At 73.2% G+C, this 230,686-nt stretch carries 190 protein-coding genes and 2 pseudogenes (2 of these 192 only partly in view); 90 read left to right on the top strand and 102 right to left on the bottom strand.

All coding sequences use genetic code 11. The annotated features are described in order from the left end of the window. Nucleotides 1–860 carry the 5' portion of a helix-turn-helix transcriptional regulator gene (locus tag HS048_RS19115; protein ID WP_307832542.1) on the bottom strand. Its footprint begins 148 nt before the window's first position, so the window shows 860 of its 1,008 coding nt (coding positions 1–860); it begins with the start codon at nucleotides 858–860; its stop codon lies beyond the left edge, outside the window. 101 nt (nucleotides 861–961) lie between these two features. Between HS048_RS19115 and HS048_RS19110 the strand changes: the two genes are divergently transcribed. Further along, the gene (locus HS048_RS19110) at nucleotides 962–2,347 is read left to right on the top strand and encodes an MFS transporter (RefSeq protein ID WP_196467707.1); all 1,386 of its coding nucleotides are present in this window, start codon (nucleotides 962–964) and stop codon (nucleotides 2,345–2,347) included. A 7-nt stretch (nucleotides 2,348–2,354) separates the two neighbouring features. Here HS048_RS19110 and add read toward each other — a convergent pair whose 3' ends face one another. Next, nucleotides 2,355–3,368: an adenosine deaminase gene (add, locus tag HS048_RS19105; RefSeq protein WP_196467706.1), complete on the bottom strand. Its 1,014-nt coding sequence runs from the start codon at nucleotides 3,366–3,368 to the stop codon at nucleotides 2,355–2,357. A 46-nt stretch (nucleotides 3,369–3,414) separates the two neighbouring features. Further along, nucleotides 3,415–4,401 (bottom strand): GNAT family N-acetyltransferase, encoded by a 987-nt coding sequence (locus tag HS048_RS19100; protein WP_196467705.1) that lies wholly within the window; start codon nucleotides 4,399–4,401, stop codon nucleotides 3,415–3,417. A gap of 246 nt (nucleotides 4,402–4,647) precedes the next feature. Here HS048_RS19100 and HS048_RS19095 point away from each other — a divergent pair, with 246 nt between their 5' ends. Continuing rightward, on the top strand, nucleotides 4,648–5,055 hold the full coding sequence (locus HS048_RS19095; RefSeq protein ID WP_196467704.1) for a YkvA family protein: 408 nt from the start codon (nucleotides 4,648–4,650) through the stop codon (nucleotides 5,053–5,055). Nucleotides 5,056–5,129: 74 nt separating this feature from the next. On the opposite strand, the gene HS048_RS19090 is transcribed toward HS048_RS19095, so the two are convergent. Both HS048_RS19090 and HS048_RS19085 read right to left on the bottom strand, forming a co-directional pair. Beyond that, on the bottom strand, nucleotides 5,130–6,884 hold the full coding sequence (locus tag HS048_RS19090) for an IS1182 family transposase (protein ID WP_230880883.1): 1,755 nt from the start codon (nucleotides 6,882–6,884) through the stop codon (nucleotides 5,130–5,132). A gap of 333 nt (nucleotides 6,885–7,217) precedes the next feature. Continuing rightward, nucleotides 7,218–8,102 carry an NAD-dependent epimerase/dehydratase family protein gene (locus HS048_RS19085; protein ID WP_196467703.1) on the bottom strand — a complete coding sequence of 295 codons (885 nt, stop codon included), beginning with the start codon at nucleotides 8,100–8,102 and terminating at the stop codon, nucleotides 7,218–7,220. A 76-nt stretch (nucleotides 8,103–8,178) separates the two neighbouring features. Here HS048_RS19085 and HS048_RS19080 point away from each other — a divergent pair, with 76 nt between their 5' ends. Both HS048_RS19080 and HS048_RS19075 read left to right on the top strand, forming a co-directional pair. After that, nucleotides 8,179–9,147 (top strand): AraC family transcriptional regulator, encoded by a 969-nt coding sequence (locus HS048_RS19080; RefSeq protein ID WP_196467702.1) that lies wholly within the window; start codon nucleotides 8,179–8,181, stop codon nucleotides 9,145–9,147. Between the two features lie 352 nt (nucleotides 9,148–9,499). After that, nucleotides 9,500–11,254, top strand: coding sequence for an IS1182 family transposase (locus HS048_RS19075; protein ID WP_230880883.1), 1,755 nt, complete (start codon nucleotides 9,500–9,502; stop codon nucleotides 11,252–11,254). 272 nt (nucleotides 11,255–11,526) lie between these two features. Here the strand turns inward: HS048_RS19075 and HS048_RS19070 are convergent, their stop codons facing one another. Genes HS048_RS19070 through HS048_RS19060 form a run of 3 tightly spaced genes read right to left on the bottom strand, consistent with a single transcriptional unit; the run spans nucleotide 11,527 to nucleotide 12,998 of the window. Then, entirely contained in the window at nucleotides 11,527–12,147 is a 621-nt protein-coding gene (locus tag HS048_RS19070; RefSeq protein ID WP_196467701.1) for a dihydrofolate reductase family protein, read from the bottom strand. Continuing rightward, nucleotides 12,147–12,653, bottom strand: a complete 507-nt coding sequence (locus HS048_RS19065; protein WP_196467700.1) for an SRPBCC family protein — start codon at nucleotides 12,651–12,653, stop codon at nucleotides 12,147–12,149. Before HS048_RS19065 ends, HS048_RS19070 begins: the two co-directional genes overlap by 1 nt. A gap of 3 nt (nucleotides 12,654–12,656) precedes the next feature. Further along, the gene (locus HS048_RS19060) at nucleotides 12,657–12,998 is read right to left on the bottom strand and encodes a helix-turn-helix transcriptional regulator (RefSeq protein ID WP_196467699.1); all 342 of its coding nucleotides are present in this window, start codon (nucleotides 12,996–12,998) and stop codon (nucleotides 12,657–12,659) included. A gap of 740 nt (nucleotides 12,999–13,738) precedes the next feature. Between HS048_RS19060 and HS048_RS19055 the strand changes: the two genes are divergently transcribed. Further along, on the top strand, nucleotides 13,739–14,305 hold the full coding sequence (locus tag HS048_RS19055) for a hypothetical protein (RefSeq protein WP_196467698.1): 567 nt from the start codon (nucleotides 13,739–13,741) through the stop codon (nucleotides 14,303–14,305). Between the two features lie 93 nt (nucleotides 14,306–14,398). On the opposite strand, the gene HS048_RS19050 is transcribed toward HS048_RS19055, so the two are convergent. Further along, nucleotides 14,399–14,572 carry a GNAT family N-acetyltransferase gene (locus HS048_RS19050; protein WP_307832555.1) on the bottom strand — a complete coding sequence of 58 codons (174 nt, stop codon included), beginning with the start codon at nucleotides 14,570–14,572 and terminating at the stop codon, nucleotides 14,399–14,401. A 198-nt stretch (nucleotides 14,573–14,770) separates the two neighbouring features. Here HS048_RS19050 and HS048_RS19045 point away from each other — a divergent pair, with 198 nt between their 5' ends. Together HS048_RS19045 and HS048_RS19040 are read left to right on the top strand one after the other, a co-directional pair. Further along, complete coding sequence (locus tag HS048_RS19045; RefSeq protein WP_196467697.1) at nucleotides 14,771–19,867, top strand: non-ribosomal peptide synthetase; 5,097 nt, start codon at nucleotides 14,771–14,773, stop codon at nucleotides 19,865–19,867. A 55-nt stretch (nucleotides 19,868–19,922) separates the two neighbouring features. Further along, nucleotides 19,923–25,277: a non-ribosomal peptide synthetase/MFS transporter gene (locus HS048_RS19040; protein WP_196467696.1), complete on the top strand. Its 5,355-nt coding sequence runs from the start codon at nucleotides 19,923–19,925 to the stop codon at nucleotides 25,275–25,277. 62 nt (nucleotides 25,278–25,339) lie between these two features. Here the strand turns inward: HS048_RS19040 and HS048_RS19035 are convergent, their stop codons facing one another. Continuing rightward, nucleotides 25,340–26,932, bottom strand: a complete 1,593-nt coding sequence (locus HS048_RS19035) for an MDR family MFS transporter (protein ID WP_196467695.1) — start codon at nucleotides 26,930–26,932, stop codon at nucleotides 25,340–25,342. A gap of 143 nt (nucleotides 26,933–27,075) precedes the next feature. On the opposite strand from HS048_RS19035, the gene HS048_RS38195 reads away from it, so the two are divergent. From HS048_RS38195 to HS048_RS19010, 5 genes are all read left to right on the top strand, one after another. Further along, nucleotides 27,076–27,627, top strand: coding sequence for a TetR/AcrR family transcriptional regulator (locus HS048_RS38195; protein ID WP_068903012.1), 552 nt, complete (start codon nucleotides 27,076–27,078; stop codon nucleotides 27,625–27,627). Further along, complete coding sequence (locus HS048_RS19025) at nucleotides 27,624–27,770, top strand: hypothetical protein (RefSeq protein ID WP_196467694.1); 147 nt, start codon at nucleotides 27,624–27,626, stop codon at nucleotides 27,768–27,770. Before HS048_RS38195 ends, HS048_RS19025 begins: the two co-directional genes overlap by 4 nt. Then, entirely contained in the window at nucleotides 27,767–28,051 is a 285-nt protein-coding gene (locus HS048_RS19020) for a DUF4031 domain-containing protein (RefSeq protein WP_068903014.1), read from the top strand. Before HS048_RS19025 ends, HS048_RS19020 begins: the two co-directional genes overlap by 4 nt. A 69-nt stretch (nucleotides 28,052–28,120) precedes the next feature. Then, on the top strand, nucleotides 28,121–28,666 hold the full coding sequence (locus tag HS048_RS19015; RefSeq protein ID WP_068903016.1) for a type 1 glutamine amidotransferase domain-containing protein: 546 nt from the start codon (nucleotides 28,121–28,123) through the stop codon (nucleotides 28,664–28,666). A 135-nt stretch (nucleotides 28,667–28,801) separates the two neighbouring features. After that, on the top strand, nucleotides 28,802–29,254 hold the full coding sequence (locus tag HS048_RS19010) for an ATP-binding protein (RefSeq protein WP_068903018.1): 453 nt from the start codon (nucleotides 28,802–28,804) through the stop codon (nucleotides 29,252–29,254). Here the strand turns inward: HS048_RS19010 and HS048_RS19005 are convergent. Further along, entirely contained in the window at nucleotides 29,219–30,655 is a 1,437-nt protein-coding gene (locus tag HS048_RS19005) for a wax ester/triacylglycerol synthase family O-acyltransferase (protein ID WP_068903021.1), read from the bottom strand. The genes HS048_RS19010 and HS048_RS19005 overlap by 36 nt on opposite strands. Before the next feature lie 3 nt (nucleotides 30,656–30,658). Beyond that, the gene (locus HS048_RS19000) at nucleotides 30,659–30,817 is read right to left on the bottom strand and encodes a hypothetical protein (RefSeq protein WP_157237508.1); all 159 of its coding nucleotides are present in this window, start codon (nucleotides 30,815–30,817) and stop codon (nucleotides 30,659–30,661) included. A gap of 358 nt (nucleotides 30,818–31,175) precedes the next feature. Here HS048_RS19000 and glyA (HS048_RS18995) point away from each other — a divergent pair, with 358 nt between their 5' ends. Then, nucleotides 31,176–32,489 (top strand): serine hydroxymethyltransferase, encoded by a 1,314-nt coding sequence (gene glyA, locus HS048_RS18995; RefSeq protein WP_196467693.1) that lies wholly within the window; start codon nucleotides 31,176–31,178, stop codon nucleotides 32,487–32,489. 58 nt (nucleotides 32,490–32,547) lie between these two features. Here the strand turns inward: glyA (HS048_RS18995) and HS048_RS18990 are convergent, their stop codons facing one another. Continuing rightward, a complete protein-coding gene (locus HS048_RS18990) occupies nucleotides 32,548–33,438 on the bottom strand; it encodes an SDR family NAD(P)-dependent oxidoreductase (RefSeq protein ID WP_196467692.1) in 891 nt (296 codons plus the stop codon). Nucleotides 33,439–33,512: 74 nt separating this feature from the next. Between HS048_RS18990 and HS048_RS18985 the strand changes: the two genes are divergently transcribed. Next, nucleotides 33,513–34,151, top strand: coding sequence for a TetR/AcrR family transcriptional regulator (locus HS048_RS18985; protein WP_196467691.1), 639 nt, complete (start codon nucleotides 33,513–33,515; stop codon nucleotides 34,149–34,151). A 39-nt stretch (nucleotides 34,152–34,190) separates the two neighbouring features. Here the strand turns inward: HS048_RS18985 and HS048_RS18980 are convergent, their stop codons facing one another. From HS048_RS18980 to HS048_RS18965, 4 genes are all read right to left on the bottom strand, one after another. Further along, on the bottom strand, nucleotides 34,191–35,669 hold the full coding sequence (locus HS048_RS18980; RefSeq protein WP_196467690.1) for an SDR family oxidoreductase: 1,479 nt from the start codon (nucleotides 35,667–35,669) through the stop codon (nucleotides 34,191–34,193). Nucleotides 35,670–35,802: 133 nt separating this feature from the next. Next, nucleotides 35,803–36,342, bottom strand: coding sequence for a DinB family protein (locus HS048_RS18975; protein WP_196467689.1), 540 nt, complete (start codon nucleotides 36,340–36,342; stop codon nucleotides 35,803–35,805). 97 nt (nucleotides 36,343–36,439) lie between these two features. Next, on the bottom strand, nucleotides 36,440–37,345 hold the full coding sequence (locus tag HS048_RS18970; protein ID WP_196467688.1) for a helix-turn-helix transcriptional regulator: 906 nt from the start codon (nucleotides 37,343–37,345) through the stop codon (nucleotides 36,440–36,442). A 116-nt stretch (nucleotides 37,346–37,461) separates the two neighbouring features. Next, a complete protein-coding gene (locus HS048_RS18965) occupies nucleotides 37,462–37,698 on the bottom strand; it encodes a DUF397 domain-containing protein (RefSeq protein WP_191897186.1) in 237 nt (78 codons plus the stop codon). A gap of 160 nt (nucleotides 37,699–37,858) precedes the next feature. On the opposite strand from HS048_RS18965, the gene HS048_RS18960 reads away from it, so the two are divergent. Then, nucleotides 37,859–38,434 (top strand): ATP-binding protein, encoded by a 576-nt coding sequence (locus HS048_RS18960; protein WP_084008963.1) that lies wholly within the window; start codon nucleotides 37,859–37,861, stop codon nucleotides 38,432–38,434. 143 nt (nucleotides 38,435–38,577) lie between these two features. On the opposite strand, the gene HS048_RS18955 is transcribed toward HS048_RS18960, so the two are convergent. After that, entirely contained in the window at nucleotides 38,578–39,213 is a 636-nt protein-coding gene (locus HS048_RS18955; protein ID WP_068903036.1) for a hypothetical protein, read from the bottom strand. Between the two features lie 17 nt (nucleotides 39,214–39,230). On the opposite strand from HS048_RS18955, the gene HS048_RS18950 reads away from it, so the two are divergent. Then, nucleotides 39,231–39,416 (top strand): hypothetical protein, encoded by a 186-nt coding sequence (locus HS048_RS18950; RefSeq protein WP_196467687.1) that lies wholly within the window; start codon nucleotides 39,231–39,233, stop codon nucleotides 39,414–39,416. Between the two features lie 131 nt (nucleotides 39,417–39,547). On the opposite strand, the gene HS048_RS18945 is transcribed toward HS048_RS18950, so the two are convergent. Continuing rightward, nucleotides 39,548–40,453 (bottom strand): diacylglycerol kinase family protein, encoded by a 906-nt coding sequence (locus HS048_RS18945; RefSeq protein ID WP_196467686.1) that lies wholly within the window; start codon nucleotides 40,451–40,453, stop codon nucleotides 39,548–39,550. A gap of 197 nt (nucleotides 40,454–40,650) precedes the next feature. On the opposite strand from HS048_RS18945, the gene pgm reads away from it, so the two are divergent. After that, nucleotides 40,651–42,288, top strand: coding sequence for a phosphoglucomutase (alpha-D-glucose-1,6-bisphosphate-dependent) (gene pgm / locus HS048_RS18940; protein WP_196467685.1), 1,638 nt, complete (start codon nucleotides 40,651–40,653; stop codon nucleotides 42,286–42,288). 65 nt (nucleotides 42,289–42,353) lie between these two features. On the opposite strand, the gene HS048_RS38550 is transcribed toward pgm, so the two are convergent. Continuing rightward, nucleotides 42,354–43,076: an NADPH-dependent FMN reductase gene (locus tag HS048_RS38550; protein ID WP_068903042.1), complete on the bottom strand. Its 723-nt coding sequence runs from the start codon at nucleotides 43,074–43,076 to the stop codon at nucleotides 42,354–42,356. A gap of 162 nt (nucleotides 43,077–43,238) precedes the next feature. Continuing rightward, nucleotides 43,239–43,832: a MarR family winged helix-turn-helix transcriptional regulator gene (locus HS048_RS18930; RefSeq protein WP_196467684.1), complete on the bottom strand. Its 594-nt coding sequence runs from the start codon at nucleotides 43,830–43,832 to the stop codon at nucleotides 43,239–43,241. Nucleotides 43,833–44,101: 269 nt separating this feature from the next. Between HS048_RS18930 and HS048_RS18925 the strand changes: the two genes are divergently transcribed. The 5 genes from HS048_RS18925 to HS048_RS18905 all read left to right on the top strand — a co-directional run bounded on the left by HS048_RS18925 (nucleotide 44,102) and on the right by HS048_RS18905 (nucleotide 50,080). Next, nucleotides 44,102–44,698 carry a TspO/MBR family protein gene (locus tag HS048_RS18925; RefSeq protein ID WP_196467683.1) on the top strand — a complete coding sequence of 199 codons (597 nt, stop codon included), beginning with the start codon at nucleotides 44,102–44,104 and terminating at the stop codon, nucleotides 44,696–44,698. A 199-nt stretch (nucleotides 44,699–44,897) separates the two neighbouring features. Beyond that, on the top strand, nucleotides 44,898–46,049 hold the full coding sequence (locus HS048_RS18920; protein ID WP_196467682.1) for a cellulose binding domain-containing protein: 1,152 nt from the start codon (nucleotides 44,898–44,900) through the stop codon (nucleotides 46,047–46,049). Between the two features lie 133 nt (nucleotides 46,050–46,182). Then, nucleotides 46,183–46,689, top strand: coding sequence for a low molecular weight protein-tyrosine-phosphatase (locus tag HS048_RS18915; RefSeq protein ID WP_196467681.1), 507 nt, complete (start codon nucleotides 46,183–46,185; stop codon nucleotides 46,687–46,689). A gap of 163 nt (nucleotides 46,690–46,852) precedes the next feature. Next, nucleotides 46,853–48,265 (top strand): NAD(P)/FAD-dependent oxidoreductase, encoded by a 1,413-nt coding sequence (locus HS048_RS18910; RefSeq protein WP_196467680.1) that lies wholly within the window; start codon nucleotides 46,853–46,855, stop codon nucleotides 48,263–48,265. A 426-nt stretch (nucleotides 48,266–48,691) separates the two neighbouring features. Beyond that, complete coding sequence (locus HS048_RS18905) at nucleotides 48,692–50,080, top strand: MFS transporter (protein ID WP_196467679.1); 1,389 nt, start codon at nucleotides 48,692–48,694, stop codon at nucleotides 50,078–50,080. On the opposite strand, the gene HS048_RS38905 is transcribed toward HS048_RS18905, so the two are convergent. The 3 genes from HS048_RS38905 to HS048_RS18890 form a co-directional block, all read right to left on the bottom strand. Next, nucleotides 49,982–51,991, bottom strand: a complete 2,010-nt coding sequence (locus HS048_RS38905; RefSeq protein WP_196467678.1) for a tetratricopeptide repeat protein — start codon at nucleotides 51,989–51,991, stop codon at nucleotides 49,982–49,984. The genes HS048_RS18905 and HS048_RS38905 overlap by 99 nt on opposite strands. Then, nucleotides 51,988–52,878, bottom strand: a complete 891-nt coding sequence (locus HS048_RS18895; protein WP_230881763.1) for an SIR2 family protein — start codon at nucleotides 52,876–52,878, stop codon at nucleotides 51,988–51,990. Before HS048_RS18895 ends, HS048_RS38905 begins: the two co-directional genes overlap by 4 nt. Nucleotides 52,879–52,975: 97 nt before the next feature. Next, nucleotides 52,976–53,164 (bottom strand): hypothetical protein, encoded by a 189-nt coding sequence (locus HS048_RS18890; RefSeq protein WP_068903054.1) that lies wholly within the window; start codon nucleotides 53,162–53,164, stop codon nucleotides 52,976–52,978. A gap of 187 nt (nucleotides 53,165–53,351) precedes the next feature. Here HS048_RS18890 and fxsT (HS048_RS18885) point away from each other — a divergent pair, with 187 nt between their 5' ends. Next, a complete protein-coding gene (fxsT, locus tag HS048_RS18885) occupies nucleotides 53,352–55,910 on the top strand; it encodes an FxSxx-COOH system tetratricopeptide repeat protein (RefSeq protein WP_307832539.1) in 2,559 nt (852 codons plus the stop codon). 13 nt (nucleotides 55,911–55,923) lie between these two features. On the opposite strand, the gene HS048_RS18880 is transcribed toward fxsT (HS048_RS18885), so the two are convergent. Together HS048_RS18880 and HS048_RS18875 are read right to left on the bottom strand one after the other, a co-directional pair. Then, nucleotides 55,924–57,255: an HEXXH motif domain-containing protein gene (locus HS048_RS18880; protein WP_068903058.1), complete on the bottom strand. Its 1,332-nt coding sequence runs from the start codon at nucleotides 57,253–57,255 to the stop codon at nucleotides 55,924–55,926. Further along, complete coding sequence (locus HS048_RS18875) at nucleotides 57,252–58,436, bottom strand: FxsB family cyclophane-forming radical SAM/SPASM peptide maturase (RefSeq protein ID WP_230880880.1); 1,185 nt, start codon at nucleotides 58,434–58,436, stop codon at nucleotides 57,252–57,254. Before HS048_RS18875 ends, HS048_RS18880 begins: the two co-directional genes overlap by 4 nt. Before the next feature lie 243 nt (nucleotides 58,437–58,679). On the opposite strand from HS048_RS18875, the gene HS048_RS18870 reads away from it, so the two are divergent. Next, nucleotides 58,680–61,220, top strand: coding sequence for an FxsB family cyclophane-forming radical SAM/SPASM peptide maturase (locus HS048_RS18870; RefSeq protein WP_196467675.1), 2,541 nt, complete (start codon nucleotides 58,680–58,682; stop codon nucleotides 61,218–61,220). Here the strand turns inward: HS048_RS18870 and fxsT (HS048_RS18865) are convergent, their stop codons facing one another. Then, nucleotides 61,221–63,689 carry an FxSxx-COOH system tetratricopeptide repeat protein gene (fxsT, locus tag HS048_RS18865; protein WP_307832538.1) on the bottom strand — a complete coding sequence of 823 codons (2,469 nt, stop codon included), beginning with the start codon at nucleotides 63,687–63,689 and terminating at the stop codon, nucleotides 61,221–61,223. A gap of 412 nt (nucleotides 63,690–64,101) precedes the next feature. Between fxsT (HS048_RS18865) and fxsA the strand changes: the two genes are divergently transcribed. The 6 genes from fxsA (at nucleotide 64,102) to chrA (ending at nucleotide 73,507) form a co-directional block, all read left to right on the top strand. Next, a complete protein-coding gene (gene fxsA / locus HS048_RS18860; RefSeq protein WP_068903072.1) occupies nucleotides 64,102–64,278 on the top strand; it encodes an FxSxx-COOH cyclophane-containing RiPP peptide in 177 nt (58 codons plus the stop codon). A 77-nt stretch (nucleotides 64,279–64,355) separates the two neighbouring features. Further along, nucleotides 64,356–65,222, top strand: a complete 867-nt coding sequence (locus HS048_RS18855; RefSeq protein ID WP_068903073.1) for an SIR2 family protein — start codon at nucleotides 64,356–64,358, stop codon at nucleotides 65,220–65,222. Nucleotides 65,223–65,227: 5 nt separating this feature from the next. Beyond that, nucleotides 65,228–67,213 (top strand): tetratricopeptide repeat protein, encoded by a 1,986-nt coding sequence (locus tag HS048_RS18850; RefSeq protein WP_230881759.1) that lies wholly within the window; start codon nucleotides 65,228–65,230, stop codon nucleotides 67,211–67,213. 147 nt (nucleotides 67,214–67,360) lie between these two features. Further along, complete coding sequence (locus tag HS048_RS18845) at nucleotides 67,361–68,119, top strand: hypothetical protein (RefSeq protein WP_196467672.1); 759 nt, start codon at nucleotides 67,361–67,363, stop codon at nucleotides 68,117–68,119. A gap of 23 nt (nucleotides 68,120–68,142) precedes the next feature. Next, a complete protein-coding gene (locus HS048_RS18840; protein ID WP_374058771.1) occupies nucleotides 68,143–72,111 on the top strand; it encodes a HAMP domain-containing protein in 3,969 nt (1,322 codons plus the stop codon). A gap of 211 nt (nucleotides 72,112–72,322) precedes the next feature. Next, nucleotides 72,323–73,507: a chromate efflux transporter gene (gene chrA / locus HS048_RS18835; protein ID WP_196467671.1), complete on the top strand. Its 1,185-nt coding sequence runs from the start codon at nucleotides 72,323–72,325 to the stop codon at nucleotides 73,505–73,507. 114 nt (nucleotides 73,508–73,621) lie between these two features. Here chrA and HS048_RS18830 read toward each other — a convergent pair whose 3' ends face one another. Together HS048_RS18830 and HS048_RS18825 are read right to left on the bottom strand one after the other, a co-directional pair. Beyond that, on the bottom strand, nucleotides 73,622–75,076 hold the full coding sequence (locus tag HS048_RS18830; protein ID WP_196467670.1) for a carboxylesterase/lipase family protein: 1,455 nt from the start codon (nucleotides 75,074–75,076) through the stop codon (nucleotides 73,622–73,624). Nucleotides 75,077–75,108: 32 nt separating this feature from the next. Beyond that, nucleotides 75,109–76,233 (bottom strand): RimK family alpha-L-glutamate ligase, encoded by a 1,125-nt coding sequence (locus tag HS048_RS18825; protein ID WP_196467669.1) that lies wholly within the window; start codon nucleotides 76,231–76,233, stop codon nucleotides 75,109–75,111. A 299-nt stretch (nucleotides 76,234–76,532) separates the two neighbouring features. Between HS048_RS18825 and HS048_RS18820 the strand changes: the two genes are divergently transcribed. Beyond that, complete coding sequence (locus HS048_RS18820) at nucleotides 76,533–78,299, top strand: ABC transporter ATP-binding protein (RefSeq protein ID WP_068903227.1); 1,767 nt, start codon at nucleotides 76,533–76,535, stop codon at nucleotides 78,297–78,299. A gap of 110 nt (nucleotides 78,300–78,409) precedes the next feature. Further along, a complete protein-coding gene (locus tag HS048_RS18815) occupies nucleotides 78,410–80,272 on the top strand; it encodes an ABC transporter ATP-binding protein (protein WP_196467668.1) in 1,863 nt (620 codons plus the stop codon). 89 nt (nucleotides 80,273–80,361) lie between these two features. On the opposite strand, the gene HS048_RS18810 is transcribed toward HS048_RS18815, so the two are convergent. The 12 genes from HS048_RS18810 to HS048_RS18755 form a co-directional block, all read right to left on the bottom strand. Then, nucleotides 80,362–81,507 (bottom strand): RNA polymerase sigma factor, encoded by a 1,146-nt coding sequence (locus HS048_RS18810; RefSeq protein WP_068903084.1) that lies wholly within the window; start codon nucleotides 81,505–81,507, stop codon nucleotides 80,362–80,364. Between the two features lie 6 nt (nucleotides 81,508–81,513). After that, nucleotides 81,514–81,921, bottom strand: coding sequence for a YciI family protein (locus HS048_RS18805; protein WP_068903231.1), 408 nt, complete (start codon nucleotides 81,919–81,921; stop codon nucleotides 81,514–81,516). Nucleotides 81,922–82,211: 290 nt separating this feature from the next. Then, the gene (locus HS048_RS18800; RefSeq protein ID WP_068903086.1) at nucleotides 82,212–83,177 is read right to left on the bottom strand and encodes a TIGR03557 family F420-dependent LLM class oxidoreductase; all 966 of its coding nucleotides are present in this window, start codon (nucleotides 83,175–83,177) and stop codon (nucleotides 82,212–82,214) included. Between the two features lie 108 nt (nucleotides 83,178–83,285). Further along, nucleotides 83,286–84,791, bottom strand: a complete 1,506-nt coding sequence (araA, locus tag HS048_RS18795) for an L-arabinose isomerase (protein ID WP_196467667.1) — start codon at nucleotides 84,789–84,791, stop codon at nucleotides 83,286–83,288. A 26-nt stretch (nucleotides 84,792–84,817) separates the two neighbouring features. Then, the gene (locus tag HS048_RS18790; RefSeq protein ID WP_068903088.1) at nucleotides 84,818–85,492 is read right to left on the bottom strand and encodes an L-ribulose-5-phosphate 4-epimerase; all 675 of its coding nucleotides are present in this window, start codon (nucleotides 85,490–85,492) and stop codon (nucleotides 84,818–84,820) included. A gap of 112 nt (nucleotides 85,493–85,604) precedes the next feature. After that, nucleotides 85,605–87,305: a ribulokinase gene (gene araB, locus HS048_RS18785; protein WP_307832537.1), complete on the bottom strand. Its 1,701-nt coding sequence runs from the start codon at nucleotides 87,303–87,305 to the stop codon at nucleotides 85,605–85,607. Between the two features lie 53 nt (nucleotides 87,306–87,358). Further along, entirely contained in the window at nucleotides 87,359–88,357 is a 999-nt protein-coding gene (gene yjfF, locus HS048_RS18780) for a galactofuranose ABC transporter, permease protein YjfF (protein WP_068903092.1), read from the bottom strand. Further along, complete coding sequence (locus tag HS048_RS18775; protein ID WP_068903094.1) at nucleotides 88,354–89,406, bottom strand: ABC transporter permease; 1,053 nt, start codon at nucleotides 89,404–89,406, stop codon at nucleotides 88,354–88,356. The genes yjfF and HS048_RS18775 overlap by 4 nt, the downstream gene beginning before the upstream one ends. Next, on the bottom strand, nucleotides 89,403–90,914 hold the full coding sequence (locus HS048_RS18770; protein ID WP_068903097.1) for a sugar ABC transporter ATP-binding protein: 1,512 nt from the start codon (nucleotides 90,912–90,914) through the stop codon (nucleotides 89,403–89,405). The genes HS048_RS18775 and HS048_RS18770 overlap by 4 nt, the downstream gene beginning before the upstream one ends. A 69-nt stretch (nucleotides 90,915–90,983) precedes the next feature. Further along, nucleotides 90,984–91,979, bottom strand: a complete 996-nt coding sequence (locus tag HS048_RS18765; RefSeq protein ID WP_230880879.1) for an ABC transporter substrate-binding protein — start codon at nucleotides 91,977–91,979, stop codon at nucleotides 90,984–90,986. A 93-nt stretch (nucleotides 91,980–92,072) separates the two neighbouring features. Beyond that, nucleotides 92,073–93,086, bottom strand: coding sequence for a LacI family DNA-binding transcriptional regulator (locus HS048_RS18760; RefSeq protein ID WP_374058770.1), 1,014 nt, complete (start codon nucleotides 93,084–93,086; stop codon nucleotides 92,073–92,075). A gap of 393 nt (nucleotides 93,087–93,479) precedes the next feature. Beyond that, a complete protein-coding gene (locus HS048_RS18755) occupies nucleotides 93,480–94,424 on the bottom strand; it encodes a CHAP domain-containing protein (protein WP_196467666.1) in 945 nt (314 codons plus the stop codon). A gap of 258 nt (nucleotides 94,425–94,682) precedes the next feature. Here HS048_RS18755 and HS048_RS18750 point away from each other — a divergent pair, with 258 nt between their 5' ends. After that, the gene (locus HS048_RS18750) at nucleotides 94,683–95,363 is read left to right on the top strand and encodes an endonuclease V (protein WP_196467665.1); all 681 of its coding nucleotides are present in this window, start codon (nucleotides 94,683–94,685) and stop codon (nucleotides 95,361–95,363) included. Here HS048_RS18750 and HS048_RS38900 read toward each other — a convergent pair. Together HS048_RS38900 and HS048_RS18740 are read right to left on the bottom strand one after the other, a co-directional pair. Beyond that, a complete protein-coding gene (locus HS048_RS38900) occupies nucleotides 95,360–96,541 on the bottom strand; it encodes a sensor histidine kinase KdpD (RefSeq protein WP_196467664.1) in 1,182 nt (393 codons plus the stop codon). The genes HS048_RS18750 and HS048_RS38900 overlap by 4 nt on opposite strands. 50 nt (nucleotides 96,542–96,591) lie before the next feature. Next, the gene (locus HS048_RS18740) at nucleotides 96,592–96,975 is read right to left on the bottom strand and encodes a response regulator transcription factor (RefSeq protein ID WP_068903106.1); all 384 of its coding nucleotides are present in this window, start codon (nucleotides 96,973–96,975) and stop codon (nucleotides 96,592–96,594) included. Between the two features lie 185 nt (nucleotides 96,976–97,160). On the opposite strand from HS048_RS18740, the gene HS048_RS18735 reads away from it, so the two are divergent. Both HS048_RS18735 and HS048_RS18730 read left to right on the top strand, forming a co-directional pair. Beyond that, nucleotides 97,161–97,634 carry an ATP-binding protein gene (locus tag HS048_RS18735; protein ID WP_068903107.1) on the top strand — a complete coding sequence of 158 codons (474 nt, stop codon included), beginning with the start codon at nucleotides 97,161–97,163 and terminating at the stop codon, nucleotides 97,632–97,634. Nucleotides 97,635–97,809: 175 nt separating this feature from the next. After that, complete coding sequence (locus tag HS048_RS18730; RefSeq protein ID WP_196467663.1) at nucleotides 97,810–99,279, top strand: amino acid permease; 1,470 nt, start codon at nucleotides 97,810–97,812, stop codon at nucleotides 99,277–99,279. Nucleotides 99,280–99,336: 57 nt separating this feature from the next. On the opposite strand, the gene HS048_RS18725 is transcribed toward HS048_RS18730, so the two are convergent. From HS048_RS18725 to HS048_RS18690, 8 genes are all read right to left on the bottom strand, one after another. After that, on the bottom strand, nucleotides 99,337–100,671 hold the full coding sequence (locus HS048_RS18725) for a hypothetical protein (protein WP_196467662.1): 1,335 nt from the start codon (nucleotides 100,669–100,671) through the stop codon (nucleotides 99,337–99,339). A 135-nt stretch (nucleotides 100,672–100,806) separates the two neighbouring features. Next, nucleotides 100,807–105,378, bottom strand: coding sequence for a non-ribosomal peptide synthetase (locus tag HS048_RS18720; protein WP_196467661.1), 4,572 nt, complete (start codon nucleotides 105,376–105,378; stop codon nucleotides 100,807–100,809). Between the two features lie 265 nt (nucleotides 105,379–105,643). Then, nucleotides 105,644–106,879, bottom strand: coding sequence for a cytochrome P450 (locus HS048_RS18715; protein WP_068903113.1), 1,236 nt, complete (start codon nucleotides 106,877–106,879; stop codon nucleotides 105,644–105,646). Then, on the bottom strand, nucleotides 106,872–107,078 hold the full coding sequence (locus tag HS048_RS18710; RefSeq protein ID WP_191897231.1) for an MbtH family NRPS accessory protein: 207 nt from the start codon (nucleotides 107,076–107,078) through the stop codon (nucleotides 106,872–106,874). Before HS048_RS18710 ends, HS048_RS18715 begins: the two co-directional genes overlap by 8 nt. Next, nucleotides 107,075–107,863, bottom strand: a complete 789-nt coding sequence (locus tag HS048_RS18705; protein ID WP_196467660.1) for a thioesterase II family protein — start codon at nucleotides 107,861–107,863, stop codon at nucleotides 107,075–107,077. Before HS048_RS18705 ends, HS048_RS18710 begins: the two co-directional genes overlap by 4 nt. Then, entirely contained in the window at nucleotides 107,860–109,755 is a 1,896-nt protein-coding gene (locus HS048_RS18700) for a non-ribosomal peptide synthetase (protein WP_196467659.1), read from the bottom strand. Before HS048_RS18700 ends, HS048_RS18705 begins: the two co-directional genes overlap by 4 nt. A gap of 105 nt (nucleotides 109,756–109,860) precedes the next feature. Beyond that, entirely contained in the window at nucleotides 109,861–110,568 is a 708-nt protein-coding gene (locus HS048_RS18695) for an NADPH-dependent FMN reductase (protein ID WP_196467658.1), read from the bottom strand. Between the two features lie 96 nt (nucleotides 110,569–110,664). Beyond that, nucleotides 110,665–112,080 carry an AMP-binding protein gene (locus tag HS048_RS18690; protein ID WP_196467657.1) on the bottom strand — a complete coding sequence of 472 codons (1,416 nt, stop codon included), beginning with the start codon at nucleotides 112,078–112,080 and terminating at the stop codon, nucleotides 110,665–110,667. Between the two features lie 296 nt (nucleotides 112,081–112,376). Between HS048_RS18690 and glyA (HS048_RS18685) the strand changes: the two genes are divergently transcribed. From glyA (HS048_RS18685) to HS048_RS18660, 6 genes are all read left to right on the top strand, one after another. Then, the gene (gene glyA, locus HS048_RS18685; protein ID WP_068903123.1) at nucleotides 112,377–113,711 is read left to right on the top strand and encodes a serine hydroxymethyltransferase; all 1,335 of its coding nucleotides are present in this window, start codon (nucleotides 112,377–112,379) and stop codon (nucleotides 113,709–113,711) included. 194 nt (nucleotides 113,712–113,905) lie between these two features. Continuing rightward, entirely contained in the window at nucleotides 113,906–118,183 is a 4,278-nt protein-coding gene (locus tag HS048_RS18680) for a non-ribosomal peptide synthetase (protein ID WP_196467656.1), read from the top strand. Nucleotides 118,184–118,205: 22 nt separating this feature from the next. After that, the gene (locus tag HS048_RS18675) at nucleotides 118,206–121,604 is read left to right on the top strand and encodes a non-ribosomal peptide synthetase (RefSeq protein WP_196467655.1); all 3,399 of its coding nucleotides are present in this window, start codon (nucleotides 118,206–118,208) and stop codon (nucleotides 121,602–121,604) included. Continuing rightward, complete coding sequence (locus HS048_RS18670) at nucleotides 121,601–123,103, top strand: condensation domain-containing protein (RefSeq protein WP_196467654.1); 1,503 nt, start codon at nucleotides 121,601–121,603, stop codon at nucleotides 123,101–123,103. The genes HS048_RS18675 and HS048_RS18670 overlap by 4 nt, the downstream gene beginning before the upstream one ends. A gap of 27 nt (nucleotides 123,104–123,130) precedes the next feature. Then, complete coding sequence (locus HS048_RS18665; RefSeq protein WP_084008975.1) at nucleotides 123,131–124,267, top strand: acyl-CoA dehydrogenase family protein; 1,137 nt, start codon at nucleotides 123,131–123,133, stop codon at nucleotides 124,265–124,267. Nucleotides 124,268–124,334: 67 nt separating this feature from the next. Continuing rightward, nucleotides 124,335–125,432, top strand: a complete 1,098-nt coding sequence (locus tag HS048_RS18660) for an acyl-CoA dehydrogenase family protein (RefSeq protein WP_196467653.1) — start codon at nucleotides 124,335–124,337, stop codon at nucleotides 125,430–125,432. 95 nt (nucleotides 125,433–125,527) lie between these two features. Here the strand turns inward: HS048_RS18660 and HS048_RS18655 are convergent, their stop codons facing one another. Continuing rightward, the gene (locus HS048_RS18655) at nucleotides 125,528–126,250 is read right to left on the bottom strand and encodes a TetR/AcrR family transcriptional regulator (RefSeq protein ID WP_196467652.1); all 723 of its coding nucleotides are present in this window, start codon (nucleotides 126,248–126,250) and stop codon (nucleotides 125,528–125,530) included. Between the two features lie 220 nt (nucleotides 126,251–126,470). Between HS048_RS18655 and HS048_RS18650 the strand changes: the two genes are divergently transcribed. Together HS048_RS18650 and HS048_RS18645 are read left to right on the top strand one after the other, a co-directional pair. Further along, the gene (locus HS048_RS18650) at nucleotides 126,471–127,214 is read left to right on the top strand and encodes a siderophore-interacting protein (RefSeq protein ID WP_196467651.1); all 744 of its coding nucleotides are present in this window, start codon (nucleotides 126,471–126,473) and stop codon (nucleotides 127,212–127,214) included. Nucleotides 127,215–127,363: 149 nt separating this feature from the next. Then, nucleotides 127,364–127,801 carry a DUF6640 family protein gene (locus HS048_RS18645; RefSeq protein WP_196467650.1) on the top strand — a complete coding sequence of 146 codons (438 nt, stop codon included), beginning with the start codon at nucleotides 127,364–127,366 and terminating at the stop codon, nucleotides 127,799–127,801. Between the two features lie 48 nt (nucleotides 127,802–127,849). Here the strand turns inward: HS048_RS18645 and HS048_RS18640 are convergent, their stop codons facing one another. Then, complete coding sequence (locus tag HS048_RS18640) at nucleotides 127,850–129,475, bottom strand: aldehyde dehydrogenase family protein (protein WP_196467649.1); 1,626 nt, start codon at nucleotides 129,473–129,475, stop codon at nucleotides 127,850–127,852. Between the two features lie 262 nt (nucleotides 129,476–129,737). Between HS048_RS18640 and HS048_RS18635 the strand changes: the two genes are divergently transcribed. After that, complete coding sequence (locus tag HS048_RS18635) at nucleotides 129,738–131,330, top strand: tryptophan 7-halogenase (RefSeq protein ID WP_307832536.1); 1,593 nt, start codon at nucleotides 129,738–129,740, stop codon at nucleotides 131,328–131,330. Between the two features lie 127 nt (nucleotides 131,331–131,457). Here the strand turns inward: HS048_RS18635 and HS048_RS18630 are convergent, their stop codons facing one another. Together HS048_RS18630 and HS048_RS18625 are read right to left on the bottom strand one after the other, a co-directional pair. Continuing rightward, the gene (locus tag HS048_RS18630; protein WP_068903141.1) at nucleotides 131,458–132,144 is read right to left on the bottom strand and encodes a response regulator transcription factor; all 687 of its coding nucleotides are present in this window, start codon (nucleotides 132,142–132,144) and stop codon (nucleotides 131,458–131,460) included. After that, on the bottom strand, nucleotides 132,128–133,306 hold the full coding sequence (locus HS048_RS18625) for a sensor histidine kinase (RefSeq protein ID WP_068903143.1): 1,179 nt from the start codon (nucleotides 133,304–133,306) through the stop codon (nucleotides 132,128–132,130). Before HS048_RS18625 ends, HS048_RS18630 begins: the two co-directional genes overlap by 17 nt. A 230-nt stretch (nucleotides 133,307–133,536) precedes the next feature. On the opposite strand from HS048_RS18625, the gene HS048_RS18620 reads away from it, so the two are divergent. Further along, on the top strand, nucleotides 133,537–134,616 hold the full coding sequence (locus HS048_RS18620) for a winged helix DNA-binding domain-containing protein (protein ID WP_196467648.1): 1,080 nt from the start codon (nucleotides 133,537–133,539) through the stop codon (nucleotides 134,614–134,616). Between the two features lie 310 nt (nucleotides 134,617–134,926). On the opposite strand, the gene HS048_RS18615 is transcribed toward HS048_RS18620, so the two are convergent. Beyond that, complete coding sequence (locus tag HS048_RS18615) at nucleotides 134,927–136,246, bottom strand: MFS transporter (RefSeq protein ID WP_191897785.1); 1,320 nt, start codon at nucleotides 136,244–136,246, stop codon at nucleotides 134,927–134,929. Between the two features lie 184 nt (nucleotides 136,247–136,430). Here HS048_RS18615 and HS048_RS18610 point away from each other — a divergent pair, with 184 nt between their 5' ends. Further along, nucleotides 136,431–139,148, top strand: coding sequence for an amino acid adenylation domain-containing protein (locus HS048_RS18610; protein ID WP_196467647.1), 2,718 nt, complete (start codon nucleotides 136,431–136,433; stop codon nucleotides 139,146–139,148). A 177-nt stretch (nucleotides 139,149–139,325) separates the two neighbouring features. Here the strand turns inward: HS048_RS18610 and HS048_RS18605 are convergent, their stop codons facing one another. After that, nucleotides 139,326–140,249, bottom strand: a complete 924-nt coding sequence (locus HS048_RS18605; RefSeq protein WP_196467646.1) for a UbiA family prenyltransferase — start codon at nucleotides 140,247–140,249, stop codon at nucleotides 139,326–139,328. A gap of 234 nt (nucleotides 140,250–140,483) precedes the next feature. Between HS048_RS18605 and HS048_RS18600 the strand changes: the two genes are divergently transcribed. From HS048_RS18600 to HS048_RS18580, 5 genes are all read left to right on the top strand, one after another. Further along, a complete protein-coding gene (locus tag HS048_RS18600) occupies nucleotides 140,484–141,278 on the top strand; it encodes a BTAD domain-containing putative transcriptional regulator (protein ID WP_191897787.1) in 795 nt (264 codons plus the stop codon). 155 nt (nucleotides 141,279–141,433) lie between these two features. Next, nucleotides 141,434–142,012 carry a GNAT family N-acetyltransferase gene (locus HS048_RS18595; protein WP_196467645.1) on the top strand — a complete coding sequence of 193 codons (579 nt, stop codon included), beginning with the start codon at nucleotides 141,434–141,436 and terminating at the stop codon, nucleotides 142,010–142,012. 194 nt (nucleotides 142,013–142,206) lie between these two features. Then, the gene (locus tag HS048_RS18590; protein ID WP_068903155.1) at nucleotides 142,207–143,118 is read left to right on the top strand and encodes a bile acid:sodium symporter family protein; all 912 of its coding nucleotides are present in this window, start codon (nucleotides 142,207–142,209) and stop codon (nucleotides 143,116–143,118) included. Then, entirely contained in the window at nucleotides 143,115–143,759 is a 645-nt protein-coding gene (locus tag HS048_RS18585; RefSeq protein WP_068903157.1) for a hypothetical protein, read from the top strand. Before HS048_RS18590 ends, HS048_RS18585 begins: the two co-directional genes overlap by 4 nt. A gap of 141 nt (nucleotides 143,760–143,900) precedes the next feature. After that, nucleotides 143,901–144,236, top strand: a complete 336-nt coding sequence (locus tag HS048_RS18580; RefSeq protein ID WP_196467644.1) for a hypothetical protein — start codon at nucleotides 143,901–143,903, stop codon at nucleotides 144,234–144,236. On the opposite strand, the gene HS048_RS18575 is transcribed toward HS048_RS18580, so the two are convergent. The 13 genes from HS048_RS18575 to HS048_RS18515 all read right to left on the bottom strand — a co-directional run bounded on the left by HS048_RS18575 (nucleotide 144,220) and on the right by HS048_RS18515 (nucleotide 157,898). Then, nucleotides 144,220–145,284, bottom strand: a complete 1,065-nt coding sequence (locus HS048_RS18575) for an FAD-dependent oxidoreductase (RefSeq protein WP_196467643.1) — start codon at nucleotides 145,282–145,284, stop codon at nucleotides 144,220–144,222. The two genes, HS048_RS18580 and HS048_RS18575, sit on opposite strands and share 17 nt — an antisense overlap. A 14-nt stretch (nucleotides 145,285–145,298) precedes the next feature. Next, nucleotides 145,299–146,645 carry an MFS transporter gene (locus HS048_RS18570; RefSeq protein ID WP_196467642.1) on the bottom strand — a complete coding sequence of 449 codons (1,347 nt, stop codon included), beginning with the start codon at nucleotides 146,643–146,645 and terminating at the stop codon, nucleotides 145,299–145,301. Beyond that, entirely contained in the window at nucleotides 146,642–147,880 is a 1,239-nt protein-coding gene (locus HS048_RS18565) for an acetyl-CoA carboxylase biotin carboxylase subunit family protein (protein WP_189235951.1), read from the bottom strand. Before HS048_RS18565 ends, HS048_RS18570 begins: the two co-directional genes overlap by 4 nt. A 1-nt stretch (nucleotide 147,881) precedes the next feature. Beyond that, on the bottom strand, nucleotides 147,882–149,306 hold the full coding sequence (locus tag HS048_RS18560) for a cation:proton antiporter (protein ID WP_307832534.1): 1,425 nt from the start codon (nucleotides 149,304–149,306) through the stop codon (nucleotides 147,882–147,884). Between the two features lie 4 nt (nucleotides 149,307–149,310). Further along, nucleotides 149,311–151,143 (bottom strand): ABC transporter substrate-binding protein, encoded by a 1,833-nt coding sequence (locus tag HS048_RS18555; RefSeq protein WP_196467641.1) that lies wholly within the window; start codon nucleotides 151,141–151,143, stop codon nucleotides 149,311–149,313. Next, the gene (locus HS048_RS18550; RefSeq protein WP_196467640.1) at nucleotides 151,140–151,562 is read right to left on the bottom strand and encodes a hypothetical protein; all 423 of its coding nucleotides are present in this window, start codon (nucleotides 151,560–151,562) and stop codon (nucleotides 151,140–151,142) included. The genes HS048_RS18555 and HS048_RS18550 overlap by 4 nt, the downstream gene beginning before the upstream one ends. After that, nucleotides 151,559–152,491: a dimethylargininase gene (gene ddaH / locus HS048_RS18545; protein WP_374058769.1), complete on the bottom strand. Its 933-nt coding sequence runs from the start codon at nucleotides 152,489–152,491 to the stop codon at nucleotides 151,559–151,561. Before ddaH ends, HS048_RS18550 begins: the two co-directional genes overlap by 4 nt. Continuing rightward, nucleotides 152,491–153,747: an ATP-grasp domain-containing protein gene (locus HS048_RS18540; RefSeq protein ID WP_196467639.1), complete on the bottom strand. Its 1,257-nt coding sequence runs from the start codon at nucleotides 153,745–153,747 to the stop codon at nucleotides 152,491–152,493. The genes ddaH and HS048_RS18540 overlap by 1 nt, the downstream gene beginning before the upstream one ends. Continuing rightward, nucleotides 153,744–155,279, bottom strand: a complete 1,536-nt coding sequence (locus HS048_RS18535) for a class I tRNA ligase family protein (RefSeq protein ID WP_196467638.1) — start codon at nucleotides 155,277–155,279, stop codon at nucleotides 153,744–153,746. The genes HS048_RS18540 and HS048_RS18535 overlap by 4 nt, the downstream gene beginning before the upstream one ends. After that, entirely contained in the window at nucleotides 155,276–155,665 is a 390-nt protein-coding gene (locus tag HS048_RS18530) for a cupin domain-containing protein (protein WP_196467637.1), read from the bottom strand. The genes HS048_RS18535 and HS048_RS18530 overlap by 4 nt, the downstream gene beginning before the upstream one ends. A 157-nt stretch (nucleotides 155,666–155,822) precedes the next feature. Next, nucleotides 155,823–157,121: a lysine N(6)-hydroxylase/L-ornithine N(5)-oxygenase family protein gene (locus HS048_RS18525; RefSeq protein ID WP_196467636.1), complete on the bottom strand. Its 1,299-nt coding sequence runs from the start codon at nucleotides 157,119–157,121 to the stop codon at nucleotides 155,823–155,825. Nucleotides 157,122–157,182: 61 nt separating this feature from the next. Further along, the gene (locus HS048_RS18520) at nucleotides 157,183–157,389 is read right to left on the bottom strand and encodes a hypothetical protein (protein WP_068903178.1); all 207 of its coding nucleotides are present in this window, start codon (nucleotides 157,387–157,389) and stop codon (nucleotides 157,183–157,185) included. 113 nt (nucleotides 157,390–157,502) lie between these two features. Beyond that, nucleotides 157,503–157,898, bottom strand: a complete 396-nt coding sequence (locus HS048_RS18515) for a hypothetical protein (RefSeq protein ID WP_068903180.1) — start codon at nucleotides 157,896–157,898, stop codon at nucleotides 157,503–157,505. Between the two features lie 244 nt (nucleotides 157,899–158,142). Between HS048_RS18515 and HS048_RS18510 the strand changes: the two genes are divergently transcribed. Together HS048_RS18510 and HS048_RS18505 are read left to right on the top strand one after the other, a co-directional pair. After that, on the top strand, nucleotides 158,143–159,138 hold the full coding sequence (locus HS048_RS18510; RefSeq protein WP_068903182.1) for a LuxR family transcriptional regulator: 996 nt from the start codon (nucleotides 158,143–158,145) through the stop codon (nucleotides 159,136–159,138). A 233-nt stretch (nucleotides 159,139–159,371) separates the two neighbouring features. Further along, nucleotides 159,372–160,109: a CHAP domain-containing protein gene (locus HS048_RS18505; protein WP_196467635.1), complete on the top strand. Its 738-nt coding sequence runs from the start codon at nucleotides 159,372–159,374 to the stop codon at nucleotides 160,107–160,109. A 116-nt stretch (nucleotides 160,110–160,225) separates the two neighbouring features. Here the strand turns inward: HS048_RS18505 and HS048_RS18500 are convergent, their stop codons facing one another. The 3 genes from HS048_RS18500 to HS048_RS18490 all read right to left on the bottom strand — a co-directional run bounded on the left by HS048_RS18500 (nucleotide 160,226) and on the right by HS048_RS18490 (nucleotide 163,139). Beyond that, entirely contained in the window at nucleotides 160,226–160,723 is a 498-nt protein-coding gene (locus tag HS048_RS18500; protein WP_068903186.1) for a flavin reductase family protein, read from the bottom strand. A 6-nt stretch (nucleotides 160,724–160,729) separates the two neighbouring features. Beyond that, on the bottom strand, nucleotides 160,730–161,962 hold the full coding sequence (locus tag HS048_RS18495; RefSeq protein ID WP_196467634.1) for a styrene monooxygenase/indole monooxygenase family protein: 1,233 nt from the start codon (nucleotides 161,960–161,962) through the stop codon (nucleotides 160,730–160,732). A gap of 220 nt (nucleotides 161,963–162,182) precedes the next feature. Further along, nucleotides 162,183–163,139, bottom strand: coding sequence for a YafY family protein (locus HS048_RS18490; protein WP_196467633.1), 957 nt, complete (start codon nucleotides 163,137–163,139; stop codon nucleotides 162,183–162,185). A gap of 89 nt (nucleotides 163,140–163,228) precedes the next feature. On the opposite strand from HS048_RS18490, the gene HS048_RS18485 reads away from it, so the two are divergent. Further along, nucleotides 163,229–164,089 carry an SDR family oxidoreductase gene (locus HS048_RS18485; RefSeq protein ID WP_196467632.1) on the top strand — a complete coding sequence of 287 codons (861 nt, stop codon included), beginning with the start codon at nucleotides 163,229–163,231 and terminating at the stop codon, nucleotides 164,087–164,089. A 91-nt stretch (nucleotides 164,090–164,180) separates the two neighbouring features. Here HS048_RS18485 and HS048_RS18480 read toward each other — a convergent pair whose 3' ends face one another. From HS048_RS18480 to HS048_RS18450, 7 genes are all read right to left on the bottom strand, one after another. Further along, the gene (locus HS048_RS18480) at nucleotides 164,181–165,170 is read right to left on the bottom strand and encodes an AraC family transcriptional regulator (RefSeq protein WP_196467631.1); all 990 of its coding nucleotides are present in this window, start codon (nucleotides 165,168–165,170) and stop codon (nucleotides 164,181–164,183) included. A gap of 191 nt (nucleotides 165,171–165,361) precedes the next feature. Continuing rightward, the gene (locus HS048_RS18475) at nucleotides 165,362–166,666 is read right to left on the bottom strand and encodes an RNA polymerase sigma factor (RefSeq protein WP_196468051.1); all 1,305 of its coding nucleotides are present in this window, start codon (nucleotides 166,664–166,666) and stop codon (nucleotides 165,362–165,364) included. Beyond that, the gene (locus tag HS048_RS18470) at nucleotides 166,663–167,082 is read right to left on the bottom strand and encodes a YciI family protein (RefSeq protein WP_196467630.1); all 420 of its coding nucleotides are present in this window, start codon (nucleotides 167,080–167,082) and stop codon (nucleotides 166,663–166,665) included. The genes HS048_RS18475 and HS048_RS18470 overlap by 4 nt, the downstream gene beginning before the upstream one ends. Nucleotides 167,083–167,230: 148 nt before the next feature. Beyond that, nucleotides 167,231–168,319, bottom strand: a complete 1,089-nt coding sequence (gene manA, locus HS048_RS18465; RefSeq protein WP_196467629.1) for a mannose-6-phosphate isomerase, class I — start codon at nucleotides 168,317–168,319, stop codon at nucleotides 167,231–167,233. Continuing rightward, nucleotides 168,310–169,338 (bottom strand): ROK family protein, encoded by a 1,029-nt coding sequence (locus tag HS048_RS18460; protein WP_196467628.1) that lies wholly within the window; start codon nucleotides 169,336–169,338, stop codon nucleotides 168,310–168,312. Before HS048_RS18460 ends, manA begins: the two co-directional genes overlap by 10 nt. A 338-nt stretch (nucleotides 169,339–169,676) precedes the next feature. Continuing rightward, nucleotides 169,677–171,893 (bottom strand): glycoside hydrolase family 3 N-terminal domain-containing protein, encoded by a 2,217-nt coding sequence (locus HS048_RS18455; RefSeq protein WP_196467627.1) that lies wholly within the window; start codon nucleotides 171,891–171,893, stop codon nucleotides 169,677–169,679. 267 nt (nucleotides 171,894–172,160) lie between these two features. Further along, complete coding sequence (locus HS048_RS18450) at nucleotides 172,161–172,742, bottom strand: hypothetical protein (protein ID WP_196467626.1); 582 nt, start codon at nucleotides 172,740–172,742, stop codon at nucleotides 172,161–172,163. A gap of 341 nt (nucleotides 172,743–173,083) precedes the next feature. Between HS048_RS18450 and HS048_RS18445 the strand changes: the two genes are divergently transcribed. Continuing rightward, nucleotides 173,084–173,467 carry a glutaredoxin domain-containing protein gene (locus tag HS048_RS18445; RefSeq protein ID WP_084008823.1) on the top strand — a complete coding sequence of 128 codons (384 nt, stop codon included), beginning with the start codon at nucleotides 173,084–173,086 and terminating at the stop codon, nucleotides 173,465–173,467. A 3-nt stretch (nucleotides 173,468–173,470) separates the two neighbouring features. On the opposite strand, the gene HS048_RS18440 is transcribed toward HS048_RS18445, so the two are convergent. Continuing rightward, nucleotides 173,471–174,406, bottom strand: coding sequence for a universal stress protein (locus HS048_RS18440; protein WP_196467625.1), 936 nt, complete (start codon nucleotides 174,404–174,406; stop codon nucleotides 173,471–173,473). A gap of 216 nt (nucleotides 174,407–174,622) precedes the next feature. Here HS048_RS18440 and HS048_RS18435 point away from each other — a divergent pair, with 216 nt between their 5' ends. Further along, nucleotides 174,623–175,321 carry a CBS domain-containing protein gene (locus HS048_RS18435; RefSeq protein ID WP_068901528.1) on the top strand — a complete coding sequence of 233 codons (699 nt, stop codon included), beginning with the start codon at nucleotides 174,623–174,625 and terminating at the stop codon, nucleotides 175,319–175,321. Between the two features lie 145 nt (nucleotides 175,322–175,466). Here HS048_RS18435 and HS048_RS18430 read toward each other — a convergent pair whose 3' ends face one another. Further along, a complete protein-coding gene (locus HS048_RS18430) occupies nucleotides 175,467–176,414 on the bottom strand; it encodes a TetR/AcrR family transcriptional regulator (protein WP_196467624.1) in 948 nt (315 codons plus the stop codon). A 90-nt stretch (nucleotides 176,415–176,504) separates the two neighbouring features. Between HS048_RS18430 and HS048_RS18425 the strand changes: the two genes are divergently transcribed. Beyond that, nucleotides 176,505–178,268 carry a right-handed parallel beta-helix repeat-containing protein gene (locus tag HS048_RS18425; RefSeq protein ID WP_196467623.1) on the top strand — a complete coding sequence of 588 codons (1,764 nt, stop codon included), beginning with the start codon at nucleotides 176,505–176,507 and terminating at the stop codon, nucleotides 178,266–178,268. A gap of 116 nt (nucleotides 178,269–178,384) precedes the next feature. Next, a complete protein-coding gene (locus HS048_RS18420) occupies nucleotides 178,385–179,986 on the top strand; it encodes a phospholipase D family protein (protein ID WP_196467622.1) in 1,602 nt (533 codons plus the stop codon). Between the two features lie 111 nt (nucleotides 179,987–180,097). Here the strand turns inward: HS048_RS18420 and HS048_RS18415 are convergent, their stop codons facing one another. Further along, nucleotides 180,098–180,757 (bottom strand): alpha/beta hydrolase, encoded by a 660-nt coding sequence (locus HS048_RS18415; RefSeq protein WP_196467621.1) that lies wholly within the window; start codon nucleotides 180,755–180,757, stop codon nucleotides 180,098–180,100. Nucleotides 180,758–181,034: 277 nt separating this feature from the next. Between HS048_RS18415 and HS048_RS18410 the strand changes: the two genes are divergently transcribed. The 6 genes from HS048_RS18410 (at nucleotide 181,035) to HS048_RS18385 (ending at nucleotide 184,668) form a co-directional block, all read left to right on the top strand. Beyond that, nucleotides 181,035–181,655, top strand: a complete 621-nt coding sequence (locus tag HS048_RS18410; protein ID WP_196467620.1) for a TetR/AcrR family transcriptional regulator — start codon at nucleotides 181,035–181,037, stop codon at nucleotides 181,653–181,655. A 47-nt stretch (nucleotides 181,656–181,702) separates the two neighbouring features. Continuing rightward, nucleotides 181,703–182,005 (top strand): YciI family protein, encoded by a 303-nt coding sequence (locus tag HS048_RS18405; RefSeq protein ID WP_196467619.1) that lies wholly within the window; start codon nucleotides 181,703–181,705, stop codon nucleotides 182,003–182,005. 113 nt (nucleotides 182,006–182,118) lie between these two features. Then, nucleotides 182,119–182,571, top strand: a complete 453-nt coding sequence (locus HS048_RS38545) for a DNA-3-methyladenine glycosylase I (protein WP_196468049.1) — start codon at nucleotides 182,119–182,121, stop codon at nucleotides 182,569–182,571. Between the two features lie 84 nt (nucleotides 182,572–182,655). Then, nucleotides 182,656–183,054, top strand: a complete 399-nt coding sequence (locus HS048_RS18395; RefSeq protein WP_230880878.1) for a VOC family protein — start codon at nucleotides 182,656–182,658, stop codon at nucleotides 183,052–183,054. A gap of 30 nt (nucleotides 183,055–183,084) precedes the next feature. Beyond that, a complete protein-coding gene (locus HS048_RS18390) occupies nucleotides 183,085–183,426 on the top strand; it encodes a YciI family protein (protein WP_230880877.1) in 342 nt (113 codons plus the stop codon). 39 nt (nucleotides 183,427–183,465) lie between these two features. Then, nucleotides 183,466–184,668: an RNA polymerase sigma factor gene (locus tag HS048_RS18385; protein WP_196467617.1), complete on the top strand. Its 1,203-nt coding sequence runs from the start codon at nucleotides 183,466–183,468 to the stop codon at nucleotides 184,666–184,668. Between the two features lie 29 nt (nucleotides 184,669–184,697). On the opposite strand, the gene HS048_RS18380 is transcribed toward HS048_RS18385, so the two are convergent. Further along, nucleotides 184,698–184,844 carry a hypothetical protein gene (locus HS048_RS18380; protein WP_196467616.1) on the bottom strand — a complete coding sequence of 49 codons (147 nt, stop codon included), beginning with the start codon at nucleotides 184,842–184,844 and terminating at the stop codon, nucleotides 184,698–184,700. A 242-nt stretch (nucleotides 184,845–185,086) separates the two neighbouring features. On the opposite strand from HS048_RS18380, the gene HS048_RS18375 reads away from it, so the two are divergent. After that, complete coding sequence (locus HS048_RS18375; RefSeq protein ID WP_230880876.1) at nucleotides 185,087–186,547, top strand: cellulose binding domain-containing protein; 1,461 nt, start codon at nucleotides 185,087–185,089, stop codon at nucleotides 186,545–186,547. Between the two features lie 72 nt (nucleotides 186,548–186,619). Here the strand turns inward: HS048_RS18375 and HS048_RS18370 are convergent, their stop codons facing one another. After that, nucleotides 186,620–187,771 carry an N-acetylglucosamine kinase gene (locus HS048_RS18370; RefSeq protein WP_196467615.1) on the bottom strand — a complete coding sequence of 384 codons (1,152 nt, stop codon included), beginning with the start codon at nucleotides 187,769–187,771 and terminating at the stop codon, nucleotides 186,620–186,622. Between the two features lie 29 nt (nucleotides 187,772–187,800). Here HS048_RS18370 and HS048_RS18365 point away from each other — a divergent pair, with 29 nt between their 5' ends. The 6 genes from HS048_RS18365 to HS048_RS18340 all read left to right on the top strand — a co-directional run bounded on the left by HS048_RS18365 (nucleotide 187,801) and on the right by HS048_RS18340 (nucleotide 194,357). Further along, nucleotides 187,801–188,718, top strand: coding sequence for a MurR/RpiR family transcriptional regulator (locus HS048_RS18365; RefSeq protein WP_196467614.1), 918 nt, complete (start codon nucleotides 187,801–187,803; stop codon nucleotides 188,716–188,718). Then, on the top strand, nucleotides 188,715–189,503 hold the full coding sequence (locus HS048_RS18360) for a sugar isomerase domain-containing protein (protein ID WP_196467613.1): 789 nt from the start codon (nucleotides 188,715–188,717) through the stop codon (nucleotides 189,501–189,503). Before HS048_RS18365 ends, HS048_RS18360 begins: the two co-directional genes overlap by 4 nt. Before the next feature lie 229 nt (nucleotides 189,504–189,732). Continuing rightward, entirely contained in the window at nucleotides 189,733–191,124 is a 1,392-nt protein-coding gene (locus HS048_RS18355) for a cellulose binding domain-containing protein (protein WP_196467612.1), read from the top strand. 115 nt (nucleotides 191,125–191,239) lie between these two features. Beyond that, nucleotides 191,240–192,511 (top strand): extracellular solute-binding protein, encoded by a 1,272-nt coding sequence (locus HS048_RS18350; protein ID WP_196467611.1) that lies wholly within the window; start codon nucleotides 191,240–191,242, stop codon nucleotides 192,509–192,511. An 8-nt stretch (nucleotides 192,512–192,519) separates the two neighbouring features. Then, nucleotides 192,520–193,413 carry a carbohydrate ABC transporter permease gene (locus HS048_RS18345; RefSeq protein WP_068901585.1) on the top strand — a complete coding sequence of 298 codons (894 nt, stop codon included), beginning with the start codon at nucleotides 192,520–192,522 and terminating at the stop codon, nucleotides 193,411–193,413. Continuing rightward, nucleotides 193,410–194,357, top strand: a complete 948-nt coding sequence (locus tag HS048_RS18340; protein ID WP_307832533.1) for a carbohydrate ABC transporter permease — start codon at nucleotides 193,410–193,412, stop codon at nucleotides 194,355–194,357. The genes HS048_RS18345 and HS048_RS18340 overlap by 4 nt, the downstream gene beginning before the upstream one ends. A gap of 204 nt (nucleotides 194,358–194,561) precedes the next feature. On the opposite strand, the gene HS048_RS18335 is transcribed toward HS048_RS18340, so the two are convergent. The 7 genes from HS048_RS18335 to HS048_RS39115 form a co-directional block, all read right to left on the bottom strand. Beyond that, nucleotides 194,562–195,305: a hypothetical protein gene (locus HS048_RS18335; protein ID WP_153054525.1), complete on the bottom strand. Its 744-nt coding sequence runs from the start codon at nucleotides 195,303–195,305 to the stop codon at nucleotides 194,562–194,564. A gap of 525 nt (nucleotides 195,306–195,830) precedes the next feature. Further along, nucleotides 195,831–196,331, bottom strand: coding sequence for a GNAT family N-acetyltransferase (locus HS048_RS18330; protein ID WP_196467610.1), 501 nt, complete (start codon nucleotides 196,329–196,331; stop codon nucleotides 195,831–195,833). 87 nt (nucleotides 196,332–196,418) lie between these two features. Next, nucleotides 196,419–196,838 (bottom strand): Rrf2 family transcriptional regulator, encoded by a 420-nt coding sequence (locus tag HS048_RS18325; RefSeq protein ID WP_196467609.1) that lies wholly within the window; start codon nucleotides 196,836–196,838, stop codon nucleotides 196,419–196,421. A gap of 6 nt (nucleotides 196,839–196,844) precedes the next feature. Further along, complete coding sequence (locus HS048_RS18320) at nucleotides 196,845–197,726, bottom strand: ABC transporter permease (RefSeq protein ID WP_068901593.1); 882 nt, start codon at nucleotides 197,724–197,726, stop codon at nucleotides 196,845–196,847. Between the two features lie 71 nt (nucleotides 197,727–197,797). Next, on the bottom strand, nucleotides 197,798–198,508 hold the full coding sequence (locus HS048_RS18315) for an ABC transporter ATP-binding protein (RefSeq protein WP_084008858.1): 711 nt from the start codon (nucleotides 198,506–198,508) through the stop codon (nucleotides 197,798–197,800). Nucleotides 198,509–198,629: 121 nt separating this feature from the next. Further along, the gene (locus HS048_RS18310) at nucleotides 198,630–199,703 is read right to left on the bottom strand and encodes an ABC transporter substrate-binding protein (protein WP_196467608.1); all 1,074 of its coding nucleotides are present in this window, start codon (nucleotides 199,701–199,703) and stop codon (nucleotides 198,630–198,632) included. A gap of 202 nt (nucleotides 199,704–199,905) precedes the next feature. Next, complete coding sequence (locus tag HS048_RS39115) at nucleotides 199,906–200,301, bottom strand: hypothetical protein (protein ID WP_374058768.1); 396 nt, start codon at nucleotides 200,299–200,301, stop codon at nucleotides 199,906–199,908. A gap of 279 nt (nucleotides 200,302–200,580) precedes the next feature. Between HS048_RS39115 and HS048_RS18300 the strand changes: the two genes are divergently transcribed. From HS048_RS18300 to HS048_RS39110, 3 genes and pseudogenes are all read left to right on the top strand, one after another. Beyond that, nucleotides 200,581–201,144, top strand: coding sequence for a DoxX family membrane protein (locus HS048_RS18300; RefSeq protein WP_191898439.1), 564 nt, complete (start codon nucleotides 200,581–200,583; stop codon nucleotides 201,142–201,144). Nucleotides 201,145–201,344: 200 nt separating this feature from the next. Further along, nucleotides 201,345–201,698: pseudogene (locus HS048_RS18295) on the top strand (phosphoketolase); the annotation flags it as partial. A gap of 652 nt (nucleotides 201,699–202,350) precedes the next feature. Beyond that, complete coding sequence (locus tag HS048_RS39110) at nucleotides 202,351–202,515, top strand: hypothetical protein (protein ID WP_196467607.1); 165 nt, start codon at nucleotides 202,351–202,353, stop codon at nucleotides 202,513–202,515. Nucleotides 202,516–202,643: 128 nt separating this feature from the next. On the opposite strand, the gene HS048_RS18285 is transcribed toward HS048_RS39110, so the two are convergent. From HS048_RS18285 to HS048_RS18260, 6 genes are all read right to left on the bottom strand, one after another. Continuing rightward, the gene (locus HS048_RS18285; RefSeq protein ID WP_191898440.1) at nucleotides 202,644–203,078 is read right to left on the bottom strand and encodes a pyridoxamine 5'-phosphate oxidase family protein; all 435 of its coding nucleotides are present in this window, start codon (nucleotides 203,076–203,078) and stop codon (nucleotides 202,644–202,646) included. Between the two features lie 29 nt (nucleotides 203,079–203,107). Further along, nucleotides 203,108–203,776: a response regulator transcription factor gene (locus tag HS048_RS18280; RefSeq protein WP_230880875.1), complete on the bottom strand. Its 669-nt coding sequence runs from the start codon at nucleotides 203,774–203,776 to the stop codon at nucleotides 203,108–203,110. 268 nt (nucleotides 203,777–204,044) lie between these two features. Next, complete coding sequence (locus HS048_RS18275) at nucleotides 204,045–204,644, bottom strand: HPP family protein (protein ID WP_230881738.1); 600 nt, start codon at nucleotides 204,642–204,644, stop codon at nucleotides 204,045–204,047. Between the two features lie 742 nt (nucleotides 204,645–205,386). Next, on the bottom strand, nucleotides 205,387–207,084 hold the full coding sequence (locus tag HS048_RS18270) for a GAF domain-containing protein (RefSeq protein WP_196467605.1): 1,698 nt from the start codon (nucleotides 207,082–207,084) through the stop codon (nucleotides 205,387–205,389). A 90-nt stretch (nucleotides 207,085–207,174) separates the two neighbouring features. Then, nucleotides 207,175–207,939, bottom strand: a complete 765-nt coding sequence (locus tag HS048_RS18265; protein ID WP_230880874.1) for a CBS domain-containing protein — start codon at nucleotides 207,937–207,939, stop codon at nucleotides 207,175–207,177. 708 nt (nucleotides 207,940–208,647) lie between these two features. Next, nucleotides 208,648–209,508 (bottom strand): universal stress protein, encoded by an 861-nt coding sequence (locus HS048_RS18260; RefSeq protein ID WP_196467604.1) that lies wholly within the window; start codon nucleotides 209,506–209,508, stop codon nucleotides 208,648–208,650. 224 nt (nucleotides 209,509–209,732) lie between these two features. Here HS048_RS18260 and HS048_RS18255 point away from each other — a divergent pair, with 224 nt between their 5' ends. Beyond that, nucleotides 209,733–209,873: a hypothetical protein gene (locus tag HS048_RS18255; protein ID WP_196467603.1), complete on the top strand. Its 141-nt coding sequence runs from the start codon at nucleotides 209,733–209,735 to the stop codon at nucleotides 209,871–209,873. 284 nt (nucleotides 209,874–210,157) lie between these two features. On the opposite strand, the gene HS048_RS18250 is transcribed toward HS048_RS18255, so the two are convergent. Continuing rightward, on the bottom strand, nucleotides 210,158–210,499 hold the full coding sequence (locus HS048_RS18250) for a hypothetical protein (protein WP_196467602.1): 342 nt from the start codon (nucleotides 210,497–210,499) through the stop codon (nucleotides 210,158–210,160). 138 nt (nucleotides 210,500–210,637) lie between these two features. Then, a complete protein-coding gene (locus HS048_RS18245) occupies nucleotides 210,638–213,196 on the bottom strand; it encodes a cation-transporting P-type ATPase (protein WP_196467601.1) in 2,559 nt (852 codons plus the stop codon). 244 nt (nucleotides 213,197–213,440) lie between these two features. Here HS048_RS18245 and HS048_RS18240 point away from each other — a divergent pair, with 244 nt between their 5' ends. From HS048_RS18240 to HS048_RS18185, 12 genes and pseudogenes are all read left to right on the top strand, one after another. Then, nucleotides 213,441–214,457: a zinc-dependent alcohol dehydrogenase gene (locus HS048_RS18240; RefSeq protein ID WP_230880873.1), complete on the top strand. Its 1,017-nt coding sequence runs from the start codon at nucleotides 213,441–213,443 to the stop codon at nucleotides 214,455–214,457. 174 nt (nucleotides 214,458–214,631) lie between these two features. After that, entirely contained in the window at nucleotides 214,632–215,267 is a 636-nt protein-coding gene (locus HS048_RS18235) for a hypothetical protein (protein WP_196467600.1), read from the top strand. Between the two features lie 183 nt (nucleotides 215,268–215,450). Continuing rightward, complete coding sequence (locus HS048_RS18230; protein ID WP_068901623.1) at nucleotides 215,451–216,152, top strand: CBS domain-containing protein; 702 nt, start codon at nucleotides 215,451–215,453, stop codon at nucleotides 216,150–216,152. Nucleotides 216,153–216,426: 274 nt separating this feature from the next. After that, nucleotides 216,427–216,678, top strand: a complete 252-nt coding sequence (locus tag HS048_RS18225) for a DUF3040 domain-containing protein (RefSeq protein ID WP_196468028.1) — start codon at nucleotides 216,427–216,429, stop codon at nucleotides 216,676–216,678. 607 nt (nucleotides 216,679–217,285) lie between these two features. Then, nucleotides 217,286–218,725, top strand: coding sequence for an amino acid permease (locus HS048_RS18220; RefSeq protein ID WP_196467599.1), 1,440 nt, complete (start codon nucleotides 217,286–217,288; stop codon nucleotides 218,723–218,725). Beyond that, entirely contained in the window at nucleotides 218,722–219,969 is a 1,248-nt protein-coding gene (locus HS048_RS18215; protein WP_196467598.1) for an arginine deiminase, read from the top strand. The genes HS048_RS18220 and HS048_RS18215 overlap by 4 nt, the downstream gene beginning before the upstream one ends. Before the next feature lie 100 nt (nucleotides 219,970–220,069). Beyond that, nucleotides 220,070–221,074 carry an ornithine carbamoyltransferase gene (gene argF, locus HS048_RS18210; protein ID WP_196467597.1) on the top strand — a complete coding sequence of 335 codons (1,005 nt, stop codon included), beginning with the start codon at nucleotides 220,070–220,072 and terminating at the stop codon, nucleotides 221,072–221,074. Between the two features lie 3 nt (nucleotides 221,075–221,077). Further along, entirely contained in the window at nucleotides 221,078–222,013 is a 936-nt protein-coding gene (gene arcC, locus HS048_RS18205) for a carbamate kinase (protein ID WP_068901631.1), read from the top strand. A 91-nt stretch (nucleotides 222,014–222,104) separates the two neighbouring features. After that, a complete protein-coding gene (locus HS048_RS18200; protein ID WP_196468026.1) occupies nucleotides 222,105–222,686 on the top strand; it encodes a thioredoxin domain-containing protein in 582 nt (193 codons plus the stop codon). Between the two features lie 680 nt (nucleotides 222,687–223,366). Next, complete coding sequence (gene adhE, locus HS048_RS18195; RefSeq protein WP_307832531.1) at nucleotides 223,367–226,057, top strand: bifunctional acetaldehyde-CoA/alcohol dehydrogenase; 2,691 nt, start codon at nucleotides 223,367–223,369, stop codon at nucleotides 226,055–226,057. A 96-nt stretch (nucleotides 226,058–226,153) separates the two neighbouring features. Then, nucleotides 226,154–226,421: pseudogene (locus tag HS048_RS37270) on the top strand (transposase); the annotation flags it as partial. A 127-nt stretch (nucleotides 226,422–226,548) separates the two neighbouring features. After that, on the top strand, nucleotides 226,549–226,914 hold the full coding sequence (locus tag HS048_RS18185; protein ID WP_068901636.1) for a hypothetical protein: 366 nt from the start codon (nucleotides 226,549–226,551) through the stop codon (nucleotides 226,912–226,914). An 81-nt stretch (nucleotides 226,915–226,995) separates the two neighbouring features. Here the strand turns inward: HS048_RS18185 and HS048_RS18180 are convergent, their stop codons facing one another. Next, nucleotides 226,996–227,451 carry a transposase gene (locus HS048_RS18180; RefSeq protein WP_196467594.1) on the bottom strand — a complete coding sequence of 152 codons (456 nt, stop codon included), beginning with the start codon at nucleotides 227,449–227,451 and terminating at the stop codon, nucleotides 226,996–226,998. A gap of 91 nt (nucleotides 227,452–227,542) precedes the next feature. Between HS048_RS18180 and HS048_RS39105 the strand changes: the two genes are divergently transcribed. Continuing rightward, nucleotides 227,543–227,737 carry a putative leader peptide gene (locus tag HS048_RS39105; protein WP_374058767.1) on the top strand — a complete coding sequence of 65 codons (195 nt, stop codon included), beginning with the start codon at nucleotides 227,543–227,545 and terminating at the stop codon, nucleotides 227,735–227,737. Beyond that, on the top strand, nucleotides 227,698–228,600 hold the full coding sequence (locus HS048_RS18175; protein WP_196467593.1) for a TauD/TfdA family dioxygenase: 903 nt from the start codon (nucleotides 227,698–227,700) through the stop codon (nucleotides 228,598–228,600). Before HS048_RS39105 ends, HS048_RS18175 begins: the two co-directional genes overlap by 40 nt. A 207-nt stretch (nucleotides 228,601–228,807) precedes the next feature. Here the strand turns inward: HS048_RS18175 and HS048_RS18170 are convergent, their stop codons facing one another. After that, nucleotides 228,808–230,160, bottom strand: a complete 1,353-nt coding sequence (locus HS048_RS18170) for a lanthionine synthetase LanC family protein (protein ID WP_196467592.1) — start codon at nucleotides 230,158–230,160, stop codon at nucleotides 228,808–228,810. Nucleotides 230,161–230,222: 62 nt separating this feature from the next. Between HS048_RS18170 and HS048_RS18165 the strand changes: the two genes are divergently transcribed. Then, nucleotides 230,223–230,686 carry the start of a sulfotransferase gene (locus HS048_RS18165; protein ID WP_196467591.1) on the top strand. The gene runs 526 nt beyond the window's last position, so only the first 464 of its 990 coding nucleotides appear in the window; its start codon is at nucleotides 230,223–230,225; the stop codon falls past the right edge of the window.

Raw genomic sequence — 230,686 nt, 5'->3', positions numbered from 1 at the left:
AGCCCGGCGGTGCAGTGCTGGAAGATCTTCATCCGGCTGCCGGGCCTGGCCACGTCGTGGGTGGCCCACATGCGGGCGAAGTCGGGGCTGGCGGCCGACAGCCGCCGGACGAATTCGGTCCAGGCGGGTTCGCCGAGGTGCCGGCCGAATCCGGCGCGCAGAGTGGCCACCATCTGCGGCAGCTCCTCCTCCCGGTTGACCACCGGGTTGCAGCAGTCGCGGGTGGTGAACAGCTGCCAGAGCGCGTTGCGGGTGGCGGGCGGCTGCGTCGTCGTGCCGGGGAAGAGCCGCTCGTAGGTGGCGTTCCAGGCCATCAGGTCGTAGCGGGCGTTGTAGACGGCGGCGGGGAGCGGCCCCAGCTGGTCGAGGATGGTCCGGGTCTCGGGCTCCAGGCCCCGGTCGCCTTCCGTCTCGGCCACCGCGGGCACGTCGGCGAGCCGGTAGAGGTGCTCGTGCTCGGCCTGGTCCAGGCGGAGGGTGCGGGAGATCGCGTCGAGGACCTGCGTGCTGGCGTTGATCGGCCGGCCCTGCTCCAGCCAGGTGTACCAGGTGACTCCGACCCCGGCGAGCTGGGCGACCTCCTCCCGGCGCAATCCGGGGGTACGGCGGCGCGAACCGGGGGGCAGACCGACGTCCTGGGGGGTGACGCGGCCGCGGCGGGTGCGCAGGAAGGCGGCGAGCTCGGCGCGCCGGTCCCCCGGCGGGATCCGCTCCGGCGCTCCGGGCCGGACGTCCGCGCGGGGCTTCCCCGGTCTCCCGGCGCGGGCGCCGGTCCACGCATCGGTCCGGGCGTCGGGTTGAGCATCGGGCCGGGCGCCGGTCCACGCATCGGTCCGGGCGTCGGGCTGGGTCACGGTCACCCCTCCATGCTGGTCGCTGAACGGCCGGTCTGCCAGGTGCCGGTGGTACCAGGATCGGCAGGCTCTCACCACCATGATCCTCCCGCCGCCAGGCTCGTGCCATGACCGCGATCTCCACTCCGAGCAGGGCTCCGGCCCTGCGTACGCCATGGCTGCTGACGATCCTGCTGACCGGGCAGTTCATGGCCGTCCTCGACGTCTCCATCGTCAACGTCGCCTCCCCGGTGCTCCGTTCCGATCTCGGCACGTCCGGCTCGGGGCTCCAAATGATCATTTCCGGCTACACCGTCGCCTACGCCATGCTCCTGGTCACCGGCGCCCGCCTCGGCGGCCGGTACGGCGGGCGGCCGCTGTTCCTGTCGGGGCTGGCGCTGTTCACCGCCGCCTCGCTCGCCTGCGGCCTGGCCGTCTCGGCCGGGCAGCTGATCGCCTTCCGGCTGCTGCAGGGGGCGGGGGCGGCCCTGATGGTGCCGCAGGTGCTGAGCATGATCCAGACCGGTTTCGAGGGGGCGGCCCGCGCCCGCGCGCTCAGCCTCTACGCCGCGGTGATCTCCGGGGCCGCGATCGCCGGTCAGGTGCTGGGCGGGATGCTGGTCTCCGCCGACCTGCTGGGCGGCGGGTGGCGGCCGGTGTTCCTGGTGAACGTGCCGATCGGCCTGGTCCTGCTCGCCGCCGGCGTCCGGCTGCTGCCCTCCGCGGGCGGCGCACCCGCCGCCCGCCGCCCCCTCGACCTGGCGGGCCTGGTGACGCTCTCCCTGACGGTCGGTCTCCTGGTCGTCCCGCTGGTGCTGGGCCACGAGCAGCACTGGCCGCTGTGGGGCTGGGCGGCGCTGGCGGCGAGCGCGGTCATGGCGGGGGTCTTCGCCCTGGTGGAACGGCGAGCCGCGGCCCCGCTGGTGCCGGGCCGGGTGTTCGGCGCGCCGGGGGTGCTCGCGTCGGCGCTGGCGGTCTTCGGGGCGATGGCGACCTACGGCGGTTTCCTGTTCGCCGTCGCCCTGCACCTGCAGGGCCGGCTGGGCGACAGCCCTATCGCTGCCGGGCTGACGTTCCTGCCGGGGATGGTCACCTTCGCCGCGGCCAGCCTCAACTGGCGTCGGGTGCCCCAGCACCTGCACCGGCGGATGATCGTGGCGTCGTTCGCCGTGGCCGCACTCGGCTACCTGGGCCTGGCGGCGGCGCTGGGCGGCGGCGGGCACGGGCAACCGCTGCTGGCGGCGGCGATGGCGGTGACCGGGCTGGGGCTGGGCGGGACGTTCAGCCCGGTGCTCGCGGTGGCCCTCGCCCGCGTCGCGCCCTCCGACGCCGCCGACGCCAGCGGGCTGTTCGTGATGGTCACGCAGCTGGGTCAGGTCCTGGGGGTGGCGACGTTCGGCACGCTGTACCTGAGCCGCGGCTCGGCCGCGGAGACGGGGGCGGCTCTGGCCGTCGCGGCCCTGGCCGCCGGGGCGTGCGCGCTGCCGCTGCTCCGGGCACGGCCCGGCCGCTGAGAGGCGGTCACCCGGCGCTTCCCGGCCCGGTCTCCGGGCCGGCCCCGTGCGGCGGGGTCTCCGCATCCGCGGGCGGTGCCTCGGCCAGCCAGGCGTCGACCCCGGTCAGCAGCTCCGCTTCGAGCTCCCGGGGGGCGAACGACGCCCGGATCGAAGCGCGGGCCAGCTCGGCCAGGACGTCGTCACCGTATCCGAAGACCTCGCGCAGCCGCGCGTACTCGTCGGCCAGCGCCGTCTCCCCGTCGGTGTTGACCGTGACCGCCAGCCCGGCCGCCAGCAGCCGGGGCAGGGGGTGCTCGGCCAGCGAGGGAACGAGCCCGAGCAGGACGTTGGAGGTGGGGCAGACCTCCAGCGGGATGCCGCTCCCGCGCACCCGCGCCACCAGCGCGTCGTCGTCGAGCACCCGGATGCCGTGCCCGAGCCGCTCGGCGTGCCCGAGGTCCAGCGCCTCGCGGACGCTGGCCGCGCCGGCCGCCTCCCCCGCGTGGTGCACCAGGTGCAGCCCGGCCTCCCGGGCCGCGCCGAGTACTTCGGCGAACGGTGCCAGTGGATGGCTCTCGTCGCCCGCCAGCCCCACGCCGATCACCTCGTCGTAGCGGACGGCCAGCTCGCAGGTCCGCCGCAGCCGCTCCACCGGGCGCCGCCGGGAGTGGTCGAGCAGCACCCGGCTGCGGATCCCGAACCTGGCGGCGCCTTCGGCCAGCCCGTCGAGCACGGCCTCCAGCGGCATCTCGAGCCGTCCGACCCGTTCCCCGTGCGAGGCGGCGGTGAAGGTCACCTCGACGTAACGGGTGCCCTGAGCGGCCTCGTCCTCGCAGAACTCCAGGGCGATCCGGCGGAAGTGCTCGGGGGTGCGCAGCAGTTCGCACACCTTCGCCCGCCGGTCGGCGAACTCGCGGAAGCTCGCGAACGGGCCCTCGGGCTCCGGCGGGCCGCCCAGCTCGCGCACCGTCCGGGGGCGTACGGTGCTCTCCAGGTGGACGTGCAGGTGGGCCTTGGGGAGCAGGCGGAGATCCCTCACGCCGGATCATGCTAGCGCCGCCCGGTGATCTCCGATCGGCGCGGGCTCAGACCGTGCGGCGCCACACGTCGATGGCCAGCACCTGGCGCATGCCCACCGAGAGGTAGAGGTCCAGCGCGGGGGTGCTGTTGTTGGCGTCGACGTGCAGGTAGGTGCCGACCCGGCCGCGCCGCGCGTCGGCGGCGAACGCCGTGCGGAGCATGAACCGGCCCAGGCCCCGGCCGCGGTGGGCGGGCAGGACGGCGAGCTGGCGGACGTAGCCGCAGTTCTCGTCACCGGCGAACATGTCGGTGCCCAGCAGCATCGCGGCCGGTTCACCGTCGATCCGGGCCACCAGCAGCTGGGACCAGTCGGTGCTGGCCGAGGCGTCCAGGTCGGCGGACCACTCGCCGAACCCCTTGGGGGTGAACCCGAAGTGGTCGGCGAAACCCGCCTGCTGGACCGCGTGGCCCTGGCGGCGCACCTCCTCGGTCAGACCGTCGTGCAGGGTCAGCCCGGCGGGCGGCGCGGGTTCGGCGACCTGGCCGGCGTGGTCGGCGAGGAGCCGGATGAAGCTGGTCGCGGGGGCGAATCCCCGGGCGGCGGCGACGGCGCGCTTGCCGCTGTCCTCCCGGTACAGGCCGATGTCCAGCACGGCGCGGTCGTGGCCGAGCCCGGCGGTGATCCGCCGCGCCCGCTCGGTCACGGCGTCCCAGAGCCCGCCGGTGAGGGCCTGGGCGTCGGGGTGGACCACCACGTCGACGTCGACGTTGTCGCTGGCGCCCTTCCGGCAGGCCCAGGCCCAGGCGACGAGGCGGCCGCCGGCGTCGTGGACGAGCCAGCCGTCCCGCTCCCGGTCGAAGGCGGGGTCGTTCAACTGGTCGGCGACGTCGTCCAGGGTCATGTCGGCCTTGCCGATCACCTGCGTGTCGCACAGGGAGATCAGCCCGTGGACGGTGGCGGCGTCGGCCGCCTCGGGCCGCCGGGCCGTGTACCCGGCGGGAGGCGCGTATGCGGTGGGGGTCGCGGCGGCGTCCGGTGTGGTGGTGTTCATGTCTGCGAGCGTGCCCGGCCCGACTTGGGATCGGCTGGGTCGTGGCTTGGCCCGGAATGTTGAGCGCCCAGCCGGTGGGCTCCGGCTCACTCTCGATGATCGATGACTCGGCGTGAGTTCGGAGAGCGCTTGGTGTGTCCCTGGTCTTGTGGAGGCGGGTTCTTGGATTCTTCTGCCACCCGTTGAGAGGAGAGTGGCATGGGACGATCGCAATCGGCATCTGCGCGTGACGACTGAGGACGACTCGTGAACATCTGGCTCACCACCGCTCTTTCCGCCGTCGGCGGGCTGGTGGTGCTGTGGCTGGCGGCTCTGGCCGTTTTGGCGATCGTCCGGCCGCGCGCCGGCCTGCTCACCGAGGCGATCCGGTTGCTGCCCGACCTGCTGCGGCTCATCTCCCGGCTGGCTCGCGACCGCGCCCTGCCGCGCGGGGTCCGCATCCGGCTGTGGCTGCTGCTGGGGTACCTGGCCCTGCCGATCGACCTGGTGCCCGATTTCATTCCGGTTCTCGGCTACGCCGACGACGCCATCGTGGTCGCCGTGGTCTTGCGCTCGGTTGTCCGAGTCGCCGGGCCCCAGGCGCTGGAGCGCCATTGGCCCGGGACCGGCGACGGGCTCGCCGCCGTACGCCGCCTGGCCGGCAGAAGCCACTGACATCGATTCCGCGCGGACCGCTGACGATTCCTGGCTCTGGCCCACTTTCGAGATGCTGTTGGTGATCTCGGTGTTCAGGCGGGTGGGTGCGGAGGCAAGCGCTTGCATAACCGCTGGAAGGCGGTGAGAGACCGACTTGCTCTCGATGGGCCGGCCAGATCATATTGAGTGAGCCGGATGATGTTGGTTCCGGCGGCGGTCAAGACGTGCTGAACGTGGGTCTTGGCCAGGCCGAGGTAGCGGCAGTGGCGCAACCCGTGAGCGCGGACGGTCTCCGAGACGGTGGCCTCGCATCCGGCGCGGATGGCGTATCGCGCCCGCCACTGCCCGGTCTGCTGCTCGGCCCGAGCCCTGGTCTGGATCTCTTGCTGGGGCCGGGGCAGCAGCGTGACGTGGCGGCCTTTGCCGTCGATGTTGCCGGTGCAGGCCAGGCGGTCGGCGCAGGCCCGGCACGCCTGGCGGGGAAACAGCACCGAAAAGCGCGGACGGCCGTCATCGAACGTCGGCTTCCAGGGCGGGCTGGTCACGCCGCGCGGGCAGGTGAGGGTGTGAGCGCGCCAGTCGATGTGGAAGTCCTGCTTGGCGAAGCCCGGACGGGCCCGAGGATCCGAGCGGACCGGTCCGAGCAGGCTGATGCCCCACCGCACTGCGGCATGGTGGATGACGTCGGGGGTGATGTAGCCGGTGTCGACCACGTGCTCGGCCGGGGTCAGGCCTTGAGCGCTCAGCGCCGCGTGGATGGCGTCCAGGGCGTCGATGTCCTGTTCGGGTGCGGGCCGGGTCGCCACGTGCACGATGACGTTCGGGCCGCCCGCGTCGCAGATCTCGCTTTGGTGATCGCGGTAGCCGATCCATTCGGCCTTCCCGGCTTTCTGGCAGTACCGGGCCTCGGCGTCATGCGGGGTGACGATCTCCATTCCCGACCACGGTACCCGGGCCGAGGCAGGGTCCGGTCGCCCGCCGGTGGCCGGGGCGGTGGTTGATCTGCGCGTCTTGGTGCGGCGGCTCTGCCGGTCCCGGGTGGATTTGGGCCCGCGCCAGGCCAGCGCGCCGTCGGTGTCGGTCCAGTACTGCTGAACCCATACCCGCCGCAGGATCTGGACCTTCGGCAGGCGGCGTAATCGCGGTGGAGCGGCGGCGGCGTACACCGCATTCAAGATCGCTATTCCGTCCTGGCCGATCTGCAGGGTGTAGGCGGCCAGTTCATCCTTGCTGCGGGGCAGCCGTTCATAGCGGATCGGACGGGCATACCGCTGCGCCCACTGCGGTGTGATCAGATCGGCCAGCCAGGCGTCGTCGGTGGCAGCCAGCTCCTCCAGGGCGGCTCGCAGCGTCTCGCCCACCAGCTCCACCCGGTTCAGCCGGCGCACCGCAGCCAGTACATGGGTGGAATCGGTGCGCACCCGTCCTCTCCGGTTGACCAGACCGGCCGCCGCCAGCCGGTCGACCATCACCGCCAGCAGCCGATCGGCCCGGTCCCCGTCGGCCATCCGGTCACGGAACTCGCTGAGCACCGAGTGGTCGAAGCCGGTATCGGTCAGCTCCAGTCCCAGGCAGTATTTCCAGTCGATCCGGCAGCGCACGGCCACCGCGGCCTGGCGATCGGTCAGGTTCTCGGCGTACTGCAGCACCGACACCAGCGCCAGCATCGCCGGCGGCAGCCCTCGGCGCCCATCGGCGGGGTACCAATCGGCGAAGTCGTCATCGGTGAACAGTCCTTCCAGCCGGTCCCGGATCCACATCGCCGGCGTGCCCTTGGGGTTGCTCGCCCATGCCACGCGCACCGTCTGCGCCGGGATCATCCGTCCCGGGTCTCGTCCCATCGACATCGCCGTCTCACTTCTCGCCCGCCCGCTCGTCCTCTTCAGCGAAACACGACATCAAGGTCATGTCGCCAGCGAAGTAAAGATCACCAACAGCATCTCAAAAGCGGGCCAGAACCGGTTGTTGTCAGTGGATACGCCCGGTTCTTGTCAGTGAGTGTGCGCGCAACAGGGGCCGGACTGTTGTACGTCCGGTTGCCGTCGGCGGGGTCCACCTTCGGTGGAGGTTGAGTGTCGAAGCCGACGGCCGGGAGCCTGCGGAGCAGGTCGCGTGGCGACCCTCGTTCAGCAGGCTGACAGCACCAGGGACGAACCGGTGTCCGCCGAGGTCGCCGTCCGTCAAGGGGTGAGCGCGTACCGCTGGGCGGGATTACACAGAGCACCGCAGATGCCCTGAACCGCATCGCCGAAGACCGGGCTCCAGCCGAGCGAGCGCAGCCGACCGGCGTCGAGCACGGCGTCCATGGCGAGATAGGCGGCCAGCCCGCCGCGGGAAGCCAGAGCCTCGGCCAGCGTCCAGGAACCGACCGGCACACCCGCGGCGTCCCCGATCGCCGCGGTGAGGTCGGCCATCGGGACGGGGTCCGCCTCGGCGGCGTGGAACACACCCGTCGCCCCGCCTTCGAGGATGCGGGCATAGGCGAGCGCGAGGTCGCCGACGTGCACCGTTGACCAGCGGTTCTCCCCGGCATCGACGTAGCGGGCCACCCCGTCGCGGCGAGCCTGAGCGATCAGTCCGGCGACCGGGCCCGCTCCATCGCCGTAGACCATCGGAGGCCGCACCACGGAGCCTCGGACGTGCCCGGCGTCGAGGATGCGTGCCTCGGCGTCGGCGAGCCAGGCCAGCGGTCCGGTCGGCTCAGCGGTGTCGTCCTCGGCTACCGGAACCCGCGACGATCGCGCCCGCGGCGCGCCCGTCGTGGTGACGAAGGCGCCGCCCTCCATCGCGGTGAGCATCGCGGTCACCGCCGCCGCATCGACAGCGGGACGGTCCTCTCCGGTCGTCGCGGCGGTGTGCACCACCCCGTCACCTGCGGCTGCCTCCCGTGCGAGCACCGCCAGGTCCGCCAGACCGCCCCGCACGGGGACGCCGCCGGCGGTGCGTACCTTCGCCTCGGCGGCGGCACTGCGCGCCAGACCGCGTACGCGGTGCCCGCGGGCGACGAGGGTACGGGTCAGCGCGGAACCGATGAATCCGCTCGCACCGGTCACGAAGATGTCCACTGTGTCCTCCTTGATGACGGAAGGCCCACGCTACGAACTGCAGCACCACGGGGACATGTGGCAGACTCCCGATGCCATGCGTGATCGTCCGGCCCCCGACGTGCTCGACGCCCTGCTCCGCCACGTCCGGATCACCGCGAGCCGTTACGGGCGCGTCGAACTCGGCGCTCCTTGGGGTATGCGGGTCGCCGCCCGCCGGACCGTCTTTCTGCACCACCTGCTGGAAGGGGAGCTCTGGCTGGAGGTGACCGGATGCGAGGTGCACGCGGTGGCAGGCGATCTGCTGATCCTGCCGCACGGCGCGCCCCACACACTGCGGCACCGGCCCGGCGCACCGGTCCAGGACGAGGCTCCCGCAGCGGCGGCCGGCGGCCTGTCCTCGCGGCTGCGGTACGGCGGTCCCGGCCTGCGAACCGTGGTGCTGTGCGCGGAACTCAGCGTGGGCGGCGCCGCGCGCGGCCCTCTCCTGCGAGCGCTCCCGCCGGTCGTGCACCTTCCCCGCGGTGAGCGCGAGGCGGTACCCGGCCTGACACCGCTGCTCGATCTTCTCCGCGACGAGATCCGGGCCTCGCTTCCGGGCGCGCCCCTCATCGCCTCCCGCCTGGCCGAGATCCTCCTGTTGAAGGGCATCCGCGCCGAGCTGGACAAGCCCGCTTCTCCTGGCTCCTGGCGCGCCGCCCTGACCGATGAACGCATAGCCCGCTCTCTGGACGCCCTCTACGCCTCCCCCGAACGCCCGTGGACCGTCACCTCCCTCGCCCGCGTGGCAGGCATGAGCCGCACCACCTTCGCCGCCCGCTTCCGCGCCCTCGTGGGAGACCCGCCGATGACCCACCTCACGTCCTGGCGTATGGAGCTCGCCAAGGCCCTCCTGCGCGACTCTCCTCACCACACCCTCGCCGAGATCGCCGCCGCCGTCGGCTACGCCGACGAGTTCTCCTTCGCCGCCGCCTTCCGCCGCGAGGTCGGCCACCCTCCCGGCACCCACCGCCCTACGGCCTTTCCGGGGACGGTGGCCAGAGCGCTGTCACCAGACGCCGGGTAGAGTCGCTCGCCCTGGCCAGAACCATCAGGTCAGGACTGGTGGCGATCAAGTCGAACACCGCAGGGACCGGCAGGCGATTGTTGACAACAACCAGGCGCACGTCACTGACAACAACCGGTTCTGGCCCGCTTTTGATGACTCGGTAGCGGACGGTGACACAAGGCGGTCGGCTGGAGGTAAGCCGACAGGACATCGGAGGCGGCCTGGTGGCGTTCCGCACGTCGGTTGCCTCACTCATGGTCACCCCATCATCGAAAGGATGCTGTTGGTGATCTTTACTTCGCTGGCGACATGACCTTGATGTCGTGTTTCGCTGAAGAGGACGAGCGGGCGGGCGAGAAGTGAGACGGCGATGTCGATGGGACGAGACCCGGGACGGATGATCCCGGCGCAGACGGTGCGCGTGGCATGGGCGAGCAACCCCAAGGGCACGCCGGCGATGTGGATCCGGGACCGGCTGGAAGGACTGTTCACCGATGACGACTTCGCCGATTGGTACCCCGCCGATGGGCGCCGAGGGCTGCCGCCGGCGATGCTGGCGCTGGTGTCGGTGCTGCAGTACGCCGAGAACCTGACCGATCGCCAGGCCGCGGTGGCCGTGCGCTGCCGGATCGACTGGAAATACTGCCTGGGACTGGAGCTGACCGATACCGGCTTCGACCACTCGGTGCTCAGCGAGTTCCGTGACCGGATGGCCGACGGGGACCGGGCCGATCGGCTGCTGGCGGTGATGGTCGACCGGCTGGCGGCGGCCGGTCTGGTCAACCGGAGAGGACGGGTGCGCACCGATTCCACCCATGTACTGGCTGCGGTGCGCCGGCTGAACCGGGTGGAGCTGGTGGGCGAGACGCTGCGAGCCGCCCTGGAGGAGCTGGCTGCCACCGACGACGCCTGGCTGGCCGATCTGATCACACCGCAGTGGGCGCAGCGGTATGCCCGTCCGATCCGCTATGAACGGCTGCCCCGCAGCAAGGATGAACTGGCCGCCTACACCCTGCAGATCGGCCAGGACGGAATAGCGATCTTGAATGCGGTGTACGCCGCCGCCGCTCCACCGCGATTACGCCGCCTGCCGAAGGTCCAGATCCTGCGGCGGGTATGGGTTCAGCAGTACTGGACCGACACCGACGGCGCGCTGGCCTGGCGCGGGCCCAAATCCACCCGGGACCGGCAGAGCCGCCGCACCAAGACGCGCAGATCAACCACCGCCCCGGCCACCGGCGGGCGACCGGACCCTGCCTCGGCCCGGGTACCGTGGTCGGGAATGGAGATCGTCACCCCGCATGACGCCGAGGCCCGGTACTGCCAGAAAGCCGGGAAGGCCGAATGGATCGGCTACCGCGATCACCAAAGCGAGATCTGCGACGCGGGCGGCCCGAACGTCATCGTGCACGTGGCGACCCGGCCCGCACCCGAACAGGACATCGACGCCCTGGACGCCATCCACGCGGCGCTGAGCGCTCAAGGCCTGACCCCGGCCGAGCACGTGGTCGACACCGGCTACATCACCCCCGACGTCATCCACCATGCCGCAGTGCGGTGGGGCATCAGCCTGCTCGGACCGGTCCGCTCGGATCCTCGGGCCCGTCCGGGCTTCGCCAAGCAGGACTTCCACATCGACTGGCGCGCTCACACCCTCACCTGCCCGCGCGGCGTGACCAGCCCGCCCTGGAAGCCGACGTTCGATGACGGCCGTCCGCGCTTTTCGGTGCTGTTTCCCCGCCAGGCGTGCCGGGCCTGCGCCGACCGCCTGGCCTGCACCGGCAACATCGACGGCAAAGGCCGCCACGTCACGCTGCTGCCCCGGCCCCAGCAAGAGATCCAGACCAGGGCTCGGGCCGAGCAGCAGACCGGGCAGTGGCGGGCGCGATACGCCATCCGCGCCGGATGCGAGGCCACCGTCTCGGAGACCGTCCGCGCTCACGGGTTGCGCCACTGCCGCTACCTCGGCCTGGCCAAGACCCACGTTCAGCACGTCTTGACCGCCGCCGGAACCAACATCATCCGGCTCACTCAATATGATCTGGCCGGCCCATCGAGAGCAAGTCGGTCTCTCACCGCCTTCCAGCGGTTATGCAAGCGCTTGCCTCCGCACCCACCCGCCTGAACACCGAGATCACCAACAGCATCTCGAAAGTGGGCCAGAGCCCGATTCCTCCGCGCGCAACAGTCCCCGAGCCGCTGCTGGACGCTGCGCGGCTGACGGGGTCGTCCTGGCGGTGGAAGATGAACGAGGAACTCCCAGCACCCTGCTATCTGAAGGGCGGCGCCGGGTCCTCCCGGCTCGCCGTCCAGTAGGCGGGCTGGCCACCCCGGCGGGAGAACCGTCCGCGCGCGAATCGCGTGGGTGGTCCTTCGTCTCCGCCGTCGATCGTGCGCCTACCGCTCCCGGACGGCGTAGGTCAGGTGCGTCACCCTCGGGGAGGACTCCGCGCGGAGCGGCTCCAGGGCCACGTGGCCCGCGTCCACACCCTCGAACAGGCGGATTCCTGAGCCGAACAGCACGGGCGACAGCGCGATCGAGAACTCGTCGACCAGGCCGGCGTTCACGTACTCCAGGATCGTCGCGCCGCCGCCCGCGATGCGGACGTCCCGGTCGCCGGCGGCCTGGCGGGCCTGCTCCAGCGCGGACTCGATGCCGTCGTTGACGAAGTGGAAGACGGTCCCGCCCGGCCGCTCCCAGGGGTCGCGCTTCTCGTGCGTCACGACGAAGACCGGCGTGTGGAACGGTGCCTCCTGCGGCCACGCCTGCTCGCCGGCGTCGAACATGCGCTTGCCCATCACACTCGCACCGGTGCGCTCGAACGTCTCTCGCAGGATGTCGTTGTCGCGCCCCTCCTCGCCGCCCTCGCCGAGTTTCAGGTTCTCCCGGAAGAACCGCTGCGGGAAGACCCACCGCTGCAGTTCCATCCATTGCCGCCCCATCAAGTCCTCGACGGACTCGGGCGCGATGAACCCGTCCAGCGACATCGACACGCTGAAGAACACCTTCCCGGCCATCAGCCCTCCGTTCCCTTCCGAACGGTCCCGGTGACGTAGGCGGCCAGGTTGCTCAGGGTCTGCCGGCCGCCCTCGATCGCGTGGTACTTCTCGACCGCCTCGTCGCGCAGTTCCTTGGTGGGGAAGATCGTGCGCATCTCGATCCGGGTCGCCGTACCGTCGGGCTCGAACGTCAGGACCGACTCGAAGGCGTTCGGGTCATCGCGGGACTCACCGTGGAGCAGCGCGATCCGCTCCGGCGGGGCGATCTCGGTCCAGGAGATCCACTCGGTGTAGTCCGTCCCGTCCGGTCCGTGCATCACGAAGTCCCACTCCCCGCCGACGCGGAACTCGAACGACTGCGTGGTGGTGGTGAACCCCTCCGGTCCCCACCATCGAGACAGGTGCCGGACCTCGGTGAACGCCTCGAACACCAGCTCTCGTGGGGCGTCGATGACCCGGGAGATGACGATCTCGCGGTCGGCCGTCGCGGACCGCGCCGGCGCTCGCCGTCCCATCGCGCTCATCGGCTACTCCTCCTGCCTTGCCTGCTTCAGGTCCTGCACGTATGCGTCCAACCGGTCGAAGCTCTCGTCCCAGAACCGCTCGAACCCACCGGTCCACTCGTGGACCGGCCGCAGCCCGCGGGCGTCAAGGCTGTACAGGCGCTGCTTGCCTGCCCTGCGGTCCCGTACCAGCCCGACCTCCCGGAGCACCCGCAGGTGTTTGGACACCCCCGGCTGGGTCATCCCCAGCTCCCCGGCCAACTCGGTCACCGGCCGCTCACCCGCCCGCAGCAGCACCAGGATCTCCCGGCGCTGCGGCTCGGCGATCGCGTTGAAGACGTCCGACGTCGTCGCTGCTCGGGCCATGCCCGCCATCATATTCCTATATGGGAATGCGTCAAGCCGGAGGAATCAGGCGAGTCCTGCCAGGTGACGATCGTGACCCTTCGCCGACCTGACGGTGGGATGGTCGGCGGCCGCCCTGGATACCGGGTGGAGAACCGGGCCGCGGCCCCGCGAACCACGGGACACCGGCATGCCCGCCCAGATCGGCGTGCGGTGTCTTCTCCTCGGAGCCGAAGACGCCGAACAGGTCCACGGCGGCCTGCCGGTCGTCGCATTCGTCGAAGCACGCCAGGAGCCCCGCTGTCCCCCGCCCGAGGAACAGAGCAGATGGGCGGGGGCGACGGGGGGCACATCATCTGGGGCATACGCCGGGACCATCTCGCTGCCCGCGACTTCTCCAAGACCCTCTTCGACCTCCAGGGCCACTGACGTCCCACCCGGGCTCGACGTCAGTCTGAGTAGCCGATCATCGGAAGCGAGCCAGGACCCGGTTTCTCCGCGCGCAACACGGACACCTCCGGCGTACGTCCGGGACGCGACCGGGGCGGGAGATCTCCTCGCCGGCGACGCGCGGACGGCTCGGCTCCTGCGCCGGGTGGCCTCGTTTCAGAGGTGGCCCAGGCCGCCCGGGCAGGCTCGCCAAGGTCCACCTCGGCGAGTTCGGCGTCCAGGTGGCGGGCCAGGGCGGCGACGCGGCGGGCGACTTCGCCCAGCGGCCATCCGGTCTCGGTTACCGCCTGCGGTTACGGCAAACTGAGGACATGACCGAGGTGCGACCCGCTCCGAACGCCGACGCGGCTCGATGGCTGCTCCGGGCCGATGTCGAGTGGTGGGATCTCGTCCGCTACGGCCCACCGGGCTTCGACGTGTACGTGCGTATCGCCTTCGTCCATGGGGCGGAGGGTGTCCACCCGCAGGGAGAAGATCGCGCCGTTCACGTGGCACTCGCGACTCTCGCGGCATGCACGACCACGCCTTCCAGCGGATACGCGGCGATCTGGGAGGGGTGGGGCGGAGACCCGCCGAATCCCGAAGCGCCACGGGTGGACATTCCGAATCGAGAGATGCTGCTCTTCACCGGCCCTGTCGAAGTACTGAGCGACGCGCCTGCCCTCGCCTGGTACGGCTCTGCGCTGGGCGGTCCAGATCCGCACCTCGTGTGGCCCGAAGATCAAGCCTGGTGCCTGGCCTGCGAGGTCGACGAGGAGATCGAGTTCACCGTCGGATGTTCCGTCGAGGCGTCCCAGGCTCTGACCAAAGCCCTGCCCGGTGCCGTTCGACGGGTGCACTACGGAGATCCGGCACCGATGTACCTCGACCAGGCCTAGCACCGGCGGCACCCGCACGTCGGCACGAGAGTGCGTCGATCGCGTCAGGGACGTCCGACGGACGTCACGGGGTGTCACAGACATCGTCGCCGTCTACGACGTGGAACCGGGCTCCGGCCCGCTCTCGATGACGCGGTAGCGGAGGTAGAGGCCTGGGGAGCCGTGCTCCTTGGCGTCCCGCGCCACCCACTCGATCACTGCCGTCGCGATACCCCGCCGCCGGACTTCCGCGTTCACGAACAAGTCCGCCAAGCGGAGCAGGCTCACCGGAGTGCGCGACACGGAGCGCGGGCACCGGCGGAACGTCGCGGACCCCCCGGAGAGACACCCGAGATAATTAGTTCTGCTAAATATCTTTAGGGTAACAGAGCGATCTTTGCCCTATCTCCGCCGGACGCCTTTTGCCACCCTTGCCCGCGTACGACCCCGTACACCCTTTTTCCGCATACCAGAGGAGAGCAAAGGGTGGCTGGCAGCCTCGCGCTGCTCGAACCGGTCCACAAGGCCTTCGAGCAGCAGGTACGACGCACTCCGCAGCACACCGCGGTCATCACCGGGACGACTCGAACGACCTATGCCGAACTGAACGCCCTGGCCAACCGGATCGCCCACGAGCTCGCCTCCCGGGGAGTGGGGCGGGGCTCGACCGTCGGCGTGTGCCTGGACCGCGACGAGACGCTGATCGCGGCGCTCCTCGGGGTCTGGAAGACCGGCGCCGCCTACGTCCCGCTGGACGCGGCCTTCCCGGCCGACCGCCTGGGATTCGTCATCGAGGACGCCGGGGTGTCGCACACGGTGGCCTCCGCTGAGCAGGCCGGGCGGCTGCCGGAGCGCGGCCTCGTCCTGGTGGAGACGGTCGGCCACCGCCCGTGCGACGATCCGGAGCTGCCGAGCGACCCGGGCGATCCGGCCTACGTCATGTACACCTCCGGATCGACCGGCCGCCCCAAGGGCGTCGTGATCGAGCACCGCAGTGTGATGACCCTGCTGCGCTGGGACTCCGGGCACTTCGGCGCCGAGGAGCTCGCCGGCTTCCTCGCCTCGACCTCGGTCTGCTTCGATCCGTCCGTCCCCCAGCTCTACCTGCCCCTCCTGGTGGGCGGCACGGTGATCATGGCCGACAACCCCCTGGCGCTGCACACCCTGCCCGCCAGGGACGAGGTCACGATGATCAGCGCGGCGGCCTCGGCGCTGACCTCGCTGCTGCGGGAGCCGCTGCCGCCGAACGTGCGCACGGTGCTGTCCAGCGGCGAGCCGGTGAGCCGGGCGCTGGCCGACCGCGTCTTCGCCAACCCCGGCGTGCGGCGCATGGTGAACCTGTACGGGCCGACCGAGTGCACCGTGCACTGCTGCGCCCACGAGATCTCCCGGGACGAGGAGGGGGAGCCGCCGATAGGCACGCCGTACGCCTGGTCGGAGCTGTCGGTGCGCGACGCCGACGGAGGGGAGCTCGGTGACGGCGAGCTCGGCGAGCTGTGGGTGGCCGGCCCGCTGGTCGGCCGGGGCTACCTGAACCGGCCCGAGCTGACCGCCGAGCGGTTCGTGACCGACGCCGCCGGCGTGCGCCACTACCGCACCGGCGACCTGGTCCGCAGGGAGGGCGGGGTCCACTTCTACCAGGGGCGGATCGACGACCAGGTGAAGGTCGCGGGCTTCCGCGTCGAGCTCGGCGAGGTGCAGGGCAGGCTGGTGCGCCACCCGCTGGTCGGCCACGCCGTCGTGCTCGCCCCCACCGACGAGGAGGGCACCCGGCGGCTGGTCGCCTACGTCGAGCCGGCCGGTCCCGGCCTCGACGACGGGGAGCTGAGGTCCTGGCTGCGCGGCTGGCTGCCCGACTACATGATCCCCGCCAGGATCGTGTTCCTCGACGCCATCCCCGTGGGCCCCACGGGGAAGGCCGACCGCTCCCGGCTGCCCGCGGTGACGTTCCCCTCCCCCGCCCGGGACTCCTCCCCCCAGGATCCCCCGGCCCAGGACGGCGCGCCGGTCCGGGATCCCTCCGCACACGGCTCCCCCGCCCCCGGCGGGACCGGGCCGGCCCCCGGCGGGACCGAACGACGCCGGGACGAGACCGGGCGGGCCCCCGGCGGGACCGGGCCGGCCCGGGACGAGACCGAGCGGCGGCTGGCCGCCGTCACCGCCGAGGTGCTCGGCGTCGAGCGGGTCGGCGTCCACGACCACTTCCTCGACCTGGGCGGGCACTCCCTGGCCGCCGCCAGGATCTGCGCCAGGATCCAGCAGGAGTTCGGGGTCCGGGTCCCGCTGACGGCGTTCCTGGCCCGGCCCACGGTCGCCGAGCTGGCGCCGTACGTCGCCGGGGCCGCCCCGGCCGGGACGGTCCCGCTGGTCCGCCACGCCGGGCGGACCCGCTATCCGCTGACCGGCGTCCAGCGCGGCATGTCCCTGCTGCGCGAGGTCAGCCACAACCCCGGTGCCACCGCCATCGCCTTCCGGCTCGGGCTGCGCGGCCTCACCTCCGCGGAACCGCTGCGGGCCGCGCTGGACGGGATCGTGCGCCGCCACGAGGCGCTGCGCTCCGTCATCGTGGACGGCGAGGCCGCCGAGGTCCGGCCGGCGTCGCCGGTCCCGCTGGCCGAGCACCGCCCGGCCTCGGAGGAGGAGGCCGGCGAGCTGCGGCGGGCCGCGGTCGCCCGCGGCTTCGACGTCTCGCGGGAGTCGCCGCTGCTGCGGGCCACCCTGCTGTGGTCGGGGCCGGACAGCGCGGAGCTGGTGCTGCTGACCGACCACACCGCGTTCGACGGCTGGTCGCTGGGGGTGGTCATGCGGGAGCTCCTCGACGGGCTCACCCTGCCCGGCGACCTGCCGGAGCCGCCGCTCCAGCTCGGCGACGCCGCGCTGCGCGAGCAGGAGACCGCCCCGGACGCCGAGGCGCTGCGCGCCTTCTGGGCCGAGGAGCTCGCCGGGGCGGTCCCGCCGTACGAGCTGCTGCCCCGCGCCGACGACCGTCCCAGCCGGCTGCGCGGCGAGCGCCTGGTGCGCCGGATCGATCCGGCGACGGCCGCGCGGGCCGGCGAGCTCGCGGCCGAGTGCGGCACCACCCCGTTCGCCGTCCACCTGACCGTGCTCGGCATGCTGGTCGCCGGGCTGACCGACCGGCGCGACGTCCTCCTCGGCGCCGCCGTGGCCGACCGCGCCGCCCCCGGCCTGGAGTCCGTGGTCGGCCTGCTGGTCGACGTGGTGCCGGTACGGCTGCGCCTGGAGGACGGGCTGCCGCTGCGCGAGGCGGTACGGCGGGCGGGGGCCGCGACCGCCCGCGCGATGGACCACCGGGCGCTGCCCGCGCGGGAGCGGGCCGACGCAGGCGACGTCGGGCGCCCGCCCGGCGCGGTCCTGACGCCTGTCACGCTCTCCGTCCAGCCGCCCGAGGTGCCCGTCTCCCTGGAGCGCGGGGGCGTCGGCGTGGACCTGCTCGGCGAGCTGGACGCGGGCGGCGCGCAGGCACCGCTGATCGTCTACGTCAACACCACGGCGGACGGGCCCGAGCTCCAGGTCGAGTACGACCTGGAGCACCTGGACCGGGCCGGGGCCGAGGTCCTCACCGACCGACTCGTCCGCCTGCTGGCGGACGCGCTGGCCCGTCCCGACCGGCCGCTGTCGGAGTTCGAGGTGGTCGGCGCGGAGGAGCGGGCCGCGCTGCTGGCCGCGGGGACCGGCGTGCCGCTGCCCGCCGGCGCGCCGCGGACCGTGGTGGAGGCGGTGCTGGAGCAGGCCGCCCGGCGCCCGGACGCGCCGGCGGTCGCCGACGCCGGCGGCGTCCTCGGTTACGGCGAGCTGACCGGTCTGGCGCGGCGGGTGGCCGCGGCGCTCGGCCCGGCGGCCGCGGGCGCCTGCGTGGGCGTGTGCCTGCCCCGCGACCGGTACCTCCCCGCGGCGCTGCTGGGCGTGCTGCTCGCCGGAGCCGCCTACGTCCCGCTCGATCCCGGCCACCCGACCCCGCGCCTGCGCCACCAGGTCGACGACGCCGGCATCAAGATCATCGTCGCGGCGGGCGAGGCGCTGGCGGCCGCCCGGGAGCTGGGCGGCACCGTCGCCGACCTGTCCTGGCTCCCGTCGGCGCAGGCCGTACCGGACCAGGCCGCACCCGCTCCGGCCGCACCGGAGCAGGCCACGCCCGGCGGAGGCATGCCGGAGCAGGCCACGCCCGGCGGAGGCATGCCGGAGCAGGCCGTACCGGAGCAGACCGCGCCCGGCGGGGCCGTACCGGAGCGGGCCGGCTCCGGCGGCCTGCCGCGGGTGGATCCCGGCGACCTCGCCTACGTCCTGTACACCTCCGGCTCCACCGGCAGTCCCAAGGGCGTCGAGGTCACCCACGCCAACCTCGCCGCGTTCGCCGCCTCGATGACGGTCGCCCCGGGGATCGGGCCCGGCGACGTGATGCTCGGCCTGACGCCGTTCTCGTTCGACGTGTTCGGCTTCGACCTGTGGGTGAGCCTCTGCCACGGCCTGCGGCTGGAGCTGCTGGGCCGCGACGACGCGCTCGACGCGCGGGCCGTGGCGCGGCGGATCGAGGAGAGCGGGGTCACGCTGATGACCGCGACCCCGACGACGCTGCGCATGCTGGTCGCCTCCGGCTGGCGCGGCGGGAAGGTGCGGGTGGTCAGCATCGGCGAGGTGCTCGACCCCTCCCTCGCGGGCGACCTGCTGGAGCGGGTCTCCGAGCTGTGGAACGCCTACGGCCCCACCGAGACCACGATCTACTCCACCATGGCCCGGGTCACGGCCCCGGTCGGCGACCAGGTGCCGATCGGCACGCCGCTGGCCGGGGAACGGGCCTACGTGCTGGACCGGGCGGGCCGCGTGCTGCCCGCCGGGACGCCCGGCGAGCTGTGGATCGGCGGTGCCGGCGTGGCCCGCGGCTACCGGGGGCGGCCGGAGACGACCGCCGCGACCTTCACCGACGACCCGCTGGACCCGCCGGGCGGGCGCCGCTACCGCACCGGCGACCTGGCCCGCTGGCGGCCCGACGGCACGCTCGACTTCCTGGGCCGCCGGGACCGGCAGGTGAAGGTCCGCGGGCACCGGATCGAGCCGGGCGAGGTCGAGGCGGCGCTCCGGGAGCACGTGGCCGACGCGGTCGTGACCGTGCACGGCGGCGACCACCTGGTCGGGTACCTCGCCGCACCGCCCGGGACCGACACCGGCGAACTGGAGCGTTCCCTGAGCGCCCGGCTCCCCGATCACCTGGTCCCCCGCCGCTGGGTGGTCCTGGACGCCCTGCCCGTCACGGCCTCCGGCAAGGTGGACCGCGCCGCGCTGCCCGAGCCCGGCGGCGCGGCCCCGAAGGCGCCGCCGGGCACCGAGGCCGAGTTGCTGGTGGCCGAGATGTGGGCCGCCGTGCTGGACCGCTCCGGCATCGGAGCGCACGACGACTTCTTCGCCCTCGGCGGTCACTCCGCGACCGCCGCCCTGGTGGCGGCCCGGCTGGGCGACGCGCTGGACCTGCGGGTGCCGGTGCGCCTGCTGTTCGAGCACCGCACGCTGTCCGACTACGCCGCCCGCCTGGAGGCCCTGCTCCTGGCCGACCTGGAGGAGACCCCGTGACCGAGCCGCCCGCCGAGACCACCGATCCGGTCACCGAGCGGGCGAAGGAGGCCTCATGACCGTCAGCGACGAGCGCCGGAGCGCTCTGGCGGCCCGGCTGGCGGCCGCGCGCCGGGCCGCCGCCCGGACCGTCCCGGCGATCCCCGCCAGGGAGGCGGCGGACGGCCCGGCTCCCCTGTCCCCCGCCCAGGCGCGGCTGTGGTTCCTCTCCCAGCTCGACGACCTGGCCGCCTACAACGTGCCCGCCGCGCTGCGGCTGCGCGGCCCGCTGGACACCGCCGCGCTGCTGGGCGCCGTGCGCGACCTCGCCGACCGGCACGAGGTCCTGCGCAGCCTGGTCACCGGCGAGGGCGCGACCCCGGTCGGCCCCGACCGGGTGCCGGTCGCGGTCGAGGACCTCGACGGCCCCGAGCTGCTGGAGGCGCGGCTGCAGGAGGAGCTCGCCCGCCCGTTCGCGCTGGACGCCGAGCCGCCCGCCCGCGTCCTGCTGCTGCGCCTGCCCGGCGGCGACGAGCACGTGCTGGCGCTGACCGTGCACCACATCGCCTTCGACGCCTGGTCGCGGAACCTGGCGCTGGCCGAGCTGGCCGCCCTGTACGCGGCCCGGCTCGGGGCGGCGGAGCCGCCCGAGCCGCCCCGGCTGCAGTACGCCGACTACGCGGCGTGGCTGGCCGGGCGGCCGGAGGGCGACCTCGCCTGGTGGACCGAGCGGCTGGCCGGGCTGGAGCCGGTCCTGGACCTGCCCGTGGACCGGCCCCGGCCGTCGGTCGCCGACTGGTCGGGCGCCGCCGTCCCGGTACGGCTTACGCCCGCGCTGACCGCCCGGGTCCGCGAGGCCGCCGCCGGGACCGGCTGCACGCCGTTCATGGTGCTGCTCGCCGTCTGGCAGGAGCTGCTGGGCCGGATCTCCGGCACCGACGACGTGCCGGTCGGCGTGCCCGAGGCGGGGCGGCTCCACCCGGACACCGCGCGCATGCTCGGCTGCTTCGTCAACACGCTCGTGCTGCGCGGCGACCGGTCCGGCGAGCCGACCGGGCGCGAGCTGCTGGCCCGGACCAGGGACGCCGTGCTGGACGCGCTCACCCACCGCGACGTGCCCTTCGAGCGGATCGTGGAACACCTGCACCCCGAGCGGAGCCTGGCCGTCACGCCGGTCTTCCAGGTGCTGCTCAACGTCCTGGACGACCGCCCCGCGGCGCTGGACTTCCCCGGCCTGACCGCCGAGCCCGTGCAGGCCGCGCCGCGCACCGCCAAGTACGACCTCAACCTCGCCTTCGTCAACGGGGGCGAGGCCTACGACGGCGAGCTGACCTACCGCACCGACCTGTTCGACGAGGCGACCGCGCGCCGCCTGACCGGCTGGTACCTGAACCTGCTGGAGGGCGTGCTCGCCGACCTGGACGCGCCGGCGGCGGCCGTACCGCTGGAGCCGGTGACCGGGCCCGTCGCCGCGGGACCGCGGATCGGCATGGACCTGTCGCGGCCGCTGCACGAGGTGATCGGCGACCGCATCCGGAGCGCGCCGGAGGCGGTGGCCGCGGTGGACGCCGCCGGGTCGCTCACCTACGGCGAGGCGGACCGGCTGGCGGACCGGCTGGCCCGCCACCTGGCCGCGGCCGGCGTGCGGCCGGACGAGCCGGTCGGCGTGCTGGTGGGCCGCCACGCCGGGCTGGTGCCCGCGCTGCTCGGCGTGCTGCGGGCGGGCGGCGCGTACATGCCGATGGAGCCCGCCTACCCCGACGACCGCCTCGCCTACATGGTGGAGACGGCCGGCGCGCGCGTCGTGCTGGCCGACCGCGAGCACGCCGGCCGGGTCCCCGGCACGCTGGTCCTGCCCGACCTGCTGGCCACGGAGCCGGGCGGGCCGGGCGGGCCGGGCGGGCCGGTGGACGCCGGCGTCACCCCCGGCCACCTGGTGCACGTGATCTTCACGTCCGGGTCCACCGGGCGGCCCAAGGGCGTCGGGATCGAGCACCGCTCGGCGCTGCACTACCTGCACGGCGTGGCCGAGCTGGTGCCCGACGTCCACGCCTCCTACGGCGTGGTCTCCACGATCGCCTCCGACCTGGTGATGACCTGCCTGTACGGCGCGCTCACCCGGGGCGCGGCGGTGCACTTCGTCGACCAGGAGACCGCCACCGACCCGGAGGCGTACGCCGCCCGCCTCGAGGCGCATCCCGTCGACGTGGTCAAGATGGTGCCCAGCCACCTGGAGCTGCTGGCCGCCCACGGCGACCTGGCCCGGGTGCTCCCGCGGCGGTTGCTGATCCTCGCCGGTGAGGCGACGTCGTGGGAACTGGCCGGACGCGTCCGCGCGGCCCGCCCCGACCTGGAGGTGCAGATCCACTGCGGGCCGACGGAGACGACGGTCTCGGTGCTCGGCGGCCGGGTGCCGGACGGGCCGCCGGGGCCGGGCTCGGTCCCGCTGGGCCGTCCGCTGCCCGGCGTCGAGTGCCACGTCGTGGACTCCGCGGGCCGTCCGCTGCCCGCCGGGGTCCCGGGCGACCTGTGGGTGGCGGGTCCCGGCCTGGCCCGCGGCTACCTGAACCGGCCCGACCTGACCGCCGAGCGGTTCGTGCCCGACCCGGTGACCGGGACCGGCCGCTGCTACCGCACCGGCGACCGGGTCCGGCTGAACTCCGCCGGGCTGGTGGAGTTCCTCGGCCGGGTCGACGACCAGGTCAAGATCAGAGGTTTCCGGGTGGAGCTGGGCGAGGTCAAGGCCGCGCTGCAGGAGCAGCCCGGGGTCCGCGAGGCCGCGGTGCTGCCGGTCGGCGAGGGCCGCTCCCGGCGGCTGGCCGCATGGGTGGCGCCGGCCTGCGTGGACCCGGCCGCGCTCCGGGCGGGGCTGCGCGAGCGGCTGCCCGACTACATGGTCCCGCCCTCGATCACCGTCCTCGACGAGCTGCCGCTCACCCCGCTGGGCAAGGTCGACCGGGCCCGCCTGCCGCTCCCCGAGGCGGCGCCCGCCGCGGCACGGGTCGCGCCGCGCACCCCGGCCGAGCTGCGGATCGCGGCCGTGTGGGCGGACATGCTGGGCGTGGTGGAGATCGGCGTCGACGACGACTTCTTCGCCCTGGGCGGCGACTCCTTCCGCGCGGTGCGGGCGGTCCGGGAGATCGACCCGGCGCTGCGGGTGATCGACCTGTTCACCCGGCCCACGGTCCGCGAGCTGGCCGCCCACCTCGAACACGGTTCCGAGGGCGCCGGCTCCGGGCTGCTGCACCGCCTGGCCGGTCCGCGGACGGCGAGCCGTACCCTCGTCTGCCTGCCCTACGGCGGCGGCTCGGCCGCCGCCTACCGGCCGCTCGCCGCCGAGCTGGCCCGCACCTCCCCCGCCACCGCGGTGCTCGCCGTGGAACTGCCCGGACACGACCCGGCCCGGCCCGGCGAGGCGATGCTCCCGCTGCCGGAGCTGGCCGAGCGGATCGCGGCCGAGCTGGCCGGGGTCTCCGGCCCGATCGCGCTGTACGGCCACTGCGTCGGCTCGGCCGCCGCGACCGAGGTGGCGCTCCGGCTGGAGGCGGCGGGCAAGGCCGTCGCCGGCGTCTTCGTCGGCGGCAGCTTCCCCGACGCCCGGCTGCCCGGACGGCTGTCGGCCTGGTGGAACCGGAGGTTCCCCGCCCACCGGTGGGCCTCCGACCGGACGCAGCGCGACTTCCTGCGCATGCTGGGCGCCCTGGACGAGGACTTCGGCGACACCGAGGTCATGCTGCGCGGCCTGCGGCACGACGTCGGGCAGGCGCAGGCGTGGTTCAGCCGCCGTCTCGACCCCGCCTCCGGCGAGGAGCGCAGGCTCGCCGCGCCGCTGCTGTGCGTGGTCGGCGACCGGGACCGCGCGACCGAGCTCTACCGGGAGCGCCACCGCGAGTGGGGGGCGTTCGCCGACCGGGTGGAGCTGGCCGTGATCCCCCGGGCCGGCCACTACTTCCTCAAGCACCAGGCCGAGGCCCTGGCCCGGTTGATCGACGGGCACCTGGACCGCTGGGCCGGCGGGGACCTGCCCGAGCCGGTCGGGGAGGTCGAGGTCGCGGGCCGCGGCGCCCGCCGGGACCTGCGCCGCTTCTACACCGTCGCGGCAGGGCAGACCGTGTCGCTGCTCGGCGCGGCGCTGACCTCCTTCGCGCTGGGCGTGTGGGCCTACCAGGAGAGCGGCCGGGTGCTGGACTACGCCCTGGTCACCATGCTCGCCCTGCTGCCGTCGCTGCTGGCGGCGCCGCTGGGCGGCGCGGTCGCCGACCGGGTGGACCGGCGGCTGGTCATGCTGGTCTGCGACGGCGTCTCCGCCGCGGCCACCGCGGCCCTGGTGGTCCTGCTCTGGCTGGGGCGGCTGGAGGTCTGGCAGGTCGGCGTCATCGCCGGGCTGCTCTCGCTGGTGTCGGCCTTCCACCGGCCCGCCTACCTGGCGGCGGTGGCGCAGCTGGTGCCCAAGCCGTACCTCATGCAGGCCAACGCGCTGGCCAACCTCGGCACCGGCCTGGGCATGCTCGTCGGCCCGCTGGGCGGCGCCGCGCTCATCACGGTGGTCGGGCTGCACGGCGTGGTGGCGGTGAACATCGCCACCTTCCTCGCCGGGCTCGGCACGCTGCTGCTGGTCCGCTTCCCCGACCGGCTCTTCCACCGCATGGAGGAGTCCTTCGGCCAGGCCATCGCCGGCGGCTGGCGCTTCCTCGTACGGCGCCGCCCGCTGATGATCATGATCGGGTTCTTCGTCGTGGAGAACTACCTGGGCATGCTCGCCCTGTCCGTGACCGTGCCGGCGGTGCTGTCGTTCAGCGACGTCACGGGGGTGGGCCTGGTGACCGCGATGCAGGGCCTGGGGGCGGTGCTGGGCTCCCTGGTCATGGTGTTCTGGGGCGGCACCGAGCGGCGCGCGGTCGGCATGGTCGGCTTCGTGATCGGGTTCGGGGCCGGGGTGCTGCTGGTCGGGCTGCGGCCCTCGCTGGTGCTGGCGGCCTTCGGCGGGCTGGTGTCGTGGGCGTTCCTGACCGTGCTGAACGCGCACTGGCTCGCGCTCATCCAGCTCAAGGTCGGCCTGGAGCTGCAGGGCCGGGTGCTGGCCACCAACCAGATGCTGGCGGTGTCGATGACGCCGCTGGCGTTCCTCACCTCACCGGTGCTGGCCGACGAGGTCTTCGGTCCGCTGCTGGCCCCCGGCGGGGCGCTGGCGGACACGGTCGTCGGCGACGTCGTCGGGGTGGGGCCGGGGCGCGGGGTCGGGCTGCTGCTGGCCGTCTGCGGCGCGCTGCTGATGCTCTGGGGCGCGCTGGGGCTGTGGTACCGGCCGCTGCGGCGCATGGAGGACGCGCTGCCCGACGCGGTCGCGGGCGCCGAGATCGCCGAGGACCTGGACGCGGTCCAGGCCGAGGCCGACGCGGTCCTGGCGGAGGGCGCCGGCCGGGGCCGGTGACCCCGGCCGGCGACGGTCGGGCCAGGGCCGAAACCGGGGCGGTGGCCCCGTCCCGGCGGCGGTCAGTCCAGCGCCGGGACCGGGGCGGCCGGCTCGGCGGCCTCTCCGCTTCTCCCGCTCTCCCCGGGGCCGCCGCGCAGCGGGATCTCCTTGATGAAGGCGGCCAGCAGCGGAACCACGACGGCGAACAGGATCGCCCACCAGAACACGCCGGAGATGGAGGCGGCCAGCGACTCCAGGAAGCCGGTGCGCACGGCCGCAGGCAGCTGCCCCAGAGCTTCCGGGGTGACCTGGCCGCCCGCGGTGGCGAGTCTCTCCCCCTCCGGGCCGAACCGGGTCGTCAGCTCGTCACCGAGCCGGTCGTTGAAGACGGCGCCGAACAGGGAGACGCCGAACGAGCCGCCGATGGAGCGGAAGAAGGTGGCGGTGCTGCTGGCGACGCCCAGGTCCCTGGCCTCCACGCTGTTCTGCGCGATCAGCATGGTGGTCTGCATCAGGAAGCCCATGCCGAGGCCCAGGACGGCGATGAACACCCCGGTCTGCCAGGTGGGGGTCTGCACGCCCATCAGGGACAGCAGCCACATGCCGAGGGCCATGCCGGCGCCGCCGACGACCGGGTAGGCCTTGTACTTCCCGGTCTTCGTGATGGCCCGGCCGACGAAGAGGGACACGACCATGGCCGCGCCCATCATGGGGAGCAGCAGCAGGCCGGAGTTGGTGGCCGAGGCGCCCTGGACGGTCTGCTGGAACAGCGGCAGGAAGTTGATCGCGCCGAACATGGCGAAGCCGAGCAGGAAGCCGATCAGTGAGATCAGCGTGAAGTTGCGGTTGCGGAACAGGCCGAGCGGCATGATGGGCTCGGCGGCGCGGCGCTCGACGGGGACGAACAGCGCGAGGGTCACCACGGCGAGCCCGACCAGGCCGAGGATCTGCGGCGAGCCCCAGGCGTACTCGTTCCCGCCCCAGGTGGTGATGAGGACCAGGGCGGTGATGCCGGTGGAGAGCAGGGCCGCGCCGAGCCAGTCGATGCGGTGCTCGGTGCGGTGCCTGGGCAGCTTCAGCTTGACGGCGAGCAGCGCCAGGGCGGCGAACCCGACGGGCAGGTTCACGTAGAAGGCCCAGCGCCAGTCGAGGTGGTCGGTGATGAACCCGCCGACGAGCGGCCCGGCGATCATCGCCAGGGACATCACGCCGGCCATCATGCCCTGGTACTGGCCGCGCTCGCGGGGCGGGACCAGATCGCCGATGATCGCCATCGCGTTGACCATCAGGCCGCCCGCGCCCAGCCCCTGGAGCGCGCGGAAGGCGATGAGCTGGGCCATGCCACCGTCGGGGCCGCCCAGGAGGCCGGAGCCGGCCATGCCGCAGAGCGCCGAGCCGATCATGAAGATGACGATGGAGCCGAGGAAGATGTTCTTCCGGCCGTACAGGTCGCCGATCTTGCCCCAGATGGGGGTCGAGACGGTGGTGCCGAGCACGTAGGCCGTCACCACCCAGGAGAGGTGGTTCAGGCCGCCGAGCTCGCCGACGATGCGGGGCATCGCGGTGCCGACGATCATGTTGTCCAGCATCGCCAGGACCATCGCCAGCATCAGGCCCGGAAGGACCACCATGACCTCGCGCCGCCGTGCGGGTGCCGCTCCGGTCTGTTTCACTCGTCCGCCCCCAGGGAGAGAATCCGTCTTACCTGCCGACCGGCAAGTGCCCGATATGCTAGGAATGTAGGTGGCTTACTTGCCGGCCGTCAAGTTGGTTTCCCGGCCGCCGGCACAGTGACGACACGACGACGAAGGACACCATGCGGGAACAGGCCGACACGCGCACGCGCATCCAGGAGATCGCGCTGCGGCTCTTCGTCGAGCAGGGCTACGAGGCGACCTCGCTCCGGGAGATCGCCGAGATCCTCGGCGTGACCAAGGCCGCCCTCTACTACCACTTCAAGACCAAGGACGACATCGTCGCCAGCCTGGCCGAGGAGCGGTTGCGCATCGTCGAGGAGCTGATCGCCTGGGCCGAGGCGCGGCCGCGCACCGACGAGACCCGGCGCGAGCTGCTCCACCGCTACGCCGACGGCCTCTACCACGAGCACCACCACCAGATCATGCGGTTCTTCGAGCGCAACCAGACCGCGATGAAGAACCACCCGGTGATGGAGAAGACCCGCGAGCGCATGCTCCACCTGATCGGCTTCCTGGTCGAGCCCGGCGATTCGGCGGTCGTCCGGCTGCGGAGCTCCATGGCGCTGTTCGCCCTGCACGCCTCCGGGTTCCTGCTCTCCGGCGACGACCTGTCCGACGACGAGCGCAGGGCCGCAGCCCTGGAGGTCGCGCTCGACCTCGTCCGGCGGTGACGGCGGTGACGGCCGCGGCGGTGACGATGACGGTCACAGCGGTGGCGGTGACCGCCGCGGCGGTGACGCCGGTGGCGACGACGGTCGCGGCGGCGCTCCGGGGGCGCCCCTGGTCCGCCGGACGCGGGGCGGTGCGCCGGTGAGCGTGCTGATCGACCCGCCGGCCTGGCCGGGCCCCCGCGGCCTGCTCTGGTCGCACCTGGTCAGCGACTCCTCGGTCGAGGAGCTGCACGCCTTCGCCGCCCGGCTGGGCGTGCCTCCCCGGGCCTTCGACCGGGACCACTACGACGTCCCGGAGACCGTCTACGAGCGGGCCCTCGCGCTGGGCGCCGAGGCGGTCTCCTCCCGCGAGCTGGTCGCCCGGCTCACCGCCGCGGGACTGCGCAGACGCAAGTTCCGCCGTCCGGCCGGAGAGCCCGCATAGGTCCCCTCCGACCGGGCATGACGTGCCGCTGGAGAGCGCGTACGCGCACGCCGGACAGAAGGGGAGATCATGCTCAACGGCAAGACGATCGCGTTCCTGGTGGCCCCCGAGGGCATCGAGCAGATAGAGCTCACCGAGCCGTGGCAGGCCGTACGGCAGGCGGGCGGCACCCCGAGGCTGATCTCCACCCGGGCGGGGGAGGTCCAGGCCTTCAACCATCTGGACCGGGCCGACCGCTTCCCGGTGGACGCCGTGGTGGACGAGGTCTCGGCGGACGACTTCGACGGGCTGGTCCTGCCCGGCGGCGTCGCCAACCCCGACCTCCTGCGGACGGTGCCCGGGGCCGTGCGGTTCACCAAGGCGTTCTTCGAGGCGGGCAAGCCCGTGGCGGCGATCTGCCACGCGCCCTGGACGCTCGTCGAGGCCGACGTGGTCGGCGGCCGGACGGTCACCTCCTGGCCCAGCCTCCAGACCGACCTGCGCAACGCCGGCGCGACGTGGGCCGACCGGGAGGTCGTGGTCTGCGACGCCGGCCCCAACACCCTCATCACCAGCCGCAAGCCGGACGACCTCAAGGCCTTCTGCGAGGCCGCCCTGGACGCCTTCTCGGGCTGAGCGCCATCGGCCGCGCCGCGGACCCCCTCCCGGACCGGGACGGGGCCCGCGGCGCGATCGGTTCCGCCCCGCCGGGCGGTTAGACCCGCCCTTGCGGGGCAGGGGTCGGCAAGGCCACCGGGGAAGGGGGAGACCGTGGAAGCCACCATCGCGTTGCGCCTGCCGCGCGACGCCGCGAGCGTTCCGGTCATCAGGCAGATGCTGGACTCGTCGCTGGGCGCGCTGGGCGTGCAGGCGCACATCCGCGACGACATCCAGCTCATGCTCTCCGAGGCGTGCTCCAACGTGATCAAGCACGCCACCGAGAGCGATGACTACATGGTGCGCACCGAGCTCTCCAGGGACCGGTGCGTGATCAAGGTCGTGGACGCCGGGGGCGGCTTCGAGTTCTCCGGGACCCGCCAGCAGGCCGCACCGACCGCGGAGTCCGGCCGGGGGCTGCAGATCATGCGGGCCCTCGCCGATGACATCCACTTCGTCAAGCGGCAGGAGAAGGGCTCGATCGTCTGCCTGGAGAAGGTGCTGCACTTCGTCGACGACGCCCCCGGCGCGTCACTGCTGCTCGACGATGAGCACCAGCTCCGATAGGGCCGCCCGGAGGTGGTCGGTGATCGTCCACACGTCGGGGACCATCTCCCGGCAGGCGACCACGCCGACGTCGAGCGAGCCGTCGTAGGAGAAGACGGTGACGTTGAGGCCGCCGCTCATGTCGGTGATCACCGACACGGGGTGGTAGGCCAGCAGCCGGGCGCCGCTGACGTACAGGGGGAGCTGCGGGCCCGGGACGTTGGAGATCACCACGTTGATCGGTCCCGCGGTCCCGGCGAACAGGTCGAAGGCCGCCCGGGCGGCCAGCCCGGTCAGGGCCGAGGGCATCATGTCGCTGACCTGCTGAAGCCAGTGGGCGGGCGCCAGCGACGAGCGGTCCTTGATCACCGTCATGGCGTCCCGTACGGCCAGCAGCCGCTCCACCGGGTCGGCGACCTGCGTGGCCAGCTGGGTGATCATGAGGGTGACCTGGTTGCCCGCGCTCTGGTTGCCCATCGTGCGCAGTGAGAACGGCACGCCCGCGACGAGCGGCCGGTCGGGCAGCGCGTCGTGCTTGATCAGCCACTGCCGCAGCGCCCCGGCGCAGACGGTCATCACCACGTCGTTCACCGTGACGCCGAAGGCGTTCTTGACCCGCTTGACGTCCGCCAGCGACAGGGTGGTGAAGGCGAACCTGCGGTGGCCGCTGATCCGCCCGCTGAACGGGGTGCGGGGCGGGGTCATCCTGGGCAGCGCGGGCGCCGGGTCCCGGCCGGTCAGCCGGCCCGCCAGATCACGCGTGACGCGTGAGACCAGCCCCGCGCCGGGCAGCTGCGAGACGACGGGGATCTCGTCCAGGTGCGGGACCGCGTCGACGAGGAACCGGACGGTGTTCGCCGGGTTGGCGACGGCCTTGGCCACGCCCTTGGCGAGCATCTCCCCCGTGCTGATCCGCTCCTGGTCCCGGGGCGCGGGGACCGAGGACGTCGCGGTGGGCTCGGGCGAGGTGTCCAGCAACGCGGCGAGCACGTCGGCGCCGGTGATGCCGTCGACCGCGGCGTGGTGGACCTTGGTGTAGAGGGCCATCCGGTCACCGGCCAGGCCGTGGATGAGGTACATCTCCCAGAGCGGGCGGCGCCGGTCCAGGGGGCGGGCGTGCAGCCGGGCCACCTGCTCGCCCAGCTGCTCGTCGCTGCCCGGCGGGGCCAGGCCGAGCTCGCGCACGTGGTAGTCCAGGTCGATCCTGGGCTCGTCCACCCAGTACGGGTGGTCCAGGCCGAACGGGACGAAGGCCAGTCTCCGGCGCAGCGGCGCCGCCAGGTGGAGCCGGCCGGCCAGCAGCGAGAGCAGGTCCCCCCGGGTCAGCACGCCGTCCAGGATCGCCAGCCCGGCGATGTTCGCGACGTTCGTCGGGGTCTCGAAGTTCAGGAACTGCGTGTCGACCGCGCTGAGTTGCCGCATCGCCTACCTCCGGAGGGTTCCGTTCCCATCCTGCTCCCTTCCGGTGGTCAGGGCCAGCACCGCGAGCACCACCAGGACGACGACGGACAGGACGAGCATCGCCAGGCCGGCGATGCCGAGCACGATCACAATGGTCATGATCTCGCTGATCATCTGCCACACCGCAAGACTGTGCCCTGATTCATCCGCTGTCATACCGGTTTTTGACTCCGGCGTGAACCGTGCGGCTCCCCCGCACTCCCCGGAAACCGCTTCTGCACGGCCGGGGCCGCCCGCCCGCACCGGCCGCCGGTCCTCTACGGTGCACCGCCCGCCGCGGCAGGATCCGCCACCGGGCAGGCCTCCTGCACCGGCGCGCCCGCCTCCTCGACCCGTGGAAGAGGCGCAGGCGGGCACCGGACGCCGGGCGGGTGTTCCGCCGGGACCGTCCGGAGACGGATGATGCCGTCATGGACCGGCGGGAGCAGGGCGGGGCCCCGGTACGGCCCCCGCCGCCGACCGCCCGCGAGAGGAGAAGCCAGTGGAAGACGGCGCGGACGAGCGCAGCCGGATCGCCCCCTGGGCCCCGCCCCGCGCGCGGCGGCGGCTGGCCGGGCTGGAGTCCGCCCTGGGAGGGCTGGACGCCGACGGGGTCGCGAAGGCCGCCGGGGAGGCGCTGGCCGGGCACCTGCGCCGGTTCGGCGAGGACGGGATCGTCCTGTACGCGGGCACGAACACGATGAGCGCGCGGGCCCGTGCGGCTTGTGAGCCCGCCCTGGCGAGCCGGCCGTCGATGGGCTGGCCGGGTGAGAAGTTCCAGACCGGGCTGGAGGAACTGGACGTGCTGGAGGTGCTCGCCCCGCTCCAGGTCGCCGCGGTGATGGGCGGCGGGTTCGCCGAGGTCCGGCTGCAGAGCGCCACCCTGGCCAACCTCGCCTGCTACACCGCCCTGGCCCGGCCGGGCGACACGGTCGCGGTGCTGCCGGAGGCCGCGGGCGGCCACGCCAGCCACCACGCGCAGGGCGCGGCCGGGGTCCGGGGGCTGCGGGTGGTGGACCTGCCCTACGACGCCGGCGGATTCGACGTCGACCACGCGGCGCTGCCGGGCTTCCTGCGCGCGCACCGGCCCGCGCTGGTGGTGGTCGGGGCGAGCCTGATGCTGTTCCCGCACGACGTCTCCCGGATCCGCGCGGCCTGCGACGAGGTGGGCGCGCTGCTGGTCTACGACGCCTCGCACGTGGCCGGGCTGATCGCCGGGAAACGGTTCCAGCGGCCGCTGGACGAGGGCGCGCACGTGGTGACGATGTCCACCTACAAGTCCTTCGGCGGCCCGCCCGGCTCGGCCGTGGTCACCCGGGACGAGGAGATCGCCCGCCGGGTCTCGGAGGCCGCCTACCCGGGACTGACCGCCAACTACGACGCCTCCCGGCTCGCCCCGCTGGCCGTCACCGCCGCCGAGCTCGCCGAGGACGGCCCCGCCTACGCCGACCGGTGCCTCGCCAACGCCACCGCCCTGGCCGCGGCGCTGGCGGGCGAGGGCTTCGCCGTCGTGGCGGCCGAGCGGGGCTGGACCGCCTCCCACCACGTGGCGGTGGACGCCGCCGCGTTCGGCGGCGGGGACGAGGCGGCCCGGCGGCTGGCGGCCGGAGGCGTCTTCCTCAGCGGCATCGGCCTGCCCGGCCAGGCCCCCGGCGAGCCCATGCGCGGCCTGCGGATCGGTACCCAGGAGGTGACCCGCCGCGGCCTCGGTCCCGACGCCATGCGCGAGATCGCGGTCCTGGCGCGCCGGCTGCTGATCGACGCCGAGGACCCGGCCAGGGTCCTGCCCGACGCCGTCGCCCTGCGCCGCCCCTGACGTCCCGGGCCCCGGCGGCCGCCCCGTGTCCCGTCCCGCCCGCCGGGGCCCGGGGCGGTCAGTCCGTACGGTCCTCCCGTCGGCCGGCCCCGCCGCCTCCCGGGCGGTCGCTCCGTACGGTCTCCCCAAGCATGTCCTGGAGCGCCCCGTGGAGCCGTGCCGCGGCCTCCCGGTCGAACCCGGGGCGGCCGAGGTCCACCGGCCCGCCCCGGAAGAACCCGCTGAGCGGCGCGGCGGGCGGGCGGTCCAGCACCTCGGCGACCTGCCGGGCGGTCTCGTCCGCCGACCGGGCGAACAGCCGGGCCATGGCCCGGACCAGGCCGCGCGTCGGCTGCCGGAGCGGTTCCGCCATCCCGGTCGCCACGAAACCCGGGTTGTACAGGACGTAGCGGGTCCTTCCTCCGGCGTGCCGCTCGGCGAACGAGACGCCCAGGAGATCGTTGGCCCGCGCCCCCTGCATCGTCGCCCGCAGGGACCGGTAGCTCCCCCGGGCCTGCTGCAGGTCGTCCCAGTCGATCCTGCCGGCCCTGGTCCCGACGCCGCACAGGCTGAGGACCACCGGGGAGTCCGCGCGCTCCAGCGAGCCGCGCAGGCCCTCGGCGAGCAGGTGCCGGCTGAGCACGTAGAGGGCGAAGGTCCGCTCGAACCCCTCGGCGGTCTCGACCCGGTCGGGGTGGTGGCGGTAGGCCCCCAGCACGAGGGCGTCGACGACCGGGTACGCCTGCGCGAGCTCGGCCGCGACGGCGCGCGAGACCGCCGCCGAGGCGAGGTCCGCCCGGCGGAAGACCGCGCGGTCCCCGGCCCCGAGCCGCCGGGCCTCCTCCAGGAACCGCTCCCCCTTGACCGGTCCGCTGCCCAGCGCGACGACGCGGTCCCCGCCGCGCAGGCGGCGCAGCGCCAGCGCCCGGCCGATGCCGTCGGTGCCGCCGGTGATGACGATCGTCCTCATGGCTCTCCTTGAGTTGAGACGACCCTCAACTTAATCGAAGATGAGGGAACCCTCAACTTCGCTAGCATGGGGGCATGGCGAAACCGCTCCGCAAGGACGCCCAGCGCAACCGCGACCTGCTCGTCGCCGCGGCCCGGCGGCTCTTCGCCGAGAAGGGCCTCGACGTCCCGCTGGAAGAGGTCGCGCGCAGCGCCGGGGTGAGCATCGGCACGCTCTACAACCGCTTCCCGGACCGGGCCGAGCTGGTCGGCGCCGTGTTCGCCGATCGGGTGGAGGCCACCAGGCTGCTCGCCGAGGAGGCGCTGGCCCGCCCCCGCGCCTGGGACGGGCTCGTCCACTTCCTGGAGGGCGTCTGCGAGCTGCAGGCGGCCGACCGCGGCTACAACGACCTGGCCGCGGGCCGCGGGCCCCGCTCCCCCGCGACCGAGCGGGCCCTGGCCGACGGCTACGCCCTCATGCGGCGGATCGTCGAGCGGGCCCGGGAGAGCGGCGACCTCCGCCCCGACCTGGTCCTGGAGGACATGGTCTTCGTGGTCTGGGGGCACGCCCGCACCGTCGAGGCCACCGCCGGCATCGCCCCCGAGCTCTGGCGACGACACCTGGCGCTGCTCCTCGACGCCTTCCGGGCCCCCGCCGCGCACCCCCTGCCCGTGCCCCCGCTCACCCCGGAGCAGGCCCGGGCCGCGCTCTCCTCGCGGTGCACGCCGCGATAAGGGTGAGCGGCTTCCAGCCATTGACTTTACGTTGTAGATTTATTTTTTGGAGAGGGCCCGCCGACGGGCACCGCGCTCCGCGGCCCCGGCCACGTTGCGCGGCATCCGGCCGAAGATCAGGCTGTGGAAGGGCGAGACCGCCCACCAGTAGAGGTGGCCCGCCAGACCGTGGGGGTGGAAGAGCGCGCGCTGGCCGTACACCGTCCGGCCGCCGGACCGGTGCACGCTCAGCTCCAGCCAGGCGAGGCCGGGAAGGCGCATCTCCGCGCGCAGCCGGAGCAGCCGTCCCGGCTCGACCTCCTCCACCCTCCAGAAGTCGACCGCGTCGCCGACGCGGAGCCGCCGGGGGTCGCGGCGCCCCCGGCGCAGCCCTACCCCGCCCGCCAGGCGGTCCATGAGCCCGCGCAGCCGCCACGCGGCGGGCAGGGAGTACCAGCCGTTCTCGCCGCCGATGGACTCGATCACCTCCCACAGCGCCTGCGGCGGGGCGTCGACGCGGCGGGCCCGCCGGTCGGTGTAGAGGGTGCCGCCCGCCCAGTCGGGGTCGGTGGGCAGCGGATCGCTCGGCGCGCCGGGCGTCGAGGCGGACGACCAGCGGGTGGCGACCTCCGCCTCCCGGATCCGCCGCAGCGCCAGGGCGACCGCCTCCCTGAAGGGGACCAGGCCCTGGAGCGGGTCGGGCAGGTAGGCGGCGATGTCGTGCTCCCGGCAGACGGCCTCGTTGCGCAGCGACTCCACCAGCGGGCGGGCGAGGGCCGCGGGCACCGGGGTGACCAGCCCGACCCAGTGGCTCGACAGGGCGGGGCTGAGCAGCGGAACCGGGATGATCACCCGCCGGGGCAGCCCCGCGACCTCGGCGTACCCGCGCATCATGCCGGCGTAGCTCAGCACGTCCGGGCCGCCGACGTCGAAGGAGCGGTTCACCTCCTCCGCCACGCCCGCCCAGCCCACCAGGTAGCGCAGGACGTCGCGGATGGCGACGGGCTGGGTCCTGGTCCGGACCCAGCGGGGCGTCGTCATCACCGGGAGGCGCTCGGTGAGGTGGCGCAGCATCTCGAACGAGGCCGATCCCGAACCGATGATCACAGCCGCCCTCAGCACCACGGCGGGCACTCCCGATCGGAGGAAGATCTCCCCCACCTCGGTGCGGGAGCTCATGTGCGGCGAGAGGTCCTCGTCCGGCGCGAGGCCTCCGAGGTAGACGATGCGCCGGACACCCGCCCGCTCCGCGCAGGCCGCGAACGTCTCGGCGGCCCGGCGGTCCGCGGCGGCGAAGTCCCTCCCCGCGCCCATCGTGTGGATGAGGTAGTAGGCGACGTCGACGCCGTCGAGCGCCGCCCGGGTCGCCTCGGCGTCCGCCGCGTCGGCCCGGGCGGTCTCCACCCGCTCCGCCCACGGCTGGTCCCGCAGGCGGCCGGGCTCGCGCGCCATGCACCGCACGTCATGGCCCGCCGCCAGCAGTTCGGGCACGAGCCGCCCGCCGATGTATCCCGTGGCTCCCGTGACGAGGCATCTCACGTGGACATTCTTCGTCAGGCGGACAACGGAGGTTGCCTGCCTGGCCGTTTCATGACGTTTCAGTGGTTTCCGTGCGTCGCGAGCACCGATCCCGCCCTCGGGCCGATACGGCCCGGCCACGGCGGTGCGACGGTCACTCCCCGGTGAGCCCGTCCACCGACTCCCGGAGGAGGTCGGCGTGACCGTTGTGCCGTGCGTACTCCTCGATCATGTGGACCAGGATCCAGCGCAGGCTGGGCGCCCGGCCGTCGGGCCAGGTGCGCCGGGCCCGCTGCTCCAGGCCTCCGGCTGCCAGCGCGTCCTCGGTCAGGGAGCGGGACCGGGCCACCGCGTCCCGCCAGAGCGCGTGGAGCTCCTCCGGCGGGTCCCCGGCGGCCGAGCGCCAGTCCCAGTCGGGGTCGGCCTCCCAGTCCACCGTGTCCCACGGGGGCCGCCGTTCCTGCCCGTGCAGCCAGCGGGAGAACCAGTCGTCCTCGACGTAGGCCAGATGCTTGAGCAGGCCGCCCAGGGTCATCGGCGACGCGCCGACGGTCGCCCTCAGGCCGGAGGCGTCCAGTCCCGCGCACTTCCACTCCAGGGTCGCGCGCTGGAAGTCCAGGAAGCCCAGGAGGGTGCCGGCCTCGTCGGCCTCCAGAGGAGGCTCGGGACGGCCCTGATCGTCCAGCTGGGTCATGCGCGGGAGTCTAGACATCGGCCGCCCGCCGGACCAGGGGAGAGACGCCGATCCGGATCCCGGGTGAACCGTCCGTCTCCGCCGGACCGGAAGGACGTTACAGCTCCTCGCGGATGCGGGTGAGGATCGCCGCGGTCTCCGACGCGGGCTCGGCCGCGATGCACAGGCGCTCCATCACCTCCAGGTAGCGCTCGACCTCGTCGCGCTTCTCCAGGTAGACGGCGCTGGTCAGCTGCTCCATGTAGACGATGTCGGGCAGGTCGGGCTGGGCGAAGCGCAGGATGCTGAACGGCCCGCCCGCCGCGGCGTGGCCGCCGATGCTGAACGGCGCGATCTGGACCGTCACGTTGGGCAGCTCGATCGCGTCGAGGATGTGGTCGATCTGGCCGCGCATGACCTCGGGCCCGCCGAGCGGGCGGCGCAGCACCGCCTCGTCGAGCACCGCCCACAGGTGGGGCGGCTCGGAGGCGCGCAGGAGCCGCTGGCGCGCCGTGCGCAGCCCCACCCTCCTGCGGAGCTCGGCCTCGGAGGCGTCCGCGTGGCCCAGCCTGATCACGGCCCGCGCGTAGTCCTCGCTCTGCAGCAGGCCCGGGACGAACTGGACCTCGTAGTTGCGGATGACGGAGGCGGACTCCTCCAGGCCGACGTAGGTCTCGAACCAGCTCGGCAGGACGTCGCCGTAGTTGTGCCACCAGCCGGGCTGGTTGGCCTGCTCGACGAGGCCCAGCAGCGCCCCGCGCTCGCCCTCGTCCAGCACGCCGTACAGCGTGAGCAGGTCGGCCACGTCCCGGATCCGGAAGCCGACCCGGCCGAGCTCCATCCGGCTGATCTTCGAGTGGGAGGCGCGGATCGTCCGGCCCGCCTGCTCCAGGGTGATGTGCCGCGCCTCGCGGAGCCTGCGCAGCTGGGCGCCGAGCACGATCCGCAGCACCGTCGAGCTCCCCCGCGGCCCGGCCATGAGGATGGGATCGGTGGGCTCGTCGTGGGCGTGGGATCTGGTCATCGGCGGTCCTTCGTGCACGGAGTGCGAGTCTGCGCCCACCCCTCGTGGTCGTCGCGGCCTTCACGGTACTCCGGCGGGCCGCCCCGGACCAGATGGAACTTTATTCTTCAACCGCCTCAGTCGATGAGGTCGTCGAACTCGCCGTCCTTCACGCCCCGGACGAAGGCGTCGACCTCCGCGCGCGTGTAGATCAGCGCCGGCCCCTCGGGGTCGCGCGAGTTCCGTACGGCCACCGCGCCGCCGGGCAGCCCGGCCACCTCCACGCAGTTCCCGCTGGGGTTGCTGAAGCGGCTCTTGCGCCACCGCGCCTCGCCCAGGAGAGCCGCCGCCATGCCGTTACGCAGCTGATCCATCCTCGCCTCTCACCGAATCAGGCAGGGGAACACTGGAAGCAGCATAGACCCGTGTGCAGATGCACGTGCATCTGTACTTGCGTTTGCACATCACCCCCAGGCAAGATGACTGGGCTAGACCCCTCGTTACGCGATCGCCGCCTCTCCCCCAAGGTCGCCGATGACTGGTTATCCACGGCACGACGTCGCTTCCGTCCGGGCAGAGATCTGCGGATGGGAGCGCTGGCTGTCGATGCTCGACCACCTGCTCCCGCCCAGCGGCCTGCCGCCCTGGTCGGACGGGGACGGCCAGCTCGACCAGTTGCAGATGGCGGTCCGGAGCCTGCGCGACGAGCCGTGCGCCACCCGGACGGCCCGGGACTTCACCTCGGCCTCCCTGCGGTCCTGGGGACTGGCCGCACTCGTCGACGACGTCACCCTCGCGGTCTCGGAGCTGGTGGCCAACGCCCTGCGCCACGGGGTCGTGAACGCGTCCTACGCCCCCTCCCGCAGGCACGCCAGGATCGTGCTGTGCAGCACGGAGCGCTCGGTGCTGTGCGCGGTCACCGACCCCTGCGACCAGGGGCCCCGGCTGCGGGACTTCGACGACGAGGCGGAGAGCGGCCGCGGGCTGCAGATCGTGCGGGGGGTCAGCCACACCTGGGGGTGGTCCCCGCTGGAGACCGGGGGCAAGGCCGTGTGGGCGGCGTTCCTGCCCTCCGCCGCGCACGCCCGGCACCTGGAGTCCTGCCGCTGACCCGTCCCGCAGGACCCCGCCGGTTTGCGGACCCCGGCCCCGCAGGGCCCCGCCCCGTCCCGCCCCGCCGGCCGCTCCCCGCCTCCTCGTCCGCCGGCGCGCGGAGGGTGCCGGCGGACGGGGAACCACCCGGGGCGGAGGAATCAGGCGGTCTTGACGGTGATCTCCCCGCCCAGGTGGAAGCCGCCGCTCAGCTCGAGGTCGTCCCCGCTCCAGAACCGGCCCGGGTCGTACCAGTTCGGGCGGCGCCCGCCGGGCAGCAGGCCCATCGCCTCGTAGGTGACGGCCACGACCTCGGCGCAGTAGGCGCTCTCCAGAGCGCTCTGCTCCCCGCCTCGCTTGAGGATCCTCGGCAGCCGGCCGCGGGCCCACCGCCCGGCGAGCCGGGCCGTGGAGGGGAACGGCGTGCCGTCCAGGCGGGCGATCGTGCGCAGGACGGCCTCCTCCATCTCGGCGGTCGTCTCCGGCTCGAGCTGGCGCAGCCAGCCGCGCTGGCCGTACCGGGTGGCCCAGACCTGCACCGCCTCGCGCAGGTCGTGCAGCTGGACCCCGCGCTGGTGGGTGCCCGACCACATGTCGGGCAGCGACCTGCCGAGCTCGGCGTGCCACATCAGCGGCGGCATGTCGTCGATGACGACGGACATCCCGACGTGGTTGACCGGGCTGTTGGTCACGGTCTGGATGGCCCGGTCCGGCACCGAGCGCCCGCGGAACAGCCACACGTCGCCGGTTCGTGTCAGGTCCAGTGCCTCGTCGAGGCTGATGCTCGTAGCGGACATTCCCATACTCTAAGTACATGCGCTGGTGGAAGATACTCGGCCTGGCAGGGATCGCGGGCGTCGCGGCGACCGGAGCGGTGGTCGCGCGGGCAGAACGGCGCCGCCGCGCCTACACTCCCGACGAGATCCGCATGCGGCTCCGCTCCCGCCTGGAGGAGGCCTCGACGGACACCCCCGCCGGGCAGGGGACCGACGAGGAGTAGGAACGCCCCGCCCGGCCGGTCCGCCGGCCGGGCGGGACCGCGGACCTGATCCGCACACCGCCCACCGGGACCGGGAGCGGGGACCTGATCCACACACCGCCCACCGGGACCGGGGGGCGGAGACCGGGGTCTCAGCCCGTCCCCGACGGCTCCGCGGGCGGCGCCTCCGCGGCGTAGATCCGCCAGGCCGCGGGCAGAACCGTCCAGCGGCGGCCGGTGACCGGGCCGGTCAGCTCGCCGTCGGCGTTCACCGGGACGGGATCGCCCGACACGGCCACCTCCCCGCCCCGGTCCGTGACCACGTCGCGCAGGTCGAGGTGGGTCCCGCGGCGCAGCCGCAGGGCGTAGGCCAGCCTGGCCAGCGGGCCCGTCGTCGCGGCGACCACCACGTCCACCCTCCCGTCGTCCGGCCGGGCGCGCGGGGTGAGGGGCGTGCCGCCGCCGATCGTGACGCCGTTGCCGACGGCGACCATCAGGACCCGGCGCCCGTGCGCGAGCGGCCGCCCGTCCACCGTCACCCGCAGCCGCCACCCCCGGCTCCGCACCCCCGCGAGCAGCCCGCCGAGGGGGTAGGCCAGCTTCCCGAGCACCGGCTTGAGCGGTGCCGCCCGCTCCGAGGCCTCCGCGCCCGCGCCGAGGTGGACGGCGTTGACGACGATCCCCCCGTCGTCGTCCACCAGCAGGTCCATCGGACGGCGGTGCCCGGCGAGCACCACGCGGGCCGCGGCCCCGGGATCGGACGGGAGCCCGAGCGCGCGGGCGAAGTCGTTGCCGGTGCCCAGCGGGACGAGGCCCACGGTCCGGGCGCCGAGCTCGCCCCGGCGGTGCAGGGCGGCGACCGCCGCGTGCAGCGAGCCGTCCCCGCCGAGTACGACCACGTCCCGGCCGGGGTGGGCGCCGAGCACCCCGTCCAGACCGTCGCCGGCCTCGGCCTCCACCACGTCCGCCCCCCGGCGCAGCGTGCCGAGGGCCGCCTCCAGCGCGGCCTCGCCCGCACCGCCCGCCCTCCTGTTGCAGATCGCCAGCAGCTCGGCCATTACCGTCCCTCCGCCCTCGGCCCGGCACCGGCTCCTCCGGTCACCCCGGCCGGACCCTGCCCCCGGGAGCGGCGGTCACGCTCCCCGGGCCTCCCGGGTACGGCTGCGGAGATCCGCACGGTGGTCACGGCGCGCCCGTCGAAACCCCCAAATGACGGGTATGTAGCGTTGTCGATGACGATATTGAGGAGACTTCGATGACGCATGAGCGCGCCGGGCAGCCCGCCCGGCCGTCCGACCTGGTGGACGTGGCCCGGCTGGTGACCTCCTACTACGCGCTGCGCCCCGATCCCGGAGAGGTGGGCCAGCGGGTGGCGTTCGGCACCTCGGGGCACCGCGGCTCGGCGCTGGACGCCGCGTTCAACGAGGACCACATCCTGGCCACCAGCCAGGCCATCGTGGAGTACCGGGCGGCGCAGGGCGTGGACGGCCCGCTCTTCCTCGGGGCCGACACGCACGCCCTGTCCGAACCCGCCCGGGTCTCGGCGCTGGAGGTGTTCGCGGCCAACGGGGTGACGGTCATGATCGACGACCGCGACGGCTACACCCCGACGCCCGCGGTCTCGCACGCGATCCTCTCCCACAACCGCGGGCGGACGACCGGCCTGGCCGACGGCGTGGTCGTGACCCCTTCGCACAATCCCCCGGGTGACGGCGGTTTCAAGTACAACCCGACGCACGGCGGACCGGCCGACACCGACGCCACCTCCTGGATCCAGGACCGGGCGAACACGCTGATCGCCGACGGACTGAAGGAGGTCCGGCGGATCCCGCTCGCCCGGGCGCTGGCCGCCGACACCACCGTCCGGTACGACTTCCTCGGTTCGTACGTCGGCGACCTGCCCTCGGTGGTGGACCTGGACGCGGTCCGCGCGGCGGGGGTGCGCATCGGCGCCGACCCGCTGGGCGGGGCGAGCGTGGCCTACTGGGGCGAGATCGCCGAGCGGCACCGGCTGGACCTGACCGTGGTCAACCCGCTGACCGATCCCACCTGGCGCTTCATGACGCTCGACTGGGACGGGAAGATCCGCATGGACTGCTCCTCCCCGCACGCCATGGCCTCGCTGATCGCGAACCGCGACGCCTTCGACGTCTCCACCGGCAACGACGCCGACTCCGACCGGCACGGGATCGTGACCCCCGACGGCGGTCTGATGGACCCCAACCACTACCTCGCCGTGGCCATCTCCTACCTGTACTCCCACCGGCCGGACTGGCCGGCCGGCGCCGGGGTCGGCAAGACCCTGGTGAGCAGCGGCATGATCGACCGGGTCGCCGCCGGTCTGGGCAGGCGGCTGGTCGAGGTGCCCGTCGGGTTCAAGTGGTTCGTGCCGGGCCTGCTCGACGGCTCACTCGGCTTCGGCGGGGAGGAGAGCGCGGGCGCGTCCTTCCTGCGCCGCGACGGATCGGTGTGGACCACCGACAAGGACGGCCTGATCCTGGCCCTGCTGGCCGCGGAGATCATCGCGACCACCGGCCGCTCCCCCAGCGAGCACTACGCCGGCCTGGTGGCGCGGTTCGGCGACCCCGCCTACGCCCGCGTCGACGCCCCGGCGACCCGGGAGGAGAAGGCCGTGCTGTCCAGGCTCTCCGCCGATCAGGTCACCGCCGGCACCCTGGCGGGCGAGCCGATCACCCAGGTGCTCACCTCCGCGCCCGGCAACGGCGCCGCCCTCGGCGGCGTCAAGGTCTGCACCGACAGCGCCTGGTTCGCCGCCCGGCCCTCCGGCACGGAGGACGTCTACAAGATCTACGCCGAGTCCTTCAAGGGCCCGGACCACCTGGCCGAGGTCCAGCGGGAGGCCAGGGCCCTGGTCTCGGCCTCCCTGGGCTGAGAGGCCTCCGCCTCCCGGACCGAGGACCGAGAGCCCCGGCTCCCGGCCCGGGACCGGGCGTGCGGTCACACGGGGATCTTCTCCGCGGCCTTCTCCGGGATCACCACCGGCACGGGCGCCTGGGTCCTGCCCTGGAGCGCCACCGGAGCCGTGCCCGAGACCCTGTCCAGGGAGACCCTGTCCGGGACCCTGCCGGACAGGGTCTCCAGCACCTTCCCGGGCGCGCCCTCCAGCGCCGCCTTCCCGGCCGCGGCCTCCCGCGAAAGCACCCCCGCCCGCGAGCACAGCGCCTCCACCACGGCGCTGACCCGGTCGCGCGCCACCGGGTCGGCGAGGCGGCCGGCGGCGTCGAACTGCCGCAGGGCCGGAGAGGCGGACAGGTCGGCCCCGTACACGACGGCACCGGCGACACCGAGCGGGCGCCGCAGCGCGGTCTGCGCCCACATCGCCTCGTGCGGGCGGACGCAGGCCGTGACCACGGCGACGGGCTTGCCCAGCAGGACGGCGCCCGCGCCGGGCCGCGACGCCCACTCCAGCGCGTGGAGCAGCTGGACCGGCAGGACGCTGTGCTCGGGGGCGGTGATCAGCAGCCCGTCCGCACCGGACAGGAGATCGCAGAACTCCCCGGCGGACCCCGGAAGCGGGCCGTCCGTGAAGGGCGGGATCTTCCCGAGCCCCTCCCACACCGTGAAGTCCGCGGAGACGGGCAGCTCCCCCGCCACCGCCTCCAGCAGCCTGCCGACGTGTGCCGCCGGCCGCAGGCTTCCCGCGATCCCCACGATCTTCATCCCCGAACCCCTTCCCCTGAGCGACGTCACGGCGCTTGTGCCCGAGGAAGGAGGCAACGAACATGATCAGCGTACCGATAGTGCATGAAGTTGCCATTTCGTAGTAAAGGTACATATGCGGCATATGTCACCTGCGGTGACCCATGTGCCGCAGGCCCGCAGTCAGTCCCGGCGCCCGCCCTCCGCGGCCCTTCCCGCCCCGGCCCCGGCGCCGATGTCTCCCGTCTCCGCCTCCACCCCCTGCCGTCCGTCTTCCCGCCCCGCACGGGCCCGGGCGGCCAGGTCCGGCGCCGCGTCGGCGATCCGCTGCCTCATCGGCCGCCGGCTCAGGGCCTCCAGCACTTCGTCGACGAGCCGGCTCAGCGGGAACGACAGCTCCGCCTCGAGCTCGGCGGCCGCCGCGGCGGTGGCCGCCCATTCCGCCTCCAGCATCGGGAGCAGCGCCTCGGCCTTCGCGGTGGGGTGCACGATCCGGCGGCGCGCGTCCGCTCCCGGCATCAGGACGACGAACCCCTCCCCCGCCATATGGGCCACCGTCTGACTCGCCGCGGAGTGGGTCACCCCGATCGCGTCCGCCAGTTCGCGGATGGAGGAGGGACCGAACGCGGCCAGCGCCCGCAGGACGGGGGTGAACCGGGGGCGGAACCCCGCCTCCCCCAGCTCGGCGTAGACGGCCGCGACGTCCGCGTCCAGCAGTTCGAGCAGGTGGCGCAGGCGGGTCCCGAGCAGGCCCGGCCCGGAGTCGAGGAAAGGCATCCCATCAACATAACAGCGCTGTTGCATCCATCCCTCGCCGGGTCGTCCCGTCTCGGCGCGGCCCGCGCCGGAGCGCGAACCGCCTCCCGGACCGGGAGCCACCTCACCGGCCCGCCCTCCCGGACCGGGAGTCACCTCACCCAGCCACCCTCCCGGACCGGGCGCCATGCCACCCGGGCGCCCTCCCCGCGTCGGGCGTCATGCCACCTCGGCGTCGGCTCACCACCCCGGCTGCGGCATATCACCGGTGGCCGGGGTAGGGGCCGACCATGAAGACGACATCGTCCAGCATCCCGTCCTCCGCGCGGACGGACCCGGGGCACCGTACGGAGGGCGACGCCCCGAGCCGGGCGCGGCGCCGTACGGAGGAGATCGTCCGGGCCCGCGCGGGCGTCCGCGGCCGCACCCTGGCCAGGACGCTGCTCGCCGTGAGCGCGGCGGCCGCCGTCGGCAGCCTGGCGACCAAGCCCGCCTCCCTGTGGTACCGGCGGCTGCGCAAGCCGTCCTGGCAGCCGCCGTCACAAGCGTTCGGCCTGGTGTGGACACCGCTGTACGGCCTGATCGCCGTCGGGGCGGCCCGTGTCCTCGACCGCCGGGAGGGGACCGACCGCACCGCGTTCGCCGCCCGCCTGGCGGCCAACCTCGTCCTCAACGCCGGCTGGAGCCTGGCCTTCTTCCGAGGCCGCTCGCCCAAGCTCGCCCTGGCCGAGATCACCGCGCTCAACGCCTCGAACGCGGACCTGATCAGGCAGGCGTGGGCGACCGACCGGGCCGCCGGGGCGGTGCTGCTCCCCTACGGCGCGTGGACGCTGTTCGCCACCGCCCTCAACACCGCGATCGTCCGCCTCAACCCGGCGGAGGACTGAACCGGGGCCGATCCGAGGACCGCACCGGAGACCGAGCCGGGGACCGGGCTGAGGACCGCACCGGAGACCTGGCCGCGGACTGAAAGTTACATCGCCGCACCGGCGGAGCCGCAGGTCGGCGCGGTGCCGGGGAGCGGCCCGCTTCCCCTGGCCCGGTGCGGATGTCTAGCATCGCGCCGGGCCACGACGGGAGCGGGCGATGCGCAGAGGCGAGACGGTGCTGGCGGTACTGGCGGCGATGGCCGCCGCCCTGGGGTTCGTGCTGGCGGGTACGGCGGGCGCCGCGCTGTCGGCGCGGGCCGCGCCGACCAGGATCATGGCCCTCGGGGACTCGATCACCGGCTCCCCCGGCTGCTGGCGGGCCCTGCTCTGGCAGCGCCTCCAGGAGGCCGGGCTGGCCGCGTCGGTGGACTTCGTCGGGACGCTGCCGCCGCAGGGCTGCGGCTTCCCCTACGACGGCGAGAACGAGGGGCACGGCGGCTTCCTGGCGACCAACGTGGCCGACCAGGACCAGCTCCCGGCCTGGCTCTCGGCGACGCGGCCCGACATCGTGATGATGCACTTCGGAACCAACGACGCGTGGAGCAACCGCTCCACCGCGACCATCCTGGCCGCCTACGGCAGGCTGGTCGACCAGATGCGCGAGAGCAACCCCGACATGAAGATCCTGGTCGCCCAGATCATCCCGATGAACCCGGGCTCGTGCGGCGAGTGCGGCCGGCGGGTCGCGGCGCTCAACGCGGCGATCCCCGGCTGGGCGGCGGGCAAGACGACCGCGCGCTCGCCCGTCGTGGTGGTCGACCAGTGGACGGGTTTCGACACCGCCACCGACACGGGCGACGGGGTGCACCCCAACGCGGCCGGCGACCGGAAGATCGCCGACCGGTGGTTCCCCGCCCTGACCGCGCTGCTCGGGGCCGGACCGACCGCCACCCCGACCGCCACCCCCACCTCGACCCCCACCTCGACCCCCACCTCGACCCCCACCTCGACCCCCACCTCGACCCCCACCGTCACCCCCACGGGCAGGCCGACCTCGACCCCCACCACCGGAAGCGGCTGCACGGCCGCCTACCGGGTCGTGAACCAGTGGTCCGGCGGCTTCCAGGGCGAGGTGACCGTGCGGAACGCGGGAGCCTCCGCGATCAGCGGCTGGTCCGTGGACTGGACCTCCGGAGGCGAGCGGGTCAGCCAGGCCTGGAACGCCGCGGTCACCCAGACCGGCTCCGCCGTGACCGCGAAGCACGCCTCCTGGAACGGCTCCCTGGCGGCCGGGGCGAGCACGTCCTTCGGCTTCCTCGCCTCCGGGACCCCCACCGTCGCCCCCATCATGTCCTGCACGGCCGGATAGCCGCTCCGGCGAGCGCCCCGGAGGGAGCGGCCCCTCCGGGGCACGGGGCCGTCCTGCGGCCCCGGCCCGCCTGCGGTCCCGGCGGCCCTCCTGCGGCGCGGACCGGTCCTGCGGACCGCGGAGAATGGACGCCATGAGCTATCGCGTCTGCGTGGTGTGCCTGGGGAACATCTGCCGCTCCCCCATGGCCGAGGTCGTGCTGAGGAAGGCCGTCGCCGACCGCGGCCTGGACGGTCTCGTCACCGTCGACAGCGCGGGCACCGGCGGCTGGCACCAGGGCCGCCCGATGGACGAGCGCGCCGCCGCGGCGCTGGCCGGTCGCGGCTACGACGGTTCCGCGCACCGCGCCAGGCAGTTCCTGCGGGAGTGGTACGGCCAGGCGGACCTGGTGCTCGCCATGGACCGGGAGAACCTCCGCGCCCTGCGCCGGCTGGCCCCACCGGGCGCCGACGTGCGGCTCTTCCGCTCCTTCGACCCGGCCGCCCCGGAGGGCGCCGAGGTGCCCGACCCCTACTACGGCGACCACGAGGGTTTCACCGAGGTGCTGGAGATGATCGAGGCCGCCGCCGAGGGGCTGGCCGGGGAACTGGCGGAGAGGTTGCGGGCCCCGCATCCGCGGGAGTCCGCCCCGCGCCCGTAAGGGGCCGCGGCTGACCGCGGGCGGGCGGGCCGGACGAGTGCCGCCGGGCGGACCCGGCGCACCCGCGTTGCGATGGTCCCGCGCGGCTGGGGAAGATACGGGGGCGGTGGAACCGGCACGGCGACACGGGATCTCCGGCGCGCGTTCCCGACAGGAGGCAGTGGTGGCGGACGAGTTCGACGTGATCGTGATCGGTGCCGGGCCGGCCGGTGAGAACGTCGCGGACAGGGCCGTGCGGGGCGGGCTGAGCGCCGCGATCGTGGAGGAGAACCTGGCCGGCGGCGAGTGCTCCTACTGGGCGTGCATCCCCAGCAAGGCCCTGCTCCGCCCGGTCGAGCTGGCCGCCGAGGCCCGCCGGGTGCCGGGCCTGGACATCGGTCCGATCGACGCCGCCGCCGTGCTGGCGCGCCGGGACGAGGCCGTCTCCCGCTACGACGACGCCGGTCAGGTCGAGTGGATCGAGGGCGTGCCGGCGGAGTTCGTCCGGGGGCGGGGGCGGCTGGACGGCCCGCGGCGGGTCCGGGTGGACCTGCCCGACGGCGCCTCGCGGTCGCTGACCGCCCGGCACGCGGTCGTACTGGCCACCGGGAGCCGCGCCGCGGTCCCGCCGGTGCCGGGCCTGGCCGAGGCCGCACCGTGGACCAGCCACGAGGTCACCGCCGCCGAGGCGGTCCCGGAGCGGCTGGCCGTGATCGGCGGCGGCGTGGTCGCCTGCGAGATGGCGCAGGCCATGCACGGGCTCGGCACGCTGGAGACCACGGTGCTGGTGCGCGGGGAGCGGCTGCTGGAACGGCTGGAGCCGTTCGCCTCCGACCTGGTGGCCGAGTCGTTCGCCGCCTCCGGCATCACCGTGCGGACCCGCACGGAGGTGACCCGGGTGGAGCGGCCCGCGCCGGGCGGGCCGGTGACCGTGCACCTGTCGTCGGGCCCGCCGGTCGAGGCCGACGAGCTGCTGGTGGCCACCGGCCGCCGGCCCGCCGTCGCCGGCCTGGGCCTGGAGAGCGTGGGGCTGGCCGGCGACCGGCCCGTGGCCGTCGACGACAGCATGCGCGCCACCGGCGTCGACGGCGGCTGGCTGTACGCCGTGGGCGACGTCAACGGCCGCGACCTGCTCACCCACATGGGCAAGTACCAGGCCCGCGTCTGCGGCGACGTCATCGCCGCCCGGGCCAAGGGCGAGCCCGACGACCTGCCCGCGCTGCGGGACCTCGCGGGCGGCTACGGCGCGCCGCAGGTGGTCTTCACCGACCCGCAGGTCTGCGCGGTCGGCCGGACCGAGGCCCGCGCCCGAGAGGAGGGCTTCCCGGTCCGCGCGGTCGAGTACGACCTGGGCGCGGTGAGCGGCGCCTACCTGCTCGGGGACGGTTACCGGGGCCGGGCCAAGGCCGTGGTGGACACCGAGCGGCGGGTGCTGCTGGGCGTCACCTTCGCCGGTCCCGGCGCGGCCGAGCTGCTGCACGCCGCCACGATCGCGGTCACCGCCGAGGTGCCGCTGGAGCGGCTCTGGCACGCGGTGCCGTCGTTCCCGACGGTCAGCGAGATCTGGCTGCGCCTGCTGGAGGCCTACGGCCTGTGACCTCCCGGCCGGTACGGCACGCCGTGCCCTCCCCGAGGAGCGCCGGAGTGAGGGGAGCCGGCCGACGGCGTCGCAGAAGGCCGCGACCAGCGCTATGCTGCTGCCCGCGGACGACCCAGGGTGATCATCGGGCACGGGTTCCCTCTGGTAGTCGGCTGCCCAAAAAGCCACCATTTTCCCTCCGGCAACGAGGGTCGCTGCAGCTCTCCCCTCCGTTCTTCACGATGGGCTGTTCCCGACGACGCTGGCAGGAGCAGAGGGGACGAACGGATCGTGGGAGCGGAGCCTGGGGTGCCCCCGGCGGCTCCGGACGCCCCGCGATCCGATGATCCCCGTCCTCGGGAGGAGACTCCGCCGTCCTCCCGCGGGCCCCACGGGGCGGAGACCCGGTCGCGCTGGGACCTCATCCGCATCTGCGCGGGTTCGATGTCCTCGGCCGTGGGGTTCCGGACCCTCGGGGTCACCTACCCGCTGCTGGCCCTGTCGCTGACGAAGTCGCCGGTGCACGTCGGCTGGGCCGGTTTCGCCCTGACCCTTCCGACCCTGCTCTTCTACGTCCCGGCGGGTCTCCTCGTCGACCGGATGACCGCACGCGCCGTCATGGCGGCCACCGAGGCGGCTCGCCTGCTGGCGGTGGCGAGCGTGTTCCTGGCCGTGCTCTTCGGGGGCGTCACCCTCCCCCACCTGCTGGCGGCGGCCTTCGTGGAGGGCACCTTCTGGGTCGTCTACTCGCTGGCGGAGACCGCCCTGATCCGGTCCGCGGTCCCCCGGGCGAGTCTCGTCGGCATGCTGGCCACGAGTGAGACGAGCTCCCACGTCGCGGTGATGGCGGCCAGGCCCGTGGGAGGGTTCCTGTTCGGGCTCGGCCACTGCGTGCCGTTCGTGATGAACACGCTCCTCTTCCTCGCCTCGCTCACCGCCGTTCTCACCCTGCCGGGCGGCGGGGAGCGCCACGTGCTGCGGACTGCGGCCCCCGGCGGCGGGAAGACGTCGTTCCTCCAGGAGATGACGGCCGGCGTCGGGGAGCTCAGGAGCCATCGCTTCCTGCGCAACGCCATGGCGCTGACCACGGTCACGAACCTGATGATCAATATGTTGATCATCGTCTTCGTCGCCGGTTCGGTGACCCACTCCCCCCTGGAGGTCGGCCTGGTCCTCGCGGCCAGCGGCCTGGGCGGTGTGCTCGGGTCGGCTCTGGCGCCTCCGCTGCGGCGCCTGCTCCGGCATCCGCTGCTGGAACCGCGCCTGGCGCCGCTCGGGCCTCCCCGGGAGATCCTGCTCTTCGCCCACATGTGGATATGGGCGTTCGCCCTCCTCATCCCGGTCGTGGGCGAGTCCCCCGTCTTCTTCGGCGCCGCGCTGTTCCTGATGGGGTGCGCCGGAGCGCTCAGCAACATGTCCGTCAGGGCCTTCGAGATCGATCGGGTCGCCGAGGGCAAGCTCGCCCGGGTGGTCAGCGTGCACCGGCTCACCACCCACGGGGCCGTGTGCCTGGCGGCGCCGCTCGGCGGGTTCCTCGTCTCCGCGGTGGGGGTGCCGGCGGCGACGAGGAGCCTGTTCCTCGTCATGTCCGGCATCACCCTGTCCGTGGCCGTGGCGGTCCCGCTCCGCAGGGTCCTCCGGAGCGGAACTCCCGCTGGTCCGCCCGTCTCCGGCCGGATCCGCCGGCGGCCGGAGGACCTCGGCCCGCCCGTCCCGGAACCGGTCTGCCGCCGGTCAGACCTGTTCCGCCAGGCGGTCCGCCTCTGCGGTCAGGTGCGGAGGAAGCCGCGGAGCCACCGCGGCCTTCGCACGCCGAGCCAGACCGGCCGCTGAGGGGGCGTCACCGGCCAGTTCCCTGACCTTGGCCGCGTACAGCAGGACGGGGCCGTGGTCGCCCGCTTCGGCCAGCACGGCCGTGATCTCCCGGTCCGCCTCGGCGGCCCGCCCTTCGGAGGCGAGCGCGAGGGCGTACGCCGCCCGGGTGGACGGCCACTGCAGCGGCCGGACCCGTTCGAGGTCGTGCAGGGCCTCCGCCGTCCGGCCGAGGTCGGCCAGGATCTCGCCCCGCGCCCGCAGCGCCTCCGCGGCGTCCCCCTCCCGGGCGAGGGCGTCGTTCAGGACGTCCCTCGCCGCGTCGGGGTGCCCGCCGTACCACAGGGCCCAGGCGAGTTCGGTCTGGATGGCGGTGTCGCCGGGGACGCGGCGGATCGCGGAGTACAGCTCCTGCACCGCGACCGCGGGCCGCCCCTGCGCCAGCCGGAGCCGCCCGATCCCGGCGAGCAGCCGGCCCACCGCGGTGGTCGCGCCCAGCGTCTCGAACAGGACCGCGGCCGTGCGGTAGTGCGCGACCGCCTTCTCGAAGTCCTCGCGCCGGTGCGCGACGTTGCCGAGGAAGGATTCGATCTCCGCGCGGAGCCACGTGTCGTCCCCGCACCTGCTCAGCGCCTCCTCCGCCTGTTTCGCGGCCAGTCCGAACTCGCCGTCGCGGAAGGCGAGCTCGGCGGCGCGCAGGTACTCGTCCGGGGTGGCCCGGCTCTCGACCGGCTCGGCGGCGCGGCCGTGCTGGAGGATGGGCTGGATGAGCCGCTCGTGCGAGAGCTCGCACCAGCGCGCGCCCGCCCGGAGGTCCTCCCGCAGGATGTGGCGCTCCACCAGCGCCCTGACCACGCGGTTCGGCTCCCCTGCCGTGAGGGTCTCGCCCTGGTAGACGATCTCACGCTTGCCCTGCTCCGTGATGAAGTTGCGGCGCAGCCAGGTCCGCAGGCGATCGGTGTCCCCGTCGAGGTGGTCGCGGGACACCTCGGTGATCATCCTTTCGAAGAAGCCGGTGAGCGACCGGTCGGCGTCGGCGAAGCGGCGCACGTGCTCGGCGGTGATGATCCGTACGTCGGCGGGAAGGGAGCGCCACATGGTGGAGCAGACGACCTGGAGCTGGACCGGCTCGACCACCTTCGCGTCGGCCACGACCTCCTCCCCGAGCGCCTTTCCCACCCGGATCCTGCGCAGGTCCTCCACCAGCCCCTCGGCCGCTCCCGGCGCGAAGGACCGGCCGGTGCCCTCCAGGGGGCCCTCCGTCGCCCGCACCGCCGCCGCCGTGTCGAGCGCGGCGAGCGGGAAGCGGCCCCTGGACGGCCCGGCCAGTCTGGGCTCGTGGGGGAGGATCGCGGCCAGGTAGTCCTCGCGGATCGACACGAGCAGGCGCAGGTGCGGATCCGCCTCCAGCGCCTCCACGAGCTGGTCGATGAACCATTCCCGGTACGGCTGGCGGTGGGCGAGGTCGCCGAACAGCTCCTCCGCCTGGTCGATCGCCGCCAGGGTCAGCACGGGATCTCCGTACGGATCCTGGCGCGGTGGTCTGCGCCGCAGGAACCCGCGGAGCGTCAGGCCGGCCAGCCTGGTGGGCGTCTCCTCCGGAGACCAGGACGACAGCAGGGCGAAGACGTGCGGGTTGTGCTGCGAGAGCGCGGCCGAGGGGAAGGGGGAGCCGTGCGACACGCGGCCGATCGGCAGGATGTCGACCGTGGTCGGATCCATCAGCGGGAGCACGCCTGCCTGGATGAGCGAGGTCTTGCCCACCCCCGAAGGGCCGTAGAGGATGGTCAGCCTGTTGGCCTGCCAGAGGTCCGCGATCTCGTGCGACTCCCTGGCCCGCCCGAAGAAGCGGGCGCTGTCCTCCCGCCGGAACGCCCGCAGCCCGACGTACGGTTCGGCCGCCGGCGCCGGGCGGGCATCGTTCGGGTTCACGGCATCGACCCCATCCGCCGCCGCAGCTCCATGCAGAACTCCTCGGCGGTCCCCCAGAAGATGGAGATCCGCCAGTCCTCGTAGTATCTGGCCAGTTGCCGCTGCACGTCCTTCACGTCCGCCTTGCTGGTGTCGAGCGAGGGGGCGAGCTGCACGCTGATGTGCCTGCGCCGGTTGATGCCGGGGACCGCCCTCAGCAGCCCGCGGAACAGGACGCGGAACGTCCAGTCCTGCAGGCTGTAGCCGATGAACAGCAGGGGCCGCCGGGTCAGCGCCGCGAGGATCGAGGTGGGCAGCATCCGCTGGCTGCCCGCGACGCCCTCGGCCGCGAGGCTGGTGAGGAACTCGAGGTAGTCGTCCTCGGCCAGCACGATCGACGTCGGATCCTGCAGGTTTCCGTGCAGGTGGTAGATGAGCGGCGTGTCCGGCTGGGGGTTCCATCCGGCCTCGTTGCTGAACAGCTTCTCGGCGTAGGCGATGTCCTTGTTCCACGGGCAGACGGCCACGTTCGGGCGTTTCCCCACCGCTTTCAGGGAGCGGAAGATGAAGTCGTCGTAGTTGGTCGTCAGATACACCGGGAGGGGAAATTCCGCCAGCAGCCCGTGGGGTTCCAGCGGATGGAGGAAATCCGGGGGATCCGCCGCGTCCAGCTCGTCGCAGACCAGTCTCTTGACATGCACGGCGTCGCCGTATTTGATCGCCCCGAACTGCGCCACCCGGGGGAGGTCGTGGTCGTCTCCGTAGGGATATCCCCAGCGGCGCGCCATTTCCCGGCTGAGCGCCGTTCCCGTCGGCAGGGTCCCCACGCACGCCCCCGACCCCAGGAACGGCGTGCAGTCCCCGCTTCTCAGCTGGTAGATCAGGCGCTCCCATTCGGCGTCACCCATGTCGTACACGCACGGCACCACCTCGTCGACCGCCGGCCCGGCGGATCACGGGCCGATGCCGTACGACTCTATTGGCCCGGTCAACGCCCGGCAGGGATCACGCCGCTCCGGACTGGGCCTTGATGGAGGCCGAGAATCCTGCCAGCGGAGGCCGGTCGTCCAGGAGGAGTGACCGCAGCATCCTGTTCAGGCCGTCATTTCCGATTTCTCGGACGTCCTCCAGGGAAATCCCGTCGAGATCGATGAGAACCGCCGCGGCTTCGGAGCCCGCCTCGCCCTCGCGCATAAGCACTCCTCCACTTTCCCAGTCCATCCCGGAGTTACGGTCGGCCCGGAAACAGTGCGGCCGCCCTGCCCTCCGATCGCCCGGGACCTTGATACCGGTGTTCAAATCATTCTGGGATACCCCACCCCGTGAATCAACCTTTAGGATGACCACAGGATTGTTTCGGCTCACAGGGTGGAGGCCTCAGGTGGCGGAGCTTTCTCACACGGTGAACGCGGTGCCCGAGCGGTCGCCAGAGGTCTGGGAGAAGGTGCCGCCGCGCAACAGGAACTTCACCGGCCGCGAGGAGCTCCTCACCCGGCTCCGCCGGGGCATCAGCACCGTGACCGCCGTCGTCCCCCAGCCCCAGGCGCTCCAGGGCCTGGGCGGCGTCGGCAAGACTCATCTGGCCATCGAGTACGCCTGGCGCTACCGGTCCCACTACGACCTGGTCTGGTGGATCCCCGCCGACCAGCGCGTCCTGGTGCCGTCGGCGCTGGCCATGATGGCGCCCCACCTCGGCCTGCCGAGCGCCGCGACCACCGGTGTCGAAGAGGCGGCCGAAGCGGTGCGCCGGGCGCTGCAGAGCGGCGAGCCGTACCGCCGCTGGCTGCTGATCTTCGACAACGCCGAGGACCCCGCCAGGATCGAGGAGTTCATCCCGCTCGGGCCCGGGCACGTGCTGATCACTTCGCGCAACCCCGACTGGGAGGACCGTTTCGAGACGCTCCAGGTCGACGTGTTCGAGCGCGAGGAGAGCGTGGAGTTCCTCCGCAGGCGGCTGCGGAGGGAGATCTCGGACCAGGACGCCTCCCGGCTCGCGGAGAAGCTCGGCGACCTGCCGCTCGCGCTGGAGCAGGCCGGAGCGCTCCAGTACGAGACCGGCATGTCGGTCGACGAGTACATCGAGCAGCTCGAGGAGCAGGCCGGCCGGCTGCTCGGCGCGAACAAGGCGTCGGGCTACCCCCTGTCGATGACGGCCGCCTGGCAGGTCTCGGTCTCCATGCTGCAGGACCGGCTCCCCGAGGCGGTCAGGATCCTGCGGTGCTGCGCGTTCTTCGGCCCCGAGCCCATCCCCCGTGACATCTTCCGCCGGGGCGGGAGGACCATCGGCCGCGGCGCCGGGGAGAAGGCCGATCCGCTGCTGAGCGCGATCCTGTCCGACCCCATCCTGCTGACCAAGGCCCTGAGCGAGCTGCGGCGTTTCGCCCTCGCCAGGATCGAGCCCGAGACGCGCACCATCCAGGTCCACCGCCTCGTTCAGGCGCTCCTGCGCGACGGCCTGTCCGGTGAGGAGCAGCGGACGGCGCGGCGGGAGGTCCACCTGCTGCTGGCCGGCGGCGCACCGGCCGATCCGGACGACAGCACGAGATGGCGCCTGTTCGAGGAGCTGGTGGGCCACGTCGCCCCTTCGGAGCTCGCCGAGAGCACCGAGCCGGTCGTGCGCAGATTCGCTCTGAACATCGTCCGCTACCTGTACCAGGCGGGCAACTACCAGTCGGCCCTCACCTTCTCGGAGGACTTCATCGGCAGGTGGTCCGAGAACAGCGGGCCCCGGCACCCGGACGTGCTGGTCGCGCGCAAGCACCTGGGCAACGTGCTGCGCGGGCTCGGCCGGTACGCCGAGGACTACGAGCTCGGCAGGGAGACCCTGGAGCTCATGCGCGAGGTCCTCGGGCCGCAGCATCCGGAGACCCTGTCGATGACCAACACCTTCGGCGCCGCCCTGCGCGCCCGGGGGGAGTTCATGAGGGCTCGCGAGCTCGACGAGGAGTCCCGGCAGGCCCACGAGCAGGCCCTGGGGCCGGCTCACCCGTCCACTCTGCGCGTGATGAACAACCTCGCCCTCGACTACGGCCTCACCAGCGACTACATGCTCGCCCGGAGGCTGCAGCAGGAGACCTACCTGGAGCAGAGCGACGCGACCCAGGGGATCAGCAAGTCCTCCCTCCTGCTGTCGTGGAACGGCCTGGCCCGCGTCGTGCGGCTCTGCGGAGACTACGCCGAGGCGTGCGACCTGGGCGACGAGGCCCACGCCTACGGGGTTCAGGAACTGGGCCCCGACCATCCCGTCACCCTGCTCACCGCCAAGGACCTGTCCATCGCCCGGCGCCGGGCCGGCGACCTCGCCGAGGCGCTCGACATGGCACGCGACGCGCACGCGCGGTTCCAGCGGCTCTTCGGCGACGAGCACCCCGACACCATGGCCGCGGCGGTCAACCTCTCCAACGTTCTGCGCACGACCGGTGAGCTCGACGAGGCGTTCGCCGTCGCGCATGAGACCGTGCTCCGCTATCCCCGGGTCTACGGCGAGGACCACCCGTACACCCAGGCCTGCCGGAGCAACCTCGCTATCCTGTACCGACTGCGCGGAGACGCCGAGACCGCCAGGGCGGTCAACGAGGCGGCCCTGGAGAGGCTGACCGCCACGGTCGGCCGGACGCACAACTACTCACTGGCCTGCGCCGTCAACCTCGCGACGGACCTCGCGCTCCTGGGTGAGACCGCCGGGGCGCGGGAACTCGGCGAGGACACCCTCGAACGGCTCCACGCGCTCTTCGGCGAAGAGCACTACCTCTCACTGCTGTGCGCCGCCAACCTCTCGCTCGACCTGCGGGCCGCCGGCGCGGAGAAGGAGGCGGAGCGGCTCCGGACCGAGACCCTGGAGCGCTATGGGCGCAGCCCGCTGTCATCGGTCCAGCCCGACATCCTGGCGGCGGTCGCCGGCCTGCGCATCGACACCGACTTCGACCCGCCGCCGATCTGACCGGGCACCGCGGTCAGGTGTTCCGCCTGGTCCACTCCTCACGGTGCCGGTCGGCCTCCCGGCGCGCCTGCGCCGCCGCCGCGGGGTCCACCGGTTGGGCGAGGAGCCGCTCCAGCGTCCCCCTCATCACGGCGACGAACTCCTGCCCCTGCTCGGTCAGGCACCCGCTGGCCTGGAGCGTGCCGGTGACGAGGTGGGCGCCCTCCCGCCAGCGCGCGAACTCCACCTGGGCCCGGAACCCCGCGTCCCCGCTCTCGAACGCGCGCTGGCGGTGCCAGAACCCCGCCACGCCGAGGTAGGCGTAGGCACCCTGCAGCAGCCCGTAGACCGGCCGCGGGTCGGGCCGCCAGGGCGCGTAGTGGCGCTGCCCGTCGTCCGGCAGTGTGAGATCGACCATGTCGGTCAGGGCGGTCAGCTTGGCGTGCTGGACCTCGTGGGCGAAGGTCTCCGCGAACCCGAGGCCGTGGCGGGGCTCCGAGAGCGCCATGGTCCCGAACGTCTCCCGGGACGTGGCGCTGTTCTGGCCGGAGGCGGGCGCCTGGATCGGGGTGAGGACGGAGGTCGCCGCGGCCACCTCCTCGGCGACGATTCCGTGGTGCGCCGTCAGGATGCGCCAGGCGTCCCGCAGGCACGACTGCCACCAGCGGCGGCGCTCCGCAGTCAGCCTCGGCTCGACGACGTCGGCCACCGCCCACCGGTACGGATCCAGGTCGTCGACGATCAGGCTGAGTCCCGGCCGCACCGCCAGCCGGTGCAGCGCCTGCCAGCCCGGTCCGTCCCGGTGGGGATCGACCCGGACCGTGAACCGGCCGAAGCGGAGCTCGGCTCCGTCGCCGTCCCCGGTGCCGCCGCCGGTACCGGTGCCGTCCGGCCGCACGACGACGTCGGCCACCGCCCCGAGCCCGGCGGGCAGGGTGAGCAGGCCCAGGGAAGGCAGCATGACGTCCCTGCCGGCGACGGGGAGCCGGAGCTCGCACGCGGTCTGCGATCCGATCGCGGCCGACAGCGCCAGCGCGCCCAGCCTCCCTGGATCCTCCTCACCGGTCCGCCGGCTCAGCGACCGGTAGGTCCGCCACGCCCACGCCCCCGCCGCCGGGTGGCGCAGCACCCGTCCGACCCGGTCCGCCGCGCGGTTCTCCATGTCCGACAGGAGCCCGTAGGCCTCGGCCGCCAGCTCGGCGTGGGGGTGCCGGGCCGCCGCCGCCTCCTCGACGACCCCGCGCAGCAGCAGCAGGTTCTTCAGGCGCTGCGCCGCCGCCAGTTCGCGCACGGCTGCGGCCCCGCCCCCTCCTGCCGCCAGTTCCGCCAGGACCGTCCCGGAGAGCGGCTGGGTGAAGAGTCTCATCTGCTTCCCTTCAGCAGGGCGACGTCCCGGGCGAGTGTTGCGTGGATGTGGGTGATGAGCCGGTAGAGGTCGGGGCAGTAGACCGAGGGTGCGAGGAATCCGGTGCCGGTGTTGTAGCGGTGGGCGTAGAGCCCGCCGCCGCAGACCCGGACGAGGTCGCATTCGAGGCAGGTCCGCGCCAGCGCGAGCTCGCCGATCTGCCGGGCCGCTATGGCCGGGTGGGCGAGCACCTCGTCGAAGGAGTTCCGCAGGACGTGCATGCGGGTCGCGGTGGCGCCGTGGTAGCTGGACTTGAGGATGTCCGACTGCTCGATGCTGCCGTCCGTCTCGACGACGGCCATCCGCACCGGGGACAGCCCGATCGTCTCGGTCCGCGAGGGCCGTCCGGTCAGCAACCGCATGATCTCGGTGAACAGCCGGACCTCGGTCTCCTCGGCGGGGGCGCCGTACCAGCGGTCGAAGATCGGGATCAGCCAGTCGGCGTACGGCGTGGCGGCGGACTCCGGATCGCGGAAGGGCGGCGGCGCCGACCAGTTGCCGTGCGGGAGCAGGAAATCGACGGCGGGCGGGTCGAAGGCGAGCAGCGCCTCGTAGGTGGCCACGGGGTCGTTCCGGACGTCGATCGTGCAGAGCAGGCCGCTGAAGAGGTGGTGGAAGCGGCCGAAGGCGAGCCCGCGGAGGGCGCGGGAGACCGCCTCGTGGCTCCCCCGCCCCCCGGCGAAGCGCCGGTGGCGGTCGTGGGCCTCCTCGTCACCGTCCAGGCTCACCCCCACCCGGACCTCCAGGGCGTCGAACAGCCGCAGGAAGGCCTCGTCGAGCCGTACCCCGTTGGTCTGCACCGCCAGGTGGGCCCGTGTCCCGACGTCGGCGGCCGCCGCCCTGATCGCGTGCACGGCGTGGGAGATGAACTCCGGTCCGGCCAGGAGCGGCTCCCCGCCGTGCAGGATCACCTCCACCTCTGCGAGGTCGTGGTCCAGCGCGTGCTCGGCGATCCGCAGCGCCGCGCGGTCGGCGATCGCCTCCGACATGCGGCGCGGCTGGGCCTTCCACGACTGGTCCGCCATCTCGTACATGTAGCAGTACGCGCAGGCCAGGTCGCAGCGGCTGTGGATCTTCAGGATGAACTGCTGGAAGGCCGACGGCCGCCATCCCGAGGCCAGCAATCCGTCCACGTCGAGCATTGCCGGAAACATGTTTTCGGGTGGCAGATTTTCGGTTTTGGGTTCTTTTGGCAACCGCGGCACACCTCTCTTGCGCCATTTACCATTTCGCCTGACTTCTGGTCGATAGTCAAGATTCAATCCGCAGGCGCCGGAATCGTTACGGAGCGCGCACCCGCCGCCGACCGATTTCTCCTGCGATATAGATGTCGTTCCCCTATCCTGCGCTACGTAATGTGGTCTCAACTCGGAGGCTGATCAGCGGTGCACGAGTGGCCGTCGACCCTCGATGTCGGGGAACTGATGGCCGGAGGCTGGCGGCCGACTCCGTTCCGGCAGTTCATCCTGAAGATCCACAGCCGCTGCGATCTGGCCTGCGCGTACTGCTACATGTACGAGATGGCCGACACCAGCTGGCGCGGCCGCCCGAAGCGGATGACGCCGGAGACCTTCGCCGCCACGGCCGCGCGGATCGCAGAGCACACCCGCACCCACGGTCTCACTGAGATCGAGGTCGTCCTGCACGGCGGCGAGCCCCTGCTCGCCGGGCGGGAGGCCATCCGCGACCTCGTCACCCGCATCCGCTCCGCGGTCGGCGGCGGCACGCGGGTCCGCGTCGCGCTGCAGACCAACGCCACCCTGCTCGACCACGGCTACCTCGACCTCTTCGCCGAGCTGGACCTGCGCGTCGGGGTCAGTCTCGACGGCGACGGGGCGATGCACGACCGCAGCCGCCGGCGCGCGAACGGGCAGGGCAGCCACGCCGCGGTCGTGAAAGCCCTCGGCCTGCTCACCTCGCCCGCCTACCGGCACCTATTCAGCGGCCTGCTGTGCACCGTCGACCTCAGGAACGATCCGCTGGGCGCCTACGAGGCGCTGCTCGCGTTCGGCCCGCCCGCCGTCGACTTCCTGCTCCCGCACGGCAACTGGTCGGCTCCTCCTCCGGGCCGGGACCCGGGGGCGGGCGCCACGCCGTACGCCGACTGGCTGATCCCGGTCTTCGACCGCTGGTACCGCTCGCCCCGGCAACCCACCCGGGTCCGACTGTTCGACGAGATCGTCCATCTCCTGCTCGGCGGCGCGTCGGCGAGCGAGGCGGTGGGCCTGTCCCCCGCGGCCATGGTGGTGGTGGAGACCGACGGCGGCATCGAACAGTCCGACTTCCTGAAGTCGGCCTACCAGGGGGCACCCGAGACCGGGCTGCACGTGGCGCGGGACTCCTTCGACGACGTCCTGCTCCTGCCCGCCGTCGCGGCCCGCCAGATCGGCGAGCTGGCCCTGTCCGCGGCCTGCCGCCGCTGCCCCGTCGGCCGGGTCTGCGGCGGCGGGCTGTACGCCCACCGTTACCGGGAGGGGAACGGGTTCGCCAACCCGTCGGTCTACTGCCCCGACCTCCTCCGCCTCATCGAGCACGTCAAGCACACCGTCGAGGCCGACCTGTCGGCACGGATCCGAGCACACCGTCGAAGCCGACCCGTCGGCACGGACCAAGGAACGCCCATGGAACTGCGTGAACACCGCATCCCGGCCGAGGTGCTCTCGGCACTGGCCGGCGGCGGCGGTGGCGCCGCCGTGGTCGCCCGGCTCGCCGCCGCCCAGCGCAGCAAGCACGTGCTCCTCGTGCACGAGGTGATGCGGAGCGCACGGGTGACCGGGCATCCCCGGGCCACCGTCGCCCGCCGCGCCTACGACCTGCTCGCCGCCGTCCAGCAGCGCCATCCGGAAGCCGTCGAGACGGTCCTGCGCCATCCGTCGGTGGGCGCCTGGGCCCGGCACACGGTGATGGCGCTCAGGAGGGGGGACGAGGAGGCGAGGCCGGAGCAGCTGGCGGCCCTGGCGGCCGCCGCGGCGATCCGGTCCGGCACGGTCTGCGAGATCGACGTGCCCGCGGTGGAGGGTGTGGTCACCCTGCCTTCGCTGGGCCAGGCCGTACTGTCCCCGACTCTCTCGGAGGCGACGGTCCAGTGCTTCGCCGACGGCGCGGACGTCATGGCGGACGGCCTCGTCGTGGGGTCCCTCGGGACCCCCGACGACGCACCCGGTTGGAGGGGGTTGCGCACGCTGTCCGTGAACACCGACGGCTCGCCGTTCCACGTCACCGTCGACGACCTCGATCCCTATCGCATGCCGGGCACCGCCAACATGGGAGGCCGGCTCAGCTCCGCCGAGGTCGAACGCTGGCAGGCGACGCTGACCGGCGCCTGGCGCCTGCTCGTCCGGCACCACCGGAGTGTCGCCGACGAGGTGAGGGCCGCGATCTCCGTGCTCACCCCGCTGAACGCGCCGCCGCAGGGCCAGTCGAGCGCCTCCTCCCGGGAGACTTTCGGCTCCGTGGCGCTGTCCGCCCAGCCGGACGCCACCACGTTCGCGGTCACGCTGACCCATGAGATGCAGCATGCCAAGCTCTCGGCCCTGCTCGACATCGTGCCTCTGACCGGCCCCGACGACGGTTCCCGCCACTACGCGCCCTGGCGGCCCGACCCCCGTCCCGTCCCCGGGCTGCTCCAGGGGGCGTACGCCTATATGGGCGTGACCGACTTCTGGCGGCGCCAGCTCCGCGTCGACAGCGGTGCGGCCGCCCTGGAGGCGGGGGCCGAGTTCTTCCGGTGGCGCGCGGCCGCGCGACTGGTCTGCGGGACGATCCTCGGCAGCGGCCGGCTGACGCCTTCCGGCGAACTGTTCGTCACCACGATGGCGCGGCGGCTCGACGACTGGTCGCAGGTGGCGGTGCCGGCCGCCGCCCGGGCTCTCGGCCGTGAGCGCGCGGACCGGCACCGGGCCCTCTGGGTCGAACGCAACGGCTGATCAGAGGGCGGGCGGGTCGAAGTCGGAGTCCAGCCGCTCGCCCGCCACCGCCACCTGCACGTCGGGGTGTTCGTCGCCCAGCACGCTCCGGTAGCGTTCGAAGGTGTCGGCGGCCAGTACGTCGGCCTCGTCCGCCGCGCCCTCGGCACGCAGGTCCACGATCAGGTTGGCCGCTCCGGCGAGGGTGAGCGGATGATCCGCCCCCAGAAGTCCCCGCAGCCTGGTCAGGGTGTCCTCGCCGAGTGCCCGTGCCGTACCGTTGTCGCCTCCGGCCGCGAGGTCGCTGGCGAGGTTGATGGCGCAGGTCAGCGAGAAGTGGTGGTCGCGGCCGAGCCTTCGGTCGAATCCCTCCAGAGATTTCCGGTCGAGTTCCCGTGCCGCCTCGATCTGGCCGTTGACGCGCAGGAGCAGGGCGAGGTTCATGTCGCAGCCGTATCTGAAGGGGTGCTCGGAACCGAAGGCCCGCGGGTAGCGGTCCGCCGTGTCCTGCAGGAGTTCCAGCGCCTCCGCGACGTCTCCCCTGGTCCGCAGGGCGTTGGCCAGGCACAGCGCCGCCGCCAGCGCGTCGGGGTGGTCGCGGCCGAAGATCCGTTCTTCTGTCTCGAACGTCCACTGGGCGAGCTCGAACGCCTCCTCGATGAATCCCGCCCGGCGTTTGGCTATGGAGAGATCCTTGGCGGTGCGCAGCGTCCACGGGTGGTCGGAGCCGAGTTCCTCGACTCCGAACTCGTAGGCGTCCTCCCCCAGATCGCAGGCCTCGACGTAGTTGCCGCTGAGCCGCACGATGCGGGCCAGGCCGTTCCACACGGCCAGCACCCACTGCTTGCCTCTGACGCCGCTGCTCCTGATCTGCTTGAAGACGTCCGTCTGCAGCCGCCGCGCCCGCCCGTAGTCACCGACCAGCATGTAGTCCACGGCGAGGTTGTTGCCGGCCAGCAGCGTCCGGCCGTGATCGGCGCCGAACACGGCCTGGTGCAGCGTCAGCGACTCCTCGTCGTGCCTCAGCGCGTCCGAGAAGTCCCCCCGGGTCCGGAAGTCGGCGCCGTGGCTGTTGGTGAGCTGCAGGGTCTCCTCGTGATCCGGGCCCAGGACCGTCCGCATGCGTGCGAGAGTGACGCTGTTGAGCTCGAACGACGCTTGGTACTCACCGAGTTCGCGCAGCGCCTCACCGAGATGCCGCCGGGCGGAGAGCACGACGGGATCGTCCTCCCCCTGCCCGGCCCGCCACTCCTCGATGAACTCCTCCACGAGGTTCCGCGCCGACCGGTAGTCGCCCGAGGCGTAGAGGTAGCGCACGATGTCGAGGGCGAAGCGGCGGATCAGCGGTTCGCGGCACACCTTCACCTGGGCGGGTCTCACATGGCCGAGCAGTTCGCCGTAACTCGACCAGGTGGCGGTGTCGTCCGGGACGCCCGGGGTGGCCGCGGCGAGGAGAAGGTGCACCTCGTGTCTGAAGGCGAGGTGTTCCTGCTCCTCCAACTCGTCCCGCAGGAGCGCTTGGACCAGGCGGTGCACCTGGATGGTCCGGCTCTTGGAGTCGATGCGCGCGAGCGCGTACCGTCCCAGTTCCCTGATGGCCTTGCTCAGCAGGATCGGGTCGGCGAGCAGGCCGCCGAGGCGGGACTGGGCCGCGAGTCCCGCGGGCAGGGTGCCGAACACGTCACGGGGGATGGGCTCCGGACCGAAGAACGCGCAGCACCGCAGCAGCTCCACCGCTTCGGGCAGCTTCACCTCCAGCTGCGACACCGACAGCGACCACGCCGCGGTCATGGAGAGCGGGTAGTCCGACGGCTTGTTCGCGTCGAGCAGCCGGACGGTCTGCTCTTCCAGCAGCCTGAGGTATTCGTCCACCGACATGCCCGTCTCGGCGTGCAGGGCGCCCGCCTGCTCCAGCGCCAGCGGGAGGTCGCCGAGCTGCTGCGCCAGGCGATCCGCGTCCTGGGGACTGATTCCTCTCGACACCCTCTTCCGGAGGAACTCGACGCTCTCGGCCCGTGCGAAGACGTCCACCGGAACGGTGTCGACCACGGCCTGCCAGGCGTGGTTGCGGGAGGTGATCAGCACGTGTCCCGGTCCGCGCGGGATCACGTCGTTGACGTCCTCCGGCAGTTCGGCGTTGTCGAAGACGAGCAGCCACTTCGAATAGGGATCGCCCCGCCGCAACGCGTCCAGCACCGCCGCAGCGGTGTCCTCGATGCTCGCCGTGGCATGGGAGGACAGGCCCAGATGCGGGGCCAGCGCCGCCAGGGACGACCGCACCAGCATCGGCTGGTCCGCCGGGATCCACCAGACCACGTCGTATTCGTGCCGGTACCGGTAGGCGTATTCGATCGCGACGTGCGTCTTGCCGACGCCTCCGAAGCCGTGGAGCGCGTGCGGGAGCACGGCGGTCACGTCGGAGGTGACGCCGGTGTGCAGCTTCTCCAGGAGGTCGTCCCGGCCGGTGAAGTTCTTGTTGCGCTGTGGCACCCTGCCCCAGACGTGGGGCTGGCGTCCCGGGGGCCGGGAGACTTCCGAGGATTGCGACACCGACACGCGACCGCCTCCGCTTGTGGCTTGCGATCAGCTTAAACCGCGGCCCTCGGGAGCGCACGGGTAAAGGGGGGACACTCCTCTTCCCAGGAGGGAGATGGGGCACAAACCATCAACAATCAGACAAATTGTAAATAAGTAATATATTTCTACAATCGTAGCATCCAGCAACTTAGACGCCTTTATCAACGGAAACAAAATAGGATTCGGGTATCTTCTTGGCGGAAACTGGACCAAGGTGTTCTCCTCGGTGCCGAAGATGCGGGCGGGACATGCGAAGATACGGAGACAGCCGCTACGCGCGAGGACGGGCAGGGCGCGTCCTTGTCATGAACGCAAGGGACTTCGCATGCACGAGGAAGCAGGCCCCGCCGAGACCAAGTCCGGCAGCGGCCTGATCGACGTCACCGGGCTCACCCTCGCCGACCTCGGCGAGATCGGCGAGACCCGTCTGGGCCTCGCCGTGGCGCGATTCCTGGACGAGGAGCACACCGGACCCGTGGCCGGATTCACATCCTCCATGTAAAGATCTTGACTTGGGCGTCACCTCTATGGGACACAAAGTGTCACAGGGAATGGTTTCCCAACATTCAGGGTGGCGCGGTGGACGATGCGGACTGGGAACGACTGATCAACCAGCTCCGCAGGGGTGACTGCACGCCTTTCCTGGGTGCGGGCGCCTGCCGGGGCCTCCCGAAGGGAGCGGAGCTGAGCCGCCGGTACGCCGCACGTTACGGTTATCCCTTCGCCGACGCGCACAACCTCGCCCGGGTGATGCAGTACGCCGAAGCGGTGGTGCGCGATCCGGTGGACCTCAAGGACGACGTCTGCCGGCTTCTCCGCTCCCACCGGAGACCCTCGCCGGGCGACCCCGCGGACCCGCACGCGTTGCTGGCGGCCTTTCCCCTGAAGGTGTTCCTCACCACGAACTACGACGACTTCCTCCACGAGGCGCTGCGCACGGCCGGCAAGGAACCCCACAGCGCGGTCTCGCGCTGGTGGGAGACCGGCTCCGCCGACGTGCCCGTCCTTCCCGAACCGACCGTCGACAGACCTCTCGTCTACCATCTGCACGGGACCTGGTCGGACCCCGCCTCGCTGGTGCTGACCGAGGCCGACTACCTCTCCTATCTCGTCAACATCGTGGAGGCGACGGCGGCCGACTGGCGGCATCCGCTGCCCCCTCCGGTCCTCAGCGCGATGGCCGGCCGGCCGCTGCTCTTCATCGGCTACAGCCTGCAGGACTGGACGTTCCGGGTGCTCTTCCACGGCCTGGCCCGGAGCACCCCGCGCAGCAACAAGCGCCGGCACGTGAGCGTGCAGCTGATGCCCGAGGTCAACGACTCGGCGGGCGACGCGGTGGACAAGGCCAAGCGCTACCTCGTCCACTACCTCAACGGCTGGAACATCTCGATCTTCCTCGGCACCGCGGCGGAGTTCTGCGAGGAGCTCCGCCGGAGAATGGGGTGAGCGCCATGGAGGCCGCGGCACGCGGAGACGGCGGGGCGGCCGGGCCGTACGTGGGCCTGCGTCCCTATCGCAAGAGCGAGCACGACCTGTTCTTCGGCCGTGAGCGGGAGGCCCGCGAGATCGCCACCATCTGGCAGGCGACCGGGCTCACCGTGCTGTACGGCACGTCCGGCGTCGGCAAGACCTCCCTGCTCCACGCGGGGGTGCTGCCCCGCATCGAGGCCGAGCGCGCCGACGTGCTGCCGGTCGCGCGCGTCTCGCCGCGCAGGATCGCCGCGCCGCCCGCGCGGGCCGGGGCGGGCCTGCACGTCCTGGCGCTGCTGTCGGCCTGGGCGCCGGACGAGCCGCTGTCGGCGCTCGCCGGGCTGACGGTCGCGGAGTTCCTGGCGCGGCGCCCGGAGCGGCGCGACCGGTACGGCGACCCGGTGCCGGTGCTGGTCGCCGTCGACCAGGCCGAGGAGCTGTTCAGCGGCCCCGCCCACCAGGAGGCCGACCGGACCGAGCTCCTGGCCCAGCTGGCGCAGGCGGTGGAGGAGCACGACGGCCTCCATCTGCTGCTGTCGTTGCGCGAGGAGCACCTGGCCGCCGTACTGCCCCACGAGCGGCCGCTCGGCCGCGGTTCGCGGGCCCGGTTCCACCTGCGGCCGCTCGCCCGCGCCACCGCGCTCGACGCGGTGACCGGGCCCCTGGAGGGCACCGGCCGCCGCTTCGCCCCCGGCGCCGCGGAGCTGCTCGTCGACGACCTCCGCACCGTCGAGGTCTCCGACGCCGAGGGCCGGGCGACCACGCTGGCGCTGGAGTCGGTCGAACCGGTCCAGCTCCAGGTCGTCTGCTCCGCGCTGTGGGATTCGCTGCCCCCGGACCTCAGCGAGATCACCGTGGAGCACGTGCGCCTGCACGCCGACGTCGACCGGTTCCTGACCGGTTTCTGCCGGCGCGCGCTCGCCCGGGTCGCGGCCGAGCACGGCATCCCGGCCACGGAGATCCAGTTCTGGCTGCGCAACGCCTTCATCACCGAGCACGGCACGCGCAACACGGTCTACGAGGGGCTCCACGAGACGGCGGGCATGCCGAACGCCGTGGCCAGGGCCCTGGAGGACCACCACCTCCTCAAGGGGGAGCACCGGCTCGGCATCCGCTGGTACGAGCTGCAGCACGACCGGCTGATCGCCACCGTGCGCCGGTCGGAGCGGCCCGCCACCTATCTGGCGGACGCGCGGGCCGCGCTGGCCGGACGGCGCTGGGAAACGGCGCAGCGCCTGGCGGAGGAGGCGCTGCGCGCCTCGGAGTTCGGCGAGGCGTGGGTGCGCGCCGAGGCCCAGGAGATCCTGGGGACGGCCGAGGCGGCGCGCGGGGAGACGGAGAGCGCCCGGCGCCGCTTCGAGGAAGCGGCGGAGACCTTCGCCAGCCTCCAGCAGTTCGACGGGGTGGCCCGGGTGCTGACCGGGAGCGGGCGGCTCCGGCTGGCGGAGGGCGATCACGCCGGGGCCGTGGAGCTGTTCAAGGGGGCCCTCACCTGGGCGCCCAACGACCTGCCCGCCCGGCTGGCCCTGGGGCAGGCGCTGTGGCACGCGGGGCAGCCGCGCGCCGCGCTCGCCTGCCTCAACGGGGCCGTGGCGCTGGCGGCGCGGCCCCCGGCCGACGCGCTGGCCCTGCGCGGGGCGATCCACGCCGACCTCGGCAGGCCGGCCGAGGCCCTGCGCGACCTGGACCGGGTCCGCCGGGACCAGCAGCCGGACACGGTGGCCGCCCGCGCGCTGGCCCTGGCCCTGCAGGGGCGTTTCGACGCCGCCGAGCAGGAGATGCTGGACGCGGTCGCCACCGAGTCCGGCAGCGGACCGGCGCTGCTGCGGGCGGCGCGCGTGCACGCCCTGCTCGGCCGGCGGTCGAGCTCGGCCGCGCTGGCCGCCCGCGCGCTGGCCGCCCGCGTCCCCGGTCTCCCGCCCCATCTGCGGCGGCAGGCCGAGGAGGTGCTGCGGGCGTCGGCCTGACCCCGGTCCTTCCCGCGGCCGGGCACCGGCCCGTCACACGGTCCACGGCCTCCCGCGCTCTCCCTGCGGGGCGGGCGCGGACGTCACGGGATCCGCACGATCCCTGAGCGGCCCGCTGCGATCCGGATGCGGGGGTAGGTGGGGGGCATGACATCTTCCTCGCCTGATCAGACCGGTCCCGTCCCCTCGCTGTTCCGCCGGGTGGCGGCGCTGCGCGGCGGCCGCGCGGTGCACACCCGCGGGCGGTTCTTCCACGCCGCCTTCCGCGTCCTCGGCCGCACCGACCCCTACCTCGGCATCCCCGTGCTCGACGAGCCCGGCGAGCGGGAGGTCCTGGTACGGCTCTCCAAGGGGGCCTCCCTGCCCGGTGCCCTGCCCGACGTGCTCGGCCTGGCCGTCCGGCTCCCCTGCGACCAGGCGCCCGGCGGCGACCTCGACCTGCTGCTGGCCACGATGGGCTGGCCCCGGTGGTTGCCCTTCCCGAGCGCGGGGTTCGGCTCCGGGGTCTTCTCCACGCTGATCCCCTACCGGCACGCGGCCGGGCGGATCCGGTTCCTGGCCGTGGCGGCCGACCGGGGCCGCGCCCGCTCCGCCGACCCCGACGAGATCGCGGAGTCGGTCGTGGCGGCCCCGCTGGACTTCGTCCTCGGCGTCGAGGGCTACCGGCGGCCGTTCGCGCGGCTGAGCCTGCACACCGTGCTCCCGGACGGGGAGTTCGCCGCGTTCGACCCGATGCTGAACCGCCATCCGGCGCTGAGTTTCCCCAGGCCGTTCCTGCGGGTGCGCGAGGCGGCCTACGCCGGTTCGCGGCGGGGGCGCGCCCGGACCGGGGAACGGGCGGGGGAACGGGCGGGGAAGGCGGGGGCGGGCCCCCGCCCGGACCGTTCCGGCCTTACCATTGCCTGACCTCCTGCCGGTCGAGACAAGCGATGGTGGACATGGTTGAGATCGCCGACGGTCCCGTGAAGAACGGGACCGCGACCGCTTCGGGCGTGGACGAGCTGGACCTGCGCCGGCTCCTCGCCGGGCTCACGGCCGTGCGCGACGGCGACTTCGGCACCCGCCTGCCCGGTGAGGGCGACGGCCTGCTGCAGGAGATCGCCACGGTCTTCAACGGCATGGTGGACCAGCTGTCCCTGTTCACCTCCGAGGTGACGCGCGTCGCCCGCGAGGTCGGCACCGAGGGGCAGCTGGGCGGCCAGGCCGACGTGCCCGGCGTCTCGGGCACCTGGAAGGACCTCACCGACTCGGTCAACGCCATGGCGGGCAACCTCACCGGCCAGGTGCGCTCCATCGCCCAGGTCACCACCGCGGTGGCCAAGGGCGACCTCTCGCAGAAGATCACCGTGGACGCCCGCGGCGAGATCCTGGAGCTGAAGAACACCATCAACACGATGGTCGACCAGCTGTCCTCCTTCGCCGACGAGGTCACCCGGGTGGCCCGCGAGGTCGGCACCGAGGGCCGGCTGGGCGGCCAGGCCGACGTCAAGGGCGTCTCCGGCACCTGGAAGGCGCTCACCGAGTCGGTGAACGTGATGGCCGACAACCTCACGGCCCAGGTCCGCAGCATCGCCGAGGTGACCACGGCGGTGGCCAAGGGCGACCTGTCGCAGAAAATCCGGGTGGACGCGCGCGGCGAGATCCTGGAGCTGAAGGAGACCATCAACACGATGGTCGACCAGCTGTCGGCCTTCGCCGACGAGGTCACCCGGGTGGCCCGCGAGGTCGGCACCGAGGGCAACCTCGGCGGCCAGGCGACCGTCCGCGGGGTCTCCGGCACCTGGAAGGACCTCACCGACAACGTCAACGTCATGGCCTCCAACCTGACCAGCCAGGTGCGCTCCATCGCCCAGGTGGCCACGGCGGTCGCCCGCGGCGACCTCTCGCAGAAGATCACCGTCGAGGCCAAGGGCGAGGTCGCCGCGCTGGCGCAGACCATCAACACGATGGTCGACACGCTGTCGGCCTTCGCCGACGAGGTCACCCGGGTGGCCCGCGAGGTCGGCACCGAGGGGCAGCTGGGCGGCCAGGCCCGCGTGCCCAACGTGGCCGGCACCTGGAAGGACCTCACCGACAACGTCAACTCCATGGCCGACAACCTGACCAGCCAGGTCCGCTCCATCGCCCAGGTCACCACCGCGGTCGCCCAGGGCGACCTGAACAAGAAGATCGACGTGGACGCCCGGGGCGAGATCCTGGCGCTGAAGACGACGATCAACACGATGGTCGACCAGCTCTCGTCCTTCGCCGCGGAGGTCACCCGGGTGGCCCGGGAGGTCGGCAGCGAGGGCCGGCTGGGCGGCCAGGCCGAGGTCGAGGGCGTCTCGGGCACCTGGAAGCGGCTGACGGAGAACGTCAACGAGCTGGCGGGCAACCTGACCCGCCAGGTCCGTGCGATCGCCGAGGTGACCAGCGCGGTGACCTCGGGCGACCTGACCCGCTCGATCACCGTCGACGCCGAGGGCGAGCTCGCCGACCTCAAGGACAACATCAACTCGATGGTCAAGTCCCTGCGCGAGACCACCCTGGCCAACCAGGAGCAGGACTGGCTCAAGTCCAACCTGGCGCGCATCTCCGGGCTGATGCAGGGCCACCGGGACCTGGCCGTCGTGGCCGAGCTGGTGATGAACGAACTGGCCCCGCTGGTCTCCGCCCAGTACGGCACGTTCCTGCTGGCCGAGGAGGGCCCGGCGGGACCCGAGCTGCAGGTGGTCGGGACCTACGGCCACCGGGAGACCGCCCGCCGCCACGGCTTCGGCGACTCGCTGGTCGGGCAGGCCGCGCTCGCCCGGCGTCCCATCCTCGCCGAGGACGTCTCCGCCGGGTACATCACCGTCTCCTCCAGCCTCGGCGGGACCGCGCCGGTCAACCTGATCGTGCTGCCGATCGTCTTCGAGGACCAGGTGCTCGGCGTGATCGAGCTGGCCAGTCTCAACCGCTTCACCCAGGTGCACCGGACCTTCCTGGGGATGCTGGTGGAGACCATCGGCGTCAACGTCAACACCATCGTCGCCAATGCCCGCACCGACGCCCTGCTGACCGAGTCGCAGCGGCTGGCCACCGAGCTGCAGGTCCGCCAGGAGGAGCTGCAGCGCTCCAACGCCGAGCTGGAGGACAAGGCGGAGCTGCTGGCCCGGCAGAACCACGACATCGAGACGAAGAACCGGGAGATCGAGCAGGCGCGCCAGGAGCTGGAGGACCGGGCCCAGCAGCTCGCCCTGGCCTCCAAGTACAAGAGCGAGTTCCTGGCCAACATGAGCCACGAGCTGCGCACCCCGCTCAACTCGCTGCTCATCCTGGCCCAGCTGCTGGCCCAGAACCCGACCCGCAACCTCACCGCCAAGCAGGTCGAGTACGCCAACGTCATCCATTCGGCCGGCACCGACCTGCTCCAGCTGATCAACGACATCCTCGACCTGTCCAAGATCGAGGCGGGGAAGATGAACCTCAGCCTGGAGCCGCTGCCGCTGCGGCAGCTCCTGGACTACGTCGAGGCGACCTTCCGCCCGCTGACCACGGAGAAGGGCCTCAGGTTCGACGTCACCGTCGACTCCGACGTGCCCGCGGAGCTGCTCGTGGACGAGCAGCGCCTGCGGCAGGTGCTGCGGAACCTGCTGTCCAACGCGGTGAAGTTCACCGAGGAGGGATCGGTCGGGCTGCGCATCGAGTGCGCCCCCGGGGTGGAGCTGCCGGGTGCGGAAGGCCAGGAGGTCCTCGTCTTCCACGTGGTGGACACCGGCATCGGCATCGCCGAGGAGAACCTCTCGCAGATCTTCGACGCGTTCCAGCAGGCCGACGGGACCACCAGCCGCAGGTACGGCGGGACCGGGCTGGGCCTGTCCATCAGCCGGGAGATCGCCGCGCTGTTCAACGGCGAGATCCGCGCGGTCAGCTCCGTCGGGAAGGGCAGTACCTTCAGCCTCTACCTGCCGCTTCCGGAGAACGGGACCGCCGCGGCGGTCCGCCCCGGCTCCGGGGCCGCGGCGGCGCCGCCGAGCGTACCGGCGGAACCGGCCCGGTTCGCCGGGGAGCTCGAGCGGCCGGGAGGCGGGGACGTGCGCCGCCTGCTCGTCGTGGAGTCCCGGGTCAACGGACTCCTGTCCCAGCTGGCCGAGAGCGTGGTGGCGGACCTGCCCGAGACGCACGGGCAGGTCCGCGTGTCCACCACGGACGACCCGGCCACCGCCCTGGCGGCGCTGGCCCGGGAGGACCACCACTGCATCGTGCTCGACCTGGGCATGCGGCAGGACGCCGCGGCGGAGTTCCTGCGCGGGCTCGACCGGAGCCCGGCGCTGCGCGGGGTGCCGGTGCTCGCCCACCACAGCCGCACGCTCTCGCGCCCGCAGGAGGACCTGCTCCAGGGGCGTTCGGCCACCCAGCCGCTGGAGCGCCTGCCCAGCCTCGACGAGCTGCGCGAGCGCATCACCCTGCACCTGTCGGCGCAGCAGCCCGGCGACGTGCTCCCCCTGGTCCAGTCCAGCCCGGACGTCCGCCCCCAGGAGCCCGGCGAGCCGGACACGGCCCTGTCGACCCGCAAGGTCCTGGTCGTCGACGACGACGTCCGCAACGTGTTCGCGCTGACCAACATCCTCGAGCTGCACGGCATGCAGGTGCTCTACGCCGAGAACGGGCGCAAGGGCATCGAGGTGCTGTCCCGCAACGAGGACGTCGACCTGGTGCTGATGGACATCATGATGCCGGAGATGGACGGCTACGCGGCCACCGCGGCCATCCGGAAGATGCCGCGCTTCGCGGACCTGCCGATCATCGCGGTGACCGCCAAGGCTATGCAGGGCGACCGGGAGAAGGCGCTGGCGGCGGGGGCGACCGACTACGTGACCAAGCCGGTCGACGCCGAGGACCTGCTCACGCGCATGCAGCGCTGGGTCGGCGTGTGAGCCCGTCGGCTGAGCCGACCGGCGGGTGAACGGGACCGGCGCGCTGACCCGCCGGCCGGTGCATCCGCCGGCCGGTGCATCCGCCGGCCGGTGAGGCGCCGGCGCGGGCGGGGCGGGAGCTCCGCCCGCGCCGTTTCCCCCGTGTCCGCACACCGTTCATCCGGATGGTGGACACTGCCCCGGTCAGGTGACCTTCCAGTGAGGAGCGCGGATGGACGGACCGGTCGGCGAGCCCGGTCAGGACGGCGGCGGGCGGCGGGGCCGTACGCTCGCCGAGGTCGCCTCCGTCTTCCTGAAGCTGGGCGTGATCGGGTTCGGCGGGCCGGCCGCGCACATCGCGATGATGCGCGAGGAGCTGGTACGGCGACGCGGCTGGGTCTCCGACGAGCGCTTCGTCGACCTGATGGGCGCGACCAACCTCATCCCGGGTCCGAACTCCACCGAGCTGGCCATCCATCTCGGCCACGAACGGGCACGCGGCAAGGGGCTGGTCGTGGCCGGGGTCTGCTTCATCCTTCCGGCGTTCGCCATCGTGCTCGCCCTGGCCTGGGCGTACGTCCGCCACGGGCAGGCCCCTGCGGTCGAAGGACTGCTCTACGGGATCAAGCCCGTGGTCGTGTCGATCGTGGTGTGGGCCCTGGCCGGCCTGCTGCGGACCGCGGTCAAGGGCCCGCTGACGGCGGCCGTCGCCGCGGCCGCGTTCGCGGCCTACCTGCTCGGGGCCGACGAGCTCCTGGTTCTGGCGGCCGGCGGGCTGCTCGTCATGGCCGTGCGCACCCGGCCGCTCCGCCCGCCCGGAGGCGGTCGCGGCGGGATCGGCGGGATCGCCCTGCTGCCCGCGGGGCCGTACTTCTCCGACCCGACCGGCGGCCAGCTCGCGCAGCTCTTCCTGACCTTCCTGAAGATCGGCTCGGTGTTGTACGGCAGCGGCTACGTGCTGCTGGCCTTCCTGGAGGGCGACTTCGCGGAGCGGCTCGGATGGATCACCCGGACGCAGCTGCTCGACGCCGTCTCCATCGGGCAGGTCACCCCCGGGCCGGTCTTCACCACCGCGACCTTCCTCGGGTACGTGATAGCCGGGCTGCCCGGTGCGGTCCTGGCGACCGTGGCGATCTTCGCACCCTCGTTCGCCTTCGTCGCCCTGCTGACCAGGATCGTCGACCGCATCCGCGACCGTGTCTGGTCCTCGGCGTTCCTGGACGGGGTCAACGCGACGGCGCTGGCCTTGATGGCGGGGGTCACGGTCGAGCTGGCGGGCGAGGCGTTCGTCGACCCGCTCACCGTCGGCCTGGCCGTGGCGGCCCTGTTCCTGCAGTGGCGCACCAGGCTCAACACCGCCTGGTTCATCGCCGCCGCCGCCGCGGTCGGTCTGGTCCACGCGCTCGTCACCGGCTGACTCCGCGGCCCGGCCGCCGGCCGCGGCGGGACCGCAGGCGGCGGTCCCGGGCGGAGCGGGAACCCGCGCGGCGGGCTCACGCTCCCGCCGCAGACATCATCCGCGTGGCGGGGCTCACGGCTCCCGCCACAGACGTCCCTCGGCGGCGAGCGGGTCGCGGGCGAGGTGCCCGGGGTCGTCGAAGATCCGGACCGGTCCGCCGGGCCCGCCGTACGGCGGCCAGCCGGGATCACCGGTGGCCGCGAACCCCGTCCAGGCCGCGTGCATCGCGCGGGCCAGGTCCGGCGGCGGCTCGGGCCCGCACAGGCGGTCCACCCCCTCCGCTTCCAGGTCGTCGAAGACGAACGGCAGGTCCACGCAGTGGCCGGCCCCCACGGTGCCGTCGCGCGCGGGCGAACGCCAGCGGAACTCGTAGGCGTGGACGGACCGGCTGGCGGCCGCGCAGGCCCGGGCCAGGCGCAGGGCCGGCACCCGGAAGAGCCGGTCGGTCAGGATCTGCCCGAGCACCTCGAGGCCGGCGGGCAGCCGCTCCTCGTAGAACCGCCGGGCGTCGGGACCGGCGCCGAGCGCGCGCAGGGCGTCGCCGTACTCCCGCTCGCCGAGGGGGCCGGGCCGCGAGCGCACCAGCGCGTTGAACTCCTCCCGGGTGGTGCCGACGAGCAGCGCGGCCGGGTGGGCCGAGCCGTCGCGGATCATGTCGTACGGGCTGCGCGCCACGATCTCGCCGTCGTTGACCGGGTTGAACCCCTTGGGGCCCGGCCCGAAGACCGCGCCGAGGGGCCCGGGATCCGGCTCACCCGAGCCGAGCGAGCCGTACGCCGCGGCGAGCTCGGCCGGGGTGAACGCCGAGAACGCCTCGCGGGTGGGCGGCACGCCGAGGCGGCGGGCGAGCGCGCGGGCCGCCTCCCGGGCGGGCTCGACCGGCTCCCAGGTCACCGATCCGCCGCTCATGTCGATCACGCGGCGGAGGAGCCCGGCGGCGGCGGGCGCCGCGAGCAGGGTCACGCTCGCCTGGCCGCCGGCGGACTGCCCGCCGACGGTCACGTTGCCGGGATCCCCGCCGAAGGCCGCGATGTTCTCGTGGACCCAGGTGAGCGCCCGGATCCAGTCGAGCACGCCGAGGTTGGCCGGGGCGTCGTCCAGGGGCAGGAACCCCTCCACCCCCAGGCGGTAGTTGATCGCGACGAACACCACGCCGTCGCGGGCGAAGGAGGCGCCGCGGTACCACGGACCGGCGTTGCCGCCCGCGTTGAAGGCCCCGCCGTGGATCCACACCAGCACCGGCAGCCCGGCGGCCCCGGGGTCGGGTGTGCGGACGTTGAGGTTGAGGAAGTCGTCCCCCGCGACGAGAGGTTCGGGCACGTCGCCCGCCTCGCCCCGCGGCTGGGGCGCGGTCGGCCCGCAGGTCCGGCCGCACCGCACCCCGTCCCAGGGCGTCGGGGGGACCGGGGGCGCGAAGCGCAGTGCCCCGACCGGGGGCGCGGCGTAGGGCACGCCGAGGAACTCGGCCACCCCGCCGGTCCAGCGCCCGCGCACCCGCCCGCTCGTGGTCACCGCCTGGGGGTCCATGCCCGCTGTCTACCCGCCCGGCGGGCGGCGGATCAGTCGGGGGCGGTGACGGATTCCTCTCCCGCGGGCGACTTCCCGCCCGCAGGGGGCTTCCCGCTCGTGAGGCTTCCGTCCGGCACACGGACCACGTCCGCGGCGGGGGACGCCTTCGCGGCCGGGAGCCCCTCCGCGGAGGTCGCGGAAGGCACAGAGGACACAGAGGACACAGTAGGCGCAGAAGGCACAGGAGGGACGAACGGTGCGAGGCCCTTCCGCGGGACCGGCCGGCGTCCCGGTACCGCGAGCGGGACGCCCGTTCCGGCCCGGCGGGCGGCCGCCTTGCGCTCGATCAGGTCCAGGATCGGGTCCCGCAGGTCCACGTGGCCGAAACCGCCGAAGGCGGGGAAGGAGTTGGTCTCCAGGATGACCGGGCCGCCGCGGCCGCGCAGCAGGTCGGCGCTCATCAGGTCGAGCCCCGCCGCGCGGGCCGTACGCTCCACGACGGCCACCTCCTCGTCCGTGAGGGTCACCGGGCGGCACACGTCCCCCGGTCCGTTGGAGCGGAAGTCGCCCGGCCGGCCCGTCTGCTCGACCGCGGCGACGAACCTCCCGCCGACGACGACCACCCGGTGGTTGCGCCCGGCCGCCTCGGCGACGAACCGCTGGACGAGCAGCGGCCTCCCCCGGCCCCGGATCGACTCCGCCTTGGCGATCAGCTCGTCCTCCCCTCTGGCGAGAGCGACCTCCGAGCCCCGCGCCCCGTCCGGCTGCTTGAGCACGACGGGGTAGCCGTAGGCCCGGGCGAAGATCCTGAGCTCGCGGTCGCCCGGGCAGAAGGCGGTGTCGGGCGTCGGCACGCCGTACGCGGCCAGGCGCACGTGCGTGGCGAACTTGTCGGCCGAGCGCAGCACGGCGGCGGTGGAGTTCAGGTGCGCGATCCCGTCCTCCACCGCGCCGAGGACGGTGAGGCCCGGCAGGGCGTCGGTGGACATCTGGTGGATGATCCCGTCCACCGCCAGCGGGAGCCCACCGGCGCAGAGCCGCGGGCCCCGGTCGTCGAGGGCCACGCTCAGTTCGTGCCAGGAGACGACGAGCGGCAGGTGCCCCCGCTGCCGCGCCCCCTCCTCCAGATATTTGATGTCGTCGTTCGCGGGACCTTCGCCGATTATGATCAGCAAGCGGAGTCCCGAGCCGTTCACTCCGTTCTTCATACTCTGCGTAGTGCCCTGATTACATAAAGTCACTCATTGTCGGGCATGGACCCTTTCCTCCTGCGGAAAACCTGTTGACGAGGTGCTTAGCCTTAACGGGCCCTTCACCGTCCGTGGTGACCGGCGTCAACCGAGACCCGTGAGGAGCGTGCTGCCTGACGATGTCCCCCGAACCCCCGGATACCGCCGCCCCCGAACCGGAAACCGCGACCCGGCGGCCACGGCCCCGCACCCGGCCCCTCGCCGGGATGCGCTCGCTGTGGCGGATGAAGTCCTACCTCCGCCCCTACTCCACCCGCCTGGCCGTCATCTGGGCGGCCTCCTTCCTCGGAACCGGGATCGGGATCGTCATCCCGCTCGTCGGCAGGGAGGTCGTCGACGGCCCCGTCGCCCGCGGCGACGACTCGGGCCTGCTCCCCCTGGCACTGCTCGCCCTCGCGCTGGGCGCGGTCGAGGCGCTGCTCATCCTGGTGCGCCGCTGGCTGCTGGCCGACGCCGTCATCGGCCTGGAGACCCGGATCCGCGACGACCTCTACCGGCACCTGCAGCGGCTGCCGATGGCCTTCCACGGAGCCTGGCAGTCCGGCCAGCTGCTCTCGCGCGCGACGACCGACCTGTCGACGATCCGGCGGTTCCTCGGCTTCGGCATGCTCTTCCTCGTGCTGATCACCGTGCAGATCCTCACGGTGACCGTCCTGCTGCTGCAGATGTACTGGCCGCTCGGCCTGCTGGTCGCCGCGTCGGCGGTGCCGGTCGTGGTCACCTCGCTGCGCTTCGAGCGCCGTTACATCGACGTCTCGCGCCGGGTGCAGGACCAGCAGGGCGACCTGGCCACCGTCGTCGAGGAGTCGGCGGCCGGCATCCGCACGATCAAGGCCTTCGGCCGCGGCCGCCATGTCTACGGCGCCTTCGACGCCGGGGCCGGCGAGGTCTACCGGACCGCGATGGAGAAGGTGCGGCTCTCCGCCAGGTTCTTCACCTTCCTGGAGGTGATCCCGAACGTCACCCTCGCCGCCGTGCTGCTGCTCGGCGCACTGGCGGTGGGCTCGGGCGCGCTGTCGCTGGGCACGCTGGTGGCCTTCACCACGCTCATGCTCCAGCTGGTGTGGCCCATCTCGGCCCTCGGCTTCATCCTGGCGATGGCGCAGGAGGCGATGACCGCGGCGGACCGGGTGATGGAGGTGCTGGACGTCGAGCCCGCCATCGTCGGGGGCGCCCGGACGGTCGCGCGGCCGAGCGGGCACCTGCGCTTCGAGGGCGTGGAGTTCCGCTTCCCGGGCGCCGCGGAGCCGGTGCTGCGCGACGTCTGGCTGGAGGTGCGGCCGGGCGAGACGGTCGCGGTCGTGGGCGCGACGGGTTCGGGCAAGACCACGCTGACCGCTCTGGTCCCCCGGCTGCACGACGTCACCGCGGGCAGGGTCACGATCGACGGTCACGACGTGCGCGACCTGTCGTTGCCCGCGCTGCGCTCGATGGTCGCCACCGCCTTCGAGGAGCCGACCCTGTTCTCCATGAGCGTCCGGGAGAACCTCACGCTCGGGCGGCCGGACGCCACCGAGGAGGAGGTCGAGGCGGCCCTGCGGGTCGCCCAGGCGGAGTTCGTCCACCGGCTGCCGTGGGGGCTGGAGACCAGGATCGGCGAGCAGGGCATGTCCCTGTCCGGCGGCCAGCGCCAGCGTCTCGCCCTGGCCCGCGCGGTCCTGTCCCGGCCGCGGGTCCTCGTGCTGGACGACACCCTCTCGGCGCTCGACGTCGAGACCGAGGCCCTGGTGGAGGAGGCCCTCCGGCACGTGCTGCGGGACACCACCGGGATCGTGGTCGCGCACCGCGCCTCCACCGTGCTGCTCGCCGACCGGGTCGCCCTGCTGTCCGGCGGCACGATCGCGCACGTCGGCCGCCACCAGGAGCTGATGGCGGGCGTGCCGGAGTACCGCGCGCTGCTCTCCGCCGACCTGGAGGAGGAGCGGGGCGGGCGCGCAGGTCTCGATGACGACTTCGACGATGACGTGGACGCGGAGGGGGCGCTGCGGTGAGCGACCGGAAGACGACGGACACGGCGGACACGGCGGATACGACGGATACGGCGGATACGACGGATACGGCGGATACGACGGATACGGCGGACACGGCGGACACCACCGGTGTGACCGGTGCGACCGGTGCGACCGGCACGGTGCGGGACTGGCGCGGTGTCGCCGCCGAGGACCGGGACGAGATCCCGGAGCAGGTGTCGCTCCTGCTCCGGGACCGCTCCCGGCGGCTGCTCGGCGACCTGCTCCGGCCGTACCGCAGGCGGATCGCGGTACTCGTCGCGCTCATCGTGGCCGGCAACGCGGCCTCGCTCGCCATCCCCTACCTGGTCAAGGTGGGCATCGACGACGGCATCCCGCCCATGGTCGCGGGCGAGGGGCCGGCCGTGCTGGGGACGGTCGTCGCGGCGCTGCTGACCGCGGCGGTCGTGCAGGCGGTGACCCGGCAGGCGTTCCTCGGGATGTCCGGCCGGATCGGCCAGCGCATCGTCCTGGAGCTGCGGCGGCGGGTCTTCCGCCACTTCCAGCGGCTGTCCCTGTCGTTCCACGACGACTACACCTCCGGGCGGGTGGTGTCCCGGCTGACCTCCGACATCGACGCCATCTCCGAGATGCTGCAGTCGGGCTTCGACGGCCTCGTCACGGCCGTGCTGACCCTCGTCGGCACCGCGGTCGTGCTGCTCTTCCTCGACGTGCGCCTCGGGCTGGTCGCCCTCCTCCCGCTGCCGGTCCTGCTGCTGTTCACCCGCTGGTTCCGGCGGCAGTCGAGCCTGGCCTACCGCCGGACCCGGGAGACCGTGGCACTGGTGATCGTCCACTTCGTGGAATCGATGACCGGGATCCGGGCGGTCCAGGCGTTCCGCGGGGAGCCCCGCAACCAGGAGATCTTCTCCCGGCTCAACGCCGACTACCGGGACGCCAACGTGCGGAGCATGCGCCTGATCGCGATCTTCATGCCCGGCGTCAAGCTCATCGGGAACGTCACGACCGCCGCCGTGCTCTTCTACGGCGGCCTGCTGGCCTCCGGCGGCTCGGTGACGGTGGGCGTGCTCGCCGCGTTCCTGCTCTACCTGCGCCAGTTCTACGAGCCGATGCAGGAGATCAGCCAGTTCTACAACACCTTCCAGTCGGCCGGGGCGGCGCTGGAGAAGCTCTCAGGCGTGCTGGAGGAGCGGCCCGCGGTGGCCGAGCCGCGCGACCCGGTCCCGCTGGAGCGCCCGGCGGGCGCCATCCGGTTCGAGGGGGTGGAGTTCTCCTACCGGGACGGCGCTCCGGTGCTGCCCCGGACGGACCTGGAGATCCCGGCGGGGCAGATCGTGGCGCTGGTCGGCGCGACCGGGGCCGGCAAGACCACGCTGGCCAAGCTGGTCGCCAGGTTCTACGACCCCGCCGCCGGCCGCGTGCTGCTGGACGGGGTCGATCTGCGCGACCTCGGCGAGGACGCGCTGCGCGCCGCGGTGGTCGTGGTGACGCAGGAGAACTTCCTGTTCAGCGGCACGGTCGCGGACAACGTCAGGTTCGGCCGGCCGGACGCCACCATGGACGAGGTCGTCGAGGCCGCCCGTTCCGTCGGCGCCCACGACTTCGTCTCGGCGCTCCCCCAGGGCTACGACACGCCCGTCGGCAAGCAGGGCGGGCGGCTGTCGGCGGGGCAGCGGCAGCTGGTGGCGTTCGCCCGCGCCTTCCTCGCCGACCCCGCCGTGCTGATCCTCGACGAGGCGACCTCCAGTCTGGACGTCCCCGGCGAGCGGCTGGTGCAGCGGGCCATGCGGACGATCCTGTCGGGCCGGACCGCCCTGGTCATCGCGCACCGGCTGTCGACCGTCGAGACCGCCGACCGGGTGCTCGTGATGGACGGCGGGGTGATCGTGGAGGACGGCCCGCCGGAGGTGCTCATCGCGCGGGCCGGCCGCTTCGCCGGCCTGCACCGGGCCTGGCTGGACAGCATCTCGGACCTGCCGCGCCCCTCCGGCTGAGGGCCCGGTCCCGGAGGGGCCGGGCATGCCGCCCCCTCCGGGACCGGTGCGGTACACCGCGCCGTTCAGCCGTTCAGCCGTTCAGCCGTTCAGCCGCGCAGTCGCGCGTTGAGCCGTGCGGCCTGCCGGGTGAGGTGCTCGCATTCGGGGAGGCTGGGCGCCGCTCGGGCGGCTTCGGCGTACAGCCGCGCCGCCGTCACCGGGTCGCCGTCGCGCTCGTGCAGGTACGCCGCGACGGCGGCGTGGCGGGGCAGCCCGGGATCGAGCCCGGCCAGGGCGGCCAGACCGGCCCGCGGGCCGTCGGCCTCGCCGACCGCGACGGCCCGGTTGAGGCGGGCCACCGGGCTGCCGGTGAGACGCACCAGTTCGTCGTACCACTCGACGATCTGCACCCAGTCGGTCTCCTCGGCCGTCCGGGCGTCGGCGTGGAGCGCGGCGATGGCCGCCTGGGCCTGGAACTCCCCCAGTCGGTCGCGGGCCAGGGCCGCCTGGAGCACGCCGACGCCCTCGGCGATCAGGCCGGTGTCCCACCGGCCGCGGTCCTGCTCGGCGAGGGGCACGAGCCTGCCGCCGGGGCCGGTCCGTGCCGGCCGCCGCGCGTGGTGCAGCAGCATGAGCGCGAGCAGCCCCGCCGCCTCCGGGTGGTCGATCGCGGCCGCGAGCCGCCGGGTGAGCCGGATCGCCTCGGCGGCGAGATCGACGTCGCCGGAGTAGCCCTCGTTGAAGACGAGGTAGAGCACGCGCAGCACCGTGGCGACGTCACCGGGCCGGTCGAACCGGACGCCCGCGACGGTCCGCTTGGCCCTGCTGATCCGCTGGGCCATGGTCGACTCCGGCACGAGGTAGGCCTGCGCGATCTGGCGCGTGGTCAGGCCGCCGACCGCGCGCAGGGTGAGCGCGACGGCCGAGGCCGGTGTCAGCGACGGGTGCGCGCACAGGAAGTACAGCCGGAGCGTGTCGTCCCCCTCCTGGACCGGGCCGGGCGCGGGCTCGTGCTCGACGCGTGCCTCGCGGTGCCGCCGGGAGGCGTCGCTGCGGGCGGCGTCCAGGAACCTGCGCCAGGCCACGGTGACCAGCCAGCCCTTGGGGTCGCACGGCGGGTCCTCCGGCCACACGCGCACCGCCTCGACCAGGGCGTCCTGCACGGCGTCCTCGGCCGCCGCGAAGTCTGCTCCGCGACGGACGAGGACGCCGATCACGGCGGGGGTGAGGGTCCGCAGCAGAACCTCGTCCACCGTGCGTCACTCCGTGATGGTCGGGGGCGCGGCCAGGAAGGGGCGCACCTCGAGCCACTCGTGGATCGGCTTCCCGCCCGCCCCCGGAGCCGCGGACAGCTCGCCGGCCAGTTCGAGCGCCCGCTCGTAGGTCTCGACGTCGATCACCATCCAGCCGGCGATCAGGTCCTTGGTCTCGGCGAACGGGCCGTCGGTGACCGGCGGCCGTCCCTCGCCGTCGTAGCGGACGAACGTGCCTTCCGGGGAGAGCGCCTGACCGTCGACGAACTCGCCGGTGGCCTCGAGCCGGTCGGCGAAGTCGTGCATGTACCGCATGTGGGCCGAGATCTCCTCCGGCGTCCACTGGTCCATCGGCACGTCGTTGACCGGAGCCGGGGCGCCGCGGTAGTGCTTCAGCAGAAGGTACTTGGCCATCGTGTTCTCCTCGGTGCTCGTGCGGCCCATTGTGGCCGTGTTCACTGCGGGGACGGAGCCGCACTCGGATTCTCGACATCCCGCCGCGATGTTTTTCCGGCGGACTTCGATGACACCCCCCGCTCCGCGGGGCCGCGGAGGCGGCAGCACTTCCCAACACGGCGAGGTTGCGGCGGACCCCGCTCCGCGGGGCCGCGGAGGCGGCGCCGGATGGGGCCTGCGCCGCATGACGCGTGGCGCGGGCCCGGGACCGGACGAGGCGGACGGTCGCTCCGGCCGTGCCGTACGGCTCATCCCCGCCGCAGGGCGGGCAGCAGTTCCTTCTCCGACCACTCGATGAACGCGCGCTGGTGCTCGGCGCCGATCTGGACCAGCGCGACGTGGGTGAACCCGGCGTCGGTGTAGGCGCGGACGGCCTCGACGACCGCCTCCACGTCGGCGCCGCACGGGATCTTCTCCGCGACGTCCTCCGGGCGCACGGTCTCGGCGGCGGCGGCGAAGTTGACCGGGGCCGGCAGCTCGGCCATGACCTTCCAGCCGGGCAGGGCCCAGCGCCAGAGCCGGTGCGCGCGCTCCACCGCCGCGTCGCGGTCCGGGTCGTAGCTGATCGCCAGCTGGCCGTAGACCGGCCTGCCCTGGCCGCGCGAGTCGTTGAACCAGCGCACCAGGTCCGTGTCCGGGTCCACCGCGACGAGCGCGTCGCCGTACCGGGCGGCGATGTCGCCGGACTGCGTGCCGGAGGCGGCGATCGCCAGCGGCACCGGCTGCTCGGGCAGGTCGAACAGCTTGGCCGAGTCGACGTCGAAGTACTCGCCCCGGTAGGTGAAGTAGCCGCCCTCGAAGAGCCCCTTGATGATCTCGATGGCCTCCCGGAACATCTCGTGCCGGGTGTTGACGGGCGGCCAGCCCTGGCCGATCACGTGCTCGTTGAGGTTCTCCCCCGCGCCCAGCCCGAGCGTGAACCGGCCGCCGGACAGCACTCCCACGGTGGCCGCCTTCTGCGCCACCACCGCCGGGTGGTAGCGCATGATCGGGCAGGTCACGTAGGTCATCAGCGGCAGGCTCTCCGTGGCGTACGCCGCCGCGCCGAGCACCGACCAGGCGTACGGCGAGTGCCCCATCTCCTCCAGCCACGGGAAGTAGTGGTCGGAGACGACCGCGTAGTCGAAGCCGGCCCGCTCGGCCGCGACCACGTCGTCCACCAGCTGCCGGGCGGGCGTCTGCTCGCACATCATCGTGTATCCGATTCGCGTCATGCCCGGGCTCCTACCCGCCCCTCCCCCGATCTCTCCCCGGGGCGGGGCGGGCAGGACCCGTCCGACGCGGCTTCCGGCCCCGAGCCGGGCGGCGGGCCGGAAGCCCTGTCAGAAGCCCTGGGCCAGGCGGTAGTAGGCCTGGTTCCAGCGCAGCTCCTTGGCGAACTGCCGGGAGGTGGTGTCGGCGTCGATGACGAGCAGCTCGACGCCGAGCATGTCGGCGAAGTCGGTGAGCTCCTCGGCGCCGATCGCGGCCGACAGCACGGTGTGGTGCGGGGCTCCGGCGGTGAGCCAGGCCTCGGCGGAGGTGCGCAGGTCCGGCCGGGGCCGCCACACCGCGCGGGCCACCGGCAGGTTCGGCAGCGGCGCGGCGGGCTCGACGACGTCGATCTCGTTGGCGACCAGCCGGAACCGCTCGCCCATGTCGGCCAGGCCGACCACCACCGCGGGGCCGGGCTCGGCGTCGAAGACGAGCCGGACCGGGTCCTCCCGGCCGCCGATGCTCAGCGGGTGGATCTCGCACGACGGCGTGCCGGAGGCGATCGTCGGGCAGACCTCCAGCATGTGCGCGCCGAGGATGAGCTCCTGGCCCGGGTTCAGGTGGTAGGTGTAGTCCTCCATGAACGAGGTGCCGCCGGGCAGGCCCGCCGACATCGTCTTGAGCGTGCGCAGCAGCACCGAGGTCTTCCAGTCGCCCTCGCCGCCGAAGCCGTACCCGTCGGCCATCAGCCGCTGCACGGCCAGGCCCGGCAGCTGCCGCAGGCCGCCGAGGTCCTCGAAGTTCGTGGTGAACGCGCCGAACCGGCCCGCCTCCAGGAAGCCGCGCAGGCCCAGCTCGATGCGGGCGGCGTAGCGCAGCGAGTCGTGGCGCTCGCCGCCGGAGCGCAGCTCGGGCGCGACCTTGTAGACGTCCTCGTACTCGCCGACGAGCAGGTCGACCTCGGCGTCGGACGCGGCGTCGACGGCCGCGACCAGGTCGTTGACCCCGTAGGTGTTGACCGAGACGCCGAAGCGCCGCTGCGCCTCCACCTTGTCGCCCTCGGTGACGGCCACGTCCCGCATGTTGTCGCCGAAGCGGGCCAGCCGGAGCGAGCCGACCTCGGCGCGCCCGGCGGCGGCCCGGGCCCAGGCGCCGATCCGGGCCGCGACCGACGGGTCGCCGACGTGCCCGGCGACGGTCTTGCGGGGCACGCCGAGCCGCGACTGGATGTAACCGAACTCGCGGTCGCCGTGCGCCGCCTGGTTCAGGTTCATGAAGTCCATGTCGATGGAGTCCCAGGGCAGCGCCATGTTCGCCTGGGTGTGCAGGTGCAGCAGCGGGGTGCGCAGCGCGTCCAGCCCGGCGATCCACATCTTGGCCGGGGAGAACGTGTGCATCCAGGCGATGACGCCGATGCAGGCGTCGTCGGCGTTCGCCTCCAGGCAGACCCGGCGGATGGCGTCGGCGTCGGTGAGCACCGGCTTCCACTCCACCCGGAACGGCACGGCCTCGGCGTCGTTCAGCGCCTGGGCGATCTGCCGGGACTGCTCGGCCACCTGGCGCAGCGTGTCCTCGCCGTACAGGCCCTGGCTCCCGGTGAGGAACCAGATCTCGCGGCCGTTGAGGGACTTCATCTGTTCGGACTCCTTGTACATGCGGTTCAGCGCTGGCCGTAGACGTTCTGGTAGCGGTCGTGGAGGCGGTCGATGTCGGCCTGGGCGATCGGCAGCGGCTCGCCGAGCTGGCGGGCGACGTGCACGGTCCGGGCGACGTCCTCGCACATGACGGCGGCCTTCACCGCGGCCCGGGCGTCCTTGCCGATGGTGAACACCCCGTGGTTCTGCATGAGCACCGCCGGGGAGCGGTGGCCCTCCAGCGTGGCGACGATGCCCTTGCCGATGTCGTCGTTGCCGATCAGCGCGAACGGTCCCACGGGGATCTCCCCGCCGAACTCGTCGGCCATCGCGGTGAGCACGCACGGGATCGCCTCGCCGCGGGCCGCCCAGGCCGAGGCGTAGGTCGAGTGCGTGTGCACGACGCCGCCGACGTGCGGCATGGCGCGGTAGACGTAGGCGTGCGCGGCCGTGTCGCTGGACGGGGCGAGGTCGCCGTCGACCAGGTTGCCGTCCAGGTCGCACACCACGATCGACTCGGGCGTCAGGTCGTCGTAGGAGATGCCGCTGGGCTTGATGACGAACAGGTCCTCGCCGGGCACCCGGCCGGAGACGTTCCCGGCGGTCCAGGCGACGAGGCCGTAGCGGACCAGCTCGTCGTGGAGGCGGCAGACGGTCTCCCGCAGAGCGGTGACGGCGCTGCCGGTGATGGCGGTGGTCATCGGCTCTCCCTGGCCGGCCGCCGAGGCCGGCGCGAATCGGTGGAACGGTGGTCGGAAGCGCCCGCGGGCGCGGGCACGGACACGGGCACGGACACGGACACGGCGGTACGGCTCACGCGCCCGCCTCGCTGGCCTCGTTGCGCAGGGCCCGCAGCCGGTGCAGGACGTCGTTGCGGCCGGCACCGGCGGCGCCGGCGGAGTCCTCGCCCCGGCCGAAGTGGTCGTGCAGGCGGCGGTACTCGGCGTACAGCCGGTCGTAGGCGTCGGCGCGCTCCGGGTCGGGCAGGTAGGCGGCCTCGGTGCGCTTGCCCATCGCGGCGGCGGCGGCGGTGATGTCGGGGTAGGTCCCGGCGGCGACGGCCGCGTGGATCGCCGAGCCGAGGGCGCAGCCCTGCTCGGAGCCGATCACCGACAGCGGGCGGCGCAGCACGTCGGCGTAGACCTGCATGAGGAAGCGGTTCTTCAGCAGCCCGCCGGCGACCACGAACTCCCGCACCGGCACGCCGGAGGACTCGAACGCCTCCACGATCGTGCGGGCGCCGAAGGCGGTGGCCTCGATGAGCGCCCGGTAGGTGTCCTCGGGCCGGGTGGCGAGCGTCTGGCCGACGACCACCGCCGACAGGTCGTGGTCGACGAGCACCGACCGGTTGCCGTTGTGCCAGTCCAGCACCACCAGGCCGTGCTGCCCGACCGCCTGCTCGGCGGCGAGGGCGGCCAGGTGCTCGTGCACCGAGACGCCCTTGCGCTCGGCCTCGCGCTCGTAGGAGCCGGGCACGCAGGTGTCGACGAACCAGCCGAAGATGTCGCCGACGGCGGACTGGCCCGCCTCGTAGCCCCACAGCCCCGGCACGATCCCGTCGCGGACCACACCGCACATGCCGGGGACCTCGGCGAGGCTGTCGGAGGGCATGATGTGGCAGGTCGAGGTGCCCATGATCGCGACCATCTGGCCGGGCCGTACGGCGTCGGCGGCGGCGGCGGTGACGTGCGCGTCGACGTTGCCGACGGCGACCGCGATGCCCTCGGGGAGTCCGGTCCACCCGGCGGCCGTCGCGGACAGCGTGCCCGCGAGGCCGCCGAGCGGCACCGGTTCCGGGCCGAGCTTGCCGGTGAGACCGGCGAGGGCGGGATTCAGCTCGGCCAGGAAGTCGTCGGACGGGTAGGCCCCGTCCTGGCGGATCGCCTTGTAGCCGGCCGTGCAGACGTTGCGGGTCTGCACGCCGGTCAGCTGCCAGACGATCCAGTCCGCGGCCTCGATCCAGTGGTCGGCGGCGGCGTAGACCTCGGGGTCCTCCTCCAGCACCTGCAGCGCCTTGGCGAACTGCCACTCCGAGGAGATCTTCCCGCCGTAGCGGGGCAGCCAGGTCTCGCCCCGCTTGGCCGCGGCGGCGTTGATCCGGTCGGCGTGCGGCTGGGCGGCGTGGTGCTTCCAGAGCTTCGGCCAGGCGTGCGGCCGGGCCGCCAGGCCCTCGGTCTCGCACAGGGGGGTGCCGTCGGCGGCGGCCGGCAGCACCGTGCAGGCGGTGAAGTCGGTGCCGATGCCGACGACCTGCGCCGGGGAGATCCCCGCGGCGATGATCGCCTCCGGCACGGCGGTGCGCAGGACCTCGCGCCAGTCCTCGGGCGACTGCAGCGCCCAGTCCGGCCCCAGCCGCACGTCCGTGCCGGGCAGCCGGTCGTCGATCACCCGGTGGGGGTACTCGTGCACGGCGCTGCCCAGCTCGGCGCCGTCGGCGACCCGGACCACCACGGCGCGGCCGGACAGCGTGCCGAAGTCGACGCCGACCACGTATCGGTCGCTGTTAGCGTTCACACTCTCTCCTGGTTCGGAAGGATTCACGAGGTACGGCTCCGCGGGGGGACGGGTCACGCCCGGCGCGCGGAGATGAGGCGCTGGAGCAGGATGAAGGCGAAGAGCAGCAGCCCGATGAAGATCTTGGTCCACCAGGAGCTGAGGGTGCCCTCGAAGCTGATGATCGTCTGGATCAGGCCGAGCACGAGCACCCCGAGGACGGTGCCCGCGAGGTAGCCGGACCCGCCGGTCAGCAGGGTGCCGCCGATGACGACCGCGGCGATCGCGTCCAGTTCCATGCCGAGCGCGTTGAGACCGTACCCGGAGAGAGTGTAGAGCGAGAACAGCACGCCGCCGAGCGCGGAGCAGAAGCCGCTGATCGTGTAGACCGCGATCTTCGTCCTGGCCACGGGCAGGCCCATGAGCAGCGCCGACTGCTCGCTGCCGCCGATCGCGTAGACGTTGCGGCCCAGGCGGGTGTAGTGCAGCACGTACGCCGCCGCGCCCGCCACCGCCACCGCGATCAGGACGCTCACCGAGACGGACATCTCACCCGGCAGCGCGATCCGCGCCTGGGCGACGGCCGTGTAGGCCGGATCGGTGATCGAGATCGAGTCGGTGCCGATCACGTAGCACAGGCCGCGGGCCAGGAACATGCCGGCCAGCGTGACGATGAACGGCTGGATGTCGAAGTAGTGGATGATGCAGCCCATCGCCAGGCCGAGCGCCGAGCCGATGAGCAGCACCAGCGGGACCACCAGCAGCGGCGGCCAGCCGCCGTCCGTCATGAGGCTCGCCGAGACCATCGTGGACAGCGCGACGACCGCGCCGACCGACAGGTCGATGCCGCCGGTGAGGATCACGAAGGTCATGCCGACCGCGACCACGAGCAGGAAGGCGTTGTCGATGAAGACGTTGAGCACGACCTGCCCGCTGGCGAACCCCGTGTAGCGCACGCCTCCGGCGACGAACATCGCCGCCAGCAGGCCGGCCGTCGCCAGGACGGGGATGTAGGCGCTCCGGAGGCGGCCGGGCAGCCGCAGCCGGGCGGAGGTCAGGATGCCCGAGCTCATGCCGGCACCTCCACCTTCTCGTCGTCGGTGGCCTGGGGCGCGGCCGGTCGGCGGCGCCCGCGGCGCTGGAAGACCTTCTCGCGGAAGGCGGGGGACTGCACCAGGCACACGACGGTCACCACGAGCGCCTTGAACAGCAGGGTGGTCTCCGGCGGGATGCCGATCGAGTAGATCGTGGTGGTCAGCGTCTGGATGACCAGCGCGCCGAGCACGGTGCCGCCGAGCGAGAACCGGCCGCCCATCAGGGAGGTGCCGCCGATCACGACGGCGAGGATGGCGTCGAGCTCGATCCACAGGCCCGCGTTGTTGCCGTCGGCGCTGGAGACGTTGGAGCTGATCATCAGTCCGGCGATGCCCGCGCACAGGGCGCAGAAGGCGTAGACCGCCACGGTCAGCCCGCGCGAGCGGATGCCCGCCAGCCGGCTCGCCGTGGCGTTGCCGCCGATGGACTCCACCAGAAGCCCCAGGGCCAGGCGGCGGGTGAGGAACGCGGTGAGCGCCAGCACGGCCAGCACGATGAGGATGCTGAACGGGAGCGTCAGCCAGTAGCCGCCGCCGATGAGCTTGTAGGAAGCGCTGTTGACGGTGACGATCTGGCCGTCGGTGATCAGCTGGGCGAGGCCGCGCCCGGCGACCATGATGATCAGCGTCGCGATGATCGGCTGGATGCCGATGCCGGCGACCAGGAACCCGTTCCAGGCGCCCAGCACCAGGGCGAGGCCCAGGGCCAGCCCGACGGCGGTCAGCACGCCGCCCACGTCGTTCTGGTCGGGCAGGCCGCTGATGTGCAGGCAGGCCAGGGCGCCGGAGATGGCCACGACCGAGCCGACCGACAGGTCGATGCCGCCGGTGGCGATGACGAGCGTCATGCCGATCGCCACCAGGATCAGCGGCGCGCCGAAGCGGAAGATGTCGATGAGGCTGCCGTAGAGGTGGCCGTCCTTCATCTCGATGGACAGGAAGCCCGGCGTGAACGCCACGTTGGCGGCCAGCAGCAGGAGCAGGACGGCGGCCGGCCAGAAGAGGCGGTGCCTGACGAGCGCGGTCATGCGCGGCCTCCGCTCGCGATGGTCTCCATGATCACTCCGGTGGTGAGGCCGTCGTCGTTGGGCAGCTCGGCCACCAGCCTGCGGTCCCGCAGGACGGCGACCTTGTGGCTGAGGCGGAGCACCTCCTCCAGCTCCGCGGAGACGAACAGCACGGCCATGCCGCCGTCGGACAGCTCGGCGACCAGGCGCTGGATCTCCGCCTTCGCGCCGACGTCGATGCCGCGGGTGGGTTCGTCCAGGATGAGCAGGCGGGGCTCGAGGATGAGCCAGCGGGCCAGCAGCACCTTCTGCTGGTTGCCGCCGCTGAGGTTGCGGACCAGCTGCTCGGGGTCGGCCGGGCGGATGTTCAGCGCGGCGACGTACTTGTCGACCAGCTCGTCCTGGGTGCGCCGGGGGATCGGCCTGCTCCAGCCGCGCATCGCCTGCAGCGCCAGCACGATGTTCTCCCGGACGGTGAGGTCGGGGATGAGGCCCTCGGCCCGCCGGTTCTCCGAGCAGAACGCGACCCCGCGGTTCATCGCCAGGCGCGGCGTGCGCAGGGTGACGGGCTCGCCGTCGATCCGGAGCGCGCCGGTGCTCGCGTGGTCCGCGCCGAACAGCAGGCGGGCGATCTCGGTGCGGCCCGAGCCGAGCAGTCCGGCCAGGCCGACCACCTCGCCCTTGTGCACGGTGAGCGTGAACGGCTCGATCGCGCCGCTGCGGCCCAGCGCCTCGGTCTGCACCAGCGGCTCGCTCGTCCGCGCCGGCGGCCTGTCCTCCAGCTTCTCCAGGTCGGCCAGCTCCCGGCCGATCATCTTGCCGACCAGCTCGACCTGGCCGAGCTCGCTGGTGAGGTACTCCCCCACCAGGCTGCCGTTGCGCAGGATCGTCATCCGGTCGGAGATCTCGTAGATCTGGTCGAGGAAGTGGGAGACGAACAGGATGGCGATGCCCTCGGCCTTGAGGCGGCGCATCACCCGGAAGAGCTGCTCGACCTCGCCGCTGTCGAGGCTGGAGGTCGGTTCGTCGAGGATGAGCACCCGGGCGGAGATGTCGACCGCGCGGGCGATGGCCACCATCTGCTGGACGGCCAGGGAGTAGGAGGACAGCGGCGCCGAGACGTCGATGTGCAGGTCGAGCCCGGCGAGCAGCTCGGCGGCGCGCCGCCGCATCCGCTTCCACTGGATCCGGCCCAGGCGGCGCGGCTCGCGGCCGATGAAGATGTTCTCCGCGACCGAGAGGTTCGCGCAGAGGTTGACCTCCTGGTAGACCGTGCTGATCCCGGCCTGCTGCGCCTGGAGGGGGCCGGCGAAGACGACGTCCTGACCGTTCAGGGTGATCCGGCCGCCGTCGATGTCGTAGACGCCGGTGAGCACCTTGATGAGGGTCGACTTGCCTGCGCCGTTCTCCCCCATCAGCGCGTGCACCTCTCCGGGGAGGAGCCGGAAGTCGACGCCGGACAGCGCCTTCACGCCGGGGAACTCCTTGCAGATCCCGCTCATCTGCAGGATCGGGGCGGGGGGTGCCATTGCGGCGTCCCTTTCCTTCGGGGAGACGGGCCGCTCGCGGAGTGCGAGTCCGCAAGCGGCCCGGTCCGGTCAGTACGGGCGGGTGGGCAGGGCGGCCTTCGCCTGCTCGGGGGTGAACGTCGTCTCCTCGGTCAGCACGCGCGCGGGCACCTGCTCACCGGCGACGACCTTCTTGGCGAGGTCCATCAGCTGCGGGCCGAGGATGGGGCTGCACTCGACGATGAAGTTGATCTTCCCGTCGGCGAGCGCCTGCATGCCGTCCTTGACCGCGTCGACCGTGATGATCTTGATGTCCTTGCCGGGGACCTTGCCGGCGCCCTCGATCGCCTCGATGGCGCCCAGGCCCATGTCGTCGTTGTGCGCGTAGAGCACGTCGATGTCCGGGTTGGACTTCAGGAAGGCCTCCATGACCTCCTTGCCCTTGGCCCGGGTGAAGTCGCCGGTCTGCGAGGCGATCACCTTGAACTTGGACTCGGCGCCGATGACCTCGGCGAACCCGGCCTTGCGGTCGTTGGCGGGCGCGGAGCCGGTGGTGCCCTGCAGCTCGACGATGTTCACCGTGTCGGTGGAGTCCCTGTACTCCTCCACCAGCCACTTGCCGGCCTTGCGGCCCTCCTCGACGAAGTCGGAGCCGAGGAAGGTCTTGTAAAGGCTGGTGTCGGCCGAGTCCACCGCGCGGTCGGTGAGGATCACCGGGATCTTGGCGGTCTGCGCCTCCTTGAGCACGTTGTCCCAGCCGGACTCCACGACCGGCGAGAAGGCGATGACGTCCACCTTCTGCTGGATGTAGGAGCGGATCGCCTTGATCTGGTTCTCCTGCTTCTGCTGGGCGTCGGAGAACTTCAGCTCGATCCCGGCGGCCTTGGCCGACTCCTGGATGGACTTGGTGTTGGCCGTGCGCCAGCCGCTCTCCGCGCCCACCTGGGCGAAGCCCATGGTGATCTTGCCGTCGTCCGCTCCACCGGCGGAGGCGGTGGTGTCGCCGCCGCCGCTTCCGCATCCCGCTGCGGCCATGATGGTGACACCGGCCAGCAGCAGCGCTGACATCCTCTTGAACACGATCATCGTTCCTCTCTTCTCACGATTTCGTGAGCGTGTTTCCGTTAGCGCTAACATCACGTCGCGACGTCACCCCCGATCCCTTCGCGACGGGCTTTCTCAGGCCGGCGAGGTGCTGGCCCTGATCACGAGCTCCGGCGGGACCACGAACGCTTCGCGGACCCACTGCTCGCGTGTCTCTATCCGCCGGAGCAGCACCTCGATGCTGCGCCGGCCCACCGCGGCGAAGTCCTGCCTGACCGTGGTGAGCGGCGGCGAGAAGAACTCCGACTCGGGGATGTCGTCGAAGCCGGCCACGCTGATCCGGCCGGGTACGCGCACCCCCTCCTCGGCGAACGCCCTCAGCACGCCGAGCGCCATCTGGTCGTTGGCCACGAACACCGCCGTGACGCCCTCCATCCCGGCCAGGCGCCGCCCGGCCTCGTATCCCGAACGCGGGCTCCAGTCGCCGGGGAGCACCTCGGGCGCCTCCCGGCCGGCGTCGGACAGCGCCGCCCGCCAGCCCTGGATCCGCCCTTCGGCCTCCAGCCAGTCCGACGGGCCGCTCACGTGCCAGACCGTCTCGTGGCCGAGCCCGAGCAGGTGCTCGGTGACCAGCCGGGCGCCCTCGACCTGGTCGACGCTGACCGTGGAGACGTCCCCGGCCTCGCCGCCCTCGACGGCGACCACAGGGATGCCCGCGGGCAGGTCGGCCAGCGCACGGGCCGCCGACCGCTGCGGGGCGACCACGACGATGCCGTCGACGGCCTGCTCCGCCAGGTAGTCGAGCGCGTCGCGCACCCCTGCCCGGTCGATGGACTTGAGGCTGACGATGCTGACGAAGTAACCCGCCGCCCTGGCCGCCTGCTCGATGCCGTAGACGGTGCTCGCCGGGCCGTACAGGGTCGTGTCGAAGCTGACGACGCCGAGCGTGCGCGAGTGCCGGGTGACGAGGGCGCGGGCCACGAGGTTGCGCCGGTAGCCCAGCCGGTCGATCGCGTCCATGACCCGGGTGCGGGTCTCGGCGCGGACGTTGGGGTGGTCGTTGAGCACCCGCGAGACCGTCTGGTGCGAGACACCCGCCAGCCGGGCCACGTCCGCCATCACGGGCAGACGCTCCTTGCTCGGTGCCACGGGCGGCTCCCCTCGTCGGTTTCGGGCGGCCTCGGGCGGACCGCACCGGATGGCCTGGGACAGACTGTGAACGCTAACAACACGCCGCGTCAAGCATCTTCAGGATTACGGTCGTATCACATCCCGCCTGCGCGAAACCCGTTGTTAACCCGGTCTTGACGCGGGGCACCCGGGGAGCCTTAGATGTTGGGAGTTCGTGTTGTTAGCGTTCACATCACGCGTCCGTCCACCCTGCGCCGGACGCGGTGCCCCGCCCGCTCCCGCGCGACCCGCGTGGAGCGGACGACGCGGGAGCCTCGGCGTGCCGGCGGATCCGGCCGGGAACCCCCGGAAACCGGTCCGGAACCTGCGCGGAGGGCTCCGGACCGGCCCGCGGGCCCGGCGACGGGCGGATCAGCCGCCGTAGGCGGGGTGGCCGAACCCGACGATGGTGTCCATGGTGCGGGTGCGGGTCACGACCTTGTCGCTGATGTTCCCCTCCACGGTGGAGACCGAGCCGTCGGGGTTGACCCCGGTCACCAGGCCGATGTGGTCGATCGCCGAGATGCTGCGCGAGCCCGCCCAGTCGAAGAAGACGAGGTCGCCGGCCTGCGGCTTGCGGTCGAACCGGCCCTGCTTCTTGAACCACTCGGCGTGCCAGGGGGTGTAGGCGAAGACCCCCATCTGCTTCTCCAGGCCGTGCTGGACGGCCACCCACGAAAGGAACATGTCGCACCAGGCCGCCCCGGCGAAGCCCTTCTGGTCGGTGTAGTCGTCGTACCAGGCTCCGTAGAAGGTCGTGCCGTCCTTCCGCTCGCCCTCCCCGACCTTGCCGAGCGCCGTCGTGACGACCTGCCGCACCCTGGCGGCGGCCGTGCCGCCCGCGGCCTGCGTCCGGGCGTCCTGGGGGGCGGCCTCGGGCAACGGGAGCCCTCCGGCCTGCGCCCGGGCGCCTCCGGGCTGGAGCGGCTCGGGCAGCCGCAGGTCTCCGGACTGGAGCTCGGGCAGCCGCAGGCCTCCGCCCTCCAGCTGCGCCTGGACCTCGTCCAGTGCGGCCTGCCCGGGCAGCCGCAGCTCTCCGGCCTGCGCCCCGGTCCCGGTGGAGTCCGGCGTCCGGAGCGCGGTCTCCGCGGGCGGCTCCTGGGGGGTCCGTCTCTGGAGCGTCTCGATCCTGGACTCGATCTCGGCGATCCGGGACTGCATCTCCGCGAAGGGGGCCCCGCCCTGCTGGTCGTCGGCGACCGGGAGGGCGGCGGCGACGGCCGCCTCGGCGGGCAGCGCGGCGAACCCGGTGAGGGCGGTGAAGGCCAGGCCCGCGGAGAGGGTTCCGCGGTAGAAGACGCGTGACAGAGCGGACAAGGACGCGTTCCCTTTCTGCTGCCCGCCGGAGGAGGACCCGCGCCGCGGCGGGCGGGGTCCGGTGGAAGGCTCCCGGCCGGGGGCGGCGCCCCGGCCGGGACTCGGCTCCGGCCTGCGGGCGAACGGCGACCGGTGCACAACCTGTTGTCGCCTCACTGTTCGGCCGTTGCGAACGGTTACTGAGACAAATGCACCGGTGACGTTCAGTAATGCCCGAAGAGCGCATGCGAGGGGGTCAGGGATATATCGTCACTGAATGTGAAGATCCAGCTCTCCCACCCCTGGCCGGAGACCGCCGCCGAGGCCGAGGCCGTACAGGACGCCCTGCGCGCCTCGCTCGACCTGGCCGGTCCCGGCCCCCGCCGTCCGGCGACGGTCGCCGGAGTGGACGTCGCCTACGCCGGCGACCGGCTGGCCGCCGCGGTCGTCGTCCTCGACGCGGTGACCCACCGGGTCGTCGAGCAGATCGCGGTGACCGGCCGGACCGCCTTCGAGTACGTCCCCGGACTGCTCGCCTTCCGCGAGCTGCCCTCCCTCACCGAGGCGCTGGAACGGCTCACCGTCGTCCCCGACCTGGTCGTCTGCGACGGGTACGGCCTGGCGCACCCGCGCCGCTTCGGCCTGGCCTGCCATCTGGGCGTGCTGACCGGCCTACCCGCCGTGGGCGTGGGCAAGACCGCGTTCGTCGGCTCCCACCGGGAGCCGGGCCGGGAGCGGGGGGCGTGGAGCGACCTGGTGCTGGACGGCGACGTCGTGGGGCGCGTGCTCCGCACCCAGGACGGCGTCAAACCGGTCTTCGTCTCCACCGGGCACCGGATCGACCTGGAGACGGCCTGCCGGCACGTGCTGGCGCTCAGCCCCCGCTACCGGCTCCCGGAGACGACCCGGGCCGCCGACCGGCTCTCCCGGGCCGCCCTGCGGGAGACCGCCGGCGCCTAGCCGGCGGGCAGGGTGACGGTGAAGCGGCTGCCGGGGTCGGCCGGGGCGTAGGAGGCGTCGCCGCCGTGCGCGCGGGCCAGCTCGCGGGTGATCCACAGGCCCAGGCCCACCGAACCGGCGCCGGTGTCGGCGCTGCTGAAGCGGGAGAACAGCAGGTTGCGCTTGTCCTCGGGCACGCCGACGCCGTGGTCGCGCACGTGCACGGCGAGCATGCCCCGCCCGTCGGGCGCCGCGCTGACCACGATCGGCGGGGCGCCGTGGCGGGCGGCGTTGGCGGTGAGGTTGACCAGCATCTGCTCCAGCCGCTGCGGGTCGGCCCGCACCGTGAGACCGTCGGGGACCTCGACCCGCACCGGGGCGCCGAGGTAGCCGACCGCCTCCTCCACGGCGGCGCGCAGGGGCACGGTGGTCAGGTCCAGGCGGAGGCCGCCGCGGCTGTCGAGGCGGTCGGCGTCCAGCAGGCCGGCCGCCAGCCGCCGGATCCGGCCGGTCTGCCGCAGCGCCACGGAGACGATCGAGTGCCGCTGCTCCGCGGGCAGCTCCCCCTCCTCGTCCAGGGTCTCCAGTGCGAACTGGACGGAGGTCAGCGGGGAGCGCACGTCGTGGGCCAGGGTGGCGCTCAGCGCGGCCCGCCAGCGCTCCATGCGGCGGATGGTCTCCCGGTCGCGGCGCTGGTGCTCCATCTGGCGGGCGATCAGCACGCCCACCCCCACCAGCGCGGGCACGAACGTCACCGCGCCGGTGAGGGTCATCGGCCCCCGCTCGACGGCGAACAGCGGCACCAGGTAGGACGCGGCCACGAACGGGGACAGCGCCAGTACGGCCCGCACGGAGAAGTGCATGCCCGCCCAGACGGCCAGCAGCAGGTAGAACGGGGCCGTGCCCGCCGTGCTCCCGCCGAACGCCCAGGTGGAGACGGCCAGGATCGCCAGGGCGGGCAGGCTCAGCACCAGGGGGGCACGGGGGTCGGACCGGTGCCACGGAAGCCGCCAGGCCAGGAGGGCCAGGGCGGCCTGCACCGCGGCGAGCGCCACGAGCGCGGTCCGCTGCCCCGGGACCGACGGGATCCCGGCCAGCGACAGCCCCAGGCCCAGGGCGAACATCAGCGCCATCTGCCGGGCGGCCGTCCGCGGCCCCTCTCCGAACAGCCCCCGGTCCGGCTCGCGCCCCTCGGTCACCGGCGCCCCCGGCACGGACCCGTCAGCACGTCAGCGGACCCGCCCGCGCGTCAAAGGTGGGTCCCCGCCACGCGGGCCAGCAGGTCCTGCACGCGCGTCGCGAGGTCCTTGGGACTGAAAGGCTTGGTCATGTAGTCGTCGACGCCCGCCTCGAACGCCTGCGTCACATCGTCCTGCTCCGATTTGGCCGACAGCATCAGCACCGCCACGTTCTGCCCCCCGGGCATCTCGCGCAGCCTGCGGCACACCTCGGGGCCGGACAGCCCCGGCATCATCCAGTCCAGGATCACAACGTCGGGCAGCTTCTCGGCCAGGGCCTCCATGGCCGCCAGACCGTCACCGGCCATCTTCACTTCGTGTCCGGCCTTCTTCAGCGCGAAACTGATCACGAACTGGATGTCCGCGTCGTCCTCCACCGTCAGAACCCTGGCCATGCACTCACCCCCCGACGAAGCACATCCCCGGTAGGGACATTGCCCTGACCACTGACATTCATACCGCTCTCAGGCGCTTTGCACGAATTTGAAGCGCCTGCCCGCCCCTCCGGAAGCGCCTCCCCGGATCCGGATCCGGTGCGCCACACTGGAACGGACACCGGGCCCGAAGGGAGCGGCGAGCCGTGAGCCCCTGCGAGCTGGTGATCCTCATCGGCCTGCAGGGCGCGGGGAAGACCAGCTTCTACCACCGTACGCTCTCGGCGACCCACGTCCACGTGAGCAAGGACCACTTCCCCAACGCCCGCCGCCGCCAGGAGCGGCAGCTCCGGCTGGTCCGCGAGGCGCTGGAGGAGGGGCGCGACGTCGCCGTGGACAACACCAACCCCTCCCCCGAGGAGTGGCGGCCGCTCATCGAGGCGGCCCGGGAGTGCTCGGCGCGGGTCGTGGGCTGCTGGTTCCCGCCCGACCTGCCCGGCTGCCTGGAGCGCAACGCCGTACGGCGGGGGCGGGCCCGGGTCCCGGAGGTCGGCCTCTACGCCACGCTCAAGCGGCTGCGCCGTCCCCGCCTGGCGGACGGGTTCGACGAGCTGCGCACCGTCCGCTTCGACGGCCGCGGCGGGTTCGTGGTGGAGCCGCTGGAGGAGCGGCCGCCCTGAGCCGGACCGGACCGTGCCCCGGGGCGTGCCGTGCGCCGTGCCACGGACCGTGCCAGGCGCCGTGCCGCTCCGGCGGGGAGGCCGGGAGACGGGACGGGACAGGCGCGCGATCCGCGGTTACCCTGAGATGGAGGTCAGGATAGTCCGCTTCGTCGGCTGTGCGGAGATGAAGGTCATGACCATGCCTCGCGCGGGATCGGGCGTGCTGCGCCGCAAGCCCATCGAGCACCTGGACGAGCCGGAGGGCGGCAGCGGCGAGCAGCTCACCCGCGTGCTCGGGCTGTGGCAGCTCACCGCGATCGGGGTGGGCGGCATCATCGGCGCGGGCATCTTCACCCTGGCCGGTACGGTGGCCAACGGCACGGCCGGTCCCGCGGTCGTCGTGTCGTTCCTGATCGCCGGGATCGCCAGCGCGGCGGCGGCGCTCTCCTACGCGGAGTTCGCCGGGCTCATCCCGAAGGCCGGGTCGGCCTACACCTACGGCTACGCGGTCCTCGGCGAGCTGGCGGGCTGGTTCATCGGCTGGGACCTGCTCCTGGAGTACACCGCGATCGTCGCCGTCGTCGCCATCGGCATCTCCGGCTACTTCTCGTTCCTCCTGACCGACCTGGGCGTGACCCTGCCCGCCTGGATGCTCGGGGCGCCGGGGACGGGCGAGGGGCACCGGGTGGACCTGTTCGCCGCGGCGCTCTGCCTGCTGATCGCCTGGCTGCTGACCCTCGGCATGAGGAACGCGGCCCGCTTCGAGACGGCCGTCGTCGCGCTGAAGGTCGCCGTGGTGCTGCTGGTCGTCGTCGTCGGCGTCTTCCACGTCGACTCCGCCAACTACACGCCGTTCTTCCCCTACGGCGTCGGCGGCGCCCTCACCGGGGCGGCCACCGTCTTCTTCGCGGTCTTCGGCTACGACGCGATGAGCACGGCGGCGGAGGAGTCCCGGGACGCGCAGCGCCACATGCCGAAGGCGATCGTGTACTCCCTCGTCATCTCGATGGTGCTCTACGTGCTGGCCTGCCTGGTGCTGACGGGCATGCAGCACCACTCGGAGATCGATCCGGAGAGCGGCTTCTCCTCGGCGTTCCAGTCGGTGGGCCTGCGCGGCCTGGCGGACGTGATCGCGGTCGGGGCGATCGTCGGCATCCTCACCGTGATGTTCACGTTCATGCTGGGCGTGACCCGCGTCTGGTTCGCGATGAGCCGGGACGGCCTGCTGCCGAAGTGGTTCGCCAGGACTCACCCGACCCGGCGCGTGCCGACGCGCGTGACCTGGATCGCGGGCGCCGTCTCCGCGCTCATCGCCGGGTTCCTGCCCATCGGGGAGGCGGCGGAGCTGACCAACATCGGCATCCTGCTCGCCTTCGCCGTCGTCTGCACGGCGGTGATCGTGCTCCGCTACCGGCGGCCCGACATGCCGCGGACCTTCCGCTGCCCGGGCATGCCGGTCGTGCCCGCGGTGGGCGTCGTCTTCTCCCTCTGGCTGATCACCTTCCTGCACTGGGAGACCTGGGCGCGCTTCGCGGTGTGGTTCGCCCTCGGGCTGGTCGTGTACTTCGGGTACTCCTACCGGCACTCCGCGCTGGCCCGGGCGGAGACCGCGGACCCCGGGGGCCCGGGGTCCGGAGGATCGGAGTCCGGAGGCTCCGCCTGACCGCCGTGTGACCGCCGGAGACCACCGTGACACCGCGGAGCGCGACCCCGCGGCCCGTCAGCCGGTCGCCGGCACGCGCCGCACCCGGATGCCGTGCGGGTCGGCCCGCTCCGTGCCGGCCGCGTCCGGGTTGGAGACCCGGATCAGGCCGCGCACCTGGCCCGACTTCCCGTCGGCGGTCACCCTGATGACCAGCATCCCGGGGTCGCTCCCGTGCGAGGAGTGCGGGTCGCCGGAGAGCGGGTGCGGCCCCCGGGTCGAGGCGAAGATCCATTTCTGGTCGGGCGAGCTCGCGAAGAGGTCGACCGTCGGGTCGGCGCTGAACGGGGAGACCAGGTCGACCGTGCCCTCGTGGACACCGGTCACGCCGTCGAAGACCTCGGCGACGTTGCCGTCGCGGTCGCCGACCCAGATGTGGCGCTCCCGGGTGGAGACCGCCGTGCCGTGCGCGTCGCGGTCGGCCGCCTCGTCGTCGTAGAGCCGCTCGACGGCGGGCGTGTTCGGCGGGTTCGCCGGGGAGTAGCCGCGCATCGGCAGCCGGAAGACGCTGAACTGGTCGAGGTTGGCGGGCGTGCCGCCGCCCCCGTCGCCGAAGACGAAGCCCCCGGCCTCGATGAACCCGCAGCCGTTGGCGGGGATGTGGGCGGTGTCGTACTCCCCCGTGATCGACATCGGCGTCGTCCGCCAGTCGGCCACCAGCATCCCGCCGCCGCGGAGGCTGACGAAGACCGGGCCGTTGTCGGAGGCGATGAACGGGCAGATCGGCGCGTTGTCGGGGCGCAGCCCCGGCGCCTGGCACGGCGCCCCGTTCGGGGTGGTGCAGCCCGCCAGGTCGAGCGTGGCGGCCGGTTCCTGCACGAAGCGGCCGGCGGCGTAGTCGGTGCTGATCCGCTCCAGCTTCTTGCCGTTCTGGTTGGCGATGATCAGGTATCTGTCGTCCTCGGTGGGCCAGAGGGCGTGGGCCTGCCGGGCCCCTCCCGCCCCGGCCTCGGTGCGCAGGCAGGCGAGCGGCCGCCGGGTCGCGGCGTCGAAGACGACCACGTGCCCGCTGGCGACGAAGGAGAGCGCCGCGTGGGTCTCGGCCTTGTTGAACACGATCATGTGGGGACGCACCGGGAGCGCGCCCGTGCTCGCCTCGCACAGGGACGAGGTCTCGCCGCCCAGGTCGACCACGTGCGCGGGCCGCGTCCCGGACAGGTCGCGGGTGACGTCGTCCCCCGCGTACACGTGGATGTTCCCGCCGTGCGACCGCCCGGCGCTGTCGGACTGGTCGACCAGCCACACCTCGTACGGCTCCGGCTCCGGCGCCGCCGCCGCGGCCCCCGTCGTCCCCGCTCCGCCCAGCGCGAGCACCGCCAGCATCGCGGCGGCCGCGGCCCGCCACTTCCCCATGCGCCCTCCTGAGATCGGGTAGGCCGCAGTCTTTCCGGAGTGACGCTTCATATCAAGGAATTTCATGATTGATGGCCGGATGCGGCCCCCGCGCCGGGCGGGGGCCGTTCGGGAGTCTCCGCGTACGGGCGCCGTTCAGCGGGCGCGGCGCACCACGGCGAAGTAGCCGGGCACCTTGACCGACGCCGTGTCGGACTCCGGGTCCACCGCGTCCAGCTCGACGGCGCCGGAGGCGACGTGCTCCCAGCCGCCGGCCGCGCCGAAGAACCGGTCGAGCTCGGCGTCGCCGAACCTGCTGGAGTGCAGCACGCCCGCCCGCTCCAGCGGGCGCACCAGGGTCGCGGCCCGGCCCCGGTCGCCGCCCACCACGCCCAGGTAGCCGAAGGAGGACTCCTCGTAGGCGGGTTCGAGCAGGATGAGCACCCCCCGGTCCCCGGTCAGCTCGGCCACCGTCTCGGCGAAGGCCGCGCGGGCGGCGTCGTCGAGCACGTGCAGCACCGCGCGGACGAACACGTTGGCGTCGCCGATCTCCTCGGCCAGCTCCGCGCCCTCCTCGGGCCGGGTCGCGTCCAGGGTGCGGAAGGCCGTGCGCGGCAGGCCGGCCGACTCGGCGACGGCGTGGGCGATGGCGCTCGCCGAGACGTCGGTGCCGATCGCCGCCGGGAAGTGCCCGGCGAAGGCCCTGGTGAACCGCCCGTTGCCGCAGCCGATGTCGACGACCGGCAGCGCCCGGTCCATCCGCTGCACGGCCACGCCGACCCAGGCGGCGAGCTCGGAGTCGCTGTCGGGGTCCCACAGCACGTCGCCGCCGGACCCGGTCCTGCCGACCCCCGCCCAGAACTGCTCCCAGGCCTCGCCGGTGTCCCGCGTCTCCCGCCGGTCGGCGGCCGAGGCGGCCAGCGCCGCCACGTCGAACGGGCCGAGGCCGAAGGAGCCGGTCCGCCAGGCGGCCGGGTCGTCGACGAGCCTGCCGAGGATCTCGGTGTAGGCGTCGAACATCTCCTCCACCAGCCCGTCGGGGAAGAGCCCGGGCAGGAAGTCCCAGTTGAACAGCAGCTCTCCAGCGACCTCGAACACCTGGAAGTCGATGGAGACCTGCGGCGTCTGCGAGATGGAGTACGTCGCCTCGCCCAGCGAGGCGGCGAAGGCGCGCGGCGGATGCCCGGCCAGGCTGGTCAGCACGATCGGCATGGCGGGGGCCATCGTGCCGCGCCGGCGGGCCAGCGCGCGCAGCACCTGGACCCCGCTGAAGTAGCGGTGCTCCAGGTCCGCCCAGAGCTGGGCCTGCAGCGCCTGGGCCCGCTCGGCGAACGTCCCGTCGAACTTCTCCACCGCCAGCAGCATGGTGGTCGTGGTGTCGCCCAGCAGCCCGTTGACGTCGGGATGGAGCGGCAGCCGGTTGAAGATCGGGAAGTTGATCGTGAACCGCTCCATGCCGCTCCACGCCCGCAGGGTCTCGGCGAAGATCGCGCAGAGCAGGACCGAGGGGGTCACCCCGAACTCGGTGGCCTGCGCCTTCACCCGGTCCCAGGTCGCCGCGTCCAGGCGGTGGTCGCGGCGGTCGAAGCGGATGGGCAGCGCCTCCTGCTCCGGCGGCCGGGCGGGCAGCTCCGGGGCCGGCGGCAGGGAGTCGATCCGGTCCAGCCAGTAGATCTCCGAGCGCCGGTACACGTCGCTGGCGGCGAGCCGGTCGCGGCCGCCGATGACGTAGTCGCGGAAGGTCAGCCGGAGCGGGGGCAGGTCCTCGTCCGGGCGCTCGTAGAGCTGGACCAGGTCGGGGATGAGCACCTGGAAGTAGCTCCACGCGTCGGAGATGAGGAAGTCCAGGCTCAGGTGGATGCGGACCTTCCACGGGCCGGGCAGGATCGACAGCCGCACGTCGAACAGCGGCCAGTGGCCGTCGTCGAGCACCTGGTGGGAGAGCCGCTCGCGCAGCCGGAGCAGCGTGGCCTCGGCCTCGGCGGGCTCGGTGCCGCGCAGGTCCAGCACCTCGATGGCGTAGTCCGGCGGCTCCGCCAGCACCTGCTGCAGCGCGTCGGGCCGGATCACCGTGCGCAGCGCGTCGTGGCGCAGGACCAGCTTGCGCCAGGCCGCGGTGAAGCGCTCGACGTCCAGGTGGTCGCTCTCCCACTCGAAGTAGCCGTGGCAGCCCACGTTGCCCAGGTCGACCGCGTCGCCCCGGCCGACCCAGAGCGCCTGCTGGCACTCGGTGAGCGGGAACGGCTGGAAGCGGTTCTCCGGGTCGGGCTCGATCGCGGACATGCCGGCGAAGTCGGAGCGGCCCGTGGTCCGGCTGGTGGTGACGAGCTCGGCGAGCCCGGCGACGGTCGGGCTGCGGTACAGGTCGGGCAGGCTCAGCTCCACCGCGAATGCCGTACGGACCTCGTCGATGAGCCGGAAGGCGAGCAGCGAGTGGCCGCCCAGCTCGAAGAAGTTGTCGTGCACGCCGACCCGCTCGACGCGGAACAGCGCGGCCCAGATGCGCTCCAGCGCGGTCTCCGCGTCGTCGCGCGGCGCGACGGCCTCCGCGCCGGTGTCCAGCGCGGCGGGCTCGGGCAGCGCCTGCAGGTCGAGCTTGCCGTTGGCCAGCCGGGGCAGGGCGTCGAGGGCGACCACCGCGGCCGGGACCATGTACTGCGGGAGCCGCCGGGAGACGTGGGTGCGCACGGTCCTCGCCTCCGCGGCGGCCGGGGCGACGTAGGCGACCAGCCGGGTGCCGCCCCACTCCTCCTCGCGCGCGACCACGACGGCCTCCGCCACCCCGGGCGCGGCGGCGACGGCGGTCTCCACCTCGCCCAGCTCCACCCGGAAGCCCCGGACCTTCACCTGGGCGTCGGAGCGCCCGAGCAGCTCGACCGCCCCGTCCGGCCGGTAGCGGGCCAGGTCGCCGGTGTCGTACAGCACCGCCGACGGCTCCTCGGCCAGCGGGTTGAGCCGGAACCGCGCCGCGGTCAGCTCGTCGCGGCGGTGGTAGCCGCCCGCGACGCCGGCGCCCGCGACGTGCAGGCGGCCGACCACCCCCACCGGGACCGGGGTGCCGAACCCGTCCAGGATGTAGACCCGCGTGTTGGCGATCGGGCGGCCGACCGGCACCTGCCGCGCGGCGCGCACCTCCTCGGGGGTGGCCTGGGCGGTGAGGTCGGACCCGGCGCCGAGGTCGAGGCAGGACAGCACGTTGGTGGTCTCGGTCGAGCCGTACGTCATCACGACCTGGAAGGGCGTGTCGGCGGGCGGCCAGCTGTGCACCCGCTCGGCGGTGGTGACCATGACGCGCAGCGCGGCCTGCGCGGGCCACTCCAGCGGCCACACGCGCTCGGCCAGCGCCGCGACGAGCATCGTGTGGGTGACGCGCTCGGCGACCAGCCAGTCCCTGACCTGCTCGGGGGTGCGCTCCTCGGCCTCCCCCACGCAGACGGTGACGCCCAGCGCGAGGTAGGGCATCCACTCCATGAGCTGTACGGCGAAGCCGGGCGTGGACAGCCAGGAGGCCCGGTCCCCGGGGCGCACCCCGTAGGCGCGCCCGGTCCAGTGGACGAGGTTGACCAGGGCCCCGTGCCGCTCCAGCACCGCCTTGGGCCGCCCGGTCGAGCCGGAGGTGTAGATCAGGTGGCTGACGGCGTCGCCGGTGAGCTCCACGGCCGGGGCCTCGGCCGGCTCGGCGTCGAACTCGGGGGCGTCGACGCGCACCGCCCGCACGCCGCCGGGCACCCGCTCCAGCAGCGCCTCGGGGGCCAGCACGGCGAGCGGCCGGGCGTCCTCGGCCATCTGGGCGATGCGGGCGTCGGGGTTGATCGGGTCGAGCGGCACCACGGCCGCGCCGGACTTGAGGATGCCCAGGACGGCGACGACGAAGTCGGCCCCGCGGGGGCACAGCAGGCCCACCCGCTCGCCGGTGTCCGCGCCGACGCGCCGCAGGAAGTTCGCGATCCGGTTCGCCTGCGCGTCCAGCTCGCCGAAGGTGATCACTCGTGTCCCGTGCACGACCGCCGGGACGTCCGGCGTGGCGGCGGCGCGCGCGGCGACCAGCGCGAAGTAGTCGCCGTCCGGCCAGGCCGCGTCGGTGTCGTTCCACTCCACCAGCAGCCGCCGGCGCTCCGCCGCGTCCAGCAGCGGCAGTTCGGCGACGGGGACGTCGGCGGCCCGGCGCGCGGCGGAGGCGAGGGTGGCCAGGTGGCGCGCCATGCGCTCGGCCGTCTCCGGGAGCCACAGGTCGCCGGCGGCCAGCAGGACCGCGCCGTCCCCGGTGACGAGGAGGGTGAGGTCGGCCCGGACGCCGCCGCCGTGCTCGGCGGTGGTCAGCGCCACGGTGACGCCCCGGGTCTCGGCCCGCCGCTCCCCGGTCCCGTCCGCGGCACCCTCCGCGGCCCCGTCTGCGGCCCGACCTCCGGCGGTGGAGGCGTCCCCGCCGACCGGCCGGGTGGTGACGCGCGCGGCCAGCACGCGCACGCTGTCGGCGGCGGTGACGCCGTAGCGGTGGGCCAGCCCGTCGGGACCGGTGAGGGTGATCTCCGTCGCGCCGCTGTAGCGGTGCAGGAAGGCCAGGAACACGGCGGTCCACCACGTCGCGGTCCGGCCCTCCACGGGCACCGGCACGCTCACGTACCCGGCGTCGCCCGTGCCGTCACCGGTCCTGCTCCGGTCCACCGGGAGGTCGAGATGCTCGGGGACGGTCGCCCGTCCGTCATGATCGATGATCTTGATGGCCACGCTGGTGCCTCCTTGGGCGACGCGGACAAGCCGCGGGGGGGAAAGACGCGAGGAAAGACGAGGGGGAGAACGCAGGGGAAGGTGACGCGGGGATCCGGGGCGGTCCGGGCGGGCGCCGGGGCCCCGGGAACGGTCCGGGCGGTGCCGCGCCCCTCGGGGCGGTGCCGGAGCCGTGGCGGTCCGGATGGTCTGGGCGGTCTGGGCGTGCCGGGCGTGCCGGACGTGCCGGGCGTGCCGGACGGTCTGGGCGTGCCGGGCGGCGGGGTCAGGCGGGTGCCGGGACCCGGGCCGGCGCGAGCCGTACCGGCAGGCGCCGCAGGCCCCAGGTGAAGTTCGAGGCGTTGTACACCGGGTCGCCGGTCAGCTCGATCCGCTCGACCCGCCGGGTCAGTTCGGCCACGAAGGCGCTCAGCTCCAGCCGGGCGAGCCGGGCGCCCAGGCACAGGTGGGGGCCGTGGCCGAAGGCGATGTGCCGGTTGGGGGTGCGGTCGGCGAGGAACCGGCCGGGCCGGTCGAACACCTCCTCGTCGCGGTTGGCGGAGACGTTCCACAGCGTCACCCGGTCCCCTGGCTCGACGCGGACGCCGCCGACCTGGGCCGGGCGCATCACGGTGCGCAGCGCGTGCACGCCGGGGGTCGTCCAGCGGAGGATCTCCTCGGCCGCCGCGGACGCCCCGGCCGGGCCGGCCGCCCGCAGCAGCTCCCACTGGCCGGGATCGCGCGCCAGGGCGAGCACCCCTCCGGCCGCGGAGTAGCGCGTCGTCTCGTTCGCCCCGGCCAGCACGCCGTTGCAGTTGAAGATGATCTCCTCGTCGGTGAGCGGGCGCTCCCCGCCGGGGACGTCGGCGGCCCGGCGCTCGGTGGCGATGGCGCTGACGAAGTCGTCACCGGGCCGGGCCCTGCGCTCGTGCAGCAGGTCGGCGAAGTAGAGGAATATCTCGCCGTGCGCACCGCTGCGCTCGGCCTCGTCCTCCGACTCGAAGGCGTCGGTGGTGATGCCGCCGATCCACTCCCGGTCCTCGCGGGGGATGCCCATGAGCGCGCAGACCACGTGGTTGGGGATCTTCTTGGCGACGTCGATGAAGTCGACCTCCCCGGTCTCGGCCGCCTCCCCGACCACCTCGGCGACGACCCCCCGGACGAGCTCCTCCATCCGGGGCATGGCCGACGGCCCGAAGGACCGCTGCAGGACCCGCTTGAGCCGGGTGTGGTCCGGGGCGTCGGAGACGATCAGCATGCGCTGGGCGACCGCCTCGACCGCGCCGGGGTCGCTGTCGAGGCGCATGCCGTACCGCGAACTGAACGTCTCGGCGTCGGCGTAGACGGCGGCGATGTCCCGGTAGCGGCTGACCACCCAGAACCCGGGGCCGTCCGGCTCCGGGTGCCGGTGGACCGGCGCGTTCCGCCTCAGCCAGGCGAAGACGGGCCAGAAGGCGTCCCGGGCGAACAGGCCGGGGTCGAGGAGGTCCAGCCCCTCGGGCGGGCCGGGAATCTCAGGCATGCCGCTCCCCCGCCCTCCGGCGCAGGTGGAGCGGGCGCGTGTCGGTCCAGTGCTCGTCGACGTACCGGGCGCACTCCTCCTCGCTCCCGCTGAACCCCGCGGCGCGCCAGCCGCGGGGCGGACCGGCGTCCTGCGGGTGCAGCGCGTGCTGCCCGGCGTCGTTGACCAGCACCGCGTAGCGGCTGATCCCGTCGTTCATCGACGGCTCCTCTCAAGGTTTCCGGCGGGCTGCCGGAGCCGCTCGCGCAGCAGCGGCAGGACCGCGCCGGGACGCTCCAGGCAGAAGTGGTGGCCGCCGGGGAAGAGCCGGCGGCGGAACCCGGCGGCGGCGTGGTCGCGCCAGCCCGCGAGCTGGCCGGGGGTCACGGTCTCGTCGGCCTCGCCGCCCCAGGCCTCGACCGGGCACAGCGCACCCCCCGCGCCGTCGTCGTGGACGTACGTCAGGGACAGCCGGGCGTCGTGCCGCAGGACCTCCAGCGCCAGCTCGCGGCTGTCCTCGTCGAGGTCGTCCTCGCCGAGCCCGCGGCCCGCCAGCAGCCGCTCGAGCTCCTCCTCCCCCTCCACCAGGCCCCGGCCCGCACCGGTCCACATGCCGGGGGGACGGCAGGCGGCGACGACCAGCGCGTCCGGCCACCGGCCGTGGCGGCCGCCGAGGGCGCGGGCGATCTCGTAACCGAGCAGCCCGCCGAAGCTGTTGCCGAAGACGACGAACGGCAGCCCCGAGGCGAGCGGTCCGGCGGGGTCGCCGGCGAGCTCGGCGACGACCGCGCCGACGACCTCCTCGACGCTGCGGGCCGGCGGGTCGGTGAAGCGGTTCTCCCGGCCGGGCAGCTGCACGCCGACCACGGACACCTCCGGCCCGAGCGCGTCCTGCCAGGGGCGGAACTGGCCGCAGCCGGCTCCGGCCTGCGGCAGGCAGAGCAGCGTCGGGCGGACGGGCCGGGCGGGGCCGGCGGGCCACGACACCAGCCAGGGGCGGTTCACGGCGTCCCCACGAGGGAGTCCTCGGCGAGCCGGTCCAGCGCGGCGGCCAGGCCTTCGGCGGTGGGGGCGGCCAGCAGGTGCGCCATCGTCAGGCGCAGCCCGGTACGGCGGCGCAGCGCCGAGACCGCCCGGGCGGCCAGCAGCGAGTGCCCGCCGAGCTCGAAGAAGTCGGCTCCGGCGTCCTCGACGGGGCGGGTGAGCAGCTCGCCCAGCACCTCGCAGACCAGGAGCTCGCGCTCGCCCTCCGGAGGCCGGCCGGCCACCGGCCCGCGCGGGGAGAGCCGGGCAAGCGCCGTACGGTCGACCTTGCCCGTGGGGAGGGTCGGCAGCACCGCCACGACGGAGACCGCGGCGGGCACCATCGCCTCCGGCAGGCCCGCCGCGCAGCGGGCCCGCACCTCGGCCGCGAGCCGGGCCTCCCCGTCCGGTTCCGGAGGGGAGGCCGGGGCCGAGCGCGGCTCCGGGGCCGGGGCCGGAGTCGCGTCCAAGGCCAGGGCCGGGGCCGCGTCCAGGGTCGCGGGTGAGTCCGGAGCCCCGGTCGGGGAGTCCTCCGGGGTGCCGGGGGCGACCGAGGGCACCACGGCGAGGCCGACCGCGTCACCGGTCTCCGTGACGAAGGCCGCCGCGGCGCGGACGCCGGGGGCGCGCAGCGCCACACGCTCGATCTCGCCGAGTTCCACCCGCAGGCCCCGCACCTTGACCTGGTCGTCCAGCCGGCCGTGGTACTCCAGCTGACCGTCGGGCCGCTCGACCACCACGTCGCCGGTCCGGTACATCCGGTCCCCGGCTCCGCCGAAGGGGTCGGGGACGAACCGCGAGGCGGTCAGGCCCGGCCGGTTGCGGTAGCCGCGGGCGACGGCCGCGCCGGCCAGGTACAGCTCCCCGGGGACGCCGGGCGGCACCGGGCGGCGCCGGTCGTCCAGCACGTGGGCGCGGTAGCCGGGGAGCGGCCGCCCGATCGTCCGGACGTCGTCGCCGCGGTGGCTGTCGGCCCAGGTGGCGGCGATCGTCGTCTCGGTGGGGCCGTAGACGTTGAGGATCCTGCGGCCGTCGCCGAACCTGCGCACCAGCTCCGGCGGGCAGGGCTCGCCGGCCACGACCAGGACCCGGGCGCTGGGGATGTCCCCGGTGCAGGAGGCGAGCAGCGACGGCGTGAGGCAGACGGTGCGCGGGCGCACCGCCTCCAGCGCCGCGTCGAGCCCCTCCTCCAGGTCGACGAGGGCGACGCCCTGCCCGTGGCACAGGTAGAGCAGGGTGCACCACAGCCAGCCGTCGAACGCCGGGGAGACGGCGTTGACCCCGAGCCCGCCGGCGGGCAGCCCCAGGCAGGCGAGGGCGTCGAGCAGGGTGTCGAGGCCCCGGTAGGTGACCTCCACGCCCTTGGGCCAGCCGGTGGTCCCGGAGGTGTAGATGACGTAGGCGCAGTCGTCCGGGTCCGGGAGCGCGGCCCACGCGCTCACCCGCTGCCCGGCCGCCTCCTCCGGGAGGAGGGTGCGCGTCTTCGGGGGCGCGGCGCCGGGCGGGAGCCGGTCGCCGAGCAGGATCTTCACCCCGGCGTCGCGGAGCGCGAAGTTGATCCGGTCGGCGGGATGGCCGTCGTCGACCGGGACGGCGGTGGCGCCCGCCCGCCAGACCGCGAGCAGGCCGGCCACCAGCCAGCGTGATCTGCCGGTGCACAGCCCGACCGGCGTCTGCGGACCGGCGCCGGCGTCGACGAGCGCGGCGGCGAGGGCGTCCACGTGGCGGGCGAGCTCCGCGAAGCCGAACTCGCCGTCCGGTGCGCGGACCGCCGTGGCCGCGGGTGCCCGCCGGGCCCACCGCGTCACCGCGTCGAGGACGCGGTGCGCGGGTGCGTACCCGCCCGGGGTGTCTGGAGCCGAACTGTGGGTCATCGGAGCTCCTGCTTCGTGACGTGGGTCGCGCCTGGTCCACCCGGACGGGAGCCGACCTCGATATCCGACATATGGAGAAAATAGATAAAGCCGGTTAAATGGCGGTTATCTATCCGCGTGGCGGTAAAGCACCGGCTCGGCGGAAATCTCGGGAGACGTTCCACCGCGGGGCGATCCGCTCTTTCCGGCGTCGAAATATCCGGCGTCGAGCGCAGTCAGCGCGAGAGAGGGCAGGGCGGCCTCCTCCGGCCGTCCCGCCCCGGGCACGGAGCCGAGGAACAGGACCTGGTCGAGCATGAGGCCGAGTTGCCGCCGCGTGCGCTCGCTCGCCGGCGAGGCGTCGCCGTCCGGCAGGGACCCTCCGGTCACGCCGACGCCGAGCGGTGTCGGCCAGCCGCGCAGGGCGTGCACGATGGCCCGCATGGTGGCGAGGGTCGCGGCCGCGCCCTGCTCCCCCCCGGCCAGGGCGACGCAGCCCACCGCCCTGGCGTCGAAGAAGGGGCGTACGTCCGCGGCCAGTTCGTTGACGTAGTCGAGGGCGTTCTTGAGCAGGCCGGACACGCTGCCGTGGTAGGCGGGCGTCACCAGCACGACGCCGTCGGCGCGTGCCAGGTCGTCCAGGAACCGGGTCACCCGGGGGCCGTGGCGGCCGGGCTCCCCGTAGAACGGGAAGTCCAGCTCGGCGCCCCCGAAGAGGGTGGCGGTCGCCCCCCGGGAGAGGCATTCCCGCGCGCACCAGCGGGCCAGGCGCTCGGTGCGCGAGCCGGCGCCCAGCGCGCCGCTCAGCACGGTGACATGAGGAGTGACGGACATTTCCGCTCCTGTCTGTTCGGTTGGCGGGACGGGTCGCGCTCGATCGGACGGCAGGAGCCCCGGGCTGCGGATGCGTGCTCTCCGGACGCCTGCGGCCTATCCGTCGAGGCGTTCCGGCACTCCCTCCTCCAGCAGCCGCACGCGGTGTCCCGTGGCGAACATGCGGCTGCCGTCCGCGGCGAAGGGGTCGGGGAGGAAGCGGTCGACCGTCGCCGCCGGATCGTCCAGGTAGCCGCGGGCGACCACCGGGCCTCCGACGTAGAGGGAGCCGGTGCCGCCCACGGCGAGCGGCCGGAGGTCGTCGTCCAGGGCGTACAGGCGGCAGCCGGCGAACGGCGGGCCGATCAGCGTCCGCGCCGGGCCCGGCCCGGCGGGGAGCGCCCTGCGCCCGGCGCACACGACACCGGTCTCCAGGGATCCGTAGAAGCGCGAGGAGCACGTCGGGGCGGGCGGGCGGACGCGGACGTCCCCGGAGACGCCGGTGTCCCCGGTGCCGCTCGTGGCACCGGGGACACCGGCGTCTCCGGCGGCGTCCGTGGCATCGGCGGCGTCCGGCGGCAGGACCGCCTCGGCCCCGCCGTGCAGGACGCGCAGCAGGTCCGCGTTGACGAACTCGGAGGACAGGCGCCCCGACACCGCGACGCGGTCGCCCGGGCGGACCGGGAGCACCTCGCCCAGCAGGGCGTCCAGCTGGCGGTGCTCCAGGACGACGCCCCGCGATCCGCGCTCCGCCGGGTGGTAGAGCACGCAGGCCGCGTCGGACGGGAGCACACGCGGGCCACGCACCGGGGCGGCGGACCGCCCGGTCGCGGCGGGTCCGGCCATCGTGGCGGCGGCCACCGTGGTGACGGCGGCGCCGACGACCTCGTCACCGGCGGTGGTCGCGGCACCGGCGTCGGCGTCGAGGGCGGAGACCCCGGTGCCGGTATCGGTCCCGGTGTCGTCCGGCCAGGTCAGGACGTGCGCGTCGACGTGCACCAGGCTGTCGGCGCGGTCCGTGACGACCGCCCGGACACCGCCGTCGGCGATCACCAGGTCCCGCCAGCCGGCGTCGTCGAGGCTGTCGATCGGGAGGTAGGCGGCTCCGGTGAGGGCGATGCCGAGCAGCGCCGTGAGCGCCGCGGCCCCGAGCGGGAGGTACAGCGCGACCCGGTCCTCGGCGCCGATGCCGAGGGCGATCAGCCGCCCGGCGAGCCGGCGCGCGCCCTCCAGCAGCTCGCCGTAGGTGAGACGGGCGCCGCCGCTCAGCGCGACGGCGCCCGGGCGGGCGGCCGCGGCGGCGGCGACCCGGCCGGTCCAGCCGGCCGCCCCGCCCCCGTCCTCGTCCGGTTTCCCGGCCGGCCGCATGTCCCGCCACAGCTCGGCCACCTGGACCAGGCACTCCTCGCGCGTGCTGACGAACCCGATCGGCGACCAGCCGCCGGGCACGGCGTCGTCCAGGGGCCATATGCCGTACTGCGCCCGGTGGTTCACCAGAACCTGGAAGTACCGATGCGGTGGTCCCGTGGCCATTGGTCCTCCAGTGTCGTCCCGTCAAAGCCGCCGTCGTGGTCGCCGTCAAACCGGTATCGCCGTTCACCCTCCCGGCAACCGGTTGCCGCGCGGTTACGTCGCACTCCGGGGCCCGCGGCGCCCCCATCCGCCGACGGGGGAAGGAGGCGGGGAATTCAGCGCTGCAATTTCTCACGAATCCTAATAAAGCGTCATAACCGGCACTTAACTGGGGGTGCCTAATCTGCCGTCCGCGGATCGAATTCACCGCCCTTCCGGGAGCCTTTTCCCGGCGGCTCTGACGACTGGAGGCCCGCATGGTCCGGTTGGCCGAATTCCACCGGCGCGCGACGGAGAACCTCGCCGCCGAGGACCCCGAGATCTTCCGCCTGCTGGAGCGCGAGATGCGCCGCCAGGCGGACACGCTGGCCATGGTGGCCGCGTGCAGCACCGCGCCGCCGTCGGTGCTGGCCTGCGCCGGCAGCGCGCTGGGGAACGTGACCGCCGAGGGCTACCCGGGCGCCCGCTTCCACGCGGGCTGCGAGGTGGCCGACGACGTCGAGCGGCTGGCCGTCGCCCGGGCCCGCGAGCTCTTCGGAGCCGACTACGCCAACGTGCAGCCCCACTCGGGCAGCTCGGCCAACCTCGCGGTGCTGTTCTCCCTGCTGGAGCCCGGCGACACCGTGCTCGGCATGGACCTGGACGCCGGCGGGCACCTCACCCACGGCTCCCCCGCCTCGGTCACCGGCAGGTACTTCCGGACCGTGGGCTACGGCGTGGGCCCCGACGGCTTCATCGACTACCACGAGGTCGCCGAGCTGGCCCGGCGCGTCCGGCCCAAGCTGATCGTCTGCGGCGCGAGCTCCTACCCCCGCACCATCGACTTCGCCCGCTTCCGGGAGATCGCCGACGGGTGCGGCGCCTGGCTGCTGGCGGACATCTCCCACATCGCCGGGCTGGTCGCGGCCGGCGAGCACCCCGACCCGGTCCCGTACGCCCACGTGACCACCACCAGCACCTACAAGCAGCTCTACGGCCCGCGCGGCGGGCTCATCCTGTCCGGGCCCGACGCCGCCCGGCCGGGTCCCGGCGGGAGGGGGACGCTGGCGGGCGCACTGCAGCGGGCGGTCTTCCCCCGCGCCCAGGGCACCCCGGACCTGGCCGGGGTGGCGGCCAAGGCCCGGGCGTTCGCCGCCGCCTCCACCGGCGCCTTCCGCGCGCTCGCCCTGCGCCTGCGGCTGGACGCCCGGCAGCTCGCGGTGGAGCTGGTGGACCGCGGGCAGGGCCTGGTCACCGGCGGGACCGACAACCACCTCGTCCTCATCGACGTGGGCGCCAAGGGCTACACCGGCGTCGTCGTCGAGAGGGCGCTGGAGGAGTGCGGGATCATCGTCAACAAGAACCGCATCGTCGGCGACACCAGGCCCGCCCACGTCACCTCCGGGATCCGCCTGGGCACCAACACGCTCGCGCTGCGCGGCATGGGGCCCGCCGACATGGCCGCCTGCGCCGACCTCTTCTGCCGGGCCGTCGAGGCGGTGGAGCAGCTCGGCGACACCGACTACCGGCTCCCCGCCCCCGCCCGCGACGGCGTCCGCGCCGCCGTGGCCCGCCTGTGCCGGGACTTCCCGCTGCCCGGCTACCCCGCCTGACCCGGCTCCGTCCGGCGCCCTCCGGCTCCGGCGGTTCGGCTCGGCTCCATCCGGCCCGGCCCCGCTCCGTCCGGCTCCGTCCGGCTCGGAGGGGCCGGCCGGGGAGGACCCGCCCGCCGACCGGCGGCCGGCCGCCGCCGCGAGCACCCCGAAGACGCCCCGAAGACTCCCCCGAAAACGCATGGAGGTTCCCGGTGAGCGACACCCTCGCCGAACGTATCGCCGGTCTGCCCGCCTCGCGCCGGGCCCTGTTCGAAGCGCTGGCGGGCGCGGGCGCCGGGCCCGCCAGGCAGGACGACCCGGAGCCCCGGACCGGCGGCGAGCCGGCGGTGATGTCGTTCGCCCAGCGGCGGCTCTGGTTCGTCGACCAGCTGCAGCCGGGCTCACCGGCCTACAACGTGCCGGTGGCCACCCGCATCCGCGGTCCGCTGGACGTCGGGGCGCTGCACGGCGCCCTGCAGGACGTGGTGGACCGGCACGAGGTCCTGCGCACCGTCTACCCCGGGCGGGGCGAGGAGGCGGTGCCCGAGCTCCTGCCGGACCACCGGCTGGCCCTGCCGCTCGTCGACCTGCCGGACGAGGCCGCGATCGGCCCGTTCCACGCCGCCGACGCGGCCGCCCCGTTCGACCTCGCCCGCGAGGCGCCCATCCGCGCGGCTCTGGGACGGCTGGGCCCCGAGGACCACGTCCTGCTGCTGAACGTCCACCACATCGTCACCGACGGCTGGTCCATGCGGCTGCTCTCCACCGAGCTGGAGCGCTGCTACGCGGCCCGCGCGGCGGGCCGCGACCCCGGCCTGGCCCCGCTCCCCCTCCAGTACGCCGACTTCGCCGCCTGGCAGCGCGGGCGGATCGGCGGCGAGCGGCTGGAGAAGCTCAGGGACTACTGGACCGGCGAGCTGGCGGGCGCCGCCCCGGTGGACCTGCCCACCGACCGGCCGCGGCCGCCGCTGTTCGGGCACGAGGGGGGCTCCCGCTACGTCGAACTGCCCGCCCCGCTGGTCGCGGCGCTGCGCGAGCACGGCAGGGCGGAGGGCGCGACGCTCTTCATGACGCTGCTGGCCGGCTTCGCCGCCACCCTGGCCCGCCACACCGGCCAGGACGACGTGGTGGTCGGCACGTCGGTCTCCGGCCGCGACCACCCGGCCGTCGCCGACCTGATCGGCTTCTTCGTCAACACGCTGCCGCTGCGGGTCAGGACGGGCGGCGACCCCACGTTCAACGAGCTGGTCCGCTCCGTCCGGACCACCACCCTGCAGGCCTACGCCCACCAGGAGATGCCGTTCGACCTCATCGTCGACGCGCTGAAGATCCCGCGCGACCCGAGCCGGCCGCCGCTCACGTCCGTGATGTTCCTGCTCGACGAGACACCGGACACCGCGCCGGAGCTGGCGGGCCTGCGGACCGAGCCGGTCGACTTCGAGTCGGGCGTGACCAAGTACGACCTGATGGTCAGCGTGCACGACAGCGGCACCGCCGTCCGGGCGCTGGTGGAGTACCCCACCGCCCTGTTCGACCCGGAGACGGTCGACCGGCTGCTCCAGCGCTTCCTGACCCTCCTGCGGGCCGCGGTCGAGCAGCCGGAGGTGCCGCTGGGGGACCTGCCGCTGCTGTCGGAGGCCGAGCGGCGGGCCGTACTGCACGACTGGAACGCCACCGGGTCGCCGTTCCCGGACCGGACCTGCCTGCACCGGCTGTTCGAGGAGCACGCCGACCGCCGCCCCGGCGCGCCCGCGCTGGTCTGCGGCGGCCTGGACGGCTGGACGGTCACCTACCGCGAGCTGGAGGAACGCGCCAACCGGCTGGCCCACCACCTGATCGGGCTGGGCGTGCGGCCGGGCAGCGCGGTGGCGCTGTGCCTGCGCCGCGGGCCCGCCCTGGTGACGGCGATCCTCGCCGTGCTCAAGGCCGGCGGCGCGTACGTGCCGCTGGACCCGGACTACCCGCCGGACCGGCTCGCCTTCATGGTCGGCGACGCCGCGGCCCCGGTCCTGGTCGCCACCGCGGAGACGGCGGCCCGGATCCCGGCCGGGGAAGGAGCCGCTGGAGCCACCGGAGCCACCGGAGACCCCGGGAGCGCTGAGGGCCCCGGGAGCGCTGAGGGCCCCGGGGGCACTGAGGGCCCCGGGAGCGCCGTGCGGGTGCTGCTGGACGCCGACGCCGCGGAGATCGCCGCCCGCCCCGCCCACCGCCCCGTCACCCGGGTCACCGCCCGCGACCTGGCGTACGTCATCTACACCTCGGGCTCCACCGGGACCCCCAAGGGGATCGCGCTGGAGCACCGCGGGGTCGTCAACAACCTGCTCGACCTCAACCGGTCGTACGGCGTGCGCCCCGGGGACGCGGTCCTGGCGCTGTCGTCCCCCAGCTTCGACATGAGCGTCTACGAGGTCCTCGGCATGCTGGGCGCGGGCGGGACCCTGGTCCTGCCCGATCCGGCCGCCGCGCGCGACCCCGCCCACTGGGCCGACCTGATGGTCCGGCACGGGGTGACGGTGTGGAACTCCGCGCCCGCCCTGCTGGACCTGCTCCTGGACCAGCTGGAGCACGCCGGCGGCCCGGCCCTGCCGGGCCTGCGGGTCGCCTTCCTCGGCGGGGACTGGATCCCGGTCGCCCAGCCGGACCGGATCCGCGCCTTCGCCCCCGGCCTGGCGTTCGCGGCCCTGGGCGGGGCCACCGAGGCGTCGATCCACTCGATCGAGTTCCCCGTGCACCGCGTCGACCCCTCCTGGGCGCGCATCCCCTACGGCAGGCCGATGGCCAACCAGCGGGCCTACATCCTCGACGAGCGGCTGCGCCCGGTGCCGGTCGGCGTCCCGGGCGAACTCCACCTGGGCGGGGCGGGCCTGGCCAGGGGCTACCTCAACCGGCCGGAGCTGACCGCGGAGCGGTTCGTGACCGCCGAGCTGGAGCCGGGGCTCACCGAGCGCCTCTACCGCACGGGCGACGTCGCGCGCCACCGCCCCGACGGCGTCATCGAGCTGCTGGGCCGCACCGACTTCAGGATCAAACTCAACGGGCTGCGCATCGAGCCGGGCGAGGTGGAGGCCGCGCTGCGCGGGCAGCCGGGCGTGCGCGACGCCGTCGTGGTGGCGCGCGGCGGCGGGATCGGCGAGGGCCCGGCGCGGCTCGTCGGCTACCTGGTCCCGGAAGCAGGCGCGGCGGAAGGCACGGAGGAGGGGCGAGGGGAGGGCACGGAGGAGGTCGCGGAGGTGGACCCGGCGGCCGTGCGGGCCGCGCTGGCCCGCGTGCTGCCGCCGCACGCCGTACCGTCCGCCCTGGTGGTGCTCGACCGCCTGCCGCTGAGCCCGAACGGCAAGGTGGACCGCGCCGCGCTGCCCGCGCCCGCCCCCGGGTCCACCGCTTCCGCCGGATCCATCGCGTCCGCCGGGTCCGGCACCGCGCCCACCGCGCCCACCGCGCCCACCGCGCCCACCGCGCACAACGGGTCCGGCGCGACCGCGACGGCGGACGGCGGGCCCCTCGCCGCCGCGGTCGCCGCCGCCTGGGGCGAGGTCCTGGGCGTCGGCGGCGTCGGCCCCGACGACGACTTCTTCGCCCTCGGCGGCGACTCCTTCGCCGCGGTGCGCGCCGTGCGGGCGGTCCGCGAGGACCTGCGGGTGGTGGAGCTGTTCACCCATCCGACGCCGCGCCGGCTGGCCGCCCGCCTGGCCGAGCTCAGCGGGCCCGGCGGGGAGCGGGCCGCGCCCGGCGCTCCGCACCGGCTGCTGTACCGGCTCACCCCCGAGACCGGGCGCGAGCCGGAGCTGACCCTGGTGTGCTTCCCCCACGGCGGCGGCGACGCCATCGCCTACCGGCCGCTCGCCGCCGAGCTCCCGCCGGAGATCGCCCTGGTGGCGGTGTCCCCGCCCGGGCACGACCCGGTGCGCCCCGGCCCGATGGTCCCCGTCGCCGAGCTCGCCGAGCTCGCCGCCACCGAGATCGCCCGCACCGTGCGCGGCCCGTTCGCGGTCTACGGCCACTGCGCCGGCGTCGTCGCGGCGCTGGAGACCACCCGCGTCCTGGAGGGGTACGGCCTGCGCCCCCGCGCGCTGTACCTCGCCGCCGCCCTGCCGGAGGACGACCCCGAGTACTCGCTGGAGATGGAGCGGATCTCCAGCGACGACGACCTCGTCGCGCACCTGCGCTCCATGGACGGCTTCGACGGGGTGCTCGACGAACGCGACCTGACCACGGTGATCCGCATGGTCCGGCACGACATGACGGAGGCCGCCCGCTTCTTCGGCCGCACGTCCGCCGGCTTCACGCCCCGCCTGTCCACCCCGCTCACCTGCATCATCGGCGACGCCGACGAGGCGACCGAGGGGTACGGGGAGGGCCACCTGGCCTGGGGGCTGTACGCCTCCGAGGTGGGGCTGGCCGTCGTCCCCGGCGGCCGCCACTACTTCGCCAAACACCTGCCCCGGCAGCTCGCCGAGCTGCTGACCGAGTTCCACCGGCCGACCCGGTGACCACCGCTGACGGAGGATTGACATGAGCGACCTCGCCGAACGGCTCGGCCGGCTGCCCCAGGGGCAGCGGTCACGGCTCCTGCGGCAGATGCGCGGCCAGATGTCGGCGGGCGGCGGCGGCCGTACCGCGCTGACCCGCCTCGACCACGGCTCCCGCGCCAGGACCTCGTTCCAGCAGGAGCAGATGTGGTTCGTCGACCGGCTGGGCGGCGGCCGCACCCGCAACAACATCGCGCTGTCGGTGCGGCTGCGCGGCCCGCTCGACCCGGCGGCGCTCCGCGAGTCGGTGGACGCGGTGGTCCGCCGCCACCAGGTCCTGCACAGCAGGCTGATCGAGGTGGACGGGCTGCCCTGGCAGGAGCCGGTCCCCGGTTACGTGGTCGGCGTCCGGCAGACCGACCTGTCCGGCGGGGACGACCCCGAGCGGGAGCTGGCCGAGCTCACCGCCGCCGACGCGGCGGCCCCGTTCGACCTGGCCGCCGGACCGCCGATCAGGGCCCGGCTGGTCCGCCTCTCCGACGACGAGCACGTCCTGCTGTGGGTGGTCCACCACGTCGTCTGGGACCCGGGGTCGACCCGGGTGTTCGCCGAGGAGCTGACCTCCGGCTACGAGGCGGCGGTGGCCGGGCGCGAGCACGACCTGCCGGGCCTGCCGGTGGAGTACGCCGACTTCGCGGCCTGGCAGCGGGAGAGGCTCGACGCCGAGCGGTCCGCGGCCCTGGCCGAGTCCTGGCGCCGCATCCTGGCGGGCTCCCGGGCGACGGAGGTCATGTCGGACTTCCCCCGGACGCCGGAGACCCGCGGCGAGGGCAAGGGGCTCTCCCTGTCCCTGGACGCCGAGACGCTCGGCAGGCTGTCGGCCACCGCGGAGGCGGCGGGCACGACGGTGTTCACCACCCTGCTGGCCGCGTTCAACGCGCTGCTGCGCCACTGGACCCGGTCCGAGGACGTCGTGGTCGGCACGGCCAGCGCCTCGCGCCCCCACCCCGACCTGGAGCGGCTCATCGGCTGCTTCGTCAGCATGATCACGTTGCGCACGGAGGTGACCGACGACCTGACCTTCCTGGAGCTGGTCGGCCGCACCTCCTCGACGGTGATGGACGCGTTCGCGCACAGCGAGCTCCCGTTCGAGCAGGTGGTGGAGGCCGTACGGCCGCCGCGCGACCCGCTGCGCCACCCGCTGTTCCAGATCGAGTTCACCTCCCTGGGCCGCTGGGGCGCGCACCGCGCCGAGGCCGGCGGCGTGGAGTTCTGCATCGAGCAGAAGCACGACGGCGCCGCGAAGTTCGACATGAGCTTCCTGGCCGGTGAGTCCGACGGCCTGGAGCTGTCGCTGGAGTACAACACCTCCCTGTACCGGTACGGCACCGCGGCCGGGCTGCTGGAGGCGTTCCAGCGGGTGCTGCGGCAGGTCGCGGAGGATCCGCAGGTCCGGGTGGGCGACCTCAGCCTCGTCGAGGAGCCCGGCGCCTCCCGGCACGCGCGCGAGCTCTCCCGCGGCGGGCCCGTCGACGAGGCGGCCTGGACCGCGACGCTGGACCGGTTGTTCCGTGAGCGGGCCCGGGCCCGGCCCCGGGCGGTCGCGGTCCGCTCCGGGGACGCGGTGGTCGACTACGGGACGCTGGACCGCTGGTCGGACGCCGTCGCGGACGGGCTGCGCGCCCGCGGCGCCCGCCGGGACGAGCCGGTGGCGGTCCTCCTCGGCCGGGGCCCCGCGGCCGTCGCCGGGGTGCTCGGGGTGCTCAAGGCCGGCGCCGCCTACCTGCCGGTCGACCCGGCCGCCCCGGCGGAGCGGGTGGCCACGATCCTCGCCGACGCCTCGGTGCGCCTCGCCCTCGTGCCGGGCGGCTCCGGCGGTCCCGGCGGCGGGGACGGTACGGGCGGCGCGGGCCCGGACTCCGCGGGAGTGCTGCCGGGGCACGTGGCGGCCGTACCGGTCCCGGGGCCGCCCGCGGGCGGAACGCCCTCCGCGTCCCCGGTGTCCCCGGTGTCCCCGGTCTGCGAGCCGGGGGATCTGGCCTACGTGCTCTACACCTCGGGCAGCAGCGGCGTCCCCAAGGGGGTCATGGTCGAGCACCGCTCGGTCGCGCACTTCTCCCGGGCCATCGCGGCGGACTACGAGATCACCGAGTCCGACCGGGTCCTGCACTTCGCCCCCCTGACGTTCGACGTGTCGGTGTTCGAGATCTTCACCACCCTGCTGGCCGGCGCCGAGCTGGTCGTCGCCGGGGACGAGGAGCGGCGCGACCCCGAACTGCTGACGGCGCTCATGCGCCGCACCGGGGTGACGGTGGCGGAGCTGCCGCCCGCGCTGATGCCCCTGCTGGACCAGCGGCGCCTGCCCGACCTGCGCCTGGTGTCGGTCGGCGGCGAGGCCTTCCCCGGCGGGCTGGTGGCCGAGTGGACCGCCGGGGAGCGCCGCTTCGTCAACGGGTACGGGCCGACCGAGGCCACCGTCGCGGTGACGCTCATGAACTGCGTCGGCTCCTACGACCGCAACCCGCCGATCGGCCGCCCGATGGCCGGTCACCAGGCGTTCGTGCTGGACGAGCGGCTGCGGCCGGTGCCGCCCGGCGTCCCCGGCGAGCTGTGCGTGGCCGGGCCGGGCGTCGCGCGCGGCTACCTGGGGCGGCCGGAGCTGACCGCGGAGCGGTTCGTCGACAACCCCTACGCCGACGGGGAGGCGACCGCGCGGCTGTACCGGACGGGCGACCTGGCCCGCTGGCTGCCCGGCGGCAACCTCGACTTCCTGGGCCGCACCGACCGGCAGCTGAAACTGCGCGGGTTCCGGATCGAGCCGGGCGAGGTCGAGGCGGTGCTCACCCGCCAGCCCGGCGTGGAGCAGGCGGTGGTCACCGTGGTCGCCGGAGCCGACGGCGAGCGCGTGCTCGTCGGCTACGCCGTCGGGACCGCGGACGCCGAGGCGGTACGGCGGGGCGCCGCCGCGCTGCTGCCCGGCTACATGGTCCCGGTCGTCGTGACGCTCGACGAGCTGCCGCTCACCCCGCACGGGAAGGTGGACCTCACCGCGCTGCCGGTCCCCGCCGACCAGGCCGGACCGGAGGGGACGGCGCCGCGCGACGCGGTCGAGGAGAAGATCGCGCGCGGCATCGTCGCGCCGCTGCTGGGGCGCGAGCAGGTGGACGTGGAGGGAGACTTCTTCGCCCTGGGCGGCAGCTCGCTGCAGGCCACCACGGTGGTCTCCCGGGTGCGCGGCCACTTCGGCGTCGACATCGCGCTGGCGGACTTCTTCTCCCGGCCGACCGTGGCGGGCCTGGCCGCGCTGGTCCGCGACGCCCAGCGCGACGCCGCCGCCCAGCAGGACCGGCTGCTGTCGGTCTTCGACCGGATCGAGCAGATGAGCGACGAGGAGGCGGCGGAGATGCTCCGCTCGCTGCGCGCGGGCGGGGGCGCGTCGTGACGGCCGCCCCGGCGGAGCGCCAGGGGAGCCCGGACCTCCGGGATCTCCCGGGCCTCCAGGACACGCCGGACGTCCTGGACGCGCTCCCGGCGCACAAGCGGGAGCTCGCCAGGCTCCTGCTCCAGGCGCAGGCGCCCGTGCCGTCCCGCCCCGCGCCCCGCGCCGGGGGCGGGCCGGTGCCGGCCACCCCGGCGCAGGCGCGGCTGTTCCTGCAGGAGGCCGCCGATCCCGGCGCGGGCACGGGTTCGCACGCCGTACGGCTGCGCGGCCCGCTCGACCCCGGGACCCTGGCCGCCGCGCTCACCTCCGTGCTGGGCCGGCACGAGGCGCTGCGCACCCGGCTGGACGGCGGCCACGGCGGCCCCGGCGGGCCGGTGCAGCACGTCACCGCCGAGCCGTACCTGCGGCTGCAGGTGCTGGACCTGGCCGACGCCCCGCCGGGGCGGCGCGCGGCCGAGGTGGCGCGGCAGGTGGCGGGGAGCGCGCGGCGCCACCTGGACCTCGCCTCGGGCGAGAGCACCCGGTTCCGGCTGCTGCGGCTCGGCGAGGACGACCACGTGCTCGTCCTCGCCGCGCACCTGGCGTTCTTCGACGGGTGGTCGTCGGCGGTGTTCCTCAAGGACCTGTCCGACGCCTACCGGGGGCGCGCCTGCGCCCCGCCCGCGCTCCAGTTCCCCGACTTCGCCGCCTGGCAGCGCCGCTGGCTCGAGGGCCCCGGCGGGGCCGCGGAACTCGGCCACTGGCGGGACGCCCTGGCCGGGCTGCCCCCGGCCCGGGCGGCGCGCGGGTTCGCTCGCGGCCACCTGCCCGTCGGGCTGGACCCGGCGGCGACCTCCGCCGGGTTCGCGCTGGGCGCCGCCGAGGGCGCGACGCCGTTCATGACGCTGCTCGCCGCGCTGGCCGTGGTGCTCGCCCGCCGGCAGGAGCGCGAGGAGCCGGGCCGCCGCAGCCGCGACGTGGTCGTCGGGACCCCCGCGGCCGGCCGGGTCCTGTCCGGGATGGAGGACGCCGTGGGGCAGTTCACCACGGTCGTGCCCATCCGGGTGGACTGCTCGGGGCGGCCGTCGTTCCGGTCGCTGCTGGGCCGGGCCCGCCGGGCCGTGACGGACGCGCTGGCCCGCCAGCGGCTGCCGGTGGACGCGCTGTTCGGCGAGGGCCGGGGCCGCGCCGGAGGCGGCGTCGGGGCCGGGGACGGGGCCGCGCCGCCGTACTCGGTGCTGTTCGCGCTGCACAACTACCCCGCGGTCCCGCTCGACCTGCCCGGGATCTCGGTGGAGCAGGTGCCGGGCCCTCCGGCGCGGCACCTGGAGCTCTACAGCCCGGTCCCGGCGACGGCGCTGGCCTGCGTGGGACTCGTCGAGCGGGACGGGCGGGTGTCCGGAACCGCCGAGTACAACCGCTTTGCGGCCACCGCCGCCGAGGTCGGCGACCTCGTGGACGGCGTCGGGCGGGTCCTGTCCGCCGCCGTCCACGAGCCGGGGTCGGCCGTACTCACCTGAGCCGTACTCACCTGAGGGAGGGAAGCCATGCTCACGTCCGAGCTCCTGTGGGAGCACAGCGAGGCGCCCGTGCGGGCGCTGCGCGACGAGATCCGCGAGATCCTCGCCTCCGCGCCGATCGCGGAGGCGAGGCGGCGGCGCGATCCGCGGCCCGTCCACCGGGCGCTCGGCCGGGCGGGACTGCTCGCGCCGCAGTGGCCGGTGGAGTACGGCGGCCGGGGCGTGAGCCACGTGACCGCCGCGGTGCTGGTCGAGGAACTGGCCATGCACGACGTGCCGGACCTGCTGCACACGCTGACCGTGTCGATCGTCGGCACGACGCTGCTCAACTGCGCCGGCCCGGAGATGCGGGCCCGGCACCTGCCGGGCTTCGCGGCGGGCACGTCCTTCGGCTGCGTGCTGTTCAGCGAGCCGCACGCGGGCTCGGACCTGTCGGTGCTGTCCACCCGGGCGGTCCGGCACGGCGACGGCTACCGGCTGCACGGCACCAAGACGCACTCCATCTTCGCCAGGCTCGCCGACCACGCCCTCTGCCTGGCCCGTGACGACGACGACGCGCTGACCCTGTTCCTGGTCCCCCTCGCCGGCGAGGGGGTCCGGATCGAGCCGATCCCGGCCCTGATGGACGACGACTTCCACGAGGTGACGCTGGACGGCGTCGAGGTGGGGCCCGGCGACGTCGTGGGCGAGCCCGGCCAGGGCTGGGCCATCGTCGTCCGGACGCTGGCCTACGAGCGGACCGGTCTGGACTACTACGTCAAGGCGCTGCGCTGGCATCGCGCCGCCACCGCCGCCACCGGGCGGCTGCGGGGCGGGATCGGCCAGCACGACGCGATCGGGCTGGCCCGGCTCAACGCCCGCCTCGTCGCGGCGGGCACGCTGGTCCGGCGGGTGCTGACCCGGCTGGACCGGGGCGAGCTCAACGAGGACGAGGCGGCGGCCGCCAAGTGGTACACCACCGAGCTGGCCGCCGAGATCGCCTGGTGGGCGGCCGAGCGCGGCGCCGACCAGGCGATGATCGCCGGGGAGGACGGCGTCGCCGACCCGCTCGACGTGGCGGCGCGCGAGGCTCCGGGGATGCGGATCTCCGGCGGGACCTCGGAGATGATGCTGGAGACGCTGGCCCGCCTGCGCCTCGACTCGGGTGCGGAGGTGCGGCCGTGACCGCGCCCTCGGACGGGACCGGCCGCGGACGTCCGCGGCCGGGGGAAGATCTGCGCGGGGAGGCGCGATGACCGCGATGGAGCCGATGACCGGCGAGTGGTGGACCGAGTGGGAGGAGGAGGACCCGCTCTTCCGCCAGCTCCGCCTGACCGTGCGGCAGGCGCTGCTGGACGGCGGCGGGAGCCCGCAGCAGGCGTGGGAGGCCCTGACCGACGTCGGCGCCTGGGAGTTCGGGGTGCCGCTGGAGCGCGGCGGCCTGGAACTGGGGCACGCCGTGGTGAGCATGCTGTGCGAGGAGGTCGGCGGCTCGATGCAGCCGCTGCCCCTGCTCGGCACGCTCGTCACCCTGGACCTGCTCGCCGCCGTGCCCGACCGCGCCGGTCTGCTCGACCGGATCAGGGCGGGCGGGCTCCCGGTGCCGATCCCCGGCCGCCTGCCGGGGCTGGAGGGCTGCCTGTCCACCGGCCTGGCCTGGCGGCCGGACCCGGGCGGGGACGGCGGCCTGCTCTCCGGCACGGCGGGCCCCTTCTCGGTGGGGGTCGAGCCGGGCGCGCTGCTGCTGCTCGCCGAGACCTCCGACGGCCCCCAGGTGAGCCTGGTCACCCTGCCCGGCACGGGTGTGGAACTGCGCGAGCTGGCCGACCGGGGCGGCGGCCCGGCCGCGGCGGCGGCCCTCACCGGCGTCCGGGTGCCCGCGGAGGCGGTGCTGCTGCGCGGCCGCGAGGCGGAGCGGGCGCTGGCCCGCGTGGGCCTGCGCGGCGCCGTCTACCAGGCGGCGCTCCTGATGGGGCTCGCCGCGGCCACGCTCACGGCGGTGGTGGAACGCGTCCGCGGCCGCCGGCAGTTCGGCCAGCCGCTGTCCAGGCACCAGGCGCCGCGGCTGCGGGTCGCGGGGCTGCTGGCCCGGCTCGACGCCGTGCGCTGGGCCGTCGCCGACGCCGCCAGGTCCCTGGACCGGGGGGTGCTCGGGTCCGCGGACGCGGCCGGCCTGCTCGCCCTGACCGCCGAGACGGCCCTGGACGTCACGCGCGACGCCGTGCACCTGCACGGCGCGTCCGGGCTGGCCCGCGACTCGGTGGTGGCCTCGTGCTACCGGAGGGTCGCCTGGGAGGCGCTGCGCGGCGGCCGGCCGACGATGCTCTGGGAGACCGCCGCGGGCGGCTGACCTCACGCGGACGGACCGGCCCGTCACGCGTCCGGCGGGCCGGAGTGGCCGAGGCCGAGGGCGGCGGCTGACCTCACGCGGATGAACCGGCCCCGTCACGCGTCCGGCGGGCCGGAGTAGTCGAGGCCGAGGGCGGCGGCCAGGTCGCGCAGGCATTCTTCGAAGACGGGCTCCATGTCGGTGTAGGCGAAGTCCAGCTGGTGCAGGACCTCCATGCACAGCAGGCCGTACAGCCGGATCCAGCACGACAGGAAGACGTGGGCGGCCTCGGGCGGCAGCCGTCCCCCGATGGCGGCGGAGTAGGCGGTCAGCTGCTCGCGCAGGGACGCGGGCAGGCCGGCCGGGTCGGGGACGGGGAACGGCCGCGTCCGCCACAGCTCGACGGTCAGATCCAGCAGGACCTGCTCGAACCGCAGGGCGGCCCGGTGGCGCGCCGAGTCCGGCCGCCGGTCGGGCGGGGTGATCGGGCTGGCGAAGATCCAGCCGAACTCGGCGGGGTGGGCGGTGGCCCAGACGCGCATGGCGCGGCAGACGGCCAGCATGCGGTCGCCGGTCGGCGCGCCGGGGCGGGCGTCGCGGGCCTGTTCCATCGCGGCGGCCAGTTCGCGGAAGAAGCCGGCGGTCACCGCGCCGACCAGCTCGTCGTGCCCGGCGTAGTAGTGGTAGAGGGCCGGGCCGCTCATGCCGACCCGCCGGGCGACCGCGTTGACGGTCACCGCGGCCGATCCCTGCTCGACCAGCAGCCTGCGCGCGGCCGCGTGGATCTCCTCCAGGGTGGCCTGGCGCAGCCTCTCCCGTCTGCCGGTGCTCGCGGACATCGTCACTCCTCTTGTCGATCCCTCGGCCGCCGTTGACATCTTAGGGCATCTATGTTTCCTTAATGGCTCTAAATAATCTAGAGGCATTAAGGAGAGAGCGTGGAGTCTCATCCGTGGTGGACCGTTCTCGCGGTGACGGTGACGGTGACGGTGCTGGTCGCGGCCGTGTGGTGGGGGCTGTCCAGGGCGGCCCACGTCCGGCTGCGCAAGGACACCTGACATGGCCCGCACGATGCGCGACCGCCTGTTCGGCAAGTACGCCATGGAGGCGACCGTCACCGTCGCCGAGCAGGTCACCCCCGCCATGCGCCGGATCCGGCTGGAGACCGACCGGCCCGTCGCCTTCCCCTACACCCCGGGCCAGCACATCAGGATCCAGCTGAAGGACCCGTTGTCGGTGTCGGGCATCCTGCGCCCGGCCGAGACGCTGCGCACCTACACGATCTGGGAGCTCGCTCCCGACCGGAAGGCGATCGAGTTGCGCGTCCACCTGTACGCCGGCGACGGCATCGGCCTGACGTGGGCGCGGACGGTCCGGCCCGGCGACCGGACGACCTTCTGGTGGCCGCAGGGCGACTTCTTCACCCGCGAGGCGGCCTACCACGTGTTCATCGGGGAGGAGACCGCCGGCGCCGCCTTCGGGCCGATGATCCGGGCCCTGGACGCCTCGGCCGAGGTGTACGGCGTCCTGGAGGGCGAGTCCCCCGAGCACGACCTGCCCCTGCCCGGGGCGCGGCCGTTGCGCCGCGTCCACCGCCGCGGCGCCCCCGCCGTCTCCTCCCGGGTGCTGCTCGAAGCCGTGGCCGAGCTCGACCTGCCGGGCAACGCGGGGGCCGCCTACGTGGCCGGCGAGGCCAGGACCTGCCAGATGGTGCGCGACTTCCTGGTGCGCGAGCGCAACTGGCCGCGGGCCTCGGTCAGGACCAAGCCGTTCTGGGCCCCGGGCAAGCGTGGCCTGCACTGACAGTGAGGATGCAAGTGAACGCCTCCCGGTGGAGTCCGGCCGGACCCGCCGGCCCCGTCCGGGAGGCGCTCATCCGCACCCACCGGACGCGCTCCCCACACACCCGCTCACCCCGCTCGCACCTGGACTCCCAGGCAGAAAGGCCTCCCATGCGCCTCCCCCGTCTCCTGATCACCTTCGTCGCGGCGACCACGACGGTCAGCGCCGTGCTCGCCGACCTCGTCATCCCCGACCTGGCGGCGCAGCACGCCTTCAACCCGGGCTGGCCGCCCCACGCCAAGTTCCACGACGCCCAGTACATGGTGATGACCGTGCTCCTCGGCCTCATCGGCCTGACCCTTGCGCTGCGGCGAGGCCGGGACGCGCTGCTGCACGCCGCCGCCGTCCTGTCCGTCCCGTGGGTCGGCATGATCGGCGCGCTGCTGTTCCCCGGCACCGCCGCATACGACCCGGAGTTCGCCGACCGGACCGTCTTCGTCCTCGGCCTGCACGGGCAGGTGTTCATGGCGGTCGTCCTCCTGCTCGTCCTGCTCGGCGCGGCGGCGGCGGCCCGGCGGACGCCCGCCGGGCCCGCCGCCTCTCCGTGAACCGGCGCCCCCCGGAGGAACCCCGGTGACGGAGGCCCGCCGGGGCCGTCAGCGGGCGCCGATCTCCACCTGCGCCTGGCCCGAGCCGATCTGCACCGCCTTGACCTCGCAGAACGCCTCCACGCCCCAGTCGCCCAGCTCGCGCCCGTTGCCCGACCGCTTGTACCCGCCGAACGGCGCGAGCAGGTTGAACGGCGCCCCGTTCACGTCGACCCTCCCGGTGCGGATCCGGCGGGCGACCGCCAGCGCGCGCTCCGTCGAGGCCGACCACACGGCGCCGTGCAGGCCGTAGTCGCTGTCGTTGGCGATCCGCACCGCGTCGTCCTCACCGACGTACGGGATCAGCACCGTGACCGGGCCGAAGATCTCCTCCCTGGCGATCCTCATCCCGTTGTGCACGTCGGCGAAGACCGTGGGCCGGACGTAGAAGCCGCGGTCCAGGCCTTCGGGGGCCGCCGCGCCGCCGGCGACGAGCCGGGCCCCCTCCCGCTCCCCGAGCCGGATGTGGTCGCGCACCCGGGCCCGTGCGGCCCCCGAGATCAGCGGCCCCAGGTCGGTGCGCGGGTCGAAGGGGTCGCCCGTGCGCAGGGAGGCGGCGGTCGCGGCAGCGATCTCGACCGCCTCGCCGTACCGGGCCTCCGGGACGAGCAGGCGGCTCCAGGCCAGGCAGGCCTGGCCCGAGTTGAAGCAGGCCTGCCGGATGCCCGCGCCGACGGCCGTCTCGAGGTCGGCGTCGTCCAGGACGATGTTCGCGCTCTTGCCGCCGAGCTCCAGGTGCACCCGCTTGACCGTGCCGGCCGCGAGCGTGGAGACGCTCCGGCCGGCGCGCTGGGAGCCGGTCAGGGAGACCATGGCGACGCCGGGGTGCTCGGCCAGGGCCGACCCGACGACCGGGCCGGCGCCGCTGACCAGGTTGACCACGCCCGGCGGCAGGTCGCACTCGGCGAGCAGGTCGGCCAGGCGGAAGGTGTTGAGCGGGGCGAGCTCGCTCGGCTTGAGCACGACGGTGCAGCCCACCGCGAGCGCGGGCACCAGCTTCTGCATGACGAGCAGGAGCGGGACGTTCCAGGGGGTGATGCAGGCGACGACGCCGACGGGCTCGCGCAGGACCACCGAACCCCCCACCCGCTGCTCGAAGGGGTGGGAGGGCAGCGTCTCCAGGTAGGAGCGGAGCACCCCGAGGGCGAACTCCACCTGCACGCCGCGGGCCAGGTGGCGGGGCATGCCCACCTCCCGGGCGATCGTGTCCGCCAGGAACCCGGCGTCGGCCTCCAGGAGCTCCAGCAGCCTGCGCAGGGGGCGGAGCCGGGCCTCCAGCGGCAGGGCGGCCCAGCCGGGGAAGGCCGCGGCCGCCGCCTCCACGGCCCGCCGCGCCTCGTCCGCGGTGCCCGCGGGCACGCTGCCGACGACCTCCTCCCGCGCCGGGTCGAGGACGGTGAACCTCTCGCAGGTGTCCGGCGGGGTCCAGCGGCCGCCGATCCACAGGGCGCCCCGGTGGACGGGCGGCGCGGGGCGGGCCGTCGCGCCGTCACCGGCCGGGCCCGCCGACGGGTCCGCGGGCGGACCGCCCACGGGTGGGGTCACGGACGGGCTCGCGGCCCGGTTCGCGGACGGGGTCGCCGCCCGGTTCGCGGGCAGGGTCGCGGACGGGCTCGCGGGCAGGGTCTCGGTCATGCCGTGCTCCTTCTCTTGCGGACCCTCCGGGCTCTCGCGGCTCCCTTGCGTCCTCGGGGCCGGGGTCCGGCCGGGTTCGGCGGGACCCTAGGCGCGGCCGGGTCGGTGCCCGGTTACGCCGGCGGCGCCCGGTTACGCCGGCGGCCGGGGTCCCTGCGGAGGCGTAACCCCGGACCGACCCGCCCGGCCTACGGTCCACCGTGAACGACGACGTTCCGCGCCGGTGACGCCCGGCACGGTCCCAGGAAACGGAGGACGCGCAGTGGATCATCGCATCAAGAACGTGGTCATCCTCGGTGGCGGCACGGCGGGCTGGATGGCCGCCAGCTACCTCGGCAAGGTGCTGCAGGGCGGCGTGCGGATCACGGTCCTGGAGGCGCCCGCCATCCCCAGGATCGGTGTGGGCGAGGCGACCGTGCCGAACCTGCAGCGTGCGTTCTTCGACGTGCTGGGCATCCCCGAGGAGGAGTGGATGCCCGAGTGCAACGCGAGCTTCAAGATGGCGGTCAAGTTCGTCAACTGGCGCACGCCCGGCGCGGGCGAGAGCACCCCCCGGACGCTGGAGGACGGCCGGCCGGACCAGTTCTACCACCCGTTCGGGATCCTGCGCTCCCACGACGGGCTGCCCCTCTCGCACTACTGGTACAACGAGGTCCACGAGGGCCGCACCGGCGAGCCGTTCGACTACGCGTGCTTCCGCGAGCCGCCCCTCATGGACGCCAGGCTCTCGCCGCGCTGGCTGGACGGCCGCCGCTCGACCGCCTACGCCTGGCACTTCGACGCGCACCTGGTCGCCGACTTCCTGCGGCGCTTCGCCACCGGGAAGCAGGGGGTCGTGCACGTCCAGGACGAGATGACCGAGCCCGTCGTGGACGGGCGGGGCTTCGTCACGGCCCTGCGGACGAAGGGCGGCCTCACGCTCGAGGGCGACCTGTTCGTCGACTGCTCCGGCTTCCGCGGCCTGCTCATCAACAAGGCCATGGCCGAGCCGTTCATCGACATGGGCGACCACCTGATCAACGACAGCGCGGTCGCCACCTCCGTCCCGCACGACGACGAGGCGGAGGGGATCGAGCCGTACACCTCCTCCATCGCGATGCCCTCGGGCTGGGCGTGGAAGATCCCGATGCTGGGCCGGTTCGGCAGCGGCTACGTCTACAGCAGCCAGTTCGCCTCCAGGGACGAGGCGACCGCCGACTTCGCCCGCCTGTGGAACCTCGACCCCGACGCCACCTCCTTCAACCACATCCGCTTCCGGGTCGGCCGCAACCGCCGCGCCTGGGTGAACAACGTGGTCAGCATCGGCCTGGCCTCGTGCTTCCTGGAACCGCTGGAGTCGACCGGCATCTACTTCACCTACGCCGCGATCTTCCAGCTCGCCAAGCACTTCCCCGACCGGCGGTTCGACCCCGCCCTGGTCGACGGGTTCAACCGCGAGATCGAGGAGATGTTCGACGACACCCGGGACTTCCTCCAGGCCCACTTCTACTACTCGCCGCGCGTCGACACGCCGTTCTGGAAGGCGAACAAGGAACTGCACCTGACGGACAACATCAAGGGGAAGATGGCCGCCTACAAGGCCGGCCTGCCCATCAACCAGCCGGTAACGGACGAGGGCACCTATTACGGTAACTTCGAGGCCGAGTTTCGGAATTTCTGGACAAACGGTAGCTATTACTGCATTTTCGCCGGACTAGGCTGCCTGCCCGACAACCCCCTCCCCTCGCTCACCTACAAGGAGCGCTCGATCGAGCAGGCACGGGCGCTGTTCGCCGACGTCAAGCAGGAGCAGCGGGAACTGCTGGCCACGCTGCCGAGCAACCGCGAGTTCCTCCGGCTGCTGCACGGCAGGTGACGGCGCCTCCCCGCGCCCGGGCCCGTGCCGCGGGGCTCTCCGCGAGCCTCCGCGGCGCGGTCGCCCTCTGCACCGGCCCCGGACTCTTCCCGGGCATCCGCGCCCTCCGGGTGCCTCCGCGGCGCGGTCACTCCGGCGGCCGGCCGTTCCGCCCCGAGTCGATGACCGGGTTGATGAGCCGGGCCGCCATCGCCTTGCGGACCGAGTCCACCCGCGAGACGGCGCCGAGCTTGGCGTAGATGTTGGACAGGTGGCGCTTCACCGTGGCCTCGGTGATGCCGAGCCTGGTGGCGATCTGGGAGTTGGAGTAGGCGTCGGCGGTCAGCCGCAGCACCTCCATCTCCCGCGCCGACAGCGGCCGGCCGCCCCCCTCGGTCTGCTCCCCGTGGCCCAGCGTCTCGCGCGACACCGACAGCAGCACGTTGCGCGGGCTCTGGTGGACGGCGTGCAGGGCCGCGATCAGCTGGTCGCGGGCGATGTTCTTGACGAGGTAGGCGGCCGCCCCGCAGTCGAGGAGCTCCTGCACGATCCTGGAGTTCTGGTGCATCGTCAGGACGATGACCGTCGCCTCGGGGCAGACCTGCCGGAGCCGGCTGACGACCGCCCGGGCCCCGGGCCCCGGCATCTCGACGTCCACGATGACGATGTCCGGCCGCAGGACCGGCACCAGCGCGAGGACCCTGTCCCCGTCGGCCGCCTGCCCCACGACCTGGAAGGCCGGGTCGGTCTGGATCAGCTCCGCCAGGCCGTCCCGGAACAGGGTGTGGTCGTCCGCCAGCACCACCCTGATCCGCCGCTCATCCGGATCGGTCAACGTCTCCCGCCCTCTCCTCACCGGTGACGGCGTCCTTCGCCTCCGGTCTGCTCCACGGCCCCAGGGCCGGGTCCTCCCCCAGCGGCACCAGCACCTCGACGGTCGTCCCCTCCCCCACCCGGCTCGACAGGTTGACGGTGCCGCCGAGCAACGCGGCCCGCTCCCGCATCGACGTCAGTCCCCCGCCGCTGCGCGCCGCCCGCGTCGCCGTCACGTCGAACCCGCATCCGCGGTCGCTGACCGCCGCGCGCAGCACGCCGTCCCGCCCCTCGACCTCCACGTGGATCTCCGCGGTGCCCGAGTGCAGCAGCGCGTTGCGCACCGCCTCCCTGAGCAGGATGTAGATCTCCTCCCGCACCTCCCAGGGGAGGCTCGGCTCGCCGCCGGTCGTGGTCAGCGTGGTGCGGGTGGAGCGCGGGACCGTGATGCGCAGGTACTTGCCGAGCGCGGCCTCCAGGCTGTCGTCGCCGACCCGCTCCCACAGGTCCGCCGAGAGCCGCCGGGTGCCCTGCAGCCCCTCGTTGATCGCCTGCCGGGCCATCGCCAGGTTGGCGGCCGCGCGCTCGGGGTCGTCACCCTGGTAGACCTCGTAGAGGTCGAGCTGCTGCAGCGCCACCCCCATCCCGTGGGCGATCCGGTCATGGAGGTCACGCGCGATCCGGTGGCGCTCGTCCTGGTGGGCCGAGAGCAGCTTGGCGAGCAGGAAGTTGACGTAGGGCACCGATCCGACGGCGAGCCGTACCATGATGGCCCGCTGCAGGTCCAGGCCGATGGTCACCGTCCGCTCCTGCACGTCCAGGTCGTCCCGCGCGGCGAGCCTGCGGGCGAGGACCGGGAAGGCGGCCTCGAACATGAGGGCGGCCGCGAGGAGCGACTGCGTCGGATGCACGCCCTGCTGCGCGCGGGTGGCGCCGATCTCCATGCTGAGGGGGAGCGACAGGGCGTCCTCCTCCGGAGGGGCGCCGCTGCGGCGGGCCAGCACGTCGTCGACGACCAGGCCCGCCTGCCGGACGAGCTGCTCGACCACCGTCTCGTCGCTCAGCACGACGCTTCCCGCGGAGCTCAGCAGCGACCGGTAGGAGGCCACGACCTCGGCGTGAACGGCTTCCCTGTCATAACCGGGCTCCTCCCCATCGGAACTCTCGTCGTCGCGCAGCGCCATCCCACACCTCGACACTAGGGAGCAGTTCCGCCCGTTTACCGGGATCATTACATTAATCACAAAACATGCTTAAAACGCAGATAGTACGAAGTTCCGTGAAGTCCGGCAAGCGAGCACTCCGGATGTTCGAAGGTGTTTCGAAATCGGTACTTGTCGGCAAGAGAGATAAAACCGTACATGATCGTAATCATCTGGTCGACTTCGGCGGACCCCCACTAGGGTGGGGCCTCATGCCGATCATCACCCCGGAGCGCGCCCGGCTGATGCGCGCCCGGGCACAGGGGCTGGCCGGCGGCGTCAGGGACGGCGACGTGGCGCAGGTCGTCGGCCGCGCCTTCGCGATCCAGGCTCAGGACGCCGAGGCCGCCGCCCTCGGCCTGCGGGCCCGCGGCGCGCGGATCACCCGGAGGGACGTCTCCGCCGCGTACGGCTCCGCCCTCGTCCGCGGCTGGTTCATGCGCGGCACGCTGCACGCGGTGGCGGCGCACGACGCCAGGTGGCTGCTGGGACTGCTCGGGCCGGTCTTCCTGGCGGCGAGCCGCCGCCGGTACGCCGAGCTCGGCCTGGACGAGCGGCTCCAGGAGCACGCCGAGGACCTGATCGCCGAGGCCGTGGGCGCGGACGGGCCGCTCACCCGCGCCGAGCTCACGGCCCGGCTGGCGGCTCTCGGGGTGCCCCCGACCGGCCAGGCCGCCTTCCACCTCATCCGCCGCACGGCGCTGCGCGGGCGGATCTGCCACGGCCCGGAGCGCGCGGGCGAGGCGACGTTCGCCCTCCTCGACGACCTGGTCCCGCCCGGCGGTCCCCCGCCGCCGGCCCGCGAGGCCGCGGCCGAACTGGCCCGCCGGTACCTCGCCGCGTACGCCCCCGCCTCGGCCGGGGACTTCATCGCCTGGTCGGGCCTGCCGGCGGGCCTGGCCCGGCAGGGGTGGCACGCCCTCGAGGACGTCGCCGAGGCCGGGATCGGGGGCGAGGTGCACGTCCTGCCCCGGACCCGGCTGGCGGAGGCGGAGGAGCCGGAGCGGGAGGGACCCCCCGACGTACGGCTGCTGCCCGCCTACGACGGCTACCTCGTGGGCTACCGGACGAGGGACCTCTCGGTGCCGGCCGCCCACGCCGGGCGCGTGTGGCCCGGGGGCGGCCAGATCCGCCCGGTGGTCCTGGCGGACGGGCTGGCGGTCGCCACCTGGACGCGCCGGGAGCGGGCCGTCGGCGTCACGCCGTTCGGACCCCTGCCGCCGGAGATCGAGGCCGGGATCGCCGAGGAGTCGGCGGACGTCGCGCGCTTCCTGGCCTCCGGGACGGGCTGAGCCGGAACCCGCCGTGCACGCCGCACCGGAGGACGGAGCCGGAACCCGCCGCGCCGGAGGGCTGAACCGGGACCCGGGCTGGACGGATCGGGGCAGACCGCAGCCGGAGGGGCCCTGTCCGGACACCGAGCGGGGCCAACGCCGAACGGGGCGGGCCCGCTCGTGCGGGCCCGCCCCTGCGCTTTCCGCGCCCTTCCGCGTCCTCCTGCGCCTCCGTGTCCGCCGGCGTCCCTCAGTGCCGGTCAGTGCCGGTCAGTGCCGGTCGGCGCCGCTCTGTCCCTCTGCGTCCCTCAGCGTCCCTCAGCGTCCGTCATCCGGTGACGGACGCCACCGGACGCTCGGGGTCGTCCTCCGGGGTCCCGTCCTCCGGCTCCCCTTCCTCGTGCACGTCCTGCTCCTCCCCGCCGGGCTGCTCCCGGATGGCCGCCACCGGTCCCAGGAGCAGCGTGAGGCCGCCGAGGGCGATGATCACGCCGGCCAGCACGAGGCCCGGGGTCAGGCCCACGGTCTCGCCGATCACGCCGCCGGCCGCGTAACCGACGGAGAGCGCGCCGTAGACCGCCGCGAGCGCGGTGCCGCCGACCCTGCCCATCTGGTCGTTGGGGGTGACCCCCTGCACCAGGCTGAGCACGTGGATGTCGAAGATCGGGCTGACGAACCCGAGGACCGCCTGGACGACCAGCAGGCCCGCGAAGCCGCCGACCGCGCCGGCGGACGGGACCAGGATGTAGCCGGCGCCGAGCACGACCGCGACGAGGACGAGCGTCCGGCCGAGGGTGAGGGCCTTGGCGACCTGCTCGGACAGGACCGCCCCGACGATGACGAAGACGGCCATGACGGCCCAGGCGATGCCGACCTGGCCGGGGCTGAGGCCCAGCACGTTGTAGGCGTACACCAGGATCAGCGCGTCACCGATGGCCGCGCCGAAGTTCACCACGACGTTGGAGACGAACAGGCTCCGCAGGACCGGCGTGCCGAACAGCGTGCGCATGCCCTCCTTCATGTCGGCCGCCGCGGAGTTCCTGCGCCCCTCCACCCGCTCGCGGACCTCGCGGTGCCGGATGAACAGCAGCGCCACCAGCGAGATGAGGAAGGTGAACGCGTCCACCGTGACGGCCCTGGCCGCGCCCAGGACCTGCATGAGCGCGCCGCCCGCGCCCGCGCCGAGGGCCTCGGCGAGGCTCCGGCTGATCTGCAGCTTGGTGTTGCCCTCGACCAGGTTCTCGGTGCCGATGAGCTGCGGCAGCCAGGACTGGTAGGAGACCTCGAAGAACGTCGTGAGCACGCCGACGACCGCGGCCACGACGTAGAGGTGCGGCAGCGTGACCGCGTCGAGCGCGAACGCCACCGGGATGCTCGCGAGCGCCAGGAAGCGCCCGAGGTCCGCGGCGATCATGATCGACCGCCGCGAGACCCGGTCGGCGACCAGCCCGGCCAGCGGGGCCAGCAGGAAGAAGGGCAGGAACCTCAGGGTCCCCAGCACGCCGACCTCCACCGGACCGCCGCCGAGCGTGACGATCGCGATGGTGGGCAGCGCCAGCAGTGAGATCTTGTCGCCGAAATTGCTGACCGTCTGTCCGGCCCACAGCCGGTTGAAATCGGCGTGTCGGCCCAGTGATGCCTTCGCCATGCCATCGTCCTCTTTTCCGGTCGGGTCGGGAATTCTTTTCTCGGTCCCGGCGACCGTAACCACGACCGGTTATTGACCGGTTACGACGCAGACTTCCAGTCATATTCTCTGTCAGGAGATCTGCCTGGGCATAACCGGCCCTTCTTATGTTCCCGGCGCCGACGTAATTCGAATGGAGGAATCCATGACCGCTCTGCACCAGGAGCCGGACCGACCGGCGCTCCTCGCCCCTCCCGACCTTCCGGTCGCGGCGGGCCCGAGCGCCCTCGCCCCGGCCGAACGGCACGAGTACCGGATCTCCCCCCGCCGCTGGCGGGCGCTGACCGAGGCCGCCCGCGCCCACGGCGCCCGCCCGGAGGCCCTGATCGTGGCCGCGTTCGCCGAGGTGCTGCGGGGGTGGGCCAAGAGCCCGGACTTCACCCTGGCCTACCGCTCGCCCGAGGGGACCACCGTCCCGGTGGCCGCCCCGCGCACCGGGGACCGGTTCGGGGTCAGGGCCGCCAAGCTCGACCAGGCGATCGCCCGTGCGCTGGCCGGCACCGCGACCGGTGCCCAGACCGGTGCCCAGACCGACACCGCGACCGGCACCGGTGCGGGGACGGCCGGCCTGCCGGTGGTCGTCGGCACGCTGGAGGCCGGTCCTCCCGCCCGTCCGCAGGCCGGCCGGGAGTCCGCACCGGCCACCGCCGACGAGTCCGGGAGCGCGGAGCGGCCCCTGCTCGACCTGGGCTTCCGCCAGGAGGACGGCGGGCTGTACCTGCGCTGGGAGGCCGGGGGCGGCGTGTTCCCGCCCGGCCTGTGCGCGTCGATGTCCGGCGTCCTGACGGCGCTGCTGGAGCGGCTGGCCGACGGCGGGCCCGACTGGACGCGGACCCGCCCCGACGTGCTTCCCGGCGCCGACCGCAGGCTCGTCGACGAGGTGAACTCCACCGCCGGGCCCGTGCCCGACGCGCTGCTGCACGAGATCGTCTTCGCCAGGGCCGCCGAGCGCCCGGACGCCGAGGCCGTCGTCGACGGCCGCCGCCGGCTCACCTACGGCGAGCTGTCCTGTTACGCCCGCCGCATCGGCCGCCGCCTGCGGCGCGGCCGGGTGCGGGCCAACGAGCTGGTCGCCGTCGTCATGGAGAAGGGCTGGGAGCAGTACGCCGCCGTGTACGGCGTGCTCGCCTCCGGCGCCGCCTACCTCCCCGTCGACGCCGCCGCCCCCGCCGAGCGGCTGGCCCGGCTGATCGAGCGCGGGCGCGTACGGCACGTGCTCACCCAGTCGCACCTGGCCGAACGGCTGGCCTGGCCCGAGGGCGTGACCGTGCACCGGGTCGACCAGGAGTTCGAGACCGGGGACGACGGCCCGCTCCCCTCCGTCCAGAGCCCCGGCGACCTGGCCTACGTCATCTTCACCTCCGGGTCGACGGGCGAGCCCAAGGGCGTGATGGTGGACCACCGCGGCGTGGCGAACCTCGTCGCCGACGTCAACGCCCGGTTCGGAGTCGGCCCGGACGACCGCCTGTTCGGCATCTCGGGGCTGCACTTCGACGCGTCGGTCTACGACGTGTTCGGCGTGCCCGCCGCCGGTGGCACCGTCGTGCTGCCGGACCCCTTCGAGCGTGCCCAGCCCGACCGGTGGACCGACCGGGTGAAGGAGGAGCGCGTCACGCTCTGGAACTCCGTACCGGCGATCATGGAGATGCTCGTCGGTCAGGCCGAGATCCGCGACGACCGTCCCCTGTCCACCCTGCGGCTGGCCGTGCTGTCCGGCGACTGGATCCCGCTCACCCTCCCCGGCCGCCTGCGCGCCCAGGCCGGGGACCTGCTGTTCGTCGGTTCCGGCGGGCCGACGGAGACGATCTGCTGGTCGGTGTTCTCGCCCGTCGGCGAGGTGGACCCGGCCTGGACGAGCATCCCGTACGGCAAGCCGATCACCAACCAGCGCTACCTCGTCGTGGACGACGAGCTGCGGCGCCGCCCGGTGTGGGCCGTCGGGCAGATGGCGGTGGTGAGCGACGTCGGGCTGGCGCACGGGTACTTCGACGACCCGGAGCGGACCGCGGCCCAGTTCACGGCGCTCCCGGAGAGCGGGGAGCGCGCCTACCTGACCGGGGACGTCGGGCGCCACCTCCCCGACGGCAACATCGAGATCCTGGGCCGCGAGGATCACCAGGTGAAGATCCAGGGCTACCGGATCGAGCTCGGCGAGATCGAGGCGGTCCTGCGGGACCAGCCCTCGGTCGAGGCCGCGGTCGTCGTGGCGCCGCGCAGCGGATGGGGGGTGCGGCGCCTGCACGCCTTCGTCACCGGGAGCCAGGAGGCCGGGCGGGACCGGCCCGACCCGCGCGCGCTGCGCGCCCGGCTCCGGGAGCTGCTGCCCTCGTACATGGTGCCGGCCAAGGTCGAGGTCGTCGACGCGCTGCCGCTGACCCGCAACGGCAAGACCGACCGGCTGGCCCTCACCGAGCGGGCCGGCGGCGCGACCGCCGCCCAGGCTCCCGGACACCCCGCCCAGGCCCCGGGACACCCCGCCCAGGCCGCCGGGCACCCCCCGTCGGCCGGGCGGGAGGACCCGGCGGCGCAGGCCGTGCCGCCGGCGGGCCCGGACGGGCCCGGCAGCGCGCTGGAGCTCGTCATCGGCGCGCTGATGGGCGACGTGCTGGGTTCCGAGCCGGTCGAGCGCACCGGCAACTTCCTGCGGCTCGGCGGCGACTCGCTCAGCGGCACCCGCCTGGCGTACGCGCTGCGGGAGCTGCTCGGCGTCGAGGTGCCGCTCCGCCAGGTGTTCGACAACCCCGTCCCCGCCGACCTCGCCGCCGCCATCGCCGCCGTCCCGGTGCACGGGGCCGCGGCGGTGGCGGCGGCCGAGCTCATCGCGGAGCTGAGCGAGCGGGAGGAGGAGCCGGCCCTGCCCTAGCGGATCCCGCGAGCGCCCGGAGACCCTGGGGTCTCCGGGCGCTCGCGCGAGCGGGGGGACGACGGGATCGGGAGCCGGGACCGGAGCCGGAGCCGGAGAAACGATCGGGGCGGGGAAACGATCGAGGCGGGTCCGGAACCATCCGGACCCGCCTCGATCGTTCGGCGCCGACCCCGGTCAGCGGATCACGACCTCCGCCAGGACGGTCAGGTGCGCCGAGTACTGGGTCAGCATGAAGAGCCGGTACGGCCGGCGCTGGGCCCTGCGGTCACCGGTGCTCCACCGGCCGAGCGAGACGGCGGCCAGGGCGGCGCTCCCGGCGAGGACCAGCGCGGCGGCGGGCACCAGGACCGGCGCGACGGCCAGGGCCGCGGCGAGGAAGGAGCCGCCCACCGCCACGGCCGCGGCCGCGATGGCGAGCTTGGCCCGGCGCTCGCCCCACAGCAGCGGCAGGGTGTGGCGCCCCGCGGCCCGGTCCCCGGCGACGTCGGACAGGTCCTTGGCGAGCCCCCCGATGCCCATCCAGGCCGACATCGCCACCGCGAACACCAGCACGGTGCCGGTGACGGGGACGCCCGCCGCGCTGATGCCCGCCAGGTAGGTGACCAGACCCGCGCCCACCACGGCGACCTGCACCCCGGCGACGGTGTTCTTCAGCGGGGCCGGGCCGGTCGAGTAGGCCCAGCTGAGCACCAGGAGCAGGAGCGCGAGGAGGAAGAACCGCTCCGACAGCGCCGCGGCCAGCGACAGGCCGAGGGCGCCGAGCAGGAGGGCCAGCCGCCCTCCGGTGAGTGCGGACAGGTCGCCGCGGGCGATCGGCCGGGTGGAGCCGTTCGACTGGTCCTCGACGACGTCGGCCGCGCCGTTGAGCAGGTACGCGGACCAGGTCAGCAGGAGCCAGGCCGCCGCCCCCGCCGCCATCACCCCCCAGGAGACGTCCGCCGGCGCCCCGGCTCCGATGAGCGCGCCGGCGAACAGCCGGAGCTGGAAGATCACCTGGACCGCGGGCCGCGCCTCGGTCCAGGACAGCCGCACCGCCCGGCCGCTGATTACGGCCGCCGGCCGGACCGCTGCTTCGATCTTGTACACGGGATGCGTCATCGCGCTGCCTTCTGGCTAGGGGGGTGCGACGCACTCATCGTTCACGGGCGGTCGCCCGCCGTACATAGCGCGAGGTGTGCACCCCCCTACGACTAAAGTCGTAGTCCCCCTTGCACCTTGTGGGCAGCGCCCTTGAACAGGGCCTCCGCGGTTCCATAGCGTTCCGGTCAGACCCGATGACCGGGTTCGGAGCGCCGCACCGGCCCTCCGGGTCCTATGGAAAGGGCGGCCCCCATGCTCACGGATTCCACGCCGGCGGTGACGGTCCACTGCCTGGGCAACTTCCGTCTGGAGATCAACGGACTGCCGGTGGCCCACTGGCGTGCGGGCAAGGCCCGGGCGCTCTTCCAGTACCTCCTGGTCAACCGCGGCCGGCTGGTCCACCGGGACAGGCTCCACGAGGTGCTCTGGCCCGACAGCGACGACCGGAGCTCCAGCTCCCTGAAGGTGGCGGTCCACGCCGTCCGCCGCGTGCTGGGGGCCCACGAGGGGGACGACGGGTTCCGGCTGGTCCACCAGGACCACGGATACATGCTGCAGGCGCAGAGCGCGTGGGTGGACCTGGAGGAGTTCGAGCGGGCCTTCCAGCGGGGCCGCGACCTCTGGGCCGCCAAGGAGCACCAGCGGGCGCTGGAGTGCTTCCAGACCGCCGCCGACCTCTACACCGGCGACTTCCTGACCGGCGAGGCCAGCGACTGGATCAACGAGCAGCGGCAGTGGGCGCAGGGCGTCGCGCTGCGCGCGCTGGCGGTGCTGCGCGCCGACTCCCTGGAGCGGGAGGACTGGCCGGCCGCCATGCACTGGTGCCGCCGCATCATCTCCCTCGACCCCTACCACGAGGACACCTACCAGACGCTGATGATGATGCACGGCGAGCTGGGCGAGCTGGGCCGGGTCAGGGACTGGTACGAGCTGTGCCGCCGCCGGCTCCGCAACGACCTCGACACCGAGCCCACCGAGCGCACCGAGCGGATCCTCGCCTCGCTGACCCGCCGCGGGAGCCGGCCGCTCGCGCCCGCGCTGGCCTGACCCCCGCCCTTCCCCACCTTTTTCAGGAACCCTCCCACCGCGCTTCCCGAGCCCTTTTGCACCCCTCTCAGTCAAGTCCCTGTAAAACTCGAAAGCCCGTGGGGAGAACCGGCGCGGCCCATGCGCCCGGCCTCCCCCAGAAACGGATCCACGGTATGCCCGTCGAAATTCATCCGGCCGACGCCGGGCGCTGGGACGACCTCCGCGCCGTCCTGTGCCCCACCGAGAACAGGCAGACCTGCTGGTGTCTGGCCTGGCGTCTGACCACGGCCGAGTACAACCGGAGGACCGCCGACGAGCGCGGGGAGGTCATGCGCTCCCTGGTCGACGCCGATCCTCCGCCCGGCCTCCTGGCCTACGTGGACGGAGAGGTCGCGGGCTGGTGCAACGTGGGTCCCCGCGCGGACATGGACCGGCTGACCGGCTCGCGCACCATCCCCGCGGTCGACGACGTCCCGGTGTGGTCGGTGGTGTGCTTCGTCGTGCGGGCCTCCCACCGCCGCCGCGGCGTCGCCGAGGCCCTGCTGCTGGGTGCCGTGGAGCACGCCCGCGGGTACGGCGCGCCGGCCATCGAGGGCTACCCCGTCGATCCCGAGGGCGGACGCGTCAACCCCTCCCTCGCCTACGTGGGGACGATGGGCATGTTCGAGCGGGCCGGGTTCCGCCGGCTGCTCAAGACCGAAGCCAAGAGCGACCGCCGGCACCGCTGGGTCGTCCGCCTCGACCTCTCCTGACCGCTCCCCGCTCCTCCCGGCCTCCTGCTCCCCGGAGCCGCCCCGGCTCCCCGGCGGCCGGCCGCACCCCCGGCCGGCCCGCCGTACCCCCGCTCGGTCCACCCCGCCCGCCGTACCCGGTCGCGTCCGGTCACGTGCGGCGGCCGCATCCGGTCACGATCCATGATGCCCCGTCACGAAAGGCAGGGACCGCCATGAGTCCCACCGTCAGCAGCGTCCTGCTCCCCGCCGCCCTCGCCGTGATCATGTTCGGTCTCGGCCTGAGCCTGACCGCGGACGACTTCCGCCGCGTCGCGGTCCACCCCCGGGCCGTCCTCGTCGCCCTCGTCTGCCAGGCCCTCCTGCTGCCCGCGGTCTGCTTCGGGCTCGTCCTGGCCTTCGGCCTGCCGCCCTCCCTCGCGGTCGGCATGATGCTGCTGGCCGCCTCGCCCGGGGGCCCGACCGCCAACCTCTACAGCCACCTCTTCGGCGGGGACGTGGCGCTCAACGTCACGCTGACCGCGATCAACTCCCTGACCGCCGTCTTCACCCTCCCCCTCGTCGCCAACCTCTCCCTGGCGTACTTCTACGCCGACGCGGGCACGCTGGGCCTGCAGTTCGACAAGACCGTCCAGGTCTTCGCGGTCGTCCTGGTCCCCGCCGCCCTCGGCATGCTGATCCGGGCCGCGAGGACCGCGTTCGCCGACCGGATGGCCCGCCCGGTCAAGGTGCTCTCGGTCGTCACGCTGGCGGCGGTGATCGCGGTCGCGGTCGTCTCCGCCGCGGACGGGCTCGCCGCCGACATCCGGGCCGTCGGCCTGGTCTGCCTGCTGTTCAGCGTCGTGAGCCTGACCGCCGGCTACTGGCTGCCGCGCCTGGCGGGGGTGGCCCCCCGGCAGGCCGTCGCCTCGTGCATGGAGATCGGCATCCACAACAGCACCCTGGCCATCGCCGTCGCCGTGAGCCCCGCCCTGCTGGGCGACCCCCGGATGGCGATCCCCGCCGTGGTGTACGGCGTGCTGGTGTTCCTGGTCGCGGCCGTCGCCGGGTTCGCCGTACGGCGCGGCACCCGCCCCGCGCTCGCCCTCGTCCCCGCGTCCGGCGCCGCCGGCCGCGTGCCGCTGTGAACGCGCCGGGCCCGGACCTGGCGGCCCTGCGCGAGGCGGTCACGGAGTTCGCCCGCTTCGCCGGCCCCGAACGGTCCTGGCAGCGCCTGCTCCGGGAGACCGCTCCGGCGCTCGACCTCTCGGTCCCCGGCCACCCGCGCGCGCTGCTGGCCTGGCTGAACTCCTGGGGCTGCCGGCTGCGCAACCCGCGCCCCGGCGAGCCGGACGTCTTCGGTGAGTCGGTGACCGCCTGGTGGTCGCGCTGGGCCGCCCACCTGCCCGGACCGGACGACTCGCTGGCCCGGCTCACGGACGCCGGGATCGACCGGCTCGGCCTGTGCTACGCCGACCTCGCCGCGGCCCCCGCCACCGCGGGGGCCCGCCCCCGCTCGCTCGGCTCCACCGCCGCCTCCAAGGCCCTGCACGCCCTGCGGCCCAGGGCCGTGATGCCCTGGGACGCGGCGATCGCCGAGCGCCTGCACGGCGCCCGCACCCCGGCGGCCTACGCCGCCCACCTGCGGCTGGGCCGGGAGTGGGCGCTGGGCGTGCTGGCGGAGTCGGGACTCGGCGAGGAGGCCCTGGCCGCGGAGCTCGGCCGGCCCGGCCGGCCGCTGACGAAGATGCTCGACGACTACTGCTACCTGACTTTCAGCGTGTTGTGACGCGCCGACGCCCGCCGATGCGCAATGCTTCAGCAAAGAATCGGCCCGCGACGACCTCCGGTGCGGATGGGACGGGTGTTCCCGGGTAAGGGACCCGTCCCGGCCGATGCATCACGGAGCGCACCACGGAAGAGGGTCACGATGGCGAAAGAGCACACCGAAGGAGCCGCCGCGGCGCGGGCGCTGGCCGCGCGGCTGCCCGGCTGGACGGTCTGGTACGGCGAGCACACCCGCCGCTTCTGGGCCCTCTCCCGCACCAAGGGGCGCAGCGGTGCCTCGCACGCCGAGGCGGCCACGGCCGAGGAGCTGGAGCGGATGGTCCGGCGCATCGAGGACGGCGTCCCCGCGCAGGCGTCCTCCGAGCGGGAGGCGCCCACCCGGGAGGCTCCCCGTGCGACCCCCGCCCCGGCCGCGGCGGAGCCGGAGCCCCGCCGCGAGCCGGCGCGGCCGGCCGGCGCGGTCACCGCAGCGTCCTGACCAGGCTGCGCGCCGCCGTCCTGCTGGCGGCCAGCACCGTCTTGCCCGCCCCGCCGCTCCCGCCGGTGAAGGTGTAGATCCCCTGCGCCAGCGGGCGGAGCGAGAGCGCGCCCGTCGCGTGATAGCACTCGACCGCGGCCACCGCGGTGACCTCGGCGTCTCCGCCGGTCCTCCCGCCGGGCGGCCCGTGGCCGATCCTGGCCCGGGCGGTGTCCAGGATCCGGGTGGTCAGCGCGGGGTCGGCCACCGCCGCGCCCGGCGGCACGTCCCAGCGGTCGGTGGGCAGGCCGAGCAGCATCCGCCCGTCGGCGTACGGCCTGCCGTACAGGCCGGTGGTCTCGTCGACGAACGCGCCCGGACCTCCCGGGCCCGACGGGGTGAGCACGTACTGGATGGTCTTGGTCCGCAGCCCGCCGTCCGGCAGGCCCGTGCGGGCCAGCAGCGTCCGCGTCCACGCGCCCGCGGCCACGACGACCACGTCGAACCGTGCCGGGGGCCCGCCGACGGGGTGGACCTCGCCCTCGCGGGTGACGGTCTCGATCCGGCCGTCGACGACGAACACCCCCGATCGGGCGAGTTCCACCAGGAGCTTGTCGCGCAGCGCGTTCGGCGAGACGTAGCCCGCCCGCCGCTCCACCACGGCGACGCTCCCCTCCGGCAGGTCGCGGAAGGCGCCCCGGGCGGTGAGCCGCCCGGCGTCGAGGAGTTCGACGGAGCCCGGGATGCGGCTCCGTACGGCGTCCACCAGTTCGGCGGTGTCGCGGCCCAGAGCCGGCATCAGGTACACCGACCCGGTCTCCCGGTAGGAGGCCCAGGCCTGCAGCACCGGGTCCGACTGGAGCTCGGCGAGGCTCGCGGCGGCCTCCATGCACAGGTCGGGGTCGGGTTCGAAGGCCCGGGTCAGCCCGCCGGAGGCCGCGCTCGCGTCGGCCCTGCGGTACGGCTCCCCGGTGTAGAGGTGAACGGCGGTCCCCCGGATGGACTCGCACAGGCGCCACGCCAGGGTGACTCCGGCGATCCCTCCTCCGACGACGGCGATCCTCGGCATCACCGCACCCCCGCTCAGCCGGCCGAGGCGGCCGCGGGCTGCGGCTCCTCGGCTCCGGTCGCAGGGGTGCGCATGCCGAGCAGTCCGGCGACGGTCGCGACGGCGGCGACCAGGGCCGCCCAGAGCCACACCGAGCGGCCGACCTGGAACCACACCAGTGTGCCGAGGACCGGGCCGAGCGCGGTGCCGAGGCCGAAGACGCTCTGCATGGCGCCGATGTAGCGGCCGCGCAGCCGTTCGGGGCCCGCCATGGCGGGGTAGGCGAAGACCGTCGGCCCGCCGATGATCTCCGAGAGGGTCCAGACCAGGGTGCCGACCATGAACCAGACCGGGAGCGGGGAGATGGCGTAGATCGCGTAGCCGACCGAGACCAGGCCCAGCCCGAGCAGCGCGGTGAGCCGGATCGGCCACCGCTGCACGACCTTCGTCATCGCCAGCTCGCAGGTGATCACGATGAACCCGTTGAGCGAGACGGCGGCGCCGTACCACCACAGGCTCACGCCGGCCGCCGCGACGTCCAGCGGGAGCGTGGCCGTGTACTGGCAGTACACGATGGAGGTGAGCAGGACCGCGACCAGGTAGAGGCTGTAGCGCCGGTCGGCGAGGACCGCGCGGTAGCCCGACCGGCCCGCGGGCTCCGGCTCGGCGGCCTTCTGCTCGGCCGCGGGCCGGGAGACGCGCCGGGGCAGCGCGAGCGAGGCGATGACGGCGAAGGTGAGCGCGGCGGCGGCCTCGCCCCAGAAGAGCGCGTTGTAGGAGACCGACAGCAGCGCCGCGCCGATCAGCGGGGCCGCGGTCATGCCGAGGTTGAGCCCGAGCCGGTACACCGCGGTGATCATCACGAGGCGGTGCTTGGGCGTCAGCTCGGTCAGCAGCACCTGGGCCGCCGGCCGGTAGAACTGGCCGACCGTGCTGACCAGGAAGATCGCGCCCAGCAGGAGCGGGTAGGTGGGCAGGTAGAGGATGGAGACGATCAGCGCGGCCGATCCCGTCATGCTGACCAGCGTGGCCGCGCGCGGCCCGATCCGGTCGGAGAGCGACCCGCCGATGAGCGAGCCCGCGACCGCGCCCGCGCCGTAGACGCCGAGCGCGAGGCCCGCCTGGGTCGGGGAGAACCCGCGGTTGGTCAGGAACAGCACGAGGTAGATCTGGATGAACGCGGCCAGCTTGTTGACGAACACGCCGAGCAGCAGCGCCTTGGCCGCGCGGGACGTCTCCCGGAGGGTGACGATGACTCCGTCGTCGTCCTTTTCCGGCGGGGCCGGCGGGGCGGCCCCGGGCTGTGCGGGCCTCTCGGCTCCGGTGGGGTCTGCGGGCCTCTCGGGCCCGGTGGTCTCTTCGTTCCCGACGACGGCGGTCATGCTGCTGCCTTCACTTCCAGGTTGGCCTCGGCCGCGTCCAGGGCGGCGCGGCACTCGGCGAGGTCGGCGGAGACCGCGGTCGCGTAGGCGACGCGGCCCCACAGGGTGCCCTTGGGCGGGGGTGAGACGGTCGCTCCGGGCTCGACGACCGGGATCGCCCGGTCGACGGCCCCGGGCAGGCCCGCCTCGTCGAAGGCGATCGACCCGATCGTCGTGTCGTCCTCCGCGACGTAGAAGAAGCGGACCCCGGCGGCCAGCTCGCGCCGGGGCGTCACATCGGGCGCGCGCCCGCAGGCCACCGCCGCCGCGGCCAGGCCGGGGTCGATCCCGGTGGTGAGGAGCCCGAGGTAGGGGATCATGTCCCCGCCGAGGCGGCCGTTGACCTCGATGACGCGCAGGCCCCGGGAGGAGAGCTTGATCTCCGTGTGGGTGAACCCGTCGGTGAAGCCGAGGGCGGTGTGGGTGTCCTGCAGGACGCGGCGGAACTCCGGGTCGTGCAGGAGCTCGTCGCGGGCGTCGACGTAGTGGCCCACCTCCTCGCAGTACGGCTCGTAGCCGAGGACCTTGCGGGCCAGGAAGAGCGGCGTCACCACGCCGTCCCGGACGACGGCGTCCACGCTCACCTCGGGGCCGTCGGCGTACTCCTCGACCAGGACGGGCACGTCGAACGTGGCGCCGTCGGGGACGGTGAGGTCGCGGACGAACGCGAACCGCTCGGCGAGCTCCTCCGGGTCCTCGACCCGGATCACGCCCAGGCTGCCGCCGAGGCCGCGCGGTTTGAGGATGGCCGGGTAGCCGGTCTCGCCGGCGGCCTTCAGCGCCTCCTCCAGCGTGCCGACGGCCAGGGAGCGCGGTTGCGGCACGCCGCGGGCGTCGAGCGCGACCCGGGTGAGGTGCTTGTCGCGGCAGCGGCGCACCATCGCGGTGTCGCCGCCGGGCAGGCCCAGGGCCTCCGCGACGTGGGCGGCGGCCAGGATCCTGGCCTCGTCCCAGCACAGCACGCCCTGGACGGGCTCGCGCGCGGCCAGGTCGAGCGCGGCGGGGACCATCCCGGGGCCGTCCACGGTGCTGTCCACCAGGGTCCAGCCGGTGACGTACTCGCGCTCCCAGCCGGGCTCGGCGGTGGCGAACAGGTGGATCCGGTACCCGGTCGCGATCGAGCGCAGCAGGTACTCGCGGTAGTGCCGCATGCCCGTCGCGATCAGCAGGACCAGCGGGCGGTCGTCTGCGGTCATGTCACGCCTCCTTGGCGGTCGTCACGAACTGCTTGTCGGGGGTCTGCCCGGGGGTCTCCAGGGCGTCGAAGAACTCCTCACGGACCACCTCGTCCTCGGTGGGGGCGATGCGGGAGGCCGCGAAGCGGAGCAGGGGCGGCGCCATCATCGAGGTCACGACCGCGACGAGGACGATCACGGTGTAGGACGCGGTGGTGAGCACGCCGAGCCGGAGGCCGACCATGGCGACGATCACCTCGATGACGCCCCGGGAGTTGAGGCCGGCGCCCAGGGCGAGCGCCTCCCAGCGGGTGCGCCGCGCGATGCGCGCCCCGAGGTAGGCCCCGGCGAACTTGCCGGCGATGGCGACGGCCAGGACCAGCAGGCCCGCGCCGAGCACGACGGGGTTCGCCAGCTCGGTCAGGTCCATCCGCAGGCCCGCCGTGGCGAAGAAGATCGGCGCCAGCACCGCGGCGACGAACGTCTGCAGCGGGGCGAGCCGGGCGACCTTCAGGTCCGGGGACGAGCCGATGAGCGCCCCGCAGACGAAGGCGCCGAGGATAGCCTCGAAGCCCAGCGCGTGGGTCACCGCCGCGAAGAGCAGGAACAGCACGGTCACTGCGGCGATCAGGGTGCGGTCCCCTTGGCCGCGGTCGGCCAGCCGCAGCACCGCCGCCACCACCCTGCGGCCGATCAGCAGGGAGGCCAGGACGAACACCGCGAGCAGCGCGATCGCGGTCAGTGCCGCCTGGCCGGTGCGGGCTCCGGCGGTGGCGAGCGCGGAGACCACGGAGAGCAGGAACCAGCCCGCCACGTCGTCGATCACGGAGGTGCTCAGGATGAGCTGGCCGATGTCCCGGTGGAGCAGGCGCATCTCGGTGAGGATCTTGGCGATGACGGGGATCGCGCTGACGCACAGCGCGACGCCGAGGAAGAGGGCGAACACCATGGGGTCGGTGCCGCCGGCGATCATCTCCGGCGGGGCCAGGAACCCGATCCCGACGCCGAGGGCGAGGGGCACCAGGAGTCCCGTGCCGCTGATCCAGGCCGCCGACCTGCCCTGGCGCCGCAGGAAGCCGGTGTCGAGGTGCATGCCGGTCATGCCGACCAGGAGCAGGACGCCGAGCTGGCCGACGGCGTCGATCAGGTGGAAGCGGGCCGGGTCCTGCGGCAGCAGCCAGGCGAACAGGTCCGGGGCGGCGTTGGCCAGCAGCGACGGCCCGATGAGGATGCCCGCGCACAGCTCGCCGAGGAGCGCCGGCAGTCCGAACCGGGCGGAGAGCCGCCCGAGCAGGGTCGCCAGGCCGAGGAGCAGGCCGAGCTGGAGGAGGAAGGTCATCAGGTGGTGGGCGGGGATGACGGCGACGGGCGCCCCGGCGAGCGGCACGGCGAGGGGCGCGTCGAGGGACGTGCTCAGGGTCGCGGTGAGGGTCGCGGCGGAGGTCACGGCGTCACTCCCCGCTCTCGACGTAGTACCAGTTCTCCGGCGCGATCATGCCGAAGGGGTTGATCGGCTCGAAGCCCCGCAGGTCGTTCGCGACCTCGAACAGCCGCAGCGAGAAGTTCGGGATGAAGATGACCGGGACCTGCTCGGCGATGTAGTCCTGGTAGTCGTAGAGCGCGCCCAGGTCGTCGGTGGTGACCGACTTCGCGATGAGCTCGTCGGCCTTCGGGTCGGTGTAGTGGCCGAAGTTCCCGCCGGCGTCGGTCTTGAACAGGATCTCGCCGCTCGGGAAGTGGTAGACCCAGCCGCCGCCCCAGGTGCTCAGCTCCCACAGGCAGGGGCTGTCCGGCCCGGGGACGCACGGGGCGTCCTCGGCGACCAGGACCGAGCCGTAGACCTCCTGCAGCCGCAGCTCGATGCCGGCGCGCGCCGCGTCGTCGCGGAACTGCTCCATCAGCCGGGTGAGCGCCGGGCGCCCCTCGGCGTACCGGAGCGAGAAGCTGAGCTTCGTGCCGGCCGGGATGCCCGCGCCGGCCTGGCCGGGGCCCTCGCCGGGGCCGGTGCACACCGCGGGGAAGACGCTCGTGTCCCAGCCGTTGGCGGCCAGCAGCGCGCGGGCCCGCTCGGGGTCGAAGGGCAGGACCGGCGCGCCCCGCAGGGCGGGCGAGACCAGATCGCTCGCGGGGTGGCAGGGCACGGGGCCGTCCTGCCGGTAGGCGTAGCCGTGGTAGATCTCGCGGGCCGCCCGGTCCTGGTCCAGCGCGTGCTGCATCGCCTGCCGGATGTAGGTCTGGGCGAGCATCTTCCCGGCCACGGTCGGGTTGTTGTAGTTGAGGGGGATGTAGCGGATGCAGAACGCGGCCTGCGGGACCAGCGTGTAGTTCTCGGCGAGCGGGTTCGGCCCGCCCCTGGTGGGGTCGTCGGTGGGCTCGGTGCTGAAGCTGAGCGGCAGGTAGCCGACCTGGACGCCGTCCGGTCCGTCCGGGCCGGCCAGGAGCCGCTCGTACTCCTCGCCGTCCGACATGAACGGGATCTGGCGGAACTCGTCGAGGTGGGGCTTGTTCGGGCCGGAGTAGTGCTCGTTGGGCACGAAGGTGACGACACCGTCCATGGTGTAGCTCTTCAGCCGCCACGGGCCGCTGACCACGCTCCAGACGGGGCTGTCGGCCCAGTGCACGCGGTCGGAGTTGTCCTCCTCCAGCACGCCGCCGTTCTCGGCCATCAGGAAGTCGTAGACGGCCTCGACGTCGGCGAGGTCCTCCGACGCGTTGGCCGGCCCGTCGGCGGTGCGGTCCCAGGCCCGGGGCATCGGGGTGATGGTGCTGAGCTGGTTCATCAGCACCCAGCGCTTGGAGTAGGCCTTGTCGAAGGTGAAGTAGACCCTGTCCTCGGCGAGCTTGCCGTAGGAGACCAGGTTGTCGGGGAAGTACCCGGGGACGTACTCGCCGTAGCGCTCGCCCTTGACGGCCATCATGTTGACCCAGAACAGCACGTTGTCCGCGCAGACGGTCTCGCCGTTGGACCACTTCCAGGGCTTGATCGTGACGGTGACCGTCCGCCCGTCCTCGCTCCACTCCGGCGGCTCGCCGATGCTGAGGTCGTAGTCGACCTCGGGTGTGCCGTGGGTGCCGAAGAAGTACAGCGGCCGGTACATCAGGATCTGGAATTCCAGCAGGTTGCGGGTGCCGAAGCGCTCCGGCGGGGTGAACGGGAAGATGATCGACGGCGGGAAGCCGGGTGCGCAGGCCCAGGTGACGGTCCCGCCCCTGACGGGGGTCTCGCCGCGCGGGCGCGCGGGGGCCGCGGTGTCGGTGGTCGCCGTGTCGATGGTCGCGGTCATGTCCGGTCCTCGTCCTCGTTCTCGTTCTCGTTCTCGGTGGCGGTGGTGGCGGTGGCGGTGGCGGTGGGGAGCTCCTCCAGCAGGGAGACGCCGGTGGCGGCGTGCTCGCCGTACCGCTCCCACTCCTCGTGCAGCCGGACGCGCCCGTCGGCGAGCGTCTCCGGGGTGCTGTGGCAGCGGCCCGAGACGATCTCCCCGGTGTCCAGGACCATGCAGTAGGCGAAGTCGAGGGTGCCGTCGGGGGCGCAGACCCCGGTGAGGGCGCCGCGCCGGGCGTGGCCGCCGGCGAACTCGCCCCACAGCAGGTCCCCGTCCTGCCGGTAGGTCGCGGTCGGCGACTCCACCCCGGCGGGCACGTCCCCGGAGGTGAAGCGCCGTCCCTCGTAGCCGTTCTCCGCGGTGCTCTCCGGGATGCTCATCGGGGGCCCCCGCGCAGCTCCAGCGTGCAGCACTTGGCGCTGCCGCCGGACTTGAGCAGCTCCGACAGCTCCACGCCGATCGGCTCGAAGCCGCGCTCGCGCAGCTCGTCCATGAGGTGGGCGGCGGCGGGCGGCATCAGGACGTGGCGGCCGTCGGAGACGGCGTTCAGGCCGAAGGCCTCGGCGTCGGCCTCGGTGGCGATGATCGCGTCGGGGTAGAGCACGCGCAGCACGCCCTGGCTCTCCCGGGAGAACGCCTCCGGGTAGTACATGATCAGTTCGTCGTCGAGTACGGCCAGCGCCGTGTCGAGGTGGTAGAAGCGCGGGTCCACCAGCCGGAGCCCGGCGACGGGGAGGCCGAAGAACCTCTCGGCCTCGCGGTGCGAGCGGACGTCGGTGCGGAAGCCGGTCCCGGCGAGCAGGTAGCGGCCGGCCGCCAGGTAGTCGCCCTCCCCCTCGTTGACGTGCACGGCCTCGCGGGTCTCGTAGCCGCGGGCGCGGAACCACTCCAGGTAGGCCGGGCCCTCCGCGGCCCGCTCGGCGTGCCGGAAGCGCGCCGAGAGCACCTTCCCGCCGATGACCGTGGCGCCGTTGGCGGCGAAGACCATGTCGGGGTAGCCGGGCAGCGGCTCGATGAGCTCCACCCGGTGGCCGAGGGCCTGGAAGGCGCGGAGCAGCCCCTCCCACTGGAGCCGGGCCAGGGCGCCGTCCACCGGCTTGCCCGGGTCCATCCAGGGGTTGATGGAGTAGACGACGTCGAAGTGGGTGGGCGGGCACATCAGGTAGCGGCGGGTCCGGGCGGTCCGCCCGCCGGGGGTCGCGGCGCGGGCCGCGGGGGCCTGCGCGGGGACGGCCGACCGCTCGGGGGTGGAGGTCTGGGCGGAGGTCTGGGCGGAGGTCTGGGCGGGGGCGACGGTCAGCTGTGTCATCACCGGTCTCCGATCGGGGAGAGTTCGACGCGGATCCGGTCCGCGAGGTCGTTCATGGTCTGCCGGGCGTCCTCCAGCGAGTCGCCGGTGGTGCCCAGGAAGCCGAGGATGCTGTTGCCCTCCGGCGGGCGGCGGACGACGTCCCCGGGCCGAGCGGTGATCTTGAGGAAGAAGACCCGGTCGGACTCGCTCACCTCTGCGGGCACGTCGATCCGCTCGATCCGGCCCGCGTCGCAGAGCAGGCACATGGCGGTGACGTGGACGCCGGTCGGCTCGTAGTGGCGGACCCGGGGCCGCACGCCGCGCGCCACGTCCATGACGGCGCGGATCGGGCAGTGGTCGGCGGTGATCCGGGCGATGAGGTCCAGCCCTCCGCCGCCGGGGCGGATCGCGATCTCCAGCAGGTACGGCTCGCCGCGGTGGAAGCGCACCTCGGCGTGCATCACGCTGCGGTCCAGCCCCTGGGCGCGGGCGCCCGCCGCGACGACCCGGTGCACGGCGGCCACCTGCTCCGGGCCGAGCGAGGTCGGCGCGTGGTGCACGTCGTCGTCGAAGGTCCCGCCCTCGGCGGTGATCCGGTCCACGATCGAGCCCAGGTAGACCTCGCCGTCCCAGGCGACGGCCTCGATCAGGAACTCCTCCCCGTCGAGGAAGGCCTCCACCATCAGGCCGTGCGGGCCGAGGTCGAGGCCCTCGGCCTCCATCTCGTACCACGACATGCCCGCGATGCCCTCGACCGCCCGGGGAAAGGTCTCCCTCAGCTCCTCCTCGTCGTCGATGCGGAACACGAAGTTGCTGGCCGCGCCGAGCGTCGGCTTGAGGATCACGGGGTAGCCGAAGTCCTCGGCGGCCCGCCGCGCCTCCTCCACGTCGGCCACCAGGCGGAAGCCGGGGTGCGGGGCGCCGTGCCTGCGGTGCGCCTCGCGCATCAGCAGCTTGTTCCGGCTGGTCCTGGCCGCCTCCGCGCCGACGCCCGGCAGGCCGAGCGCCTCGGCGACCGCGGCGACCGCGGTCACGGCCGACTCGGAGAAGGTGATGACCCCGTCGAAGCGCTCCTGCTCGTGCCAGGACTTCGCCTCGGTGATGAGGTCGTCGATCCGCTGGGAGCCGGCGACGCGGTAGCGGTCCTGCGGCCAGAAGTCCGGCGTGCCGATCCCGTTCAGCACGTACAGCTCGGCGCCGAGGTCGGCGACCTGGCGGTAGCGGGACTGGTAGTAGGAGGCGTTCTGGCGCGCCTCCAGGGCGAGCAGTCTCATCGGGCGCTCCCGGGCAGTCGTGGCAGCAGGAAGGAGGTGACCGTCTCGGCGCCGGTCTCCAGGGTGAGCTTCACCCCGCGCGTCTCGGCCTCGGCCGCGACGTCGATCAGGATGGGGGCCGCGCAGGCCAGCAGGGTGCGCACCTCCAGCAGCAGGTCGCCGGTCTCGGCGCGCTCGGCCTCCAGCAGCCGGCCGAGCTGGGTGACGATCCCGTCCGCCGCCCGGGTCAGGCTGAAGGACGGCAGGTCGTAGCAGAGGCGGAACCGCTCCACCATGACGGCCGCCCGGCGGCGGCCCTCGCCGGTGACGGGGAGCTCCTCGCCGGGGTCGGTGACGAGGGCGTCGATCCGGTCGGCCAGCGCGTTCCACGGCGCGCGCAGGCGCCGCTCGGCCACCTTGTCGAGTCCCTCTCTGGTGAAGTTGGCGCGCTGGTCCTCGGGGCAGGTCAGGGCGAGGTAGAACCGGACCAGGTCGCGCGGGACCTCCGCGACGAGGTCGGCGCCGCGGATGAGGTGGCCCCGGCTGGTGGAGAACTTCTCGTTCTCCAGCTCGTAGAACTCGTTGCAGACGTTGGCGTCCGGGGTGATGTAGCGGTCGCCGTGGGCGAGCAGCATCACCAGGTCGAGCATCCCCCAGAAGTAGACGTTGTCGAAGCCGTGGAAGTAGACGAGGCGGTTGCCGCTCCCGGCCCGCCAGAGCGCGTCGACCGGGCCCTCCGGCTCGCCGGCCGCCCTCCAGGTGGCGTAGACGGAGGCGGGCATGGCCTCGATCCACGGGTAGAGGATCTGGCCGGGGGTCTCGGCGAACGGGGCGTCGATCCCCCAGCCCGGCGACGGCACCGTGATCGGGATGTCGGGGAGCGGACCGGCCAGGATCTCCCGGACGAGCTGCGCGCCGTGCCGCCGCCAGACGTCCCGGCGGGCCTCGTAGTAGGCGGTGAGCTCCTCCCGGTAGTTCTCCATGGGCAGGACCAGGACGGTCGCCTCCCGCGAGGTCACCGGGTCCGCGGGGTCGAGGACCGAGTGGGGGCCGATCAGGTCGTCGAAGTGGTTGGGGCGGCCGCAGCCCTCGCAGGACCCGCCGCAGCTCTCGGCCAGGCAGGACGGGCACTCGCCCTTGACCAGGCCGTCGAACAGGTAGGTCCCGGCGTTCTCGGCGTACGGCATGCGCACGGTCCGGGTCTCGAAGCGCCCCTGCCGGTGCAGGGCGGTCACGAAGTCGAGCACCGTCCGGCGGTAGACGTCGTCGACGGGCGGCAGCTGCGCCAGGGAGATGCCCATGGCCTCCACCGACCGGCCGATCTGCCCGGTGGAGGTCCGGCAGAGCTCTCCGGGGGTCGTGCCGCGTGCCCGCGCGGTCGAGACCATGTAGGACTGGCTGTCGTCGGTGCAGGTCGCGTAGGTCACCGGCCGGCCGTCGGCGCGCAGGTAGCGGGCGTACACGTCGCCGGCGAGGTACGGCCCCGCCATGTGCCCGACGTGCAGGTCCCCGTTGGGCGTGGGGGTGGCGGCGATGACGATCGTCCGGGTCATCTCTCCTCCTGGGCGTCGCGCTCGTGGTTCTGCTCGTGGCGGGCGGTGAAGGCGCCGGTCATGCCGGCGTCCCACCAGATGCCGTACATCTCGAAGTCGGCGGCGCCGTCGTTGACGACCCGGTGGTCGGTGCCGGGCGGGAAGTAGGCGACGTCCCCGGCGGCGAAGGCGGCTCGCTCGCCCTCGCTCTCCAGGACCGCCTCGCCGGACACGGCGATGAAGATCTCGTACTCGTGGTGGGCGTGCCGGGTGGAGGCCGTGCCGGGCCGGACCACGCACCAGGCGCCCTCGAAGGGGGCGTTCAGCGTGGTCCAGGGCAGCAGCCGTTTGGCGAGCAGGCCGTTGTCGGGTCTGAGCTGGTCGGGGTCGAAGGTACTGAGGTCCATGGAGGGCTCCTCGGATCGGACGGGGGCCGCGGCGGGGTCGCCGCACGGGCCGGAAGGCGCGGTGGAAGCGCGGTGGAAGCGCGGTGGAAGCGCGGTGGCGGGGGCCGGAGGCGGTGGCGGGGTTGGGGGCCGGGCGACCGCGGGGCGGAGGATGCGGTCAGGAGGCGACGGGCAGGGCGAACGGCGCGAGCAGCTCGGTGGCGGCCAGGCGGTCCTGGATGTCCCCGACGATCTCCTCGGCACGGGTGGCGAGCACGCTGAGCAGCGAGTCGGCGATGCCGTGCGTGTCCTCGTTGACGCCCTGCAGGTAGCAGGCGGCGCCGGAGCCCGGAGGCAGGCCGAGCCGGTAGACCCGGTCGACGGTGATCTCCCCCAGGCCCGCCCGGGCCGCCAGGTCGCGGACCAGCCAGGGCATCCGGCGGTCGAAGCCGGTGCCCAGCAGCAGGATGTCGCAGGGCAGCTCGGTGCGGTCGCCGCTCTTGCGGTCGGTCAGGGTCAGGACGATCTCGTCCCCGTCGAGCCCGGCGGCGGTGATCTCCGCCATCGTGATCATCTTGAGCCGTTCCGCGCCGTTGAGCCGCTCGAGGTAGATCTGCCGGTACAGGGTGTCCAGCAGGCCGGGCGAGAGGCCCGCGTAGTTGCTGCGGTGCATCTCGGACAGGAGCTGGCGGCGCGCCTCCGGCTTCGCGCCGTAGAACTCGTCGATGAACGAGGAGTAGAAGAGCTCGTTGGTGAACCTGCTGCTCTCGTAGCCGTTGAGGCCGATGGAACGCATGATCATGGTGCACTGGGCCTCGGGCATGCCCTGGTGGGTGGCCCAGAGCATCTCGGCCGCGCTCTGCGCTCCGCCGATCACCGCGACCCGGTGCGGCGCGCCGTGGTCGAACCGGCTGATCCCCCGGGTGTACTCGGTGCTGTGGATGATCCGCTCCCGCGGCAGCGCGCCGAACACCTCGGGGATGTGCGGGTCGCGGCCGGCGCCGACCACGAGGGTGCGGGCGGTGACGGTGGAGCCGTCACCGAGCTCGGCGCGCCACTCCTCCACCTCGCCGCCGGGCAGCAGGACCGGCTCGATCCTGACGCACCGCCGGCCGTACTCGATCCGCACCCGGGACAACGACTGCGCCACCCACAGGAGATATTCCGATATCTCACTCCGGTAGGGGGTGAAGCTGCCCAGGTTGACGAATTCATTGAGCCTTCCGGCCGAGTGCAGATAATTGACGAAGGAGAATCTGCTCCGCGGGTTCCGCAGCGTCACGAGGTCTTTCAGAAAGGACACCTGACTCTGCGCCCAGGGCAGCAGCATGCCGCGCTGCCAGGACACGTCCTGGTGCTGTTCGAGGAGCAGGGTCCTGCTCGCCAGCTCGGGCGAGAGCTCCTCCAGCGCCACCGCGAGGGCGAGGTTGGAGGGGCCTGCTCCGATCGCCAGTACTTCGACTTCCTGATGGTTCACTGTGGTCGCCTCCCAGACGACTCGCCGGGCTGCCGCCCGGACCAGGTGCTTCGCCGACCGGTCACTGCCAGCCGGCGCCGAGCGCGGGGGCCGGCCCGGCGCCGGGCGCGGAGCCCGCCGGACCGTCCGCCGCGAGGTGGACCGGGACCGCCGGCGACACCGCGGGCACCGCGGACGCCGGGGGAACCGGGGACGGGACCGCGAAGGCGAACGCGGCCGCGAGGGACAGGGCGCCGAGCGCGGCGGCGGGGCGGCCGATTTCCTTCATCGTCTTCTCTTCCTTTCCGCCGGTTGTGCCGGCTGAATTCACCGATGCGGCCGCTGGCATTTCCACCGGAGATCAACCGCGCTTTCTCCGGCCCTTCGGATTCTTGCCTCGAATCAGTTCCGGGATAAGCCCCGGCGCCTGTCAGCGCCCTGCAATGGCAGGACGCTGCCAGGCCCGCCGCCGAGCAGCAGGGCCTCGGCCAGGCAGGGGACCAGGCCCGCGGCGCAGCCGTCCAGGGACCAGCCGGCGAGCCGGGGGGACGTCGCGAGGCAGCGCCGGCACAACCGCTCCGCGGCGGTCTCGGCGGCTTCGAGGGTGGGCTGCAGGACGAAGAGGCCGAGATCGGCGCCGGCGGCGCTCACCGCGCCGTAGACGTGCTCGATCCGGTCGGCGGGATCGGCCAGGGCGAGGACGAGGTCGCGGAGCTCGCGGACCGGCATCCGCGGCGGGGGCGGCGGGCGGGAGCCGTCCTCCTCGGGGGCCCGCAGGCGGGCGTTGATGAGGTACATGGCTCGACGGTCTCCACCGGCCGCCGGATCCGCCAGGGATCCGGCCTGGCAGGCACCTGCCGTGCAGGAGGCTGCCAGGGGAGACTTCTCCGCCGAGGACCTTCCGGGCGGGTGGTTAACACGGGGTTATCCGGTGGCCGCATAACCCCGGCATGACCCCTTCGCCCTAGTTTCACACTGCGACCGCTGGAAGGTCGGTCCCCGACCGGTCGCGCCGTGCTCGCGTCCGCCACCGGGAGGGGTCGTGCTCTCACTGCTTGGCCTCGGGTCCGCCGAGGAGACCGTCTACCGCGCCATCCTGGAGAACCCCTCCCACGGGGTGTCCGAACTGAGCGAGAAACTGGGCTGGCCGGTCCCCCGGATCCGCGACGCGCTCGACGAGCTGGCCCGGCTGTCGCTGCTCCGGCCCTCCTGGGAGGAGCCGGGCGTGCTGCGCCTGGTACGTCCCGAGGTCGGCCTGTCCGCGCTGCTCGCCCGGGAGGAGGCGGCGCTGCTCAGCCGCCAGCAGGAGATCGAGCGGGGCCGGACGGCCGTCGCCCAGATGATCGCGGCCTACGCGGACCTGAACCCCGCCCAGCCCAGCGACGGCGCAGAGATGCTGCTCGGCATCGACACCGTCCGCACGCGCATCGAGGAACTGGCCCTGCGCTGCCGGCACGAGCTGCGCGGGTTCGAGCCCCAGGGCGCCCAGACCCTGGCGAACATCGACGCCAGCAGGCCGCTCGACCGGGCGCTGCTGGAGAACGGCGTGCGGATCCGCATCGTCTACCTCGACAGCGTCCGCAACGACCAGCACACCGCCGCCTACGCGACCTGGCTGGCCGAGCTCGGCGGGCGGGTGCGCACGATCCCCTCCCTGCCGACCCGGATGATCGTCTTCGACCGGGAGGCGGCGCTGCTTCCGATCGATCCGGACGACAGCAGCGTCGGCGCGGTCCTGCTCCGCGGCGCGGGCGTCATCACCGCGCTGACCGCGCTGTTCGAGGGGGTCTGGGAGCGGGCCGACGCGTTCGGCGACGAGCCCCACCGCGACGAGCGGGGACTGAGCAGCCAGGAACGCGAGGTCCTGCGCCTGCTGTCGATGGGCCTCACCGACGAGGCCGTCGCCCGCAAGCTCGACGTCTCCGTGCGGACCCTGCGCCGCGTCACCGCCGAGCTGATGGAGCGCCTGGACGCCCGGAGCCGGTTCCAGGCCGGCTGCCTGGCCGCCGGACGCGGCTGGGTCTCCGCACGGCGCTGAACCTCCGCACGGGGCGAGGTCTCCGCACGGCGCCGAACCGCCCGACTGGGCCGGGCCTCCTCGCCGTGCTGAACCGCCGCACGGGACCGGGCCTCCGCACGGCGCCGAGCCCCCCGGGCCGCTCAATGATCATCGAAGCGGGCGGATGTTAGACTGACCTCGGAGTTCTCGACGAATTCTCTCATCCGCCGGCCGGCCCGGCAGGCGGCGCGGAGACAAGGAGTGAACCCGGGATGATCAATGATCGCGTTCCCCGTTCCCTCCCCCCCTCCAGCCTTCCCCGGCTGGCCCTCAGCGCGGTTTTCGTCGCGGGGACGGCCCTCGTCGGCGTCCCGGCCCTGATGTCCGGCGTCCCGCCGGGCTCCCGGACCGGTCCGCCCGCCCAGGCCGTGCCGTACTGGCCCGCGGGGCGGGCGCCGCAGGCGGCGGTGGCGCGGATGCTGAGCGTGGCCGAGCAGCAGGTCGGGATCCGGGAGGACGCCGACGGGGGCGGCACCAAGTTCCACTCCTGGTACATGGAGACCCCCCGGGCCTGGGAGACCGCGGCCCGCGACGGCCACAGCATCCGGGCCTACGCCAACGCCCCCTGGTGCGCGATGTTCGTCTCCTGGGTCGGCGAGCAGACGGGGCTCCGGTCCACGGTCGGCTCGGACGTCTACGTCGTCACCTGGGCCAGGCGGTTCCAGCTCGACGGGCGCTGGGGCAACACCGCCGTCCCCGGCGCCGTCGTCTACTTCGACATCGACGGGGACGGCGGCGAGGGCGTCTACCGGATCGACCACATGGGCCTGGTGAAGCAGGACAACGGCGACGGCACGATCACCACGATCGAGGGCAACACCGACAACGGCCGGGTCGAGCGGCGCATCCGGTCCAAGGGCGAGGTCGTCGGTTACGGCTATCCGGACTACCCCGCGATCTGGGGGCCCCGCTCCGGCGCCCCCGCACGGGCCGCCGGAGCGGGCTGGTGAACCGTCCGCCGGTGCGGGCCGGCGGGTCCGGTCGGCGGGACGGCCCGGCGGCGACCGCCGGTCGCCGCCGGGCCGCGGGCCGCCGCTCCGGCCTTCGGGCCGGGGAGCGGAGCGCGTCAGGCGCAGCGCGCCGGGACCGGGACGGCGCCGAGCGGCGCCGCGGAGCGGTAGCGGCCGGCGTGGAAGACCAGCGGCTCGCCCTCCGCGCGGTGGAAGCGCTCGACCTCCCCGATGAGGATGAGGTGGTCGCCGGCCTCGTGGACGGTCGCCGTACGGCAGGCGAAGTACGCCAGGGTCCCGGCGAGCAGCGGCGCGCCGCCGGGACCGGGCAGCGTCTCCACCCCGGCGAACTTGTCGGGCAGCGGGGTGGCGAACCGCCGGGACAGGTGGTCCTGGTCCTCGGCCAGGACGTTGACCGTGAACCGCCCGGCCCGCAGGAAGACGGGCACGCTGGGCGAGTTCCGGGTCAGGCACCACAGCACCAGGGGCGGGTCGAGCGAGACCGAGGTGAAGGAGTTGACGGTGACCCCGGCCCGGTCCCCGCCCGGGGCGGCGGCGGTGACCACCGCCACCCCGGTCGCGTACTGCCCGAGGGCCTCGCGCAGGGATCGCACGGCCGCTCACTCCCCTCGGGCGCCGGTGCGCGCCAGGTAGCCGCCAGCCGAGACGGGGTCCATGAACCACTCGGAGAAGTCCGCCGGGTCGTCGAAGCCGTTGACGAAGCGCGAGGCCACCTCCGGCACCCGGCCCGCGGCCTGCAGGATCTCCAGGACGTGCGGCGGCGGGGGCGCGAGGAGCGCGTTCGTCCAGGCGGTGACGTGCCGGGCGACCCGCCAGTAGCGCTCGAAGGTCTCCTCCATCCAGGCCGCGTCGAACGGCCGCCCGCCGCGCTCCAGGATGTCCGCCAGGTAGGAGGCGGCGCACTTGGCGGCGTTGTTGGACCCCTGCCCGGTGATCGGGTCGTTGAGCACGACGACGTCGGCGACCCCCAGGACCGGCGCGCCCGAGGGCAGCGTCGCGACCGGGCGGCGCACCGTCGGGGCGAAGCGGCCGGTCAGCACGCCGCCGGAGTCGGTGAGCTCGACGCCGGCGCAGCGCTCGGCCTCCCACGGCAGGAAGGTCTCCAGGATCCGCCGGCTCCTGGCCAGGTGCTCGGCGGGGGTGCGCACGTCGCCCCAGCAGTCCATCGGCCCGCCGGGCACCCCCTCGAAGACCATGATCTCGCAGGGACCGGCGGCGGTGAGGGCCGGGAAGACGAAGTACTCGCCGACGCCCGGGATCAGGTTGAAGCAGACCGCGGAGTGCTCCGGCCTCGGCGTCAGCCCGGTGACGTAGGTCACGGCCAGGGCCCGCTGCGGGGCGTCGTACGGCGAGCGGGCGGCGTCCCGCTCGAACAGCGAGGCGATCGGCCCCTTGCCCGCGGCGACCATGACGAGGTCGTACTCGGCGGCGTACTCCTCCAGGTCGCCGACCCCGGCGTCGTGGATGACGAGCTTGCCGCCGAGCCGCTCGACCTCGGCCATCCAGGCGGGCATCTTCAGCCGCTGGTCGACCGAGCGGGCCGGCGTGCCGAGCCGGGCCGCCCAGTCGATCGCCCGGCCGCCGCCGGGGCCGGCCACGGTGACCTGCATCCCTTCGATCGGCGGGCACTCACCCGCCCACAGGTCCAGCCCGAGGTCGCGCTCGTGGCCGAGGGCCGTGCCGAACATGGCCTGGCCGGACAGGACCCGGCCGTCCCGGATCTCCTCCGGGGTCCGGTTCGAGACGACGGTGACGTCGTAGCCGTTGCGGAGCAGGCCGAGGGCGAGGTGGAGACCCGCCTGCCCGGCGCCGACGATGAGGATCCTGCGCATGGTGAGGTGTCCCTTCTCCAGGGTTTTCCGGTGGATGGTCGATCGGCGCCTGAGAAGAACGGTACGGCGGGCGCCGCGGTCCGGGCCATCCGCTCAGCGCGGGTTCCGTCCGCCTGGCGCGGGATTTCCGCGCGCGGAGGGGTCCGTCATCGGTCGTCCGCACGTCGTCCGCGAACCGGGGCGCAGAAGCGGCCCTCCGGACGGGTCCGGACCCGCCCGGCTAGGCGCTCCCGGCCCGGAGGAGGCGTTCACCCAGCTCACGCAGGTACCGGTGGAACTCCGGCGGATGGACGACGTCGAAGTCCGCCCCGGTGGCGGCCAGGATCAGCACCGGCCAGTCGAAGTCGTCCACCTGCAGCCGCAGCAGGCACGAGCCGTCGTCGCCCGGCTCCACCCGGCCTCCAGCGGCGGCTGTGATCGCTTCGACGACGGCGGCCGCGGCGTGCACGCGCACGGTGACGTCCCACCGCGCGGGACGGGAGCCGATCCGGTCCTGGACGAAGACCGCGGCGTCGGCGGCCGGTGGTTCACGCCGGCGGAACCGGGCCCCGGTGGCGGCGGCACCGGTGAGACGGTCCAGCCGGAAGACGCGCCAGTCGGCTCGATCGAGGTCCCAGGCGACCAGGTACCAGCGCCGCCGGAGCATGACGAGCCGGTACGGCTCGACCCGTCGGCCGGCCGGCTCACCCGACGAGGGTGTGTAGGTGAAGGTGAGCCGTTCGTCGTCGCGGCACGCCTGGGCGATCACGGTCAGCGTGGTCGCGTCGGTCCGGGGGCCGTCCAGCGGTGAGACGACGGTGGAGGCGCGCAGCGCGTCGACCCGGCGGCGCAGGCGGGGCGGCATCACCTGGATCACCTTGGCCAGAGCCTGCAGCGAGGTCTCCTCGATGCCCTCGACGGTACCGTCGGCGGCGGTGCGCAGGCCCACCGCGATCGCCACGGCCTCGTCGTCGTCGAGCAGCAGTGGCGGCATCGCCGTACCCGAGCGGAGCCGGTAGCCGCCGGCCAGGCCGCGACCCGAGTGGACGGGATAACCCAGTTCGCGCAGCCGGTCGATGTCACGGCGCAGGGTGCGCTCGCCCACCCCGAGCCGGTCGGCCAGCTCTCCGCCCGGCCAGTGGCGATGGGTCTGCAGCAGGGACAGCAGGCGCAGCGTGCGTGCACTCGTGTTCGCCATGACTTCAGGATCCCGTTCATTCCGGTCAGGAAGTGACCGGAATGAACTCTAGCGTTGCCCTCGTGGTCGGAACGGCGAAAGGAACGCACTTGAAGATCCTGGTGACCGGGGCGACGGGCTTCGTCGGCCGCAACGTGGTGGACCGGTTGGTCCGGGCGGGCACCGAGGTGCGGGCGCTGACCAGGAACCCGGCGGCCGCCGGACTACCGCCGCAGGTGGAGGTGGTGCGGGGCGACCTGGCCGAGCCCGGGAGCGTCGCGCCCGCGTTCGACGGGATCGACCGGATGTACTTGTTCCCGGTGGACGAGACCGCACGGGAGGTCGTGGCGGTGGCCGAGCGGGCCGGAGTACGGCGGGTGGTGGACCTGTCGGCGGCGTCGGTGACCGCGGGCCTGCACACCAACCCGGTGGAGGAGGCGGTCGAGGAGTCGGGGATGGAGTGGACACACGTGCGGCCGTGCGGGTTCATGGTGAACACGCTGCAGATCTGGGCGCCCTCCGTCCGAGCTGAGCGGGTGGTGCGCTATCCGTTCGCCGACGAGCCGACGATGCTCGTCCACGAGGCCGACATCGCCGCCGTCGCGGTGGCCGCGCTGCTCCAGGACGGCCACCACGGCCGGGCCTACACGGTCACCGGTCCCGGCCTGGTGAGCGTCCGCGAGCAGGTCGCGGCCATCGGCGCGGCGCTCGGCGAGGAGGTCCGCTACGAGGAGGTCACCCGGGAGCGGGCGCGGGAACTGATGAGGGCGCAGGGCGGTTTCGCCGCCGAGTCGGCCGACCTCATGCTCGGGTTCGCCGAGTACGGCGGCGACGCGCCCGAGGGCGGCGGCTACGCCGAGCAGGACTGGTCCACGCTGATGCGGGTCTGGCCGGACGTCGAGCAGGTCACCGGCCGGCCCCCGCGTACGTACGCCGAATGGGCCCGCGACCACGCGGCCGACTTCCGCTGACCCTCCCGGTCCCGTGCACCTCGCCCGGGCACCCGGGCCCCAGGTCGCGAGGTCTCCTTCGGAGACCTCCGCATCGCCGGCCGGGACTCCCTCAGCGGCCGCGCAGCGTCTGCGACGGCGCCTGGCCGTACCTGGCCCGGTAGGCCGCGGCGAAGCGCCCCTGGTGCAGGAAGCCCCAGCGCGCGGCCACCCCGGTCACGGTGCGGTGGGCGGGGTCGCCGGCCGCCAGCTCCTCGTGGACCCGGCTCAGCCGCACGTCCCTGAGGTAGGTCATGGGGGTCAGGCCGAGATGGCGGCGGAACCCCTCCTGGAGCGAGCGGCCGCTGACCGCCACGGCGCGCGCGACGTCGCCGGTGGTCAGCGGCTCGTGGGCGTGGCCCTCGATGAACTCCATCGCCCGGCGCACCACCTTGGGCACGGCCGCGGGGCGGGGCGCGTTCAGCAGGTCCCGGTGGTTCGACGGCTGCATGGTGAGCAGCGAGGTGAGCAGGGCGCCCTCCAGGTGGGCGACGGCGAGCGGCTGCGCGGCGAGACCGTCGTCGCACTCCGCCGCCGCGACGAGCAGGTCGGCCATCGACCGCCAGCCCCGCGCCCAGCCCGCCGTCATGTCCACGCCCAGGTCGAAGACCAGGGGCCGGTCGGGCCGCCGGCCGAGCATGCGCTCCAGCGCCTCCTCGACGGCCGGCCGGTCGAACTTGAGGATCAGCTGCGGGCAGCCCGCCGCCCAGCGCATGTCCAGGTACTCCGTCGGCGAGGGCAGGGAGGCCAGTGCGGGCGTCGAGACGATCTCCTGCCCGCCGCACCGGATCAGGCTGCGCCCGGCGAGCGGGATCTGCACCAGGAAGAAGGACTCCAGCTCTCCCGGCTCGATGCGCACGTCCGCGCCGTAGTCGAGGTAGTTCACCCGCACCGAGCCCGGCTGCGCGGAGTTGAGCCGGGCGGCCAGCGGCGCGGCCCGGCCGGCCGGCTCCAGCCGGTGCGGGCAGAACACCCTGGCCACCTGCTCGCGGGCCTCGTCGAGGTCCGCGGTGCCGAAGACCGCCCTGTCCGCGAGCGGGACCCGCTCCTGCACCTCGCCCATCGACGCTCCCGCCCCGGGTCACCATCGCCTGCACGGCTGCGCACGACCGGGTGCGCCGCCGTACCGATGGTGGCGGACGGGGGTCCGGCCGACCATGTACAAATACGCAGACTCCCGTACCGCCCGGCGCGGGGCGGGAACACCCGGCCGGCCGCGGGCCGGCGGCGCGTCCGCCGGGCGGGACCCTCCGCTCAGGTCAGCGCGGCCGCCTTGCGCAGCAGCACCGACCGTTCGCGGACGTTGCGGCAGAGCCGGGCGGCGAGCTCCAGCTCCGTCCGCGCCTCGGCGGTCCGGCCCAGGCGGGCCAGCAGTTCGCCGCGCACGCCCGGCAGCAGGTGCGACCCCGACAGGCGGTCGGAGGCGACCAGCTCGTCCACGATGGCCAGCGCCCGCCCCGGTCCGTCCGCCATCGCGACGGCGACGGCCCGGTTGAGCTCGACGACGGGTGAGGGGGCAACCCGGCCCAGCGCCTCGTACAGGAGCACGACGCGCTCCCAGTCGGTCTCCGCCACCGAGGGCGCCGACGCGTGGCAGGCGGCGATCGCGGCCTGCAGCCCGTACGGTCCCAGACCGCGCCCGGCGGCCGAGGCCCGGCCGAGCGCGGCCAGGCCCCGGCGGATCGCCGACCGGTCCCACAGGCGCCGGTCCTGGTCCTCCAGGAGCACCGCCTCGCCGTCGGGCCCGACGCGGGCCGGAAAGCGCGCGGCGGTGAGCTCGAACAGGGCGAGCAGCCCGTGCACCTCCGGCTCGCCGGGCAGCAGCGCGGACAGCGTCCGGGCCAGCCGGATCGCCTCGTAGGCGAGGTCGGAGCGGAGCAGCCGGTCGCCGCTCGTCGCCGTCGACCCCTCCGTGAAGATCACGTACAGCACGCTCAGCACCCCGCCGAGCCGCTCGCGCCGTTCCCCGGCCGGCGGCGGTTCGAACGGCACCTTCGCCGCGGCGATCGTCTTCTTCGCGCGCGTGATCCGCGCCTGGACGGTCGGCACGGGCACGAGGAACCCCCGGGCGATCTCCTCGCTGGACAGGCCGCCGACCACGCGCAGCGTCAGGGCCACACGGGCCTCGGGCGCGAGCACCGGGTGGCAGGCCGTGAACATCAGCGCCAGGACGTCGTCGTCGATCCGGTCGGGGTCCCACGGCAGGTCGTCCCGCCGGTCCGGCGGGACCGCCGCGCCGGAGCTCGCCTCCCCCTCGGTGAGTCGGCCGGCGAGCGCGGCGTACCGCTCGTCCAGCGCCGACCTGCGGCGGAAGGCGTCGATGGCGCGCCGCCGCGCGGTCGCCAGCAGCCAGCCCACCGGGCTCTCCGGTGCGCCCTCGCGCGACCAGGTGACGAGCGCCTCCGCCACCGCCTCCTGCGCGACGTCCTCGGCGAGCTCGAAGTCCCCGGTGTAGCGGGTCAGCGCGCCGACGATCCGGGCGGACTCGATCCGCCAGACGGCCTCGACGGCCCGCCGCGCCGACTCGGTGCGCGGCGGGCCGCCGGCCTCGGGGCTCACAGCTGGCCGGTCCGCTCGCGCCACGCCCGCTCCCTGGCGATCCACTCGTTGTCCTGCGGGAACTCGTCGATGCCCGGCACGCGGCGGATCTCGCACTTCGTGCCGGGGAACGCCGGGATCCGCCTGGCCCACTCGACCGCCTCCTCCTTCGAGGCCACGTCGATGATGTAGAAGCCGCCGAACAGCTCCTTCGTCTCGCCGTACGGGCCGTCGGTGACCACCGGCGTCTCGCCGCCGAAGTCGACGACCACGCCCTGGGCCGGGTCCTCCAGGCCCTCGGCGGCCACCAGCACGCCGGCTCGGATCAGCTCGTCGTTGAAGCGGCCCATCGTCTCGATGATCTCCTCGAAGGGCGTCTCCATCATCTTCGCGAGGGACTCGTCGGTGCCGCGCAGGATCAGCATGTACTTCGCCATCTTCGACCTCCTTGACTCCGGGGCCGCCTCTCGACCCCGTCACCCCTAGGTCGAACGGGGCGGCCGCGGATCGACACGCCGGACGGGAACAGTCCGATTATCTTCCACCCGTTCCCGCGGTCCCCGGCGCGACCGGCCCAAGGTGCCCTCAAGGCGGGCCGGCGGTTCCCGGTTCCGCGCAGAACACGGTGCCCGAGGTGGTCACCGTGACGGCGCCGCCGGCCGCCGGGACGAAGGCGGACTCCCCCGCCGTCAGCCGGAGGGGGCCGGCGTCGGCCGCGCCCTCGGTGCACAGCAGGATGCGGGGCGTCCCGCCCGCCAGCCGGTGCTCCCCCGCCCCGGTCAGCCTCCGCAGCCGGAACTCCGGGGACGGCGCGGCGTACAGGCCGTCCCGCTCCGGCACCGGCAGGGGGACGGCCGCCGGGTCGGTGACGCGCAGCAGTTCGGGGACGTCGAGCGGCTTGGCGGTGAGCCCGGCCCGCATGACGTTGTCGGAACCGCCCATGATCTCCACCCCGAACCCCCTGAGGTAGCAGTGGAGCACCCCCGCGCCCAGGAAGAGCGCCTGCCCGGGGGCGAGTTCGTGCCGCCGCAGCAGCAGCGGGGCCAGGCAGGCGGGGTCGCCCGGGTGCTGCCGGGCCAGCCGGACCACCAGCGCGTAGTCGGGGTGGTGCACCGAGGAGGCCGCCCAGACGATCCGCTCGGTGGCCCCGTCGCCTTCCAGGAGGACGCGCAGGGCGTCGAGCACGGCGCCCCGCCGCAGCAGCTCCGCCGTCTCCGCCAGCGCCGGCACGGCCAGCCGGTCGACGAGCATCGCGGCCTGCTCCGGAGGGCGGAACCCGGCCAGCGCGGTGAACGGCGTGAGCGCGCACACCAGCTCCGGCTTGGCCCAGGGATCGCCGTACACGCCCCGGGCGTGGCCGTCGGCCGCCTGCCCGGCGGAGGGGTGCACCTGCAGCGAGAGCGGCCGGGCGACCGCGATGAGCTTCATCAGGTACGGCAGGCGCGCGCCGAACCGGGTGAGCGTCTCCTCGCCCAGCTGCCCGAGGGGGTCGGCGGCGATGGCCTCGGCCAGCGACCGCCCGTCCCCGCTCAGCAGCGACGGGCCGGCGGGGTGGGCGCCGAGCCACATCTCCGCCTCCGGGCCGGGGGCGGGCACGGGCCGGCCGGTGAGGGCCGCGATGTCGGTGCGCGACCCCCAGGGGTAGTCCTTGACGGGGTTGGTCATCAGGTGCATGCGGTGCTCCTCGGTTCGCGGGCCGTGGCACCGGTGGGCACCGGTTCGCTGGCCGGGACACCCCCGGACACCGGTTCGCTGGCCGGGACACCCCCGGACACCGGCGAGGCCCCGAGGCGGGAGGGGGAAAGGACCAGGGCGGCGGCGCCGAGCAGGCCGGCGTCGCGGCCCAGGGAGGTCGCCTCCACCCGCAGGCGGTGCAGGAAGCCGAGCCCGGCGTTGCGGGCGACGGCCTGCCGGAGGGGGTCCAGCAGGACCGGGCCGGCGGCGGCCACGCCTCCCCCGATGACGACGCGGTCCAGGTCGAACAGGGCCGAGGCGGTCAGGATCGCGGTGGCCAGCGCGCCGGCGGCTCGCCGGAACGCCGACTCGGCGACGGAGACCCCGGCGCGGGCGTCGGCCGCGAGAGCCCGGGCGTCGTCACCGGTCCAGCCGTTCGCGCGGGCCCGGCGCACCATGCTCGGCCCGCTGGCGACGGTCTCCACGCAGCCGGCGGCCCCGCACGGGCACGGTTCGCCGTCCGGGTCGACGACGATGTGGCCGATGTGCCCGGCGTTGCCGGTCGGGCCGAGGTGGGGGACGCCGTCGAAGACGAAGCCGCCGCCCACCCCGGTGGAGACGACCACGCCGAGCACGGCCCGGGCCGGTTCCCCCTCCGGCAGTCCCCGCCACCACTCGCCCAGCGCCATGCACTGGCCGTCGCCCGCCAGCCGTACGGGACGGCCGGGGACCAGCCGGCCGAGGGTGTCCAGCAGCGGGAAACCCCGCCAGGCCGGGATGTTGACCGGGCTCACGGTGCCGGCCACCGGATCGAGCGGGCCCGCCGAGCCGACGCCCACGCCCTCCAGCCGGGCGGCGGGCACCCGGTCGGTGACGCGGCCGACCACCTCCAGCAGCGCCTCCTCCGGACGGGCCCGGTCCTTCAGCGGGACCTCGGCGCGCGTCACCACCGTGCCGTCCGCGTCCACCGCGGCGGCGGCGAACTTGGTGCCGCCGATGTCCACGGCCAGGACGGTCACGACCCGGCCCCGGACGCGGGACCCGCGGCGGGCAGGCGCTTGCTCACTGTGTCCTCCGGGTGCATGGGGAAGCCGATTAACCGGATAAGCAGGAAGAATCTACGATTCCTATGACAACGTTGTCAATCGGCCGCCGCCGAGGCCGCCCGTACCTGGGTGAGGTACGGGCGGCCTCGGCGCGGCGACGTCCCGGGTGGCGAACCCCGGAACCGCCGGGGACTCGGGGACTCGGGGGGAGAACGCTTCCACGCGGCCGGTCCGGTCCGCCTGCATGCCGCGCGGTCCTCCCCTGGGACCGCGCGGGGCCACGGGGACCGCGCGAAGGCGCCCCGGGGCCGTCAGCCGACCGAGCAGGCGGTGCCGTTCAGGGTGAAGGCGTCCGGGACCGGGTTGCTTCCGTCGTGGGTGCCCTGGAAGCCGAAGGAGGCCGTTCCCAGGGACGCGTTCCAGGCCGCGTTCTTCGCGGTCACCTGGCGGCCGGACTGGGTGAGGGAGACGTTCCAGGAGCCGGTGATCCTCTGGTTCGCACCGAAGGCCCACTGGAGGGTCCAGCCGCTGACGGGGGTCGCGGACCTGTTGACGATCGTCACCTCGGCCGTGAACCCGTTGCCCCAGCTGTTCACCCGGTACGTCACCGCACACCCTTCGGTGGGGGTGGGTGTCGGCGTGGGGGTGGGGGTGGGTGTCGGCGTGGACGTCGAGTAGGTGAGGCCGAAGCCGTACTCGAACAGCGCCGGCTTGCCGTCCCCGGCGTTGATCGGCTGCTGCCCGGCCTCACGCATCCAGGTCATCGGTAGCCTCCCGGTGGGAGCGTGGTCGCCGAACAGCACGTCGGCCACCCCGCCGCCCTCGGTGCCCGGCAGCCACGCCGCCAGCAGCGCGTTCCAGTCGCCGAGCTGCGCGGCGACGTCCATCGGCCGCCCGGAGACCAGCACCACCGCCACCGGCACCCCCGCCGCCCGGATCCGCTGGAGCGCCGCCAGGTCCGCCGTGTCCAGACCGAGCGAGCCGGGCCGGTCGCCCTGGCCCTCGGCGTACGGCGTCTCCCCGACCACCGCGATCGCGGCCCGGTAGGAGGAGTCGACGCCCGACCCGTCGCGGCTGTAGGTGACGGTCGCGCCGGACCCCACGGCGTTCCTGATGCCCTGCAGGATCGTCGTCCCCGGCGTGGTGTTCCCCGAGGAGCCCTGCCAGCTGATCGTCCAGCCGCCGCTCTGGTTGCCGATGTCGTCGGCGTTCCGCCCCGCGACGAAGATCTTCCCCCCGCTCTTCGCCAGCGGCAGGAGCCCGTCGTTCTTGAGCAGCACCTGGGACTTCCGTACGGCTTCGCGGGCCAGCGCGCGGTGCTCGGCGCTGCCGACCCCGCCGGTCAGGGACCGGTCCGACAGCGGCCGCTCGAACAGCCCGAGCTCGAACTTCTTGGTCAGGATGCGCCGGTTGGCGTCGTCGATCCTGGACATCGGCACCCGGCCGGCCTGCACCTCGGCCTTGAGCAGCGAGACGAACCGGCGGTAGTCGTTGGGGACCATCACCATGTCGATGCCCGCGTTCACCGCCGACCGGACCTCCTCGGCGGTGAAGCCCTCCTGTCCGTCCAGCTGGTCGATGCCCGCCCAGTCGGACACCACGAAGCCGGTGAAGCCCAGCTCGCCCTTGAGGACGTCGGTGATCAACTGGCGGTGGCCGTGCAGCTTGACCCCGTTCCAGCTGCTGTAGGAGACCATCACCGACCCCACGCCTCGCTCGACCGCGGCCCTGAACGGAGGCAGGTGGACCGCCCGCAGCTCGGCCTCGCTCAGCCGGGTGTCGCCCTGGTCGTCGCCCCCGGTGGTGCCGCCGTCGCCGATGTAGTGCTTGGCGGTGGCCAGCACCGACGTCCGGCCGTCCAGCGAGGGCCCCTGGAAGCCGTCGACGATCGTCGTCATCGCGCTCACCAGGTCGGGGTCCTCCCCGAACGACTCGTAGGTACGGCCCCACCGGTCGTTGCGCGCCACGCACACGCACGGTGCGAACGTCCAGTCCACCCCGGTGCCCGCGACCTCCTCGGCGGTGGCGCGGCCGATCCGCTCGACCAGGCCGGGATCGCGCGTGGCGCCCAGCCCGATGTTGTGCGGGAAGATCGTCGCCCCGGCGACGTTGTTGTGCCCGTGCACCGCGTCCACACCGTAGATCATCGGAATGCCGAGCGGGGTCGAGAGCGCCTGCCGCTGGAAGGCGTCGTACATGTCCGCCCAGCCGGTCGCGTTGTTCGGCGAGGGCGCCGAGCCGCCCCCCGACAGCACCGAGCCGATCCGGTACGTCGCCAGGTCCGACACCGGGCTGAGCGCTCCCCGCTCGGCCTGGGTCATCTGCCCGACCTTGTCGTCCAGCGACATCCTGGGCAGCAGGTCCGCCACCCGCTCCGGCACGCTCAACGACGGGTCCTGGTACGGCGCGGCGAACGCCCGCGCCTCCGGGCGGCTGCCGGCGGCCTGGTCCGCGACCGTCAGGGCCACGGCGAGCAGCAGGGCGGACAGCAGCGACAGCGGAACGCTCAGGCGCCGTGCAGACGTCATCTCGGTCCTCCTCGACATCGAGGAGACCGTAGGAAGGGCCGATCCCGCGAGGCAATCCCCCGCCCTGCGCCGTGCCCGCGACCTGCGCCTCCCGAAGAAACTTTCACGCGACCGCGCCACCCGGGGAACCGGCGGGGGAACGCGTGAGCGCCCGCCTCCGGGTTTTCCGGGGAGGCGGGCGCTGGGTCGGGGCCGGTCGGGTGCGGCGGGCGGTCGGTTCGGAGTGGGCGGTCGGCTCGGGATGGGCGGTCGGTGCGGGGCGGGTGGTCACTTCAGGATCGGCAGGCGCTCGACCAGGGGGGTGGCGGCCCAGCGGGCGCCCAGGCCCAGGGTGTCGCCGGCGCGGGTGAGGGCCAGGGTGACCAGGACGACGGCGTAGACGATGTGGTCGTCCACCGCGGGGTTGGTCTCCAGGGGCAGGGCCGCGGCCCACATCAGCAGCATCATGGTCGCGCCGGCGCCGGCGGCGACGCGCAGGCCGATGCCCAGGAGCAGGGCGGTGCCGACGCCCGCCAGGCCGAGCATGAACAGCCAGTCCACCCAGGCCTGTCCGGCCAGGGCGCCGAACAGGCCGCCGAGGGCGTTGTCGCCGGTGCCCTTGAGGAAGCCGGTGGTGGGGCTGCCGCCGTTGATCCAGGCCTTGGCGGCGGGGGTGGCGAAGCCCAGGCCGAGCAGCTTGTCGGCGAAGGCCCACAGGAAGACCCAGCCCAGCGCGATGCGGGCGGCGGCCAGGCCGTGGGCGGCGGCCGGGGTCAGGGTGCGGGCGGCGGCCGGGGCGGCCGCGACGCGGGTGGCGGTGGGGGCGGTGCGGCGGCCGGTGCGCTGGGTGCGGCCTTCGATGATCGCCATGGTGGGCTCCTCGGGGGGTTTTCGTCTCTCGGTTACGTCACCCAGTACATCGGCTCGCGCCCCTTGTCCCGCAGAGCCGTACGGCTCGCCCGGGCCGACCCGAAGTCCCGGCGTGGAAGGACTTTCGGCCCTGCCGGCCCCGCCCCGCGCACCCGCCCGCGCAGGAGGGCCGTGGTCACGACGGAGTGCGGCTTCCGGCCCCGCCCCGCGCACACACCCGCCGGGGAGAGCCGGGAAGCGGGGCGGCGACCAGGCAGGACCGGACCGGAAAGCGGAGCCCACGCGGGACCGGGCCGGAAGGCAGGAGGTGACTAAGCGGACAATCTTGACATACTCCCTGTATGTCGCCCTCCGCGTTCTTCCTCCTCGTCCTGCTCGCGCTGCTGACCGTCACGAACCTGCCCCGCCGCGGCCGGGCCGCGTCGCACAGGGACGCGGACCACGGGGGCGTGGTCGTCTACTGGCGGCCCGGCTGCCCGTACTGCATGAGACTGCGGACGCGGCTGCGCTTCACGCGGTTGCGCTACAGCGAGGTCAACATCTGGAAGGATCCCGAGGCGGCCGCGTTCGTCCGCTCGGTCGCCGACGGGAACGAGACAGTGCCGACCGTGACCGTGGCGGGAAGGGCGATGGTGAACCCGTCCAAGAGCCAGGTCCTCGAAGCGGCCGGAAGGCGCCTTCCCGCATCCGGCGGCCGGGAGCGGGACGGCGATCCGAGGTCGTGACGCTCACCGCCCGCCGGTGACTCCTCCGCCCTCGGCGACGGACCCGCCCCGGGCGCGCACCACCGCGACGGGGCAGCGGGCGTGGTGCAGCACTCCGTGGCTGACCGAGCCCAGTACGGCCGAGCCGAGCGCGCCCAGGCCCCGCGATCCGACGACGACGAGGTCGGCGTCCTCCGAGGCGTCGCAGACGGTCAGGACCGGGTGTCCGCAGACCACCGTCCGCTCCACCTCGACCTGCGGGTACTTCTCCTCCCAGGGCAGCAGCGTCTCCTCGGCGACCTGCCGCTCGGCGGCGAAGAGGTCTTCGACGAGCGGCGTGTAGGCGGTGGCGCCCGGCCCGAGGACGGGCATGTGCCAGCTGTGCACCGCGTGCAGGCGGGCGCCCCGCCGCACGGCCTCGGCGAAGGCGTAGGCCAGGGCGGCCGCCGAGTGCTCGGACCCGTCGAACCCCACCACGATCCGGCCCCGGACCCCCTCCGGCACGTTCCTGGCCACCACGACGGGCGCCGCCACGTGGCCGGCCACCGCGAGCGAGACCGAACCCAACACCAGCCCGGTGAAGCCGCCGAGGCCCCGGCTGCCGACCACGACCTGCTCGGCGTCCTCGGCCTCGCGGCGCAGGACCTCGACCACCCGGCCGGATTCCAGCACCGCGCTCACCTCGATCCCCGGCGCGACCCCGCGGGCCACGTCCCGCGCCACGTCGGCGACCTCCCGGCAGTGCTCGCCGACCGAGTCGCGGAAGCCCGGGGGTGTGTCCAGCGGGATGTCGAGGGTCCAGGGTTCGCAGACGTGGACGATCCGCAGGGCGCATCCGCGCCGCGCGGCGTCCTCCGCGGCCCAGGCGACCGCGGCCGTGGAAGCGGGTGAGCCGTCCGTGCCGACCACCACGTGCGCCGTCGTCCCCGCGTGCGTCGTCCTGTCCGCATGTGCTGCCATGTCGTCCTCCTCGGGGGGTCCGCTCCCATTCGACCCCCGTCGCGGCGCATGCCGCAGCGGGCGATGGACCCCGTGGGCGAGGACCTTGGTCCTCTGGCTTCAGAACCTCCCCCGCGGTGGGATGAAGATGCGGGGGATGTGGGGAAGGTGCCAGATGGACCGGTCGTACGGCCCGCCCGCCGTCACACGGGACGGCTCCGCGAGGGGGACTGAAGAATGCACGTCAAGGTCAAGGACGTGATGACCACCGATGTGACGTCCGTCAACGGCTGCACGCCGTTCAAGGACGTGGCCGAGGTGCTGATCAACCACGAGGTGAGCGCGGTCCCGGTCGTCGACGGCGAGGGCCACGTCCTCGGCGTCGTCTCCGAGGCCGACCTGCTCCGCAAGGAGGAGTTCAAGGAGCAGTACTACCAAGAGGGATACCAGCCGCCGCTGCGCGTCCGGCTCCGGCACCGGCTCGGCGGCCGGGAGGACACCCGGCGCAAGGCCGTCGGGGACACCGCGGCCGAGCTGATGACCGCCCCGGCGGTCACGATCCGCTCGCAGGCCTCGATCGTCTCCGCGATGCGGCTCATGGACGAGCGCGGAGTCAAGCGCCTGCCGGTCGTGGACGCCGAAGGACGGCTGGAGGGCATCGTCAGCCGCCAGGACCTGCTCAGGGTCTTCGTCCGGAGCGACGCCGAGATCGCCGAGGAGGTGAACCGCGACATCCTGCGGCGCCCCCTGTGGTCCGGCCCGAACGACGCGACCGCCACGGTCGACCGCGGGATCGTCACCCTGGCCGGGCGCATGCGGCTCCGCAGCGACGCGCACCTGGTGGCACGGCTGGTCCAGCGGGTGCACGGGGTGGTCGACGTGGTCGACCGGCTGGAGTGGGACGCCGACGACACGCCCCGGTGGAAGACCCGCTGACCGCGTCCGCGGCGGGCGTCCCCCGCCCGCGACGCCCACGGGTTCCCGGAAGTCGTGACGCCCACCGGTTCCCGGGAGAGACCTGCGCGTTCCCGGGAGAGACCTGCGCGGCGGTCCCGGCGGGCCGTCACCGGTTGCCGCGAGGTCACGGGCCCGGCGTGGCACGGCGGTCCCGGTAGGCGCGCTGTCGGCACGCGTGCGAGCAGTAGGTGCGGGGGCGGCCCGAGGCGGGCCGCGCCACGGCCGTGCCGCACACCGCACACGCCATTGTTTCGTCACAAGTTTTGTCACTCCGGGTTCGGATGAGCACCTCGACACCGTCGAGCACCCGCTGCAGGCCGAACTCGAACGGATCCTCGGGGCGGTCGTAGCCGCCCCCCTCCCACACGGCCGTCAGCACGGGATGAGCGCCGAGTCTCTCGAACAGGGAGTCGCGCGCCCCCCACCAGGCCTCCTCGCTCACCCCGGTGCGCCGCTCGACCCTGGCCTCCTCCGCCAGCCGGACGGCCTCCCCGCCCACGAACCGGCCGACGAGGCCCACCACGGCGACCATCTCGGACGGGGCCAGGCCGGTGCCGGCCACCGTGCTCAGCGCGTACTCGTAGTCGGCGACGGTGTTCGGCCCCGGCACGCGGCGGGTGCCGGGCACCTCGGCGAGCCAGGGGTGCCGGCGGTGCAGCTCCCAGCCGCCGCGCGCCCAGGCCTCCAGCCGGGCCCGCCAGCCGCCCGGCCCGGCGTCTCCGCCCTCCGCCCCTCCCGCGCGGGGACCCTCCCGGTCCGCACCCGCATCCGCATCCGCATCCGCATCCGCATCCGCATCCGCATCCGGGCGGATCTTCTCACCCGCCACCGCGTCGCACATGAGGTCGACGAGCTGCTCCTTCCCCCGGACGTGGCGGTAGAGGGACATGGTGGTGAAACCGAGCCGCTCGGCGACCCTGCGCATCGAGAGCCCTTCGAGGCCCTCGGCGTCGGCGGTCTCCACGGCGGCGCGGACGATGCCGTCGACGCTCAGCCCCTGCCGGGGGTCCTCGTGCCCCCGGCCCTTCCAGAGCAGCTCGACGGTGCGGTCCGGGTCCTCCCTGTCGGCCATCCCTCTCCTCCCATCACTTGACGCCGCAACCCATTCAGTGTTTATTCTGTATACCTTGTGTACGCCATAAACGTAATGAGGTGCGCGCCGATGAACCATGTCCACGTCTCCCCCACCGGCGACGACTCCGGCCCCGGCACACCGGAGCGGCCCTTCGTCACCCTTGAGCGGGCGCGCGACCACGTCCGCGCGCTCAGCGGAGACGTCACCGTCCATCTGCGGGCGGGCGTCCACACGCTGACCGCGCCCCTCCTGCTCACCGGGGAGGACTCCGGCCGTGACGGCCGCCGGATCGTCTACCAGGCCCACGGGTACGGCACCCCCGGCCAGGAGGAGGCGGTGGTGAGCGGCGGCCGTGAGATCCGGGGCTGGCGCGAGCGGGACGGGCTCTGGCTGGCCGACGTCGGCGACCTCGACACCCGCCAGCTCTACGTCGACGGCCGCAGGGCCGGGCGGGCCGCGCTGGAGGGCATTCCCGGGAGCGTGACGGTGACCGAGACCGGTTACGTCACCGACAGCACCGACCCGCAGCGCTGGGGCAATCCCGCCGACGTCGAGTTCGTCTACCGGGGCGTCTATCCCTGGACGGAGGCACGCTGCGGGGTCGCCGCCGTCTCCGGTGACGAGCACTCCACCACGATCACCATGGACCGGCCCGCCTTCGCCTGGGCCGCCGAGCTGTACAACTCCGTCGTCCCCTGGGCGGGCGAGTCGCACGGTCCCGGACTGCCCACCCGCGTGGAGAACGGCGTGGGCTTCCTGACCGAGCCGGGCACCTTCGCCCTCGACCGGTCGGTCCCCGGCCGGCACGTGCTGCTCTACCGCCCCCTCCCCGGAGAGGACCCGGCCCGGACCCGGGTCGTCGCACCCGTGCTGGAGACGCTGCTGCACGCCAGGGGCGTGCACGACGTCGCCTTCCGGGGCATCGTCTTCGCCGACGCCACCTGGCTGCGGCCGGAGCGCCCCGAGGGCTTCCTGCACTACCACGGGACCGGCTACTACGAGGGCGGCGGCGTGGAGAAGGCCGTGTTCGCCGAGGGGGAGGCATGGGTGACGTTCCCCCGCGAGTCCGCCGCGATGCCGGGCAACGTGGTCTTCGAGGACACCGGGCGTGTGCTCGTCGAAGGCTGCCGGTTCACCCGGCTGGGCGCCGTCGGCCTGGAGTTCTCCGGAGGCAGCGCGGACAACAGGGTGCTCGGCAGCGTGTTCACCGACATCTCCGGCTCCGCGCTCGCGATCCGGCCGCCCTCCCCCGCCGAGGGCCGGGGCAACCGGGTGGAGGACAACCGGATCCACCACGTGGGGGTGGAGTACGCCGGTTCGCCCGGAATCGCGCTGTCCGCCGCCCAGGACTCCGTGATCGCGCACAACCACGTCAGCGACGTGCCGCACTGCGGGATCGTGCTCGGCGGCGGCGAGGGCGCCCGCGGCGCGCGCGTCCTGCACAACCTGGTGCACGACACGATGCAGGTGCTGGCCGACGGCGGTGGCGTCTACCTCTCCGGACCGCAGGGCGACTCCGCGGAGACCGCCGCCGTGGTCCGGGGCAACGTCGTCCGCGACACGCTCACGCCGTACAACTTCGCCCTCTACACCGACTACGGCGCCTCCTGGGTCACCGTCGAGGGCAACGCGGTCCACCGCGCGGACAACACGGCCGTCCTGCAGGTCTGGCCGCCGCTGGAGAACGTCGTCTACCGCGGCAACTTCTGGGACGCCGATCCTGTCGGCCACGACGCCCCGCCCGCCGGTGTCGTCTACGAGGGCAACACCACCGTCCCCGGCGGGGAGGAGTTCCGGGAGGCCACGGCAGAGATCCTGCTGCGCGCGGGACTGCGCTCCCTGGGCGGGTAGCCGCACGGAGCAACGACCGCGCCCCCACCGGCCGCACGGCGAGGCGATCGCCCGGTGAGACGGTCGCAGTGCCGGCGGCCGTGCGTCGAACGGGGAAAAAGGGGTAGTTCGCGCCTGTGCGCGTCCACGACTGGTTCCTCACCGCCGCCGAGCGCGGCAACCCGGCCACCGTGATCGACTCCCGGCACGGCGACGGCACCGCCTGGTCCACCGGCAACGCGGTCCGGCCCCTCGTGCACGGCTCCGCCTACTTCGCCGACCTGCTCGCCCGGGTCCGGGAGCTGCGCGAGGGCGACCTGCTGTTCTTCACCGACTGGCGCGGAGACCCCGACGAGCGGCTGGACGGCCCCGGCACCGAGGTCGCCGAGGTGTTCGCGGACGCCGCCCGGCGCGGCGTCGTCGTCAAGGGCCTGCTCTGGCGCTCCCACTGGGACCGGCTCCGCTTCAGCTCCGAGGAGAACCGCAACCTCGGGGAGGTGATCGAGGCTGCGGGCGGGGAGTACCTCCGCGACATGCGCGTCCCGCCCGGCGGCTCGCACCACCAGAAGCTCGTGGTGCTGCGGCACCGCGACGACCCCCGGCGCGACATCGCCTACGTCGGCGGGATCGACCTGTGCAGGACCCGCCGCGACGACGCCTCGCACGGCGGCGACCCGCAGGCCGCCCCGATGGCGAAGGTGTACGGCCCCCGGCCGCCCTGGCACGACGTGCAGGTCGCGCTCCAGGGCCCGGTCGTGGGCGACGTGGAGGCGGTCTTCCGGGAGCGGTGGACCGACCCCAAGCCGCTGACCCGCAACCCCGTGCACCGCCTCGCCGACCTGCTCCGCCACGACGACACGCACGCCGACCCGCTGCCGCCGCAGTCCCCGGACCCGCCCGCGTGCGGGCCGCACGCCGTGCAGCTGCTGCGCACCTACCCGCAGCGCCGGTCCCGCTACGCCTTCGCGCCGGAGGGGGAGCACAGCGTCGCCCGCGGGTATCTCAAGGCGCTGCGCCGCGCCCGGTCCCTGATCTACATCGAGGACCAGTACCTCTGGTCGCCGCAGGTCGCGGCCTCCTTCGCCGAGGCGCTCCGGGCGCATCCGGAGCTGCTGATGATCGGCGTCCTGCCGCTCCACCCCGACCAGGACGGCCTGATCGCCGGGACCCCGCAGGTCCTCGGGCGGCAGCAGGCCCTGTCCGTGCTCAAGGAGGCCGGCGGGGACCGGGTGGCGGTCTACGGGATCGAGAACCACCAGGGCACACCGGTCTACGTGCACGCCAAGGTCTGCATCGTCGACGACACGTGGATGACCGTCGGCTCCGACAACTTCAACCGCCGTTCCTGGACGTACGACTCCGAGCTCACCTGCGCGATCCTGGACGGGACGCGGGACCCGCGGGAACCCCGCGACCCCGGCGGGCACGGCGACGGAGCGCGCCGCCAGCCCCGGGAGCTGCGGCTCGCGCTCGCACGCGAGCACCTGGACCGCGACGACGGGGACGACGACGGCCTGCTGGATCCGCGCGCGTTCTTCGATGCCTACGCCGCCGCGGCGGCCGCCCTCGAACGCTGGCACGCCGGAGGCCGCCGCGGGCCGCGCCCGGCGGGACGGCTGCGCCTGCACGAGCCCGGCCCCCTGCCGCCCTGGACCGCCGCCCTGGCCACGCCGCTCTACCGCATGCTGTGCGACCCCGACGGCCGCCCACGCGCCATGCGCCGCGCCGACGCCTACTGACGCCTGCCGAGGACCTCCTGTTGCGCGCCCGGTCGACGGGGCTCCTTGCGACGCCGGGACGACCGGACCGCCCGGGCCCGAGGCGCCGCCCGGCCGCGCACGGGTCGTCGGCTAGATGTGTCGGGCGTAGCCGTCGAGGCGGTCGGCCAGTTCCTGCGGCCGGGAGAGCATCACCATGTGGCTGCCACCGATTTCGTCGGGGACGACGTCCAGCCGCTCGCGTGCGATCCGGCGCATGAACTCCGGGTCGAAGAACCGGTCGTCGCGGCAGATCAGCACTCTGGTCGCCACATCGGGCCAAGCCGTCAACGGCCAGGGCTCGACCAGCGAGCGTTCGGCGTGGCCCTGACCCCGGCGCATCGCTTCGGCGGCCAAGGCAGGAGGCAAGTCATGGCAGAAGGCGGCCACCGGGTCGTCTTCGCCGCCGTCGCCGCCGGGCGCTTCGAAGCCGGTCGCGGTCCACCAGTCACCTGGCGGCTCGCCCGGTGCGGGGATCATGCCCGCCAGCAGGACCAGCAGGTCGGCGCGGACCCTCTCGCACACCAGCGGACCGACGAACCCGCCCCAGGAGTGGGCGACCACGACCAGATCGGTGCGCTCGCCGACGGCCTCCACCACCGTGTCGGTGAGCTCGGCCAATCCCGCCGTCTCCCGTTCGAGGGGCAGGTCGACGGCGACGACATCGTGGCCCCGGGCGCGTAGCTCAGGGTCGAGCAGGTGCCACTGCCAGGCGACGCCACCGCCGCCGTGGATCAGAACGAACGTCGCCATGAGCGGGTGTCCTTCCTCTGGAGGTGAGAGTGATCATCGCTGTTGCCACCGACAGTTCCCGAACCTGCCGGCGGCCGTTGCGGCAGCCGGGCCGTCTCCCACCCCCGATGCCGCCGGCATCGGTCGCCGACATCCGGGCGCGCCGCCGCAGTGCGACCGGTGGTCGGCCGCCAAGCCCGGTTGACACCACGTAGGACGGGTGTCCTAACATCCCTTCTAGGACAAACGTCCTAGGGCGGTTTCACGAAGTGGCCGGCAACGCGGGAGGTGCAAGACCGTGAGGGCGGAAACGACCCGGACCCAGATCGTCGAGGCAGCCGATCAGCTCTTCTACCGGCAGGGCTACGAGCACACGTCCTTCGCGGCGATCGCCGAGGCCGTGCACATCTCCCGGGGCAACTTCTACTACCACTTCAAGTCCAAGGACGACATCCTGCGCGCGGTGATCGCCGCGCGGCTGGACGCCAGACGGCGGATGCTGCAGCGGTGGGAGACCGAGGAGGCCGACCCCGCCGCCCGGATCCGCCGGTTCGTCGAGATCGTGGTGACCAACCGCACCGACATCCAGAGCTACGGCTGCCCGGTGGGCACCATGACCACGGAGCTGGCAAAACTCGGCCACCCCGCGCTGGACGAAGCGAGCGGCCTGTTCACACTTTTCCGCACCTGGCTGCGCGAGCAGTTCACCCAGCTGGGGCATGAGGCGCAGGCCGATGAGCTGGCGATGCACGTGCTGGCCTTCAGCCAGGGCGTCGCCACGCTGGCGCACGCCTTCAAAGACGAGGGCTTCATCGACCGCGAGGTCCAGCGGATGCACGACTGGCTGGGCCGGTACTCCCCGGCCCCCGAGCGCGCCGGCGGCGCCGTACCCGACGACACCACGTCGGCGAACGCCTGACGCGACCTGAGAGCTCAACGACCTGAGTCCAACGATCGGAGAGAGACATGTTCATGGTGTTGCTGCGGTTCTCCGCCAACAAGAGCGCGGCCGAACGGCACATGCCCGGCCACCAGGAGTGGATCGAGCGCGGCGTCGACGACGGAGTGTTCCTGCTGGTCGGCGGCATCCGGCCGGGACTGGGCGGCGCGATCGTGGCGCACGGCATCTCGCGGGAGGACCTGGAGGCCCGCGTGGCGGCCGACCCGTTCGTCGAACAGGACATCGTCAGCGCGGAGATCGTCGAGATCGCCCCATGGCTGGCCGACGACCGGCTGAAGTTCCTGCTCGCAGAGCCTGCCCTGCCCTGACAGGGCGAGGGCACCGCATGCGTCCCGGGGCGGGCCCAGGGGTGCATGCGCCGGCGCCTGCCTGCCATGACAGAGGACCGTGATGAGATGCCCGTACCGACGCCGGTCCGCAGCTGCCGCGCTGCTCCTGGAGCGGCACCGCCCCGGAGTTCCCGGCCTGCCACGACACCGAATGGGACCTGCGGGAGCGGGAAGGATCGCCGGCCGCCTTCGTCTGGCGCTATGAGCCCGAACCGGCGGACCTGCCCGCACCCCAGACCGTGCCCACCTCCCCCGCATCGATCGCCTTGTCGAAAGAGTTGAAACGCCAGGGCTGGAGGTTCGTCGGCCCCACGACGATATTCGCGTTCATGCAGGCCACGGGTCTGATCAACGACCACGTCGAGGGGCGCGTGATCCGCCCTGAAGCCGGGCGGCGACGTGCGGAATCAATGTCGGTGGCTTTGAGGTGCGATGCCGCGGTGATGGTGGACACCATGATCTTTGCAGGATGTCGTATCGGTCCGGTCGCCGATCGTCTTACTGGTAAGGCCGGTGAGCAGGCCGTCCGGCAGGGTGACGGATGAGGAGACCACCATCCGACCACCGCGCTGGAGCGGCGGCCGTCACCGAGCCGGAACAGATCGACGATCCCTGGAATGGAGCAGGTCATGAATCCGACGATGAACACCATCGACATCGTGGTGTCCGACATGCAGGCCGCCATCGCCTTCTACGCCCTGCTCGGGCTGGATTTCAAGCTCGATCCGAACACCTCCGAGCACGCCTCGTGCGACCTGCCGGGCGGGCTGCATCTGATGCTCGACAGCGAGGTCTTCCGCACCCCGTTCCTGCCCGGCTGGAGCGCGCCGAGTGGCGGGCCGCGCGCCCTGCTGTGCTTCGAGTGCGACTCCCCGGCCGCCGTGGACGCCAAGTACGCCGAGCTGACCAGGGCCGGCCACCGCGGGCTCGCCGAGCCGTTCGACGCGTTCTGGGGGATGCGGTACGCCACCGTGACCGATCCGGACGGCACCGGCATCGACCTGTACGCCGCCCTGCCCGCCACCTGATCCCAGCCCTTCGGCCCGAGGAGACCACGGATGAAGTACGTGCTGATGTTCGTCGAGACCGAGCAGTTCGCCCGGGACCTGGAGACGATGGACGAGGCCGGGCGGGAGGCGGTGTACGAGGCGGTGGGCCGCTGGTTCGCCGAGCACGCCGGCAAGATCACCCATCACACGCATCTGCACCCGGTGCACACCGCCACCACCGTCCGGCTGGACGGCGGCGCGGAGCCGATCGTCACCGACGGGCCGTTCGTCGAGGGCAAGGAGGTGGTCAGCGGGTTCGCCGAGGTCGAGGTGGCCGACCTGGACGAGGCGCTGGCCCTGGCGAGATCCTGGCCGGCGTGCCCGGTGGTGGAGATCCGCCCCGCCTCGTGACCGGCATCGCGGCCGGGGCGGCGAGCGGGAGGCCGGAACGTGGGTGAGCAGGAGGCGCACGAGGCGCTGGCCCGCGTGGTGCGCGAGCACGCGGGCCGGCTGGCCGCGTCCCTGATGTCGCTGCTGGGTGACTTCTCCGCGGCCGAGGACCTGGTGCAGGACGCGATCGAGACGGCGCTCGAGCGCTGGCCGGTCGAAGGCGTGCCGGAGCGGCCGGACGCCTGGCTGTTCACCGTGGCCCGGCGGCGCGGCCTGGACGTGCTGCGCCGCGAGTCGACCTACCGGGCCAAACTCGCCCAACTCCAGTGGCCCCTTCGGACCGAGCCGGACGACCGGCTGCGGCTGGTCTTCACCTGCTGCCACCCGGCACTGCCCCGGCCCGCTCAGATCGCGCTGACGTTGCGCGTGGTGTGCGGGTTGAGCACCGCGCAGATCGCCGCGGCGTTCCTGGTGCCCGAGACCACGGTGGCCCAGCGCATCACCCGCGCCAAGCGGAAGATCTCCGAGGCCGGGATCCCGTACCGCGTCCCGGTCGGCGAAGAGCTGCCGGCGCGGCTGGAGCAGGTGCTGACAGTCGTCTACCTGCTGTTCAACGAGGGCTATCTGTCCAGCACCGCCGAGCGCGCCCAGGCGCACGATCTGGTCGCCGACGCCGAGTGGCTGGCCGCGCTGCTGGCGAACCTGCTGCCCAAGGAACCGGAGACGGCCGGGCTGCTGGCGCTGATCCGGCTGCACCGGGCGCGCGGCGCAGCCCGCTTCGATACGGCGGGCCGCATGGTGCTCCTGGCCGACCAGGACCGCACCCGCTGGGACCGCAAGGCGATCGAGGACGCAACCGCGCTGCTCACCCGTACCGCCCGCACGTACCGGAGGCCCGGTCCCTACCAGTTGCAGGCCGCGATCGTGGCCTGCCACGCCGAGGCCGGGCGGTTCGAGGACACCGACTGGCGGCAGATCGTAGTGCTGTACGACCTGCTGCTGGCGCTGGCGCCGTCCCCGGTGACCCGGCTGCACCGGGCCGTCGCGCTGCGCTACGCCACCGGTCCGCAGGCGGCGCTGGCCGAACTGGAACAGCTCACCGGGGCGCTGGAGCGCTATCCGCTCTTCCACGCCACCCGCGCCGGACTGCTGCGCGATCTGGACCGCCACGCCGAGGCCAGGGCGTCTGATGCGCGGGCGCTGGAGCTGACCGCCAACCCCGCCCAGCAGGCCCTGCTGGAAGAACGGCTCCGCTGGAGTTGACCCGGCCCAGCGCCGCGGCGGACGCCGCCTCAGCGGTCGCCGCGATGCCAGGGCCGGTCGGCCGCGATGGAGCGGGCCTCGGCGGCCACCGCCAGGGCATAGGCCGCGCGCGGCGCATACGCGCCGACAGGACCGAGGTAGGTATGGCCGGTCAGATGGCACCAGGCCGGGATCACCGTGACCTCGCCGGCCTGGATGCGGGCCTGCAGTTCCTCACGGGTGAGCTGCTCGCCCTCGTCCGGCGCCGCGCCCGGCCGCCGGACGGCTCCCGTCCCACTGCACCTTAAAACTGCCTTATATCCGGCTTATGGCGCCCAGGGAACGTCGGCCGCCGGGAGAGCATGGATTCGCCCCTGCGGACAACAGGAGACCTTCCTCCCCGCAAAGAGGCCAGGCATCCCCCGACCTGGAGTGATCCTTGCGAAGAACCACCATCGGCTCTCTGGTCACGACGGCAGCGCTGCTGTTCCCGCTGGGCGCCGGAGTCCCGGGCCCGGCGAGCGCCGCCACGGCCGCCGCCACCCAGTCGCTGCGCCTGCAGTACATGACCACCTCCACCGAGGCCCTCACCGATCAGGTCGAGCCGCTTTTCAAGATCGTCAATGGCGGCACGGCCCCCGTCGCGCTCAGCCAGGTGAAGATCCGCTATTACTTCAAGGGCGAGACCGGCCACCGCTTCGCCTGCTCGTGGGCGAGGATCCGCTGCTCCACCGTGACCGGCCGGTTCGTCCCACTGGCCAAGCCGGTGCGCGGCGCCGACCGCTACCTGGAGGTCGGCTTCACCTCCGGAAGGCTGGCGCCCGGCACCGACACCGGTGACCTGGAGCTGCGGTTCCACCGGCCGGACTGGCGGACGTTCGACCAGTCCGACGACCACTCCTTCGGAGCGGGCCGTACGAGCTACGCCGACTGGGACAGGGCGACCGTCCACATCGGCGGCCGGCTCGTCTGGGGCGCGCAGCCGAGCGGCACGGGCCCGGCGCCCACCCCCACGCCTCCTCCCGCCACTTCCACGCCGAAGCCCCCGGCCACTTCCACGCCGAAGCCCCCGGCCACCCCCGCGCCGGGAGGTTCCAGCGGGCAGGGAACGCTGTTCGACGACTTCGCCTACACCGGCCCGTCCGATGCGAGGCTCGCGCAGCACGGCTGGCGGGTACGCTCCGGCGGCGGCGGTCCCGGCGTGTCCGGGGCCGGCTGGTCGCCCTCGGCGATCACCTTCCCCTCGGTGAACGGCGACCGCGTCCTGCAGCTCAGCGCCTCCACCGACGGCACCGGCGCGGGCACCGTACAGTCCGAGCTGTCGACGACCCGGCGCAAGTTCTTCGAGGGCACCTACGCCGCCCGGGTGAAGTTCAGCGACGCCCCGGTCTCCGGCCCCGACGGCGAGCACGTGGTGCAGACGTTCTTCACCATCACGCCGCTGGAGAGGAGCATGGATCCCGACTACGGCGAGCTGGACTTCGAGTATCTCCCCAACGGCGGCTGGGGCGAGTCCGGGCCCACCATGTTCACCACGAGCTGGGAGACCTACCAGGCCGAGCCCTGGAAGGCCGTCAACACCCACACCGCGGAGCGGGCCAGCTTCGCCGGCTGGCACGACCTGGTCCTCCAGGTCTCCGGCGGACGGGCCAGGTACTACGTCGACGGGCGCCTGGTCGCCGACCACGGCGGCGAGCACTATCCCGAGACACCGATGTCGATCATGTTCAACCAGTGGTTCATCGAGCTGCGGAGCGGCTCCGCCCCGCGTGACTACCACCAGCAGGTCGACTGGGTCTACCACAGCAGGAACGAGGTCGTCCCGCCCGCCGACGTGCGACGCAGGGTCGAGTCGTTCCGCTCGGCTTCCACCGCCTTCGTCGACACCGTCTCCGGTTGACGCACTCCCCGGAGCCGGAACCACCGCGCGGCGCGGGGCCGGACGTGCCGAGGAGCGCGCCGCGGACCGGCCTCATCCTCCGGGATCGGATCCGCCCGCCGGGCCGGGGACTCCGGGTCGGACGGCTCCGGGACCGACGAAACGGCGGTGGAGCCCGGCGGCCTCCTCCCGGCCCAGGAACGGCGCGGCCGCGAGCCACGCGGCGGCCCCGGCGCCGTCTCCCGCGACGGCGATCGGCGGATCCCCCCACCGCCGCCGGAGCAGGTCCACCACGGCCCGCCGCACCGGCCCCCCGCTCGTCAGCACGCCGCCGGCCAGCACGATCGGCACGTCCGGGCCCGGGTCGTGCACCCGGGCCGCGGTCCCGGCCAGGCGGGCCGCGGCGCCGGCCACGATCTCCGCCGCCGCCGGATCCCCGAGGCGGGCCGCCCGGACGACCAGGGGTGCCAGCTCGGCCAGGGCGAGCGGGTGCCGGGCCTGTGCCGCGGTGGCGAGCAGGTCGGCCAGCTCCCCACCGGAGCCGGGACCACCGGAACCGGCGGCCCCGGCCCTCTCGGCCCCGGCCCTCTCGACCACGACGCTCCCCTGGTCCCCTCCGGTCCTTTCGGCGTCCCGGGATCCCCCTTCGACCTCGGCCTCCGCCGCGACCCCGGGCAGCAGGTGCCCGACGACGAGCCGGACCAGCGGGCCCAGGTCGCGCCACGGCCGTCCGGATGCGGCCTGCCGGACGGCGGTGCGGGCCGCGGCCCGGCCGAGCCAGAACGCCGAGCCCTCGTCGCCCAGCAGCCAGCCGTGCCCGTCCGCCACCGCCACCGCCTCGCAGCCGGTGATCCTCGCCGCGACGGCCCCGGTGCCGGAGATCAGGACGGTGCCGGACGGCGCGGCCGTGCCCGCCGCGAAGGCGACCACCGCGTCGCCCACCACCCGGGGCGGGACCACCGGTCCGCAGTCGGACACGGTCTGCTCGAAGACCGCCCGCACGGCCGGGTCCAGGAGCGCCCCCGCACCGGCGAGGCCGACGGTCACTCCTCTGACCTCGGCCGGGTCCACCGAGGCCAGAGCCTCGCGCACGGCCAGCCCGAGGTTGGCGAACGCCCGCGCGGCGCCGAGCGCCGCCGGATTGCCGCCGCCCGCCCGGCCACGGCCCACCACGTCCCCCCGCATCGTGACGGCCACGGCACGGGACGACGTCCCGCCGACATCCACGCCCAACACCAGATCCATGTGAAAATTATTACCCGAAAGGCTTGACCATGCCAGGTTCCGAGCATAATTTTCACCGCAAGGACGAAGGGGTGACGGTGGAGCTGCTGCATCTGATCAGGACCGAGCAGGACGAGATGCCCGAGGCGCTGCGGAAGGTGGCCGAGGTGATCCTCGCCGCCCCGGCCGCCGCCGCCAGGTCGACCATCGTCGACCTGGCCGAGCGGAGCGCCACCTCGACCGCCACCATCACCCGCTTCTGCCGGGCGCTCGGCTTCGGCGGCTACGCCGAGCTGCGCGTCGCCCTCGCCACGGAGACCGGCCGGGTCGCGCAGCAGCGCTGGGAGACCGACATCGGGCAGGAGATCCTGCCCGGCGACGGGCTCGAGCGGGTGCTGGGCGTGGTCTCCGGCAACGACATCCGGCTGATCCAGGAGACCGCCGCGCAGCTCGACCTGGCCTCCGTGGAGAAGATCGCGAGCGTGATCGCCCAGGCCGGCCGGGTGCTGCTGTTCGGGGTCTCCAGCAGCGCGGCGGTGGCCAGCGAGATGGAATACCGCCTGCAGCGCATCCGCGTCCCCACCTGGAGCAGGTCCGACGCGCACAGCGCGCTCACCGACGCGGCGCTGCTCGGCCAGGGCGACGTGGCGATCGGCATCTCGCACAGCGGCAGGACCCGCGAGGTCATCGAGGTGCTCGCCGAGGCCGGCAGCCACGGCGCCGTCACCGTGGCGGTCACCTCCCATCCGAGGTCGCCGCTGGCGGAGGTGGCCGAGCTGGTCGTCACCACGGCCAGCAGGGGGACGACGTTCCGCTCCGACGGCTTCGCCGCCATCCACTCCCAGCTGCTCGTCCTCGACGTGGTCTACGTCTCGGTCGCGCAGCGCACCTACGAGCGCACCCGGGACGCGTTCGACCTGACCGCCCGCGCGGTGACCGGGCACCGGCTCCCGGAAGGAGAGAAATGAGCGCAGAGACCGGCACGGCCGCAGGGACGATAGCCCCTCCGGATCCGGACGCCTACGTCCGGCACGTCGCCCGGCTCGTCCGGGAGATCCCCGTCGAGCAGGCGGGTCCCATCGCGGCGGCGGCCGGCCTGGTCGCCAGGGCGCTGAACCGGGGCGGCGTCGTCCAGGCGTTCGGCTCGGGGCACTCCGAGGCGGTCGCCATGGAGATCGCCGGCCGCGCGGGCGGACTGGTGCCGACCAACCGGCTCGCGCTGCGGGACATCGTCCTGTACGGCGGGGCCGACCGCACGGAGCTCGAACGCTACGACCTGGAACGCGACCCGGCGGTCGCGCACCGGATCCTCGACGCCGCGCCGGTCGAGGCGGACGACCTGTTCGTGATCATCTCCAGCTCGGGCGTCAACGGCGTCGTCGTCGAGCTGGCCTCCCTGGTGAAGGAGCGCGGCCACGACCTGGTCGCCCTCACCTCGCTCGCGCACAGCTCCGCCGTACCCGCCAGGCACCCCTCCGGCCGCAGGCTCTGCGACCTCGCCGACGTGGTGCTCGACAACCGCGCCCCGTACGGTGACGCGGTCCTGCCCCTGCCCGGCGGGGGCGCCGTCGCCGCCGTGTCCACGATCACCTCGGTGCTGCTCGCCCAGCTCGTCGTCACCCGGGCGGTGGCGGAGCTGCTCGCCGCGGGCCAGGCTCCGCCGGTCTACCTGTCGGCGAACGTCCCGGAGGGAGACGCGCACAACCTCGCCCTGGAGGCCCGCTACGCCGGCCGCATCCGCAGGGGCGGCTGACCCGGCCCCGAGTCCCGGCTCGGGGCCCCCACACCTCACCGGGTCCCGGGGACGGACCCCCGCGGCGTGGCACACCCGGTCTCCGGGGACCGGGCGGGGACACCCGCCGCACCCGTACATCCGACCCTCACACCGCACCGCACGCATCCGCACTGCACGCATCCGCGACGGAGGCCGTCTTCGTCATGCCGGGAAACACCTCGGGGGCCGTTCACAAGGAGATCCAGCCATGCGCCGAACCCCCTGGAAAACCGTCCTCGCCCTAGCGCTCCCCCTCCTCCTGGCCGCGGTCGCGCTCGCCCCGCCGGCCACCGCCGCCCAGTCGCTGCGCCTGCAGTACAGGACCAGCTCCACCGCGGCCGTCACCGCCCAGGCCGAGCCGTGGTTCAAGCTGGTCAACGACGGCGCCGCTCCCGTCCCGCTCGCCCAGGTCAAGATCCGCTACTACTTCCGGGGCGAGACCGCCTACCGCTTCGCCTGCTCGTGGGCCGTGGTCGGCTGCTCCACCGTGACCGGCCGGTTCGTCCCGCTGGCGGACCCGGTGCCGGCCGCCGACCGCTACCTGGAGGTCGGCTTCACCTCCGGGACGCTGGCGCCCGGGGCGGACACCGGTGACCTGCAGCTCCGCTTCCACCGCACCGACTGGCAGAACTTCACGCAGTCCGACGACCACTCCTTCGGCGCAAGCCGTACGGTCTACGGCGACTGGGACAGGGTGACCGTCCACCTGGACGGGCGGCTCGTCTGGGGCACGCCTGCGGGCGGGGGCGCCGAGCCCACGCCGACGCCGACGGTGACCCCGACCGGTGAGCCGGGCGGCCAGGGCGTGCTGTTCGACGACTTCTCCTACACCGGACCGTCCGACCCCCGGCTGGCCCAGCGCGGCTGGACCGTGCGCTCCAGCGCGGGCGGCCCCGGCATACCCGGCGCCACCTGGTCCCCCGCCGCCGTGACCTTCCCGTCGGCGGACGGCGGCCAGGTCCTGCAGCTCGACTCCTCCACCGACGGCACCGGCGCGGGCACCGTCCACACCGAGCTGTCCACGGCCGCCCGCAAGTTCCACGAGGGCACCTACGCCGCCCGGGTGAAATTCAGCGACGCGCCGGTCTCCGGCCCCGACGGCGAGCACGTGGTGCAGACGTTCTTCACCATCACCCCGCTGCGGCAGGACATGGACCCCGACTACGGCGAGCTGGACTTCGAGTACCTCCCCAACGGCGGCTGGGGCGAGCCCGGCAACATCCTCTACGCCACCAGCTGGGAGACCTACCAGGCAGACCCGTGGCAGGCGGTCAACGTGCACACCGAGGAGCGGGCGAGCTTCGCCGGCTGGCACGACCTGGTCGTGCAGGTCTCCGGCGGCCGGATCCGCTACTACGTCGACGGGCGCCTGTTCGCCGACCACGGCGGCGAGCACTACCCCGAGACCCCCATGTGGATCATGTTCAACCAGTGGTTCATCGACCTGCAGGGCGGCTCCGCCCGGCGCACCTACCGCCAGCAGGTCGACTGGGTCTACCACAGCAGGAACGAGGTCGTCCCGCCCGCCGACGTGCCGAGCAGGGTCGGCGCCCTCCGCGCCGCCTCCACCGCGTTCACCGACACCGTCCCGAACCCCTGAGGACCCGGTACGGCTCCGGTCCGTACCCCCGCCGTTACCGTGCCCGCCCGGCCCGCCGGCCGTACCCCCTGGAACCGGCCCGCGGGCCGTACCCCCCGAAAAGAGCAGAGACACGATGAAGCACCGACTCCTGGCCACCGCGGCCGCGCTGGCCCTGGCCGCCACCGCCGCCGCCTGCGGCTCCGGTTCCGGCGGCGGGTCCGCCGCCCCCGCGGACTCCGAGCCCGTCAGGCTCACCGTCTGGATCATGGACGGGAGCGTCACGGACGAGCTCGTCAAGCGTTTCGAGACCGGCTACGAGAGCGCCCACCCCGGCGTGGACCTCGACGTCCAGATCCAGGCCTGGGACGGCATCGGTGAGCGGATCACCGCCGCCCTGGCCAGCACGGACGCCCCCGACGTGATCGAGGTCGGCAACACCCAGGTGGCCCAGTACGCCGCCAGCGGCGGGGTCAGGGACCTCAGCGGCAAGGTCGCCGACCTCGGCGGCGCCGACTGGATCCCCGGCCTGGCCCAGCCGGGCAACATCGACGGCCGGCAGTACGGCGTGCCCTGGTACGCCGCCAACCGGGTCGTCGTCTACAACAAGGACCTGTTCGCCAAGGCCGGGATCGAGGCGCCGCCCAGGACCCGCGACGAGTGGCTGGAGATCACCGCCAGACTCGACCGGGGCGGCGACCAGGGCATCTACCTCACCGGGCAGACGTGGTACGCGCTCGCCGGGTTCGTCTGGGACGAGGGCGGCGACCTCGCCGTCAAGGAGGGCGGCAGGTGGAAGGGCGCCCTCGACACCCCGCAGGCCCTGGCCGGCATGGACTTCTACCGGCGGCTCCAGGCCCTCGGCAAGGGGCCCAAGGACGCCGACGAGGCCAATCCCCCGCAGCACGAGGTGTTCGCGCAGGGCGGGGTCGCCCAGATGATCAGCGTGCCGGGCGGCGCGGCCCGGGTGCTGGAGGTCGCACCGGAGATGAAGGGGAAGATGGGCTTCTTCCCGATCCCCGGCAAGACGGCCGACAAGCCCGGAGCGGTGTTCACCGGTGGCTCCGACCTGATCATCCCCGAGGCCTCGCGGCACCCGGACGCCGCCTACGCGGTGGTCAAGGCCCTGGCCGGGGAGGACTTCCAGACCGAGCTGGCCAAGACGATGAACTTCGTGCCGAACAGGGCCTCGCTGGCGCACGTGCTCGACGCCGACGAGGGCACCGCCGCCATGGCCCGGGGCGCCGCGAACGGCAGGGCCACGCCCAACACGCCGAACTGGGCGGCGGTCGAGGCCACCTCGGTGATCAAGCAGTACATGACCGCCGTGCTCACCGGGAAGGACCCGGCGGCCGAGGCGCGCAAGGCCTCCGAGGCCATCACCACGACCCTCAACAGCGGATCCTGAGGACCCGCGTGCGGACCAGGAACCTCTGGCCCTACCTGCTCATCGCCCCCACCGTGGCCGGGGGTGTGTTCCTGCTGCTCTACCCGCTGCTGCGCGCCGCGCTGATCTCCGTACAGCACTTCCGGATGGGCGAACTCGTCCGGGGCGGCGCGCGGCTGACCGGCCTGGACAACTACCGCGAACTGCTGGCCGCCGAGGAGTTCTGGGCGGTCACGCTGCGCACCTTCGGCTGGACCGCGGTCAACGTGGTGCTCATCGTGGGCCTGTCGACCGCCGTCGCGCTCATGCTGGCGCGGCTCGGCCGCCGCATGCGCGTCGCCCTGATGAGCGTGCTCGCCCTGGTCTGGGCCACCCCGGTCATCGCGGCCACGACGATCTTCCAGTGGCTGTTCCAGTCGGAGCTGGGGATCGTCAACCGGCTGCTGGTGGCCCTGGGCTTCGACTCGTTCCAGGGCCACTCGTGGTTCGCCGACGGCGGGGCGATGTTCGGCGTGCTGGTGGCGCTGGTGGTCTGGCAGTCGGTGCCGTTCGCCGCGCTCACCCTCTACGCGGGTCTGACCACGATCCCCGCCGAGCTGTACGAGTCGGCCCGGATCGACGGCGGCACCGGCCCGCAGATCTTCGCCCGGGTGACCTTCCCGATCCTGCGGCCGATGTTCGCGCTCGTCACCTCGCTGGAGGTGATCTGGGTCTTCAAGTGCTTCCCGCAGATCTGGGTGCTCGGCCAGGGCGGGCCCGACGGCGCGACCACCACGCTGCCGGTCTACGCCTTCAAGGTCGCCCGGGTCCTGCACCGCTACGACCTGGGCTCGGCCGTCGCCATGCTCACCGTCGCCGTCCTCGCCGTCGCGCTGGCCGGCAACCTGCGGCGGATGCTCCGCCAGGAAGGAGCCGGCTCGTGAGGACGCTCCCGGCAGGAAGGAGCCGGCCCGCGGGAACGCGTCCGGCCGAGGGGAGGGCGGGCGGCGGGGCGTCCGCCGGGATTCCGGTTCCCACCGGGGCGGCGCGGCGGAGGCGGCCGGTACGGCCCGGCAGGATCGCCCTCAACGCCTGCGCCGCGGCCGTGCTCGCAGTCATGGCCTTCCCGGTCTACTGGATGTTCGCCACCGCCTTCCGGCCGACGGCGGAGATCCAGGCCGGGACGCCGGGTCTGTGGCCGGCGCATCCGACCCTGGAGCACTTCGCCGCCGCCGTGGCCGCCGACGGGTTCTGGACGTTCTGGCGCAACAGCCTGGCCGTCACCGCCGCCGCCGTGCTGCTGGCCCTGACGGTGGCCCTGCTCTCGGCCGTGGCCGTGGCCCGGATGCGCTGGCGCGGCAGAGGGCCCTTCGTCGTCATGGTCTTCGCCGCGCAGATGGCGCCGTGGGAGGCGCTGCTCGTGCCGATGTTCGTCATCGCCCGGGACACCGGGCTGCTCGACTCCCTGGCGATGCTCACCGGCGTCTACTTCATGATCACGCTGCCGTTCACGATCGTGACCCTGCGCGGCTTCCTGGCCGCCGTCCCCGCGGAGCTGGAGGAGGCCGCGCTGGTCGACGGCTGCACCCGCCCGGCCGCCTTCCGCAGGGTGGTCTTCCCGCTGCTCGCACCGGGGCTGATGGCCACCTCGCTGTTCGGGTTCGTCACGGCGTGGAACGAGTTCGCGTTCGTCAACGTGCTGATCATCAAGGACCGGGACAAGCGCACCCTCCCCGTCTGGCTCTCGTCCTTCCGCGACGTGTTCGGCACCGACTGGGGCGCCACCATGGCCGCCGCCACCCTGTTCGCGCTGCCGGTCCTGGTGGTCTTCCTGTTCCTGCAGCGCCGGGTGGGCGCGGGCCTGACCGCCGGCGCGGTGAAGGGCTGATCCGTCTCCGTTACTCGGCCGCTCCCTGAAGGGAGCGGCTTCTCACTGATCCGCTCCCGCAGCCTCATGAGCGTGCACGGGTTTCCACTCGCCCCGGGCCTGACCGGCGGGATCCACTCGCGACGGCTCGCTGAGCTCGGGTACCGGAACCGGCCCCGCCGCCCGCAGGCGGGGCCGGTTCGCATCCGTGCTCACGCCTGGGCGTCACCGGAGCCGCTTGGCCACCAGTTCGTACCGCACCGCGCAGACGTTGCGCCCGTCGTAGGAACCGAGGAGGGTGATCTCCCGGGGTCTCCCCGCCGTGTACCTGTCGACCTGTGCCTGGTCCCAGGTGGTGAAGTCCTCCACCTTGCACTCCCCGGTGCCCGTGTGCCTGCGCTCGTCGTCGTACCTGTCCGTCGTCTGGAGGTGGGCGGCGAACCTGATCCGCGCACCGAAGGCGCCGCGGACCGTCACCGTGTTGTTGTCCTTCAAGTAGTCCGTCAGGCAGCGCTTGTAGGTGTCGGTCGTGCACAGCGGGCGTTGGGCCAGGTCGTAGTCGTCTCCGGTGCCCAGGAAGGCCGGGTGGTCGGGGAACTCGTCGCTGGACCAGCTCTCTTCCCGGTCCCAGGAGCGGGCCCGGCGGTCCCAGGTGCCGAGGTTGCGGACCCGGGGGGTGACCGGGGAGCCTCCCTCCACGCTCATCGAGGCGTTGACCCGCTCCCAGCCGCCGCACTCGTAGCTGTAGCTCAGACTGGGAGAGAACCTGCCGCCGCCGCGCTGCGGCGGCCCGGTCGGGTCGCAGCTCTTGCGGTCGCTGAGGGAGATCGTCTTCCAGGTCACCTGGAGCTCGAAGTCCGCGGCGGCGGCGGCGTCGGCCGGGGCGGTCGGCGCGAGAACGGCCGCCGTCACCGCGGCGGCCGCCAGGGCCGCACGGAAGAAAGCCTTTCCACAAGAAGCCGAATCCATTTGTTTCCTTCCGATCGGTGTGATGAATTTCCGGTGCATCCGGGCGCGGAGAAGACGCCAAGACGTCATCCGGCAGCCGCTCAACCATCGGAAATGCTCTGCACGTGAAACATAAACAACCCGGGAATAAATTCGTCATGGCAAAGGAATGCATTCCGCATGCGGCCCGCATGGTTCTCGCATGGCCCGGCTCGGCGCAGCGGCACGGCGCAGCGGCACGGCGCAGCGGCACGGCGCAGCGGCACGACGCCTGCCGAACACGACGCAGACGAACGACCGTGACGATCGCCCTCAGCGGCACCGAGCTGCCGGGCATGTCGCGCAGCGGGCGCAAGGGGGCACTACCGCATCCGCCCGCAGCCGGCCTGGTCGCCGCGGGAGAGGACGATCACGGCACCCGGCGGCCACCGATCATGGCGCGCCCCGGACCGGGCGACGAGGTCGTCGCCCACCGCAGACCGTGGAAGCGACGCCGACGGAGCCGGCGCGAAGGGCGTCGGGGTCGTCGTCCCGTACCGGACACGCTCAGAACCCGGCCTCGGCCAGGTCCGCCCAGGCCATGATCTCCTGCCCGTCACGGGCGAGTTCGGCGCCTGCGGCGGCGAGCAGCCGCCGCATGGGCGTGTTGCCGGCCGTGGTGCTCGCGAAGAGCCGCCGGGCGCCGCCGGCGCGGGCGAGTTCGAAGAGCCGCCTGAGCACGGCGCCGCCGACGCCGGCGCCGCGGTGCGAGCGTCCGATCCAGATGCCCGCCTCCACCGCGTGCCCGGCGTCCTCGATCGGGCACAGCCGGGCGGCGCCCACCGCCTCCTCGCCCACGCGGATCACGTAGGTGGTCTCCACCGGCTCGCCCGACAGCGATCTCGCCCGGTGGAAGTCCAGGAACGCCTGCCGCCGCCCGGCCGTCCACCCGGCCGGCCCGTCGACCGGGGGCATCACCTCAAGCGGATCGGCATCCGCGACGGCGGCGTCGAGAAGCTCCCGCAGCGACGTCTCGTCGAGCGGCTGCAGCGTGACGTCCGGTCGCATTCGCCCACCCCCGCTTCGCGTTCGGCCCGTCGGGCGCGCGGCCCGGTACGGCCCGCCCGGTCGATGGTACAGATCGCCGGGAACGCGCTACCGCCCGCCGGCCGGCGGGCGGACGCCGGGCACCGTTCCCCTGGTGATGTCGGCCAGGGTGATCTCGGTGAGCAGCCGCTCCTCATGGTCGCGCAGCACGCTCCACACGTCGGCCAGCGGCCCGGCGACCCCCGGGTATCCACCGTGGTCGCCGCCCTCCGGGACGCCCTCCACGATCGTAACGACGTCGGCCAGGGTGATCTCCTCGGCCGGCCGGGTCAGCCAGTAGCCGCCGTCGGAGCCGCGCCTGCTGTGCAGCAACCCGCCCCTCCTGAGCTGGAGCAGGATGTTGTCCAGGAACCTGCGCGGGATGCTCTGGGCCTCGGCGATCCGCTCGGCGGGCACGGGGCCGGGCGGCGCGGCGGCCAGCTCGGCCACCGCGCGCAGGGCGTACTGGGTTCGGGCTGAGGTCCGCATGACGGCTCAGTCGGCGGCCTGGCGCAGGCCCCACCGGCGGCGCAGGGCGTTGTCGGCGGCCCCGAACAGCAGGTCCACCACGATGCCGATCACCAGGATCACGATCATCGTCGCGAGCAGACCCGGCGAGTCGGCCAGTTCCCGGGCGAAGTGCAGCTGCTCGCCGAGGGACGGCTGGTTGGCGATGATGACCAGCAGCTCGCCGGCCATCAGGGAGCGCCAGGCGAAGGCCCAGCCCTGCTTCAGCCCGGCCAGGAACGACGGCAGGGAGGCGGGCAGGATCACGTGCCGGTAGAGCCGGAGCCGCCGCAGACCGAGCATGTGCCCGGCGCGCAGCAGGATCGGCGGGGTGTAGTCGACCCCGGCGATGAGCCCGTTGGCGATGGACGGCGCGGCGCCGAGCACGACGACGAACATGATGGCGCTCTCGGTCAGCCCGAACAGCAGGATCGCCAGCGGGAACCAGGCGATCGACGGCATGGTCTGCAGGCCGGTGATCAGCGAGCCCACGGCCCTGCGCAGCGGGCGGATGCGCGAGACGAGCGCACCGACCACGAGGCCGACCGCGATCGCCAGCGCGAACCCGGCGACCGCGCGCCGCATGGTGACGGTCACGGCCGTGTAGAACTCCGCCTCACCGAGGCGCTCGGCGAGCACGCCGAGGGTCGTGACGGGGCCGGCGAAGACGTACTCGGGCCACCAGCCGGCCAGCACGACCAGCTGCCAGGCCACCAGGACGAGCGCGACGGCGGACGCGATGGGCCAGATCCCGGACCAGATCCGGGAGGCGAGCCCCCTGCGCTGCCGGGTGGTCAGCTCCAGCGCGTCGAGACCGGCGAGCTGCCGGGCGTGGACGTCTCCGCTCCGGGTGCCGGCGTCAACGGACATCTCGGGCCACCTTCCAGGGTGCTCCGCCGGCGGCGGGAGGGGTCGGGACGGCGAGGGCGGCGAGGGCGAGGTCAGCGGCCATGGCGCATGACCTCCTCGCGCAGCCGGTCGGTGATCCGGCCCGCCTGCTCGGCCACCTCGGCGGAGTCGGTGCGGCGGGGCCGCTCCAGCGTCACCGGGAAGTCCTCGACGACGCGGCCGGGACGGCTGCTCAGCAGGACCACCCGGTCGCCGAGCCGTACGGCCTCGCGGACGTTGTGCGTGACGAACAGGACCGACAAATTCCGCTCGCGCCAGATGCGCTCCAGCTCGTCGTGGAGCAGGTCGCGGGTCATCGCGTCCAGCGCGCCGAACGGCTCGTCCATCAGCAGCACGTCGGCGTCCTGGGCGAGCGCGCGGGCCAGCGCGACCCGCTGGCGCATGCCGCCGGAGAGCTCGTGCGGGCGCTTGGCGCCGAACCCGCCGAGGTGCACGGTCTCCAGGAACTCCGCGGCGCGCGCCCGGCGCTCCGCCCGGGTCACGCCCTTGGCCCGGAGCGCCATCTCGATGTTGGCCGAGACGGTCAGCCAGGGGAAGAGCGCCGGCTCCTGGAACATCATCGCCACCCGGCCCCCGTCGGCCTCGATCCGCCCGGCGGTGGGCCGGTCGAGCCCGGCGACGAGGGACAGCAGGGTGCTCTTGCCGCAGCCGGAGGCGCCGAGCAGGCAGACGAACTCCCCGGCGCCGACGTCCAGGGAGACCTCGTCGAGGGCCAGCAGGCCGGTCCGGCCCTGGCCGTACATCTTGGAGACGGCCTCCAGCCGGACGGCGGGCCCGCGGCCCTCCGCCCGGTCGGCGGCCTGCTCCGTGAGCGGAGCGGTCACGTGTTCCTCCTCTTGCCTCGGCGGACCCCGCCAGGGAGCCTCACTTGTCGGAGATCTGCGGCCGGCCCTTGGCGGCGAGGACCTCGTTCAGGATCTTCAGGTCGTAGATGCCGGTGAGGTCCACCGGCTCGAGCAGCCCGACCTTGACGGCGTGGTCGGCGCTGCCCACCAGGGACGAGGCGATCGGGTCGTTGGTGAAGGTGATGTTCTTGAAGGCGCCGTCGAGCACCTCGGGCTTGAGCGGCTTGCCGGCCAGCTTCTCCAGCGCGGCGTTGGCCGTCTCGGCGGCCCCGGCCGGGTCGGAGGCGATGAGCTCGTTGGCCTCCACGTGGGCCTCGATGAGCTTCCGCACCGCCTCCGGGTGCTCCTTCGCGAACTCCTGGCGGACGATCAGGTGGGTGATCACGAACTCCTTGCCCGGCCACAGGTCCCGCTCGTCGACCAGCACCTTGCCGCCGCTCTCGGTGATGAGGCGGCTGGCGAAAGGCTCGGGCACCCAGGCGCCGTCGATGTCGCCGGTGGCGAAGGTCTGGATGGTCTGGGAGTTCTCCTGCGGCACGATCGAGACCTCGCCGCCGCCCTTGGTGTCGGTCTTGACGCCCTTGGAGTCGAGCCAGTAGCGCAGCGCCACGTCCTGGGTGTTGCCGAGCTGCGGGGTGGCGATCTTCTTGCCCTTGAGGTCCTCGACGCTCTCGATGCCCGGCTTGACGACGAGGAAGACACCGCCCGAGGCCGCCCCCGCGACGATCTTGATCGCCTGGCCCTTGGACTTGGCCCAGGCGTTGATGGCCGGGTTGGGGCCGACGTACGTGGCGTCGACCGCGCCGGAGAAGACCGCCTCGATCGCGGCGGGGCCGGCGTTGAAGGTACTGGTCTTGAGCGCCGTGCCGGAGCCGAGGTGCTTGGCGTACAGGCCCTTCTCCACCCCGACCAGCGCGGTGGCGTGCGTGATGTTCGGGAAGTAGCCGAGCCTGACCTCGGCCGGCCCGCCTCCGCCACCGGCGGCCGCGGCGGTCGTCCCGGCGGGCTCGGCGTTCCCGCAGGCCGCCGCCAAGGTGGTGAGCGCCAGTGCGGCCAGTGCGGCCACCGCTCCGCGGGCCCTGCGAGCGTTCATGAGTTCTCCCTATTTCCCACTTATTTAGTAGACTTAGTGTGTTTATAGGCCCCCGGGACCTCCGCGTCAAGCCGGATGCCGGATTCGTCCGCGAACGGCCGTGTCCCCGGGTCGCGCGGTCTGCACGGCCCGGGGACACGGGGTACGGGGGTATGGGTGCGGTCGCCGGTTCGCCGGGCGCGGCCCGGGAACCCGAACGGATCTACGAGGTGAGACGGGCCGCCTCCGCGACGGCGGCCCGCAGCCGCCGGGTGCAGGGGTGGCGGGGCAGAGAGAAGACGTCGTCCACGTCCCCCTCCTCCACCGCCCGCTTTTGGCCATGACTCCCGAGCTCATCGCCCGGTAGGGGGCCAGCTGCATGGTGATGCCGCCAGGGATGGCGAGGTCGGCGGCGATGCGGTGGGCGGCGGGCGATGCGGCCGAGCAGCTCGTCGTGCTGGGCCGCGCTCAGACCCGGGCGCTGGGCCGGGGCCGCCGAACCGGCGGTGGCCGAGCACACGCCGGTCTCCGGCGGCTTCAGCCACACGTCCCGGGCGGCCTCCCAGTTCCCGGCCAGAGCGGCGACGACGGAGCGGACCCGCTCATAGCCGGTGGCCATCAGAAGGTCGGAGCGCGGCCGTAGCTCTTCATCCCGGTGATGTAGTAACCGGGTTCCGGATGGGTGAACTGGTCAGCGCGCACCGGCGGCTCCTCCAGCACATAACGCATGTCGCGTCAGGGCACCGGTAATCCCTGCGGGCGGGACCGGGACGGAAGTCCCACCGGCCGCAGGACCTTGGAGACGTGGACACGAGCCGTACGGCTCTGCGGAAAGGGCGGGGCCAGACGATGTACTGGGTGACGTAACAGAGAGAAGAAAGCGGAACAGGAGCCAGTCATGGCCGTCATCCACGGACGCAAGCCGGTCAACGGCCACGTCACCACCCCCATCACCACTACGCCCGCCGCGCAGGAGCGTACCCCCGTCGTCTACGCCTGGGCCGCCGCCCGCATCGCTCTGGGCTGGGTGTTCCTGTGGGCTTTCGTCGACAAGATGTTCGGCCTCGGCTTCGCCACCCCCGCCGCCAAGGCGTGGGTCAACGGAGGCAGCCCGACCACCGGCTTCCTCAAGGGCAGCGGCGAGAACGCCCTCGGCGGCTTCTTCAGCGGCCTGGCCGGGCAGGCCTGGGTGGACTGGCTGTTCATGCTCGGCCTGCTCGGCGTCGGCGCCGCCCTCATCCTCGGCGCGGGCCTGCGGATCGCGGCCGGCGCGGGCGCGACGATGATGCTGCTGATGTGGGCGGCCCAGCTGCCGCTGGAGACCAACCCGTTCATGGACGACCACATCGTCTACGCCATCGTCCTGATCGGCCTGGCCGCCGCCCACGCCGGCGACACCCTGGGCATCGGCACCTGGTGGGGCAAGACCGCCCTGGTCAAGCGATTCCCCATCCTGAAGTGACCGCCTGCACCACGCCCGTCCCCTGAAAGACCAGGGGACGGGCGTTCGCTTTTTCGGAAAGGGCCGCCGTGCGGCGGGAGCCTCGGGCGAGACCGGGAGACCGATCGGAAGACACATCGGAGATGTCATGGTCCCGATGGCGTCCGGGGTGGGGATCAAATCCTCTAGGTGATCAAGAAAGATGCGGGAAGAGTCGGAGCCATGGAGAAGCCGAGTTCGACGCCCTGTTCACCCCCGACAAACCCGTCATCTTCGACTTCCACGGCTACCCCTGGCTCATCCACCGCCTCACCTACCGCCGCGCCGGCCACCACAACATCCACGTGCGCGGCTACAAGGAGGAAGGCACCACCACCCCCTTCGACATGGCCATGCTCAACGACATCGACCGCTACCACCTGGTCATGGACGTCATCGACCGCGTCCCCGGCCTGGGCACCCGCGCCGCCCACCTGCGCCAGCAGATGTCCGACGCCCGCCTGCGCGCCCGCGCCCACACCCGCGAGCACGGCGAAGACCTCCCCGAGACCCGCGACTGGACCTGGACGCGGTGAACGACAACAGCCTCTCCGACTACGCCCTGCGGATGGTCGGTCGCGGGAGCCGACTTCTCCTCGACCGGGGCGAGACGAGTCCGGGGACACGGGGCATCGTGCCCCCTGTCCGGCTCGTGCGGAGACCTGCGGCTGGAGCGGCTGGGACGCATCGTAACGATCTGCTTGGTCTCATCATCGTTTACGTGCTTATGGCCGCCTCGTCCCGTTCGGCAGCTTCCCCGGCAGCATGGCCGGGTCGCGGCATTTCGTGCCGTCAGGGACGTATGCCCACGCCTCCGTGGAGTGTTTCTCAGGTCAACGGCTATTCGGAGGCGTGGAGGCCGCCCATCTTTGACGGTGGTAGACGGGCTGCAGGTCCAAGGTCATTTTGTGCGGAACGCCGGCCCGCCTCCAGACCGGCGTTCCGCCTAATCCTGAATCCTGGGTCGCCGCCGAGAACCAGACCGCCAGCAAGGTCTTCGACAGTGCTTGCAGGAACTCAGCGCCCGCGTCGCACCGGCTTTGGCGATGTAGGCCTCTGCGAGGTAGATCGCATCGTCACCCGTATGGAGGTGGCGATCACCTACCACTTCGGACCTCGCCGCCTCATGCGACGTCGGTGGACGCTGGTCTGCCCTGTGGAGTCGCGTTTCTGAATTGTCATGCCACGATGGTCGTGTTCTCGAACTCTATCGGAGTCAACATGCCGAGGCTGCTGTGCCGCCGGCAGACCGGCGGCGCCCCCGGTGCCATCGCCCACGTGGTCGACCAGCTCGGCGTGTACCGCAAGGCCCTGCGCGGCTGGGTGCACCAGGCCGAGATCGACGACGGGTAGCGGCTCGGCACCTCCACCAGCGATGCCCAGAAGATCGCCGAGCTGGAGCGCGAGGTCCGCGAGCTGCGCCGCGCAGGCGAGATCCTCAAGACCGAGGCCTGTTTACGGTGCCGGGCGTCCGTCCCGGATCAGAAATAGGCCTCGACCCGGCGGCCGGAGATCTGCTCCACCGGGAGCACGATGTAGTGGTCCCGGTGCTCCGGCCGCTGTCCGTCCCGGGGCGTCCAGGGCGCCAGGGGCAGGTGGGCCAGCCGGCTGAACTCCTCGCGGCCCTCCGGAACGGCGCGTGCGTGCCCGATGACGGTCACCGACCATCCGGTCCGGCCGGCCTCGTCGAACGCGTCGGCCTCCAGGGCTACGACCGCATCGCGCACCGCGGCCGCCAGCTTGGACCCGGCCCTGGTGCGGATCACCAGCCGTTCTCCGTCCAGCGCGTAGTTGACCGGCTGGATGGCCGGCAGCGCGCGGTCGGTGAAGACGATGCGCCCGAGCGGCGCCGAGGCGAGCAGTTGCATGGACTCGGCCCGTGAGAGCACCCGCAGGTCCGTGGAATCGACTTTCATGTCTCCAGCATCGGCCTGGCCGCTCTTCCTCACCAGGGACGAAGGTCTCCCCGCTCGCCGCGTTCGGCCTTGAGCCGGGTGACCAGCGCCGCGGCCTGGGTGCGGCGCTGCATGTCGAGCTTGCCCAGCAGGTTGGAGACGTAGTTCTTGACCGTCTTCTCCGCCAGGAACATCCGCTCGCCGATCTGCCGGTTGGTCAGCCCCTCGCCGATCAGGTCCAGGATCTGCCGCTCCTGCGGTGACAGGGCCGCCAGCGGGTCCTTGCGGCTCTCCTGCTCGCGCAGGCGCGCCAGCATGGACGCGGTCGTCCGCGGGTCCAGCAGCGACTGGCCCGAGGCCACCGTGCGCACCGCGCCGACCAGGTCGGAGCCGTGGATCTGCTTGAGGACGTATCCCGAGGCGCCCGCCATCACCGCGTCGAACAGCGCGTCGTCGTCGGCGAAGGAGGTGAGCATCAGGCAGGCCAGGCCGGGCATGCGGGAGCGGACCTCGCGGCACACGTCGATGCCGCTGCCGTCGGGCAGGCGCACGTCCAGCACCGCCACGTCCGGCTGGAGCGCGGTGATGCGGGTGACGGCCGACTCGGCGGTCCCGGCCTCCCCGACCACCTGGATGTCGTCCTCGGAGTCGAGCAGGGCCGCGACGCCGCGCCGTACCACCTCGTGGTCGTCCACCAGGACCACGCGAATCACGTCCATGACGTCGGCTCTCCTCACCTCGGCCGCCGGTGACCGGGCCTTCCAGGCACCCCTGTCCGGCGGGAGACCATCAAAACACGGATCGGGGCGGTGCGGGCACCCGGGTGCCCGCACGCCCGCGGGCGTGCGGGGGGCAGGGGCCGCGGGATCACGGGCGGTGCCGGATCCGGCGGCCGAGGTCGCCGGAGGCCGTGGTGTGTTCGCTCATGGATTTCTCCCAGGAGGACGGAAAGCCGGGTCGGGTTCGGACTTTTCAGGGACGGGGGCTCTAACCCGCCGAGTGCTTGACCCGGACGACGCCGGGGACGGTGCGGGCCAGCAGGTCGGCGATCCGGTCGGCGTGCTCGCCGCAGTGGCCGTGCAGCTCCGCCACACCGTCGTGGACGGAGACCTCCCAGGAGGGTCCGCAAGGGTAGTGCTCGTGCAGCGCGGCGAGCACGTCGGCGCGCAGATCGTCGTCAGAGCGGGCCAATACGGCAAGCAGGTCGCGGCGGCTGACGATGCCGACAAGGCGGCCGTGCTCGAGCACCGGCACGCTCTTGACCCTTCTATCGACCATGAGGTCGACCAGTTCCACCGCGTCGGTGGCCGGGGTCACCGTCACCGGATCGGCGGTCATGACCTCCTCGACCAGGAACGGCACAGGCTCGCCGTACCCCGGCAGGGCGCGGGCGCTGGCCCGGGGGTCGCGCTGGAACTCCCCACGCAGCAGGTCCATCTCACTGACGATGCCCACCAGGCGCCCGTCGGTGTCCAGGACGGGCGCGGCAGTGACATCGGCCGCGTGCAGCACCCGGACGGCCTGTCGTACCGGATCGGTACGGCGGACCGTGACGACCTGATCGGTCATGACCTCGCGGACCAGCATGGCCACCTCTCCCTCCGGCGTTCGCTCTGCCTGCCATCCCATCATCCACCGGGGCCCCGCGCAGAGGCCGGAAGCCTCCCGCGGCAGGGTCTTTCGGCCTCTGCGCGCCGGGCGGACAGGCTGGCCGAAGACGACAGGAAGCTCGAGGCGCCGTGGACACGGCGGGGTACGTGACGGCGCACCCGACGGAGCGCGCGGCCCGGCGTCGTGCGAGAAGCCCATGACCGGGAACGGTCTCGGCCGGACGGCGGTTCGCCGGAACCCGGTGGACTCCTGAACCGCCTGACCGACTCGTTCGGGTGAGGGCTGGCCCGCTCCCCGCTGTTCGACGCGGTGGTCCTGGTGACCGTGCGGGGTCGCAGGAGCGACGGCAAGATCATAGTTGCCCGCCGACCGCGCCACAGAGCAGGAGGTCTTCTCTTCGACGATCACTGAACCACCCGCAGAGCCGTCCACCGTAGGCGCTCTCGAACAGGCCTGCTCATCACCGGCGGTGACCCGTTCGAACGACCGGCGGTGCTTCACGCGGCCAGTGGGCGGTGATTCTTCGCACGGTTTCCCGCTCCACGGAGCATCGGGGTTCCGGGCCGCCCGCGTCGTATTCGCGCAGCACGGAACGCCGGGGCCGCGCGGCGGGTCGCGGGTCGCCTCAAGGTCTCGGGCATCACCGCGTCGGCCCGCCGCCCGCTCTGCCGCGAACCCCGCGGAGACCATGCCCCATGAAGGTCAAGGACCCGCCAGATCACAGCGGGATGCTCCAGCGAAGCCGGGTTCCTCCCGCCTGACCTGCAGTGATCTCGAATGAGCCGCCCAGCAGTTCGGCTCGTTCGGCGAGATTGCGCAGGCCGCTGCGCCTGCCGTCCGGCGGCAGGCCGACACCGTTGTCCCGCACGACCAGCGTCAACCGTTCATCGGCCGCTTCGACCGATACATCGGCTTTGGCGGCCTTGGCATGGCGCACGATGTTGGACAGCGCCTCGCGCAGCACCGCGAGCAGGTGCTCGGCGATCTCCGCGGGCACCTGGTTGTCGAGGCTGCCCTCCATCCGCAGGCCCGGCATGAAGCCCAGATGCCCGCGTGCACCCTCCACCAGGTCGACGATCTGCGCACGCAGGCCGGGCGCGGCGTCATGGCCGGACGTCTGCAGGGCGAAGATGGTGGAGCGGACCTGCCGGATCGTCTCATCCAGCTCGTTGATCGCGTGCTGGAGCCGGCTGGACGCCTCGGGCCGCTCCACCAGCCGCACGGTGCTCATCAGCGTCATCGCCACCGCGAACAACCGCTGGATGACCACGTCGTGCAGGTCCTTGGCGATGCGGTCGCGGTCTTCCAGCAGTCCCAGTCGCTCGGCGTCCTTACGGGCCTCGGCCAGCTCCAGCGCGATCGCGGCCTGTCCGGCGAACGCCGCCAGCATGCGCAGGTCGGCCTGGGTGAACGGAGCACGACCGGGCTTCTTGGCCAGTACCAGCACCCCGCTCACCGTCTGGGCGGCCCCCAGCGGCACCAGCAGCCCGGGACCGAACCCGGACGCGCGCAGCGGGGACCGCGGATAGGGCAGGTCCTGCAGGTTCCCGTAGATCGACGGCTCACCTCGGGAGAAGACCGCCCCCGCCGCCGACTCCTCGATGGGAAAGGCCGTCTCCTGGAGCGGATCCGCTCCAGGGCCTTCGGAGATCTCTACGCGCAACGTCTGGCCGCCCTCATCGGGCAGCAGGACCTGGGCCAGGTCGGCGTCGGTCATCTGCCGGGCCTGGCGGGCGATGAGGGTGAGCACCTCGTCAGGTCCGGCTCCCGACAGCAGGCTGGTGGTGACCTCCGCCGAGGCTTGCAGCCAGGTCTCGCGGCGCCGTGTCTCCTCGTACAGGCGGGCGTTCTCGATCGCGACGCCGGCGGCGGTGGCCAGCGCCACCACGATCGCCTCGTCCTCTTCGTCGAACTCCTCACCGCCGCGTTTCTCGGTGAGGTAGAGGTTGCCGAAGATCTCCTCGCGTACCCGCACCGGCACGCCCAGGAACGAGCCCATCGGCGGGTGCCCAGGGGGGAAGCCGTAGGACTCCGGATGGTCGGAGATGCGCGACAGCCGCAACGTCTGCGGCTCCTTGATCAGCAGCCCGAGCAGGCCCAGCCCGTGCGGCCAGTGCTCGATCGCCGCGATCTCCTCCTCGCTCAGGCCGACGGGAACGAACTGCATCAGCGTGCGGTCCTCGCCCACCACGCCCAACGCGCCGTAAGAGGCGTCCACCAAGGTGGTGGCGGTCTCCACGATCCGCCGCAGCACCGTCTCCAGGTCGAGATCGCTGCCGACGGAGACGACCGCTTCCAGCAGCGCGTGCACCCGGTCGCGGGTGGCCAGCACCGCGCTCAGGCGGGTCTGCAGCTCCGACAGCAACTCGTCCAGCCGCATGCCCGGGGCCAGGGAGCGCGACTCCTTATCCGTCATATCGGAAGTTTCGCACTAGAAACACTCTGGTGCCCACCTCCCCCACCAGGGGGCGGACACCGGATCCGGGCCGCACTGCGTCGGAGCCGCTCATCTCCATGCCGGACACCGAACGGCGGTCTCCAGCGGTTCGCCCGGTCTTCGGCGCGGGCGGCCACCGCGGCAGGAACCAGAGCTCCTAGTAGAGAGGCGGCGCGACGACGACGCCGACGGTGTGCGAGCAGGTGTCAGCTCGGAGGTGACGCCGACGACGCCCTCCACTCGGCCGATCCCCTCCAGCAGCCGGGTGATCTGGGACTTGTGCTCGACGACGCCCCCGACCGTCACCACCCCGTCCCGCACTCCGATCGACGCCGTCGAGGGATCGAGCCCGGCCGCACCGCGTACGACCGTCTCGATCTCCGCGCGCAGTTCCTCCGCCGGACGGGTGAAGACCCGCAGCAGATCCCGCTGGTGCACCGTGCCGACGATCCGGCCGGTGATCGGATCGATCACCGGCAGTTGCTTGATCCGCCGCTCGTGCATCAGCCGGGCCGCCTCGCGGACCGGCGTGCCCGGGGTCACCGTGATCGCCGGGCTGGTCATCAGCTCGGCGGCGGTGACGCCCGCGGCCTTGCGCTGCTCCTGCCGGCGCCCCTCCCCCTTGAAGATCGTGGCGCCGTGCCGTACCTCATCGACCTCCTTGAGCAGGAGGTCGTCTTCCGACACCACGCCCACCGGACGCCGGTCGGCATCGAGCACCGCTACCGCGCCGACCGCGAAGCGCTTCATCGCCGCGAGAATCTCCGTGAAGGGAGCATCCAGTCGCACCGCGATCGCCACCCGGCCCATCACATCCTTCACCTCGATCGACATGGCGCTCTCCTCTCAACTTCACGCGGCCGAAAACGGCCACGACCTGGCGCCGATCCTCCGGGAGCAGGCTGCGGGGGCGATGCCCGGATGCGGGACGCCCCAGCGAAGCTCGTCCATACCCTCATCGTCCGGCGTAGGCGCTATCCCCGGGCAGGGCGGAACGTCCTGCGGACGGAGGACCTCCTGCCCCTCCGACCGGGCCGTCCGGCCATCGGGGGCGTGGTCCGCATCCCCGCTGTCTTCAGCCGTTCACACCTGTAAAACGACATGGGCCACGCCCTCGACCCTCCCGTGTGACGCCCGGGGGCAAGCCAGGCGGCCCGGCGTAGCTCCTCGACCAGGATCGCGATGGGCTCATCGCGGCAGACGTCCACGTGCAGGACGCCGTCCACCTCGGCCAGTCCACCCGCCGCAGAGGCGGCTGCAGGGAGATCTCCGAGCACAAAGACCTTGTCTCAGGACCGCTTCCACGGTTCAGGTGCCGGCAGATCGGCAAGCGGTCACACCCGGTCGAGAAGACCGGCAGGAACTGCGTCTCCTGCTGCGGGCCGAGCCCGGCGCGCAGCGCCGTACCCGGACTGTGGCATCGGTCTCACCGTTGAAAGCCTGCAAGGAACGGCAGACGCCGGGACAGGCCGGGCAAGACCGGTGACCCCGCTCCGCGGACCCGCTCGTCAAAGGGTGAACGGGCCCGGGGAACCTGCGGTCTCAGGCGCGTGGCGAGCGGACCACGGCCACGGTGCCGCGAGCGTGGTGCAGAACGCCCCGGCTGACCGAGCCCAGCGCCAGCGACCCCAGGGCTCCCCGGCCGTGGGAGCCCACGACGACCAGGTCCGCTCCTTTCGACGCCGCGGTCAGCACCTCGACCGGATGTCCGGACCGGACGTCCTCGATCACCTTCACCTGCGGATACGTCTGCCGCCACGAGGCGAGCTTGTCTGCCACGACCTGGTACTGAGCCCTGCGGATCTCATCCATGTCATGGACGACCTCCGGGGCGTAGGCGTGCACCGGTGCCTGCCAGACGTAAAGGGCCCGCAGCGTGGCACCGCGCAACGCGGCCTGCTCGAAAGCGTAGGCCAGCGCGGGGTCGCACTGCGGGGAGTCGTCGATGCCGACGGCGACCTCTCCGTGAGCGGTCCGGGGACCGGCATGGACGACGACCACCGGCCCGCGGGCGTGCCCGGCCACATGCGTGCTCACCGAGCCGAGCACGGCTCCGGCGAACCCGCCCAACCCCCTGCTGCCGATCACGACCTCGGTGGCGCCGGCGGCCTGGTCGCGCAGGACCACGGCAGGCGCGCCCTCGATCATTTGGGTGGTGACCTCGATCCCGGGTCGGCGCTCTCGGGCGAGGGCCTCGGATTCGGCCAGGACCCGCTCCGCGTTGCGGGTCAGGGCGTCCCCCCACTCCCGGACGGAGAACCTGGGGATGTCGTACGGCGAGCGGTCCAGGGCGAAGACGATGCGCAGCGGAGCGCGCACGCGCGCCGCGTCGTCGGCGGCCCATTCCACGGCGGCGGAACCGGCGGCCGAACCATCGGTGCCCACGATCACGGGATCGGACATGGTCGTTCTCCTTCGCTTCCTTGCCTTCCTGCCATCTCAGCGTCCCCGGGAGGAGGTGACCAGGGCCGGTCGGCCCATGACCACGGGTCCATCGGCCGTGGTCTCCGGCCCGGCAGGCACGGACACTGAGGGCATGGACGATCCGTCCGTACGTGACGACGGGATCGAACCGGACGCGGTCACCCGCGTCCCGGCGCATCCCGGATCTGAGTAAAGGAGCGACGATGGCCCGCCAGATCGCCATGGCCTACCAGCCCCCGTCCACGGTAGGCCTCGAGGCCCGCATCCACGACCTGGAGATCCGCCTTGCCCACCTCACGGACCTGGTCGAGACGCTGATGCATGAGCCCGATCCCCGCTCCTGACCAGAGGGGCCTACCTGCGCCCGGACCCGGCCGGACGCCGGAACCCGAAACGGAGGAGGTCTTACGGCCGTCATCGCCTCCTGCGGTCTCAGACCGCCAGAGGATGAACCGGACGACCCACCTGACGCGCCCACGATGCACGGCCTCCCCCGGCAAGAGTCGGACGCGCTCGTTGCGGGCCACTGACCTGGCACGCCCGAGGTCTCACGGTCGCTCGTCGATCATCTCGGCGAGCGGCCGCCGTACGGTCCCGGCCGCCTCCAGGGTCATGCCCAACCGCATGATCATCTGTGGGTGCTCCCCGGGGCACAGCTCCTGGCGGATGAACTCGCGCAGGTGGTGCAGCTCCAGCGCCTGGGTGTGAAAGGCCGCGCGAACCCCTTCCTGCGCAAGCGTCTGTCGGCGCCGTGCCGGGCCGATCCGGGAACCCAGGGGTTCTCGACCCGGGTGTCGAACGCCGCGGCGGCCACGGCCGGTACATGATCGTCCAGAGCGGCGAGCCATTCGCGCAGCCCCCGCCCCTTGGACACCAGGCCGGCGGGGGCCTGCTGGGCGGCCGACTGCCGGGTGGCGGGCCGGCTCATGCCGAAGGCGTGGGTGGGTGCGCCGACGACGAGCAGGTCCACATCGCCGGGGACGGCCCCTGCGGGAGGGACCAAGAGCCCGGCGCGCGAGCGGGCAGGCGATCACCGGATGAGCCCCGGGCGCAGGGGTGTGCTGCGCTCCGGGACTCCGCAGAGGACCGTACGGCCGGTGCGGCACCGTTACGCGCGGGCCTGCGGCGGGCGGGGACGGGCGATGCGCAGCAGGTCGCACAGGAACGGGGTGGCCAGGCCCGCGGCCAGCGCCATGGCCCAGCCGAGCGGCGGCAGCGTCGTCAGGGCCAGCAGCGCGCCGAGCGCGGGCACCAGCGTCACCAGCACCTGCAGCGCTCCGGTGGCGGCGACCGCGGTCAGCACCGCGCGCCCCCGCCACCAGCCGTGCTCGAACGTCCAGCGGCGGGCTCGGGTGACGTAGGCCAGGGTGAGCCGGGCGAAGACCAGGGCCAGCACGGCCTGGGTGCGCACCTGCTCGTCACTCCAGCCCAGGTGGCGCGCGGCCTCGACGGTGGCGAAGACGAGTGCGCCGATGAGCAGGGCCCGCGCCGCGATGCGGGTGACGGCGGGCCGCGACAGCAGCCCGTCGCGGCGGGGACGCAGCGCGAGCGGGTCGTCGGCGGGCCGGTCGAGACCCAGGGCGATCGCGGGGATGCCGTCCAGGACCAGGTTGATCCAGAGCAGGTGGACCGGGAGCAGCGGGACGACCAGGTCGGGCCAGAGCAGCAGGCCGGTCAGCACCAGGAAGATCTCGGCGAGGTTCCCGGTGAGCAGGTAGCCGATCATCGAGGCGACGTTGTGGTGCAGCCGGCGGCCTTCGCGGATGCCGGTGACGATGGTGCCCAGCTCGCCGTTGGTGACGACGACGGCGGCGGCCTCGCGGGCCACGTCGGTGCCTTCGTCGCCGGCCATGGCCACGCCGACGTCGGCGTGGCGCAGCGCGGGCGCGTCGTTGACGCCGTCGCCGGTCATGGTGACGGTCTCGCCGTGCTCGCGCAACGCGCGTACCAGGTCGAGTTTGGTCGCCGGATCGACGCGGGCCAGCACCCCGGCCTCGCGCAGCAGCGCGGCGCGGTCCGCGCCGTCCAGGGACGCGCCGGTGACGACCGGGTCGGGTTCGATACCGACGTCGGCGGCGACGGCGCGGGCGGTGTCGGCGTGGTCACCGGTGACCATGACGACGCGGATGCCCGCGGCGCGGCAGTCGGAGACCGCCTGGCGGGCCGAGGGGCGGATCTCGTCGCTGAGGGCGACCAGCCCGGCCGGGGTCAGCCCGGTGGCGTCGAGGTCGTCCGTGCCTGCGTCGGCGGCACCGGAACCGGTGGTGGCAGAGCCCGGAGGGTCAGCGGCCAGGCTCACCGCCCCGGTGGCCAGGGCGAGCACCCGCAGGCCGCGGCGGGCCAGCTCGGGTACGGCTGCCGCCAGCCGGTCCACCTCCGGGCCGGGCGTGCAGCGGGCGAGGACCACCTCGGGGGCGCCCTTGACGGTCAGCAGCGGGCCGCCGCCGGTAGCGGTGATCACGGTCATGGACCGGGTCTCGGCGTCGAAGGGGCGCTCGGCCAGCCGCCTCTCGCCGGGCGGCAGCCGTACCCCGTGGGCGGTGGCGGCGGCCGCCAGGGCCACGTCCACGGCGTCGCCGAGGCCGTCGCGGGCGTCGTTGCAGCGCAGCGCCGCCCGCCACAGCTCGGCGGCGGGCACGGCCCGGTCGGCGGCTGCGGGAACGACCACCTGGTCGGCGACGGCCAGGCGCCCGGTGGTCAGGGTGCCGGTCTTGTCGGTGGCGATGACGGTGGTCGCCCCCAGCGCCTCGATCGCCGAGAGCTTGCGGACGATGACGCCGAGCCTGGCCATGCGCTGCGAGCCCAGGGCCATGGCGGTGGTCACCGCCGCGGCCAGGCTCTCGGGGACCGCGGCGATGGCCAGGGCCACCCCGGCCAGGATGATGTCCAGTAGCGCGGCCTGTCCCTGGCCGACACGGGTCAGGCCGATCAGCACCATCACGGTGCCCGCGGCCAGGGCCAGGACGCCGATGCGCCGGGAGGCCTGGGCGAGTTCCCGTTCCAGGGGTCCCTTGCCGCCGCCTTCCAGCGCGGTGGCGATGCGGCCCATCTGCGTGTCGGCGCCGGTGCGCTGCACCAGCGCGGTCCCCGAGCCGCGCACGATCAGGGTGCCGGAGAACAGCTCCCCTTTCCGGTCGCCGAGCGGGGTGCCGTCCTCGGCGGGCTCGGCGGGGTGTTTGTTCGCCGACAGGGACTCTCCGGTGAGCATGGCCTCGTCGGCGGCCAGGGCGCCGGCGGTCAGGACGCGGGCGTCGGCGGGGACGCGGTCCCCGGCGGCGACCTCGATGACATCTCCGGGCACGACCTCGGCGGCGGGGATGCGCTGCAGCACGCCGTCACGGCGTACCTTGGCCATCGGCGCGGCGAGCGTGCCCAGCGCGCGGACCGCCTGGTCGGCCTTGGTCTCCTGGCTGACCCCGATGACGACGTTGACGAGCAGGATGGCGACGATGGCCGCGCCCTCGGGGACCTCGCGCAGCACCCCGAGAGTGACCAGACCCGCGATGAGCAGCAGGACCGACAGCGGATCGGCGAGCTGGCGGACCGCGCGGGCGGTCAGGGTGGGCGGCTGGGGCTGCGGCAGCGCGTTGGGCCCGTGCTCGGTCAGCAGCCGCGCGGCGGCCTCCCGCGAGAGCCCAGGCGAAACATGCACATCGACGTCTTCCATGTGCCCAGTAGATCAACGGAGGAGACAGCGGGACCCGGATCGAAGGACACCTCCCGGCGGGACTTTCGTCCCCGGGCCCGCAGCGGGGAAAGCCCTATCCGCTAACAGACCGATCGCGGCCTCTCACCCCGCACGGCCGTGGCCGACGACCGCACCGCACCAGGACCTTCGCCCCTGCCTCACCCGGCTGCCGGGGTGGAGGCTCGGAGACGAGATCGAAGCAGAACGAAGGAGATCCCCGACCATGAACATGCGCGCCGCCGTCGTCACCGCGTTCGATCAGCCCCTGGAGATCCGGGAGATCCCCGTCCCCGAGCCGGAGGCCCACCAGGTCCTGGTCCGCATCGAGGCCAGCGGCCTGTGCCACACCGACATCCACGCCGCCCACGGCGACTGGCCCGTCAAGCCGGCGCTGCCCCTCACCCCCGGCCACGAGGGCGTCGGCGTCATCGAGAAGGTCGGCTCGGCCGTCACCGGCCGCGCCGTCGGCGAGCGCGTGGCCATTCCGTGGCTGGGGTACGCCTGCGGCACCTGCGAGTACTGCGTCGGCGGCCGCGAGACCCTGTGCGAGTCCCAGCAGAACACCGGCTACGCCCTCAACGGCGGCCACGCCGAGTACGCCGTCGCCCACGCCGACTACGTCGTCGGAGTCCCCGACGGCGTCTCCCCCGCCGAGGCCGCCCCGCTGACCTGCGCGGGCGTGACCACCTACAAGGCCGTCAAGGTCTCCGGGCTGCGCCCGGCCGAGCGCGCCGCGATCTTCGGCATCGGCGGACTGGGCCATCTGGCTCAGCAGTACGCGCAGATCTTCGGCGCCGAGACCGTCGCCGTCGACATCACCGCCGACAAGCTCCGCCTGGCCGAGGAACTGGGCGCCGCCCACACCGTCAACGCCGCCACCGGCGACCCGGTCGCCGAGATCCAGGCCCTCGGCGGGGCCGACGTGGCGATCGTGCTGGCCGCCAGCCCGCGCGTGCTGGAGCAGGCCCACGCCTGCCTGCGGCGCGGCGGCCGGCTGGTGCTGGTCTCCCTGCCCAAGGACAACGCGATGAGCCTGCCGATCTTCGAGACCGTGCTGGGCGGCATCAGCGTGATCGGCTCCATCGTCGGCACCCGCGGCGACCTGGCCGAGGTCTTCCGGCTGCACGCCTCGGGGCGGACCAGGGTGATCTACGAGACCCGCAAGCTCGACGAGATCAACGAGGCGTTCGGCGAGGTCCTCGACAGCACCGTCCCGGCCCGCCTGGTCTTCGAGATGTGACCGCGCCCCCTGTCGAGTACGGCCGGCAGCCGCCGGCCGTACCGCTGCGCCATGATCCCGAAGAGCCCTCGAAGCCGACACCGGCGGCCCTGCGGACGGTTCTCCGGGTCTTTCACCGCTGGAGAGGGGCGCCACCGCGGACATGGCGTCGAAGACGAACCCGAGGAGACCATGATGGACAGAGCACCGAAGTCCTCCATCCGGACCGGGCTGCTGATCGCCGGCATCGCTGCGGCGGCCTACCCGCTGCTGCTGCGCAGATGGTGCCTGACCTGGGGTGCCACCGCCGAGGAGGCGGAAAGCGCTCTGCCCGGAGACGAACTGCTGCCGGATCCCGGCCTGGTCGCCACCCGCGCCGTCGCCATCGACGCGCCACCCGGCGCGGTCTGGCCGTGGCTGGTGCAGATGGGCAGCGGTCGCGGCGGCGCCTACACCTACGACTGGATCGAGAACCTCTTCAGCCTGGACATGCACAGCGCCGACGAGATCCTGCCGCAGTTCCAAGACCTCAAGACCGGTGATCTCCTTCCTTTGGGAACGACCGGCCCGCGAATGCGCGCGGAGATCATGGAGCCGGAACAGTCGCTGGTGTTCCGATCGGAGGACGGCAACTGGGTGTGGGCCTTCATACTCCGCTCCGACGGTGAGACGACCAGGCTCATCAGCCGCAACCGGATCGCGGCTCCGGACGCCGGTCCGCTCGGGCGGCTGGCCAACCTGCTGATCATGGAGCCGGGCAGCCTCATCATGGAACGCAAGATGCTGCTGGGGATAAAAGAGCGGGCTGAACGCCTGGCTCGCACCGGATGACCCTGCCGATCTGCTGCCGGTCACGGCGCGCGAGAAGCGTCCGCGACCCCGCGACCGGTCGCCGTAGGGACCAAGGACCCTCTGGAGCGGCGCGATGTCCCGGCGCTGGAGGACTTCCGGCTCTGCCCGCGCGACCGCGAGCGCAGTGGAATGAGAAGACCCCCGCCCCTCAAGGAGGACACGATGCGCGTCAAGGTCAGCGAGGTCATGACCCACAAGGTGGCGTCCGTCAACGGAGCCACGCCGTTCAAGGACGTCGCCGAGGTGCTCATCGCCCACGGCATCAGCGCGGTCCCCGTCGTCGACGCCGGCGACCATGTCATCGGCGTCGTCTCCGAAGCGGATCTTCTGCACAAGGAGGAGTTCAAGGAGCAGTTCTACCGGGAGCGCTACCGGCAGCCGCTGCGCGCCCGGTTGCGTCACCGGCTCGCCCGGGAGAGGGGCCGGGGCAGGGACAAGGCACGCGGGGAGACCGCGGCCGAGCTGATGACCTCCCCCGCCGTGACCATCCGCCCCCAGTCCGCAATCGTGTACGCGATGCGACTGATGGACGAGCACGGCGTCAAGCGCCTGCCGGTCGTCGACGAGCACGGGACGCTGGAGGGCGTCGTCAGCCGCCAGGATCTGCTCAAGGTCTTCCTCCGATCGGATGCGGCCATCACCAAGGAGATCGAGAAAGACGTTCTGGACCACTCCTTGTGGGTCGACACCTCCCGGGTGAAGGTCGCCGTGCACCGGGGCGTGGTGACGCTGACCGGACGCATGGACCGGCGCAGCGAGGCGGAAATCGCCGCGCGCATGGCACTGCGGGTCAACGGCGTGGTCGACGTCGTCGACGAGATCCACTGGAACGAGGACGACACCACGGCCTGGACGGGCCGGTAGCGCCCGGTCGTCTCCCGGTGCCGGACGGCACATGATCCGCGCGTGCGATCCGACGGCGAGGACCGAATCGTCCACCCACACTGGACGACCGCATCCCGGCGACACCCGTACCAGGTGCTGCCGCATCTCCGAGCCGGATTCGCGGCCTCCCCCTCCGCAGATGCCACCCGCATGGTCTCGTGCCGTCTCCTATTGGGGCAGCGCCTTGCGCCGCCGGGCCAGGGGACTTTCGGTCCTTTCCCGCTCACGATCCCCCTGAAGGCCGGAGGCAGGTCTGTCTGTCCGAGAGAAGCGCGTCCTCGCCGCGATCGCCGGACATCTGCGGACAGAAGAGCCGGACCTGGCCCACACCCTCGGTTCCTTCGCAACCGGCGCGATCACCGCGGTGACCCTGCCCTCCCGGCGGCACATGCTCGCCGTCGCCCTGATGGCGGCACTCATGGCCGTCATGGCCGTAGCGCTCCCGTCCTTCGGAGGCGCCGGCGGCGACTCCATTGCTGCCACGCATGCGCAGCACGGCGGTTGACCTCCCGCCGCTCCGCTGACCGAGGGTTTCGCCACGTTCGGTAGTGGAAAGTCTCCGGCGCGCCCACAATGCGGGGCATCCGGTCCGGGCCTGAAATGGGCCGGCTTACTGGGCTGTCATAGCGGTGGCCCAGGTTGAGCATCACCCCGTAGTCTCGCGGATTCCGAAGACCGGGAACCTCCGGTTCGGAAAGCGTCGCCGATCCCCGGTTCTGATCGCCCTGAGCGGCCACGGGCAACGCCGAGTGGTTGAACGGTGTCGACCGAGTCCACCGGCAAGGACCGCAGCCGACACTCGTCAGTGGCGTCGGGGCACCGCCTCACGTGAACGTGCGAGATGAGCACGCAATCTTCATGCTCGGCCTCCGTAGAGGAGGCCAGGGACGAGTGAGCGGAGAAAGAGGGACGGAAGTCCCATCGGTCAGGGCCGTTTTCCTGCGACACGGGGTCAAAGGAAAAGGTCGAATAATGACAGATTCCCGGCTGTTGGGCAGACGCACCACGGGCCACACGAAGCCCGGGACGGTCACCGGCCACCGCGCCGTCCATGCCGAGAGGGCCACCGCCGACCGGGCAGGTGGTCGCATCACTGTCAATCGGGAAACACCATGAAAAAGACAGAAGGCGGACCACTCCCCGGAGTGGCCGCCGCTGATCACACCACAGCGGCGGGAGGAACGGCCCCGCGCGCCGAAAAGGGCGCCCGCCTGGGGCTGCCCCAGGCCACGGCGCTGGTCGTCGGGAACATCGTCGGCACCGGGATCTTCCTGCTCCCGGCCTCACTGGCGGCGTTCGGAACCGTGAGCATCCTGGCGTTCGGCATCGTCACCCTCGGTGCGCTCGCCCTGGCCGTCGTCTTCGGCCGGCTCGGCCGGCGCATCCCGGCCTCCGGCGGGCCGTACGCCTACGCCCGCGAGGGCTTCGGGGAGTTCCCCGGCTTCCTCAACGCCTGGTCCTTCTGGATCACCGCCTGGGCGGGCAACGCCGGCATCGCCTTCGCCTGGGTCGGCTACGTCGTCTACTTCGCCGACGCCGCGTTCGGGCTCGACTGGAGCAGCGTCCCCGCCCAGGTGGTCATCGGACTGACGGGCCTGTGGATCCCGGCGCTCATCAACCTCGCCGGCGTCACCAAGATGGGCGCCTTCCAGCTGGTCACCACCATCCTGAAGTTCGCCCCGCTGATCTTCGTCGCGATCGTCGGCCTGTTCTTCGTCCAGGCGGACAACTTCGGCCCCTTCAACGCCACGGACGGCTCGTGGATCGGCGCCCTCTCGGTGGCGGCCGCACTGGTGCTGTTCGCCTACTCCGGCGTGGAGAGCGCCAGCATCGCCGCGGAGAAGGTCGCCGACCCCGAGCGCAACATCGGCCGCGCCAGCGTCTACGGCACCCTGGCCTGCGCGGTGCTCTACATGCTCGGCACCGTCGCCGTCTTCGGCACCGTCCCCCACGACAAGCTGGTGGACTCCACCGCCCCCTTCGCCGACGCGATCAACGCGATGTTCGGCGGCAGCGCCTGGGGCGTGGTGATGGCCGCCTTCGCGATCATCTCCGGCATCGGCGCGCTCAACGGGTGGACCCTGCTGGTCGCCGAGATGCCGATGGCCGCCGCCCGCGACGGCCTGTTCCCGAAGATGTTCACCCGGATGCGCGGCGGCAACGTGCCGTGGGTCGGCATCGTCGTCGGCACGGCCCTGACCTCGGTCACGTTCGTCCTGGCCTTCGCGGCGGAGAACGCCTTCAACACGATCCTGCTGCTGGCCGCCTTCACCACCGTCGTGCCCTACCTGTTCTCCGCAGCCGCCCAGCTGTTCTGGCTCGTCACCGGCGAGCGGCAGGTCGGCAGGAAGAAGGGTCTGGGCTGGAACCTGACCTTGGCCGTCGTGGCCCTGCTGTTCAGCTTCTGGATGATCTTCGGCGCCGGCGGCGACGCGGTCTTCCAAGGCACGCTCATGCTGCTGGCGGGCATCCCCGTCTACATCTGGGTCAAGGCCTCGCGCGGCGAGTACGGCCCCAGGGAGACCACGAGAATGACAGGAGAACTGCGATGACCTTCCACGTCGGCTCCGAGGTCGGCCGGCTCCGCCAGGTCATCCTGCACAAGCCCGAGCTGTCGCTGAAGCGGCTGACCCCCTCCAACAAGGACGAGCTGCTCTTCGACGACGTGCTGTGGGTGCAGCGCGCGGTGGAGGAACACGAAGAGTGGCAGCAGACCCTGCGGGACCGCGGCATCACCGTGCACCTGCTGACCGATCTGCTGCGCACTACCGTCGACATCCCCGAAGCGCGCAAGCACATCCTCGACGGCAGTGTCGATGAGCGCTTCTTCGGGCCGATGGCCACCGACGCCGTCCGCAACACCTTGGACGGCCTGGACACCGTCATGCTGGCGCGATTCCTGACCGGCGGCATCACCAAACGGGAGATCATGGAACTGGGCTGCGAGCCCAAGAGCGTCGCCTTCCGCGTGCTGGAGATGGACGACTTCGTCCTGCCGCCGCTGCCCAACCACCTGTTCACCCGCGACACCTCCTGCTGGATCTACGACGGCGTCTCCATCAACGCCATGAAGAAGAAGGCCCGCCAGCGCGAGACGGTCAACTACGAGGCGATCTACCGCTATCACCCGATGTTCGCCGACGGCTACGACCGGCCCGAGGCCGAGGACGGCTACCACGTGTGGATGCCCGGCATGGCCGCCGCCCCGGCCACCATCGAGGGCGGGGACGTGCTGGTCATCGGGCGCGGCGCCGTCCTGGTCGGGATGAGCGAGCGCACCCAGCCCCAAGCCGTGGAGACGCTCGCCACCCGGCTGTTCTCCCAGGGCGCAGCCAAGAAGATCGTCGCGCTGAACATGCCGAAGGCGCGGGCGTTCATGCACCTGGACACGGTCATGACGCAGGTGAGCGTGGACACGTTCACCAAGTTCGCCGGTCTGGGCATGCTGCCCTCCTACACGATCGAGCCCGGGGACATCCCCAAGGAGCTCAAGATCACCGACCATGCTCCGGAGGAGATGCACAAGGCCATCGCGCGGGCCCTGGACCTGGACGACATCAAGGTGCTGACCGCCACCCAGGACGTCTACGCGTCCGAGCGCGAGCAGTGGGACGACGGCTGCAACGTGCTGGCCGTCGAGCCCGGAGTGGTGGTGGCCTACGAGCGCAACACCACCACCAACAACTGCCTGCGCGCCAACGGTGTGGAGGTCATCACCATCCGCGGCAGCGAGCTCGGCCGGGGCCGGGGCGGCCCGCGCTGCATGAGCTGCCCGATCGAGCGCGACGGTATCTGACCTGCGACAGGTCATCTCCCTGCCGGCACCCCGCCGTCCGCCCCGGCAGGACCCTCTCCCTCACTGATCCCGCGGGGATCATCATCACGGAGCACACGAAATGGCATTCAATCTTCGCAACCGCAGCTTCCTGAAGGAACTCGACTTCACCTCGGAGGAGTTCCGCTACCTGATCAAGCTAGCTGCGGACCTCAAGGCCGCCAAGTACGCCGGTACCGAGCGACAGCGGCTCAGCGGCAAGAACATCGCCCTGATCTTCGAGAAGACCTCCACCCGCACCCGCTGCGCCTTCGAGGTCGGCGCTCTGGACCAGGGCGCCCACGTCACCTACCTCGACCCGTCCGGCTCGCAGATGGGCCACAAGGAATCGGTCAAGGACACCGCCCGGGTGCTGGGGCGGATGTACGACGGCATCGAGTTCCGCGGCCGCAAGCAGGCCCACGTCGAGGAGCTGGCCGCCTATTCGGGCGTGCCGGTCTGGAACGGCCTGACCGACGAGTGGCACCCCACCCAGATGCTCGCCGACATGCTCACCATGGCCGAGCACAGCGACAGGCCCCTGCGTGAGATCTCCTACGCCTACCTGGGCGACGCCCGTAACAACATGGGCAACTCGCTGCTGGTCACCGGTGCGATGCTCGGCATGGACGTGCGGCTGGTGGCGCCCAGATCCCTCTGGCCCGACGAGGTCGCGGTCGTCAAGCCCGCCCGGGAGCTCGCCGAGCAGACCGGCGCGAAGATCACCATCACCGAGGACGTCGCCGAGGGCGTGCGGGGTGTCGACTTCCTCTACACCGACGTGTGGGTCTCCATGGGAGAGGCCAAGGAGGTATGGGAGGAGCGCATCGACCTGCTGATGCCGTACCAGGTGAACACCGCGCTGGTGGAGGCGACACGCAACCCGGCGGTGAAGTTCATGCACTGCCTGCCGGCCTTCCACAACAGGGAGACCGCCGTCGGCCAGGACCTGTTCGTCAAGACCGGCCACGAGGCGCTGGAGGTGACCGAGGAGGTCTTCGAATCTCCCCGTTCCATCGTCTTCGACCAGGCCGAGAACCGGCTGCACACCATCAAGGCCGTCATGGTCGCCACCCTGGGGGGCTGAACGATGCGCGTACTGGTCGCCCTCGGCGGCAACGCCCTGCTGCGGCGAGGGCAGAAGCCCGACGCCGACCTGCAGCAGGACAACGTCTGCGTCGCCGCCGCATCCCTGGCCGAACTCGCCCGCGAGCACGAACTCGTCATCACTCACGGCAACGGCCCACAGGTCGGGGTCCTGGCGTTGGAGAGCGCCACCGACCCCAACCTCACCCGCCCCTACCCGCTCGACACGCTCGGCGCGCAGACACAGGGCATGATCGGCTACTGGATGCTCCAGGCGCTGCAGAACGCCCTGCCGGGCCGCCAGGTCATCTCCATGGTCAACCAGACGCTCGTCTCCGCGGTGGACCCGGCCTTCACCGACCCCACCAAGTTCGTCGGCCAGGTCTACGACCAGGCCGAGGCCGAGCACCTGGCCCAGGAGAACGGCTGGACGGTCAAGCCCGACGGGCCGTACTGGCGCCGCGTCGTGCCCTCGCCCGCCCCGCAGCGGGTGGTGGAGACCCGGCTGATCCGGGGCCTGATCCGCGAGGGCGTCGTGGTGGTCTGCGCAGGCGGCGGCGGCGTCCCCGTCATCCGCAACGAGCGGGGCCGGCTGCAGGGCATCGAGGCGGTCATCGACAAGGACCTCACCGGCTCGATGCTCGCCGAGGCGCTGGAGTGCGATGCCTTCCTGATCCTGACCGACGTGCCGCGAGTCATGAAGGACTTCGGCACCCCCGAGCAGCAGGAGATCCGCCACACCACCCCACACGAACTGCGCGAGCTGGACTTCCCCGCCGGGTCGATGGGACCGAAGGTCGAGGCGGCCTGCCACTTCGTGGAGACCACCGGCGACATGGCCGCCATCGGCCGGCTGGACCAGGCCCCACAGATCCTGGAGGGCACGGCGGGCACCATCGTCACCCCCAACGCCACCTGGCCGCTGGCCAGCACGCTGTGACGCCGCGAGGGCTCCGGGGCGGCGGTCCACCGCCGCCCGGGGCCCGGGTGTCCGATCCGGGGCGGAGGTCGCGACGGTAGTCGCTCCGGCGATCGCCACGGCCGCGGGAGCCCTCGCCGTCGGCGACGCCGCCGCCCCGGTGAAACTGGAGGTCTACCTCGACTACATGTGCCCGTTCTGCGGGCGCTTCGAGCAGGCCAACAGCACCGAGCTGGATCGCCTGGTCGCCGGCGGCACGGTACGGCTGGAGCTGTACCCGTTGGCGTTCCTGGACCGGATGTCCAGCGGGTCGCAGTATTCGACCCGGACCGCCAACGCGATCGCCACCGTCGCCGACCGGGCACCCGGCGCGTTGCCGGCCTTCAACACCGCGCTGTTCGCCCACCAGCCCGCCGAGGGCAGCAGTGGCCTGTCCGATGACGAGATCGCCGCCCTGGCCCGGAATGCCGGTGTGCCGCAGGACGTCGCAGACGCTTTCACCGACCGGCTCTTCCAGCCGTGGGTCGAGACCTCGACGGCCGCGGTGTTCAAGACGGGGATCGAGGGCACACCCACCGTGAAGATCAACGGTGAGTTGTTCACCGGCGACCTGTACACCGCCGGGCCGCTGACGGCGGCCGTCACCGCCGCCAAGGGCAAGTGGACGAAGTACGGCGCCGCCCTGTTCGGATAACCGGGCCGGCTGATGTCCCCGAGCTCGGCGAAGACGCCCCACGATGTGACGGCGGGCACATGTTCTTGCGCGAGCCCAAGGACATGCCGCCCTCCCGCCGACGCACCGAGTGGCTCTATGACCCGCTCGCCCGCTACAGCCTCAAACGATGTGACGGCTGGAGCGGCGACAAGGTTCACTTTGGTGTGGCCACCACCGCCGCCGGCGCCACCGATGTGGAGATGACCGCCCCGATCCAGGTCGTCCTGGCTGCGGCCGATCTGCTGCTGGGGAGCATCTGGTCGATGCGGGCTGCGTCAGCGCGTCCCCGCTGGTCGCCGCAGCCGCCTGCGGAGTCGAGTCGACGGGCCCGGTCCGCGCCGGCATCTCATGGCAGATCACGAGCCCAGAGGGCCTCAATTTGGAGGACTTCACCATCGACTGGGAGTCATGCCGCATCCCTGCCCGCAGGGCCACCACAGCATCCGGTGAAAACCGCCGCACGCCTCGGCGGAGTTGAGGATCCTGGTCACGGCATTTCAGGAAGCCGTGCGGGATGAGGTGGCCGGAGGCGGCAGGTGGGTGGGCGCGGGCCGGGGCAGGCGGACGGAGCCGTCCACCCATGAAGAATATGACCTTGGTCCCGCCCGCGGAGGCCTTTGCGCCGCAGCCCTGGGCGGGGCCCGTCCCGCACTGTTGGGGTGAGACGGCAGCCACGAGCCAACGAGGTGACCCCCATGACCGACTCCCCAGTGAGAACCGCCCCGACCGCCGACGTGCGGATCGCAGTCGACGCTCTGGTGGGCAACGCGCTCAAGGCCCTGACCGAATACGACTCCTTCACGCAGGAGCAGGTCGACCACATCGTCAAGAAGGCGTCCGTGGCGGCACTGGACCGGCATGGCGCGCTCGCCGCCCTGGCCGTGGAGGAGACCGGCCGCGGCGTCTTCGAGGACAAGGCGGTGAAGAACATCTTCGCCTGCGAGCACGTCACGCACAGCATGGCTGATCTCAAGACGGTGGGGGTCGTCTCCCGCGACGAGATCAGCGGGATCGTGGAGATCGCCGACCCGGTCGGCGTCGTCTGCGGCGTCACCCCGGTCACCAACCCCACCTCCACCACGATCTTCAAGGCGTTGCTGGCGCTCAAGACCCGCAACCCGATCGTCTTCGCCTTCCACCCGTCGGCGCAGCGCTGCAGCGCCGAGGCCGCGCGGATCGTCCGCGACGCCGCAGTCGAGGCCGGCGCCCCCGAGCACTGCATCCAGTGGATCACCGAACCGTCCCTGGAGGCCACCTCCGCGCTCATGCACCACGAGGGGGTCTCGACCATCCTCGCCACCGGTGGGAACGGCATGGTCAGGGCCGCCTACTCGGCCGGCAAGCCCGCCCTGGGGGTCGGCGCCGGGAACGTCCCGGCCTACATCGAGCGCAGCGCCAAGCTGCGCCGCGCCGTACACGACGTGGTGCTGTCCAAGACGTTCGACCACGGCATGATCTGCGCCTCCGAGCAGGCGGTCATCCTCGACCACGAGATCTACGACGCGGCGCTCGCCGAGTTCCGCAGGCTGCACGCCCACGTCGCCACCCCCGAGGAGAAGGCGAAGCTGGAGGAGTTCGTCTTCGGCGCGGCCGCGGGCGGCGAGGGCTGCTCGGGTGCGAGGCTCAACCCCGACGTGGTCGGCCGCTCCCCGCAGTGGATCGCCGCGCAGGCCGGCTTCACCGTCCCCGGCGACACCTCGGTGATCCTCGTCCCGGTGGACGCGGTCGGCCCGGCCGAGCCGCTGACCCGGGAGAAGCTCTGCCCCGTGCTGGCCGTGCTGCGCGCCTCCTCGCGCGAGGAGGGCCTGACGCACGCCGAGCGGATGGTCGAGTTCCACGGGCTCGGGCACAGCGCGGTCGTCCACACCGAGGACGCCGCCCTCGCCGAGGAGTACGGCCGGCGCGTCAAGGCGGTCCGGGTGATCTGGAACGCCCCGGCCTCCCAGGGCGGCATCGGCGACATGTACAACGCGTTCCTGCCCTCGCTGACCCTCGGCTGCGGCAGCTACGGCCACAACTCGGTGTCGAACAACGTCACCGCCGTCAACCTGATCAACATCAAGCGCATCGGGCGGCGCAACAACAACCTGCAGTGGTTCAAGATCCCCGCGAAGATCTACTTCGAGCCGAACGCGATCCGCTACCTCACCGACATGCCGGACGTGCACCGGGTGACGGTCGTCACCGACGCCGTGATGACCCGGCTGGGCTACGTGGACCGGATCATCGACGTGCTGCAGCGCCGCGGCGAGCGGGTGGCCCTGCAGATCGTCGACGACGTGGAGCCGGAGCCCAGCGTCGCGACGGTGGACCGGGGCGCCGAGCTGATGCGCTCCTTCCGGCCGGACACCATCATCGCGCTGGGCGGCGGCTCGGTGATGGACGCGGCCAAGGTGATGTGGTTGCGCTACGAGCACCCGGAGGTGGTGTTCGCGGACATGAAGGAGAAGTTCTTCGACATCCGCAAGCGCGCCTTCCGCTTCCCGGCGCTCGGCGAGCGGGCCCGCCTGGTGTGCGTGCCCACCACCTCGGGCACCGGTGCGGAGGTGACGCCGTTCGCGGTGATCACCGATGGCGCCACCGGCAAGAAGTACCCGCTGGCCGACTACGCGCTCACCCCCAGCGTCGCCATCGTCGACCCGGTGCTCGCGGCCGACCTGCCGCGCGTGGTCACCGCCGACAGCGGCTTCGACGCGCTCACCCACGCCATCGAGTCCTACGTGTCGGTCTACGCCAACGACTTCACCGACGGCCTGGCCCTGCAGGCGGTCAAACTCGTCTTCCGCTACCTGGAGCGGGCGGTGCAGCACGGCGCCGCCGACCCGGAGGCCCGGGAGAAGATGCACAACGCCGGCACGATCGCCGGCATGTCCTTCGGCAACGCCTTCCTCGGCATCGTGCACGCCATGTCGCACACCCTGGGGGCCACCTTCCACGTGGCACACGGACGCACCAACGCGCTGCTGCTGCCGCACGTGATCCGCTACAACGGCACCGTGCCGTCGAAGCTGTCGGGCTGGCCGAAGTACGAGGACTACCGGGCCCCGGAGCGCTTCTGCGAGATCGCCCAGGCACTCGGCCTGCCCGCCGCGACCCCGGCGGAGGGGGTGGAGTCCCTCGCGGCGGCCGTGGAGCGGTTGCGCGACGCGGTCGGCATCGAGCCGTCGTTCCAGCGGATAGGCGTCGACGAGGAGGCGTTCCTGACCTCGCTGCCGCAGCAGGCGATGAACGCCTACCAGGACCAATGCGCTCCCGCCAACCCGCGCATGCCGATGCTGGACGACATGCAGACGCTGATGCGGGCCGCCTACTACGGCCGCCGCGACGGCGATGCAGAACGCGCCGCGTGACGGGCAGCTCCAAGCAACCGGTGTCCGCGTTCAGGGCGGAAATCCCGTCCTCACTTTCCCGGACCGGGGGCCACCGGCGTCCCGGTCTTGCCCTCGGTTGTCACCGACGCCACCGGCATCCCGCTCGCCGTCATCGTGACCGGCGGCAACCGCAACGACGTCACCCAAGTTGATGCCGCTGCTGCAGGCCATCCCCAAGGTGCGGGGCAAGCGCGGCCGCCTCCGGCAGCGGCCCGAGGTCGTACTCGCCGACCACGGCTACGACCACGGCAAGTACCGCCGCCTGGTCCGGCAGTTGCAGGTCCGGCCGCCGATCGCCCGCCGCGGCACCGAGCACGGCTCCGGCCTGGGCGAACAGCGCTGGGCGGAAGGCTGGGGCAGCGCTGGCTCGCCGCGGTCACGCAGGTCCTGCGTCCCGACGACACCGACTCCCAAGAGTGCATCGACTGAACTAAACGGATTCCAACAGTGACGTTGCGTAATCTGCTCTCATGTCGAAACCAGATGCCGCTCTCCAGACCCTCGTCGATGTCGTCACCCATACGCAGGCCGGTATCAGCATCACAGTGACGGTCAGCGGCGCGACCATCACCGGGGTGCTCGTCTCCGCTGAGGAGTTCGCCGCCAACGTCGCCCAGCAGATAAGCAGGGCACACGACTTCGCCTCTGAGGATGTCAAGGGATTCAACCTCCTCTTCGAGCATCTTGGCGAGGCTGCTCGCGGAGAATTCCTGCACCTGCGGGACGCGCAGCTGGCCACGGGCGTTGAGCCTCCCCAAGGAGAAGGCGGCTGGTGGCGTGTCCGGATCGCCGACGTCGGCGGATGGTCCTGTGGCCGCGTATCCACGCTGAGGTAGCCGGCCGGTTTGGCGGGTGGCTTCTACGGCATCTCCGCCAGCTCCGGGACCCTGAAGTGATGATCGGCAGGGCGAGTGCCCTCACTCCTGCCTCCTGAGGTCCTGGCGGGTCTCTCGGGCGACGCTGTCATCGTCCTGTACGGCCAGGTCTCCGTCCGTCTCGCCCGGCCCGGTCTTGCCCAATGCACCGCAGTACTGGCGGGCCACCCCCGGCGACTCGTCGCCGTCCTTGACGAAGGACACGTCATCGATCACCCAGGCCACCGGGCGGATCGCCGCCTCCATCCGCCAGGCAGGCTCGGCCAGGACCAGCCGGTGCGACCAGGGGGCGTCGGTGCAGAACTGCTGCAGTCCTTGGCGGTCCACACCGAGCCGGGCCGCCATCGGTTCCATCGATTTGCGACGTCTGTCGGTCAGCAGGCCGCGTACGTACCGCTCACCCCACCGCCGTTGATCAGTGCGGGCGAAGCCGGAGAACACCTCGGTGGCGAAGGTCTCCAGCCGCGCCCGCACGTCCTCGCGTTCTTGAGGGGTCATGCTCCCTCACCCCCGTAGCAGGCGACATACCGTCTCCTACCCGAGGTAACCAAGCCCTACTAGCGCCTATTACCCTAATTTCCTACTAGTTATGTTGACAATCTTCGGGCGGCGAACCTACGGTGTGAGCGTGACGACCACGGTTCTGCTGACCACCCGCGGCCACGTGGACCTCTGCCGCGTGGCCAGCGCCCTCTGTCCGCCCTTCCGTCTCCCCGCCCATCCCCTTTCGGAAGGAAGCAACCCATGTCATCCCTCACCGTCACCCCTGTCGCGGGCCGCATAGGCGCCGAGATCTCCGGCGTACGGCTCGGCGGCGACCTGCCCGCCGGCGTCGTGGCCGAGATCCGCCTGGCGCTGCTCACCCACAAGGCGGTCTTCTTCCGCGGCCAGGACCACCTCGACGAGCAGGGCCAGGTGGCCTTCGCGGGCCTGCTCGGCGAGCTGACCACCGCGCACCCGACCGTCCCCTCGCTCGGCGGCCGCTCCCACATCCTCGACCTCGACTACAGCGGCGGGCAGAAGGTCGACCGCTGGCACACCGACGTCACCTTCGTCGACCGGCCCCCGCTCGCCTCGGTGCTGCGCGCCGTACAGGTGCCGGAGGTGGGCGGCGACACGCTCTGGGCCAACACCGTCACGGCCTACGAGCACCTCCCCGCCGAGTTGCGCGAGCTGCTCGACCGGCTGCGCGCGGTGCACACCAACCAGTTCGACTACGCGAAGGTGGCCTTCGCCGACGATCCGGAGCGGGCCCGGGAGTACGCCGAGGTGTTCGCCTCCACCGTCTTCGAGACCGAGCACCCGGTGGTCCGCGTGCACCCGGAGACGGGCGAGCGCTCGATCCTGCTGGGCGACTTCGCCAAGCGCCTGGTGGGCCTGTCGTCCGAGGCCTCGGCCTCGCTGATCCGGCTCGTCCAGGAGCAGGTGACCCAGGTCGAGAACACCGTGCGCTGGCGGTGGGCGCCCGGCGACGTGGCGGTGTGGGACAACCGCGCCACCCAGCACCGGGTCGTGCACGACTTCGGCGACCGGCCCCGCCGCCTGCACCGGGTCACCGTCGCCGGGGACGTCCCGGTGGGCGTGGACGGCCGGCCGAGCACCGTGCTCACCGGTGACGCCGCCGCCTACTCCCCCGTCGCGGCCTGACGACCGCGGCGGAAGGCCCCGGTCGCCCTCGGGCGGCCGGGGCCTTCCGCGCATCGGACCGCTCTGCCCTACCGGGACACCCGGTCCACCCGCCGGCGGCGGCATACGGCCGCCCGGCGCGGTCGCCGACCGTCGGCCGCGCCGGGCGGAACCCGCGGCGGCCGCTCGGCCGCTTCCCCTCGTGGGGCGGCGCAGCGCGCCGGCCGCTCAGCCCCTGCCTCCTCCTTCGGCACGGCGCAGCGCGGCGGCCGGCACCGGGATCGCGGGGAACGGGTTGTCCGGCAGCAGCACGACCCGGCGCGGCCCTCCCGCCAGCCCGGCGGCGTCCAGGTGGAGCAGAGCGGCCCCGACTCCCGCGGCACCCACCATGTAGCCGGTGTCCGCGGTGACCTCTCCGGGCCGGAGCCTCCGGTATGCCTGGTACCACCGGTAGCCCCGGTCGTCGTGCCCGGTGGCGCGGGCGATCAGGTCCTCGGCGAGCGTGCGGGCGAACTCCAGGTACCGCTCGTCGCCGGTCACGGCCCACAGCCCGGTGAACAGCTCCACCAGACCGGCGGTGCCGCAGCACTGGCAGGCGGTGTTCCAGTAGCCGGCCGTCCGGCGGCGCGGGATCCCGCTGCGCATGACGCCCCGGGCGAGCCGCTCGGCCCAGTCCAGGTCGCCCCGGTCACCGGTCACCCGGTGGAGCTCGCAGAACATCCTCGCCACCCCCGCCGACCCCGAGCAGAAGCCCAGGTAGTGCAGGTTCCTGCCCTGCGGCACGTGGTGCGGGACGGCGGCGCACCCGCCGGTCACCACGCTGACCGTGCGGACGAAGTCCGCCCCCCTGCGGGCTGCCTCCAGGAACCGCCCGTCGCCCGTCACGCCGTACAGGCGGGCGAGCAGGAAGGCGGTGCCCGCGGTGCCGGAGAGGAAGCCGGGGGTGACCGCGTCGGTCGGCAGGCCGGGGCAGTCGCCGAACCGGTGGCCCGGCACCACCAGGCGGGCGATGCGCCGGCCGGCCTCCACGGCGACCTCCTCGTAGGCGGGGACCCCGAGGATCCCCGCGGCGTGCAGCAGGCCGAGCACGATCCCCCCGTCACCGCGCTGCGCCGGGTCCCTCGACCAGCCGAGACCGTCGTCCAGCCGCCGCACGCCGCGGACGATCCGGTCGGCCGCGGCCCTCGCCGCCTCCTCGAACTCCTCCTCGCCCGTCGCCCAGCCCGCCTCGGCCAGGGCGAACACCGTGCCGGTCAGGCCGTGGTAGAGGGACAGGTCCGTCTGGTCCCGCCAGGTGGCGGCCAGGTAGCGGGCCCCGGCGCGGGCGTCCTCCAGATATGCCTCGTGGCCGGTCGCGGCGGCGAGCTCCAGGAAGAACAGCACGATGCCCGCCGCTCCCGCGTAGAGCGAGGCGGGCTCTGCCGCCAGCGCAGACCGGCCGCGCGGGTCCGGGTTGGCCTTCCAGTGCCGCCCTCGCCCGTCGTCGACGGCCGCTGAGCGGATCCAGCGTCCGGCCATGACGGCGGCGGTCAGCGGGGTCTCGGCGCGCGCGCTCGATGAGCGGGTCTGGTCCAGACTCATGACTAGATTATCCCACACATTTGGTAGGAAAATAAGGTAATCGCGAGCGAGGAGAGAACAGCATGCCCCTGCCCGACTTCCTGGTCATCGGCGCCCCCAAAGCCGGGACCACGGCGCTGCACGCCGCGCTGAGTCGTCATCCGTCCCTCCACATGTCCCCGGTCAAGGAACCCAAGTTCTTCCTCACCGACGGCCCTCCGTCCGGCAGGGGCGGACCCGGCGACGCCCAGACCCACCGCGAACACGTCTGGCGGCGCGAGGACTACGAGGCCCTGTTCGCCGCCGCCCCGCCCGGCGCCCTCCGCGGCGAGTCCACACCTTTCTACCTCTACGACCGGGCGGCGCAACGGCGCATCCGCGCGGCGATCCCGCACGCCCGGCTCATCGTCGTCCTGCGCGACCCCGTCGAACGGGCGCACTCCAACTGGGCGCACCTGTGGTCGGCGGGGCTGGAGCCGGTCGGCGACGTGGTGCGCGCCTGCGCCCGGGAGGAGCGGCGGATCGCGGCCGGGTGGTCGCATTTCTG

The organism is Planomonospora sp. ID91781, assembly GCF_015711595.1.
Classification (GTDB): Bacteria; Actinomycetota; Actinomycetes; order Streptosporangiales; family Streptosporangiaceae; genus Planomonospora; species Planomonospora parontospora.
This window is presented reverse-complemented; position numbering and strand designations above follow the sequence as displayed.

Coding starts and splice junctions, on each gene's coding strand:
- argF (WP_196467597.1), top strand. CDS start 220,070: ATGGCATTCAATCTTCGCAACCGCAGCTTCCTGAAGGAACTCGACTTC.
- HS048_RS18965 (WP_191897186.1), bottom strand. CDS start 37,698: ATGGATCAGCTGCGTAACGGCATGGCGGCGGCTCTCCTGGGCGAGGCG.
- HS048_RS18725 (WP_196467662.1), bottom strand. CDS start 100,671: ATGGGGAAGTGGCGGGCCGCGGCCGCCGCGATGCTGGCGGTGCTCGCG.
- HS048_RS18905 (WP_196467679.1), top strand. CDS start 48,692: ATGTCCTCGGCCGTGGGGTTCCGGACCCTCGGGGTCACCTACCCGCTG.
- HS048_RS18715 (WP_068903113.1), bottom strand. CDS start 106,879: ATGCCTGAGATTCCCGGCCCGCCCGAGGGGCTGGACCTCCTCGACCCC.
- HS048_RS39115 (WP_374058768.1), bottom strand. CDS start 200,301: ATGGCCACCGGCTATGAGCGGGTCCGCTCCGTCGTCGCCGCTCTGGCC.
- HS048_RS18920 (WP_196467682.1), top strand. CDS start 44,898: ATGCGCAGAGGCGAGACGGTGCTGGCGGTACTGGCGGCGATGGCCGCC.
- HS048_RS18265 (WP_230880874.1), bottom strand. CDS start 207,939: ATGTCGATCGAGGTGAAGGATGTGATGGGCCGGGTGGCGATCGCGGTG.
- glyA (WP_068903123.1), top strand. CDS start 112,377: ATGGTCCGGTTGGCCGAATTCCACCGGCGCGCGACGGAGAACCTCGCC.
- HS048_RS18360 (WP_196467613.1), top strand. CDS start 188,715: ATGAGCGCAGAGACCGGCACGGCCGCAGGGACGATAGCCCCTCCGGAT.
- HS048_RS18175 (WP_196467593.1), top strand. CDS start 227,698: ATGTCATCCCTCACCGTCACCCCTGTCGCGGGCCGCATAGGCGCCGAG.
- HS048_RS18550 (WP_196467640.1), bottom strand. CDS start 151,562: ATGAGCATCCCGGAGAGCACCGCGGAGAACGGCTACGAGGGACGGCGC.
- HS048_RS18220 (WP_196467599.1), top strand. CDS start 217,286: ATGAAAAAGACAGAAGGCGGACCACTCCCCGGAGTGGCCGCCGCTGAT.
- HS048_RS18495 (WP_196467634.1), bottom strand. CDS start 161,962: ATGCGCAGGATCCTCATCGTCGGCGCCGGGCAGGCGGGTCTCCACCTC.
- HS048_RS18370 (WP_196467615.1), bottom strand. CDS start 187,771: ATGGATCTGGTGTTGGGCGTGGATGTCGGCGGGACGTCGTCCCGTGCC.
- HS048_RS18660 (WP_196467653.1), top strand. CDS start 124,335: ATGACCGCGATGGAGCCGATGACCGGCGAGTGGTGGACCGAGTGGGAG.
- HS048_RS18890 (WP_068903054.1), bottom strand. CDS start 53,164: ATGCGCGAGGGCGAGGCGGGCTCCGAAGCCGCGGCGGTTCTCATCGAT.
- HS048_RS18230 (WP_068901623.1), top strand. CDS start 215,451: ATGCGCGTCAAGGTCAGCGAGGTCATGACCCACAAGGTGGCGTCCGTC.
- HS048_RS18215 (WP_196467598.1), top strand. CDS start 218,722: ATGACCTTCCACGTCGGCTCCGAGGTCGGCCGGCTCCGCCAGGTCATC.
- HS048_RS18590 (WP_068903155.1), top strand. CDS start 142,207: ATGAGTCCCACCGTCAGCAGCGTCCTGCTCCCCGCCGCCCTCGCCGTG.
- HS048_RS18405 (WP_196467619.1), top strand. CDS start 181,703: ATGTTCATGGTGTTGCTGCGGTTCTCCGCCAACAAGAGCGCGGCCGAA.
- HS048_RS18800 (WP_068903086.1), bottom strand. CDS start 83,177: ATGACGCGAATCGGATACACGATGATGTGCGAGCAGACGCCCGCCCGG.
- HS048_RS18830 (WP_196467670.1), bottom strand. CDS start 75,076: ATGGACCCCCAGGCGGTGACCACGAGCGGGCGGGTGCGCGGGCGCTGG.
- HS048_RS18505 (WP_196467635.1), top strand. CDS start 159,372: ATGATCAATGATCGCGTTCCCCGTTCCCTCCCCCCCTCCAGCCTTCCC.
- HS048_RS18440 (WP_196467625.1), bottom strand. CDS start 174,406: ATGGCAGCACATGCGGACAGGACGACGCACGCGGGGACGACGGCGCAC.
- HS048_RS18950 (WP_196467687.1), top strand. CDS start 39,231: ATGCGCTGGTGGAAGATACTCGGCCTGGCAGGGATCGCGGGCGTCGCG.
- HS048_RS19110 (WP_196467707.1), top strand. CDS start 962: ATGACCGCGATCTCCACTCCGAGCAGGGCTCCGGCCCTGCGTACGCCA.
- HS048_RS19070 (WP_196467701.1), bottom strand. CDS start 12,147: ATGGCCGGGAAGGTGTTCTTCAGCGTGTCGATGTCGCTGGACGGGTTC.
- HS048_RS18655 (WP_196467652.1), bottom strand. CDS start 126,250: ATGTCCGCGAGCACCGGCAGACGGGAGAGGCTGCGCCAGGCCACCCTG.
- HS048_RS18970 (WP_196467688.1), bottom strand. CDS start 37,345: ATGACCAGATCCCACGCCCACGACGAGCCCACCGATCCCATCCTCATG.
- HS048_RS18640 (WP_196467649.1), bottom strand. CDS start 129,475: ATGACCGAGACCCTGCCCGCGAGCCCGTCCGCGACCCTGCCCGCGAAC.
- HS048_RS18520 (WP_068903178.1), bottom strand. CDS start 157,389: ATGAAGGAAATCGGCCGCCCCGCCGCCGCGCTCGGCGCCCTGTCCCTC.
- HS048_RS18540 (WP_196467639.1), bottom strand. CDS start 153,747: ATGAGACTGCTCGCCCTGGAGGCGCGCCAGAACGCCTCCTACTACCAG.
- HS048_RS18300 (WP_191898439.1), top strand. CDS start 200,581: ATGGCCGTCATCCACGGACGCAAGCCGGTCAACGGCCACGTCACCACC.
- HS048_RS18805 (WP_068903231.1), bottom strand. CDS start 81,921: ATGGCCAAGTACCTTCTGCTGAAGCACTACCGCGGCGCCCCGGCTCCG.
- HS048_RS18235 (WP_196467600.1), top strand. CDS start 214,632: ATGGACAGAGCACCGAAGTCCTCCATCCGGACCGGGCTGCTGATCGCC.
- HS048_RS18530 (WP_196467637.1), bottom strand. CDS start 155,665: ATGGACCTCAGTACCTTCGACCCCGACCAGCTCAGACCCGACAACGGC.
- ddaH (WP_374058769.1), bottom strand. CDS start 152,491: ATGACACAGCTGACCGTCGCCCCCGCCCAGACCTCCGCCCAGACCTCC.
- HS048_RS18255 (WP_196467603.1), top strand. CDS start 209,733: ATGGCCCGCCAGATCGCCATGGCCTACCAGCCCCCGTCCACGGTAGGC.
- HS048_RS18395 (WP_230880878.1), top strand. CDS start 182,656: ATGAATCCGACGATGAACACCATCGACATCGTGGTGTCCGACATGCAG.
- HS048_RS18875 (WP_230880880.1), bottom strand. CDS start 58,436: ATGCTCGACGTGGACGGATTGCTGGCCTCGGGATGGCGGCCGTCGGCC.
- HS048_RS18270 (WP_196467605.1), bottom strand. CDS start 207,084: ATGACGGATAAGGAGTCGCGCTCCCTGGCCCCGGGCATGCGGCTGGAC.
- HS048_RS18620 (WP_196467648.1), top strand. CDS start 133,537: ATGCCGATCATCACCCCGGAGCGCGCCCGGCTGATGCGCGCCCGGGCA.
- HS048_RS39105 (WP_374058767.1), top strand. CDS start 227,543: ATGTTGACAATCTTCGGGCGGCGAACCTACGGTGTGAGCGTGACGACC.
- HS048_RS18335 (WP_153054525.1), bottom strand. CDS start 195,305: ATGGATTCGGCTTCTTGTGGAAAGGCTTTCTTCCGTGCGGCCCTGGCG.
- HS048_RS19080 (WP_196467702.1), top strand. CDS start 8,179: ATGCGTGATCGTCCGGCCCCCGACGTGCTCGACGCCCTGCTCCGCCAC.
- HS048_RS18240 (WP_230880873.1), top strand. CDS start 213,441: ATGAACATGCGCGCCGCCGTCGTCACCGCGTTCGATCAGCCCCTGGAG.
- HS048_RS18320 (WP_068901593.1), bottom strand. CDS start 197,726: ATGTCCGTTGACGCCGGCACCCGGAGCGGAGACGTCCACGCCCGGCAG.
- HS048_RS38550 (WP_068903042.1), bottom strand. CDS start 43,076: ATGAAGATCGTGGGGATCGCGGGAAGCCTGCGGCCGGCGGCACACGTC.
- HS048_RS19005 (WP_068903021.1), bottom strand. CDS start 30,655: ATGCGGCAACTCAGCGCGGTCGACACGCAGTTCCTGAACTTCGAGACC.
- HS048_RS18535 (WP_196467638.1), bottom strand. CDS start 155,279: ATGACCCGGACGATCGTCATCGCCGCCACCCCCACGCCCAACGGGGAC.
- HS048_RS18610 (WP_196467647.1), top strand. CDS start 136,431: ATGACCGCTCTGCACCAGGAGCCGGACCGACCGGCGCTCCTCGCCCCT.
- HS048_RS18435 (WP_068901528.1), top strand. CDS start 174,623: ATGCACGTCAAGGTCAAGGACGTGATGACCACCGATGTGACGTCCGTC.
- HS048_RS18945 (WP_196467686.1), bottom strand. CDS start 40,453: ATGGCCGAGCTGCTGGCGATCTGCAACAGGAGGGCGGGCGGTGCGGGC.
- HS048_RS18415 (WP_196467621.1), bottom strand. CDS start 180,757: ATGGCGACGTTCGTTCTGATCCACGGCGGCGGTGGCGTCGCCTGGCAG.
- HS048_RS18790 (WP_068903088.1), bottom strand. CDS start 85,492: ATGACCACCGCCATCACCGGCAGCGCCGTCACCGCTCTGCGGGAGACC.
- HS048_RS38195 (WP_068903012.1), top strand. CDS start 27,076: ATGCGGGAACAGGCCGACACGCGCACGCGCATCCAGGAGATCGCGCTG.
- HS048_RS19090 (WP_230880883.1), bottom strand. CDS start 6,884: ATGTCGATGGGACGAGACCCGGGACGGATGATCCCGGCGCAGACGGTG.
- HS048_RS18990 (WP_196467692.1), bottom strand. CDS start 33,438: ATGAGGACGATCGTCATCACCGGCGGCACCGACGGCATCGGCCGGGCG.
- HS048_RS18315 (WP_084008858.1), bottom strand. CDS start 198,508: ATGTACGGCCAGGGCCGGACCGGCCTGCTGGCCCTCGACGAGGTCTCC.
- HS048_RS18455 (WP_196467627.1), bottom strand. CDS start 171,893: ATGACGTCTGCACGGCGCCTGAGCGTTCCGCTGTCGCTGCTGTCCGCC.
- HS048_RS19100 (WP_196467705.1), bottom strand. CDS start 4,401: ATGAACACCACCACACCGGACGCCGCCGCGACCCCCACCGCATACGCG.
- HS048_RS18895 (WP_230881763.1), bottom strand. CDS start 52,878: ATGGGTGACGCCGAATGGGAGCGCCTGATCTACCAGCTGAGAAGCGGG.
- HS048_RS18275 (WP_230881738.1), bottom strand. CDS start 204,644: ATGCTGGTCCGCGAGGTCATGACCGATCAGGTCGTCACGGTCCGCCGT.
- araA (WP_196467667.1), bottom strand. CDS start 84,791: ATGAAGTCCCTCAACGGCCGCGAGATCTGGTTCCTCACCGGGAGCCAG.
- HS048_RS18850 (WP_230881759.1), top strand. CDS start 65,228: ATGGAGGCCGCGGCACGCGGAGACGGCGGGGCGGCCGGGCCGTACGTG.
- pgm (WP_196467685.1), top strand. CDS start 40,651: ATGACGCATGAGCGCGCCGGGCAGCCCGCCCGGCCGTCCGACCTGGTG.
- HS048_RS18355 (WP_196467612.1), top strand. CDS start 189,733: ATGCGCCGAACCCCCTGGAAAACCGTCCTCGCCCTAGCGCTCCCCCTC.
- HS048_RS18840 (WP_374058771.1), top strand. CDS start 68,143: ATGGTGGACATGGTTGAGATCGCCGACGGTCCCGTGAAGAACGGGACC.
- HS048_RS19060 (WP_196467699.1), bottom strand. CDS start 12,998: ATGGCCCGAGCAGCGACGACGTCGGACGTCTTCAACGCGATCGCCGAG.
- HS048_RS18955 (WP_068903036.1), bottom strand. CDS start 39,213: ATGTCCGCTACGAGCATCAGCCTCGACGAGGCACTGGACCTGACACGA.
- HS048_RS18665 (WP_084008975.1), top strand. CDS start 123,131: ATGCTCACGTCCGAGCTCCTGTGGGAGCACAGCGAGGCGCCCGTGCGG.
- HS048_RS19065 (WP_196467700.1), bottom strand. CDS start 12,653: ATGAGCGCGATGGGACGGCGAGCGCCGGCGCGGTCCGCGACGGCCGAC.
- HS048_RS18425 (WP_196467623.1), top strand. CDS start 176,505: ATGAACCATGTCCACGTCTCCCCCACCGGCGACGACTCCGGCCCCGGC.
- HS048_RS18925 (WP_196467683.1), top strand. CDS start 44,102: ATGAAGACGACATCGTCCAGCATCCCGTCCTCCGCGCGGACGGACCCG.
- manA (WP_196467629.1), bottom strand. CDS start 168,319: ATGCACCTGATGACCAACCCCGTCAAGGACTACCCCTGGGGGTCGCGC.
- HS048_RS18775 (WP_068903094.1), bottom strand. CDS start 89,406: ATGACCGCGCTCGTCAGGCACCGCCTCTTCTGGCCGGCCGCCGTCCTG.
- HS048_RS18930 (WP_196467684.1), bottom strand. CDS start 43,832: ATGCCTTTCCTCGACTCCGGGCCGGGCCTGCTCGGGACCCGCCTGCGC.
- HS048_RS18580 (WP_196467644.1), top strand. CDS start 143,901: ATGGCGAAAGAGCACACCGAAGGAGCCGCCGCGGCGCGGGCGCTGGCC.
- HS048_RS18450 (WP_196467626.1), bottom strand. CDS start 172,742: ATGGCGATCATCGAAGGCCGCACCCAGCGCACCGGCCGCCGCACCGCC.
- HS048_RS18690 (WP_196467657.1), bottom strand. CDS start 112,080: ATGGCCACGGGACCACCGCATCGGTACTTCCAGGTTCTGGTGAACCAC.
- HS048_RS18605 (WP_196467646.1), bottom strand. CDS start 140,249: ATGACGCATCCCGTGTACAAGATCGAAGCAGCGGTCCGGCCGGCGGCC.
- HS048_RS39110 (WP_196467607.1), top strand. CDS start 202,351: ATGGTCGTGTTCTCGAACTCTATCGGAGTCAACATGCCGAGGCTGCTG.
- HS048_RS18615 (WP_191897785.1), bottom strand. CDS start 136,246: ATGGCGAAGGCATCACTGGGCCGACACGCCGATTTCAACCGGCTGTGG.
- HS048_RS18330 (WP_196467610.1), bottom strand. CDS start 196,331: ATGCGACCGGACGTCACGCTGCAGCCGCTCGACGAGACGTCGCTGCGG.
- HS048_RS18710 (WP_191897231.1), bottom strand. CDS start 107,078: ATGAACGACGGGATCAGCCGCTACGCGGTGCTGGTCAACGACGCCGGG.
- HS048_RS18365 (WP_196467614.1), top strand. CDS start 187,801: ATGCCAGGTTCCGAGCATAATTTTCACCGCAAGGACGAAGGGGTGACG.
- HS048_RS18570 (WP_196467642.1), bottom strand. CDS start 146,645: ATGACCGCCGTCGTCGGGAACGAAGAGACCACCGGGCCCGAGAGGCCC.
- HS048_RS18915 (WP_196467681.1), top strand. CDS start 46,183: ATGAGCTATCGCGTCTGCGTGGTGTGCCTGGGGAACATCTGCCGCTCC.
- HS048_RS18310 (WP_196467608.1), bottom strand. CDS start 199,703: ATGAACGCTCGCAGGGCCCGCGGAGCGGTGGCCGCACTGGCCGCACTG.
- HS048_RS18260 (WP_196467604.1), bottom strand. CDS start 209,508: ATGTCCGATCCCGTGATCGTGGGCACCGATGGTTCGGCCGCCGGTTCC.
- HS048_RS19055 (WP_196467698.1), top strand. CDS start 13,739: ATGACCGAGGTGCGACCCGCTCCGAACGCCGACGCGGCTCGATGGCTG.
- HS048_RS18480 (WP_196467631.1), bottom strand. CDS start 165,170: ATGGGCGAGGTGCAGGAGCGGGTCCCGCTCGCGGACAGGGCGGTCTTC.
- HS048_RS18985 (WP_196467691.1), top strand. CDS start 33,513: ATGGCGAAACCGCTCCGCAAGGACGCCCAGCGCAACCGCGACCTGCTC.
- HS048_RS18430 (WP_196467624.1), bottom strand. CDS start 176,414: ATGGCCGACAGGGAGGACCCGGACCGCACCGTCGAGCTGCTCTGGAAG.
- HS048_RS18445 (WP_084008823.1), top strand. CDS start 173,084: ATGTCGCCCTCCGCGTTCTTCCTCCTCGTCCTGCTCGCGCTGCTGACC.
- HS048_RS18960 (WP_084008963.1), top strand. CDS start 37,859: ATGACTGGTTATCCACGGCACGACGTCGCTTCCGTCCGGGCAGAGATC.
- HS048_RS18625 (WP_068903143.1), bottom strand. CDS start 133,306: ATGGCGCTGCGCGACGACGAGAGTTCCGATGGGGAGGAGCCCGGTTAT.
- HS048_RS18555 (WP_196467641.1), bottom strand. CDS start 151,143: ATGACCGCGACCATCGACACGGCGACCACCGACACCGCGGCCCCCGCG.
- HS048_RS18575 (WP_196467643.1), bottom strand. CDS start 145,284: ATGCCGAGGATCGCCGTCGTCGGAGGAGGGATCGCCGGAGTCACCCTG.
- arcC (WP_068901631.1), top strand. CDS start 221,078: ATGCGCGTACTGGTCGCCCTCGGCGGCAACGCCCTGCTGCGGCGAGGG.
- HS048_RS18280 (WP_230880875.1), bottom strand. CDS start 203,776: ATGGACGTGATTCGCGTGGTCCTGGTGGACGACCACGAGGTGGTACGG.
- HS048_RS18845 (WP_196467672.1), top strand. CDS start 67,361: ATGACATCTTCCTCGCCTGATCAGACCGGTCCCGTCCCCTCGCTGTTC.
- HS048_RS18820 (WP_068903227.1), top strand. CDS start 76,533: ATGAAGTCCTACCTCCGCCCCTACTCCACCCGCCTGGCCGTCATCTGG.
- HS048_RS18700 (WP_196467659.1), bottom strand. CDS start 109,755: ATGACCCACAGTTCGGCTCCAGACACCCCGGGCGGGTACGCACCCGCG.
- HS048_RS18975 (WP_196467689.1), bottom strand. CDS start 36,342: ATGACCCAGCTGGACGATCAGGGCCGTCCCGAGCCTCCTCTGGAGGCC.
- HS048_RS18695 (WP_196467658.1), bottom strand. CDS start 110,568: ATGTCCGTCACTCCTCATGTCACCGTGCTGAGCGGCGCGCTGGGCGCC.
- fxsA (WP_068903072.1), top strand. CDS start 64,102: ATGCACGAGGAAGCAGGCCCCGCCGAGACCAAGTCCGGCAGCGGCCTG.
- HS048_RS19075 (WP_230880883.1), top strand. CDS start 9,500: ATGTCGATGGGACGAGACCCGGGACGGATGATCCCGGCGCAGACGGTG.
- HS048_RS18515 (WP_068903180.1), bottom strand. CDS start 157,898: ATGTACCTCATCAACGCCCGCCTGCGGGCCCCCGAGGAGGACGGCTCC.
- HS048_RS18600 (WP_191897787.1), top strand. CDS start 140,484: ATGCTCACGGATTCCACGCCGGCGGTGACGGTCCACTGCCTGGGCAAC.
- HS048_RS18595 (WP_196467645.1), top strand. CDS start 141,434: ATGCCCGTCGAAATTCATCCGGCCGACGCCGGGCGCTGGGACGACCTC.
- yjfF (WP_068903092.1), bottom strand. CDS start 88,357: ATGAGCTCGGGCATCCTGACCTCCGCCCGGCTGCGGCTGCCCGGCCGC.
- HS048_RS18185 (WP_068901636.1), top strand. CDS start 226,549: ATGTCGAAACCAGATGCCGCTCTCCAGACCCTCGTCGATGTCGTCACC.
- HS048_RS18490 (WP_196467633.1), bottom strand. CDS start 163,139: ATGGCGAACACGAGTGCACGCACGCTGCGCCTGCTGTCCCTGCTGCAG.
- HS048_RS18880 (WP_068903058.1), bottom strand. CDS start 57,255: ATGAGACTCTTCACCCAGCCGCTCTCCGGGACGGTCCTGGCGGAACTG.
- chrA (WP_196467671.1), top strand. CDS start 72,323: ATGGACGGACCGGTCGGCGAGCCCGGTCAGGACGGCGGCGGGCGGCGG.
- HS048_RS18170 (WP_196467592.1), bottom strand. CDS start 230,160: ATGAGTCTGGACCAGACCCGCTCATCGAGCGCGCGCGCCGAGACCCCG.
- HS048_RS18350 (WP_196467611.1), top strand. CDS start 191,240: ATGAAGCACCGACTCCTGGCCACCGCGGCCGCGCTGGCCCTGGCCGCC.
- HS048_RS18765 (WP_230880879.1), bottom strand. CDS start 91,979: ATGATCGTGTTCAAGAGGATGTCAGCGCTGCTGCTGGCCGGTGTCACC.
- HS048_RS18645 (WP_196467650.1), top strand. CDS start 127,364: ATGCGCCTCCCCCGTCTCCTGATCACCTTCGTCGCGGCGACCACGACG.
- HS048_RS19040 (WP_196467696.1), top strand. CDS start 19,923: ATGACCGTCAGCGACGAGCGCCGGAGCGCTCTGGCGGCCCGGCTGGCG.
- HS048_RS18740 (WP_068903106.1), bottom strand. CDS start 96,975: ATGGCCAGGGTTCTGACGGTGGAGGACGACGCGGACATCCAGTTCGTG.
- HS048_RS18730 (WP_196467663.1), top strand. CDS start 97,810: ATGACCATGCCTCGCGCGGGATCGGGCGTGCTGCGCCGCAAGCCCATC.
- HS048_RS18565 (WP_189235951.1), bottom strand. CDS start 147,880: ATGACCGCAGACGACCGCCCGCTGGTCCTGCTGATCGCGACGGGCATG.
- HS048_RS18180 (WP_196467594.1), bottom strand. CDS start 227,451: ATGACCCCTCAAGAACGCGAGGACGTGCGGGCGCGGCTGGAGACCTTC.
- HS048_RS18770 (WP_068903097.1), bottom strand. CDS start 90,914: ATGGCACCCCCCGCCCCGATCCTGCAGATGAGCGGGATCTGCAAGGAG.
- HS048_RS18325 (WP_196467609.1), bottom strand. CDS start 196,838: ATGCGGACCTCAGCCCGAACCCAGTACGCCCTGCGCGCGGTGGCCGAG.
- HS048_RS18675 (WP_196467655.1), top strand. CDS start 118,206: ATGAGCGACCTCGCCGAACGGCTCGGCCGGCTGCCCCAGGGGCAGCGG.
- HS048_RS18650 (WP_196467651.1), top strand. CDS start 126,471: ATGGCCCGCACGATGCGCGACCGCCTGTTCGGCAAGTACGCCATGGAG.
- HS048_RS18285 (WP_191898440.1), bottom strand. CDS start 203,078: ATGAAAGTCGATTCCACGGACCTGCGGGTGCTCTCACGGGCCGAGTCC.
- HS048_RS19015 (WP_068903016.1), top strand. CDS start 28,121: ATGCTCAACGGCAAGACGATCGCGTTCCTGGTGGCCCCCGAGGGCATC.
- HS048_RS18470 (WP_196467630.1), bottom strand. CDS start 167,082: ATGGCGAAGTACATGCTGATCCTGCGCGGCACCGACGAGTCCCTCGCG.
- HS048_RS18245 (WP_196467601.1), bottom strand. CDS start 213,196: ATGGAAGACGTCGATGTGCATGTTTCGCCTGGGCTCTCGCGGGAGGCC.
- HS048_RS18390 (WP_230880877.1), top strand. CDS start 183,085: ATGAAGTACGTGCTGATGTTCGTCGAGACCGAGCAGTTCGCCCGGGAC.